Source organism: Bacillus sp. FSL R5-0523 (assembly GCF_037975295.1).
GTDB lineage: Bacteria > Bacillota > Bacilli > Bacillales > Bacillaceae > Bacillus > Bacillus subtilis.
The window spans coordinates 1631345-1862030 of record NZ_CP150251.1; the positions used below are offsets into that span (position 1 = coordinate 1631345).

The window sequence follows — 230686 nt, forward strand, 5'->3', positions numbered from 1 at the left end:
CGAATTTAATGAAGTCTACATTAAATGCGACCTTGATATTTGTGAACAAAGAGATCCGAAAGGGCTTTACAAAAAAGCAAGAAACGGCGAGATTCCGTTCTTTACAGGAATTGATTCTCCTTATGAAGAACCGGAAGCTCCAGAGCTCGTTCTTGATTCAGGACAGCATGACCGTGAAGCGTGTAAAAATCAGCTGATCGAGTTTGTTAAACAAAAATTGAGCTGAATATGATCTGCTGCGTTCTTCTCAGATGCCGGAATGCAAGCGAGAACATCATCACAGCGAATCTTCTGGAAGAACTCGAATAGATCGGGGGAAATACGATGGGGAAAGTATATATTGTAGGAGCGGGTCCCGGTGACCCTGATCTGCTGACAATTAAAGCGCTGAAAGCCATTGAAAAAGCTGATGTCATCTTATATGACAGATTAGTAAATAAAGAGATTTTACAATATGCCAAAGAGCAAGCAGACCTGATCTACTGCGGGAAGCTTCCGGATTTTCATACGATGAAGCAGGAAACCATCAATCGATTTCTTGTAAAGTATGCGCAAAAAGGGAAAACCGTTGTCAGGCTGAAAGGCGGAGACCCTTTTGTGTTCGGCAGGGGGGGAGAAGAAGCGGAATGTCTCTCTGAAAATGGAATTCCGTTTGAAATCATCCCCGGCATTACGTCTGGAATCGCGGCAGCCGCTTATGCCGGAATTCCTGTTACTCATCGGGAGGCGGGCTCTAATGTCGCTTTTGTAACGGGTCACTATAAAAAAGAAGAAGATTTTGAGGAAAAGTGGAAAGCGCTGGCTACAGGAATTGATACACTTGTCATCTATATGGGTATCAAAAACGTGCAGCAGATTGAAAGAAAACTCCTTGAAAACGGCCGGGACGGTTCTACGCCGGCAGCCTTTATTCATTGGGGAACAACGGACAAGCAAAAATCTGTTTTTTGTACAGTTGACACTCTTTCAGAAACGGTGATAAAAGAAAACATTACAAATCCGAGTTTAATTGTCATTGGAAATGTTGTAAATTATCACTATAAGCTGGAATGGTTTGAATCTGAACTGAAAAAACAAAGTTTAAGCGAGGCGTTGTAAAAATGAAACAAGCAATTTTATATGTCGGCCACGGCAGCCGGGTCAAAAAAGCGCAGCAAGAAGCCACAGCCTTTTTGGAAGGATGCAAGGCCCACATCTCTGTGCCAGTACAAGAAATCAGCTTTTTAGAGCTTCAGGAGCCGACAATTGAGACAGGATTTGAAGCATGTGTGAAGCAAGGCGCCACTCATATCGCAGTGGTGCCTCTGCTTCTTTTAACAGCTGCGCATGCAAAACATGATATTCCGGAAGAAATTGCCCGTGCTGCATCCCGATATCCGTCAGTCCGCATTTCATACGGAAAGCCGATCGGGATTGACGAAGAAGTAGTCAAGGCTGTATATCACCGAATGAAAGACATAGGTGTTCCATATGAAAATGCCAGAGTGGTACTCATCGGAAGGGGAAGTTCAGATCCAGATGTCAAAAGAGACGTAACCGGAATTGCTAATCTTCTTCAGGAAATGGTTCCAGTGAAGGAAGTCATTCCGTGCTTTTTGACAGCATGCGGCCCGAATTACAAAGAGGTTTTTTCAGAACTTGAAAAAGATGACGGCATAACAACCTTTATCGTTCCATATTTGCTCTTTACGGGTATGCTGATGAATGAAATCGAACGAGAGGTTCAGAAATTAAAAGCCCATAATCCGAACGTCTACCTCTCTTCCTATATCGGTTTTCATCCTCATGTGAAAAACGCATTTTTGAACCGTGTGAGAGAAACTGCGGCAAATTCTGAGGGACAATTTGATTTTGATGGAGGTTCATATGCTTCCGCTGCACATTAGCCTGGAAAAGAAGAAGGTTGTCATTGCGGGGGGCGGCAGCATCGCTCTCAGAAGGCTGAAAACGGTGATTTCTGAGGGAGCTGATATAACGCTCGTCAGTCCAGATGTTGAACCGGAAATCAAGCAAATGGCAGAAGAGCGACGTATCAAATGGGAAAAACGGACAATTGCAAAAGAAGATTATCTCAATGCTTTCTTAATTATTGCTGCGACGGATAATGCGGCAGTGAACAAAGAAATTGCCCAATCCGCTTCGCCTTTTCAGCTTGTCAATTGTGTCAGTGACGCTGAGCTTGGCAATGTATATATGCCGAAAATCGTAAAAAGAGGGCATGTCACTGTGTCTGTTTCTACAAGCGGAGCCAGTCCAAAGCACACGAAAGAGCTTGCTGAAAACGTGGATAAGCTGATTGACGGCGATTTTGTTGCTGAAGTGAACAGGCTTTATCAGGTGAGGAGAAAGAAATAAGCCAGAGCATTTGTATGCTCTGGCTTTTCTTTATGCGGCTCAGCTTTTTTTCAGCTTGATGACCGTATCAGCATCAGGCGTGACAAAGACGGTATGCTGGCTGTCATAGGTGACGAAGCCGGGCTTCGCGCCGTTTGGTTTTTTGACATGCCTGATTTTTGTATAATCTACAGGCACAGAACTTGAATCTTTAGCTTTTGAAAAATAAGCTGCAATTGTCGCGGCTTCCATGATTGTTTGCTCATCCGGTTCGCTGCTTCTGATCACAACGTGGGAGCCGGGAATGTCCTTCGTGTGAAGCCAGATATCGTCTCTGGCCGCCGCTCTGGTCGTTAAATATTCATTTTGACGATTGTTCTTACCCACTAAAATTGTCAGGCCTGAGGTGGATTCATATGTTTCTAACACCGGATTGTGCGGTTTTTGCTTTTTCTGGCCTTTTTGCTGCTTAGGGCGCAAATATTTGCCCTCAACAAGCTCTTCCCTGATTTCGCTGATATCCCGGGGAGAAGCGGACGAAAGCTGCTGAATCAGCTGATCAAAATATTCGATCTCTTCCTGTGCCAGCCTGATTTGCTCCTCGACAACTGCGACCGAATTTTTCGCTTTCTGATACTTCGTGAAATAGGCCTGTGCGTTTTCAGAAGGCGTTTTGTTTGGGTTTAAAGGAATCGTGATTGTCGGGCTTTCTTCATCATAATAATTGATGACCTCAGCCTGTTTATCACCTTTTTTCAGCATATATAAATTAGCGGTTAAAAGCTCTCCGTAAAGCTGAAACTCCTTCGCGTTTTCCGAATACTCCAGGGTTTTCTCTAATTTTTTGATTTTGTTGGCATTCTTCTTCCGTTCGTTCACAACAAAACGCTCAAGATCCTGAGCCTGTTGCTTGACCCGGTCTCGTTCAGCTTTTCCGAAGTAAAAACGGTCGAGCAGTTCGCTTAATGAATCAAAACGGCGCGCTTCGCCCTTTAGATGAGTCAGCTCCAGTAAATAAAAATATTCCTTTCCGTTTACAGCCGTAATGTTGGGAATGAAACGGTGCTCTTTCACTTCGGCAAACAGTGCCAGCAACGCTTTTGGCAGTGTGACTTTGTTGGCAAGGCCTGCTCTGTGAACCGCTTCTTTGGCGAAAAGCGGAGACACCCCTGAAAAGTGGTCGACAATTTGTTTATCAAGCCTTCCTTCTTGAAAGCTGAGGTGACGCAAAATATCATCTTCTGCCGCCTCAAGAGGCGATATTTTGTCCTGAGCAGGCGGAAGCTTATAATCTTGTCCGGGCAGTACTGTACGGTAGCTGTTCATTGACGGTGATAAATGCTTAAGTCCGTCGATAATCACATTTTCTGCTGCGTCAGTCAAAATGATATTGCTGTGGCGGCCCATAATTTCTACATAAAGCTTTCGTACGGTTTCATCGCCAATTTCGTTTCGGCTTTTGATATGAAAAATCATAATGCGGTCTAAGCCCGCTTGTTCAATTTTCTCAATGAATCCGCCTTCGATATGCTTTCTCAGCAACATGCAAAACATTGGCGGTTCGCTTGGATTTTCATAAGCTTGTGTCGTGATATGCACCCGTGAATAGCTCGGATGTGCCGATAATAATAGTTTTTGGTTTTTTCCCTTGGCACGGATGTGGAAAATCACATCGTGCTTATATGGCTGATGGACTTTTGTAATTCGTCCGCCCATTATTTTCTCGTTAAGTTCGTGTGTCATTCCGTATGTAAACATGCCATCAAACGACATATGCAATACACCCTCTCATATTTCCTGCATTCGATAATTATAGCATGAAATGGGACGAGTCAGAATAAGCATGCTTATAGAGTGATATCTCTATAAGAGAGCAGGGGAGTGGACGAGCGGAATGAAGTTTCATGAAATGGGACAAACAGATTTACTAGAGGCAACCAATACGTCCATGAAACAAGGATTAACAGAAAAAGAGGTAAAAAAACGCCTTGACAAGCATGGGCCAAACGAGCTGCAAGAAGGGAAAAAAACTTCAGCGCTTCTCTTGTTTTTCGCGCAGTTCAAAGATTTTATGGTGCTTGTGCTTCTGGCGGCAACGTTAATCTCAGGATTTCTTGGTGAATATGTAGATGCGGTTGCGATTATTGCGATTGTGTTTGTGAATGGCATACTCGGTTTCTTTCAAGAAAGGCGTGCTGAGCAATCTCTTCAGGCTTTAAAAGAGCTTTCAACACCGCATGTCATGGCACTCAGGGAAGGGAGCTGGACAAAGATTCCTTCTAAGGAACTTGTGCCGGGGGATATTGTGAAATTTACGAGCGGGGACAGAATTGGCGCAGACGTTCGAATTGTTGAAGCGAGAAGCCTTGAAATAGAAGAATCAGCGCTGACCGGGGAATCAATCCCGGTTGTGAAGCATGCTGATAAATTGAAAAAACCGGATGTTTCGCTCGGCGATATTACCAATATGGCATTTATGGGTACGATTGTGACCCGCGGCAGCGGTGTCGGGGTTGTCGTCGGGACAGGAATGAATACGGCTATGGGGAAAATTGCCGACATGCTTGAATCGGCAGGGACATTGTCAACCCCGCTGCAAAGAAGACTGGAGCAGCTCGGGAAGATTTTGATTGTTGTTGCATTGCTTCTGACCGTACTTGTCGTTGCTGTCGGTGTTATTCAGGGTCATGATCTGTACAGTATGTTTTTAGCAGGTGTCTCATTAGCGGTAGCCGCTATTCCGGAGGGACTGCCGGCGATTGTGACAGTGGCGCTTTCGCTTGGTGTACAGCGGATGATTAAACAAAAATCCATTGTTAGAAAGCTTCCTGCTGTTGAAACGCTTGGGTGTGCGTCTATCATTTGTTCAGATAAAACAGGGACAATGACCCAAAACAAAATGACGGTGACACATGTCTGGTCCGGAGGGAAAACATGGAGAGTGGCAGGGGCCGGCTATGAACCGAAAGGAAGCTTCACACTGAACGAAAAAGAGATCAGTGTCAATGAACATAAGCCGCTTCAGCAGATGCTTCTGTTCGGAGCGCTTTGTAACAACTCCAATATTGAGAAAAGAGACGGCGAATATGTGCTTGACGGAGATCCGACAGAGGGAGCGCTGCTCACCGCGGCAAGAAAAGGCGGTTTTTCAAAGGAGTTTGTTGAATCAAACTACCGGGTGGTCGAAGAATTTCCGTTTGATTCTGCACGGAAAATGATGACTGTCATCGTAGAGGATCAAGACAGAAAGCGCTATATCATTACAAAAGGTGCACCGGATGTACTGATGCAGCGATCTTCCCGTATTTATTATGACGGCTCAGCGGCTCTTTTTTCAAATGAAAGAAAAGCAGAAACAGAGGCGGTATTAAGACATTTGGCATCACAGGCGCTCAGAACGATAGCGGTCGCCTACAGGCCGATAAAAGCAGGCGAAACACCGTCAATGGAGCAGGCGGAAAAAGATCTGACCATGCTTGGCCTTTCAGGTATCATTGATCCCCCGCGGCCGGAAGTCAGGCAGGCGATAAAAGAATGCCGTGAAGCAGGAATTAAGACCGTTATGATTACAGGTGATCATGTAGAAACCGCTAAAGCGATAGCGAAAGACTTGCGCCTCCTTCCGAAAAGCGGCAAAATCATGGACGGCAAGATGCTGAATGAACTTTCTCAAGAAGAGCTTTCTCATGTGGTGGAGGATGTGTATGTATTTGCCCGCGTTTCCCCTGAACATAAACTAAAAATCGTAAAAGCCTATCAGGAGAACGGGCATATTGTGGCGATGACGGGAGACGGCGTCAATGATGCTCCTGCCATTAAACAAGCTGATATCGGCGTCTCTATGGGCATTACCGGGACAGATGTGGCCAAAGAAGCATCATCTCTTGTTCTCGTGGATGATAATTTTGCGACGATTAAATCGGCGATAAAAGAAGGCAGGAACATCTACGAAAATATCAGGAAGTTTATCAGATACCTGTTGGCGTCTAACGTCGGAGAAATCCTTGTCATGCTGTTTGCGATGCTGCTCGCCCTTCCTTTACCGCTCGTTCCGATTCAGATTTTGTGGGTCAACTTGGTGACGGACGGATTGCCGGCGATGGCGCTCGGCATGGATCAGCCTGAAGGAGATGTCATGAAGCGCAAGCCCCGTCATCCGAAAGAAGGGGTATTTGCCCGCAAGCTAGGATGGAAGGTCGTTTCCAGAGGATTTTTAATCGGAGTTGCCACTATTTTAGCGTTTATCATTGTATACCACCGCAATCCGGAAAACTTGGCTTATGCCCAGACGATCGCGTTTGCCACATTGGTGCTCGCTCAGCTTATTCACGTGTTTGACTGCCGCAGCGAAACTTCTGTTTTCTCTAGAAATCCGTTTCAAAACCTGTATTTAATCGGCGCGGTATTGTCATCCATTTTGCTGATGCTTGTAGTAATCTACTATCCGCCGCTTCAGCCGATTTTCCATACTGTAGCCATCACGCCGGGGGACTGGATGCTCGTCATCGGTATGTCCGCCATCCCTACTTTTTTGCTGGCGGGGTCACTTTTAACAAGAAAAAAATAAATTCATATGATATAATCTTAGGGGTAATAGCGTGTCTATTGCCCTTTTATTATGAGAACAGGGAAGAATTGGGTGTTTTAAAATGATACGAAGTATGACAGGCTTCGGCAGTGCAAGCAAAACACAAGACGATCTCTCTGTAAGCGTTGAACTTAAATCTGTGAACTACAGATTTAAAGAAGTGAACGCTCGTTTGCCAAGGCCTTTGCTATATTTTGAAGATAAGCTGAAACAGACCATTCTGCAGCATATTCAGCGCGGAAGAATTGAGCTTTTCGTATCCGTTGACAGCGATATGCTTGTTGAGAAAAGGCTTGAAATTGATTGGCCGCTGCTCGATGAGTTTGTCGCAGCCGCGAGAGATATGAAGAAGCGGTATCAATTGTCTGCAGATCCCGATGTAATGGATTTCTTTAAGCTTGATCATGTCGTCCAGGTTCATGAAGAACAGACGCAAAATGACAAGCTAGAGGCGTTGATCATCGATGCTGCAGAAGAAGCGGTAAAAGGTCTCTGTGAAATGCGTGAAAAAGAGGGTCTGCTCTTAGCGAAAGACTGCCTGATGCATATTGACCAGCTTGAAGAGCTGGTGAGAGAAACTGAATTGCTGGCTGCAGATGTCGTATCTCGTTACCGGGAACGGCTGTACGCCAGAATCAAAGAATGGACTGAAGACGTATTAGACGAGAGCCGGCTTGTAACAGAATGTGCTATTTTTGCAGACCGCTCTGATATCACTGAAGAGATTACAAGGCTGAAGAGCCACTTCGCCCAGTTTCGTGATATATTAGCTAGTGGCGGAGCTGTCGGGCGCAAACTCGACTTTCTTGTTCAGGAGCTCAATCGGGAAGCAAATACGATCGGCTCAAAAGCAAATGATCATCAGATCACAAAGCTTGTCGTTGAAATGAAAAGTTCTATTGAAAAAATAAAAGAACAAGTGCAAAATATAGAATAGTGACTGTGCGTATTGTTTACAGACGGTCTTACTAGGCTAAACTAGAGACGTCTATTTTACAGGGGGAACGTAGAAGATGACGATTAAACTGATTAATATCGGATTTGGCAATATCATCTCCGCCAATCGGATGATTTCGATTGTCAGCCCGGAGTCTGCGCCAATCAAACGGATGATTCAGGATGCAAGAGACCGCGGAATGCTAATTGACGCTACATACGGACGAAGAACCCGTGCAGTTGTCGTCATGGATAGTGATCACATTATCTTATCTGCCGTCCAGCCTGAGACAGTTGCACACAGACTTTCTGTTAAAGAAGAAATTATGGATGAAGGGCAGGGGTAATTGCCGCATGAAAGAAAGAGGGTTATTAATCGTTCTCTCAGGTCCCTCAGGAGTTGGTAAAGGAACGGTTCGACAAGCGATCTTTTCGCAGGAAGACACAAAATTTGAATATTCGATTTCAGTAACCACAAGAAGTCCAAGAGAGGGCGAAGTGAACGGAGTCGATTATTTTTTCAAAACAAGAGACGAATTCGAACAAATGATTGCGGACAACAAGCTGCTTGAATGGGCAGAGTATGTCGGCAATTATTACGGCACGCCAGTCGATTATGTTGAACAGACGCTTCAAGATGGAAAAGACGTCTTTTTAGAAATTGAAGTTCAAGGGGCTCTTCAAGTGAGAAATGCTTTCCCGGAAGGCCTGTTTATTTTCCTTGCGCCTCCAAGCCTTTCTGAACTGAAAAACAGAATCGTGACACGAGGCACAGAAACAGACGCTCTGATTGAAAATCGAATGAAAGCCGCAAAAGCTGAGATCGAAATGATGGATGCTTATGACTATGTCGTTGAAAACGATAATGTCGAAACGGCTTGCGATAAAATCAAAGCAATCGTTCTTGCTGAACATTTGAAGCGTGAACGCGTTGCACCAAGATATAAGAAAATGCTGGAGGTTGAATAATCAATGTTAGATCCGTCAATTGATTCTTTAATGAATAAATTAGATTCAAAATATACGCTGGTGACTGTTTCTGCGAGACGCGCACGTGAAATGCAAATCAAAAAAGACCAAATGATTGAACATACGATTTCACACAAATATGTAGGCAAAGCTTTAGAAGAAATTGATGCAGGCCTGCTTTCGTTTGAAAAGGAAGACCGCGAATAGTAGCACAAGTAGCAACCTATATCATGTAGGTTGTTATTTTTTTCCGTGCGGTTTTGTAAAGTGCAGAGGGGGAGAATTCATTGCTTAACAATCGAAATGTGTTACTTTGCGTGAGCGGAGGCATCGCTGTTTATAAAGCCTGTGCGTTAACGAGTAAGCTGGTTCAGGCAGGAGCAAATGTCAAAGTGATTATGACTGAATCCGCTTGCCGATTCGTTTCACCGCTGACATTTCAGGCATTGAGCCGCCACGAAGTCTATACAGATACATTTAAAGAACAAAATCCAAGCGTTATTTCTCATATTGATACCGCAGACTGGGCCGACTTGATTATCGTAGCGCCGGCTACGGCTAATGTGATTGGAAAACTGGCAAACGGCATCGCTGATGATATGCTGACGACAACATTGTTGGCAGCAACGGCTCCCGTTTGGATCGCGCCGGCGATGAACGTTCATATGTATGACCACCCGGCAGTCAAACGAAACATTTCTGTTCTTTATCAGGACGGTTATCGTTTTATTGAGCCAAGTGAGGGCTATTTAGCATGCGGTTACGTAGGAAAAGGCAGATTGGAAGAGCCGGAAAACATCGTAAAGCTGGCCGAAAAACATTTTGCTGAAGAAACATCCGCTCCTTTAGAAGGCAAGCATGTGGTCATTACAGCCGGCCCAACGCGGGAAGCGGTTGATCCTGTCCGGTTTTTTACCAATAAATCGACGGGCAAAATGGGCTACGCACTAGCGGAGGCTGCTGTTCAGCTCGGCGCACGGGTAACCTTAATTTCTGGGCCTGTTTCACTTGATCAGCCTAAAGGCCTTGCTGAGTTTATCCCTGTTCAATCGGCTGCGGATATGCGCGAAGCTGTGCTCTCTGTGTATGACGCAAGCGATATAGTCATTAAAACAGCTGCGGTAGCCGATTTTACGCCGAAAACAGTATTTGACCATAAAATGAAAAAACAAGACGGCGGCATGACCTTAGAACTGAAAAGAACAGTCGATATTTTGAAAGAATTGGGCGAGAAAAAGAAAGAGCAGATTTTGGTCGGATTTGCCGCCGAAACACAAGACATTGAACACTATGCACGTAAAAAGCTCGCCGCTAAAAACCTTGATTTGATTGTGGCAAATGATGTGAAAGCAAATGGGGCCGGTTTTGGTGCTGATACGAATATCGTGACAATCTTTTTCAAAGACGGGCATAAACGCGAACTCCCGATTATGTCTAAGCTCGATGTTTCTTTTGAAATCCTTCAGGAGATCGCAGCCCTCTCAAAACAAACCGGAGAGCGCTCATGAATTTTGCAGAAGTCATCGTTGATGTCAGCACCAAAAATATAGACAGGCCTTTTGATTATAAAATCCCAGACCATCTCAAGGGCATGATCAAAACGGGGATGCGGGTCATTGTTCCGTTTGGCCCCCGTAAGATTCAAGGGTTTGTGACAGCAGTCAAAGAAGCATCTGACCTATCGGGAAAATCTGTCAAGGAAGTAGAGGATTTATTAGATCTTACACCTGTTCTGACAGAGGAGCTTATGGATCTGTCATCATGGCTGTCAGACAAAACGCTGTCTTTTAAAATAACGGCGCTTCAAGCAATGCTGCCTGCCGCCTTAAAGGCGAAATATGAAAAAGAATTAAAAATTGCACACGGCGCCGATCTTCCGCCGCAAGTGGAACGGCTGTTTTCTGAAACAAAGACACTGCTGTATTCAGATATACCCGATCATGATACGCTGAAACTGATTCAAAGGCATGTTCAAAAAGGGGTCATTGACGTGACGTATAAAGTCGCGCAAAAAACCAATAAAAAAATGGTCAGGCATATTCAGGCAAATGCGAGTAAAGAAGAGCTTGCTAAGCAGGCTGAGGGATTGTCCCGACAAGCAGCAAAACAGCAGGCGATTCTTCACTTTCTCATCTCTGAGCCGGAAGGTGTGAAAATTCCTGCAGCGGAATTGTGCAAAAGAACGGACACGAGCTCTGCAACCATCAAAACCCTTATCCAAAAAGGGCTTTTGAAGGAAAGCTATGAAGAGGTTTACAGAGATCCCTATCAGGACAAAATGTTCAAAAAAACAGAGCCCCTGCCGCTGACAGACGAACAGAGGGCTGCCTTTGAGCCCATACGCGAGACATTGGACAGCAATGAGCATAAAGTGTTCCTCCTTCACGGCGTGACAGGAAGCGGAAAAACGGAAATTTATCTGCAATCAATTGAAAAAGTACTGGCGAAAGGAAAAGAAGCCATCGTCCTCGTACCGGAAATATCGCTGACGCCGCAAATGGTCAACCGCTTCAAGGGCCGCTTCGGCTCTCAGGTGGCAGTCATGCACAGCGGTTTATCCACAGGAGAAAAATATGACGAGTGGCGTAAAATCCACCGGAAGGAAGTACGGCTTGTCGTCGGTGCCAGATCCGCCATTTTTGCTCCGTTTGAAAATCTCGGAATGATAATCATCGATGAAGAGCACGAGTCTTCCTATAAACAGGAAGAAATGCCGCGCTATCATGCGAAAGAGGTGGCAATCAAGCGGGCTGAGCATCACAGCTGCCCGGTTGTATTAGGGAGTGCTACGCCGACATTAGAGTCGTATGCAAGAGCGCAAAAGGGCGTATACGAGCTTCTTTCACTGAAGCACCGTGTTAACCATCGGGTGATGCCTGAGGTTTCGCTTGTCGATATGAGAGAGGAGCTTAGAAACGGCAATCGCTCGATGTTTTCAGTTGAATTGATGGAAAAGCTTGAAGAAACGATTGCCAAGGGTGAGCAGGCGGTGCTGTTTTTAAATAAGAGGGGCTATTCTTCCTTTGTGATGTGCAGGGATTGCGGCTATGTCCCGCAATGCCCGCACTGCGACATTTCCATGACGTATCATCGTTACGGCCAAAGGCTGAAATGCCATTATTGCGGACATGAAGAGCCTGTTCCGCACACTTGTCCTGAATGCGCAAGCGAGCATATCCGCTTTTTCGGAACGGGAACACAGCGAGTGGAGGAAGAGCTGACAAAAGTGCTGCCAAGTGCGAGAGTGATTCGGATGGATGTTGACACGACATCACGAAAAGGCGCCCATGAAAAATTACTGTCAGCTTTCGGAGAAGGAAAAGCGGATATTCTTCTCGGAACGCAAATGATCGCGAAAGGGCTTGATTTTCCGAATGTCACGCTTGTCGGAGTGTTAAGTGCTGATACAACACTTCATATTCCTGATTTCAGAGCGGCTGAAAAAACATTTCAGCTGTTAACGCAAGTCAGCGGCCGGGCAGGCAGGCATGAAAAGCCCGGCCATGTCATCATTCAAACGTATACACCGTCTCATTACAGTATCCAGCTGACGAAAACACACGATTATGAAACGTTCTATCAGCATGAAATGGCGCACAGGAGAGAGCAATCCTATCCGCCATACTACTATTTGGCTCTTGTGACTGTGTCTCATGAGGAAGTGGCGAAAACAGCGGTTACATGTGAAAAGATCGCTCATTTTTTGAAAGCAAACTGCGGAGCTGACACGAAAATTCTCGGACCAAGCGCGTCGCCGATAGCCAGGATCAAAGATAGATATCGCTATCAATGCGTGATAAAATACAAACAGGAAACCCAGTTATCCGCTTTATTGAAGAAGATACTGGAACATTATAAACGCGAAATTGAACAAAAACATGTAATGATTTCAATTGATATGAATCCTTATATGATGATGTAAGATCTCACGTCTTGGAGGGTAACAAATTGGCAGTAAAAAAGGTCGTCACACATCCTGCGGAGGTTTTGGAAACACCTGCGGAAACCGTGACTGTTTTTGATAAAAAGCTAAAAAAACTGCTTGATGATATGTACGACACCATGCTTGAAATGGATGGTGTCGGACTGGCAGCGCCGCAAATCGGCATTTTAAAAAGAGCGGCCGTTGTAGACATCGGGGATGACAGAGGGAGAATTGATCTCGTTAATCCTGAAATTTTAGAAAAAAGCGGCGAGCAAACCGGAATTGAAGGATGCTTGAGCTTTCCTGGCGTCTATGGTGATGTCACACGTGCCGATTATGTCAAAGTGCGTGCGTTTAACCGTCAGGGAAAACCATTCATTCTGGAAGCGCGAGGCTTTTTAGCAAGAGCCGTGCAGCATGAAATGGACCACTTAGACGGTGTGCTGTTTACATCTAAAATAAGTAAATACTATACAGAAGATGAACTAGCGGATATGGAAGGATGATTTGATGACGAGAATCGTATTTATGGGAACGCCAGATTTTTCAGTTCCTGTTTTAAGAACCCTGATTGAGGACGGATATGAAGTAGTGGGGGTCGTCACACAGCCGGACCGTCCGAAGGGCAGAAAAAAAGTCATGACACCTCCTCCAGTAAAGGAAGAGGCATTGCGTCACGGCATCCCGGTTCTTCAGCCGGAAAAAGTCAGATTGACAGAAGAAATTGAGAAAGTGCTGGCATTAAAGCCTGACCTGATTGTAACGGCGGCATTCGGACAAATTTTGCCTAAAGAGCTTCTCGACAGTCCAAAATACGGCTGCATTAACGTTCACGCCTCCCTTTTGCCGGAACTGCGCGGCGGGGCACCGATCCATTATTCCATTCTGCAGGGAAAGAAAAAAACCGGGGTTACCATTATGTATATGGTAGAAAAATTGGATGCGGGCGATATGATCTCAAAAGTGGAAGTGGACATTGAAGAAACCGACAATGTCGGAACACTGCACGATAAATTAAGCGCGGCTGGCGCGAAGCTGTTGTCTGAAACGGTTCCAAACGTCATTACCGGCAGCATATCACCTGAAAAGCAGGATGAAGAGAAAGCGACGTACGCGCCTAATATCAAAAGAGAGCAAGAGCTTCTCGACTGGTCCAGAACGGGCGAAGAGCTTTACAACCAGATCCGCGGCTTAAATCCATGGCCTGTTGCTTATACGACGCTAAACGGACAAAACTTGAAAATATGGGCGTCGAAAAAAATACCGGCACCAACAACAGCTGAGCCCGGCACAGTCGTTGCGGTTGAAAAGGAAGGGATTATCGTTGCCACAGGTAACGATACGGCTCTGTTATTAACCGAACTCCAGCCGGCAGGCAAGAAACGAATGAAAGGCGAAGACTTTGTGCGAGGAGCTCATGTTGAAGCCGGTGATGTGTTAGGAGTAAACAATGAAAAAAACTAGTGTTCGTGACATCGCCCTTGAGGCGCTGATCAAATTAGAACAAAACCAGGCATACAGCAACCTGCTGCTGAAATCGGTCATTAAATCAAATGAACTGAGTGATCAGGACAGAGGGCTTTTGACTGAACTTGTCTATGGTACATTACAAAATAAGATCGCGCTTGATTATATGCTTAAACCGTTTATCAATAAGCCTCAAAAGGTAAAGCCGTGGGTGATTCAGCTTCTTCGCCTATCCTTATATCAAATGGAGTATTTAGAGAAGATTCCAGACAGGGCAGCCATCCATGAAGCGGTTGAGATTGCTAAAATCCGCGGACACAAAGGCATTGCTTCTTTTGTCAACGGCGTGCTTCGTTCTATCCAGCGCGAAGGTGTTCCATCCTTTGACGCCATCGAAGATCCTGTACGCAGGCTGGCGACAGAAACAAGCCATCCGGAATGGCTTGTGAAAGAGTGGGCGGATGCGTATGGGTTTGAAGCTGCGGAAAAGATTTGCCGTATCCACCTCATTCCGCCGAAGCAGACGCTGCGTGTCAATCAAATGAAAGCAGACAGAGCTGAGCTGCTTGACCAAATGGCTGCTGAGGGAATCGAAGTTGAAAAAGGCGACCTCGCTGAAGATGCTGTGAAGCTCTTAAAGGGAACAATTGCCGGAACTCATTTCTTCCAAAACGGCGAAGTTTCCATCCAGGATGAGAGCTCTATGCTCGTCGCCCGCGCCCTTGACCCTAAGCCCGATGAAACAGTGCTTGACGCGTGTGCGGCGCCTGGCGGAAAGTCGGCTCATATCGCAGAATTAATGAAGAACAAGGGGAGCGTTACGTCGCTTGATCTTCACAAACATAAAGTGAAGCTGATCAAAGAAGCGGCAAACCGTCTTGGCCTGACAATCATTCATGCGGAGACAATGGATGCGAGAAAAGCGGGGGAAACGTTTGAAAACGAACAGTTTGACCGAATATTGGTCGATGCCCCGTGCTCAGGTTTCGGTGTTATCAGAAGAAAGCCGGACATGAAATACACGAAAAAGCCTGACGACAGCGCCCGTCTAGCTGAAATCCAGCTGTCGATCTTGAGGGAAATCGCACCATTAGTAAAAAAAGGTGGCACTCTTGTCTACAGTACGTGTACAATGGACCGGACAGAAAATGATGAAGTAATACATGCGTTTATACAAGAACATCCTGATTTTGAACCCGATTTGTCTCTTGAAAAGCGGCTGCCTGAAAAGGTGAGACCCTTTGTTCGGGATGGAAGGCTTCAAATCCTTCCTCATTATTTCGGAACAGATGGTTTCTTTATTTGCAGCATGAGAAAGAAGGGATAAGCAATGGCAGAACTTAATAAAACAAAAGTAAGAAAAGAATTGCGGACAGAGCGTCCGTCGATTTATTCTTTTGAATTAGACGAAATTAAACAATGGCTGACAGACAACGGAGAGAAACCGTTCCGTGCGGCTCAGATCTTTGAATGGCTATATGAAAAACGCGTAACTTCTTTTGAAGAAATGACAAACCTCTCAAAGGATCTGCGTGAGAAATTAAACACTAACTTTGTGTTAACAACGCTGAAAACAGCTGTTAAACAAACCTCTCAAGACGGTACGATGAAATTTTTGTTTGAGCTTCATGACGGTTATACCATCGAAACCGTTTTAATGAGACACGAGTATGGCAATTCTGTATGTGTAACGACACAAGTCGGCTGCCGTATTGGCTGCACATTCTGCGCGTCAACGCTTGGAGGCTTAAAACGAAACCTTGAAGCGGGGGAAATTGTCGCTCAAGTAGTCAAAGTGCAAAAAGCTCTTGATGAAACGGATGAACGCGTCAGCTCTGTCGTGATCATGGGAATCGGTGAACCTTTTGATAACTTTAACGAAATGCTCGCTTTCTTGAAAATCATTAACCATGACAAGGGCCTGAATATCGGTGCTCGCCATATTACGGTCTCTACGAGTGGAATCATCCCGAAAATTTACGAATTTGCTGATCAGCAAATGCAGATTAACTTTGCAATTTCTCTGCACGCGCCGAACACAGAAATCAGAAGCCGTTTGATGCCGATTAACAGAGCATATAAACTGCCTGATCTAATGGAAGCCGTTAAATATTATATTAATAAAACAGGACGCCGCATCAGCTTTGAATACGGGCTGTTCGGAGGCGTAAACGACCAGGTGGAACACGCCGAAGAGCTTGCCGACTTGCTGGAAGGAGTCAAATGCCACGTGAACTTGATTCCGGTAAACTACGTGCCTGAACGGGACTATGTGCGCACACCGCGTGATCAGATTTTTGCTTTTGAAAAAACGCTGAAATCCCGCGGAGTAAATGTCACAATCCGAAGAGAGCAAGGACATGACATTGACGCAGCCTGCGGTCAGCTTCGCGCGAAGGAGCGTCAAGACGAGACGAGGTGATGAGGGTTGTTAACAGCCTTAAAAACAGATACAGGAAAAATCCGCCAGCATAATGAAGATGATGCGGGGATATTCAAGGGGAAAGATGAATTTATATTAGCGGTTGTCGCTGATGGCATGGGCGGCCATCTTGCTGGAGATGTTGCGAGCAAGATGGCTGTGAAAGCCATGGGGGAGAAATGGAATGAAGCAGAGACGATTCCAACTGCGCCCTCGGAATGTGAAAAATGGCTCATTGAACAGATTCTTTCGGTAAACAGCAAAATATACGATCACGCTCAAGCCCACGAAGAATGCCAAGGCATGGGGACGACGATTGTATGTGCACTTTTTACGGGGAAAACGGTTTCTGTTGCCCATATCGGAGACAGCAGATGCTATTTACTTCAGGACGATGATTTCGTTCAAGTGACAGAAGACCATTCGCTTGTAAATGAACTGGTTCGCACTGGAGAGATTTCCAGAGAAGACGCTGAACATCATCCGCGAAAAAATGTGTTGACGAAGGCGCTTGGAACAGACCAGTCAGTCAGCATTGACACCCGTTCTTTTGATATAGAACCCGGAGACAAACTGCTTCTATGTTCTGACGGACTGACGAATAAAGTGGAAGGCACTGAATTAAAAGACATCCTGCAAAGCGATTCAGCTCCTCAGGAAAAAGTAAACCTGCTTGTGGACAAAGCCAATCAGAATGGCGGAGAAGACAACATAACAGCAGTTTTGCTTGAGCTTGCTTTACAAGTTGAAGAGGGTGAAGATCAGTGCTAATCGGCAAGCGGATCAGCGGGCGTTACCAAATTCTCCGCGTTATAGGCGGCGGGGGAATGGCCAACGTGTATTTAGCTGAGGATATCATTCTAGACCGTGAAGTCGCAATTAAAATCCTGCGGTTTGACTATGCAAATGACAATGAATTTATCAGACGTTTCCGCAGAGAAGCCCAATCCGCATCAAGCCTCGATCACCCGAATATTGTCAGCATTTACGATTTGGGCGAGGAAGATGATATTTATTATATTGTCATGGAATACGTTGAAGGCATGACGCTTAAAGAATACATAACAGCAAATGGGCCGCTTCACCCTAAAGAAGCGCTGAACATCATGGAGCAAATAGTCTCAGCCATCGCTCATGCCCATCAAAACCAGATTGTTCACAGAGACATCAAGCCGCATAACATTTTGATTGATCATATGGGAAATATCAAAGTAACGGATTTTGGAATTGCGACGGCACTAAGTTCGACCACAATCACCCATACCAATTCAGTTCTGGGCTCGGTCCATTACTTATCACCTGAACAGGCCCGGGGCGGCTTAGCCACAAAAAAATCGGATATTTATGCGCTTGGAATCGTTCTATTTGAGCTTTTAACCGGCCGTATTCCGTTTGATGGAGAGTCAGCAGTCAGCATCGCCTTGAAGCATCTTCAAGCGGAAACTCCTTCGGCAAAAAGGTGGAATCCATCGGTCCCCCAAAGCGTTGAAAACATCATACTCAAGGCAACTGCCAAAGATCCTTTTCATCGCTACGAAACGGCTGAAGACATGGAAGCAGACATAAAAACAGCTTTTGATGCCGACAGACTCAATGAAAAGAGATTTACGATTCAAGAAGATGAAGAAATGACAAAAGCGATACCTATCATTAAAGATGAAGAACTTGCTAAAGCTGCTGGCGAAAAAGAAGCTGAAGTGACAACCGCACAAGAAAACAAAACAAAGAAGAACGGCAAAAGAAAAAAGTGGCCGTGGGTTTTGCTCACGATATGCCTCGTTTTTCTCACAGCTGGAATTCTTGCTGTCACTGTTTTTCCGTCGCTTTTCATGCCTAAGGATGTCAAAATACCTGATGTCTCCGGAATGGAATACGAAAAAGCCGCAGGGCTCTTGGAAAAAGAAGGTTTACAGGTTGATTCCGAGGTGTTGGAAATCTCAGATGAAAAAATTGAAGAGGGCCTGATGGTAAAAACGGATCCTAAATCGGATACCACAGTCAAAGAAGGCGCCACGGTCACCCTTTATAAGAGCACCGGAAAAGCAAAAACGGAGATCGGTGATGTGACAGGCCAAACGGTCGACCAGGCAAAAAAAGCGTTGAAGGACCAAGGGTTTAAACATGTAACGGTAAATGAAGTGAATGACGAGAAAAATGCGGGCACTGTCATTGACCAAAATCCTTCAGCAGGGACTGAGCTTGTCCCGAGTGAAGATCAAGTCAAACTTACAGTCAGTATCGGACCCGAAGACATTACGCTTAGAGACTTGAAAACCTACAGTAAAGAAGCAGCGTCTGGATATCTGGAAGACAACGGATTGAAGCTTGTAGAAAAAGAAGCATACTCAGATGATGTTCCAGAAGGACAGGTTGTCAAACAAAAACCAGCAGCAGGTACGGCAGTAAAGCCGGGAAACGAAGTTGAAGTGACATTCTCTCTCGGACCAGAGAAAAAACCTGCGAAAACAGTGAAAGAAAAGGTCAAGATCCCCTACGAACCAGAAAATGAAGGGGACGAGCTTCAAGTGCAAATCGCGGTGGACGATGCGGATCACAGCATCTCTGACACTTACGAAGAATTTAAGATAAAAGAGCCGACTGAACGAACGATCGAACTAAAGATTGAACCCGGCCAAAAAGGGTACTATCAAGTAATGGTAAACAATAAAGTTGTCAGCTACAAAACCATTGAGTATCCGAAAGATGAATAACAAGGAGGGAAAATATGCCTGAGGGCAAAATTATTAAGGCGCTAAGCGGCTTTTACTATGTACTGGATGAATCAGAGGATTCAGATAAAGTAATACAATGCAGAGGAAGAGGCATTTTCAGAAAAAACAAAATTACCCCTCTTGTCGGTGATTATGTTGTGTATCAAGCTGAAAATGACAAAGAAGGATATTTAATGGAAATTAAAGAAAGAACCAACGAGCTTATCAGGCCGCCAATTTGCAACGTTGATCAAGCGGTCCTTGTTTTCTCAGCGGTTCAGCCTTCTTTCAGCACGGCATTGCTCGACCGCTTCCTGGTTCTCGTTGAGGCCAATGATATTCAGCCGATTATATGCATTACTAAAATGGATCTGATTGAAGATCAAGATACAGAAGATACGATACAAGCCTATGCAGAAGACTATCGGAATATTGGTTATGACGTATACCTTACCTCCTCTAAGGACCAAGACAGTTTAACGGACATCATCCCGCATTTTCAGGATAAAACAACGGTATTTGCCGGTCAGTCCGGTGTTGGGAAATCCTCGCTTCTCAACGCGATCAGTCCGGAGCTCGGACTGAGAACCAACGAGATTTCCGAGCATTTGGGCCGAGGGAAACACACAACCCGCCACGTGGAGCTGATTCACACGTCCGGAGGTTTGGTTGCAGATACGCCGGGATTCAGCTCGCTTGAATTTACAGACATTGAGGAAGAAGAGCTGGGCTACACCTTCCCTGATATCAGAGAAAAAAGTTCTTCATGCAAATTTAGAGGCTGTTTACATCTGAAAGAGCCGAAATGTGCGGTGAAACAAGCTGTTGAAGACGGGGAATTAAAGCAGTATCGCTATGACCATTATGTTGAATTTATGACGGAGATAAAAGACAGAAAGCCGAGGTATTAGCATAATGATAAAGGTTGCACCATCTATTCTTTCCGCTGATTTTGCCGCTTTAGGCAATGAGATTAAAGATGTAGAAAAAGGCGGAGCCGATTGTATTCATATTGATGTTATGGACGGCCATTTTGTCCCGAATATCACAATCGGTCCGCTGATTGTAGAAGCAGTCCGGCCGGTAACGGATCTGCCGCTTGATGTCCATTTAATGATAGAAGAGCCGGATCGTTATATCCCGGCTTTTGCGAAAGCAGGCGCAGATATCCTGTCTGTGCATGCTGAGGCATGTCCGCACCTGCACCGTACCATCCAGCTCATTAAAGAGCAAGGAGTGAAGGCCGGAGTAGTTCTAAACCCGCATACCCCTGTACAAGTCATTGAGCATGTTTTCGACGATCTTGATCTTATTCTTTTAATGACGGTGAACCCGGGCTTCGGCGGGCAGAAATTTATTCATTCAGTCCTTCCTAAAATAAAAGAGGTTAAGCGAATGGCGGATGAAAAAGGAAAAAAAGATCTGTTAATTGAAGTAGACGGCGGCGTCAACAAAGAAACCGCTCCGCTCGTCATTGAAGCGGGCGCAAATTTACTCGTTGCCGGTTCAGCTGTTTATGGCCAGTCTGACCGCAAAAAAGCAATTTCTGAAATCAGAGGAAGTAAATAAGCAGCTTTAGAAAAGAGCTGGGCATACAATAGCCTAAGCTCTTTTTCCTATATGCAGAGAAAGGAATCAGAGATGAAAACAATTAATATCGTTGCGGGAGGCCCGAAAAATCTCATTCCCGATCTAACCGGCTATACGGAGGAACACACGCTTTGGATCGGTGTTGACAAAGGCACCGTCACTCTCTTAGATGCAGGGATCATACCTGTTGAAGCCTTCGGAGATTTTGACAGCATAACCGAGCAAGAACGCCGGCGAATAGAAAAAGCCGCTCCCGCCCTTCATGTGTATCAAGCAGAAAAAGATCAAACAGATTTAGACCTCGCCCTTGATTGGGCGCTGGAAAAGCAGCCGGATATTATTCAGATTTTCGGCATTACAGGCGGCAGAGCTGATCATTTTTTAGGAAACATTCAGCTTCTGTATAGAGGTGTAAAAACGAACATAAAAATTAGGCTGATAGACAAACAAAATCATATTCAAATGTTCCCTCCTGGTGAATATGATATTGAGAAGGATGAAAATAAGCGATATATCTCCTTCATACCGTTTTCCGAAGACATACATGAGCTGACCCTGACCGGTTTTAAATATCCTCTAAATAATTGTCATATTACGCTCGGTTCAACACTATGTATTAGTAACGAACTCATTCATTCACGAGGTACTTTTTCGTTTGCAAAAGGCATATTAATAATGATAAGAAGCACGGATTAAGCATGTGCTTTCATTCAATTGCTGAAAACAATGAACAAGGCGGTTACGGGACGTTATAGGAGGGGACAAAAATGAAATTTTACACCATTAAATTGCCGAAGTTTTTAGGAGGAATTGTCCGGGCGATGCTGGGCTCATTTAGAAAAGATTAATGCCCAGGGGTTCAAAGCCCTCTTTCACCACATAAAAACGCCTGCCACATATCGGGGCAGGCGTTCATTTTGTTATACACGCTCAACTTTACCGGATTTCAAAGCTCGAGCAGATACATATACTTTTTTAGGTTTTCCGTTCACAAGGATACGAACCTTTTGAAGATTCGCGCCCCAAGTGCGCTTAGAAGCGTTCATTGCGTGAGAACGGTTATTCCCAGCTGTTGTTTTTTTACCTGTGATAACGCATTTACGTGCCATTTGTTTCCCTCCTCACTTGCACAAAACATCTACTTTTTAACATTCATATAATCTTAGATGCTTTCGATATGGATACTTTAAATAATTTACCACAGCTAAAAAACGTTTGCAACTATTGTTTCATCATCTTTCAAGAAAATTCACTTGACATCTTGCGGAAACAGCAGCGCTATAGTATATGTAGAGGTACGGCCAGCGATTATTGCCTGGTCTTTTCATAATGGAAACCATATAGTAGAATAGCTGTAACTCTATGCATTCGAAGGAGGAACTAGTGTGTCCATTGAATTAAGAACGAAGTACGGGCAGATTGATATATCTAATGAAGTCATCGCGATGGTTGCAGGAGGCGCGGCGGTTGACTGTTACGGCATTGTCGGCATGGCCTCTAAAAACCAGATTAAAGACGGACTGACTGAAATCCTTCGGAAAGAGAATTTCAGCAGGGGTGTCCAAGTTCGCCAAGAAGGAGAACAGATACATATCGACATGTATATCATTGTCAGCTACGGCACGAAAATTTCTGAAGTGGCACATAATGTCCAAACAAAAGTAAAGTACACAGTAAATCAAACCATCGGACTGGCAGTGGACTCTGTCAATATTTATGTCCAAGGCGTACGAGTGACGAACCCGTAGTTAGGAGGAGTAGGATTGTCTATCAGAACATTAAACGGCAGAACCTTTGCCGAGATGATTCTTGCGGGAGCGCAGAATCTGTCTCAAAATGCCAGTGCAGTTGATGCACTGAACGTGTTTCCGGTGCCGGACGGTGATACGGGAACAAATATGAACCTGTCGATGACTTCCGGAGCAAGAGAAGTTGAACAAATGGATACGGATGATATCGGGAAGGTGGGCTCCGCGTTATCTAAAGGGCTGCTCATGGGAGCACGCGGAAATTCAGGAGTTATCCTATCCCAATTGTTCCGCGGATTTAGCAAAAGTATTGAAACGAAAAAAGAAATTAATGCACTTGAGTTTGCCGCTGCGCTGCAAGCAGGTGTAGACATGGCGTATAAAGCTGTCATGAAACCTGTAGAGGGCACCATTTTAACAGTTGCAAAAGACGCTGCAAAAAAAGCAATGATCTTAGCAGAAATAGAAACCGATATCACTGCGCTGATGACTGCAGTGACAGAAGAAGCAGAGGCGTCTTTAAACCGCACCCCTGAATTGCTACCTGTCCTAAAGGAAGTAGGAGTTGTCGATAGCGGGGGCAAAGGCCTGCTCTGTGTGTATGAAGGTTTCCTTGCTTCATTAAAAGGTGAAACTGTACCTCAGAAAGCAGTTCTTCCGTCACTTGACGACATGGTCAGCGCAGAGCATCACAAGAGCGCGCAAAGCATGATGAATACCGAAGATATTGAATATGGATTCTGTACCGAAGTGATGGTGAGGCTTGATCAGACAAAAAGAGAGTTCGACGAAGGCACGTTCAGGCAAGACCTCAGCCAGTTCGGAGATTCTCTGCTTGTGATTGCGGATGAATCGCTGGCGAAGGTTCATATTCATGCTGAAGAGCCGGGAAACGTGTTAAACTACGCCCAGCATTACGGTGAATTGATTAAAATAAAAATAGAAAATATGAGAGAACAGCATACCTCTATCATCAGTCAAGAAAACAAACCTGCAGACAACGAAACACCGCCGGCAAAACAGCCGTATGGCATTGTGACTGTGGCGATGGGAGAAGGAATTTCAGACCTATTCAAAAGCATTGGCGCTTCTGTTGTGATCGAAGGCGGCCAGACCATGAACCCAAGCACTGAGGATATTGTTGATGCCGTGAAGTCTGTAAATGCAGATACGGTATTTATCCTGCCTAACAACTCCAACATTATCATGGCTGCTAACCAAGCGGCCAGCGTAGTGGATGAACAGGTTTTTGTCATTCCTGCTAAAACGGTTCCGCAAGGGATGTCAGCCCTGCTGGCTTTTAACCCGGATCAAGAAGCTGAAGCGAACGAGGCCAATATGCTAAGCGCCATTCAGCAAGTAAAAAGCGGACAGGTGACGTTCTCAGTCAGAGATACTCATATTGACGGTAAAGATATTAAAAAAGGCGACTTTATGGGCATTCTGAATGGAACGATTATCGGCACTTCTGAAAATCAGCTGTCAGCCGCGAAAATGCTGCTGTCAGAAATGATCGGAGAAGATGATGAAATCGTGACCATTCTATATGGTGAGGATGCGTCTCAGGAAGAAGCTGAGCAGCTTGAAGCGTTTCTCAGTGAAAAGTACGAGGAGATTGAGGTTGAGATCCACAATGGGAAACAGCCTCTGTATTCGTATATAGTTTCTGCAGAATAGAAGGGCAATTTGCCCTTCTATTCTTATGTCTGCTTTTAAGTGCGGCAGCGCTGTAACGCGCCCGCTTGCCATTTTATATCTGATCAATTAGTCTAGAAGCAAAGCGCTAATAAGCTCTGGTTCATAAGGAGGAATAGCATGAAATACAGAAGCGTTTTTGATATTATCGGCCCGGTTATGATCGGTCCGTCCAGCTCTCATACAGCGGGAGCTGCTAGAATCGGGAGAGTGGCCAGAAGTTTATTTGGCAGAGAGCCTGAGCGCATCATTGTATCTTTTTACGGGTCGTTTGCGGAAACGTATAAGGGCCACGGCACAGATGTCGCGATTATCGGCGGATTGCTTGATTTTGATACATTCGACGAACGGATTAAAACCGCTATACAAATTGCAGAAGCTAAAGGAATTGATATAAAGTTTCGGGTAGAAGACGCAGTCCCGGTCCATCCGAACACAGCAAAAATCACCATTTCTGATGAAAAGGGTGAGCTGGAACTGACGGGTATTTCGATTGGCGGAGGAAAGATTGAAATCACAGAATTGAATGGTTTTGAGCTCCGGCTGTCAGGAAATCATCCAGCCATATTAGTTGTTCATAATGACAAATTTGGCACAATTGCCGGTGTTGCCAATGTTCTGGCGAAATTTTCAATCAACGTAGGACATATGGAAGTAGCCCGGAAAGATATCGGACAGCTTGCGCTGATGACAATAGAGGTCGATCAAAATATTGACGACCACATTCTCGACGAGCTGTCGAAGCTGCCGAATATTATTCAAGTGACAAAGATTGCTGACTAGCGAAAAGGGTCAGGAGGAGCCAGTTATGTTTCGTAATGTAAAAGAATTAATTGAGATTACTAAAGAAAAACAAATATTGATCTCTGATGTGATGATAGCTCAAGAGATGGAAGTAACAGAAAAAACAAAAGAGGACATTTTTCAGCAGATGGATCATAACCTGTCTGTTATGGAAGCGGCGGTTCAGAAAGGACTCGAGGGAGTTACGAGCCAAACGGGCTTAACAGGCGGAGATGCCGTTAAATTGCAGGCCTATATTCGATCAGGAAAAAGCCTGTCTGGCCCATTGATTTTAGATGCTGTATCGAAAGCCGTTGCAACAAATGAAGTAAATGCAGCCATGGGAACCATCTGTGCGACACCGACTGCAGGTTCTGCCGGTGTGGTGCCCGGTACGTTATTTGCTGTAAAAGAAAAGCTGAATCCAACAAGAGAACAAATGATCCGCTTTTTGTTTACAGCCGGGGCTTTCGGATTTGTCGTGGCCAATAACGCAAGCATTTCCGGCGCCGCCGGAGGATGTCAGGCAGAGGTTGGATCAGCTTCAGGCATGGCGGCTGCGGCCATTGTTGAAATGGCAGGAGGAACACCCGAACAAAGCGCGGAGGCCATGGCCATTACATTAAAAAATATGCTAGGCCTCGTGTGCGACCCTGTTGCAGGGCTTGTTGAGGTGCCTTGCGTGAAACGGAATGCGATGGGCGCGTCAAATGCGATGATTGCCGCTGATATGGCATTGGCGGGCATTACAAGCCGTATTCCATGTGATGAGGTTATCGATGCCATGTATAAAATAGGCCAAACGATGCCAACTGCACTTAGAGAAACAGGCCAGGGCGGTTTAGCGGCAACACCGACAGGAAGAGAATTAGAGAAAAAAATTTTCGGAGGAGCGCTAGGTTCACGTGAAACAACATCAGCAAACTAGTATAGCTAACATTAAGGGTATTGGGCCGGAAACAGAAAAAACATTACACGAACTCGGTATTTATGACATTTCTGATCTTCTGAATTATTTCCCTTATCGCTATGATGACTACGAGCTGAGGGATTTAGAAGAAGTGAAGCATGATGAAAGAGTCACAGTCGAAGGGAAGGTTCATTCAGAGCCTTCTCTTACCTATTACGGAAAAAAACGAAACAGGCTGACATTCAGGCTTCTGGTCGGCCACTATTTAATCACAGCCGTATGTTTTAACAGGCCTTACTTGAAGAAGAAGCTTTCGCTCGGTTCTGTTGTGACGGTTTCAGGTAAATGGGACAAGCACCGCCAAACCATCTCTGTTCAGGAGTTGAAAAACGGGCCGCATCAAGAAGACAAAAGCATTGAACCAGTGTATTCTGTGAAAGAAAATGTTACCGTCAAAATGATGAGGCGCTTTATTCAGCAGGCGCTGACCCAATATGCAGACTCACTTCCTGATCCTCTTCCGGAAAAGCTAAGAAAAAGCTATAAACTGCCTGACTATTATCAAGCGTTAAAAGCAATGCACCAGCCTGAAACAAGGGAAGCATTAAAGCTTGCCAGACGGCGGTTTGTTTATGAAGAATTTTTGTTGTTTCAGTTGAAAATGCAGGCGTTCCGAAAGGCGGAAAGAGAGCAGACACAAGGGATACGGCAGCGTTTTTCAAACGAAGAACTCATGAGATTTATCAAAAGCCTCCCGTTTCCCCTCACAAACGCCCAGTCACGCGTTCTTCGCGAAATAACAGCAGACATGTCTTCTCCATACAGAATGAACCGTCTTCTTCAAGGGGACGTTGGATCAGGAAAAACGGCAGTCGCCGCCATTGCACTGTATGCCGCGATCCTATCTGGATACCAAGGAGCGCTTATGGTGCCGACAGAAATTCTGGCCGAGCAGCATGCTGATTCGCTCGTTTCGCTATTTGAAAAATGGGACGTCAGCGTTGCTCTTTTGACAAGCTCTGTTAAAGGAAAGCGGCGAAAAGAACTGCTTGAGCGTCTTGCGGCGGGTGAGATTGATATTCTTGTAGGAACCCACGCTTTAATCCAAGACGAGGTGGAGTTTAAGGCGCTGAGTCTCGTTATTACAGATGAACAGCACAGATTTGGAGTTGAGCAGCGCAAAAAGCTTCGGAACAAAGGGCAGGATCCCGATGTTCTCTTTATGACAGCCACTCCAATCCCAAGAACATTAGCGATCACAGTGTTCGGTGAAATGGATGTATCTGTCATTGATGAGATGCCGGCTGGACGAAAGCGAATTGAAACCTATTGGGTAAAACATGACATGCTGGATCGTATTTTGGCATTTGTCGAAAAAGAATTAAAGCAAGGCAGGCAGGCTTATATCATCTGTCCGCTGATTGAAGAATCAGACAAGCTTGATGTGCAAAACGCCATTGACGTGTACAATATGCTTTCTGATATTTTTCGGGGAAAATGGAAGGTCGGCCTTATGCATGGAAAGCTGCATTCCGATGAAAAAGACCAGGTCATGAGAGAATTCAGCGCAAATCACTGTCAAATTCTCGTATCAACCACTGTTGTGGAGGTTGGCGTGAATGTTCCGAATGCAACGATTATGGTAATTTATGACGCCGACCGTTTCGGACTATCACAGCTTCACCAGCTGCGCGGCCGTGTTGGACGGGGTGAGCATCAATCTTTCTGTATTCTGATGGCTGATCCAAAATCAGAAACAGGGAAAGAACGGATGAGGATCATGTCGGAGACCAATGACGGTTTCGAGTTGTCTGAAAAGGATCTGGAACTGAGAGGTCCCGGTGATTTCTTCGGGAAAAAACAAAGCGGAATGCCGGAATTTAAAGTGGCGGACATGGTTCATGATTACAGAGCGCTTGAAACGGCAAGGCAGGATGCTGCGAATCTTGTGGCTTCTGACGCGTTCTGGAAGGAGCCGGAATACGCTGTGTTAAGAGATGAATTGCTGAAGAGCGGAGTAATGGACGGGGAAAAATTAAGCTGAGTATCAGAAGTTTTTGGTGTTCAGCCAGAAACAATCGTTGCATTCCAATCTATGAAATTATATACTACTATTAGTACCTAGTCTTAATTGTCCGGATGGTGTTTAGATATGAGAAGAAATAAGAGAGAACGCCAGGAATTACTTCAGCAGACGATTCAAGCAACCCCCTTTATTACAGATGAAGAATTAGCGGGTAAATTCGGGGTGAGCATCCAGACGATACGTTTGGACCGCTTAGAGCTTTCCATACCTGAACTGAGAGAAAGAATTAAGAACGTGGCAGAGAAAACACTTGAGGACGAAGTGAAGTCCCTGTCACTTGATGAAGTTATCGGAGAAATTATTGACCTTGAGCTGGATGATCAGGCGATATCCATTTTAGAAATAAAACAGGAGCACGTGTTCAGCCGGAATCAGATTGCGAGAGGACACCATTTATTTGCACAGGCGAATTCTTTGGCCGTTGCAGTCATTGATGACGAGCTGGCGCTGACTGCCAGTGCAGACATCCGCTTTACAAGACAGGTAAAGCAGGGTGAACGTGTCGTAGCAAAAGCGAAAGTGACGGCTGTCGAAAAAGAAAAAGGAAGAACGGTTGTCGAAGTGAACAGCTACGTTGGCGAAGAAATTGTTTTTTCTGGACGCTTTGACATGTATCGTTCAAAACATTCATAAAGGTGGAGCATGCATGAGAATAGCTGTAGATGCAATGGGAGGAGACCACGCTCCCAAAGCTGTTATTGACGGAGTTATAAAAGGTATAGAGGCATTTGATGATCTCCATATCACACTTGTCGGTGACAAAACAACGATAGAATCACATTTAACAACTACATCAGATCGCATCACGGTGCTGCACGCAGATGAAGTGATTGAGCCTACGGATGAACCTGTCCGTGCCGTGCGAAGAAAAAAGAACTCATCTATGGTTCTTATGGCGCAGGAGGTTGCGGAAAACAGAGCTGACGCCTGCATTTCAGCAGGAAATACCGGTGCATTAATGACAGCCGGTCTCTTTATTGTCGGAAGAATTAAAGGAATTGACCGTCCGGCGCTTGCCCCGACACTTCCGACTGTTTCGGGAGACGGATTTCTTCTCCTTGATGTCGGCGCCAATGTCGATGCCAAACCGGAGCACCTCGTTCAATATGCCATCATGGGTTCTGTTTATTCTCAGCAAGTGCGCGGTGTCACTTCACCGAGAGTCGGACTTTTAAATGTCGGAACAGAAGATAAAAAAGGAAACGAACTGACGAAGCAGACGTTTCAAATTTTAAAAGAAACAGCAAACATCAATTTTATCGGAAACGTGGAAGCGCGAGACCTTTTAGATGATGTGGCGGACGTTGTAGTAACAGACGGCTTTACCGGGAATGTTACACTCAAAACGTTGGAAGGCTCTGCGTTGTCTATTTTTAAAATGATGAGAGACGTAATGACGTCTACTTTGACATCCAAGCTTGCAGCAGCTGTGCTGAAACCAAAATTGAAAGAAATGAAAATGAAAATGGAGTATTCGAATTATGGCGGAGCAAGTCTTTTTGGCTTAAAAGCGCCTGTGATCAAGGCGCACGGCTCTTCAGATTCGAATGCTGTATTCCATGCGATTCGGCAAGCAAGAGAGATGGTCAGCCAAAATGTGGCTGCGCTCATTCAGGAAGAAGTGAAAGAAGAAAAAACAGATGAGTAGTCTGGAGGTTTTTACATCATGAGTAAGATTGCATTTTTATTCCCTGGTCAGGGATCACAATTTATCGGCATGGGAAAAGAGCTTTATGAGCAGGTGCCTGCTGCAAAGCGTCTGTTTGATGAAGCCGATGAAACGTTGGAAACAAAACTCAGCTCGCTTATTTTTGAGGGGGATGCTGAAGAATTAACACTTACATACAATGCGCAGCCTGCTTTGCTTACGACAAGCATCGCTGTTCTTGAGAAATTTAAAGAATCTGGCATTACACCTGATTTCACAGCAGGACACAGCCTTGGTGAATATTCTGCACTGGTTGCGGCTGGCGCTCTGTCTTTCAAAGATGCTGTTTATACCGTCAGAAAACGCGGAGAGTTTATGAATGAAGCGGTGCCGGCTGGCGAAGGAGCAATGGCTGCGATTCTCGGCATGGATGCTGAAGCATTAAAGCAAGTAACCGATAAAGTCACAGAGGAAGGCAACCTTGTACAGCTTGCGAATCTCAACTGTCCTGGCCAAATCGTCATTTCCGGAACAGCTAAAGGGGTCGAGCTTGCATCTGAACTGGCAAAAGAGAACGGAGCAAAACGCGCAATTCCGCTTGAAGTAAGCGGTCCGTTCCATTCCGAACTGATGAAACCGGCTGCTGAAAAGCTGAAAGAGGTATTGGACGCCTGTGACATAAAAGACGCTGACATTCCGGTCATCTCAAATGTTTCTGCTGACGTGATGACTGATAAAGCAGATATCAAAGAAAAACTTATTGAGCAGCTTTACTCTCCGGTTCGTTTTGAGGAAAGCATTAACAAGCTGATCGCAGAGGGTGTTACGACTTTTATTGAAATCGGTCCCGGAAAAGTGCTTTCAGGCCTTGTGAAAAAAGTAAATAGACGGTTAAAAACAATTGCTGTATCAGATCCGGAAACGATCGAGCTGGCAATTCAAACGCTTAAGGAGGAGAATGATAATGCTTAATGATAAAACGGCTATTGTCACTGGCGCATCCCGCGGAATCGGCCGCTCAATCGCCCTTGATCTGGCAAAAAGCGGAGCAAATGTTGTCGTGAACTACTCCGGCAATGAAGCGAAAGCAAATGAAGTGGTAGATGAAATCAAATCAATGGGCAGAAAAGCAATTGCTGTAAAAGCGGATGTATCAAATCCCGAAGATGTACAAAACATGATTAAAGAAACATTGTCTGTTTTTTCTACGATTGACATTCTGGTTAATAATGCGGGAATTACAAGAGACAATCTCATCATGAGAATGAAAGAAGACGAATGGGATGACGTTATTAACATTAACCTGAAGGGTGTTTTCAACTGCACAAAAGCTGTTACAAGACAAATGATGAAACAGCGTTCAGGCCGCATTATTAACGTATCGTCTATCGTCGGCGTCAGCGGAAATCCTGGACAGGCCAACTACGTGGCTGCAAAAGCCGGCGTCATCGGTTTAACCAAATCTTCTGCTAAAGAGCTCGCCAGCCGAAATATTACGGTAAACGCAATAGCGCCAGGATTTATCTCAACTGATATGACAGATAAACTTGCAAAAGACGTTCAAGACGAAATGCTGAAACAAATTCCGCTCGCGCGCTTTGGTGAACCTAGCGATGTCAGCAGTGTTGTCACGTTCCTAGCTTCAGAGGGAGCCCGTTATATGACAGGCCAAACGCTTCATATTGACGGCGGAATGGTGATGTAAGTTTTTTCTCGAAAATTTCATCATAGTTTCTCTAGTTTTTTAAAAACGAATCCACTATAATACTTGAGGGGAGGTGAATTGCTATGGCAGACACATTAGAGCGTGTAACGAAAATCATCGTAGATCGCCTTGGCGTTGATGAAGCAGACGTCAAACTTGAAGCTTCTTTCAAGGAAGACTTAGGTGCTGATTCCCTAGATGTAGTTGAGCTTGTTATGGAACTTGAAGACGAGTTTGATATGGAGATTTCTGACGAAGATGCTGAAAAGATTGCAACAGTCGGCGACGCTGTGAACTACATACAAAACCAGCAATAAGCTGATGCTAAAAGTCCCGCCGAAACGCGGGGCTTTAGCCCTTTATTCGTGCAGTTATTACAGCATGCCGCTTTTACGCGCGCTGTATCCGGTTTAGTCAGAGAAGCGCGGTGAACCTGATGTGCCTATGGAGGTTACTATGTCAAAACACTCACATTATAAAGATAAAAAAAAGTTCTATAAAAAAGTAGAACAATTTAAAGAGTTTCAAGAACGGATTTCGGTTCACTTTCAAAATGAAAAGCTTTTGTATCAAGCATTTACACATTCATCTTATGTGAATGAGCATCGGAAAAAGCCGTATGAAGATAATGAAAGGCTTGAATTTTTAGGTGACGCTGTTTTGGAACTGACGATCTCCAGATTCTTATTTGCCAAATACCCGGCTATGAGTGAAGGAGATTTGACGAAATTGAGAGCCGCAATTGTTTGCGAACCGTCTCTCGTTTCATTGGCTCACGAGCTGTCATTCGGCGATCTTGTCCTGTTGGGTAAAGGCGAGGAAATGACAGGCGGAAGAAAGCGTCCTGCTCTATTGGCGGATGTTTTTGAGGCATTTATCGGAGCCTTGTACCTTGACCAAGGATTAGAGCCGGTCGAAAGTTTCTTAAAAGTTTATGTGTTCCCTAAAATTAACGATGGTGCTTTTTCTCATGTGATGGATTTCAAAAGCCAGCTGCAGGAATACGTGCAGCGGGACGGCAAAGGCTCTCTGGAGTATAAAATCTCCAACGAAAAAGGACCTGCGCACAACCGTGAATTTGAAGCCATCGTATCTCTAAAAGGTGAACCACTCGGAGTCGGAAACGGCCGTTCAAAGAAAGAAGCCGAACAGCACGCTGCTCAGGAAGCTTTAGCTAAATTGCAAAAACACCATACGAAACAATAAAATCCCCCTTATGACTCAGGGGGATTTCAGTATGTATGCCGTCTTATTTCACCAATGTTTATGATAGAATTGAAATACTTATTACATAAGGAGGATCGCTATGTTCCTCAAACGTTTAGACGTTATAGGATTTAAATCATTTGCAGAACGGATTTCCGTAGACTTCGTTAAAGGCGTGACAGCAGTTGTCGGGCCGAACGGAAGCGGAAAAAGCAACATCACTGATGCCATTCGCTGGGTTCTCGGCGAACAATCGGCACGCTCTCTTCGCGGCGGAAAAATGGAGGACATTATTTTTGCCGGGAGTGATTCTAGAAAGCGATTAAATCTAGCTGAAGTTACGCTTACTCTTGATAATGATGATCATTTCTTGCCAATTGACTTCCACGAGGTGAGTGTCACAAGACGTGTGTACAGATCAGGTGAGAGTGAGTTTCTGATTAACAATCAGCCATGCCGCTTGAAAGATATTATTGATTTATTTATGGACTCTGGGCTTGGTAAAGAAGCATTTTCTATTATCAGCCAAGGGAAAGTGGAAGAGATCCTGAGCAGCAAAGCGGAGGATCGCCGCAGTATCTTTGAAGAAGCGGCCGGGGTGCTTAAATATAAAACGAGAAAGAAAAAAGCAGAAAATAAACTGTTTGAGACACAGGACAATCTAAATCGGGTAGAAGATATATTACATGAGCTTGAAGGACAGGTTGAACCTCTTAAAATTCAAGCTTCAATAGCGAAAGACTACCTTGAGAAAAAGAAAGAGCTGGAGCATGTTGAAATTGCGCTGACTGCCTATGATATCGAAGAGCTGCATGGTAAATGGTCGACTCTTAAAGAGAAAGTGCAGATGGCAAAAGAAGAAGAGCTTGCTGAATCGTCTGCTATTTCTGCGAAAGAAGCAAAGATTGAGGATACAAGGGACAAAATACAAGCGCTTGATGAGTCAGTAGATGAGCTCCAGCAAGTTTTACTGGTAACTAGTGAAGAGCTGGAAAAGCTTGAAGGCCGTAAAGAAGTCCTGAAAGAACGAAAGAAAAACGCTGTGCAAAACCAAGAACAGCTTGAAGAAGCCATCGTTCAGTTTCAGCAAAAAGAAACGGTTCTGAAAGATGAGCTTTCGAAGCAGGAAGCTGTCTTCGAAACGCTTCAGGCTGAGGTGAAGCAGTTAAGGGAGCAAGTAAAAGAAAAACAGCAGGCTCTCAGTCTTCACAATGAAAATGTCGAAGAGAAAATCGAGCAGCTGAAAAGTGATTATTTTGAGCTGTTAAACAGCCAGGCTTCGATACGCAACGAACTCCAGCTTCTTGATGACCAGATGTCCCAATCCGCTGTCACATTGCAGAGACTCGCGGACAACAATGAAAAGCACCTGCAGGAACGGCGTGATATTTCTGCGCGTAAAGCCGCATGTGAAACGGAATTTGCCCGAATTGAGCAGGAGATTCACAGTCAAGTCGGTGCATATCGTGATATGCAGACAAAATATGAGCAGAAAAAGCGCCAATACGAAAAAAATGAATCCGCTCTGTATCAGGCATACCAATACGTTCAGCAAGCGAGATCAAAAAAGGACATGCTTGAGACGATGCAGGGAGATTTTTCCGGCTTTTATCAAGGTGTTAAAGAGGTGCTGAAAGCGAAAGAGCGCCTTGGTGGAATTCGCGGAGCGGTTCTTGAGCTGATTTCTACAGAACAGAAGTATGAAACGGCCATTGAAATAGCGCTCGGCGCTTCTGCTCAGCATGTCGTGACCGACGATGAACAATCTGCCCGAAAAGCGATTCAATATTTAAAGCAGAATTCTTTCGGCCGGGCGACGTTTCTGCCTCTTTCTGTTATTAGAGACCGCCAGCTTCAAAGCCGTGACGCGGAAACAGCCGCCCGACATTCATCATTTCTCGGGGTTGCCAGTGAACTTGTCACATTTGATCCTGCGTATCGAAGCGTCATCCAAAATCTTCTTGGAACCGTTCTGATCACAGAGGACTTAAAGGGTGCAAACGAGCTTGCGAAGCTTCTCGGGCACCGGTACCGCATCGTAACCCTTGAGGGAGATGTTGTGAACCCCGGTGGTTCAATGACGGGCGGCGCGGTTAAAAAGAAAAATAACTCCCTCCTTGGAAGAAGCCGGGAGCTAGAAGATGTGACGAAACGGCTCGCTGAAATGGAAGAGAAAACAGCACTGCTTGAACAAGAGGTCAAAACCCTTAAGCAATCCATTCAGGATATGGAGAAAAAACTGGCTGACTTAAGAGAAACCGGGGAAGGCTTAAGGTTAAAGCAGCAGGATGTGAAAGGCCAGCTGTACGAACTTCAAGTTGCCGAGAAAAATATCAATACCCATTTAGAGCTCTATGACCAAGAAAAATCTGCTCTGTCTGAAAGCGATGAAGAGAAAAAAGCGCGCAAACGCAAGCTTGAAGAAGAGCTCTCTGCCGTATCTGAAAAGATGAAACAGCTTGAAGAGGACATAGACAGACTGACAAAACAAAAACAAACGCAATCCTCAACGAAAGAGTCTCTCTCCAACGAGCTGACTGAGCTGAAGATCGCTGCGGCCAAAAAAGAGCAGGCTTGCAAGGGGGAAGAGGACAACCTTGCCAGATTAAAGAAAGAGCTCACTGAAACAGAGCTTGCGTTAAAAGAAGCAAAAGAAGACTTAAGCTTCTTAACGTCAGAGATGTCATCTAGCACCAGCGGCGAAGAAAAGCTGGAAGAAGCAGCAAAACATAAATTGAATGACAAAACGAAAACGATCGAACTGATTGCATTAAGGCGCGATCAGCGCATCAAGCTTCAGCATGGACTTGATACGTATGAGCGTGAGCTGAAAGAAATGAAACGTCTGTATAAACAAAAAACAACGCTCTTAAAAGACGAAGAAGTCAAACTCGGACGGATGGAAGTCGAGCTTGATAATTTACTCCAATACTTACGGGAGGAATACAGCTTGTCCTTTGAGGGGGCAAAAGAGAAATATCAGCTTGAAACTGATCCAGAGGAAGCCAGAAAGCGCGTGAAGCTGATTAAACTCGCAATTGAAGAGCTGGGTACCGTGAACCTCGGAAGCATAGATGAGTTTGAGAGGGTCAACGAACGGTACAAGTTTCTGTCGGAACAAAAAGAAGATTTAACAGAAGCGAAAAATACCTTGTTCCAAGTGATTGAAGAAATGGATGAAGAAATGACGAAGCGCTTTAACGACACATTCGTCCAAATCCGTTCACACTTTGATCAAGTTTTCCGCTCCTTATTCGGAGGAGGGCGAGCTGAACTGAGGCTCACCGATCCTAACGATCTGCTTCATTCAGGAGTCGAGATTATCGCTCAGCCGCCGGGGAAAAAGCTGCAAAACTTAAACCTCCTGTCAGGCGGAGAGCGTGCGCTTACTGCTATAGCGCTCTTATTCTCAATTCTAAAGGTTCGTCCAGTGCCATTTTGCGTCCTTGACGAAGTAGAGGCTGCGCTCGACGAAGCGAATGTGTTCCGGTTTGCGCAGTATTTAAAAAAATACAGCAGTGATACCCAGTTTATTGTGATTACCCACAGAAAAGGAACGATGGAGGAAGCGGATGTGCTTTATGGCGTAACCATGCAGGAATCCGGTGTTTCCAAGGTAATCTCCGTTAAGCTGGAAGAAACAAAAGAATTCGTTCAGTAACGAGGAAAGAGGTTAAAAGATGAGCTTTTTTAAAAAATTAAAAGAGAAAATCACAAAACAGACAGATTCCGTATCTGAAAAGTTTAAGGATGGCCTTGAAAAAACAAGAAACTCCTTTCAAAACAAAGTGAATGATCTTGTATCCCGTTACCGTAAAGTGGATGAGGATTTCTTCGAAGAGCTTGAAGAGGTTCTTATCAGCGCGGATGTCGGTTTTACAACCGTTATGGAATTAATAGATGAGCTGAAAAAAGAAGTCAAACGCAGAAATATTCAAGATCCAAAGGAAGTCCAGTCAGTGATTTCTGAAAAACTGGTCGAGATTTATAACAGCGGAGATGAGCAAATTTCAGAACTGAACATCCAGGATGGGCGTTTAAACGTAATCCTTCTGGTAGGTGTAAACGGCGTCGGGAAAACAACAACGATCGGAAAGCTTGCCCATAAAATGAAACAAGAAGGAAAATCTGTCGTACTTGCCGCCGGAGACACTTTCAGAGCGGGAGCCATTGAACAGCTGGAAGTATGGGGAGAGCGTACAGGAGTGCCTGTCATTAAGCAGACGGCCGGAAGCGATCCGGCAGCTGTCATCTACGATGCTGTTCATGCTGCGAAAGCAAGAAATGCCGATGTATTAATTTGTGATACGGCAGGTCGTCTCCAAAACAAAGTAAATCTCATGAAAGAGCTTGAAAAAGTAAAACGTGTTATCGAAAGAGAAGTTCCTGAAGCTCCGCATGAGGTGCTGCTTGCCCTTGATGCCACGACCGGCCAAAATGCAATGGCTCAGGCAAAAGAGTTCTCTAAAGCAACAAATGTTACCGGCATTGCCTTAACGAAGCTTGACGGTACGGCAAAGGGCGGTATCGTCCTTGCGATTCGTAACGAGCTTCACATCCCGGTTAAACTAGTCGGTTTAGGAGAAAAAGTTGATGATCTTCAGGAATTTGATCCAGAATCCTATGTGTACGGACTCTTTTCAGATTTAGTGGAAAAAGCCGACGATTAAGAAAAAGGCCCCAACATCTTGGGGCCTTTTCTTTTTTATCTTCTTACTTGATAGGCGAAATGATAAAGGCTGTTATCAGTGGATACCAGTCTTGACTCACCAGAAAAAACTCTGAATGGGATGATGTCATAGTAATGAACGGAAACAGATGTGTAATACGTGTAATACCCAGCAGCTGGCCCCAAATACATTGGAACCTCAAATGTTCCGTTTGCATCAGTCGTTCCTGAAGCAGTTTGTGTTGTGTTTCCGACCTTCGTGTCCGCTTCAAATCTTACGGGCGCGTTTGGCACTGGCTGTCCGTTTTGGTCGAGTAATTTGCCGCTTACTGTAATATTGTACTTGACTCGCCAATATTGACCTTGTCCGTAATTGATTTTACCGTATACCCCTCCATCTGTGCTGATATTTGTGATTGAGGCCTTATAAGGTGCCTCAGCAGCGTCTGCTTGCTGTGCCGGGAAACCTATTGTAAACAGGGCTGCCAGACATAACATAAACAATAAACCGATTTTTTTCATAAAAATCCTCCTTTAAATAGGGTTCATATACAATATCGGAATAAATTGGATGATATTTAGCGTTTTTTGGAAAAAGTTAATCGCCGCTTTGACAAGATAAAAACTTGACAGTGTCAATAAAACCGTGTAAACTAAGTTATCGTAAAGGGATTTGACTTAACAAAGGGGAGAGCTCAAATGTCACTCGAAAAGACAACGAGAATGAATTATCTGTTTGATTTTTATCAGTCGTTGTTGACGTCAAAACAGAAGAGCTATATGTCGCTTTATTATTTGGACGATTTCTCCCTAGGCGAAATAGCCGAAGAATATGAGGTTTCAAGACAAGCTGTTTATGATAACATCAAACGAACAGAAGCGATGCTTGAACAATATGAAGAAAAGCTGCTCCTTTTGAAAAAGTTTCAGGAGCGTAAAGAGATGTTTAATAAGCTGAAGGAGCTTGCTTCCGGTTCAAAAGAAGAGGAAGAAATTACAGCTCTGATTGAAGCGCTTGAGAAATTAGATTAGGAGGCGGCAAACTATGGCATTTGAAGGATTAGCCGACCGACTGCAGCAGACGATTTCTAAAATCCGCGGAAAAGGGAAAGTCAGCGAACAAGATGTAAAAGATATGATGCGTGAGGTTCGTCTTGCGCTGCTTGAGGCTGACGTTAACTTTAAAGTAGTCAAAGATTTTGTCAAAAAAGTAAGTGAACGCGCTGTAGGCCAAGACGTCATGAAAAGTCTGACGCCCGGCCAGCAGGTCATTAAAGTTGTTAAAGAGGAACTGACTGAGCTGATGGGCGGCGAAGAGAGCAAAATCGCCGTCGCAAAAAGGCCGCCGACTGTTATTATGATGGTCGGTCTCCAAGGTGCCGGTAAAACGACAACAAGCGGTAAGCTTGCGAATCTGCTGCGCAAAAAGCATAATCGCAAACCGATGCTGGTTGCTGCCGATATTTACCGCCCAGCCGCAATTAAGCAGCTGGAAACACTCGGCAAACAGCTTGATATGCCTGTTTTCTCTCTTGGCGATCAGGTCAGTCCTGTAGAAATAGCTAAACAGGCTATTGAGAAAGCCAAGGAAGAACATTATGACTATGTCATTTTGGATACGGCAGGCCGCTTGCATATCGACCATGAACTGATGGATGAACTGACCAACGTCAAAGAAATCGCGAATCCGGAAGAAATTTTCCTGGTTGTCGATTCAATGACCGGTCAGGACGCTGTGAATGTCGCCAAAAGCTTTAATGAACAGCTCGGTTTAACCGGTGTTGTGTTAACTAAGCTGGATGGAGACACACGCGGCGGGGCTGCGCTTTCTATTCGCGCTGTCACAAACACGCCAATTAAGTTCGCAGGTTTGGGCGAAAAGCTTGATGCGTTAGAGCCGTTCCACCCTGAACGCATGGCATCAAGGATTCTCGGCATGGGCGACGTGCTGACATTGATTGAAAAAGCACAGGCCAGCGTTGATGAAGACAAAGCCAAAGAGCTGGAACAAAAAATGAGAACGATGAGCTTCACATTGGACGATTTTCTGGAGCAGCTCGGGCAAGTCAGAAACATGGGGCCGCTTGATGAGCTTCTGCAAATGATGCCGGGTGCAGGTAAAATGAAAGGCCTGAAAAACATCCAAGTTGATGAAAAACAGCTGAATCATGTGGAAGCAATCATTAAATCAATGACTGTTCTTGAAAAAGAACAGCCGGATATCATCAATGCCAGCCGGCGGAAGCGGATTGCAAAAGGAAGCGGGACATCCGTACAGGAAGTCAACCGTCTGCTTAAGCAGTTTGATGAAATGAAAAAAATGATGAAGCAGATGACAAACATGTCAAAAGGCAAGAAAAAAGGGTTTAAGCTACCTTTTATGTAATCGGTTATACATGATAAAACCGTTGTTAAGAAAAAACACTTTACAAACACTTTTATCATTGTTAATATACTATCTTGTTGAAATATTTTCGGAGGTGCTAGTAAAATGGCAGTAAAAATTCGTTTAAAACGTATGGGAGCAAAAAAATCTCCTTTCTATCGTATTGTTGTAGCAGATTCTCGTTCACCACGTGACGGCCGTTTCATCGAAACAGTCGGAACTTACAACCCGGTTGCAAAACCAGCGGAAGTAAAAATTGACGAAGAGCTTGCTCTTAAATGGCTTCAAACTGGAGCGAAACCATCTGATACAGTTCGCAACTTGTTCTCTAGCCAAGGAATCATGGAAAAATTCCACAACGCTAAACAAGGCAAGTAATGACTGATCAACACTTGGAAGATTTGATTGTCCACATTGTGACGCCGCTTGTTGATCATCCAGATGACATTCGCGTCATAAGAGAAGAAACCGATCAAAAGATTGCGCTGCGCTTATCTGTCCATAAGTCAGATACCGGTAAAGTTATCGGAAAGCAAGGCCGGACTGCAAAAGCGATTCGAACAGCTGTATTTGCAGCTGGCGCACAGTCTTCTAAGAAAGTTCAATTTGAAATATTTGACTAAAAGGGAGAGGGCCGGCACCTCCCCTTTTTTTACACGCAAAAAAAGGGTAAACTGATAGAAGCTTAGGCAAAATAGAAAAGCCTGGGCGAGTAAAAGTTTTAAAAGCGGGGAGCTTGGTGCGATGCAAATTATTCACCGTGTAGCCGTTATGCAAGTCTTAACTGAGCGCAGCAAAGAAAAGCTTTTAGCTTCTTTTGCCGAAAAGAAACAAATGCTTGAACGAGAATGCAGCCAGCTCTATTTTCAGCTTAGAAAACATGAGAAAGAACAGCAAAACCCTGATATGATTGAACAATTTAAAAAGGCAATAGAAAAGCGAAAAGATGATATAAAAATCATTGATTTTCAAATTGCTCAAGTACATACATTGCCGCTTGGCAGTGAGTTGAAAGAAAAGGAAGTCGATGCGCTGCTGACGATTGAAGCCGGGGATGACTGGCATGAGAAAACAGCAGCGAACACCATCGTCATAAAAGACGGAAAAGTAATTGAAATTCGCCAGAGGTGATCATATGACAAAGCGATGGTTTAATGTAGGCAAAATCGTAAATACCCACGGAATCAAAGGCGAAGTGCGGGTGATTTCAAAAACAGATTTTGCCGAAGAACGATACAAGCCGGGAAACACGCTGTATTTGTTTATGGACGGCCGTAACGAACCAGTGGAGGTAACGGTAAACACACATAGACTGCATAAGCAATTTCATCTCCTGCAGTTTAAAGAAAGACAAAACCTAAATGAAGTAGAAGAGCTGAAAAACGCAATCATTAAAGTTCCTGAAGAAGAATTAGGAGAGCTGAATGAGGGTGAATTTTATTTCCACGAAATTATTGGGTGTGAAGTATTTACTGAAGAAGGCGAACTCATCGGAAAGGTCAAAGAAATTTTGACGCCTGGAGCCAATGACGTTTGGGTCATCGGACGAAAAGGAAAAAAAGACGCACTCATTCCTTACATTGAATCAGTGGTCAAACATATCGATGTCAGGGAAAAGAAAATTGAGGTTGAACTCATGGAAGGGTTAATAGACGAATGAAAATCGACTTTTTGACGCTGTTTCCCGAAATGTTTGAAGGCGTGCTCGGCTCATCAATTCTTCAAAAAGCCCAGGAAAAAGATGCGGTGCAGTTTCAAGTCGTAAATTTCCGGGAGTACTCTGATAACAAGCACAATACTGTTGATGATTATCCTTATGGCGGCGGGGCAGGCATGGTTCTCAAGCCCCAGCCTGTTTTTGACGCGGTCGAGGACCTGACATCAAAGGCAGCCGCTGCTCCGCGTATTATCCTCGTATGCCCGCAAGGTGAGCGTTTTACCCAAAAAAAAGCCGAGCAATTAGCTAAGGAAGAGCATTTGCTGTTCATTTGCGGCCACTATGAAGGCTATGATGAACGCATTCGCGAGCACTTGGTAACGGATGAAATATCAATTGGCGACTTTGTTCTGACGGGCGGTGAGCTCCCTGCCATGATGATCGCAGACAGTGTGGTCAGACTGCTTCCGGGTGTACTGGGTAAAGAGGCTTCCCATATTGAGGATTCATTCAGCACCGGACTCTTAGAGCACCCGCATTATACAAGACCGGCAGATTACAAAGGTTTAAAAGTGCCTGAAACACTCTTGTCAGGAAACCATGCAAAAATTGAAGAATGGCGGAATAAAGAATCGATCAGAAGGACCTACCTAAGACGTCCGGATCTGTTGAAAGACTACCCGCTTACAGAGCAGCAAAGAAAGTGGATTTCTGAATGGGAAAAAGATTAGATTTTATTGCATAGGCTATGAAATTGTGATAAGATACTACTTGTGGCTTAAGCGGGCTTATCCGCTGCAAGCTTGAAAACGATGTTCCGCTGTGCCGGTTTTTGTGGTCAAGAGCATCTGTTGGAAGGAGTTGAAAACGATGCAAAAACTAATTGAAGATATCACAAAAGAACAGCTTCGTACTGATCTTCCTGCGTTCCGTCCTGGTGACACTTTACGTGTACACGTTAAAGTTGTTGAGGGTAACCGTGAGCGTATCCAGATCTTTGAAGGTGTTGTGATTAAGCGTCGTGGTGGTGGAATCAGCGAAACGTTCACAGTTCGTAAGATTTCTTACGGTGTTGGCGTTGAACGTACTTTCCCTGTACACACACCAAAAATCGCGAAAATCGAAGTTGTACGTTACGGTAAAGTACGCCGTGCTAAACTTTACTACCTGCGTGAACTTCGCGGAAAAGCGGCTCGTATTAAAGAGATCAGACGATAATGATAACGAACGAAAAGAGCTTGTTACCTGTAACAAGCTCTTTTTTTATACAGAATTTGAAAATGCCGGACAGGCATCGTAAAATACATAAAGGACAACAATGAATCATGCATACTGAAGATAAAGGCGGTGTTCGTGTCACATGACAATTCAATGGTTCCCGGGCCATATGGCAAAAGCAAGAAGGGAAGTAACCGAAAAATTAAAATTAATCGATATCGTATATGAATTGGTAGATGCCAGAATTCCAATGTCATCAAGAAACCCAATGATTGAAGATATTCTAAAAAACAAGCTGCGAATTATGCTGTTAAACAAGGCTGACAAAGCAGATGCGGCAGTTACACAGCGGTGGAAAGAGCACTTTGAGAAGCAGGGGATCCGCTCTCTGTCTATTAATTCTGTAAATGGACAAGGGTTAAATCAAATTGTGCCTGCATCAAAAGAGATCCTCCAAGAAAAATTTGACCGGATGCGTGCGAAAGGTGTGAAGCCGAGAGCGATTCGCGCTTTGATTATCGGCATTCCAAACGTCGGAAAATCAACGCTCATCAACCGGCTTGCAAAGAAAAACATAGCAAAAACGGGAGACAGACCTGGTATTACGACTTCTCAACAGTGGGTCAAAGTTGGGAAAGAATTAGAGCTATTAGATACACCGGGAATTTTGTGGCCTAAATTTGAGGATGAGCTTGTCGGTTTGAGACTGGCAGTCACCGGGGCTATTAAAGACTCGATTATCAATTTGCAGGACGTGGCCGTGTTTGGTCTTCGTTTTCTCGAAGAACATTACCCAGAACGGCTTAAAGAGCGTTATGGCCTTGATGAGATCCCAGAGGACATTGCCGAGCTGTTTGATGCAATAGGTGAAAAGCGGGGCTGTCTCATGAGCGGTGGGCTCATTAACTATGATAAGACGACTGAAGTCATCATTCGCGATATTCGCACTGAAAAGTTCGGCAGGCTGTCATTTGAACAGCCGACGATGTAAAGGCGCGCAGAAATGCGGGTCTTTATTTTTTCTTGGCTGAACCGATACATACAGTAAGGGAGAAGAGAAAGTGAATACATTGACCGTAAAGGACATTAAAGACCGTTTGCAGGAAGTGAAGGATGCACAAGACCCATTTATTGCCCAATGCGAAAACGACCCGAGAAAAAGCGTTCAAACGCTTGTAGAGCAATGGCTTAAAAAGCAAGCGAAAGAAAAAGCGCTGAAAGAACAATGGGTGAATATGACTTCCTATGAAAGGCTGGCAAGAAACAAGGGATTTCGCTTGATTGCAGGTGTTGACGAGGTCGGCCGGGGGCCATTGGCAGGACCAGTTGTCGCCAGCGCAGTCATCCTTCCAGAGGAATGTGAAATACTTGGGCTGACAGACTCCAAAAAGCTTTCAGAGAAAAAACGCGAGGAATATTACGAGCTTATTATGAAGGAAGCACTGGCGGTCGGGATAGGAATTGTAGAAGCTACTGTGATTGATGAGATCAATATATATGAAGCTTCAAAAATGGCAATGGTCAAAGCGATACAGGATTTGTCGGATACGCCTGATTATTTGCTTGTTGACGCAATGACACTTCCGCTCGACACGGCTCAGGCGTCAATTATAAAAGGCGATGCCAAAAGCGTGTCTATTGCGGCAGGTGCGTGTATCGCAAAAGTAACGAGGGACCGAATGATGAGCGCTTATGCCGAAACGTATCCCATGTACGGCTTTGAAAAAAATAAAGGCTATGGGACAAAAGAACATTTGGAAGCTCTCGCTGCATACGGCCCAACTGAATTGCACCGCAAAACTTTCGCTCCTGTTCAATCTTTCAGATAAATCACATGGACAAGGAGGAACCTTTTTAAAATGAACATACGAAATGATGTGCAAAAGGCGCTGCAGCACCTTTTTGGGCGTACAGCCGTCCCGCAGGAAACATCAAAAGTAAACGAAGCGCTAAACGGGGAGAAGCGTCTCCTCTTAGGAAAAGTGCTTCGTTTACTAGGAGATCAGCATGCCCTGATCCAAGTCGGCAATCAAACTGTTCAGGGAAAACTTGAAACCCAGCTTCGTCCTCAGGCATACTATTGGTTTTCCTACGAAAAAAAAACGGCAGAACAAACAGGCCGTCTTCAGGTCGTTCAAAGCTTTGACCAAAATCCTAAAACCATTCAGGATGCAGCTGGCAAGCTTTTAAATGCCATATCAGTGAAGACGTCAAACGCAGCTCTCATGATGACAGGAGCGATGCTGAAGAGCAAAACACCCGTAACAGAAAATGATATCAAAACAGCCGTCCGCTGGATGGACACGCTGCCTTCGCAAGACACAAAAAAAGCAGTTGAAACGGTTCTCTTCGCTTTAAAGCGTGATCTTCCCATTCACTCCGAGATTTTGAATGGTGTTCACGCTGTGAAATCGCCTGTTCCGTTGCATCAGCACGTATCCCAGCTGCTTCAGGCAGTCGACCAAAACCCTCAGCAGAGCCAAATGATGTCAAAGCTAAAGGAAGCAGTTACAGTGCTTTTAAATAGTGAAATCGATGTCCATGCAGAACGGCTGATTGATAAGCTTATTTCTTTAACCGACAATACGAAAGCACCTTCTCCGACGAATACAGCTGGAAGCAGGGAGCTCAGCACACCAGCTGGCTCCCCCGGAAAAGCCAGCCTGCCGATTGCAAATCACACAGCAGAACAGAGAAGCATACAAGAAGAGCCTGTTAAAACAGCAGCAGACATTCCAATTAAAGAAGCCCGCCAGCTGCTGGTGAAGCTGACGGAATCTGCTGAAAAAAACAGTCTCCAAATTGTGAAAGAAGCAGCAAATTGGATTAAAGCGGCTGCTTCATCGGGTGAGAGTAAGTCACTTGCAGCTTCAGCTGTTTTACAGGCGGCACAAGTCACAGACCAGGAAGCCGAAGTCTTTTTAAAGGCTGTTCAGCAGACAGCACCCCATTTGGCGGATAAGGCAGATGTTCTTTCTTTCTTATCCAAAGTGAAAACGGCAATCGGCGCAAGGGACGAGGTTGCGTTCATTAAAGCGTTTGAACAAGGAAGCGCAGTCACATCTGGCGAAATGCAATCCATCAAGCTGGCTCTTTCTGCCTTAAGAGCATCGCATGAGGTAGCCGAACCAGTCAAACAAGAAGCCGATCAGCTTTTTCATAAATTAAATGGCCAGCTTTTCATGCAGCAGGACCATCCATCATACAGCCAAATTGTAATGTCATTTCCGATGTTTTCGAAGTCAGGGGTTCAGGACATGACTGTTCTGTTTAAAGGAAAGAAAGAAGCGGATGGAAAGCTTGATCCTTCCCATTGCCGCCTTTTGTTTTTGCTGCAGCTTGATACACTAAAAGAAACCGTCGTTGATTGCTTGGTACAGCAAAAAGTCATGACCATTACAATAGAGACTGATTTCGAGCTGCAGGCTGCGATCGATCCGATGGTGCCCGTGCTTAAACAGGGGCTAAAGGAAATGGGGTACAGCCTTTCAGGGGTAAACGCTAAAAAAAGGGTTCACACCGAAGAAAAGGCTTCAATCGATCAATATATAACAAGTATCAGTGATCAGGAAGTGGATGTGAAAATATGAAAGAGCAGACACCGATCAGAAAAGCTGTTGCTCTCCATTATGACGAACAAAAAGACAAGGCGCCGAGAGTGATTGCCACAGGGAAGGGCCATGTAGCTGACAACATTATCAAAAAAGCGAAAAAAGCAGGGGTCCCGATTCAAGAAGATCGGACCCTTGTCGAATTAATGCGCCATTTGACGGTAGATGATCAAATTCCTGAAGCTCTTTATGAAACGGTAGCCGAGATTTTTTCATTCATTTACAAATTGGACGAAAGCGTAAAAAACAAAAAATAGGTAAAATATTCCCCATCCTTCTTTGAAATTTATGTTTTTAATAAAGTAAAAGTTTGAATGTTTAGAAGGATTAAAAGATTTTGCATCGAACTGTAGACAATTCTTCCAGTATTATTATAGAATGAAAGCGCAGTCTATTTTAGTTTTGTTACATAAGTTAGGAGGATGGGAAATGAATATCCATGAGTACCAGGGAAAAGAAGTCCTCAGAAAATATGGGGTATCTGTTCCTGAAGGTAAAGTGGCTTTTACAGCAGAAGAAGCAGTTGAGAGTGCAAAGAGCTTATCCAGCTCGGTTTATGTCGTAAAGGCTCAAATTCATGCTGGCGGTCGAGGCAAAGCTGGTGGGGTAAAAATAGCAAAATCATTAGACGAAGTAAAAGCGTATGCCGAAGAACTATTAGGGAAGACTCTAGTTACACATCAGACGGGTCCGGACGGCCAAGTAATAAAACGCTTACTTATTGAAGAAGGCTGCGATATTAAAAAAGAATATTACATCGGTCTAGTGCTTGACCGCGCCACTTCAAGAATCGTTTTAATGGCTTCTGAAGAAGGCGGAACGGAAATTGAAGAGGTTGCGGAGAAAACACCGGAAAAAATCAAAAAAGCTGTCATTGATCCGGCTGTTGGCCTTCAAGGCTATCAAGCCAGAGAAATTGCATTCGCTATAAATATTCCAAAAGAGCTCGTGGGAAAAGCTGCTAAATTTATGCTTGGACTATATAAAGCGTTTGTTGAGAAAGACTGCTCAATCGCCGAAATCAATCCGCTTGTTGTTACCGGCGACGGAAATGTGATGGCGCTTGATGCAAAATTGAATTTTGACAGCAATGCGTTGTACCGACAAAAGGACATTATGGAATACAGAGATTTGGATGAAGAAGATCCGAAAGAAATTGAAGCGTCCAAATATGACCTAAGCTACATTTCCCTTGATGGAAATATCGGCTGTATGGTAAACGGCGCGGGACTTGCAATGTCTACGATGGATATTATCAAGCATTATGGAGGAGAACCGGCCAACTTCCTTGATGTGGGCGGCGGTGCAACCGCGGAAAAAGTCACGGAAGCATTTAAAATCATTCTTTCTGATCAAAACGTTAAAGGGATTTTTGTCAACATTTTCGGCGGCATTATGAAATGTGATGTCATCGCAGAAGGGGTTGTTGAAGCGACTAGACAAGTTGGTTTGACATTGCCGCTTGTCGTCCGTCTTGAAGGCACAAACGTGGATCTAGGGAAGAAAATCCTTAGTGAATCAGGATTAAACATTACATCTGCGGAATCAATGGCTGACGGCGCGCAGAAAATCGTATCCTTAGTTTAAGAAAGAATGAAAGGCAGGGGACCAAATAATGAGTGTTTTCATTAATAAAGATACAAGAGTTATTGTGCAAGGGATTACAGGTTCTACCGCTTTATTTCATACGAAGCAGATGCTCGAATACGGCACAAATATCGTTGGCGGTGTAACACCTGGAAAAGGCGGAACAGAAGTGGAAGGTGTTCCTGTATTTAATACAGTGGCTGAAGCAGTTCAAACGACCGGCGCTAACGCGTCTGTTATATATGTGCCCGCACCGTTTGCAGCTGATGCGATTATGGAAGCGGTAGATGCGGAGCTTGATCTCGTGATTTGTATCACAGAACATATCCCGGTTTTGGATATGGTGAAGGTCAAACGCTTCATGGAAGGCAAGAAAACGAGACTGATAGGGCCGAACTGTCCTGGTGTCATTACGCCTGAAGAGTGTAAAATCGGCATTATGCCCGGATACATCCATAAAAAGGGTCATGTAGGCGTTGTATCACGTTCAGGAACATTAACATACGAAGCGGTGCACCAGCTCTCAGAAGCGGGTGTAGGGCAATCTACAGCTGTTGGAATCGGCGGCGACCCTGTAAATGGAACAAACTTTATTGACGTTTTAAAAGCGTTTAACGAAGATCCTGACACACACGCAGTCATCATGATTGGCGAAATCGGCGGTACGGCCGAAGAGGAAGCGGCAGAGTGGGTAAAAGCCAACATGACAAAACCGGTAGTCGGTTTTATCGGCGGTAAAACAGCACCTCCTGGGAAGCGCATGGGGCATGCAGGCGCCATTATTTCCGGCGGAAAAGGGACAGCTGATGAAAAAATCAAAACCCTTAATGCATGCGGAATCGAAGTTGCAGAGACACCTTCTGTCATGGGTGAAACCTTAATCAAGGTGCTGAAAGAGAAGAACTTGTTCGAAACTTGCAAAACGCATTAATAAAAAAGGGACAGCCGTCAAGGCTGTTCCTGCTTTTTCTAACAAAAGGAGGTCAATCTATTGGATCAGGCCGCTGCCTGCCTAACGATTTGCAGAATCAATCAATTATTATCCCCATCCCTTCTATTAAAATGGTGGAAAGCCGATCCATCTATGTCGCTGACATCACCTGTGCTACAAACGGTTACTCGTGATCAAATAAAAGCAGCTGCATTAAAAAACGAAATAGAACAATTTTATCCAAAGCTCCAGCATGTACTTGCTGCTTATCGTGAGCAAGGCATTAACACCATCCCTATTTCTTCAAAGCAATATCCTTTCTGGCTTAAAAGCATTTATGATCCCCCCGCCGTACTGTTTGCAAAAGGTGATATGACTCTTCTTTCGAAAGGGAGAAAAATTGGAATTGTAGGGACAAGAAATCCAACAGCTTATGGGAAACAAGTTGTCAATCATCTTACAAAAGAGATCTGTCGTAAAGGTTGGGTGATTGTCAGCGGACTGGCGTCTGGGATAGACGGAATGTCCCATGCTGCAAGTATTAAGGCGAAGGGGCGGACAATTGGCGTCATTGCAGGCGGATTTCAGCACATTTATCCCCGAGAAAACCTTCAGTTAGCAGATCACATGGCTAAACACCATATCCTGCTGTCAGAGCACCCACCTGAAACTAAACCCCAAAAATGGCATTTCCCTATGAGAAACCGTATTATCAGCGGACTAAGTGAAGGCGTTATTGTCGTTCAGGGCAAAGAAAAAAGCGGTTCGCTGATTACTGCCTATCAAGCATTGGAACAAGGGAGAGAGGTATTTGCCGTACCTGGTTCATTGTTTGACCCTTACGCCGGAGGTCCTATAAAACTGATCCAGCAGGGGGCTAAAGCCATATGGTCAGCAGAGGATATTTTCGAGGAACTTCCTGAGAGAAACGTTCAATATACGGAACCCTTTTGAATTATCGTTTGACAAACGGTATTGTAATATTTAATAATAGTGAGGATTTAAAGTTGCATATTGTTTTCTATTTAATTAATGACGTTCATGATAAAGAATGAAATGTTGAAAGCCAAATAAAGACAGCTGCAAAAATAAAATTGAAATATCTTGAAAAGAGAGAGAACACCTCTTGAGGGGGATGAAAATGTCTGATTATCTAGTCATCGTGGAATCGCCCGCTAAGGCGAAAACGATTGAACGTTACTTAGGTAAAAAATATAAAGTAAAAGCATCAATGGGACATGTCCGGGATCTTCCAAAAAGTCAAATGGGAGTTGACATAGAACAGAATTTTGAACCGAAATATATTACCATTCGAGGTAAAGGCCCGGTATTAAAAGAGCTGAAAACGGCTGCGAAAAAAGCCAAAAAAGTGTATCTCGCAGCCGACCCCGACAGAGAAGGGGAAGCGATTGCATGGCATTTGGCACACAGTCTTGATTTAGATCTCAACTCTGACTGCCGTGTGGTGTTTAACGAAATTACAAAAGACGCTATTAAGGAATCGTTTAAGCATCCCCGCATGATCAATATGGATTTAGTGGATGCACAGCAAGCGAGACGTATTTTAGACAGGCTTGTCGGATATAAAATCAGTCCAATCTTATGGAAAAAAGTCAAAAAAGGGCTTAGCGCAGGACGCGTGCAATCCGTTGCCCTCCGTTTGATTATTGACCGTGAAAAAGAGATTAACGACTTTAAGCCTGAGGAATATTGGACAATTGACGGTACGTTCTTAAAAGGTCAAGAAACCTTTGAAGCGAGCTTTTTCGGGAAAAACGGCAAAAAACTTCCTTTAAATAGTGAAGCTGATGTAAAAGAGATTCTTTCTCAGCTCAAAGGGAATCAATATACAGTTGAAAAAGTAACCAAAAAGGAACGCAAACGTAATCCCGCTTTGCCTTTTACCACTTCTACCCTGCAGCAGGAAGCTGCTCGCAAGCTCAATTTCAGAGCGAAGAAAACGATGATGATTGCACAGCAATTATATGAAGGAATTGATTTAGGAAGAGAAGGAACGGTTGGTCTGATCACGTATATGAGAACGGATTCAACCCGTATTTCAAATACGGCTGTTGATGAAGCAGCTGCATTTATTGATCAGACTTATGGAAAAGAGTTCCTAGGCGGAAAACGGAAGCCTGTGAAAAAGAATGAAAATGCCCAGGATGCCCACGAAGCAATTCGGCCGACATCAGTTCTTAGAAAACCAAGTGAATTAAAAGCAGTCCTCGGCAGAGACCAAATGAGACTGTATAAATTAATTTGGGAGCGTTTTGTTGCCAGCCAAATGGCACCGGCTGTTCTCGATACAATGAGTGTCGACCTGACAAACAACGGTTTGACATTTCGTGCAAATGGAAGTAAAGTCAAGTTTTCCGGGTTTATGAAGGTGTATGTTGAAGGAAAAGACGATCAAATGGAAGAAAAAGACCGGATGCTGCCTGACTTACAAGAAGGCGACACGGTATTATCAAAAGATATAGAACCTGAGCAGCATTTTACCCAGCCGCCTCCGCGATATACTGAGGCCCGGCTCGTTAAAACCCTTGAAGAACGCGGTATCGGCCGTCCATCCACATATGCTCCGACACTTGATACTATTCAGCGGCGCGGCTACGTGGCATTGGATAATAAACGTTTCGTTCCGACTGAATTAGGTCAGATCGTTCTTGACTTGATCATGGAGTTTTTCCCTGAGATCATTAACGTTGAGTTTACAGCTAAAATGGAGAGAGATCTTGATCATGTTGAAGAAGGAAATACCGAATGGGTCAAGATTATCGATAATTTCTACACCGATTTTGAAAAACGGGTCAAAAAAGCCGAATCGGAAATGAAGGAAGTTGAGATTGAACCAGAGTATGCTGGAGAGGATTGTGAATTGTGCAGTTCTCCAATGGTATATAAAATGGGACGGTACGGTAAATTCTTAGCTTGCTCCAACTTCCCTGACTGCCGGAACACGAAACCGATTGTGAAACAAATCGGTGTGAAGTGCCCGAGCTGCGGAGAAGGAAACATTGTTGAGCGAAAATCGAAAAAGAAACGGGTGTTTTACGGCTGTGACCGTTATCCGGACTGTGAATTCGTATCATGGGACAAACCAATTGAACGAAAATGCCCGAAATGCGGAAAAATGCTCGTCGAGAAAAAACTCAAAAAAGGCATACAAGTCCAATGTGTGGAATGCGATTATAAGGAAGAACCACAGAAGTAGCGGTGAGCAGGGTCTTGCTCACCTTCTTTGTGTGTTAAAAGAAGGCCTTGAATAATAAACTAGGAGATGTGAAAGATGAACCAACAAACAGTGAATGTAATCGGAGCCGGACTCGCAGGAAGTGAAGCGGCATGGCAGCTTGCCAAACGGGGGATTCAAGTCAAATTGTATGAAATGCGGCCAGTTAAACAAACGCCTGCGCACCATACAGATAAATTTGCAGAGCTTGTCTGCAGCAACTCTCTTCGCTCTAATACACTTGCTAACGCTGTCGGTGTATTAAAGGAAGAAATGCGTGCGCTTGATTCAGCCATTATCGCTGCGGCTGACGAATGTTCGGTGCCTGCCGGGGGCGCTCTTGCAGTAGACCGTCATGAATTTGCCGCAAGTGTGACAAATCGGGTGAAAAATCATCCAAACGTAACCGTTATTAATGAAGAAGTGACTGAAATTCCTGAAGGCCCTACTATCATCGCAACGGGTCCGTTAACATCTGAATCGCTGTCTGCCCAGCTGAAGGAGCTGACTGGAGAGGACTATTTATATTTTTATGACGCAGCGGCGCCAATTGTAGAAAAAGACAGCCTTGATATGGATAAAGTGTACCTGAAATCCCGTTATGATAAAGGTGAAGCAGCATATTTGAACTGCCCAATGACAGAAGAAGAGTTTGACCGTTTTCATGAAGCATTAACATCAGCAGAAACAGTGCCGTTAAAAGAATTTGAAAAAGAGATTTTCTTTGAAGGCTGCATGCCGATTGAAGTCATGGCAAAACGGGGTAAGAAAACAATGCTTTTCGGTCCGATGAAACCGGTTGGTCTAGAGCATCCTGTTACAGGAAAACGCCCTTATGCCGTCGTTCAGCTCAGACAGGATGATGCTGCGGGAACACTTTATAATATTGTAGGATTCCAGACTCATTTAAAATGGGGAGACCAAAAGGAAGTTCTCAAGTTGATTCCAGGACTTGAAAATGTAGAAATCGTCAGATATGGCGTGATGCACAGAAACACATTTATTAACTCTCCAAGCCTGTTAAAGCCGACTTATCAATTTAAAAACCGCAGTGATCTGTTCTTTGCAGGCCAAATGACGGGAGTAGAAGGATATGTGGAATCAGCTGCCTCAGGACTTGTAGCAGGCATTAATGCGGCGAAGCTTGTATTGGGAGAAGAGCTTGTTATTTTCCCTCAGGAAACAGCAATTGGCAGTATGGCACATTATATTACAACAACAAACCAGAAGAACTTCCAGCCGATGAATGCAAACTTTGGGCTTTTAAAAGAATTGCCAGTTAAAATTAAAAATAAAAAAGAACGAAATGAACAATACGCGAACCGTGCGATTGAAACAATTCAAACAATTTCGAAAACAATATAGGTATTGATTGCAACCTGAGCGCGATTTGTGATACCATTTAAAAGCCCTTCCTGGGGAGGTATTAGGCATGGAGAATGTTAAGAATTTCGTAAAGTTATTCGTTGAATATTTACAAATTGAAAAAAATTATTCACAATATACTATTGTGAATTATGTGGATTCAATTAAAGAATTCGAGACTTTCCTGCGCGTTCAAGGTATAAATGGATTTGAAGAAGCTGCATATCAAGATACTAGGATTTTTTTGACAGAAGCCTATGAAAAAGGTTTATCGAGAAGAACAATAAGCAAAAAGATATCTGCATTAAGAAGCTTTTATAAGTTTCTGATGCGGGAAAAGCTTATTGAAGAAAATCCGTTTCAGCTTGTTCATCTGCCAAAACAGGAGAAACGGATACCGAAGTTTCTATATCAAAAAGAGCTTGAGGAGCTGTTTGAAGTTTCAGATATAAGCCAGCCGGCCGGAATGAGGGATCAAGCGCTGTTAGAGCTGCTCTATGCCACCGGAATGAGGGTCAGTGAATGCTGTTCCATAACTATTAACGACGTTGATTTATTTATGGACACTGTGCTTGTTCACGGTAAAGGCAAGAAGCAGCGCTATATCCCCTTTGGGTCTTATGCCCGCGAAGCGTTGAAGATATACATGAATAGCGGAAGACAGTGCTTGCTGATGAAGGCAAAAGAACCTCATGATCTATTATTCGTAAATCAAAGAGGCGGACCGCTTACAGCCCGTGGCATCAGACATATTTTAAGCGGGCTTGTTCAAAAAGCGTCAAGCACTTTACATATCCATCCGCATATGCTTCGACATACGTTCGCCACGCATCTGTTAAATGAAGGAGCGGATTTGAGAAGCGTTCAAGAACTGCTCGGGCATTCCAATCTGTCTTCTACACAGATATACACGCATGTTTCGAAGGAAATGTTGAGAAACACATATATGTCTCACCATCCAAGAGCATTTAAGAAAAATTAAAGGAGGCCCTTTATGTCATCTTTTCATGCGACCACAATATTTGCCGTACAGCATAAAGGACGAAGCGCTATGTCCGGAGACGGCCAAGTAACATTTGGTCAGGCTGTTGTCATGAAACACACGGCACGGAAAGTGAGAAAACTGTTTAACGGCAAAGTTCTTGCTGGCTTTGCGGGATCTGTTGCAGACGCTTTCACTTTATTCGAAAAGTTTGAAGCTAAGCTTGAAGAATATAACGGCAACTTAAAACGTGCGGCTGTTGAGCTTGCGAAGGAATGGCGCAGCGATAAAGTGCTAAGAAAGCTCGAAGCCATGCTGATTGTTATGAATCAGGATACTTTGCTTCTCGTATCGGGAACAGGCGAGGTGATCGAACCAGATGACGGCATTCTCGCGATTGGATCAGGAGGCAATTACGCTTTGGCAGCGGGAAGAGCATTGAAAAAGCATGCCGGTGAAAGCATGTCTGCAAGTGAGATTGCCAGAGCCGCGTTAGAAACAGCAGGCGAAATTTGTGTTTACACGAACGATCAAATCATACTGGAAGAGCTTGAATAGAAAGGACTTGAGGCGCATGGAAAAAAAACCGTTAACTCCTAGACAGATTGTAGATCGGTTAGACCAATATATTGTCGGTCAGCAAAATGCGAAAAAAGCTGTCGCCGTGGCATTAAGAAACCGCTATAGAAGAAGTCTTCTGGATGAAAAGCTGAAGGACGAGGTCGTTCCGAAAAACATTTTAATGATGGGTCCTACCGGCGTCGGGAAAACTGAAATTGCCAGACGAATCGCTAAGCTTTCAGGTGCGCCATTTATCAAAATTGAAGCTACTAAATTTACCGAAGTCGGCTATGTAGGCAGAGATGTTGAATCAATGGTCAGAGATCTTGTGGAGACTTCTGTTCGTCTTATCAAAGAAGAGAAAATGAATGAAGTAAAGGAACAGGCAGAAGAAAATGCAAACAAACGCATTGTTCGTCTGTTAGTTCCTGGGAAGAAAAAACAATCTGGCGTTAAAAATCCGTTTGAAATGTTTTTTGGAGGCAGCCAGCCGAATGGTGAAGATGAGGCGGAGAGCCAGGAAGAAGCAAACATCGAAGAAAAAAGAAAACGAATGGCGCATCAGCTGGCTTTAGGAGAGCTCGAAGACTACTATGTAACAGTAGAAGTCGAAGAGCAGCAGCCTTCTATGTTTGACATGCTGCAGGGCTCGGGTATGGAGCAGATGGGTATGAACATGCAGGATGCGCTGAGCGGATTAATGCCAAAGAAAAAGAAACGGCGCAAAATGACAGTCAGAGAAGCCAGAAAAGTCCTGACGAATGAAGAAGCAAGCAAACTCATCGATATGGATGAAGTCAGCCAGGAAGCTGTTCAGAGAGCAGAAGAGAGCGGGATTATTTTTATCGATGAGATTGATAAAATCGCAAAGAACGGCGGTGCATCTTCTTCTGCCGATGTTTCAAGAGAAGGCGTTCAGCGGGATATCTTGCCGATTGTTGAGGGCTCAACCGTTGTCACAAAATATGGTTCTGTAAAAACAGACCATGTATTATTTATTGCAGCAGGAGCGTTTCATATGGCCAAACCGTCTGATTTGATTCCTGAGCTGCAGGGGCGTTTCCCGATTCGTGTAGAACTGAACAAACTCACGGTAGACGACTTCGTGAGAATTTTGGTTGAGCCGGATAATGCGCTGCTGAAACAATATCAGGCATTATTGCAGACAGAAGGTATATCTCTTGAATTTTCTGACGAAGCTATTCATAAGATTGCTGAAGTTGCTTATCATGTGAACCAGGACACAGATAATATCGGTGCGAGACGCCTTCATACAATACTTGAACGCCTATTAGAAGATTTGTCGTTTGAAGCTCCAGATGTAACGATGGAGAAAATAACGATTACACCTCAGTATGTCGAAGAAAAGCTCGGAACGATAGCCAAAAACAAAGATTTAAGTCAATTTATATTGTGAAAAATTTAATATGAGGAATGTTTAGGAGGATTATTTATCATGGCTTTATTACAAAAAACAAGAATTATTAACTCCATGCTGCAAGCTGCGGCAGGGAAACCGGTAAACTTCAAGGAAATGGCGGAGACGCTGCGGGATGTCATTGATTCCAATATTTTCGTTGTAAGCCGCAGAGGGAAACTCCTTGGGTATTCTATTAACCAGCAAATTGAAAATGATCGTATGAAAAAAATGCTAGAGGATCGTCAATTCCCTGAAGAATATACGAAAAACCTGTTTAATGTCCCTGAAACATCTTCTAACTTGGATATTAATAGTGAATATACTGCTTTCCCTGTTGAGAACAGAGACCTGTTCCAAGCTGGTTTAACAACAATTGTGCCGATCATCGGAGGCGGGGAAAGATTAGGAACACTTATTCTTTCACGTTTACAAGATCAATTCAATGACGATGACTTAATTCTAGCTGAATACGGCGCAACAGTTGTCGGAATGGAAATCCTAAGAGAAAAAGCAGAAGAAATTGAAGAGGAAGCAAGAAGCAAAGCTGTCGTACAAATGGCTATCAGCTCGCTTTCTTACAGTGAGCTTGAAGCAATTGAGCACATTTTTGAGGAACTTGACGGAAATGAAGGTCTTCTAGTTGCAAGTAAAATCGCTGACCGTGTGGGCATTACCCGTTCTGTTATTGTGAACGCACTCAGAAAGCTGGAGAGCGCCGGTGTTATCGAGTCTAGATCATTAGGAATGAAAGGTACTTATATCAAGGTGCTAAACAACAAATTCTTAATTGAATTAGAAAATCTAAAATCTCATTAATCACAAAAAGAACCCTTTTTGAGGGTTCTTTTTTTATTTCAAATAAAGGAAATCAATAAGCTTTATTTCCTGGGTTGAAAGTCTTTCTATGTAATAATTCGAATAAATTTTGCATTTTCCTTCAAAAAGTTTCAAAAATGCCGAAAAGATAGGAGAAAAAACAGAAATTCTGCTATTTTCAGGCTTATATCAAGGCGAGAAATGTAGTTCTAACAATCTAGGACTTTATACCTAGTTGTAAAATAGATAATTGTGAGGACATTTTTTTACACGAACTTCATAGACTTTATGCCTGTTATTTCTTACAATAAGCATATAGTTTTACAATTCTCGACAAAGATATTGAGGGTGAAAAAAACTGAAATGGAGGTAAGTGGATTTGAGCTTATTTTCTGGAACGATACAAAATCTTGAAAATGCCTTGAGTAGAGCGGATATTAAGCAAAAAGTCATAACTAATAATATCGCCAATATAGATACACCGAACTATAAGGCAAAAAAAGTCTCTTTCCAAAATTTATTAGATCAAGAATCCTCGCGTCTTGAAGCGATAAAAACAGACTATCGTCATGTTGATTTTTCTGATACTGATTCGAATTATTCAATTGTTGCGAGCGGAGATACATCGTATCAGCAAAACGGAAACAATGTTGATGTTGACAAAGAGATGACAGAATTGGCGCAAAATCAAATCAACTATCAAGCTTTGGTTGAAAGAATGAACGGTAAATTTAATTCGCTGAAGACCGTATTAACAGGAGGAAAATAATGACAGCTTTTCATAGCTTAAATGTTTCAGCATCGGCTTTAACAGCTCAGCGAGTCAGAATGGACGTTGTATCATCTAACTTAGCAAATATGGATACGACAAGAGCTAAGCAGGTGAATGGAGAGTGGGTGCCTTACAGAAGAAAAATGGTTTCCCTTCAGTCAAAAGGTGAATCGTTCTCTTCCATTCTCAATTCTCAAATGAGCGGAAGCGGTAGTGCTGGAAACGGTGTGAAGGTTTCAAAAATTACGGAGGATGATTCGGATTTTAATCTTGTCTATGATCCGACAGACCCTGATGCAAACGCTGAAGGATATGTACAAAAGCCTAATGTTGATCCATTAAAGGAAATGGTTGATCTTGTCAGCAGTACCAGATCATATGAGGCGAATGTCACGGCGATGAATGCTACAAAGGGAATGCTGATGAAGGCGTTAGAAATCGGAAAGTAGGTGAATGAATGTGATTAATGCAATTTCTCCTTTTCAGGTTCAAAATACTCAAAACACTCAAAATGCAACAAATCAAGTAAACAATAGCCAAAAAACAGATTCTTCAAATCAAACAAGCTTTTCGGAGCTTTTAAAAAACTCTATTAGTTCGTTAAATGAGTCCCAAGTAGCTTCTGACAACATGACTAATGCCTTGGCTGCAGGAAAAGATGTAAATCTTGATGAGGTCATGATCGCTGCTCAAAAAGCTAGCATCTCTCTAACTGCAGCAACAGAGTTCCGCAATAAAGCTGTGGAAGCTTATCAGGAGATTATGAGAATGCAAATGTAGGGGGTCTGACGATTTAGAGAAAGAGTGGAATGACCGGGGGTTAACATGAATCGTACTCTAATGCAAATGAAAAACAAAACGAGTGAGTTTTGGAAAAATAGATCTAAACTACAAAAGATTTTAATGGTTAGTGCTTTAGCGGCAATTATTATTATTGGAATTATTATTAGTGTTTTTGCTTCAAATTCTAAAATGGCGCCGCTGTACAAAGATTTGTCTGCCGAAGAAGCAGGACAAATCAAAAAAGAATTGGATGCAAAAAAAGTTCCAAACGAACTTTCGAATGGCGGTACAGTGATTAGTGTTCCGGAGGATCAGGTTGATTCTTTGAAAGTGCAGATGGCTGCAGAAGGACTTCCTAAAACGGGATCAATTGATTATTCATTTTTTGGACAGAATGCCGGCTTTGGTTTGACAGACAATGAGTTTGATATGGTGAAAGTGAAAGCTACACAGACAGAACTGTCAAACTTGATCAATGAAATGGACGGTATTAAAAATTCAAAAGTAATGATTAATCTCCCGAAAGACGCGGTGTTTGTCGGTGAGGAGCAATCTGCAGCATCTGCATCAATCGTTCTGCAGATTCAACCGGGTTATACACTTGATCAAAGCCAAATCAACGGATTATATCATCTGGTATCTAAAAGCGTGCCAAACCTAAAAGAAGATAACATCGTCATCATGGATCAAAATTCTACATACTACGACAAATCAGACAGCGATGCAGGGTCCTACGCGGATAGTTATTCTTCTCAGCAAGGAATTAAGTCTCAAGTTGAAAAAGACATTCAAAAACATGTACAGTCACTGCTGGGTACGATGATGGGCCAAGATAAAGTCGTTGTCTCCGTTACAGCAGACATTGATTTCACAAAAGAAAATCGGACAGAAGACATTGTCGAACCTGTGGATAAAGAAAACATGGAAGGTATTGCAGTCAGCGCTGAAAAGGTATCTGAAACATATCAGGGCGACGGTGCAGCCAACGGCGGAACTGCCGGAACCGGCGAGGAAGATGTACCAAATTATAAGGCTGACGGTGAAAATACCGAAAGCGGGAACTACGAAAAAAACAGCAACAAAATCAATTACGAGGTTAACCGAATTCATAAAGAAATCGCTGAAAGTCCTTATAAGGTCAGAGATTTAGGGATTCAAGTAATGGTAGAGCCGCCTGATGCCAAAAACACTGCGTCGCTATCAACTGAAAGACAGGATGATATACAAAAAATCCTTTCAACTGTAGTCAGAACATCTTTGGATAAAGATGAAACGCAAAATCAGAATTTATCTGATGCTGATATCAATAATAAGATTGTTGTTTCCGTTCAGCCATTCGACGGAAAAGTCAATTTGGATACAAATACGGAAGAATCCTCAGGTATCCCGCTGTGGGCATATATTGTAGGCGGTGTTTTAATCGCAGCGATCATTGTTCTGATTATTATGCTTATCAGAAAGAAACGGGCGCAAGAGGATGAATTTGAGGAATATGAGTATGAGGTTCCTCAAGAACCAATCAATTTGCCTGATATCAACGAAGAGGAAAATGAAACAGCGGAATCAGTCAGACGAAAACAGCTTGAAAAGATGGCGAAAGACAAGCCGGAAGATTTTGCAAAACTGCTGAGAAGCTGGCTGGCCGAGGATTAGGAGGAATTAGAAATGGCGAGACGTGATCAAGATAAGCTTACAGGAAAACAAAAAGCAGCCATTCTCATGATTTCCTTGGGGTTAGATGTGTCAGCTTCTGTCTATAAGCACTTAACCGATGAAGAAATTGAAAGGCTTACTCTGGAAATATCAGGTGTTCGAAGCGTCGATCATCAAAAAAAGGATGAAATCATAGAAGAATTTCATAATATAGCCATTGCGCAAGATTATATTTCTCAAGGCGGTTTAAGCTATGCAAGACAAGTTCTGGAAAAGGCGCTTGGAGAGGATAAGGCGGAGAACATTCTAAACAGGCTGACTTCTTCTTTGCAGGTTAAACCATTTGATTTTGCCAGAAAAGCGGAGCCTGAACAAATTTTGAATTTTATCCAGCAAGAGCATCCGCAGACGATGGCGTTAATCTTGTCTTATTTAGATCCTGTGCAGGCCGGGCAAATTTTATCCGAGCTGAATCCTGAAGTACAGGCTGAGGTTGCGAGAAGAATCGCGGTCATGGATAGAACGTCTCCAGAAATAATTAATGAGGTAGAACGGATTCTGGAACAAAAATTATCTTCTGCATTTACTCAGGATTATACACAAACAGGCGGAATTGAAGCTGTTGTGGAAGTGTTAAACGGGGTAGACAGAGGGACAGAGAAGACGATCTTGGATTCATTGGAAATTCAGGATCCCGATCTTGCTGAAGAGATTAAAAAGCGGATGTTTGTCTTCGAAGATATTGTCACACTTGATAACCGTGCCATTCAGAGAGTCATTCGCGATGTTGAGAACGACGATTTGCTCCTTTCATTAAAGGTTGCAAGCGAGGAAGTCAAAGAAATTGTATTCAACAATATGTCACAGCGTATGGTTGAAACCTTCAAAGAAGAAATGGAATTTATGGGCCCTGTACGCTTGAAAGATGTAGAAGAAGCTCAATCGAGAATTGTAAGCATCGTCAGAAAGCTTGAAGAAGCCGGTGAAATTGTGATAGCAAGAGGCGGAGGGGATGATATTATTGTCTAATATCATTAAACAAGAATCATCTATTTCTCCACAAAAGGAAAAAAGAAAACTTTCTATACAAGAGGTGCGTATTGATCATTCTCACCTTTTGCAGGCTGAAGAGAACCCGGAGGAGCTTATGGCTCGAGTGAAAGAGGAAGCTGACCGGATTTCTGAGCAGGCAAACAGTCATATAGAACATATTCGCCGTCAAATTGAACAGGAGAAAAACGATTGGGCGGCTGAAAAACAGAAGCTTATTGAAGAAGCAAAAACCGAGGGCTTTGAACAAGGAGTAGCCTTGGGCAAAGCTGAGGCAATGAAACAGTATGCCGAACTGATCGGCCAAGCGAACAGTATAACTGAAATGTCCAGAAAAGCTGTTGAGGACAAGCTTGAAGACGCAAATGAAGAAATCGTTGAGCTTGCCGTTGCCCTAGCAAAAAAAGTTTGGCAGCAAAAGTCTGATGATAAAGAGGCTTTCCTCCTGCTTGTACAACAGGTTATAAACGAAGTGAAGGAATATGACGATATATCAATTTATGTTGATCCATATTACTATGAGACAATCTTTCAGCAAAAAGATGAAATTCAGCAGCTTCTTTATAAAGAATGCCGGCTTGGCATATATGCTGATGAAAAAGCTCAAAAAGGAACCTGTTATATTGAAACTCCTTTTGGCAGGGTAGATGCGAGTGTTGACACACAATTGATGCAATTGAAAGATAAACTTCTGACAGCGCTGGAAGCGGGTGCAGCTGAATGAAGACACAGAGTCTGATAGATTGTATAGAAATGACAGACTCGTATAAACGGTACGGAAAAGTCAAGCGGGTAATCGGCCTGATGATTGAATCAAAAGGGCCTGCAAGCTCAATTGGCGACGTGTGCCTGATTTATGCAAAAGGACAATCTGGGAAAGTCATTAAAGCTGAGGTAGTCGGCTTCCAGGAAGAAAATATTTTGCTTATGCCTTATTTAGAGGCTGCGAGCATTGCACCTGGCAGCATTGTAGAAGCTACTGGGGAATCACTTCGGGTTAAAGTTGGAGCCGGACTGATCGGACAAGTCATCGATGCTTTTGGAGAACCGCTTGACGGAAAACTTCTGCCGAAAGGGCTTTCGCCTGTATCGACTGAGCAATCACCGCCCAACCCGATGAAACGGCCGCCCATCCGTGAAAAGATGGGTGTTGGAGTCAGATCAATTGACAGCTTGCTGACAGTCGGTAAAGGCCAGCGGATTGGAATTTTTGCAGGAAGCGGTGTCGGAAAAAGCACCTTAATGGGGATGATCGCCAAGCAGACAGAGGCTGACTTAAACGTCATTGCACTTGTCGGAGAACGCGGACGAGAGGTTCGGGAGTTTATTGAAAAAGATCTTGGGAAAGAGGGGCTGAAACGATCGATTGTAGTCGTTGCCACCTCAGACCAGCCAGCATTAATGAGATTGAAAGCGGCATATACAGCGACTGCAATTGCCGAGTATTTCCGAGATAAAGGCCAAAATGTCATGTTTATGATGGATTCTGTTACAAGGGTGGCAATGGCGCAGCGAGAGATTGGACTCGCTGCCGGAGAGCCTCCGACGACAAAAGGTTATACACCTTCAGTGTTCGCTATTTTACCTCGTTTGCTAGAACGAACAGGTGCAAACGAGCATGGAACCATTACGGCATTTTATACAGTGTTGGTAGACGGGGATGACATGAATGAGCCGATTGCCGATACTGTACGCGGAATTTTAGACGGACATATTGTGTTGGACAGGGCGCTTGCCAATAAAGGCCAGTTTCCTGCAGTTAACGTACTAAAAAGCATCAGCAGGGTGATGTCAAACATATCAACAAAACAGCACCTGGATGCGGCAAATAAATTCCGTGAACTTTTATCGACATATCAAAATTCGGAAGATCTCATTAATATCGGAGCTTACAAAAGAGGATCCTCAAGAGAAATTGATGAAGCGATACAATTTTATCCGCAGCTTATTCAATTTTTAAAGCAGGGAACAGACGAACCGGCTTTATTGGAAGAAAGCATTGCTGTATTAACTAGTTTGACAGGAAATGAGGAATAAACGTGGCTTATCAATTTAGATTCCAAAAGCTGCTGGAACTAAAAGAAAATGAAAAAGACCAATCCTTATCCGAGTATCAGCAATCAGTTTCTGAATTTGAAAACGTTGCTGAAAAATTATATGAGAATATGAGCAAAAAAGAATTGTTAGAACAAAATAAGGAAAAGAAATTAAAAAGCGGCATGAGTGTACAAGAAATGAGGCACTACCAACAATTTGTCTCAAATCTTGATAATACGATCTATCACTATCAAAAGCTTGTCATTATGAAAAGAAATCAAATGAATCAAAAACAAGAAATTTTGACAGAGAAAAACATTGAAGTAAAAAAGTTTGAAAAAATGCGTGAAAAACAGTTTAAAATGTTTGCTCTTGAAGATAAAGCTGCAGAAATGAAAGAAATGGACGATATTTCGATTAAGCAGTTTATGATTCAAGGCCATTAGGAGCGAATGTAATGTCCGGCAAAAAGAAAGAATCAGGTAAGTTCCGTTCGGTTTTGCTTATCATTATCCTCCCGCTGATGTTTCTTCTAATCGCAGGGGGGATTGTTCTTTGGGCTGCTGGTATCAATGTCTTAATACCGATACAGGATGCTGCGGCAAAAACGCCGGTTCTTAAAGAATTGGTCCCTGAAACCGAAAATAAAAAAGACACAGCATCAAGTAAGGATAGCAGTAATACGGCAGCTCTGGAAAAGACCATTAAGGATCAAAAAAGTGAAATCAGTATATTGAATAAAGATTTAGAAACAAGTAAATCGGAAATCGATAGACTCAATCAAAAGATCCGTTCACTTGAAAAGACGGCGGAGGATCAAAAAAAGTCATCTGAAGATCATACTGAAGGATCAGCAGACTCGAAAGCTTCATCTGAAAATGACAAAGTGATCAGTGTGTACAAAAGCATGGACAGCGGAAAGGCTGCTAAAATTATTGCCCAATTAAAGGAGAAAGAAGCACTGAAAATATTGAATGGCCTAAGCAAAAAGCAGCTTGCTGACATATTGGCGAAAATGACTCCTGAGCAAGCAGCAACCTATACAGAAAAAATTGCTGCCAGCCAAGAATAGGGGGAATTAAAGGTGAAGCTGCTTGAATTAGCGGGACCTTTGCTGCAAACCACAACGGGTTCTGCCGCTAAAAACATGAAAAGTAGCCAGGGAGTTTTTCAAAACTGGCTTATGTCTGAGGCTGGATTGAAGGAACTCTCAGAACAAGGAAAAGGAACTCCTAATTCCGAAGATCAGCTTTTAGCACAGGCGCTTAAAAAGATCGGTGAATGGCTAAATGCTAGTCCTGAAGACCAAGACAAACAAAATGCGGATCTTTTGCAAACATTAAGCAAACTGACAGGGAAGCAATTGGATGCGAATGCTCTGCGAATGTTGCAAAATCTTTTGCAAGCAGTTGAATCAAAAATGTCAGGTGGGACGGATCAATTGCTCACAGAAACGGAGAAAATCATTTCAGAAGCTAAAACGGCTCTGAGTGCCAATGATTCTGTTTCTGACATTAATGGAGCACTGAAGTCTGATACAGAGCAATCAAATCAGGAAAATGAAGTATCCGAGCCTGCTAAAGAGCTTATCTATATCCAAATGTTCATTAGCCAGCTCGTAGAAGGGAATAAGCTGACTGATCGCGGGAATGGCAATGAAGCTCATGCCATTTACCAAAATGGAGATCAATTCCTTTCTGCATTAGAAAAGAAGGGTGTATCTCAAAAACTCATTCAGGATCTTAAACAGCAAATATTCACTAAAGCTGAGTCAAGTTCAAAACTTTACTCGATGACAGCGTCAGAGCTGAAAAGTTTTCAAAGCTTAATGGATCAAATGTCTATGCTTCCTCAAAAAGGGACCAAAGAATGGAGTTTAGCTGAAAGCCAGCTGAAAGCCTTCTTGTTATCGAAATCATCCGAATCATCACAAGACTTTGGGAAGCGTGTTCTCACACCGCTCTCGCAGAGTTCATCCAGCAAAAATGCATCGGATGTTTCTGGAAGTATTCAGTCTGTAGATAGTAAATCAGGACTCCAAATGCTGTTTTCGGGGCATCGGAGCATAGGAGGAGTACAAACACTTGATCTGCAGCAGATGTCATCTGATATACCAAATGCCGAAACAAAAACGGTGGCTGATCAAGTGATTAATGCGTGGAAGCAGATGAAATATACGCCTTTCGGCAGATCGACGGGAAGTTTCACTATTCGGCTGAACCCTGAACATTTAGGATTTGTCACAATCAAGCTGACAAATGAAAATGGAATGTTTCAGAGTAAAATCATAGCATCTAGCCAATCAGCAAAAGAATTGCTTGAACAGCATCTTCCTCAGCTGAAGCAATCATTGCCGAATATGGCCGTCCAAATTGACCGTTTTACTCTTCCGGTCCAAAGCGGGGATCATCCGATATACGGCCAGCTTGCTGATGAACAGAAACAGCAGCAAGAGGGGCAGAGACAGCAAAGACAGAAAAAGCAATCAAATGATTTTGGCGATCTGCTCGATGAAGTGTCGATGGTTGAAATGGAGGAAGAAGAATGACTTCTATAAGTTCAGAATATAAACTGCCTGAAAAAACGAACACTGTGTCGACGAACAACAGCAGCTTGGGGAAAGACGAGTTTTTAAAAATATTAATGACTCAAGTTCAAAACCAAGATCCGCTTAACCCGATTGACGATAAAGAATTTATCAGCCAGATGGCGACTTTTTCAAGCTTGGAGCAAATGATGAATCTGAATACGACAATGACTCAATTCGTTGAAAACCAAGATCCGTTTACAACGTATGTTGATTGGATGGGAAAAGAAGTATCTTGGACTGATGGTAAAAGTGCAACAGATAAAACAGGCACAGTAAGCTCTGTTAAACATTTTAAAGGAAATTATTATCTCGTTCTTGATGATGGGACCGAGATCAGTCCTGCGAATGTCATGTCTGTGGGACAATCATCTAAATAAAAACATCTGGGGGAATATATTATGTTACGTTCACTTTATTCTGGAATCAGCGGTATGAAGAACTTTCAAACAAAGCTTGACGTAATCGGTAACAACATTGCCAACGTGAATACAGTAGGATTCAAAAAAAGCCGTGTGACCTTTAAAGATATGGTAAGCCAAACGATTGCCGGCGGTTCTGCGGCTGGTGCAACTATCGGCGGTACGAACTCTAAGCAGATCGGTTTAGGTTCATCTTCTGGCACAATTGATACAATTCATTCAACAAGCGCAACACAAAGCACAGGGCGAACACTTGATTTAGCGATTGACGGCGATGGTTACTTTAGAATTGATACAGGCGACGGAACAGCTTATACAAGAGCAGGAAACTTCTATTTAGATAATACCGGAACACTGGTTACCGGTGATGGCTATCATGTGTTAAATATGACTGGTGGAACAATTAAAATCCCTCTTGATGCACAAAGCTTCAGCATTGGTTCTGATGGAAAGGTCTCAATTGTTGATGCTGACGGGAAAACACAAGACGGGGGACAAATCGGGATTGTTACTTTTGCCAACAGTGACGGTCTGGATAAAATCGGAAGCAACTTATACCGTGAGTCTTTAAACTCTGGGACTGCCAGTGCAGCCAACCAGCCTGGTGATGGCGGTACAGGTTCCCTTAAATCAGGTTTTCTCGAAATGTCTAACGTTGATTTAACTGACGAATTTACTGAAATGATTGTTGCCCAGCGCGGATTCCAATCAAACTCGAAAATTATTACAACATCTGATGAAATCCTTCAAGAACTGGTTAACCTTAAACGTTAAGGAGGGAGGGGAGGCGAGTAATCGCTTCTCCGCTGTTTTATGATTAAAGTAACCCGTTTGAATGGGCAGCCCTTTACACTGAATGCGCTGTTTATTGAACAGATTGAATGCTTTCCGGATACTACAATTACTCTGTCAAATGGTAAGAAGTTTGTAGTAAAAGAAGATGAAGAAGCTGTTCTGGAAAAGATCGCATCTTTCTACCGAAAAATAAAAATATTTGCAATGGATCAAGGAATAGAGGAACCGGAATGAAGAAAAAGTTAATGATCATCTTACTAATTATTCTTATCGTAATTGGTGCTCTCGGGGCGGCGGCTTATTTTGTTTTAGGCGGAAAGTCCGAAAAAAGTGAAGCGAAAAAAAGTATTGATGAAATCGTTGCGTCTTCTGTTGATGTACAAGAGATCACAACAAATTTAAAGTCTGATAACATTATCCGTCTTGCTATTAAACTTGAAACTGATTCTGATAAATCAAAAGAAGAACTTGAGAAACGTGATTTCCAAGTGAAAGACGCTGTTATATCACTGCTGGCTGATACGAATGCTGATCAGATTGAGGGAGACAAGGGAAAAGAAACCTTTAAGAAGGAACTAAAAGATAAAATAAATAGCTACCTCCAAGAAGGAAAAGTAGAAAAAGTGTATATTACCTCCTTTAATCTGCAATAAAGCATAATTTGACAGAATACGGAGGTGAGGAAAATGTCAGGAGAAGTTCTCTCCCAAAATGAAATAGATGCACTGCTTTCTGCAATATCAACTGGTGAAATGGACGCTGAAGAGCTGAAAAAAGAAGAAAAAGAGAAGAAAGTCAAGGTTTATGATTTCAAACGTGCGCTGCGGTTTTCTAAGGATCAGATCCGCAGTTTAACGAGAATTCATGACAATTTTGCAAGACTTCTAACCACTCATTTTTCTGCTCAGCTCAGAACCTATATTCACATATCTGTCAGTTCTGTTGACCAGGTCCCGTATGAGGAATTTATCAGATCGATCCCGAACATGACGATTCTGAATCTATTTGATGTCCATCCGATGGAAGGCAGAATTATGATGGAGGTCAACCCCACGATAGCTTATACGATGATGGATCGGGTCATGGGCGGGATTGGAATCAGTCATAACAAGGTTGACAGTTTGACAGAAATTGAAACAAAAATCATTTCTAATTTATTTGAAAATGCACTGGGTAATTATAAAGAAGCTTGGCAGTCAATTGCTGATATTGAACCGGAAATGACTGAGTTTGAAGTGAATCCGCAATTTGTTCAGATGGTCTCTCCTAATGAAACAGTCGTGGTGATCTCGCTCAATACTCAAATTGGTGAAATCAGCGGTGTCATTAATCTCTGTATCCCGCATATCGTACTCGAGCCGCTCATACCGAAGCTTTCAGTCCACTATTGGATGCAATCAGACCGAAATGAGCCAAAGCCTGAGGAAACAAAGTCGCTTGAAAAACGTATCATGACAGCACAAATACCTGTCGTGGCCGAGCTCGGCACATCTGAACTGACGATAGAAGAGTTTTTAAGTTTAGAAGTCGGAGACTGCATAACTTTGGACAAATCAGTCACGGATCCTCTTACTGTATTGGTCGGAGATAAGCCGAAATTTTTAGGACAAGCCGGCCGGGTGAATCGAAAACAGGCAGTGCAAATTTTAGATCACGACATAAGAGGTGAACAAGATGGAGAATAATAGATTATCTCAAGACGAGATTGACGCGCTTCTTAACGGTACTGGCAGCACGCTTGAAGAGCCAGAGGTTCCGGAAGTAGATGACTTATCGGAAATGGAGCGTGATGCGATCGGTGAAATCGGTAATATTTCATTCGGCAGTTCTGCGACAGCACTGTCAACGCTTTTAAATCAAAAGGTCGATATTACGACTCCAAGCGTAACGGTCATCCCAAAAAGTAAAATCAGCGATGCGTTCCCTGAACCGTATGTGGCGATTGAAGTGAATTATACGGAGGGATTCAGCGGAAGCAACCTGTTAGTCGTGGAACAAAGTGACGCGGCGATTATTGCTGACTTAATGATCGGGGGAGACGGAAAAGGTGCGGACCCTTCACTGGGTGAAATCCATTTAAGTGCGGTTCAAGAAGCAATGAACCAAATGATGGGATCGGCTGCCACATCAATGTCTACTGTATTCAGTAAAAAAATTGATATTTCACCTCCTCGGGTTGAATTGCTGGATGTTACTGAAGAAAAGGGTACAGACCGTATTCCTGATGATGAAATGCTGGTGAAAGTTTCTTTCAACTTAAAGGTGGGAGAATTAATAGACTCCAGCATTATGCAGCTTTACCCATTGACATTTGCGAAAGATTTAATTTCAAGCCTTATGAACTCAGAAAGTGCAGAGGAAGAAGAAACGGTGCAGCCTGAAGTTACATACGAACAGCCGAAAGCGCCTGTGACGCCAGAGCCGCGTATTGAACCGAAGCAACAGCAGCAGCCGCCAAAAAGGCAGGGAACAGCAAAAAAAGCAGCGCCAGTTCAGGTTTCACCGGTGGAATTTTCCGCGTTTGATCCAAACGAAGCTGTACAAGCCCCTATTCATAATCTGGATATGCTTTTGGATATCCCGCTTTCGATTACTGTTGAGCTTGGCAGAACGAAGAGAAGCGTAAAAGAGATTTTAGAGCTTTCTGCCGGAAGTATTATCGAGCTTGATAAATTAGCCGGTGAGCCTGTAGATATTTTAGTTAATCAGCGTATCGTTGCCAAAGGCGAGGTCGTTGTCATTGAAGAAAACTTCGGAGTAAGAGTCACTGACATTTTAAGCCAGGCAGAGCGCATTAATAATTTAAAATAACGAAACACAAGGAGAGAGATAGATTATGGCACATAGAATTTTAATTGTAGATGACGCAGCATTTATGCGAATGATGATTAAAGATATTTTGGTTAAAAATGGTTTTGAAGTTGTGGCGGAAGCTGAAAATGGAGCACAAGCGGTAGAGAAATATAAAGAGCATTCACCTGACCTTGTTACTATGGATATCACGATGCCAGAAATGGATGGTATTACAGCATTAAAAGAGATTAAACAAATTGATGCGCAGGCAAGAATCATCATGTGTTCTGCTATGGGACAGCAATCAATGGTTATTGATGCCATTCAGGCCGGCGCTAAGGATTTCATTGTGAAACCTTTCCAGGCTGACCGTGTGCTTGAAGCAATCAACAAAACATTAAGTTAAAGGGTGTACGACTGTTGAAAAAGAGTCAATATTTTATCGTTTTTATTTGTTTTTTCGTTTTATTCAGTGCACATCCGATTGCTGCTGCCGCGGCAGACTCTGATAATTCAACTGTAAACGAATGGTTTCAAAAAAAAGATGAAAAAACTGCAGATCAATCAGAGCAAAAGAAAGAAAAAACAACAAAAACTGCTGATGAGACGGAGGGAGCGGCTGCTCCTTCTGTCTCAGCTTTTGATTTTGTAAAGATGATTTTCGCTTTACTGTTTGTTATCGCGCTGATTTACGGGCTGGTTAAGCTCATGAACAAAAGAAATCGGCTCCTAAAGCCTTTTCAATATGTTGAAAATATTGGCGGCACATCGGTCGGCCAGAACAGATCCATACAATTGATCAAGGTCGGGAAAAGTGTGCTCGTCGTCGGTGTAGGAGAGACGATCCAGCTGCTGAAAGAAATTGAGGATGAAAAAGAGATTGAAGTCATTCTTAGTCAGCATGAAGAGGCAATGTCAAGCAAAATAGAGTGGCAAAAGTTTGTGAAGCCGCTTAAGAGTTCTGAACATCAGCCGCAGCAAAAACTGCCTTCATTTTCAAAAGCATTAAAAGAGCAACTTGAAGAGTTAAAACAAAACCGTTCTGAAGGAAAGAAGAAAGGCCCACGTCATCATGAATGAGTTTATAAATATTTTCAGTTCAAGCGATCCGGAAAACGTAAGTTCAACTGTTAAATTACTATTATTGTTAACTGTATTTTCAGTGGCGCCTGGAATATTGATTCTTATGACTTGTTTTACTCGCATCGTCATTGTTCTGTCATTTGTCAGAACTTCACTTGCGACGCAATCTATGCCCCCAAACCAGGTTCTTATCGGGCTTGCGCTGTTTTTAACATTTTTTATTATGGCTCCTACTTTTTCAGAAATTAATAAAGAAGCGCTGACCCCATTAATGGACAACAAAATCAGCTTGGATGAAGCGTATACGAAAGCTGAGGAACCGATTAAAGAATTTATGAGTAAACACACAAGGCAGAAGGATCTGGCGCTGTTTATGAATTACGCGAAAATGGATAAACCTGAATCATTAAAGGATATTCCGTTAACAACAATGGTTCCGGCTTTTGCCATATCGGAGCTTAAAACAGCATTTCAAATAGGTTTTATGATTTTTATCCCTTTTTTAATTATAGATATGGTAGTGGCGAGCGTCTTGATGTCAATGGGAATGATGATGCTGCCTCCAGTTATGATTTCTCTGCCCTTTAAAATATTACTTTTTGTTTTGGTAGACGGCTGGTATTTAATTGTGAAATCTTTGCTTCAGAGCTTTTAGGGTAGGTGCTAAACGTGAGTTCAGAATTTGTAATTTCTATGGCGGAAAAAGCCGTATACGTAACGCTGATGATCAGCGGGCCATTATTGGCTATTGCTTTACTGGTCGGTTTAATTGTCAGCATATTTCAGGCGACAACTCAAATCCAGGAACAGACTTTGGCGTTTATTCCGAAAATCGTGGCGGTTCTCCTGGCTCTCATTTTTTTTGGTCCGTGGATGCTGTCGACGATTCTTTCATTTACAACAGAGCTGTTTTCTAATTTAAATCGTTTTGCAGGGTAATGTAGAGATGAATTCAATTATTGACTTATTTCCTGCTTTTTTATTGGTTTTTATTAGAATCTCTGCTTTTTTTGTAACGATTCCGCTATTTGGACATCGAAATGTGCCAGCTGTTCATCGCATAGGTTTTGCTTTTTTTCTTGCGGTCATTTGTTTCAGCACCATTGATAAACCGCCCTCTTTGGAGATAGATGAGCACTATATGCTTTTGGCGTTTAAAGAAGCTTTGGTCGGCCTATGTCTGGGTTTAATTGCTTATATGATGATTGCCGCAGTGCAGATTGCCGGCTCGTTTATTGATTTTCAAATGGGATTTTCAATAGCAAACGTTATTGATCCGCAAACCGGTGCACAAAGTCCGTTGATTGGTCAGTTTATCTATACGATGGCACTTTTGTTTATGCTGAGTGTCAATGCCCACCATTTGCTGCTGGATGGTATTTACTACAGCTTTCAGTATATTTCAGTTGATCAGGCATTTCCGAATTTCGGTGATGAAAAGTTTGCCTATTTTATTGCGAAAAGCTTTAATGCAATGTTTATTATCGCTTTTCAAATGTCAGCGCCGGTTGTGGCCAGCTTGTTTCTAGTTGATTTAGCATTAGGTATCGTGGCTCGAACTGTTCCACAGTTAAATGTATTTGTGGTCGGTCTGCCTTTAAAGATCGCTGTCAGTTTCATCATGCTCATTGTATGTATGTCCGTTATCTTCGTCGTTGTCCGGAATGTTTTCAGTTTAACGATTGAAACGATGCGGAATCTTTTAGCATTGGTCGGTGTTTCTTAATGAAGCTTAGAGTTGACCTGCAGTTTTTTGCGGGAGAGAAGACAGAAAAAGCCACTCCGAAAAAACGGAAGGATACGCGAAAAAAGGGGCAGGTAGCCAAAAGTTCGGATGTCAATACCGCCGTTTCTTTACTGGTAATATTCCTTTCGCTCATTGCAATTGGTCCGTATATGAGAGACAGGCTGCTGTCATTCATAGAAACATTTTATACCGAATCGCTCACAATGAAGCTCTCAGAATCAAATGTGCATACATTGTTTGTCAGCTTATTAAAGGATATGGGCATAATACTCGCACCGATTTTGCTTGTTGCTCTTGTTGCAGGAGTCGTAAGCAACTATATGCAGGTTGGGTTCTTATTTTCTGCTGAAGTGATACAGCCTAAGCTTGAAAAACTGGATCCGATCAAAGGCTTTAAACGAATATACAGTATGAGGGCGATTGTAGAGCTGATTAAATCAATTTTGAAAATCGTAGTCGTCGGTTTTGCGGCTTTTGCTGTGCTTTGGCTGCATTATGGAGAAATTCTCCGGCTTCCTCTCCTGACACCCGAAGAGGCACTATCTTTCGTTTCAAAACTCACTTTGTGGATAGGACTGAGCGGTGCAGGCGCTTTATTAATTCTTGCTGGTCTTGACTATTTATATCAGAGATTTGATTATGAGAAAAATATCAAAATGTCAAAACAAGATATAAAAGACGAGTACAAAAAATCTGAAGGTGACCCGATTATTAAGTCTAAAATTAAACAAAGACAGCGGGAAATGGCGATGAGGCGGATGATGCAGGAAGTTCCAAAAGCAGATGTCATTATCACAAACCCGACTCACTATGCGATTGCTTTGAAATATGATGAAGAAAAAATGGACGCTCCCTATATTGTTGCAAAAGGTGTCGACCACCTAGCGTTAAAAATCAGGAAAATTGCTAAAGAGCATGATGTCATGATGGTAGAAAACAGACCGCTTGCCCGTGCGTTATATGATCAGGTGGAAATTGACCAGGCAGTGCCGGAAGAATTTTTTAAAGTTTTAGCAGAAATTCTGGCTTACGTATATAAAACAAAACAAAAAGTATATTGAATTTTTCGATTTAAAAGGAGAGAAAAAACAGCATGTCAACAAGAGATTTATCCGTTTTAATAAGTGTTGTCCTCATTGTGGCGATGCTGGTGATTCCATTTCCTCCATGGCTGTTAAGTATTTTGATCATTATTAATATTTCTCTTGCGTTGATCGTGCTTCTCACCACAATGAATATGCAGGAAGCGCTTCAGTTTTCGATTTTTCCGTCACTGTTGCTGCTTTTGACCCTATTTCGTTTGGGCTTGAATGTCTCAACTACCCGTTCAATTCTTTCACACGGTGAAGGAGGGAAAGTCGTCGAGACTTTCGGAAATTTCGTTGTCGGCGGAAATGTATTAGTTGGACTCGTTGTATTTATCATCCTTATTATTATTCAGTTTATCGTCATTACAAAAGGTGCTGAACGTGTTTCCGAGGTTGCAGCAAGGTTTACGCTGGACGCAATGCCGGGGAAGCAGATGAGTATTGATGCTGATTTAAACGCAGGGATGATTACCGAACAGGAAGCGAAGCATCGCCGCGAAAAAGTGGCAAGAGAAGCAGACTTTTATGGAGCAATGGACGGTGCCAGTAAATTTGTAAAAGGTGACGCCATTGCCGGAATCATCATTGTGATGATCAATATTATTTTCGGAATCGTGATCGGAATGCTTCAGCAGGGCATGTCCATTCAAGAGGCTGCTTCACACTTTACGATGCTGACTGTAGGGGATGGAATTGTTTCGCAAATCCCGGCACTGTTAATTTCTACGGCTACGGGTATTGTGGTCACAAGAGCTGCCTCTGAAGGAAACTTAGGGCATGACATTACAGGCCAGCTGTTTGCGTATCCAAAGCTTTTATACGTCGCAGCAGCTACGATCATGCTTTTAGGTATTTTCACTCCGATCGGCATCCTTCTGACGGGGCCGCTTGCGGGATTGCTTGCTTTTGGCGCATATACACTATCTAAATCAGGTAAGGAAAAAGAAGAAGTGGATGAGATTCTTGAGGAAGAGGCTGAGGTGGACGAGCTTAAAAGCCCTGAAAGTGTTGTTCAGCTTCTGCATATAGATCCGATAGAATTTGAGTTTGGATATGGCCTGATACCGCTTGCTGATGCCAATCAAGGCGGTGATTTATTAGACCGAATTGTTATGATACGCCGTCAGTTGGCTTTGGAACTCGGGCTTGTCATTCCTGTCGTGCGAATCAGAGATAATATAGCGTTGCAGCCTAATGAATACCGATTGAAAATTAAAGGAAACGAAGTAGCAAAAGGCGAGCTGTTGCTTGATCATTATTTAGCGATGTCGCCTACTCCTGAGGACGATCTCATTGAAGGGATTGAAACAGTGGAGCCTTCATTCGGTCTGCCGGCTAAATGGATTAGCGAAGCGGTAAAGGATGAAGCCGACATGCTTGGTTATACAGTAGTTGATCCTGCATCAGTCGTTTCAACGCATATTACGGAGAAAATTAAGCAGCATGCCCACGAATTGATCGGAAGGCAGGAGACAAAACAGCTGATCGATCACTTGAAAGAATCGTATCCAGTCCTGGTTGAAGAGGTTACGCCGAATCCATTGTCTGTCGGTGATATTCAGAAAGTGCTTGCTAAGCTTTTAAAAGAAAAAGTTTCAATTCGAAACTTAGTAACGATTTTTGAAACACTTGCTGACTATGGGAAATTAACAACAGATTCTGATCTCTTGACAGAGTATACAAGACAAGCGCTTGCTAAACAAATTACAGCCCAGTTTGCCAAAGAAAATGAAGTGTTGAAGGTTGTTACTTGTTCCGGCCGTGTAGAAAAAGCAATAGCAGACGGTGTACAGCAGACGGAACACGGTAACTATTTATCACTTGAACCAGATATTTCAGAAAGTATAGTGCGCTCTGTCGCTAAAGAAGCTGAACAGCTCTCATTACGTCAGGAAACCGCGATTCTTCTTTGCTCGCCGCCTGTCAGAATGTATGTGAAGCAGCTTCTGGAACGGTACTTCCCTGATCTTCCGGTACTCTCTTATAACGAACTTGAGGCGAATGTTGAGGTACAAAGCATTGGAGTGGTGGATATTTAATGAAAATAAAAAAATTTACTGCTGCTTCAATGCAAGAAGCGGCACTTCTCATCAGAAAAGAGTTAGGTAATGAAGCGGTCATATTAAATTCGAAAAAAATTAAAAAGCGAAAATGGTTTGGCCTCGTCAACAAGCCTGCTGTTGAAGTAATCGCCGTATTGGATCAGGACTTTCTTGAGAAAAAAACGCCTCAGAAGGCAGCTGAACCGCAACAAATATTAAAAACTCCGGTCAGCAGTCCGAAAATAGAGGAGAGAACATATCCCCCTCAAATTCCGGCGCAACAGGTGCTAGGTGATTTTTCAGCATATCAATCTGTACTTCCTGAGCCGCTGCGAAAAGCAGAAAAGCTTTTGCTAGAAACAGGGATCAAAGAGTCTATGAAAACGAACACTCTGAAAAAATTGCTTCGCTTCTCTGTTGAAGCAGGCGGCTTGACTGAAGAAAATGTTGTCGGCAAACTTCAGGAAATACTATGCGATATGCTGCCCTCAGCAGACAAGTGGCAGGAGCCTATTCATTCAAAGTATATCGTTCTTTTTGGTTCAACAGGGGCTGGTAAAACAACTACACTGGCTAAACTCGCAGCCATATCTATGCTTGAAAAACATAAAAAAATCGCTTTTATTACAACAGATACGTATCGTATTGCAGCTGTTGAACAGTTGAAAACATACGCTGAACTGCTGCAGGCTCCTCTGGAAGTTTGCTATACAAAAGAAGAATTTCAGCAGGCGAAGGAGTTATTTTCTGAGTATGATCATGTGTTTGTTGATACAGCCGGAAGAAACTTCAAGGACCCGCAATACATTGATGAACTGAAAGAAACGATTCCTTTTGAGAGCAGCATTCAGTCATTTCTTGTTTTATCCGCGACTGCAAAATATGAAGATATGAAGCATATTGTCAAACGGTTTTCATCCGTCCCTGTCAATCAGTATATTTTTACGAAAATAGATGAAACGACTTCCTTAGGTTCTGTATTTAATATACTGGCAGAATCAAAAATAGGTGTCGGGTTTATGACAAACGGACAGAATGTGCCTGAGGATATACAGACTGTATCTCCACTTGGTTTTGTGAGGATGCTGTGCAGATGAACAGATATGACCAAGCAGCAACTTTACGGGCAAAAATGGAAAAACGTGAGCGCGTTCTGCCAATGGTTTATTCACAACAAGCGAAGACACTTGCTGTCATCAGCGGCAAGGGCGGTGTCGGAAAATCCAATATTACCTTAAATATGGCATTTGCGCTGCAGGATAAAGGTAAGAAAGTGCTGCTCATCGACCTTGATATCGGGATGGGGAACATTGATATATTAATGGGAAATTCATCGTCTGCCACAATAATTGATGTTTTAACCGACCGTAAGCCTTTGCTGCAGTCATTATCCGTTGGCCCAAAAGGTTTGCGGTATATATCAGGGGGAACCGGTCTGGATGTGATGTTTCAGCTCGATCAGAGGAAATGGACATTTTTTGCCAATGAACTTTCTCATGCATTAAGCCAGTTCGATTATGTGCTGTTTGATATGGGAGCGGGCTTATCAAAAGATCAACTGCCTTTTATTTTATCAGCAGAAGATATTTTGATTATAACAACTCCCGAGCCGACGGCCATTATGGACGCATACAGCGCTGTCAAGCACTTGGTTTTGACAGAAAATAAGCTTTCAATGAAGGTGGCTGTCAATCGGTGCCGTGACCAAAAGGAAGGGCTTGACGCTTTTGCCCGCCTCTCCCGTACAATTCATATGTTTTTGGATGTTCAGGTTCAGTTTGCCGGTTCCGTTTCTGACGATGTGATCGTGAGCAAAGCGGTTGTCGAACAGGTTCCTTTTTTCATAAAAAGCCCTCAGGCAAAAGCCAGCCGGTCAGTCCGTATTTTAGCGGACGCCTTGTTTGAAAGAGAAGAAACGAGACACAAAGAAGACAAACAGACATTTATTGAGAAATTATCTTCTTTTTTAATGAGGAGGGCTTAATTTGATTCGTGTGCTTGTAGTTGATGATTCAGCTTTTATGAGAAAAATGATAAGTGATTTTCTGACCGAGGAAAAGCAGATAGAAGTAATCGGAACTGCGAGAAACGGAGAAGAAGCGCTTAAGAAGATTGAATTATTAAAACCGGATGTTATTACTCTTGATGTTGAAATGCCGGTCATGAATGGGACAGATACGCTCCGCAAAATTATTGAGATTTATAACTTGCCGGTCATTATGGTGTCGAGCCAGACCGAGAAAGGTAAAGAATGCACAATTAATTGTTTGGAGATCGGTGCCTTTGATTTTATCACAAAGCCATCAGGCTCAATATCTCTGGATTTATACAAAATTAAAGAACAATTAGTTGAGCGTGTCGTCGCGGCAGGACTTTCCGGCAAGCGGAAACGTCCTGTTTCCCAGACAGTTCGGCCCGAACCTATTGTGCGTGCTGTCGTTAAGCCTGAATTAAGCAAACCGAAACCTGGTACGGGCAGACAAATTGTGTGTATCGGCACATCAACAGGCGGTCCACGGGCGTTACAAAAGGTGATACCGAAGCTCCCTAAGGATTTGAACGCACCAGTGGTTGTCGTACAGCACATGCCTGAAGGGTTTACTGCTTCTTTGGCTGATCGGCTGAATCATTTATCTGACATTCAGGTAAAAGAAGCAAAAGATGGTGAAGCAGCTCTTAACGGCTGTGTCTACATAGCACCGGGCGGAAAAAACATATCCGTTATTAAAAACAGCGAAGGACTCCAGATTGTGCTTGATAACCATGACACACCAAGCCGTCATAAACCATCTGCTGATTATTTATTCCGTTCTGTCGGGAAACTGACAGATTATGAAAAAGTAGCGGTTATCATGACCGGAATGGGCAGTGACGGCACTGCTGGGCTAAAGGACATGCTAATAGCCGGCAATGTGAAAGCCATTGCGGAGTCTGAAGAATCTTGTGTCGTATACGGGATGCCAAAAGCTGCTGTTAAAGCGGGTCTCATTCATGAGATTAAACATGTGGAAGATATCGCAGCATCCATCACAAGCTGTGTGAAAAAAGAGAGGGTGTGATTCAAATGGATATGAATCAGTATTTAGATGTCTTTATTGATGAGAGTAAAGAACATTTACAAACATGTAATGAAAAGCTTCTTCTTTTAGAGAAAGACCCGACTGATCTTCAGCTCGTACATGATATATTCAGGGCTGCCCATACATTAAAAGGAATGAGCGCAACGATGGGCTACACGGATTTAGCACATCTTACCCATCTGCTTGAAAACGTGCTGGATGCAATCCGAAACGGAGACATGGAAGTCACCTCAGACTGGCTGGATATTTTGTTTGAAGCTCTGGATCACCTGGAAGCAATGGTTCAGTCTATTATTGATGGCGGGGATGGTAAAAGAGATATCTCAGAAGTGAGTGCCAAGCTTGATGTGAATGGTGCGCACGCTGAATCCGCTGCCTCCGCGGAACCTGCAGAAGCACAGAGTTCAGCATCTGATTGGGAATATGATGAATTTGAACGCACAGTTATACAAGAAGCGGAGGAGCAAGGCTTCAAACGATATGAAATCAAGATTTCTCTGAACGAAAACTGTATGTTAAAAGCAGTTCGTGTCTATATGGTGTTTGAAAAACTAAATGAAGTCGGAGAAGTAGCCAAAACAATTCCAAGTGCTGAAGTGCTTGAAACAGAAGATTTTGGAACTGATTTTCAAGTTTGTTTCTTAACACATCAATCAGCGGAAGACATTGAACAATTAATCAATGGCGTGTCGGAAATTGAGCATGTTGAAGTCATTCAAGGGGCTCCTTTAACATCAGCTGAAAAGCCTGAAGAATCTAAGCAAGAAGATTCACCAGCAGCAGCTGTACCTGCGAAGCAGGAGAAACAAAAACAGCCTGCTAAAAACGATGAACAGGCGAAGCATTCAGCCGGCGGATCTAAAACAATTCGTGTCAACATTGACAGGCTTGATTCTTTAATGAACTTATTTGAAGAGCTTGTCATTGACCGCGGGCGTCTCGAGCAGATTGCGAAAGAGCTTGAGCACAATGAACTGACTGAAACGGTTGAACGAATGACGAGAATTTCCGGAGATTTGCAATCGATTATTCTGAATATGAGAATGGTCCCGGTTGAAACTGTTTTTAACAGATTCCCGAGAATGATTCGCCAGCTTCAGAAAGAGCTGAATAAAAAAATTGAACTCTCGATCATCGGTGCGGAAACTGAACTGGATCGTACAGTAATTGATGAAATCGGAGATCCACTCGTTCACTTGATCAGAAACAGTATTGACCATGGTATCGAGGCGCCGGAAACACGTTTGCAAAAGGGAAAACCGGAATCAGGAAAAGTTGTGCTTAAAGCTTATCACAGCGGCAACCATGTTTTTATCGAAGTAGAGGATGACGGCGCAGGCCTTAATCGCAAAAAAATTCTGGAAAAAGCGCTTGAGCGCGGGGTCATAACGGAAAAAGAAGCTGAAACCTTAGAAGACAACCAAATTTACGAATTGATTTTTGCTCCGGGGTTCTCAACTGCTGACCAAATTTCTGATATTTCCGGCCGGGGTGTAGGACTTGACGTTGTAAAAAACAAACTGGAGTCTCTTGGCGGCTCAGTCAGTGTGAAATCAGCCGAGGGTCAAGGCTCTCTATTCAGCATCCAGCTGCCGCTAACCTTGTCTATTATTTCAGTTCTGCTGATTAAGTTGGAAGAAGAGACATTTGCCATTCCGATTTCTTCAATCATTGAGACAGCAGTTATTGACAGAAAAGACATTTTGCAAACGCATGACCGTGAAGTGATTGACTTTAGAGGGCATATTGTCCCTGTCGTTTATTTAAAAGAAGAGTTTAAAATAGAAGATACAAGAAAAGATGCGGAACAGCTCCATATCATTGTCGTGAAAAAAGGCGACAAACCTACTGCATTTGTGGTGGACTCCTTTATTGGCCAGCAGGAAGTTGTGCTGAAATCACTCGGAGATTATTTAACAAACGTCTTTGCAATTTCCGGAGCTACTATTTTAGGAGACGGAGAAGTAGCGCTCATTATTGATTGTAATGCACTGATTATTTAACCATTCGAGGAGGTGTCTCACATGACTGCAGAAATTAAAACAGGCGAAAAAATGATAGTCTTTATGGTAAATGGCAAAGAATATGCCATTTCCGTCACTCAGGTGAAATCAATTGAAAAATGGCAAAAGCCAACGAGGGTACCTGGCGTCGAACCATATATTTGCGGGGTAATCAATTTACGCGGGGTGGTGACTCCGGTTATTGATTTAAGAAAACGCCTGAATTTGCCAGAGTATGAAATTACCGATGAAACACGAATTATCATTATTGCTTATCGTGATATTGAAGTCGGCTGGATTGTGGATGAAGCGAACGATGTGATTACCGTACACGAAAGTGAAATAGAATCTGCTCCAGAAGGCGTTCAGAAAGATACGGATGTGTCGATCGAACAGATTGTGAAACAAGAGAACAGACTCTTAAATATTATTGATGCGAACGCGGTTTTGGATAAAGAATCATCTCAGTCCGCTGTGCCCGATCAAGCTTAATCTTAAAGGGGTTATGACATGAGTATTTTTAATGGAATCAAAGAAGAGCAGATGGACATTTTGCGGGAAGTCGGCAATATAGGCGCCGGCCACTCCGCCTCTGCAATGGCCCAGCTGTTAAATAGAAAGATAGATATGGAAGTCCCATTTGCAAAGCTGCTGTCTTTTGATGATCTTGTTGATTTTTTCGGCGGCGCCGATGTCCCGGTTGCCAGCATCTTTTTAAGAATGGAAGGCGATTTAACGGGTTCAATGTTCTTTATAATGCCTTTTTTTCAGGCGGAGCAGTTTATCAGAGAGCTGATTGGAAACCCCGATTTTGACATAGAGGACTTAGGTGAAGACCACATGAGCTCATCCGCTTTGCATGAACTGGGCAATATTTTAGCGGGGTCATATTTAACAGCTTTGGCGGATTTGACGAAACTCCAGCTCTATCCAAGTGTTCCTGAAGTCTCTTTGGACATGTTCGGAGCAGTGATCAGCGAAGGGCTGATGGAGCTCAGTCAGGTTGGAGAACACGCCATTGTTGTCGACACGTCAATTTTTGACCAAAGTCATCAGCAGGAGCTGAAAGCGCATATGTTTATGCTGCCGGACTATGATTCATTTGAAAAGCTCTTTGTCGCCTTAGGTGCATCATTATGAGTACAACTGAGGCTGTTGTTATAAAGGTTGGGATTGCTGACGTGAAGATCGCCCGCTTCCCGGATACCATCCGGACCTCTGGTTTGGGCTCATGTGTGGGGCTGGTGCTTTATGATAAAGAAAAGCAAACGGCGGGTCTTGTTCATGTCATGCTTCCGGATTCGACGTTATCGAAAACTGCCGAGCTCAACCGGGCTAAGTACGCTGACACCGCCGTACAGACTACGATTGATATGCTGATAGAAGCGGGATGCCGGAAATTTGCATTAAAAGCAAAGCTGGCCGGCGGATCAGAGATGTTTAAATTTAAATCGACAAATGATTTGATGAAGATCGGACCGAGAAATGTATTAGCGATAAAAGAACAGCTGTCTTTATTTAATATTCCTATTATTAGTGAAGATACGGGCGGCTCAAGCGGCCGGACGATAGAATTTGAACCGAAGTCCTGCATGCTGCATATTCGAACTGTTAAACAAGGTGAAAAAACGATTTAATTAAGGTATTAGGGGGATAACAATGCAATCCTTGAATTATGAAGATCAGGTGCTTTGGACGCGCTGGAAAGAGTGGAAAGATCCTAAAGCCGGTGACGACTTAATGCGCCGTTACATGCCGCTTGTCACATATCATGTAGGCAGAATTTCTGTCGGACTGCCGAAATCAGTGCATAAAGACGATCTTATGAGCCTTGGTATGCTTGGTTTATATGATGCCCTTGAAAAATTTGACCCCAGCCGGGACTTAAAATTTGATACCTACGCCTCGTTTAGAATTCGCGGCGCAATCATAGACGGGCTTCGTAAAGAAGATTGGCTGCCCAGAACCTCGCGCGAAAAAACAAAAAAGGTTGAAGCAGCAATTGAAAAGCTTGAACAGCGGTATCTTCGCAATGTATCGCCCGCGGAAATTGCAGAGGAACTCGGAATGACGGTACAGGATGTCGTGTCAACAATGAATGAAGGTTTTTTTGCAAATCTGCTGTCAATTGATGAAAAGCTCCATGATCAAGATGACGGGGAAAACATTCAAGTCATGATCAGAGATGACAAAAATGTTCCGCCTGAAGAAAAGATTATGAAGGATGAACTGGTTGCACAGCTTGCGGAAAAAATTCACGAACTCTCTGAAAAAGAACAGCTGGTTGTCAGTTTGTTCTACAAAGAGGAGTTGACACTGACAGAAATCGGACAAGTATTAAATCTTTCTACGTCCCGCATATCTCAGATCCATTCAAAGGCATTATTTAAATTAAAGAATCTGCTGGAAAAAGTGATACAATAATGAATTTCATGGTTAGCGAGTGAAAAACATGTCAACACTATTATGGCTTTTAAGCTTTACGCTCCACGGCGTTCTTCTGTACGCTGTCATTATCCTGTATACGAGGCTCGCTGCAGTGAAAGAAACAGAAAAACAGCAAAAACAGATACTTGAAGAGACGGAAAACACCTTGGCGGCATTTCTGCTTGAATTAAAAGAAGAAAATGAGAAACTGATAGAAAATAAAGCTTCATCTGCAAGTCAATCAGATGAAGAATCCCAAAAGCCAGGCCTTCAGACCTCTGAAACATATCAAGAGCGGGATCCAGTCCAAGAGGCAGAGAATCTTCCTGAACATATTGAAGGTCTGATTACAGAGGTTGACCGTCGGGAAGAGATCGTAAACAGTGAGGTCCAATCATTTGAAGACCAGGTCATAGAATTATATGAACAGGGATATTCGGCAAGTCAAATTGCCCAGAAAATGAAGAGCGGAAAGACAGAAATCGAGCTATTTTTAAAATTTCGCTCCAAAGGTGTAAAGGATTCTTGATTGTCGGATAAAGCTGTGTTATATTATGTCTTGGTGTTAAATACACACGCTTAACGATTTATGCAGAGGGTGCTGCAGGCGGCAGTTCTGCACAAAAATGACCTAAGCGGAGGAAAAAAACCATTATATTAGGAGGAAATAACATGTCAGTCATTTCTATGAAGCAATTGCTTGAAGCTGGTGTTCACTTCGGTCACCAAACACGCCGTTGGAACCCAAAAATGAAGCGTTACATTTTCACGGAGCGTAACGGAATCTACATCATTGACCTTCAAAAAACAGTCAAAAAAGTAGAGGAAGCTTACAACTTCACTAAAAATCTTGCTGCTGAAGGCGGAAAAATCCTTTTCGTCGGAACAAAAAAACAAGCTCAAGATTCTGTTAAAGAAGAAGCTCAACGCTCTGGCATGTACTATGTCAACCAACGCTGGTTGGGCGGTACATTAACAAACTTTGAAACAATCCAAAAACGTATTAAACGTCTTAAAGACATTGAAAAAATGCAAGAAAACGGTACGTTTGATGTACTTCCTAAAAAAGAAGTCGTTCAATTGAAAAAAGAATTAGAGCGTCTTGAAAAATTCCTAGGCGGAATTAAAGATATGAAGGATCTTCCTGATGCATTATTCATCATCGATCCTCGCAAAGAGCGCATCGCTGTTGCGGAAGCTCGCAAATTAAACATCCCTATCATCGGTATCGTAGATACTAACTGTGATCCAGATGAAATCGATGTTGTTATCCCAGCGAACGATGACGCTATCCGCGCTGTTAAACTTCTAACTTCTAAAATGGCAGATGCAATCTTAGAAGCGAAGCAAGGCGAAGAAGAAGCGGAAGTTGCTGAAGAAACTGCACCAGAAACAGAAACAACAACTGCGTAACCTATTCAAAAGGTGATAAGAGGGACTGCCTTTTATCACCTTTTTTCAAGAAAAATGTGTAATATACATACTCTTGTTTAAACATATAAGGAGGAATACAAATGGCAATTACTGCACAGCAAGTAAAAGAACTGCGTGAAAAAACTGGCGCGGGCATGATGGATTGTAAAAAAGCGTTAACTGAAACTGACGGAGATATGGACAAAGCAATTGACCTTTTAAGAGAAAAAGGGATTGCAAAAGCAGCGAAAAAAGCTGACCGTATCGCAGCAGAAGGTTCTACTATTATTAAAACTGACGGCAACAAAGGCGTTATCCTAGAAGTAAACTCTGAAACTGATTTCGTTGCGAAAAACGAAGGCTTCAAAGAGCTTCTTAACACTTTAGCTGACCACCTTCTTGCAAACACGCCAGCAGATGTTGAAGAAGCAATGGGTCAAAAAATGGAAAATGGCTCAACTGTTGAAGAGTACATCACAAGCGCAGTTGCTAAAATCGGTGAGAAAATCACTCTTCGCCGCTTTACAGTTCTTACAAAAGACGACAGCTCTGCATTCGGTGCGTACCTTCACATGGGCGGCCGCATCGGTGTATTAACTGTTCTCAACGGTACAACTGATGAAGAAACTGCGAAAGATATCGCAATGCACGTTGCTGCAGTTAACCCTCGTTACATTTCTCGTGATCAAGTATCTGAAGAAGAAACAAATCATGAGCGTCAAATCTTAACTCAGCAAGCCCTCCAAGAAGGCAAACCTGAAAACATCGTAGCGAAAATGGTTGAAGGCCGTCTGAACAAATTCTTCGAAGAAATTTGTCTATTAGACCAAGCGTTCGTTAAAAACCCAGATGAAAAAGTGAAACAAGTTATTGCAGCGAAAAACGCTACTGTTCAAACTTTTGTCCGCTATGAAGTTGGAGAAGGCATCGAAAAACGTCAAGAAAACTTTGCTGAAGAAGTAATGAACCAAGTGAAAAAATAATGGTGAAAAGATTTCGCGGCTAAGTCGCGTCTTTTCAGGCAGTATAGGGGACACATTTTGTGTTCCCTATTTTTAAAACTATATTTACAAACCTTTTTTTCTCTTGCATAATAGAAAACGGCAATGTTTACACTTGGAGGTTATCATGGAAAAACCAAAATACAAACGTATCGTATTAAAGCTTAGCGGGGAAGCATTGGCAGGAGAACAGGGAAATGGAATTAACCCGACTGTCATTCAATCCATTGCAAAGCAAGTGAAGGAAATCGCTGAGCTTGAAGTCGAAGTGGCTGTTGTAGTAGGCGGCGGCAACTTATGGCGCGGAAAAACAGGAAGTGACCTGGGCATGGACCGCGCGACTGCTGACTATATGGGAATGCTGGCGACAGTAATGAATTCGCTTGCTCTTCAAGACAGCTTGGAAACACTCGGAATCCAGTCCAGAGTGCAAACATCCATTGAAATGAGACAAGTTGCTGAACCGTACATAAGAAGAAAAGCGATACGCCACTTAGAGAAAAAACGTGTCGTTATTTTCGCTGCGGGCACAGGAAACCCATATTTCTCAACTGATACGACAGCTGCACTGCGGGCTGCTGAAATTGAGGCAGACGTTATTTTAATGGCTAAAAATAACGTTGACGGTGTGTATAATGCTGATCCTAGAAAAGATGAATCAGCTGTTAAGTATGAATCACTTTCTTATCTTGACGTTCTTAAAGACGGCCTGGAAGTCATGGATTCAACAGCTTCCTCTTTATGCATGGACAATGACATTCCGCTTATCGTCTTTTCTATTATGGAAGAAGGAAATATCAAACGTGCCGTTATCGGTGAATCAATCGGAACGATCGTGAGGGGGAAATAACGTGTCAAAAGAAGTATTAACTCAAACAAAAGAAAAAATGGAAAAAGCAATTGCTGCTTATCAGCGCGAATTGGCTACTGTACGCGCAGGCCGTGCAAATCCATCATTATTAGATAAAGTAACGGTTGAATATTACGGAGCGCAGACACCTTTAAATCAGTTGTCTTCTATTAACGTGCCTGAAGCTCGTATGCTCGTTATCACACCATACGACAAAACAGCAATCGGCGATATCGAAAAAGCGATTTTAAAAGCTGATTTAGGTCTTACACCAACAAGTGACGGCAATATGATTCGAATTGCAATTCCGGCACTAACAGAAGAGAGACGGAAAGAATTAGTGAAAGTTGTAAAAAAATATGCTGAAGAAGCAAAAGTAGCTGTTCGTAACGTTCGCCGTGATGCTAACGATGATCTCAAAAAACTTGAGAAAAACGGAGACATTACTGAGGATGAACTGCGTGCTTCCACTGAAGACGTTCAAAAACTGACAGATGAATATGTGTCAAAAATTGACAGTGTCACAAAAGACAAAGAAAAAGAAATCATGGAAGTTTAATGAAAAACTATGTACAATAGATAATAGTGAAAAGACCCTCTCATGTTTACAGGGGGTTTTTTTGTTAATACTGTTGATTACATTGATTATCAGCAGGGAATGTAACCTTTTTGGGTGACGGAGGAATCTCATGCTCAACATACTCAAAAATTGGAAGAATCAGCAAACTGCGGCTTCCAACTTAGAACGTTATACAAAAGAAGACATACTTAAGGGAGAAATTCCCGAACACATCGCCATTATCATGGATGGAAATGGCCGTTGGGCTAAAAAACGCTCTCTTCCCAGAATTGCAGGCCACCATGAAGGGATGAAGGTGGTAAAAAGGACCACGAAGCTCGCAAACGAATTAGGTGTCAAAGTACTGACATTGTATGCATTTTCAACAGAAAACTGGAAAAGACCGAAAATGGAAGTCGATTTTTTAATGAAGCTTCCGGAAGAATTTTTGAATACGTATCTTCCAGAGCTTGTTGAGGAAAATGTACAGGTTCGGATCATTGGGGATGAAACGGCTTTGCCGGCGCACACATTACGTGCGATTGAAAAAGCTGTACAGGACACGGCGCAAAACGACGGAATGATCCTTAATTTTGCTCTTAACTATGGAGGCCGTACTGAAATTGTCAGTGCTGCAAAATCACTCGCGGAAAAAGTGAAGGAAGGCTCTTTGAATACTGAAGACATTGATGAATCGCTTTTTTCTACTTATTTGATGACTGAATCTTTGCAGGATCCTGAACTTTTAATTCGAACGAGCGGCGAGATAAGGCTGAGTAATTTTATGCTATGGCAGGTTGCCTACAGTGAATTTGTCTTTACTGACGTCTTGTGGCCTGACTTTAAAGAAGATCACTTCTTGCAGGCGTTAGGAGAGTTTCAGCAGAGAGGCCGGAGGTTTGGCGGAATTTAGAGGATGGTGGACATGAAACAAAGAATTTTGACAGGTGTTCTGGCAGCAATTGTATTTTTATTTTTGGTTATTGTCGGGAAATTGCCGTTCACCATATTAATTTATGCTATGGGCAGTGTGGCGCTTTTTGAACTTTTACGGATGAAAAAGCTGAAGCTGGTTTCACTGCCGGGTTTGATCGGTCTTTTATTATTGTGGATGTTCTTATTGCCAAGCCAGTATTCGTTTTTTGAAGCGGACGGAATTTCCAAAATGGAAATCGCTTTATTTGCGGTACTGCTATTGCTGACTTACACAGTGTTGGTCAAGAACACCTTTACTTTTGATGAAGTCGGGTTTATTACGCTTGCAGCAATTTACATCGGAATGTGTTTTCATTATTTTATCGAAATCAGAAATCTTGACCAATACGGATTAACATACATTTTTTACGCGTGTGTTGTCATTTGGTCCACCGATTCCGGTGCCTATTTTGTCGGTAAATCGCTTGGGAAGCGGAAACTGTGGCCGGAAATCAGTCCGAATAAAACAGTGGAAGGGTTTGCAGGCGGAATTGTCATCGCACTTGTATTGGCGACGATTTTTCAGCTTGTTGCACAACTTCCGATCCCGTATATCTATCTGCTGTTGATCACGCTGTTTTTGTCTGTTTTCGGACAACTTGGAGATTTAGTGGAATCCGCCTTGAAAAGACATTACGATGTAAAGGATTCTGGGAATATTCTTCCCGGGCATGGCGGTATATTAGACCGTTTTGACAGTTTCTTGTTTGTCATGCCTTTCTTGTACTTTCTGCTTGCCCTTTTTTCATAAAAAAGTCTAATATGAATATGAGACTGATCATGCAGCAATAAGAATAGGAGTAGTGGCAACTTTGAAAAATATTTGTCTTTTAGGAGCAACAGGATCAATCGGCGAACAGACTCTTGATGTACTGCGTGCACATCAAGATCAATTTCAGCTGGTATCTATGTCGTTTGGCAGAAATATTGATAAGGCCGTTCCAATGATTGAGGTCTTTCAGCCGAAGTTTGTCTCTGTCGGTGATCTGGATACATATCATAAATTAAAACAAATGTCTTTTTCTTTTGAATGCCAAATCGGGCTGGGAGAAGAAGGGCTGATAGAAGCAGCAGTGATGGAGGAGGTTGACATTGTTGTCAACGCTTTGCTTGGAAGCGTCGGCCTTATCCCGACGTTAAAGGCAATTGAACAGAAAAAAACAATTGCGCTTGCAAATAAGGAAACTCTTGTCACTGCAGGGCATATAGTAAAAGAACATGCTAAGAAATATGATGTTCCGCTGCTGCCTGTTGACAGTGAGCATTCAGCCATTTTTCAAGCTCTTCAAGGCGAACAGGCTAAAAACATTGAACGCCTCATCATTACGGCATCCGGCGGAAGTTTTCGGGACAAGACGCGGGAGGAGCTCGAATCAGTAACAGTTGAAGATGCATTAAAACATCCAAACTGGTCAATGGGTGCAAAAATTACAATTGATTCGGCTACAATGATGAATAAGGGATTAGAGGTGATCGAGGCACACTGGCTTTTCGATATACCTTATGAACAAATTGATGTGGTTTTACATAAGGAGAGCATCATCCATTCAATGGTTGAGTTCCATGATAAAAGTGTGATCGCACAGCTCGGAACTCCGGATATGAGAGTCCCCATTCAATATGCGCTCACTTATCCTGACCGATTGCCATTACCAGATGCGAAAAGGCTTGAATTATGGGAAATCGGTAGCCTTCATTTTGAGAAAGCTGATTTTGACAGGTTCCGATGCTTACAATTTGCTTTTGAATCAGGTAAAATAGGAGGAACAATGCCGACAGTGCTAAATGCGGCAAATGAAGTAGCTGTCGCTGCCTTTTTAGCTGGCAAGATACCGTTTTTGGCTATTGAAGACTGTATCGAAAAGGCACTAACCCGCCATCAATTACTGAAAAAACCGAGCCTGGCGGACATTCAAGAAGTGGACAAAGATACCCGGGGATACGTCAATTCAATACTCACATAAGGTGGTATGTTCGTGAATACAGTTATAGCGTTTATCATTATTTTCGGAACGCTCGTTTTCTTCCATGAACTGGGCCATTTATTGCTAGCCCAAAGAGCGGGAATTCTCTGCCGTGAATTTGCGATCGGCTTCGGTCCAAAGATTTTTTCTTTCAAAAAAAATGAAACAGTTTATACGATCAGGCTGCTTCCGGTCGGCGGATTTGTTCGTATGGCCGGCGAAGATCCGGAAATGATTGAGGTGAAACCCGGATACACGGTCGGGCTTCTGTTTAATAAAGAAGATCAAGTTGAGAAAGTCATCATCAATCAAAAGGAAAAATATCCGGATGCTTTAGTCATTGAAGTGGAAACAGCGGATCTAGAGCATGACATGAAGATCACTGGTTATGAACAGGGGAAAGAGGACGAACTTTCCAGCTTTACTGTCAGCGAAACATCCTTTTTTATTGTAGACGGAGAAGAAGTGCAGATTGCGCCGTATAATCGCCAATTTGGTTCCAAACCTGTATGGCAGCGGATTAAAGCAATTGCTGCAGGGCCGATTATGAACTTTATTTTAGCTTACGTCATTTTAGTGATGCTTGGGCTGATTCAAGGCGTACCGTCAAATGAACCTATGCTCGGGCAGCTGACAGACAATGGACGGGCGGCTGAAGCAGGGCTAAAAGAAGGGGATTATATCCAAAGCATTAACGGAGAGAAAATGAGGTCTTGGACTGACATTGTCTCCGCTGTAAAAGAAAACCCGGAGAAAGAAATGGACGTTGCAGTAAAAAGAGATAACAAAACGCTTCATATTTCGGTGACTCCGGAAGCTGTTAAAGATGAGAACAAAAAAACAATCGGACGTTTCGGTTCCTATGCGCCGACTGAAAAAGGCGTACTCTCAGCGGTTGCTTACGGCGCGACATCAACAGTTGATGTCACCAAAGCCATTTTAACCAATCTGAGCAAATTAGTAACAGGCCAATTTAAACTCGATATGCTGTCAGGTCCTGTCGGCATATATGACATGACAGACCAAGTGGCGAAAACAGGGATCGTGAACTTATTTCAGTTTGCGGCGTTTTTAAGCATTAACCTTGGGATTGTCAACCTGCTTCCGATTCCGGCACTTGACGGAGGAAGACTGTTGTTTCTATTTATTGAAGCGATTCGGGGCAAACCGATTAACAGGGAAAAAGAAGCATTTGTTGTGTTTATCGGAGTAGCTTTCTTAATGCTTCTTATGCTGGTTGTCACATGGAACGATATCCAGCGGCTGTTTTTGTAAACGAAAAGTAAATCAATCAGAGGTGCGAAGAAATGAGACAAAGCTTGACGCTTATTCCTACGCTCCGTGAAGTTCCAGCTGATGCCGAAGCAAAAAGTCATCAGCTTCTTCTGAGAGCAGGATTTATCAGACAGAATACGAGCGGGGTATACAGCTATATGCCTCTTGCGTATAAGGTGATTCAAAACATTCAGCAGATTGTTCGAGAGGAAATGGAGAAAATTGATGCCGTAGAAATGCTCATGCCCGCATTGCAGCAGGCAGAGACATGGCAGGAATCAGGCAGATGGTATACGTATGGTCCCGAACTGATGAGACTAAAAGACCGTCATGGCCGTGAATTTGCTTTAGGGGCAACGCATGAAGAGGTTATCACTTCGCTTGTTCGCGATGAGGTTAAATCTTATAAGCGTCTCCCTCTGACTCTTTATCAAATTCAGTCTAAGTTCAGAGATGAAAAACGTCCTCGCTTCGGTTTGTTAAGAGGCCGCGAATTTATTATGAAGGATGCGTACTCTTTCCATGCATCTGCAGAGAGCCTGGATGAAACGTATCAAAAAATGTACGAGGCCTATTCTAATATTTTTGCCCGCTGCGGCATTAATGTAAGACCTGTTATCGCTGATTCAGGCGCAATGGGAGGAAAGGATACGCACGAATTTATGGCACTTTCTGCGATCGGAGAGGATACGATTGCGTATTCTGATGAATCACAGTACGCGGCTAATATCGAGATGGCTGAAGTTCTTCACCAGGAAGTTCCTTCAGATGAAGAGCCTAAAGCTCTAGAGAAGGTTCATACGCCTAACGTGAAAACAATCGAAGAACTGACTGCGTTCTTACAGGTTTCGGCTGAAGCGTGCATTAAGTCAGTATTGTTTAAAGCTGATGACCGTTTTGTCTTAGTGCTTGTAAGAGGGGATCATGAAGTTAACGATATTAAAGTGAAAAACTTGCTTCATGCAGAAGTTGTAGAGCTTGCTACACATGAAGAGGTCATTCAGCAGCTCGGAACAGAGCCAGGCTTTGTAGGCCCTGTCGGTATTCATCAGGATGTGGAAGTATATGCCGATCAAGCTGTGAAAGCAATTGTTAATGCTGTTGCCGGGGCAAATGAAGGAGATCATCATTATAAAAATGTCAATGTGAATCGTGACGTGCAAATTAAAGAATTTGCTGATCTTCGTTTTATTAAAGAAGGTGATCCTTCACCAGACGGCAAGGGAACGATCCGTTTTGCTGAGGGAATCGAAGTCGGACAAGTCTTTAAGCTCGGAACACGCTATTCAGAAGCGATGAATGCGACATATTTAGATGAAAACGGACGCTCGCAGCCAATGCTGATGGGCTGTTACGGAATCGGTGTGTCAAGAACGCTTTCTGCTATTGCTGAACAGCATCACGACGAAAAAGGATTAATATGGCCAAAAAGCGTTGCCCCGTACGATCTTCATATTCTTGCATTGAACATGAAAAACGATGGGCAAAGAGAGCTTGCTGAAAAGCTGTATGCCGATTTAAAAGCGGAAGGCTATGAAGTGCTCTATGACGACCGTGCTGAGCGTGCCGGTGTAAAATTCGCTGATTCAGATCTAATCGGCCTTCCAATCCGCATCACTGTCGGAAAACGAGCTGACGAAGGAATCGTCGAAGTGAAAATTCGTCAAACTGGTGAGTCAACTGAGATTTCAGTAGACGAATTATCTGCGTTTATCAGCAAGCAGTAATCACCATAACGATTTATCAAAAAACATGTTAAAATAGAAATAATAGAAGGTACCTCATTGCCTGAGGTACCTTCACTTATGATGTTTTTAGGGAGGGATACTGTCTTAATGGAACAGTTATCAGTAAACAGAAGGCAGTTTCAAATTCTTCTGCAGCAGATTAATATGACAGATGATACCTTCATGACCTACTTTGAACATGGCGAGATTAAAAAGCTGACAATTCACAAAGCTTCTAAGTCTTGGCATTTTCATTTTCAATTTAAATCTTTGCTGCCTTTTCAAATATATGACACATTAACAACGAGGCTGACGCAATCGTTTGCCCACATAGCAAAAGTGACATCTTCAATTGAAGTGCAGGATGCCGAGGTCAGTGAAAGTATCGTTCAAGACTACTGGTCACGCTGCATTGAAGAACTGCAGGGCATTTCGCCGCCGATTGTCAGTCTTTTAAACCAGCAAAAACCGAAGCTGAAGGGCAATAAACTGATTGTCAAAACCAAAACGGATACAGAAGCGGCTGCGCTAAAAAACAAATACAGTTCCATGATTCAAGCAGGCTACCGTCAATTTGGCTTTCCGGATCTTCAGCTTGATGCTGAAATATTTGTATCCGAGCAGGAAGTTCAAAAGTTTCGGGAGCAAAAGCTTGCAGAAGACCAAGAGCGGGCTATGCAGGCCTTGATTGAAATGGAGAAGAAAGATAAAGAAAGTGATGAAGACCAAGCACCATCTGGTCCTCTTGTTATCGGTTATCAAATTAAAGATAACGAGGAAATCCGGACACTTGACAGCATCATGGACGAAGAACGGAGAATTACGGTCCAAGGTTATGTGTTTGATGTGGAGACGCGCGAGCTAAAGAGCGGGCGCACGCTGTGTATCTTCAAAATTACAGACTATACAAATAGTATTTTGATCAAAATGTTTGCACGTGAAAAAGAAGATGCGGCACTGATGAAGTCTCTGAAAAAAGGAATGTGGGTAAAAGCACGCGGAAGCATTCAAAATGATACATTTGTCAGAGACCTTGTCATGATCGCAAATGACGTAAACGAAATAAAAGCAAAAACCCGTGAAGATTCAGCACCTGAAGGAGAAAAAAGAGTGGAATTGCATCTTCATTCCCCAATGAGCCAAATGGATGCTGTTACGGGTATCGGAAAGCTTGTCGAACAGGCGAAAAAATGGGGGCATGAGGCCATCGCTTTGACTGATCATGCTGTCGTTCAATCCTTCCCTGATGCGTATTCTGCGGCCAAAAAGCATGGAATTAAAATGATTTACGGGATGGAAGCGAATCTCGTGGATGATGGCGTGCCAATTGCTTATAATGCCGCACATCGTCTGCTCGAAGAAGAAACATATGTTGTTTTTGACGTTGAGACGACAGGATTGTCTGCTGTATACGATACCATTATTGAGCTGGCTGCAGTAAAAGTAAAAGGCGGAGAAATTATTGATAAATTTGAGGCGTTTGCGAACCCGCATCGTCCGCTTTCCGCCACAATCATAGAGCTGACAGGGATCACTGATGATATGCTACAAGACGCTCCGGATGTCGTAGATGTAATAAGAGATTTCAGAGAATGGATTGGCGATGATATCCTTGTCGCTCATAATGCAAGCTTTGATATGGGATTCTTAAATGTAGCCTATAAAAAGCTTCTTGAAGTCGATAAAGCTAAAAACCCAGTCATTGACACGCTAGAACTAGGACGTTTTCTCTATCCGGAATTTAAGAACCACCGGTTGAACACACTTTGTAAAAAGTTTGATATCGAACTCACACAGCATCACCGTGCGATCTATGATACTGAGGCAACCGCTTATTTGCTTCTGAAAATGCTGAAAGACGCAGCTGAAAAAGGCATTCAGTACCATGATGAGTTGAATGAAAATATGGGTCAGTCCAATGCTTATCAAAGATCAAGACCGTATCATGCAACATTACTTGCCGTGAACAGCACGGGACTTAAAAATTTATTTAAGCTTGTGTCACTTTCTCATATTCATTATTTTTACAGAGTGCCGCGTATTCCGAGATCTCAGCTTGAGAAATACAGGGAAGGGCTGCTGATCGGTTCTGCCTGTGACAGGGGAGAGGTTTTTGAGGGAATGATGCAAAAATCGCCTGAAGAGGTGGAAGATATCGCGTCATTCTATGATTACCTTGAGGTTCAGCCGCCTGAAGTGTATCGTCACTTGCTGGAGCTTGAACTGGTCCGGGATGAAAAAGCGCTGAAAGAAATTATTGCGAATATCACGAAGCTGGGGGAAAAGCTTAATAAACCGGTTGTTGCTACGGGAAATGTTCATTACTTGAATGATGAGGATAAAATCTACAGAAAGATTTTAATATCCTCACAAGGCGGGGCAAATCCGCTGAATAGGCATGAACTGCCGAAAGTGCATTTCAGAACGACAGACGAAATGCTTGAAGCTTTTTCTTTCTTAGGTGAAGAAAAAGCGAAGGAGATCGTAGTCACCAATACCCAAAAGGTTGCTTCTTTAGTTGATGACATCAAGCCGATTAAAGATGATTTATATACGCCGAAAATCGAAGGCGCCGATGAAGAGATCAGAGAAATGAGCTATCAGCGTGCAAGAAGCATTTACGGGGAAGAGCTGCCTGAAATTGTCGAAGCGCGGATTGAAAAAGAGTTAAAGAGTATTATTGGCCACGGATTTGCTGTTATTTACTTGATCTCTCACAAACTTGTAAAACGTTCACTAGATGACGGGTATCTCGTTGGTTCCCGTGGTTCCGTAGGATCTTCATTAGTTGCGACACTTACTGAGATTACTGAGGTAAACCCGCTGCCGCCGCACTATGTTTGTCCTGAGTGCCAGCATTCTGAGTTCTTTAATGACGGTTCTGTCGGTTCCGGTTTTGACCTGCCTGACAAGACATGCCCTCATTGCGGAGCGCCTTTGAAAAAAGACGGTCATGATATACCATTTGAAACGTTCTTAGGATTTAAAGGGGACAAAGTACCTGATATCGATTTGAACTTCTCAGGGGAATATCAGCCGCAAGCACACAATTACACAAAAGTATTGTTCGGGGAAGACAATGTATATCGTGCGGGAACAATAGGCACGGTGGCAGAAAAAACAGCCTACGGTTATGTAAAAGGCTATGCCGGAGACAACAATCTTCATATGCGCGGTGCCGAAATAGATCGGCTCGTACAGGGATGCACAGGTGTAAAACGTACAACTGGACAACACCCTGGCGGTATTATCGTAGTTCCGGATTATATGGATATTTATGATTTTTCACCGATCCAGTTCCCGGCAGATGCCACAGGTTCAGAGTGGAAAACGACTCATTTTGATTTCCACTCCATCCATGACAACCTGTTAAAACTTGATATTCTCGGACACGATGACCCGACTGTTATTCGGATGCTTCAAGACTTAAGCGGAATAGATCCGAAAACAATTCCGACGGATGATCCTGAAGTGATGAAGATCTTCCAGGGAACCGAATCACTCGGTGTGACTGAAGAACAGATTGGCTGTAAAACGGGCACTCTTGGAATTCCTGAATTCGGAACCCGATTTGTCCGGCAGATGCTTGAAGATACAAAGCCGACCACTTTTTCTGAGCTCGTTCAGATTTCAGGCTTGTCTCACGGAACTGATGTATGGCTTGGCAATGCACAGGAGCTCATCCACAATAATATTTGTGAGCTGAGTGAGGTTATCGGCTGCCGTGATGACATTATGGTTTATTTAATCTATCAAGGCCTTGAGCCGTCCCTTGCCTTTAAAATCATGGAATTCGTGCGTAAAGGAAAAGGATTAACGCCTGAATGGGAAGAAGAAATGAAAAATAACAATGTCCCAGACTGGTATATTGATTCCTGTAAAAAGATTAAATACATGTTCCCGAAAGCCCACGCCGCGGCATATGTCTTAATGGCAGTCCGCATTGCTTACTTTAAAGTGCATCATGCTCTTTTGTATTATGCGGCTTATTTTACCGTTCGTGCAGATGACTTTGATATCGATACAATGATCAAGGGCTCTACAGCAATCAGAGCGGTAATGGAGGATATAAACGCTAAAGGACTCGATGCTTCACCGAAGGAAAAGAACCTTCTGACTGTTTTAGAATTAGCGCTTGAGATGTGTGAGAGAGGCTATTCATTCCAAAAAGTAGATTTATATCGCTCTAGCGCTACAGAGTTTATTATTGACGGCAACAGTCTTATTCCGCCGTTTAACTCTATTCCAGGGTTAGGGACGAACGCTGCTTTGAACATTGTAAAAGCTCGCGAAGAAGGCGAATTCCTCTCAAAAGAAGATTTGCAAAAGAGAGGGAAAGTATCAAAAACGATTTTAGAGTACTTAGATCGCCACGGCTGTCTGGAATCACTGCCTGATCAAAACCAATTGTCACTGTTCTAATATGGAAAGCAGAATTTCTCAGAAATTCTGCTTCTATGCATACATAAGCGCAAAAAGTGCCATCGTAATATTAGAGTTTCTGTCACTTGCTTAGGTAAGAAGGTAAGCGTATATCCATTTGCAATAAAAATATGGTTATGGTATAGTTTTATTGGAAATGCTAACGATTACCGAGGCAAAGAGTGGGGAAACCCGCTCTTTTGTATTGAACAGGAGAATTTTGTCTCGACATGTTCATCGTTTACTTTTTAGCCCCTGCTCTTTTGAAGCAGGGTTTTTATGCAGAGTGACGAGACGAATATGAGATCGACAGCACAAGGAGGAAGAACATGAGCAAAAAAGTGACTGACACCGTTCAAGAAATGGCTCAGCCAATCGTAGACAGCCTTCAGCTGGAACTCGTTGACATTGAATTTGTCAAAGAGGGCCAAAGCTGGTTCCTTCGCGTGTTTATTGATTCCGATGACGGTGTGGATATTGAGGAATGTGCCAAAGTAAGCGAAGCTTTAAGCGAAAAGCTTGATGAGGCAGACCCAATCAGCCAAAATTACTTTCTTGAAGTCTCATCTCCAGGAGCTGAGCGTCCGCTAAAGAAAAAAGCCGATTTCGAAAAATCACTAGGAAAAAACGTATACATTAAGACGTATGAGCCTATTGACGGCGTAAAAGTGTTTGAAGGTGAACTGGCTGAATTTGATGGACAAACAGTGACAGTTGAGATCACGATCAAAACAAGAAAGAAACGGATCAATATTCCGTATGAAAAGATAGCTAATGCAAGATTAGCTGTTACATTCTAATGAATACAAATGTTTTAAGGGGGGAGACCGTTAAATGAGCAGTGAATTATTAGATGCTCTCACGATTCTTGAAAAAGAAAAAGGCATCAGTAAAGAAATTATCATCGAAGCAATCGAAGCTGCGTTAATTTCTGCTTATAAGCGGAATTTTAATCAAGCGCAAAATGTACGGGTGGATCTAAACCGTGAAACTGGCTCCATCCGTGTATTTGCAAGAAAAGATGTCGTTGACGAAGTATACGACCAGAGATTAGAGATCTCAATTGAAGAGGCACAGGGTATCCATCCGGAATATATGGTCGGCGATGTCGTCGAAATCGAAGTTACACCTAAGGATTTCGGGCGCATAGCTGCTCAAACAGCGAAGCAGGTCGTCACACAGCGTGTGCGCGAAGCTGAGCGCGGCGTGATCTATTCTGAATTTATCGACCGTGAAGAAGACATCATGACAGGGATCGTCCAGCGTCTGGACAATAAATTTATCTACGTGTCTTTAGGCAAAATAGAAGCCTTGCTGCCGGTTAATGAGCAAATGCCGAATGAAAGCTACAAGCCCCATGACCGCATTAAGGTATATATCACAAAAGTAGAAAAAACAACGAAGGGCCCGCAGATTTATGTGTCAAGAACACATCCAGGCCTGTTAAAGCGTTTGTTTGAAATTGAAGTGCCTGAAATTTATGATGGAACTGTCGAGCTAAAATCTGTTGCCAGAGAAGCCGGCGACCGTTCAAAAATTTCTGTTCGCACAGATGATCCTGACGTTGATCCTGTCGGTTCATGCGTAGGGCCTAAAGGCCAGCGTGTGCAAGCAATCGTCAATGAATTAAAAGGTGAAAAAATTGACATTGTCAACTGGTCCAGTGATCCTGTAGAATTTGTCGCGAATGCGCTCAGCCCTTCCAAAGTGCTTGATGTCATTGTTAATGAAGAAGAAAAAGCGACAACTGTTATTGTTCCTGATTACCAGCTGTCTCTGGCAATTGGCAAAAGAGGACAAAACGCACGCTTAGCTGCTAAACTGACAGGCTGGAAGATTGATATTAAGAGCGAAACGGACGCAAGAGAACTTGGAATCTATCCGAGAGAACTTGAAGAAGATGATGAGCCGCTCTTTACGGAGCCTGAAACTGCTGAATCGGATGAATAAGAGGTGACTTTAGGTGAATAAACACAAAAAGATCCCATTACGCAAATGTGTAGTGACTGGTGAAATGAAGCCTAAAAAGGAACTGATCCGAGTTGTACGGTCAAAAGAAGGCGAAATCTCAGTGGACCCGACCGGAAAAAAGAATGGGCGGGGTGCTTATTTAACGCTGGATAAAGAGTGCATCTTAGCAGCAAAAAAGAAAAACACTTTGCAAAATCAATTTCAATCACAAATCGATGACCAGATTTTCGATGAATTGCTGGAACTGGCGGAAAAGGTGAAAAAATAAAATGTCTGGAATGGAATGGTTTCCCTTGCTGGGTCTGGCCAATCGAGCTCGTAAGGTCGTGTCAGGCGAAGCCTTGGTAATAAAAGAAATCAGGAATGCGCGTGCAAAGCTTGTCCTGCTTACAGAGGATGCATCATCTAACACAGCAAAAAAAGTAACTGACAAGTGCAATTATTATAAAGTCCCTTATAAAAAAGTCGAGAGTCGCGCGGTTCTTGGACGCTCTATCGGTAAAGAAGCCCGTGTCGTTGTCGCCGTCACTGACCAAGGTTTTGCGAATAAGCTGATCAGCTTGCTCGATTAATATTTTTGGGGGTGAACGAATGGCTAAAATGAGAGTATACGAATATGCAAAAGCGTTAAATGTTTCAAGTAAGGAAATTTTGACCGCACTGAAGAACATGGATTTAGAAGTGAATAATCACATGGCCATGCTTGAAGAAAAGGCCATTAAAAAGCTAGATGCCAAATATAAAAAAGGCGGCGCAGCTGCTAAATCTCAAAAGCCAGCAGAAACGAACAAAAACAAACAGCCACAAGGGGTTAATCAGCAATCAGCTGGAAATCAACCAAATAAAATTCGAGACGGAAAGAAGAATGACGTGCAGAATAATCAATTTAACAAAAACAAGAAGAATAACAACAACAAAAAAAATAAACGCAACAACAACAATAATAAAAACCAACATCAGCAAAAGCCTGTAAAGCCGAAAAAAGAGCTTCCTGAGAAAATTACATTCTCTGGCACTTTAACAGTTGGCGCACTTGCTGAAGAGCTTGGCAAAGAGCCTTCAGAAATCATTAAAAAGCTGATGCTTCTTGGCGTAATGGCAACTATTAACCAAGAGCTTGATAAAGACACAATCGAACTCATTGCATCAGAATATGGTGTTGAAACAGAAGAGGTCATTGTGCTTGAAGAAACAGAGCTGGAAAAATACGAAGAGCCTGATAATGAAGAGGATCTTGAAATTCGTCCTCCTGTCGTGACAATCATGGGCCACGTTGACCATGGGAAAACAACGCTTCTTGACAGCATCCGTAAAACAAAGGTTGTTGAAGGAGAAGCAGGCGGAATCACTCAGCATATCGGCGCTTATCAAATTGAAGAGAACGGCAAGAAAATCACGTTTTTGGATACACCGGGCCACGCCGCATTTACAACAATGCGTGCACGCGGTGCAGAAGTAACTGATATTACGATTCTTGTCGTAGCTGCCGATGACGGTGTCATGCCGCAAACAGTTGAAGCGATTAACCATGCAAAAGCAGCAGAGGTTCCAATCATCGTTGCTGTGAATAAAATAGATAAAGAATCCGCAAACCCTGACCGTGTGATGCAAGAACTGACGGAATACGGACTTGTCCCTGAAGCTTGGGGCGGAGAAACCATTTTTGTGCCGCTTTCCGCTTTAACTGGAAAAGGCATTGATGAGCTCGTTGAAATGATTTTGCTTGTCAGTGAGGTAGAGGAACTGAAAGCGAATCCGAACCGTCAGGCAAAAGGAACGGTTATTGAAGCTGAACTCGATAAAGGCAGAGGGTCAGTTGCGACATTGCTCGTACAGACTGGAACACTGCATGTCGGTGATCCGATCGTAGTCGGCAATACATTTGGCCGTGTCCGTGCAATGGTTAACGACATTGGCCGCCGTGTGAAAACTGCCGGCCCGTCAACTCCGGTTGAAATTACCGGTTTGAATGATGTCCCTCAAGCGGGAGACCAATTCCTTGTCTTTAAGGATGAAAAAACAGCTCGTTCTGTCGGTGAAGCCCGTGCTTCGAAACAGCTTGAAGAGCAGCGCAGCGATAAAGCGAAGCTCAGTCTTGATGATTTATTCGAGCAAATTAAGCAAGGTGATGTAAAAGACATCAACCTCATCGTAAAAGCTGACGTTCAAGGATCTGCTGAAGCTTTAACGGCTGCACTTCAAAAAATTGAAGTAGAAGGCGTTAAAGTGAAAATCATCCATACAGGCGTTGGTGCGATTACTGAATCAGACATTATCTTGGCATCTGCTTCCAATGCAATTGTTATCGGGTTTAATGTGAGACCGGACGGAAATGCTAAGAGTACGGCTGAAGCTGAAAATGTAGATATTCGACTTCACCGTATCATTTACAAAGTAATCGACGAGATTGAAGCTGCCATGAAAGGTATGCTTGATCCTGAATATGAAGAAAAAGTAATTGGTCAAGTAGAAGTACGCCAAACATTCAAAGTATCTAAAATCGGTACAATTGCCGGCGGATATGTTACTGAAGGAACCATTACGCGCGACAGCGGCCTCCGTTTAATTCGTGACGGCGTCGTCATCTTTGAAGGCGAAGTAGATGTTCTGAAACGCTTTAAAGACGATGTGAAAGAAGTTTCACAAGGCTATGAATGTGGTATTACAATTAAGAAATACAATGACATTCGTGAAGGTGACATCCTTGAAGCGTTTGTCATGCAAGAAATTGAAAGAACGTGATCGGATTTGCGGAGTGTGAATGCATCATTTATGATGCAGGATCGCTAAAAGAAAAGCGTGCCGTTCTGAAGCGGGTTTTAACCAGGGTTCAAAACAAGTTCAATGTTTCGATTTCGGAGATTGGCTATCAGGACACCTGGCAAAGAACCAGCTTCGGAATCGCCGCTGTTTCTTCCTCTCGCGTTCAAACAGAAAAAGAACTGCAACGCGTCCTAGCGTTTATCGATTCTTTTCCTGAAATTGAACGGACGATCACTAGGACAGAGTGGTTTTAACTTAGAGGTGATTGAATTGAGTATGAGAGCAAACCGTGTCGGCGAGCAAATGAAAAAAGAACTCGGTGATATTATCAGCCGCAAGCTGAAAGACCCGAGAATTGGTTTTCTGACAGTAACGGATGTACGTGTATCAGGTGATTTGCAAATTGCAAAGGTGTATATCTCGGTTCTCGGTGACGAGAAAAAACGGGAAGAAGCGCTGAAAGGGCTGGCAAAAGCGAAAGGATTTATCCGATCCGAAATCGGCAGCCGCATCAGACTTCGAAAAACGCCTGAAATTGAATTTGAGTTCGATGAATCAATCGATTACGGGAATCGGATCGAAACACTGATTCACGAATTACATTCAGAGAAACCATCTGAATAAAAAATGAGAGGATAGGCGTATATCGTCTGTCCTCTTTCTTCGTTTAAAAGAAAAAAGCTCAAAAGAAGGAGTGAAAAGCAAATGGTTAACGGAGTTCTCCTTTTACATAAACCTGTTGGCATGACATCGCACGACTGTGTCATGAAGATCCGAAAGCTGTTAAAAACAAAAAAAGTAGGACATACAGGAACGCTCGATCCGGAAGTGTCAGGCGTGCTTCCGATTTGTGTAGGAAGAGCGACAAAAATAGTCGAATACTTAACTGAAAAATCTAAAACGTATGATGCAGAAATAACGCTTGGCTTTTCAACCACAACAGAGGATCAAACCGGAGAAACGGTGGAAACAAAGCCTGTCAATCACGACATTGATAAAGCGGATGTAGAAAATGTTTTAAACAGTTTAAAGGGGAAACAAGAACAAATTCCGCCCATGTATTCCGCTGTAAAAGTAAACGGCAAAAAATTATACGAATACGCAAGAGCAGGGATTGAAGTAGAACGTCCGAAACGTATGATAACCATTGAAGACATTGCCCTGACGACAGAGATTAAACATCATGGAGAAACCGCAAGCTTCCGGTTTACAGTGACTTGCTCCAAAGGGACCTATGTAAGGACGCTGGCGGTCATGATCGGAGAAAAGCTCGGATATCCGGCTCATATGTCTCATTTAATCCGTACGGCATCCGGAGATTTTTCTCTCGACGAATGCTTTACTTTTGATGAGCTCGAAGCACAGGCCCAATCCGGAACCGTGGAAGAGCATACAGTTCCTATTGAACGTGCGCTCAATCATTTGCCGAAATGGATCATAAGTGATACATTAGCTAAGAAAGTAGAAAATGGGGCTTTGCTTGAGACGCCCGAGCAGTTTTCTGAAATGACAAGTGAAGACCGTATCGCCGTCTTTACTGAATCCGGAACCTGTTTGGCGATCTATTTCCCTCATCCTGCAAAAAAAGGGCTGTTAAAGCCGGCAAAAGTATTGATGCAAAAAAGCGAACAATAGAAAAAAGGTGACCGTTCTGTGAAGACGATACATATTACACATCCTCATCATTTAATAAAAGAGGAGCAGGCAAAATCAGTGATGGCGTTAGGATATTTTGACGGCGTTCATCTCGGGCATCAAAAGGTAATCTGCACAGCGAAGCAAATAGCCGAAGAAAAAGGTCTGACATTGGCTGTGATGACCTTTCATCCCCATCCTTCTCACGTGTTGGGCAGAGATAAGGAACCTAAGGATCTGATTACGCCTCTTGAAGACAAAATAAATCAAATTGAACAATTAGGTACAGAAGTTCTGTATGTCGTTAAATTTAATGAAGTGTTTGCTTCTCTTTCTCCTAAGCAGTTTATAGACCAGTATATTATCGGCCTTAATGTGCAGCACGCAGTGGCAGGCTTTGACTTTACGTACGGCAAATACGGCAAGGGAACAATGAAGACCATGCCGGATGATTTAGACGGAAAAGCTGGGTGCACAATGGTAGAAAAATTAACGGAGCAGGATAAAAAAATCAGTTCTTCGTATATCCGTACCGCGCTTCAAAACGGAGATGTTGAATTGGCGAATGTCTTGCTTGGACAACCTTATTTTATTAAAGGAATTGTCATTCATGGTGATAAAAGAGGGCGGACCATCGGGTTTCCGACAGCGAATGTCGGTTTAAATAACAGCTATATCGTCCCGCCCACTGGTGTATATGCCGTAAAAGCGGAAGTGAACGGCGAAGTTTACAATGGCGTTTGCAATATTGGCTATAAGCCAACGTTTTATGAAAAGCGCCCTGAGCAGCCTTCCATCGAGGTCAATCTGTTTGATTTCGATCAAGAGGTATATGGAGCCGCTATAAAAATCGAATGGTACAAACGGATTCGGAGCGAGCGGAAATTCAATGGCATCAAAGAATTAACAGAGCAAATTGAGAAAGATAAGCAGGAAGCCATCCGTTATTTCAGCAATTTACGGAAATAACTTGCAACGAACGCACGCAAATTTTATTCTAAAATATTTGCATATAGGCACGATTTTTAGTATGATAGTTTTCGTAGTCTTAAAACCATTGCTTGGCAATCCGAAGTCACCGACGGTTGCTAGGTAACTGGGGCTAAATATGATTTGGAGGTGAAACAGGATGGCAATTACTCAAGAGCGTAAAAACCAACTCATCAATGAGTTCAAAACACACGAATCTGATACTGGATCTCCAGAAGTTCAGATCGCTATCCTAACTGACTCAATTAACAACTTGAACGAGCATTTACGTACTCACAAGAAAGACCACCACTCACGTCGCGGTCTTCTTAAAATGGTAGGTAAGCGTCGTAATCTTCTTACGTATCTGCGTAATAAAGACGTAACTCGTTACCGTGAGTTAATTAACAAACTAGGCTTACGTCGATAATCGTAAAAAGCGGGAGGATTCCCGCTTTTTTATCGTATTAAAGCGAAATTTCTTATAACAAATCATTGAAATCCTTTTACATACTACTTTGACATTGATATGTTCAATTCATTTCGTTCATAATAGGAGTAATTGATTATTTCACACAACGAAGAGAGGAGTTCGTAATTGTATGGGACAAGAAAAACATGTCTTTACCATAGATTGGGCCGGAAGAACGCTTACTGTTGAAACCGGCCAGCTTGCCAAACAGGCAAATGGTGCTGTGATGATCCGCTACGGTGATACAGCAGTACTTAGTACAGCAACCGCTTCAAAAGAACCTAAACCGCTTGATTTCTTCCCTCTTACTGTAAACTATGAAGAAAGATTATATGCGGTAGGGAAAATTCCGGGCGGATTTATTAAAAGAGAAGGACGTCCAAGTGAAAAAGCGGTTCTTGCCAGCCGTTTAATTGACCGTCCGATCCGTCCTTTGTTTGCCGATGGATTCCGTAATGAAGTTCAAGTCATCAGCATTGTCATGAGTGTTGACCAAAACTGCTCTTCAGAAATGGCTGCCATGTTCGGTTCATCTCTTGCACTTTCTGTATCGGATATTCCGTTTGAAGGACCGATTGCAGGGGTTACTGTCGGACGCATTGATGATCAATTTATCATTAACCCGACAGTCGATCAGCTTGAAAAAAGCGACATCAATCTTGTCGTTGCCGGCACGAAAGATGCGATTAACATGGTAGAAGCGGGAGCGGACGAAGTTCCTGAGGAAATCATGCTTGAGGCCATTATGTTCGGCCATGAAGAGATTAAACGCCTGATTGCATTCCAAGAAGAAATTGTTGCAGCGGTCGGCAAAGAGAAATCTGAAATTAAGCTCTTTGAAATTGATGAAGAGCTTAATGAAAAAGTAAAAGCTTTGGCAGAAGAGGATCTGCTGAAAGCCATCCAAGTTCATGAAAAGCATGCCCGTGAAGATGCTATTAACGAAGTGAAGAACGCAGTTGTGGCAAAATTCGAGGATGAAGAACATGATGAAGACACAATCAAGCAAGTGAAGCAGATTTTATCCAAGCTGGTGAAAAATGAAGTTCGCCGCCTGATTACTGAAGAGAAAGTAAGACCGGACGGCCGCGGTGTCGATCAAATCCGCCCGCTCTCTTCAGAGGTTGGCCTCTTGCCAAGAACGCACGGTTCAGGTCTATTTACAAGGGGACAAACTCAGGCCCTCAGCGTATGTACGCTAGGTGCTCTGGGAGATGTGCAAATCCTTGACGGCTTAGGTGTCGAAGAGTCGAAACGGTTTATGCATCATTACAACTTCCCGCAATTCAGCGTTGGGGAAACAGGACCGATGCGCGGACCGGGACGTCGTGAAATCGGACACGGAGCACTGGGTGAGCGTGCGCTTGAGCCAGTTATTCCGTCTGAAAAAGACTTCCCTTATACTGTCCGTCTTGTTTCAGAAGTGCTTGAATCAAACGGTTCTACATCTCAAGCAAGCATTTGCGCAAGCACACTTGCAATGATGGATGCTGGTGTACCGATTAAAGCGCCAGTTGCTGGTATTGCGATGGGTCTTGTCAAATCAGGCGAACATTACACTGTCTTGACTGACATCCAAGGCATGGAAGACGCGCTCGGAGATATGGACTTTAAAGTAGCAGGAACCGAAAAAGGCGTAACGGCCCTGCAAATGGACATTAAAATTGAAGGCCTTTCCAGAGAGATTCTTGAAGAAGCGCTTCAGCAGGCGAAAAAGGGCAGAATGGAAATCCTCAACAGCATGCTTGCAACATTAAGCGAATCAAGAAAAGAGCTTTCTCGATATGCGCCTAAGATCTTAACAATGACCATTAATCCTGATAAAATCCGCGATGTCATCGGACCAAGCGGAAAACAAATCAATAAGATCATCGAAGAAACCGGTGTTAAAATTGATATTGAGCAGGACGGCACAATCTTTATTTCCTCTACAGATGAAAGCGGCAACCAAAAAGCGAAAAAAATCATCGAAGACCTTGTTAGAGAGGTTGAAGTCGGCCAACTTTACCTAGGTAAAGTGAAACGGATTGAAAAATTCGGTGCTTTCGTTGAAATTTTCAGCGGAAAAGACGGTTTGGTGCACATTTCAGAGCTTGCGCTTGAACGCGTAGGGAAAGTTGAAGATGTTGTAAAAATCGGAGACGAGATTCTTGTCAAAGTCACTGAAATTGATAAACAAGGACGAGTGAATTTATCCCGCAAAGCGGTGCTCCGTGAAGAGAAAGAAAAAGAAGAACAACAATCTTAAATGAAAACATAAAAGGAGCCTGGGAGACCCGGCTTCTTTATTTTGAAGCTTTTCAAAAGCAGGCGGGTTCTACCTTGTCCTTCTCCTTCATAATGTGAGGTGAGGGGGGGACAGAACATGTACAAAAAATTTGTACCGTTTGCCGTTTTTTTATTTCTTTTTTTTGTCTCATTTGAGATGATGGAAAATCCGCATGCACTTGATTATATAGGGGCAATGAAAAAAGATACGGTGACTGTCACGGCGTCAAAAGACCCGTTATATGAAGAATTGCTTCAAAAAGCGCCGGAGTACGAAGTTAAGCCCCAGAATGCAAGAATTGATAAAGTGTGGAAAAGCATTCCAGGCTACAATGGATTAAAGGTCAATATTGAACAATCATATAAAAAAATGAAAAAGCATGGTGAGTTTCGGGAAAAAGATTTGGTGTACAGTCAAGTAAAACCAAGTGTTCATCTTGAGTCACTTCAGCCTGAGCCTATTTATAAAGGAAATCCTGACAAACCGATGGTGGCTTTTTTAATCAATGTGGCATGGGGAAATGAGTATTTGGAAAAAATGCTCCCTATTCTGCAAAAGCACCAGGTTAAAGCTACGTTCTTTTTAGAAGGCAATTGGGTGAGAAACAATGAAAAGCTCGCTAAGAAGATTGCAAAAGACGGACATGAAATCGGAAATCATTCATACAATCATCCGGATATGAGCAAACTGACTACAGGAAGAATTTCCGAGCAGCTCGACAAGACTAATGAACAAATAGAACAAACGATCGGCGTTAAGCCAAAGTGGTTCGCTCCGCCAAGCGGAAGTTTCAGAAAAGCGGTTATCGACATTGCAGCAGAGAAACAGATGGGAACAGTCATGTGGACAGTTGATACAATCGATTGGCAAAAGCCGGCTCCGTCTGTACTTCAGACGAGAGTGTTAAGCAAGATACATAATGGTGCCATGATTTTAATGCATCCGACTGACCCTACGGCGGAAAGTCTTGAAGCGCTGATTACACAGATAAAAGACAAAGGATATGCGCTTGGAACAGTCACTGAACTAATGGATGAAACAAGACTATTGAAGTAACAGATGAAGGCAGCTTGTCTTTGAATAGGAGGAACAAATTTGATTAAACGATATACGTGTCAAAATGGTGTAAGAATTGTGCTGGAAAATAACCCGACAGTCCGTTCTGTTGCGATCGGCGTATGGATCGGCACAGGTTCGAGACATGAAACGCCGGAGATAAACGGAATTTCTCACTTTTTAGAGCACATGTTCTTTAAAGGGACGAGCACAAAATCTGCACGCGAGATAGCAGAATCTTTTGATCGTATTGGCGGCCAGGTCAATGCGTTTACTTCAAAGGAATATACCTGCTACTATGCAAAGGTGCTTGACGAGCATGCGAATTACGCGCTGGACGTATTAGCAGATATGTTCTTTAATTCAACGTTTGATGAAAACGAGCTGAAAAAAGAGAAAAATGTAGTATATGAAGAAATTAAAATGTATGAAGATGCGCCGGACGACATTGTACATGATTTATTGAGCAAAGCCACTTACGGCAATCATTCTTTAGGCTACCCAATTCTAGGCACGGAAGAAACGCTTGCTTCCTTTAACGGTGACTCTCTCAGACAATACATGCATGATTATTATACGCCGGACCGAGTGGTGATTTCGGTAGCGGGCAATATATCTGACAGTTTTATCAAAGATGTAGAAAAATGGTTCGGGTCATACGAGGCGAAAGGCAAAGCGACAGGCCTTGAGAAGCCTGAGTTCCACACGGAAAAACTGACGAGAAAAAAAGAAACAGAGCAGGCTCATTTGTGCCTTGGATTTAAAGGCTTAGAGGTTGGCCATGAACGTATTTATGATTTAATCGTCCTCAACAATGTGCTCGGAGGCAGCATGAGCAGCCGGCTGTTCCAAGATGTGCGTGAAGATAAAGGACTTGCTTATTCTGTTTACAGCTATCACAGCTCATATGAGGACAGCGGAATGCTCACTATTTACGGCGGAACGGGTGCAAATCAGCTTCAGCAGCTGTCGGAAACAATTCAAGAAACCCTTGCCACATTAAAACGTGACGGCATTACCTCAAAAGAACTGGAAAACAGCAAAGAGCAAATGAAGGGAAGCTTAATGCTGAGCTTAGAAAGCACAAACAGCAAAATGAGCCGAAACGGAAAAAATGAACTGCTGCTCGGCAAACATAAAACATTAGATGAAATCATCAATGAATTAAACGCCGTGAACTTAGAGCGTGTTAACGGCCTTGCCAGACAATTGTTTACCGAAGACTATGCATTAGCACTTATCAGCCCTTCCGGCAATATGCCGTCTTAAAAAGGAAAGCCTGCTCCATAATGGAGCAGGCATTTTTTAATCCCTTTCATCATACATAGTACAAGGGGGTGACAGACATGCGGCTCAGTGAATTATCAGGAAAGGAAATTGTAGACATCAAAAGAGCTGAACGGCTCGGAGTGCTCGGCCAGACCGATTTGGAAATCAATGAACAGGATGGACAGATTACAGCACTCCTCATTCCCACAGTTAAGTGGTTTGGTTTGAGAAAGCAAGGTCATGACATTCGTGTCCCATGGCACCATATTCAAAAGATCGGTTCAGATATGATTATATTAGATGTACCTGAGGAAATGCCTCCTCGACAAGAGTAAATAGCCCAAATAGCCCAATTGCCTGTGAAGCGGGCTCTAAAGAAAACATCTGAAACATCGGCTGCCGGAGCCGGTGTTTTTTTATATGGAAAAAGCGCATCTTTTATATTCACCGGTATTTCCTTTTGATCATAAGATGAAGGGGAGCTTAACAACTAGAGATCCAGTATATACAAAGAAGGTGAACGTTTAGAATGTTAACCGGATTGAAAATTGCAGTTATCGGCGGTGACGCAAGACAGCTCGAAATTATAAGAAAGCTCACTGAACAGCAGGCTGATATCTATCTTGTCGGTTTTGACCAATTGGATCACGGTTTTACCGGGGCAGTAAAATGCAATATTGATGAAATTCCTTTTCAGCAAATAGACAGCATCATTCTTCCAGTATCCGCGACAACAGGAGAAGGTGTCGTATCAACTGTATTTTCTAATGAAGAAGTTGTGTTAAAACAGGACCATCTCGACAGAACGCCTGCACATTGTGTCATTTTCTCAGGCATTTCTAACGCCTATTTAGAAAACATTGCAGCTCAGGCAAAAAGAAAACTTGTTAAACTGTTTGAGCGGGATGACATTGCGATATACAACTCTATTCCGACAGTAGAAGGAACGATCATGCTGGCTATTCAGCACACGGATTATACGATACACGGATCACAGGTGGCCGTTCTCGGTCTGGGGCGCACCGGGATGACGATTGCCCGTACATTTGCCGCGCTCGGGGCGAATGTAAAAGTGGGGGCAAGAAGTTCAGCGCATCTGGCACGTATCACTGAAATGGGGCTCGTTCCTTTTCATACCGATGAGCTGAAAGAGCATGTAAAAGATATAGATATTTGCATTAATACCATACCGAGTATGATTTTAAATCAAACGGTACTTTCTAGCATGACACCAAAAACCTTAATATTGGATCTGGCCTCACGTCCCGGGGGAACGGATTTTAAATATGCCGAGAAACAAGGGATTAAAGCACTTCTTGCTCCAGGGCTTCCAGGGATTGTCGCTCCTAAAACAGCTGGGCAAATCCTTGCAAACGTCTTGAGCAAGCTTTTGGCTGAAATACAAGCTGAGGAGGGGAAATAAGGATGTCGTCATTAAAAGGAAAAAGAATCGGGTTTGGGCTGACCGGGTCGCATTGCACATATGAAGCGGTTTTCCCGCAAATTGAGGCGTTGGTCAACGAAGGAGCTGAAGTCCGTCCGGTTGTCACATTTAATGTAAAATCTACAAATACCCGATTTGGAGAGGGCGCAGAATGGGTTAAAAAAATTGAAGACCTGACTGGATATGAGGCCATTGATTCGATTGTAAAGGCAGAACCTCTTGGGCCGAAGCTGCCCCTTGACTGCATGGTCATTGCGCCTTTAACAGGCAATTCAATGAGCAAGCTGGCAAATGCCATGACGGACAGCCCGGTGCTGATGGCGGCAAAAGCGACAATCCGAAACAATCGGCCTGTCGTTCTGGGTATCTCGACAAATGATGCTCTTGGTTTAAACGGAACAAATTTAATGAGGCTCATGTCAACAAAAAATATCTTTTTTATTCCATTCGGGCAAGACGATCCCTTTAAAAAACCGAATTCAATGGTAGCCAAAATGGATCTGCTACCGCAAACGATTGAAAAGGCACTCATGCACCAGCAGCTTCAGCCGATTCTAGTTGAGAATTATCAGGGAAATGACTAAATTTACAGAAAATCTTTCCCAAACTAAAAAATTCGGTCATCACCCGCATATTCTATGGTAAAATAAAACGTAAAATCATAGTCAAATCAATTCAATGAAGCTGATTGGCGGAAGGAGTTTTACAGATGGGAAGAGGTTTACACGTAGCTGTTGTCGGAGCGACAGGGGCTGTGGGACAACAAATGCTTAAAACACTTGAAGACAGAAACTTTGAAATGGACACACTTACATTGCTATCTTCAAAACGCTCTGCGGGGACAAAAGTCACGTTTAAAGGCCAAGAGCTGACTGTTCAGGAAGCTTCTCCTGAGAGCTTTGAAGGGGTAAATATTGCTTTGTTCAGCGCCGGCGGAAGCGTATCACAAGCATTGGCACCAGAAGCTGTAAAACGCGGCGCTATTGTTATAGATAATACGAGCGCGTTCCGCATGGATGAAAATACACCGCTTGTTGTGCCAGAAGTGAATGAGGCAGACTTGCATGAACACAATGGCATTATTGCCAATCCAAACTGCTCTACAATCCAAATGGTTGCGGCACTTGAACCGATCCGCAAAGCATATGGCTTAAACAAAGTCATCGTATCAACTTACCAGGCAGTATCAGGAGCGGGTAATGAAGCTGTAAAAGAGCTTTACAGCCAAACACAGGCGATTTTAAATAAAGAAGAAATAGAGCCTGAGATCATGCCTGTAAAAGGTGACAAAAAACACTATCAAATCGCCTTCAACGCGATTCCGCAAATCGATAAATTCCAAGATAACGGCTATACGTTTGAGGAAATGAAAATGATAAATGAAACGAAAAAAATCATGCACATGCCTGACCTTCAAGTAGCGGCTACATGTGTGAGACTGCCAATCCAAACTGGGCACTCAGAGTCCGTCTACATCGAAATAGACCGTGATGACGCTACAGTTGAAGATATTAAAAATCTATTGCAAGAAGCTCCGGGCGTGACACTTCAGGATGATCCAAGCCAGCAGCTTTATCCGATGCCTGCTGATGCTGTCGGCAAAAACGATGTGTTTGTAGGCCGCATCCGCAAAGACTTGGACAGAGCAAACGGTTTTCATTTATGGGTTGTTTCTGATAACCTATTAAAAGGCGCGGCATGGAACTCTGTTCAAATTGCAGAAAGCCTGAAAAAACTAAACCTCGTATAAAAGAGAGAATTTTTTAAAGACGAATAGAAGAGAGTAAGGCGCTATCAGCCTGCTCTCTTCTGTTACGTCCGAATAATTTGGAGTGAAAACAGTGAAGATAATTGTTCAAAAGTTCGGCGGAACATCAGTAAAAGATGATAAAGGCCGCAAACTGGCTTTAGGGCATATTAAAGAAGCAATCAGTGAAGGATATAAGGTTGTCGTTGTCGTTTCAGCGATGGGCCGAAAAGGGGACCCGTATGCAACAGATTCTTTGCTCGGGCTGCTTTACGGCGATCAGTCAGCGATTTCTCCTAGGGAACAGGATTTGCTTTTATCTTGCGGAGAGACTATTTCCTCTGTCGTCTTTACAAGCATGCTGCTTGATAACGGTGTGAAAGCAGCTGCGCTGACAGGGGCTCAGGCGGGCTTTTTAACGAATGATCAGCATACCAATGCGAAAATCATTGAAATGAAACCGGAGCGTTTATTCAGTGTGCTCGCCAATCATGATGCGGTAGTCGTCGCAGGCTTCCAGGGCGCAACTGAAAAGGGTGATACAACTACAATCGGCAGAGGGGGCAGCGATACGTCTGCAGCCGCACTCGGAGCAGCTGTTGATGCGGAATACATCGATATTTTCACCGATGTAGAAGGCGTGATGACTGCTGACCCAAGAGTGGTGGAAAATGCAAAACCGCTTCCTGTTGTGACGTATACGGAAATCTGCAACCTGGCGTATCAGGGGGCCAAGGTCATTCATCCGCGTGCGGTGGAAATCGCAATGCAGGCCAAGGTTCCGATCCGCGTCCGTTCGACTTATTCGAATGATAAAGGTACATTGGTGACATCACATCACTCTTCCAAGGTCGGCAGTGATGTTTTTGAAAGGCTGATTACGGGAATCGCCCATGTCAAAGATGTCACGCAGTTCAAAGTGCCTGCGAAAATCGGCCAGTATAACGTTCAGACTGAAGTGTTCAAGGCTATGGCAAACGCTGGAATCAGTGTCGATTTCTTTAACATTACACCTAGTGAAATCGTCTATACGGTAGCCGGAAATAAAACAGAAACAGCTCAGCGTATTTTAATGGATATGGGCTATGATCCAATGGTGACGAGAAACTGCGCGAAGGTATCGGCGGTCGGCGCGGGCATTATGGGTGTTCCCGGTGTTACGTCCAAAATTGTATCGGCTCTTTCAGAAAAAGAAATTCCGATCCTTCAGTCGGCTGACAGCCATACGACGATATGGGTGCTCGTCCATGAAGCGGATATGGTTCCTGCTGTAAACGCTTTGCATGAAGTGTTTGAACTTTCGAAGTAAATGTGATTGAATCATGATGAGGTGAATAAAATGAATTTCGGAAATGTGTCTACAGCGATGATTACACCCTTTGACAATAAAGGGAACGTAGACTTTCAAAAACTGTCTACACTGATTGATTACTTGTTGAAAAACGGAACGGATTCTTTAGTAGTAGCGGGAACAACTGGAGAATCTCCGACCCTTTCAACTGAAGAAAAAATTGCGCTTTTTGAATATACGGTAAAAGAAGTAAACGGACGGGTGCCCGTTATCGCTGGTACTGGAAGCAACAACACGAAAGATTCCATTAAGCTGACAAAAAAAGCTGAGGAAGCGGGCGTGGACGCTGTTATGCTTGTTACCCCGTATTACAATAAACCTTCTCAAGAAGGAATGTACCAGCATTTTAAAGCAATTGCGGCAGAGACATCTCTTCCGGTTATGCTCTATAATGTTCCTGGCCGTACGGTTGCTTCTCTTGCTCCTGAAACGACGATCCGTTTGGCGGCGGACATTCCGAATGTGGTTGCGATTAAAGAAGCGAGCGGAGACCTCGAAGCGATTACAAAAATAATTGCTGAAACACCGGAAGATTTCTATGTCTATTCAGGGGATGACGCTCTGACGCTTCCTATTCTTTCAGTTGGAGGAAGAGGAGTTGTATCAGTGGCGAGCCATATTGCAGGCTCTGATATGCAGCAAATGATTAAAAATTATACGAATGGGCAAACAGCTAATGCGGCACTGATCCATCAGAAACTGCTGCCGATTATGAAGGAACTGTTTAAAGCGCCTAATCCTGCTCCAGTCAAAACAGCGCTTCAGCTGAGAGGTCTTGATGTCGGTTCTGTGCGTCTGCCTCTAGTCCCGTTAACTGAGGATGAACGTCTGAGCTTAAGCAGCACGATCAGCGAACTGTAAGAAAATTTCATACAGTGAAACAAACGCGGTCATTCTCACATTCAGCTGAGTTTGACCGTTTCTTTTACATATTGGTTTTCCCTAAACCTTCTGCTTTATCTTGTTTTCTAAATTTACTTTCAGTTATAATAGGAACAAGTGATGATGGACGGGTATGAGACTAGGAGGATATAGATTTTGAAAAAGAAAAATACAGAAAACGTTAGAATTATCGCCCTTGGCGGTGTCGGAGAGATTGGGAAGAACCTTTATGTCATTGAAATTGACTCAGACATATTTGTCGTTGATGCCGGCCTTATGCATCCAGAAAACGAAATGCTCGGTATTGATGTAGTGATTCCTGACATATCATATTTGATTGAACGGGCTGACCGCGTCAAGGCAATCTTTTTAACGCACGGGCACGATGAAAATATCGGCGGCGTTTTTTACTTATTAAACAAGCTGTCCGTTCCAGTGTACGGAACAAAACTGACGCTTGCACTGTTAAGAGAGAAATTAAAACAATACGGACATAACCGAAAAACTGATTTAAGAGAAATTCACTCAAAATCTGTCATTACATTTGAATCAACAAAAGTATCGTTCTTTAGAACGATTCACAGCATTCCTGATTCTGTAGGTGTGAGCTTTAAAACATCACTTGGATCTATTGTATGCACGGGAGACTTCAAATTTGACCAAACACCTGCACTTAATCAGACATGCGACATTGGCGAGATCGCCAAGATCGGCAATAGCGGCGTGCTCGCTCTGCTTTCTGACAGTGCAAATGCGGAACGGCCGGGTTACACCCCTTCGGAAGCGGCTGTCAGCGGAGAAATTTCTGATGCGCTGTATAATTCACAGAACCGGGTAATTATTGCTGTTTTCGCATCCAATATTAACCGGATTCAGCAAGTCATTCATGCAGCGGCTCAAAATGGCAGAAAGATTGCCGTAGCCGGAAAAAATCTTCAATCTGTCCTGCAGCTGGCGAGAAAGTTAGGATACATTGAAGCAGATGATGAATTGTTTATTTCTGTACAGGATGTCAAAAAATATCCGAAGCGCGAAGTGGCCATTATTACAGCCGGAAGCCAAGGTGAACCATTAGCTGCTTTGACAAGAATGGCAAACAAAGCTCACAAACAGCTGAACATTGAAGAAGGGGATACGGTGGTCATTGCGTCAACTCCGATTCCCGGGCAGGAACTCATTTACTCTAAAACAGTAGATCTTCTTGCGAGAGCCGGTGCACAAGTCATCTTTGCCCAAAAGCGTGTTCATGTATCAGGCCACGGCTCACAAGAAGAGTTAAAGCTGATGATCAACCTGCTTAAACCAAAATATTTGATTCCTGTAAACGGCGAATACAGAATGCAAAAAGCTCATTCAAAAATTGCTGAAGAAACCGGCATGAAGCGCAGTGACATCTTCTTAATTGAAAAAGGAGACGTCGTTGAATTCCGCGGCCAAAACGTAAAAATCGGGGATAAAGTTCCTTACGGCAATATTTTAATTGATGGGCTAGGTGTCGGTGATATCGGCAATATCGTATTGAGAGACCGCCGCTTGCTTTCACAGGACGGAATCTTAATCGTTGTCATTACACTTGATAAACAAAAGAAACATCTTGTATCAGGACCAGAAATTATCACTCGCGGCTTTGTTTATGTAAGAGAGTCTGAAGGTCTAATCGTACAGGCTACTGAGCTCGTCCGGTCCATCGTGACAGAAGCGACTGAAACATCAAATGTCGAATGGTCAACGCTGAAGCAGGCAATGCGGGATGCTTTGAACCAATTCCTTTATGAAAAAACGAAACGTAAACCGATGATCATCCCAATTATTATGGAAGTATAATGACTGACTAAAGACCGGAGCTGCTCCGGTCTTTATTTTTTGTCCTTCAAGCCGGGATTGAATGAAGTATCTTTGTTCATAATACAAAGAGAAACTCGGAAAGGATGAAAGCGAGATGGATCATCGTATGGAAAACACAGAAGAAGAGCGTCCTGAAAAAAATGATGCGAAGGACAGCATTATGAATAAAATACAGCAGCTTGGTGAAACGACGCTTCCGCAGCTGCCCCAAGATACAAATATTCATTGTCTGACCATTATCGGACAAATTGAAGGCCATGTTCAGCTTCCTCCGCAAAACAAAACAACAAAATATGAACATGTCATCCCGCAGATTGTGGCAATTGAACAAAATCCCAAAATTGAAGGCTTGCTGATCATATTAAATACTGTCGGAGGAGATGTTGAAGCTGGTCTTGCAATAGCGGAAATGCTTGCATCTTTATCGAAACCGACCGTTTCTATCGTGCTTGGCGGGGGGCATTCCATCGGCGTTCCGATTGCTGTATCCTGTGATTACAGCTATATCGCCGAAACAGCAACGATGACGATTCATCCAGTTAGGCTCACCGGGCTGGTCATCGGGGTGCCGCAAACGTTTGAATACCTGGATAAGATGCAAGAAAGAGTTGTTAAATTTGTGACAAGCCATTCCAATATAACCGAAGAGAAATTTAAAGAGCTAATGTTTTCAAAAGGAAACTTAACACGCGACATCGGAACAAATGTAGTCGGTAAGGATGCAGTTAAATACGGATTGATCGATCACGCAGGCGGCGTCGGACAGGCAATCAATAAACTGAATGAGCTCATCGACGAAGCAAGGAAAGAAGAAGGACGGATGATTCAATGATTCTTTATACCGTGATGCCGCAGGAAATTGTGTTTGCAGAACAGAACCAAGAGACAAGCGCACATGAGCAAATTGAATATAAAGGTGTACCGCTTCTAGTCGAAATGAAAGGGAATGAAGCGGAAGTCATTCAAATCATGAGCACCAATCCAATGCATTTTCTGCATCCGGACATTTCACCCGGACAAAAGCTGAAATTAAACGTATAAGAATCCAACCCTTTTTTAAGGGCAAAATATGCTATAATAGGGGAATCCTACAGAAAAAACGCAGCCTGTAAACGGCTGCTTTCTTCATTATGTATGAACTTACATTTTTTAACGCAGTAAGGTGATGAATGTGGCAAAGAAAAAACGAAAATCAAGAAAAAAACAGGCGAAACAGCTCAATATAAAATACGAGCTTAACGGATTGCTGTGTATAGCCATTTCAATTATCGCAATCTTGCAGCTGGGGGTAGTCGGGCAAACGTTTATCTATTTGTTCCGCTTTTTTGCTGGAGAGTGGTTTATTTTATGCTTGTTAGGTTTATTGGTGTTAGGAGTCTCACTGTTTTGGAAGAAAAAAACCCCAAGCCTTTTAACGAGACGAAAGGCTGGGTTGTACTGTATCATCGCAAGCATATTGCTGCTTTCTCACGTGCAGCTATTTAAAAATTTGACGCACAAAGGGTCTATTGAGTCTGCAAGCGTGGTGCGCAATACGTGGGAATTGTTTTTAATGGACATGAATGGCAGCTCTGCTTCACCTGATTTAGGCGGAGGGATGATCGGTGCGCTGCTGTTTGCGGCTTCACACTTTTTGTTTGCGTCGACTGGTTCTCAGATCATGGCGATTGTCATGATTTTGATCGGAATGATTTTAGTAACAGGACGCTCGCTGCAAGAAACGCTGAAAAAGTGGATGAGCCCGATTGGACGTTTTATAAAAGAACAATGGTTAGCATTTATTGATGATATGAAATCCTTCAAATCAAATATGCAGTCATCGAAAAAAACGAAAGCGCCGAGCAAAAAACAAAAACCGGCCCGCAAAAAACAGCAAATGGAACCGGAGCCTCCTGATGAAGAGGGGGATTATGAAACAGTATCGCCTCTTATTCATTCAGAGCCGATTATCTCAAGCTTTTCTGATCGTAATGAAGAGGAAGAGTCTCCAGTTATAGAAAAGCGCCCCGAACCTGTGTCGAAGCCGCTTCAGGACATCCAACCGGAGACAGGTGATCAGGAAACTGTTTCTGCTCCTCCTATGACCTTTACAGAGCTCGAAAATAAGGATTACGAGATGCCGTCACTGGATTTGCTGGCAGATCCGAAGCATACCGGCCAGCAGGCTGATAAAAAGAATATTTATGAAAATGCCAGAAAGCTTGAACGCACATTCCAAAGCTTTGGCGTAAAGGCGAAAGTCACACAGGTTCATCTCGGACCGGCCGTAACAAAATATGAAGTATATCCTGATGTCGGAGTGAAGGTTAGCAAAATTGTCAATTTAAGCGATGATTTAGCGCTTGCGCTTGCTGCGAAGGATATCAGGATCGAAGCGCCTATACCAGGCAAATCAGCAATCGGAATTGAAGTTCCAAACGCAGAAGTGGCAATGGTTTCGCTGAAGGAAGTGCTGGAGTCTAAATTGAATGACAGACCGGATGCGAAGCTGTTAATTGGACTCGGCCGCAATATTTCAGGTGAAGCTGTATTGGCTGAGTTAAACAAGATGCCCCACCTTTTGGTCGCAGGCGCAACCGGTAGCGGGAAAAGTGTCTGTGTCAACGGCATTATTACAAGTATTTTAATGCGCGCGAAACCACATGAAGTGAAAATGATGATGATCGATCCTAAAATGGTAGAGCTAAATGTCTACAACGGGATTCCGCATTTGCTTGCTCCGGTTGTAACCGATCCGAAAAAAGCGTCGCAGGCTTTGAAAAAGGTTGTCAATGAAATGGAGCGGCGGTACGAATTATTTTCTCATACGGGTACAAGAAATATTGAAGGATACAATGATTATATAAAACGCGCCAACAATGAAGAAGGAGCGAAACAGCCAGAGCTGCCCTATATTGTTGTCATTGTGGACGAGCTTGCCGATCTCATGATGGTCGCTTCATCTGATGTGGAAGATTCGATTACGAGATTGTCCCAAATGGCGCGGGCTGCCGGCATCCATCTTATTATTGCGACACAGCGGCCATCGGTGGATGTTATCACAGGGGTGATCAAAGCGAACATTCCGTCACGAATCGCGTTCAGCGTATCTTCACAGACGGATTCAAGGACCATTCTTGACATGGGTGGCGCTGAGAAGCTTCTTGGCCGCGGCGATATGCTGTTTTTACCTGTAGGGGCTAATAAACCTGTCCGTGTGCAGGGAGCATTTTTGTCGGATGACGAAGTGGAGAAGGTCGTCGACCATGTGATTACGCAGCAGAAAGCGCAATATCAAGAAGAAATGATTCCTGAGGAGACAACGGAAACTCATTCCGAGGTTACTGATGAACTTTATGATGAAGCTGTTGAATTAATCGTCGGCATGCAGACGGCATCTGTTTCAATGCTGCAAAGAAGATTCAGAATCGGCTATACGAGAGCGGCGCGCCTGATTGACGCAATGGAAGAACGCGGTGTTGTCGGACCGTATGAAGGCAGCAAACCTAGGGAAGTATTATTATCAAAAGAGAAATATGATGAGCTCTCTTCTTAATGAAGGGAGTTCCGCTTTCTGTAGTTGTCAATAATAACATTATGTAAACTGATCACCTTTCTATTTATTTTTTCGACAAAACATGATATAGTTGTCCCAATTGTTCAATAATTTTTATCGAAAGTGGTTTACGGAGGGGAAACATGTCTACAAAAGCTGATAATCGGCACTTGTATTTGAAAGTAATTGAACGAATTAAAGAGGATATAAAAAATGGGATCTACACTGAGAAGGAAAAGCTGCCTTCTGAATTTGAGCTTTCCAAAAAGCTTGGTGTCAGCAGAGCGACGCTAAGAGAAGCCTTGCGGATACTGGAAGAAGAGCATGTGATTATCAGAAGGCATGGTGTAGGCACTTTTGTCCATTCTAAGCCGTTATTTCTTTCGGGCATTGAACAGCTGAACAGTGTAACCAAGATGATAGAACAGGCGAATATGACCCCTGGCACGATTTTTCTATCATCACAAGTGCTTATGCCGTCTGAAGATGATACGAAGAGATTTCACTTGGCAGAAGGGCAAGAACTTTTTTACCTTGAACGAGTCAGGACAGCTGACGGACAGCCGATTGTGTATTGTATAGACAAAATTCCGATGAATATTTTGCCGAATTCTTTTTCTCATCAGCAAGAATCTATGTTTGACCTGCTTGAGAAAAATTCAGGCTCCGTAATCAGCTATGCAGTAACTGATATAGAACCGATCGGCTATCACGATACCATTTCTCCAGTACTTGAATGCGATCCGGAAACAGCTCTTTTGCTGTTAAAACAAACCCATTACGATCAGCACGATAAACCGGTGCTTTATTCTTTAAATTATTTTAGAGCAGATAAATTCAGATTTCATGTTTTGCGTAAACGATTCTAAAAACGGACGCCTGTATGTGTCTGTTTTTTTATTTGCACTGATTCATGTTTCTTTGTACATACTTTCATTCCGGTTAACGCAATATATAAGGGATGACAAGAAAGTGAATGGGTGAAAATGTTGAGAGAGAAAAATGGAATGAAAAATATTATTGCATTGTCTTCCGTCCCGCTTGTGATGACACTCGGGAACTCCATGCTGATTCCTGTTCTTCCGATGATGGAGAAAAAGCTGTCTGTGACTTCATTTCAAGTGTCTTTAATCATTACTGTATACTCAGTAGTAGCAATTATTTGCATTCCGATTGCCGGATATTTGTCGGATCGTTTCGGGAGAAAAAAAATATTGCTTCCATGCCTCCTCATTGCAGGATTGGGGGGAGCCGTAGCTGCTTTTGCCTCGACCTATATGAAAAATCCTTATGCTATGATCTTGGCGGGGCGGGTTCTTCAAGGCATTGGTTCTGCAGGTGCCGCTCCGATCGTCATGCCGTTTATCGGCGACCTGTTTAAAGGAGACGATGAAAAGGTCAGCGCCGGTCTTGGCGATATTGAAACCGCCAACACGTCAGGGAAGGTACTGAGTCCCATACTTGGAGCCTTACTGGCTTCTTGGTATTGGTTTGTACCGTTTTGGTTTATTCCGTTTTTCTGTTTGATCAGCTTTTTGCTCGTATTGTTTTTGGTGGCCAAGCCTGAAGAAGATGAAGATGCGCCTGCTGTTTCTGAGTTTATTAAGAGTGTGAAGAAAATTTTTAAACAGGATGGTCGCTGGCTTTATACGGTCTTCATTATCGGATGTGTCATTATGTTTTTGTTATTTGGCGTATTATTTTATTTATCAGATACGCTGGAGAACAAGTATGCCATTGACGGAGTAGCTAAAGGCGGATTACTGGCAATCCCACTTTTATTTTTGTCAACCAGTTCTTTTATAGCTGGCAAAAAGATCGGTAAAGATAAAGGCCGAATGAAATTTTGCGTTGTTACAGGAATGATTCTGTTAACCCTTTCGTTTATTGCCTTGTGGTGGAACCACAGTTTTTATTTTTTATTTGTCTTTTTAAGCTTTGGCGGGATTGGGATTGGAATGGCTCTTCCTGCTTTAGATGCATTGATAACCGAAGGGATTGAAAGTGAACAATGCGGAACCATTTCCTCCTTCTATAATAGCATGCGCTTTATAGGAGTAGCTCTCGGTCCACCTGTTTTTGCTGCATTAATGTCTAATGCAAACTGGATTATTTTCATACTCTCGGCGTTTTGCAGCATTGTTTCTTTATTTTTAGTGCTCTTTACTGTAGATGCTAAAAAAAGTGAAGAAGAAGAAAAAAACTTAGGGACGGTCTAGCCAGCCGTCTTTTTTTGCGCTTTCTTGCACAGTTTACAACTGTACCTATACAGCATGCGGAGGTTATTGTTTCCTTATAAATCCTACAGTTGCTATAATTACATGAAAGAGTGTTTCTGCGAATGCTGAAAATTGGTCATAATACATACTAATGAAGAAATGAACGAAGGAGGTTCCATATGTCATATGTTAATGAACTCAAATCAAAGCACGGCGGTTTAACCGCACACATTGTAGAAACAGAAAAATTCAAAACCGTCTCGCTTATTTTTAAGATGCTTGCGCCGCTGACAAAGGATCAAGTCACCAAAAGAGCGCTGCTCCCGCATGTGCTTCTTCGCGGAACGAAAAGCCATCCGAAAACCGCAGAATTGCGTTCATACCTGGATGAGCTGTACGGCACGTCAGTATCGGCTGATCTTACGAAAAAAGGAGAGCGGCACGTCATTACGTTCAGGCTTGAAATTCCGAATGAAAAATATTTAAAAGACCAAACGCCGCTACTTGAGAAAGGGCTCCAGCTTCTCGCAGAAATCGTCTTTTCACCTGCTTTGGAGGGAGATGCTTTTCAGTCCCAATATGTGGCTCAAGAAAAACGGACGCTTAAGCAAAGAATCCAAGCCGTCTATGATGATAAAATGCGCTATTCGAATTTAAGGCTGATACAGGAAATGTGCAAAAATGAGCCTTACGCGCTTCATGTCAATGGTGAAATCGACGATGTCGATGCCATTACGGCAGAGCAATTATACGAAACATACCAAAACGCTATCCAAAAAGACCAGCTTGATTTATATGTAGTTGGCGATGTGGACAGTAACCAGGTACATTTGGCAATTGATAAGTATTTCAAAACAGAAGAGCGAACTCTTGGCACGATTGAAAACAATCACGCTGATGAAAAAGTTCAGCCAAAAGAAGTAATTGATGAAGAGGATGTCAAGCAAGGAAAACTGAATATCGGCTACCGCACCAGCATCACTTATACAGATCAGGATTATCCTGCTTTACAAGTATTTAACGGATTGTTCGGCGGATTCTCTCATTCTAAACTTTTCATTAATGTTCGGGAAAAAGCCAGTCTTGCTTACTACGCGGCTTCGCGTATAGAAAGTTTTAAAGGCTTGTTAATGGTGATGTCAGGCATTGAAGTGAAAAATTATGAACAGGCGGTTTCGATTATTGCTGAGCAATTCCAGGCAATGAAAAATGGCGATTTCAGTGAGCAGGATATAGCACAGACAAAGGCTGTCATTCGAAATCAAGTGCTGGAAACGATTGATACAGCATACGGTTTATCTGAGTTTTTATATCAGCAGGCCGCTGCTCAAGTCGAGATTCCTATCGAAGACTTTCTTGCCAATATTGAGAATGTCACAAAAGAGGATATCATTAAAGCCGGCGAAAAGATTCAGCTTGATACGACTTATTTCTTAAAAGGGACGGAGGGTGCATCTTGATCAAACCAATCGAATATGAACAGCTTCAGGAGACGCTGTATCATGAAAAAATGTCCAACGGCCTTGATGTTTACGTTTTGCCGAAAAAAGGCTTCAACAAGACATATGCGGTCTTTACAACAAAGTACGGCTCGATAGATAACCGGTTTGTCCCTTTAGGTAAAAACGAGATGGTTCACGTGCCGGACGGGATTGCTCACTTTCTTGAGCACAAGCTGTTTGAGAAAGCGGACGGAGACGTTTTTCAAGATTTCAGCAAACAGGGGGCTTCTGCCAATGCGTTTACGTCATTTACAAGAACGGCTTACCTTTTCTCAAGCACATCAAATGTTGAACGCAATTTAGAGACGCTGATCGATTTCGTACAGGACCCATATTTTACTGAAAAAACGGTTGAAAAGGAAAAAGGGATTATCGGGCAGGAGATTAATATGTACGACGATAACCCTGATTGGAGGCTTTACTTCGGGGTCATTGAAAACATGTACAAAGAGCATCCTGTCAGAATTGACATAGCGGGAACAGTGGAAAGCATTTCACACATTACAAAAGACCTTCTTTATGAATGCTATGAAACGTTTTATCACCCGAGTAACATGCTCCTTTTCATTGTCGGACCTGTAGATCCTGAAGCGATTATTTCTCAGGTAAGAGAAAACCAGGGGAAAAAGCCGTATACTGATCAGCCGGAGATCAAACGGGAAGAAGTGAAAGAGCAAGAAGCGGTTTTCCGCAAAGAAAAAGAGATCAAAATGAACGTGCAGGGACCGAAATGCCTTGTCGGGCTGAAATCAAAAAATCCGTTTAAATTAGGCAAAGAGCTCTTAAAGCATGAACTTTCAATGAACTTATTGCTTGAAGCTCTTTTTGGCAAAAGCTCTGCCCAGTATGAATCACTTTATGAAAAAGGATATATTGACGAAACGTTCAGCTTTGATTTTACTGCTGAATATGGGTTCGGTTTTGCGGCGATCGGCGGAGATACGCCTGAGCCTGATCAATTGGCTGAAGACATTTCAAGCATGCTTTTGCGCGCCGGTGAACTGATTACTGCTGAAAAGATTGAACTTGCCAGAAAGAAAAAGATCGGTACATTCTTAAAAGCGCTGAATTCTCCTGAATACATCGCCAATCAATTTACCCGTTATGCGTTCTTGGATATGAGCCTGTTTGACGTTGTAACGGTACTCGAGCAGATTACCCTCGAGGATGTCCAGAACGTAATACAAGAGGAAATTGCTGCAGACAGACTGACTGTCTGCAAGGTTGTTCCTAAATCATAAACAAAACATCCCTCCAGTGTGAGGGGTGTTTTTCTGCGGAAAGAAGGAAAGAGGGATGAACAAAACAGCACTAATCACCGGAGCAAGCGGCGGCATTGGCAAAAGCATCAGCGAAACCCTTGCAGCTAGAGGATACAATCTGCTGCTGCATTACAATACAAATCAAAATGCGGCAGCGGAGCTTGCTGAAAAACTAAGTCAGATGTTTGGCGTAAATGCGGAGATATTACAAGCTGATCTGTCCGCGCAAGATGGAGCAGATAAGCTGACAAGTTCAATTGTTCAGCCGATTGATGCGATTGTTTTAAACAGCGGACGAAGCCATTTTGGGCTGATTACGGATGTAGATAACGCAACGGTCCAGGAAATGGTTCAGCTTCATGTGGCGAGTCCGTATATGCTGACGAGAAACCTTCTGCCAGGCATGATTCGGAATAAATCGGGAGCGATTGTGGCTGTCAGCTCGATTTGGGGAGAGACTGGAGCATCCTGTGAAGTGCTGTACAGCATGGCAAAAGGAGCTCAGCATTCGTTTGTAAAAGGATTGGCTAAGGAGCTGGCGCCAAGCGGAATCAGGGTAAACGCAGTAGCGCCAGGTGCAGTTGATACAAATATGATGAATCAATTCACCGCGGCTGAAAAAGAAGAGATCGCTGATGAGATTCCGATCGGCCGGCTGGCCCGGCCGCAAGAAATTGCTGATGCAACAGCTTTTCTCCTGTCTGAAAAAGCGTCATATATCACCGGCCAAATTCTGTCGGTGAATGGCGGCTGGCACTGCTGACACGAAAATATTCGGTGTATAGTTTCTTTTGTGAAGGACACAATAATCTTGTAACTTCACATGAAATGGAGGAAACAAGCATGTCAGTATTAGAAAACTGGGATAGCTGGAAAAACTTCCTTGGCGACCGTCTGAACTATGCGCAAGATAAAGGTATGAGCCAGGATACGATTACAGATCTTGCGACAGAAATCGGCAGCTACTTGGCTAATGAAGTGGAATCTAAGAACGAGCAGGAAAAAGTGCTGGCAGATCTTTGGAGTGTAGCATCAAAAGATGAACAGCACGCCATTGCCAATATGATGGTTAAGCTTGTTGAAAATAACAGCACTCACTAGGAAGAGAGGGGATTTTTCCTCTCTTTTTTATGTTTTCCTCATCACAGCAACATTCTTCTTTCTAATTAGAGAAAAATGCTTTATGATAAAGGAAGGTAAAATTTTGCCACAATGAAGGGGGTATATCATTTGGCAAAGCTCGAATGGTATTTTGAATATGAAATTCAAGTGAACCGCCCCGGACTGCTCGGGGATATTTCATCTCTTCTTGGGATGCTTTCTATCAACATCGTAACGATAAACGGCGTCGATCTTTCCAGAAGGGGAATGCTCCTCAGGTGCCGCCATATAGATCAAATTAAACGATTAGAATCAATCTTAAAAACGATGGAAACAATTAAAGTAACGAAGCTTAGAGAACCGAGGCTTCGCGACCGACTTGCCGTACGCCACGGCCGTTATATTCAACGGGATGCCGATGACAAGAAAACGTTCCGCTTTGAACGGGACGAGCTTGGCTTATTAGTCGATTTTATGGCCGAATTGTTCAAAAAAGAAGGCCATAAATTAATCGGAATCAGAGGTATGCCGCGTGTCGGGAAAACGGAATCGATTGTAGCCTCTAGTGTGTGTGCAAGCAAAAGGTGGCTGTTTGTGTCATCAACCTTGCTAAAGCAGACGATAAGAAGCCAGCTGATTGCCGATGAATACAGCACTGAAAATGTCTTTATCGTTGACGGAATTGTGTCAACACGAAGAGGATCGGAACGCCATCTCCAGCTGGTCCGAGAAATCATGCGGCTGCCTGCAACAAAAGTGGTGGAGCATCCGGACATATTCGTTCAAAATACAGAGTATACACTAGATGACTTTGATTATATTATTGAACTGAGAAATGACCCTGATGAGGTTATTACATATGAACATGCCGAGGAACCCCAAATGTTTGATCAATCCGGGTTTTCAAGCTTTGATTTTTAAAATTGGAAGGTGTTTGTTGTGACTGAACTAGGAATCCGGCTCAAAGAAGCCAGAGAGGAAAAAGCAATGTCATTGGATGATCTCCAAGCGGCAACAAAAATTCAAAAAAGGTATTTAACCGCCTTGGAGGAAGGAAACTATGACATTATTCCGGGGAAGTTTTATGTTCGGGCATTCATCAAGCAATATGCAGAAGCCGTTGGGCTTGATGCGGATCAGCTGTTTGAGGAGCATAAAAAAGATATCCCTAATACGTATCATGACGATGTGTCTGAAAAGATCTCCGGCATGAATCTTCAAAAGGAAATGCCAAAGCCAGCATCTAAGGCGCTCGAGCTGCTGCCAACGATACTTGTTATTCTCGGCGTGATTGTCGTGATTGCCATTGTGTACGCGATCATTCAGTTTGCCAATCACAAAAACAGTGATGATCACAATGCGGCATCAGAAAAAGCAATTACGCAAAGTGAGAGCAAGTACGAAATCCCTAAAGACTCAACGCTGAAAGAGAATCAAAATAACAGCTCTGAAAAAGAGACAGACACTAAAAAAGAAACGAAAGAAAACGAAGATAAGAAAAAAGAAAATGACAGTGAGAAGCTGGAGATTAAAGCTGCTGGCACTGAAGGATCGTTAACGACTTATGAAGTGTCCGGCGCTGATAAAATCGAGCTGGAACTGAAGGCATCAGACAGCTCCTGGATTCGAGTGCGCGATGAAAACAGCAGCTCTTTAAAAGAAGGAACGCTGAAAAAAGACGAAACCTATAAAAAAGACATAACTGATCAGAAACAAGTTGATATCCGCACTGGATATGCACCTAATCTGAAAATAAAAATCAACGGTAAGGTTCTTTCATATGAACTTGATCCGAAAAAAGTGATGGCACAAACCATAAAGATTGTAAATAAAAAGGAAGAAAAGTCATCTTAATTATCAGATGACTTTTCTTCACGTCCGAGATGAAATTGGAGGGGCTTTATGTTTAACTTACCAAATAAAATCACACTAGCTAGAATCGCATTAATCCCAATCTTCATGATTATCATGCTGGCGCCGTTTGACTGGGGCAGGCTCGAAGTTGGAGACGAATCGATCCCGGTCGCACATTTGGCGGGGGCCATTCTATTTATTATTGCATCTACAACAGACTGGGTGGACGGGTATTATGCCCGAAAATTGAATCTCGTAACAAACTTCGGGAAATTTCTTGATCCGCTTGCGGACAAACTGCTGGTATCCGCAGCGTTAATTATCCTTGTTCAATTTGATCTCGCTCCAGCTTGGATGGTCATTGTGATTATCAGCAGGGAGTTTGCCGTGACAGGTTTAAGGCTTGTCTTAGCCGGAACAGGAGAAGTCGTAGCTGCTAACATGCTTGGTAAAATCAAAACCTGGGCACAGATTATTGCGGTATCCGCATTGCTTCTTCATAATCTTCCATTTGAACTTGTGTCATTCCCGTTTGCAGACTTGGCGCTGTGGGTAGCCGTCTTCTTTACTGTCGTCTCAGGATGGGAATATTTCTCTAAAAACTGGGAAGCGTTAAAAACATCTAACTAAGAAAGAAGGACTTCGTCATGGAATTTCCAAAAAAAGCAGAAATAATTGCAGTCGGTTCAGAGCTGCTGCTTGGCCAAATCGCCAATACAAATGCTCAATTTATCAGCAAACAGCTCGCTGAAATCGGGGTCAACGTATTTTATCATACAGCGGTCGGAGATAACCCGGAGCGGCTGAAGCAGGTCATCCGCATTGCTGAAGAACGCTCTGACTTCATTATTTTTTCAGGAGGGCTTGGACCCACAAAAGATGATCTGACGAAAGAAACGATTGCAAATACGCTGGGACGTCCGCTTGTGTTAAATGATGAGGCATTCCAATCCATTGAGGACTATTTCAAACGAACAAAACGCACGATGTCACCTAATAACCGAAAACAGGCGCTTGTGATCGAAGGCTCTGACGTGCTGGCGAATCACTTTGGAATGGCCCCGGGAATGCTCACAGAGCATGAATCGCGCTATTATATGCTTCTTCCTGGACCGCCGAGCGAATTGCGTCCAATGTTTGAAAACGAGGCAAAGCCTCTTCTGCTGAAAAAGATGGGTTCAAATGAAAAAATTGTGTCAATCGTTCTTCGCTTTTTCGGTATCGGTGAATCTCAGCTTGAAGCCGATTTGGAAGATATTATTGATGCACAAACCAATCCGACAATTGCGCCTTTGGCGGCTGATGGAGAGGTGACGCTGCGTCTGACAGCCAAACACGCCGATGAAAAGGAAACAGAGCGTCTGTTAAAAGAAACAGAGGCCGTTATCTTAGAGCGTGTCGGTGAATTTTTCTATGGTTACGATGATACTTCTCTTGTAAAAGAGCTATCTATAGCGTGTAAGGAAAAAGGCATTACAATTTCTGCGGCAGAAAGCTTTACCGGAGGGCTGTTTTCTGAATGGCTGACGGATCATAGCGGTGCCTCAAAATTATTTGCCGGGGGCGTTGTTTGCTATACAAACGACGTGAAGCAGAATGTGCTTGGTGTCAAGAAGGAAACATTAGATCGTTTTGGGGCGGTCAGCAAGGAGTGTGCATCCGAACTGGCTAAGGGTGTTCAAAAACTCACTGGCAGCGATATCGGCATTAGCTTTACTGGTGTAGCAGGACCTGACGCTCAAGAAGGGCATGAGCCTGGGCATGTGTTTATCGGCATTTCCGCAAATGGTAAAGAAGAGGTTCACGAGTTTCACTTTGCTGGCTCCAGAACGGGGATCAGAAAACGCGGCGCTAAATACGGCTGCCACTTAATCTTAAAGCTTTTAGAGCAAAAATAATATTTTCAGCACATTATCCTCCTAAGAAAACATGATTTCTCTGATACATTATGATATTTTGATAGGAATCACGCCAAGAAAAAATCCGAATATGCGTTCGCTTTTTTCTTGGCAAATCCCTTCAAACAGGGTATAGTATATGTAGTGGTAACATAAAGGAGGAAAAAATAGAATGAGTGATCGTCAGGCAGCCTTAGATATGGCTCTTAAACAAATAGAAAAACAGTTCGGCAAAGGTTCCATTATGAAACTGGGAGAAAAGACAGATACAAGAATTTCTACTGTCCCAAGCGGCTCCCTAGCTCTTGATACAGCACTGGGAATTGGCGGATATCCTCGCGGACGGATTATTGAAGTATACGGTCCTGAAAGCTCAGGTAAAACAACTGTGGCGCTTCATGCGATTGCTGAAGTTCAGCAGCAGGGCGGACAAGCCGCGTTTATCGATGCGGAGCATGCGTTAGATCCGGTATACGCGCAAAAGCTCGGTGTTAACATTGAAGAGCTTTTACTGTCTCAGCCTGACACAGGCGAGCAGGCGCTTGAAATTGCGGAAGCATTGGTTCGAAGCGGGGCAGTTGACATTGTCGTTGTCGACTCTGTAGCCGCTCTCGTTCCGAAAGCGGAAATTGAAGGCGACATGGGAGATTCTCATGTCGGTTTACAAGCACGCTTAATGTCTCAAGCGCTTCGTAAGCTTTCAGGGGCCATTAACAAATCGAAGACAATCGCGATTTTCATTAACCAAATTCGTGAAAAAGTCGGCGTTATGTTCGGGAACCCGGAAACAACTCCTGGCGGCCGTGCGTTGAAATTCTACTCTTCCGTGCGTCTTGAAGTGCGCCGTGCTGAACAGCTGAAACAAGGCAACGACGTAATGGGGAACAAAACGAAAATCAAAGTCGTGAAAAACAAGGTGGCTCCGCCGTTCCGTACAGCCGAGGTTGACATTATGTACGGAGAAGGCATTTCAAAAGAAGGCGAAATCATTGATCTAGGAACTGAACTTGATATCGTGCAAAAAAGCGGTTCATGGTACTCTTATGAAGAAGAGCGTCTTGGTCAAGGCCGTGAAAATGCAAAACAATTCCTGAAAGAAAATAAAGATATCATGCTGATGATCCAGGAGCAAATTCGCGAACATTACGGCTTGGATAATAACGGAGTAGTGCAGCAGCAAGCTGAAGAGACACAAGAAGAACTCGAATTTGAAGAATAAAAATAAAATAAGTTTCAAATGATACAAAAGGCTGAGTGAAAAACTCAGCTTTTTTGTATTTTGCAAAAAAATGATAAAAATATTGCTTTTTTTGACAACTTTTTTAGGGCTTTATTCGTCTAACAAAACGTGTGCAAAATGGAATTTATTTTGGGAGGAAAAAATGAATGACAAGCCCAACCCGCAGAAGAACTGCGAAACGCAGACGGAGAAAACTAAATAAAAGAGGAAAACTGTTGCTTGGTCTTTTAGCAGTGATGGTTTGCATTACGATTTGGAATGCTCTTCATCGAAATAGTGAAGAAAACAAGCCATCTCAAGAAACTCCAGCGGTTTCAAATACCGATCAGAAAAAAGAGGTCAAAAAGAAAACTGCCAAAAAATCAGAGGAACAAATCAAAACAGTGGATCGAAATCAAAAAATCAGCAATTATTTAGAAGAGATCGGTTTCAGCGGAACAGCCATGATTGTCAGAAATGGAGAAATCGTAACAAATAAAGGTTTTGGCTATGCTGACCGTAAACACTACATTCAAAATAATCCATTGACATCTTTTTATGTCGGTTCATCACAAAAAGCGCTGATTGCAACTGCTATTTTGCAGCTAGAGGAAAAGGGGAAACTTCAGACAAGTGATCCGGTAAGTACGTATTTACCTCATTTTCCTAACGGACAAACGATTACTTTGAAGAATCTGCTTACACATACATCGGGGATAAACGGACATATTGAAGGAAACGGCGCCATTACGCCGGACGATTTAATAAAAGACATAGAACTGCAGGGAATCAAACGTCAGCCGGGCGTATGGGACTACAAGGATTCCAACTATTCTGTTCTCGCTTATATTATTGCTGAAGTAAGCGGTGAGCCCTATGAACAGTACATAAAGAATCATATTTTTAAACCTGCGGGAATGACGCATGCAGGCTTTTACAAAACATATGAAAAAGAACCTTATCCTGCTGTCGGGTATAAGATGGAGGGCAGCAAAAAAGTTACACCGTATATACCTGATCTATCCCAGCTGTATGGAGCGGGTGATATTTATATGAGCGCTATAGATATGTACAAATTTGACCAAGCGCTGATAGACGGAAAACTGTATTCGCAAAAAAGCTATGAAAAGATGTTTACGCCAGGGAGCAGCTCCACATACGGCATGGGATTTTATGTTGCTCCCGGAAGCTATTCAAACCATGGTGTTATGCCGGGCTTCAATATCTTGAACAGCTTTAGCAAATCTGGGCAAACCATTGTTATTTTGTTCTCAAACATTCAAAATAATGCTAAATTGGGCCAAGTGAACAATAAAATATACCAGCTTCTGAATCAAGAATGATTGGCGTTCTTCTTTTGGATGAATTGCATTCGGAACGTGAAAAGACGACTGGCCTGCAAACGTTAAGATGGCAAGCTTGACAAGTATTTCCGACACATTTACAATGAAGTTGTAACATTTGTTTTTTTAACATGATTGTTAAACCATTTAAACTTGACAAGGGCGATGAACACACTCATTCCCTGTGAAGGTTCTGTATGTTGAGAAAACTAGACAATGTACATGCCGACACTTTTTAAGCAACAACCAAGTTCATAGCAAGAGGAGGTGAAAGTATGACCCCAATTATGATGGTTCTCATCTCCATTTTGCTGATTCTACTCGGTTTAGTTGTTGGCTACTTTGTTCGTAAAACCATTGCCGAAGCGAAAATTGCGGGCGCACGCGGTGCAGCCGAGCAAATTCTTGAAGATGCGAAGCGTGATGCTGAAGCACTGAAAAAAGAAGCTCTGCTTGAAGCAAAGGATGAAATCCACAAACTTCGAATAGATGCTGAACAGGAAGTTCGTGAAAGACGAAATGAGCTTCAAAAACAAGAAAACCGTTTACTCCAAAAGGAGGAAAACCTTGATCGCAAACATGAGGGAATTGATAAACGGGAAGCGATGTTGGAGAAGAAAGATCATTCTCTGAATGAACGACAACAACATATTGAAGAGATGGAAAGCAAAGTGGATGAGATGATTCGTATGCAGCAGTCAGAGTTGGAACGAATTTCGAGTCTGACTCGTGATGAAGCAAAACAAATCATTCTTGAGCGGGTTGAAAACGAGCTTTCACATGACATCGCCATCATGACAAAAGAAACTGAAAACCGTGCGAAAGAAGAGGCGGATAAGAAAGCGAAAAACATTCTTTCACTCGCCTTACAGCGCTGCGCAGCGGACCACGTTGCCGAAACAACGGTATCAGTTGTCAATCTTCCAAATGATGAGATGAAAGGACGTATCATCGGACGGGAAGGGCGTAACATTCGTACGCTTGAAACGCTGACAGGAATTGACCTGATTATTGATGATACGCCTGAAGCTGTCATTCTTTCCGGATTTGATCCGATCAGACGTGAGACAGCCAGAATTGCTCTTGATAAACTCGTTCAGGATGGCCGTATTCATCCGGCACGGATTGAAGAAATGGTTGAAAAATCTCGCCGCGAGGTCGATGACTATATTCGTGAGATGGGTGAGCAAACGACATTTGAGGTTGGCGTTCACGGCCTCCACCCAGATCTCATCAAGATCCTCGGCCGCTTAAAGTTCCGTACAAGCTACGGTCAAAATGTGCTTAAGCATTCCATGGAAGTCGCATTCTTGGCCGGTCTAATGGCATCGGAGCTTGGTGAAGACGCAAAGCTTGCTAAACGTGCGGGTCTTCTTCACGACATCGGGAAAGCAATTGACCATGAAGTAGAAGGAAGCCACGTTGAAATCGGGGTAGAGCTTGCGACCAAATATAAAGAGCACCCAGTCGTGATTAACAGTATTGCATCACACCACGGGGATGAGGAGCCGACTTCCATTATCGCTGTGCTGGTAGCTGCAGCAGATGCGCTTTCCGCTGCAAGACCTGGCGCAAGAAGTGAGACGCTCGAGAATTATATTCGAAGACTTGAAAAACTCGAAGAAATTTCTGAGTCCTACGAAGGTGTTGAAAAATCATTTGCCATTCAGGCTGGACGCGAAGTGCGTATTATGGTGAAGCCGGATTCAATTAATGATCTTGAGGCTCATCGACTGGCGCGAGATATCCGCAAGCGAATTGAGGACGAGCTCGATTATCCAGGTCATATTAAGGTGACAGTAATCAGAGAGACTCGAGCCGTAGAGTATGCAAAATAAAGTGATGCGCTAAGCATCACTTTATTTTTTTGACGGCAAGGGATTTTCAAGAAGAAAGGATTTACAAAATGAGAATTTTATTTATCGGAGATGTTGTCGGTTCACCGGGCCGTGACATGGTCAAAGAATATGTACCAAAGCTAAAAACAAAATATAAGCCTCACTTTACCATTATTAATGGTGAAAACGCCGCACATGGAAAAGGCCTGACGGAAAAAATTTATCACAGCTTAATCCAGTCCGGCGCAGATGCAATCACAATGGGGAACCACACATGGGACAAAAAAGAAATATTTGATTTTATAGATGACGTTCCGAACTTGGTTCGCCCGGCAAACTTTCCTGAAGGAACACCGGGGAAAGGGATCACATATGTGAAAGCAAACGGCAAAGAACTAGCAGTCATTAATTTGCAGGGACGTACGTTTTTGCCGCCGCTTGATGACCCGTTTTTAAAAGCGGACGAATTGATCGCAGAAGCTGCGAAAAGAACACCGTACATTTTTATCGACTTTCATGCCGAAGCGACAAGTGAAAAGCTCGCACTTGGCTGGTACACGGATGGGAGGGCGTCGGCTGTAGTAGGAACTCATACACACGTGCAAACAGCGGATAACCGCATTTTGCCGAAGGGAACGGCATATATTACTGATGTGGGAATGACTGGCCCGTATGACGGTATACTGGGGATGGACAGAGAGACGATTATTAAGCGATTCAAAACGAACCTTCCAGTCCGGTTTACTGTCGCTGAAGGAAAAACAACGCTCAGCGGAGTTGTCATTGACATTGACGATCAAACGAAAAAAGCCGTGAAAATTGAGCGTATTTTAATCAACGATGATCACATGTTCTTTGAATAGTTGAACATATGGTTATTTTATAAAAATATTAAAAAGAAAAGCAGGAATATAGCAACTCCTTAGTGAATATAGTAAAAATGGAAGGTAGCCCGCTATTTTTGAAAAGCATTGTGGGGATGGCTTTTTGGATAGCAACATCTAATAATGATTGTTCTAATGAACACTCACTTATCCATTGTAAAACTAAGGGGGAGCAGAAATGGAAATCTTAAAAGTTTCAGCAAAATCGAGTCCAAATTCAGTGGCAGGTGCGCTTGCAGGCGTGTTGAGAGAGCGAGGAGCCGCCGAGATTCAAGCGATCGGAGCGGGTGCATTAAACCAGGCTGTAAAAGCTGTGGCGATTGCCAGGGGATTTGTGGCGCCTAGCGGCGTTGATTTGATTTGTATTCCGGCTTTTACAGATATTCAAATCGATGGGGAAGAAAGAACAGCGATTAAATTAATCGTGGAGCCTCGCTAAAAACAAATAAAGCATTCTCAACCTGTTTGCGTAATGCAAACAGGTTGTTTTTCATTTATTGTGATATTTTCTCCCGATAGTATTTTTAGCACATAAATGAGCGAATATACAAAATCAAAAATGAGCTAAAACGTTTCAAAAAAAATTCCGCCCATTTTTCAAGACAGATACTTTTGTCCTTATGGAGAAGACAGTGCTGTTTACGCTTATTCCATATCATGGTACAATCCGAATATAACAAGAATTTTTCAAGGAGGATTGTACATGCAGAGTGGAAAGATGAAAGCTCTAATGAAAAAGGACGGGGCGTTCGGTGCTGTGCTGACTGAAGTTCCCATTCCTGAGATTGATAAACATGAAGTCCTCATAAAAGTGAAAGCCGCTTCCATATGCGGCACGGATGTCCACATTTATAATTGGGATCAATGGGCACGTCAGAGAATCAAAACTCCCTATGTTTTCGGCCATGAGTTCAGCGGCATCGTAGAGGACGTGGGAGAGAATGTCAGTAGTGTAAAAGTGGGAGAGTATGTGTCTGCGGAAACACACATTGTCTGTGGTGAATGTGTCCCTTGCCTAACAGGAAAATCTCATGTGTGTACCAATACTGCTATAATCGGAGTGGACACGGCAGGCTGTTTTGCGGAGTATGTAAAAGTTCCAGCTGATAACATTTGGAGAAATCCCGCTGATATGGACCCGTCTATTGCTTCCATTCAAGAGCCTTTAGGAAATGCAGTTCATACCGTACTCGAGAGCCAGCCTGCAGGAGGAACGACTGCAGTGATTGGATGCGGACCGATTGGTCTTATGGCTGTTGCGGTTGCAAAAGCAGCAGGAGCTTCTCAGGTGATAGCGATTGATAAGAATGAATACAGGCTGAGGCTTGCAAAACAAATGGGAGCGACTTGTACTGTTTCTATTGAAAAAGAAGACCCGCTCAAAAATGTAAGCGCTTTAACGAGTGGGGAAGGAGCAGATCTTGTTTGTGAGATGTCGGGCCATCCCTCAGCGATTGCCCAAGGTCTTGCGATGGCTGCGAATGGCGGGAGATTTCATATTCTCAGCTTGCCGGAACATCCGGTGACAATTGATTTGACGAATAAAGTGGTATTTAAAGGGCTTACCATCCAAGGAATCACAGGAAGAAAAATGTTTTCAACATGGCGCCAGGTGTCTCAGTTGATCAGTTCAAACGTGATCGATCTTGAACCTGTTATTACCCATCAGTTTCCGTTAGAGGAGTTTGAAAAAGGTTTCGAACTGATGAGAAGCGGGCAGTGCGGAAAAGTAATTTTAATTCCATAAAGGGGGATAAACATGACGAAGGAATTTGAGTTTTTAAAAGCAGAGCTTGATAGTATGAAAGAAAACCATACATGGCAAGACATAAAACAGCTTGAATCTATGCAGGGCCCATCTGTCACAGTGAATCACCAAAAAGTCATTCAGCTATCTTCTAATAATTACCTCGGATTCACTTCACATCCTAGACTCATCAACGCCGCACAGGAGGCCGTTCAGCAGTATGGAGCCGGCACCGGATCAGTGAGAACGATTGCCGGTACATTTACAATGCATCAAGAGCTTGAGAAAAAGCTGGCAGCCTTTAAAAAAACGGAGGCGGCACTTGTATTCCAATCAGGCTTCACAACAAACCAAGGCGTACTTTCAAGTATTCTATCAAAAGAGGACATTGTCATCTCAGATGAATTGAACCATGCCTCTATTATTGACGGAATTCGGCTGACAAAGGCGGATAAAAAGGTGTATCAGCACGTCAATATGACTGATTTAGAGCGGGTGCTGAGAAAGTCAATGAATTATCGGATGCGTCTGATTGTGACAGACGGCGTATTTTCCATGGATGGCAACATAGCTCCACTGCCTGATATTGTAGAGCTCGCTGAGAAATATGACGCATTTGTGATGGTGGATGACGCCCATGCATCCGGAGTACTTGGCGAAAACGGCAGGGGAACGGTGAATCACTTCGGTCTTGACGGCAGAGTTCATATTCAGGTCGGAACATTAAGCAAGGCAATCGGAGTGCTCGGCGGCTACGCTGCAGGTTCAAAGGTGCTGATCGATTATTTGCGCCATAAAGGCCGTCCATTTTTATTCAGCACATCTCATCCGCCGGCTGTCACTGCAGCTTGTATGGAAGCAATTGATGTCTTGCTTGAAGAGCCGGAGCATATGGAGCGCTTGTGGGAGAATACTGCCTATTTTAAAGCAATGCTTGTGAAAATGGGCCTGACTCTCACGAAGAGTGAAACGCCGATTCTTCCTATTTTAATAGGTGATGAAGGTGTGGCAAAGCAATTTTCAGATCAGCTCCTTTCCCACGGTGTTTTTGCCCAAAGTATCGTTTTCCCGACTGTAGCAAAGGGAAAAGCCAGAATTCGCACGATTATAACAGCAGAGCACACCAAAGATGAACTGGATCAGGCGCTTGATGTCATCGAAAAGACGGCAAAGGAGCTCCAGCTATTGTAACAAGAGGAAGAGTTTACTCTTCCTCTTTTGATTCCTTATTGATTATTATTCTCAATGAGTGTACAATGATAGGTTGCCAGTTGTGCAGAGCTTCAATAACCTTTATACTGAAGGGTGGAAGTTTGGTTTGAAAGGAGAAAATATGACATGAATGAAAAACAAAAATTAGAGAGCGGACAAGTTAATCCATCGGACAAAAAATCCGAGAAGGATTACAGCAAGTACTTTGAAGCTGTTTACATTCCGCCTTCTTTAAAAGACGCGAAAAAACGAGGCAAGGAAGCCGTTACTTATCATAATGACTTTAAAATTTCTGAACAATTTAAAGGATTGGGAGACGGAAGAAAGTTCTATATCCGTACGTACGGCTGCCAAATGAATGAACACGATACAGAGGTTATGGCAGGGATCTTTATGGCGCTCGGTTACGAAGCGACAAACTCTGTTGACGATGCCAATGTCATTTTGTTAAATACATGTGCAATCCGTGAAAATGCTGAAAACAAGGTGTTTGGTGAGCTCGGGCACTTAAAAGCACTGAAAAAAAACAATCCCGATCTGATTTTAGGCGTGTGCGGCTGTATGTCCCAAGAGGAATCAGTCGTGAACCGTATTTTGAAAAAACATCCGTTTGTCGATATGATTTTCGGAACGCATAACATTCATCGCCTGCCGGAGCTTTTGTCAGAAGCATACCTTTCAAAAGAAATGGTTGTAGAAGTTTGGTCTAAGGAAGGGGACGTTATTGAAAACCTTCCGAAAGTCCGAAATGGAAAAATTAAGGGCTGGGTCAATATCATGTACGGCTGTGACAAATTCTGTACGTATTGCATTGTGCCTTACACACGCGGAAAAGAAAGAAGCCGCCGCCCTGAGGATATCATTCAGGAAGTGAGAAGGCTTGCAAGTGAAGGCTATAAGGAAATTACACTGTTAGGCCAAAATGTAAACGCGTATGGAAAAGACTTTGAAGATATGACGTACGGACTTGGTGATTTGATGGATGAACTGAGAAAAATCGATATCCCGAGAATCCGTTTTACAACGAGTCATCCGCGCGACTTTGACGACCGCCTCATTGAAGTGCTGGCAAAAGGCGGAAATCTGCTTGATCACATTCATCTTCCGGTTCAATCAGGAAGCTCAGAAGTTCTGAAGCTGATGGCCCGCAAATATGACAGAGAGCGTTACATGGAGCTGGTGCGAAAAATTAAAGAAGCAATGCCAAACGCTTCATTGACAACGGACATTATCGTCGGATTTCCAAATGAAACGGACGAACAGTTTGAAGAAACGCTTTCTCTATACCGTGAAGTGGAGTTTGACAGCGCCTATACGTTCATTTACTCTCCGCGTGAGGGCACTCCGGCTGCTAAGATGAAAGATAATGTACCGATGCGTGTGAAAAAAGAACGCCTGCAGCGTCTGAACGCGCTGGTGAATGAAATTTCTGCTAAAAAAATGAAGGAATACGAAGGCAAGGTTGTCGAAGTATTAGTTGAAGGTGAAAGCAAAAATAACCCTGATATTCTTGCCGGCTATACGGAAAAAAGCAAGCTCGTCAATTTCAAAGGGCCGAAGGAAGCCATCGGCAAAATCGTCCGCGTGAAAATCCAGCAAGCGAAAACATGGTCGCTTGACGGAGAAATGGTAGGAGAAGCAATCGAGGTGAAATAAGATGACGCTCTACTCAAAAAAAGACATTGTGCAGCAGGCACGAAACCTTGCAAAAATGATTTCTGAAACAGAAGAGGTTGATTTTTTCAAACGGGCTGAAGCGCAAATCAATGAGAATGACAAAGTGTCCACAATCGTTAATCAGATTAAAGCCCTGCAAAAGCAGGCTGTCAATCTGAAGCATTATGAAAAGCATGAAGCGCTCAAACAAGTAGAAGCAAAAATTGACGCGCTGCAAGAAGAGCTTGAAGAGATTCCTGTTATCCAGGAATTCAGAGACTCGCAGATGGAAGTAAATGACCTACTGCAGCTCGTTGCACACACCATTTCCAACCAAGTCACAAATGAAATCATCACATCAACCGGAGGCGACCTGCTGAAAGGGGAAACCGGTTCAAAGGTGAAGCATTCAAATAACAGCTGTTCTCTCTAAACACGGTGCCTTAACAGGCCCGTGTTTTTTTATCATTTGTGCGGTTATAAATGAACTAAATAATCTATGTACCAAATGTTCAATTAGTTTTTCTGTGCTCAGCCGCGTATAAACTTTATCGCACTTATAAGTAAAGTTTCTAGGCACCCCTGCATACAATGGAACAGAAACTTTGTATTTTTATATTTTATTTATAAAAATGCACACTAGACAAATGCCCAGCATAAGATAACACGAAGAAGAACAAGGAGGCATGCCGGAATGTCTGAATACAGGGAAATTATTACGAAGGCAGTAGTAGCGAAAGGCCGAAAATTCACCCAATGCACCAACACCATCTCGCCTGAGAAAAAACCGAGCAGCATTTTGGGTGGTTGGATTATTAACCACAAGTATGACGCTGAAAAAATTGGAAAAACGGTAGAAATTGAAGGGTATTATGATATAAACGTATGGTACTCTTATGCGGACAACACAAAGACAGAGGTTGTCACAGAACGGGTAAAATATGTAGATGTCATTAAACTCAGATACAGAGACAATAATTACTTAGATGATGAGCATGAAGTGATTGCCAAAGTGCTTCAGCAGCCAAACTGCCTTGAAGTGACCATTTCGCCGAATGGAAATAAAATCGTTGTGCAGGCAGAAAGAGAATTTTTGGCGGAAGTGGTAGGGGAAACAAAGGTAGTTGTTGAGGTAAATCCTGACTGGGAAGAGGATGACGAGGAAGATTGGGAAGATGAGCTTGATGAAGAGCTTGAAGACATCAACCCGGAGTTTTTAGTGGGAGATCCTGAAGAATAAAAAAGGGACTAGGGGAGACAGTACCCCCAAGTCTCTTTTTTATATTGATATATCATTCTTTTATCACTTTTTGTTTATGTTATAATGAAGGTTGGAAAATAGAAACGTTGATACATAGTGAGGGATTAAACAATGGCCGGTTATACGCCTATGATACAGCAATATTTAAAAATAAAGGCAGAGCACCAGGATGCCTTTTTATTTTTTCGCCTGGGTGATTTTTATGAAATGTTTTTTGAGGACGCCAAAAAAGCGTCACAAGAGCTGGAAATTACGTTAACGAGCAGAGACGGCGGTGCGGCTGAAAAAATACCGATGTGCGGTGTGCCGTATCATTCTGCTTCCGCGTATATCGAACAGCTTATTAAAAAAGGATACAAAGTGGCGATCTGTGAACAGACGGAAGATCCGAAAGCCGCAAAGGGCGTTGTGAAAAGAGAAGTGGTTCAGCTGATTACGCCCGGAACTGTAATGGACGGCAAAGGCATCCATGAATCGGAAAATAACTTTATCGCATCTGTTTCAGCCTGCTCGAACGGATACGGACTTGCGCTGTCTGATTTAACAACGGGAGAAAATTTGGCTGTTTTGATTGAACGGCTTGAAGACGTCATATCAGAAATTTATTCAGTCGGCGCACGGGAAATCGTGGTTTCAGGAAGCTTGGATGCCGATACAGTGGCACAGCTGAGAGAGCGGTGCGGTGCAACGATTTCAATTGAAGACGGAGAAACAGACGAACACGTAACGATCATTGAGCACTTAAATAATGAAGATATAACAAAAACATTTATGCGCTTATATACGTATCTGAAAAGAACCCAAAAGCGCAGCCTTGATCATCTTCAGCCCTTGCAGGTGTATGAGCTTGAGGAAGCGATGAAAATTGACTTGTACTCAAAGCGTAATCTGGAGCTGACCGAAACAATCCGTTCAAAAAATAAAAAAGGCTCCCTTTTGTGGCTGCTGGATGAAACAAAAACGGCAATGGGAGGCCGGCTGCTTAAACAGTGGATTGACCGGCCGCTTATCAGAGTCAATCAAATCGAAGAGCGCCAAGAAATGGTGGAAACATTGATGTCCCATTTCTTTGAACGGGAAGATCTGCGTGAACGTTTAAAAGAAGTATATGACTTAGAACGCCTTGCCGGCCGCGTTGCATTCGGAAATGTCAATGCCCGGGATTTGATTCAGCTGAAGGAATCGTTAAAGCAAGTTCCTGGCATCAAACAGCTGGTTGCTTCACTGGCTCATGACAAGGCCAAGGAACGTGCAGAGCGCATTGACCCTTGCGGGGATGTACTTGAACTGCTGGAAGAAGCGCTGTACGAAAACCCTCCTTTATCGGTAAAAGAAGGGAACCTGATTAAAGATGGTTATAATCAAAAGCTTGATGAATATCGTGATGCAAGCAGAAACGGAAAAGACTGGATTGCCCGCCTGGAACAGCAGGAGCGGGAATACACAGGCATTCGCTCTTTAAAGGTCGGCTTTAATAAAGTTTTCGGTTATTACATTGAAGTGACAAAAGCAAATTTGCATTTGCTTGAGGAAGGGCGTTATGAGCGGAAGCAGACGTTAACCAATGCAGAGCGCTACATTACACCTGAATTAAAAGAAAAAGAAGCGCTCATTTTAGAGGCGGAAAATAACATCTGTGAGCTGGAGTACGAGCTGTTTACCGAGTTGCGCGAGAAAGTGAAGCAGTATATTCCGCGGCTGCAGCAGCTTGCAAAACAGATGAGCGAGCTGGACGCACTGCAATGCTTTGCGACAATCAGTGAAAATCGCCACTACACGAAACCGGAGTTCTCTAAAGATGAAGTCGAAGTGATTGAAGGCAGACACCCGGTTGTTGAAAAAGTCATGGACAGCCAGGAATATGTCCCGAACAACTGCATGATGGGCGATAACAGACAAATGCTTCTCATTACAGGCCCAAACATGTCAGGGAAAAGCACGTATATGAGACAAATCGCGCTCATTTCCATTATGGCGCAAATCGGCTGCTTTGTACCCGCGAAAAAAGCGGTGCTCCCGATTTTTGATCAAATTTTTACACGAATCGGCGCTGCAGATGATTTGATTTCCGGACAAAGTACATTTATGGTAGAAATGCTTGAAGCGAAAAATGCGATTGTCAACGCGACGAAAAACAGCCTCATTCTGTTTGATGAAATCGGGCGGGGAACGTCCACTTATGACGGCATGGCGCTGGCACAGGCGATTATTGAATATGTTCACGATCATATCGGCGCCAAGACGCTGTTCAGCACACACTATCACGAGCTGACCGTTCTTGAGGACAAGCTGCCCCAGCTGAAAAACGTTCATGTTCGCGCTGAAGAATATAACGGAACGGTTGTCTTTCTTCATCAAATTAAAGAAGGTGCCGCTGATAAAAGCTATGGTATCCATGTAGCTCAGCTTGCCGAACTGCCGGAAGATCTGATTGCGCGCGCTCAAGATATTTTAAAAGAGCTTGAGCATTCAGGAAACAAACCGGAAGTGCCGGTGCAGAAACCTCAGGTGAAAGAAGAGCCGGCACAGCTGTCCTTTTTTGACGAAGCGGAAAAGCCGGCTGAAACAACAAAGCTTTCAAAAAAAGAAAAGCAAGTGATCAATGCTTTCAAATCACTTAATATACTGGATATGACACCGCTTGAAGCGATGAATGAAATGTACAAGCTGCAAAAGAAATTACATTAAAACGGGGTGATGAATGTGGCAAAAGTCATCCAGCTGTCAGATGAGCTTTCAAATAAAATAGCGGCGGGCGAGGTTGTGGAACGGCCCGCCTCAGTCGTCAAAGAATTGGTGGAAAATGCGATCGACGCTGACAGCACAGTCATTGAAATCGATATTGAGGATGCAGGCCTTGCATCCATTCGGGTCTTGGATAACGGCGAAGGAATGGAGAATGAAGATTGCAAGCGAGCTTTCCGGCGCCACGCAACGAGTAAAATAAAAGATGAAAATGATTTATTCAGGGTGAGAACGCTCGGTTTCAGGGGAGAAGCCCTGCCGAGTATCGCGTCAGTCTCTCATCTGGAGATTACAACAAGCACTGGTGAAGGAGCTGGGACGAAGCTCGTCCTCCAAGGAGGAAACATCATTTCCGAATCGCGTTCCTCAAGCAGGAAGGGAACTGAAATTGTCGTTTCCAACCTGTTTTTTAACACACCGGCCCGTTTGAAATATATGAAAACCGTTCATACAGAGCTTGGAAACATTACAGACGTGGTTAACCGTATTGCTCTGGCGCATCCAGAGGTATCGATCCGCCTGCGCCATCATGGGAAAAACCTGCTTCAAACGAACGGAAACGGAGATGTGCGCCATGTACTGGCAGCGATTTACGGCACGGCTGTCGCCAAAAAAATGCTTCCGCTGCATGTGAGCTCCTTGGATTTTGAAGTAAAGGGATATATCGCTCTCCCAGAGATTACACGGGCGTCGAGAAACTATATGTCGTCTGTGGTCAATGGCCGTTACATTAAAAATTTCCCGCTCGTCAAAGCGGTTCATGAAGGCTATCATACGCTTCTGCCGATCGGACGCCATCCGATTACTTTTATAGAAATTACGATGGACCCGATTTTAGTCGATGTCAATGTGCATCCATCGAAGCTTGAGGTCCGGCTCAGCAAGGAAACAGAGCTTCATGACTTAATTCGTGACGGAATTAAAGATGTATTTAAACAGCAGCAGCTGATTCCGAGTGCCCAGCTTCCGAAAAAATCGGCACCTGTTATCAAAAATGAGCAGCAGTTCATAACCTTTGATGAAAAGCCTCCGGAAAGAAAAGTACCGGAAAAAGCGCATGCGCCATCTTATTCACCAATGAAGCTCAGCTCAGTCGTGAAAGAGCCGGTTGATACGGAGGAAGAATTGCCTCCTCACCAATTTGATGCTCCTCCTATCGTTGATCAGGAACAAACCCTTGAGGTGTCCGATGTTTCAGAAGAACTGCCTGAAACATTTGAGCAGGAATGCCATGAGGAACAGCAGCAGCCAGCGTCTGAGCGGGTTCCGATTATGTACCCGATCGGCCAGATGCACGGGACTTATATATTGGCACAAAACGAAAACGGCCTGTATATTATCGACCAGCACGCCGCCCAAGAACGTATTAAATATGAGTACTTTCGTGAAAAGGTGGGGGAGGTTGAGCCTGAGGTGCAGGATATGATTGTACCGCTGACGTTCCACTACTCCACAAACGAGGCTTTGATTATTGAACAGCACAAACAAGAGCTCGAAAGCGTCGGTGTCTTTTTAGAGTCATTCGGCTCTAACAGTTACATCGTCCGCTGCCACCCGGCCTGGTTTCCAAAGGGAGAAGAAGCAGAGCTTATAGAAGAAATCATTCAGCAGGTGCTCGACTCCAAAAATATAGATATTAAAAAACTCCGCGAGGAAGCGGCGATTATGATGAGCTGCAAAGGCTCCATCAAAGCAAATCGCCACCTCAGAAACGATGAAATCAAAGCGCTTCTGGACGACCTCCGAAGCACATCAGACCCATTTACATGCCCGCACGGCCGCCCGATCATCATTCACCACTCGACATATGAGATGGAAAAGATGTTCAAACGCGTGATGTAGCGGGGGTGGTAGGCATTGATCCATTCTCTGAATGGATCAATGCTTTTTTTGTACTCCTTCGAGTGTCAGATTATAAGAAACGGTTGTAAACGTGTGAGCAGTGTTAAAGAATTATACTTCATGGTCCCTCCGTATAACGAAATTTCCATTTACAGGCAATTAGAATTAATGTATATTTTGGGTGAGGGGGTGGAAACACATGGCATGTGGTCCGAAGATCATTATCTTTTTGGATGAACTTGATGATCCGAATGTAAGAATCATTTTAGAATGCAGAATTTAAATTACAACATTGTGTTTTGCTCCCTGTTCGTGTGAACAGGGAGTTTTTTCGTTTATATAACTGGTGATGTCCAAATATAAGGTGTTATGAATTCTCCATATCTGCCATCGGCATTTTAAGCTGCTTCTCTATTAGGCTGGTCATCAAAAGCAAGTTCAGTGAAAGCCATCACTGCTGATATCACAACAAGCAAGATATCTGGAATATAAATAGACTGCATAAAGTAATCTGCAAAACAGATCGTTATAAGATTGCTGATAAAATACAGTATAAAAGCAAAAAGTGCAGTCTTTTTCAATGAAAGTGATTTTGCCAAAATGATAGAGATAATCTTTGTGAGTGGGTCTATGATTAAACCTACAGCAAAGCAGGCTAAAATAAATAAAGCTAATGTTTGATTGGAAGCGTATGTGATGCCCAGTATGGAGAATAAGCCTTTCATCCCGAAGAAAAAGCCGCCGAAGATGACTGCAAGCGCAATGGCCGCGATAAAAGTGATAGATACAATTCCGATTAATTTTGATCTGAGGTTAAAATCTTTAGAGTGCTCGTTCTGTTCTTTATGGTTCAAGTATGACACTCCCTTCACCTGCTTACTCATACAAACAGCACCCTTGAATCAGCCCAAAATATCTATAAGTCTGTTTTCTGACGAAAATAGTATAGCATATTTTAACAAAACCAAAAAAGGCCCTTTCCACTGGGGAAGGGCCTTTTTCATCATGTTAACTCCTGAGATTCGCCGAAGCTTTCTCTTTTTTTGGCCAAATAAAATAGCTGGCTGTAATGAGAAAGTCAATGCCTATAATGACAGTCCACAGTTTAAGAATGCCGCTCAATGCCTCGGTTCGGGCAGAGTCATTGATAAAATAGATCATCCCTGCCAATAGTCCCGCACCAATTAAGTAGGCCAGCACATGTCTTAGCCAGCCTTTCGCACCGTGCTTGGCATGGTCCATTCCAAAACGTTTCAGCGGTTTTGCGCCTTTTTTCGTCACATAATATTGAAATTTTTCATCTGCCCATTGAATCATTTGTTTTCCATAAGCGATCGATATACCGATGTAAACAGCTGCAATCCCATGGGCTGCGGTCGCTGAGGCTCCGCGATAAAGGTCCACACCAGTTGCCGCTAACAAGATCAAATCGATAACTGGAGTTAAGGCAAGGAATAGCAGTCCTAATGTATGTCGTTTGAATACGTAGCGTACAGCAAGCCCCAAAACAATGACAACCCAAAACGCAATTTCACAGAAAACAATCATCCATGCGATACCGTTCAATCCATTCCCCTCTTTTCAATACAGTTGTATTATTTAAATAATATGTTACCATCTTTATTTTTGTAACACAACTGTATTATAAAAATTGCTCTCTCATTTTTTTCTTGTTACAATAAAGCTATGCCAAAACAAATTGACCATGAGAAAAGAAGAAAACAAATTGCAGAAGCAACGTGGCGCGTCATTTTAGAACGAGGGATGGAGGGAGCATCAGCCAGGAACATTGCAAAGGAAGCAGGATTGTCATTAGGTGCGCTGCGCCATTGTTTCTCTACACAGGATGAATTGCTTGCTTTTGCAATGAAACTTGTCCAAGAAAAGGTGACGGCCCGAATTAAGGACATTGCAGTGAGGGATTTGCTCCCTAAGAAAAAAGTGTTGCAAATTTTGCTTGAAATGGTCCCAACGAATGAAGAAACGATTAGAGAGATGGAGGTTTGGTTTGCTTTTACTGCTTACGCCAGACATAAAAAGGATATGTTTGATGCGAATCATGACGGGATTTTCAGCGGCATGCGGAATCTGATTGCCTATTTAGATGAATCCGATTTACTGAAGCAGAATGCTGATAAAGACATTGAAGCTGAGAGACTTTACGCGCTTGTTGACGGCTTGGCTTTACATGCCATGCTTGACCCCGTGCGCGTGAATAAAGACCGAATCAAGCGGGTCATTATGCAGCATGTAGAGTCAATTTGCGTGGAAGATACACGTGAGACACAAAAACGACATCCTTAAGGCACTAGTGCGAAAAGCGATTCTTGTTGGGCATGCGTCCAAAAGAGTCGCTTTTTTATTTTCAAAGAACAAGGATCTCTGAAAAAAATGGAAAACAAGCATGCTGTTTGGTAAAGTGGAATGAAAGACGGACTGAGGGGTGAACACTGGTCCATCGTTTAAGAACTTTACATGATAGGGATGGTATAAATGAGTCTTACTTACAAGGTGCATCCAATTAAAACAAGGTATCAGGGCTGGACGAATTATTGCTATATCATTGAAGATATTGTAAGCAGATCTGCAATTGTTGTTGATCCCTCATGGGAATTGAGTAAGATAACCACTACACTTTCTGGACTCGAAGCGGAATTAAAGGCAGTCGCATTGACACACTCTCATTATGATCATGTAAATCTGGTAGACCCGCTGACGAAGATGTTTAACGCTCAAGTTTATATGTCAAAAAAAGAAATTGATTATTATCAATTCCGATGCAGAAATTTAATTAGCCTAGATGATCATCAGACAATCAGCATAGGAAACACAAGAGCACAATGCCTTCTCACACCGGGGCATACTGCCGGTGGAATGTGTTATTTGTTTTCTGAGAGTATTTTTACCGGAGATACGGTGTTTACAGAAGGGTGCGGCATATGTGAGGATGATGGCAGCTCTGCGGAAGAGATGTTTGATAGTATTCAAAGAATAAAGTCGGAGGTTTCACCCCATGTACGGGTGTATCCTGGTCACTCATTTGGCAAATCGCCCGGCCATTCGATAAAGGATCTTTATCAGCATAATATTTACTTTCAAATTGATAAGAAAGAATATTTTGTGAAATTTCGCACTCGTAAAAACCAAAAAGGTATTTTTGATTTTAAATAATCCTTCTGAATCTATTATCCTATTTTTCTTCGAATATCTAAATGATTTTTATTTTCGAAAATGATTACATAGATGGGTGTTATTTATTTTGAAAACTCATTTGAAAGAAAATGAAGCGCATTATCATGATATGGCGCCCTATACGTAATCCGGGTCTTTTTTCTTATGTTCTGTTATATCTCCTGATCCTTTATTCCTCAATGGAAAAAAGCAGAAAAATAATCGAGCAAACTGTAGGAAAAATTAACTTGACGGATAATATTTACAGAGGTTACCATCAACATGAACATGCTACTATTTATCCGGTCATCACTATTATAAAGTCATACAGAAGTGAAACACATCTACTAATCGGAAGGGTGGCTTTGAGAGAATGATCACATATGTTTTTCCAGGTCAGGGTTCACAGAAACAGGGAATGGGCAGCGGCCTATTCGATGAATTTAAAGAACTGACGGATCAGGCAGATGAGATCTTAGGATATTCAATCAAACGTCTTTGCCTGGAAAATCCTTATTCCAATTTAAACAAAACGCAATTTACTCAGCCGGCGTTATATGTGGTAAACGCACTAAGCTATATGAAAAAAATCAAGGATGAAGAAGTTAAACCTGACTTTGTCGCCGGGCACAGCTTGGGTGAATACAATGCGTTATTTGCAGCTGAAGCCTTTGATTTTAAGACAGGTTTACAGCTTGTCAGAAAAAGAGGCGAACTGATGAGTCTGATAAGCAACGGCGGTATGGCAGCTGTTATGGGACTAAATGAAGAGCAGGTTGCAAAGGCTCTGAAAGAATATCATTTACATGATGTTGATATCGCTAATGTGAATGCCCCATATCAAATTGTAATTTCAGGAAAAAAAGATGAGATTGAAAAAGCCGCATCTCTTTTTGAAGCGATGACTGAAGTTACAATGGTACTCCCCTTAAACGTAAGCGGCGCGTTTCATTCCAGATACATGAATAAGGCAAAAGAAGAATTCGAGGAGTTCCTTCATGCCTTTTATTTTTCGCCTCCGTCTATCCCGGTTCTTTCTAATGTGTATGCCAAACCGTATACATACGAATTCATGAAACAGACGCTGGCTGATCAAATTAATCACTCAGTGAAATGGACTGACAGCATAAGATACTTAATGAAAAAAGGCCATATGGAGTTTGAGGAGGTAGGGCCTGGAAATGTTTTAACTGGGTTAATTCATCGCATAAAGAAAGATGCGGAAGCAATGCCCCGCTAAAGCATTTGCCCCTATGGCCGTGTACCTCATCAATCAGGTCTAAACACAGATTTCCTTTCATTTAAGGTATAAAGTTTTAAAGATTCAATCGTTCGATTGACACTGTTTCTAATTGAATAACTTTATATACTGTTACATAAAGAGGCTGATAAATTAAGTTAGACATTTGAACTATGTCAGCCGGTCTGTCAAACCATCGCTCCCACATCTAGATGGTCCATTTTTTAACCTCACCCACCAATCATAGAGTCGATGTTCTTTGCTGATCCTGTTATCATGTTACATCAATTTTGAGATATCAACATACATCTACGATCACATCATAAATGAACCGCATCCAGAGCACCAATAGCAATCCTTCCAAGTTGAATCTCCTTTACTTTTTCACATATGTCTTTTCCATTTATTAATTTCATTTCAATCGCTGCTATGTGCTTTACAACATACATGGAAATAAGAAATCCAATAGCCGTCATAAATATAAAAAAAGAAGGTTATACACATGAATGAACCGCTTGTTTTTATGTTTTCCGGGCAAGGTTCCCAATACTATCACATGGGGAAAGAACTATTTAAGGAAAATACCGTGTTTCGCCAATCTATGCTTGAAATGGATGACATTGCAGCACGGCGAATTGGCACATCCATTGTTGAAGAAATCTACCATCCAGGTAAACGTATGTCAGATCCGTTTGACAGTATTCTTTTTTCCCACCCCGCCATTTTTATGATTGAGTATTCCTTATATAAGGTTTTGGAAGATAGGGGAATCTCTCCTGATTACGTATTGGGATCAAGTCTGGGAGAATTCGCAGCAGCGGCAGTTTCTGGTGTGTCAGACGCAGAGGATATACTGGATTGCGTACTTGAACAGGCTATTATCATCCAAAATTCCTGCGATAAAGGAAAAATGCTGGCCATTCTTGACAAACCGCAATTGCTGAATGATCATCATCAACTGTTTGGAAATAGTGAACTCATTTCTATCAATTATGATTCGCACTTCGTCATTTCTGGTGAAGAAGATCATATAAGGAGGATTATGGAGGATTTAAAGGAGAAGCAGATTCTTTTCCAGCTGCTTCCTGTGTCCTATGCCTTTCATTCTTCGCTTATTGATCCGGCAGAGAGTGCCTATGCAGAATTTTTAAGATCAAAATCTTTTAAAAAACCGTCAATACCGATTGTATCGAGCTTAACGGGAAGCTGCCTTCACGTAATGGACGAGAATTTCTTTTGGAATGCGGTCAGAAAGCCAATGATGTTTCGTGAAGCGATTCGATATTTGGAAAGCCAGCATGCATGCAAGTTTATCGATTTAGGGCCATCCGGCACCTTAGCTGCTTTTGTGAAACAGCTGATTCCGGGTGATTCAGCTGACCGTTGCTGCTCAATCATAACACCATTTCATCAGGAGCTGAAAAATCTGAATACGGTTGAGTATTTCCGTACACCAGAAAGGAAGTTTACAAGATGATTACATATGTCTTTCCAGGGCAAGGCTCCCAGCAAAAGGGGATGGGACAAGGCCTATTTGAACAATATCAGCATTTGACTGATCAAGCAGATCAAATATTGGGCTATTCAATAGAGAAGCTATGTACCGAAAAATCCTATTTGGATGTAAATCATACTGAATACACGCAGCCGGCTTTGTACGTTGTTAATGCACTCAGTTACTTGAAGAGAGTGGAGGAGACCGGCAGAAAACCTGATTTTGCGGCAGGACACAGCTTAGGAGAATACAATGCGCTGATGGCAGCCGGTGCCTTTGATTTTGAAACCGGATTAAGGCTCGTCAAAAAAAGAGGAGAATTGATGGGACGAATTACAGGGGGCGGAATGGCTGCTGTGATCGGCCTGAGTAAGGAACAAGTTACAGCCGTTTTAGAAGAGCACCGTCTTCAGGACATTGATGTGGCAAATGAAAATACGCCCCGGCAAATTGTGATTTCTGGGCCGAAAAAAGAGATTGAAAAAGCTCGGGCTATTTTTGAAAACACCAAGGATGTAAAGCTGTTTCATCCATTAAATGTGAGCGGAGCTTTTCATTCCAGATATATGAATGAAGCCAAACAGGTATTTAAGCAATATATTGACTCATTCCAGTTTGCACCTTTGGCGATCCCGGTTATCTCCAATGTCTATGCAGAGCCATACCATCAAGACAGATTAAAAGATACATTATCTGAACAAATGGACAACACAGTGAAATGGACGGACAGCATTCGTTTCCTGATGGGAAGAGGAGAAATGGAGTTTGAAGAGATTGGGCCTGGAACTGTTTTAACCGGTCTCATTCATCGGATTAAAAATGAAGCTGAACCATTGACATATATACCGAAAAAGAACCCCGCGATCAGTGCGAATCTAAAGGAGCAACGCAATGTTCAAGCTGGGATTACGGCAGAATCTTTAGGAAGTGCTGAATTTAAACAAGATTATCATCTTACATATGCTTATCTTGCAGGAGGAATGTACCGCGGGATTGCTTCGAAAGAAATGGTAGTAAAGCTGTCAAGAGCGGGAATGATGGGGTTCTTTGGCACAGGAGGTCTGAGCCTGAAAGAGGTTGAAGATGCGATCCATGCTATACAAGGTGAATTAGGGAAAGGACAAGCCTATGGCATCAATCTGGTCCACAATATGAAACATACTGAATCAGAAGAAAAAATGATCGATCTTTTATTGAGGAATCAAGTGAGCATTGTGGAGGCTTCAGCATTTTTAAGTGTCACTCCTGCATTAGTAAGGTACCGAGCAAAAGGAGTGAAACGAAATCAAAATGGTGACGTTATATGCTCAAATCGTCTCATAGCAAAAATATCACGGCCGGAAGTTGCAGAATCATTTCTGAGTCCTGCGCCTGAGAATATGCTGCAAAAGCTTTTAGGAGAAAATAAAATCACTATGAACGAAGCTGAGTTGTTGCGGTGCATTCCGATGGCTGACGATATTTGTGTAGAAGCTGATTCAGGCGGTCATACAGATGGCGGTGTAGCATACAGCCTGATGCCAGCGATGACATCTTTAAGAGACGAAATGATGAAAAAATATCAATTTCGGAAAAAAATAAGAGTTGGTGCAGCTGGAGGAATTGGAACACCTGAGGCAGCGATGGCGGCTTTTATGCTAGGAGCTGATTTTATTCTAACAGGCTCAATCAATCAATGTACGGTTGAGGCGGCAACAAGTGATAAAGTAAAGGATTTGCTTCAGCAGATGAATGTACAAGATACAGCCTATGCGCCTGCAGGTGATATGTTTGAATCGGGCAGTAAAGTGCAGGTGCTAAAGAAAGGCGTGTTCTTTCCCGCACGGGCAAACAAGTTATATGAACTATATCAGCGGTATGGGTCTATACGTGAGCTGGATGCAAAGATGCTGGCCCAGCTTGAGGAGAAATACTTTAAACGCAGTATAGAAGACATATATAAAGATATTGCATTGCATTATCCCGCTGCAGACATTGAGAAGGCTGAACAAAATCCGAAGCATAAAATGGCTTTGATTTTCCGATGGTACTTCAGATACAGCTCAAAATTGGCAATCAGCGGAAGCGAACATTCGAAGGTTGATTATCAAATTCACTGCGGTCCCGCGCTGGGAGCCTTTAATCAATGGGTTAAAGGGTCGCAATTAGAAAATTGGCGAAACCGCCATGTGGATGAAATCGGGAAAAAATTAATGACAGAAACGGCGGTATTGCTTCATGAACGGATGCAATCGATGTATCAGCCGCCGCATGAAACAGACAACATAAAAATGAAAGTTTGAATATTGTGAAAATACACCTATAAAAATCATTAAAATAATTCCTCGAAGGAGAGAGCGTATTATGGATAAACAGAGAATCTTTGAAGTACTAATCACCAATATTTGCGAGGTGCTTCCTGAATTAGACGGACACAGATTTGAGCCTGAAGATCAGTTAGTTGAGCTAGGAGCTGACTCTGTAGACAGAGCTGAAATTATCACGATGGTGCTAGAGGATTTATCGTTAAAAATCCCCCGCATTGAGCTATCCGGGGTGAAAAACATCGGTGAATTAGCTGAGGTGCTTTATGACAAAGTGCAATCTGCCTGAGGCGGTGGTGACCGGTGTAGGCGTTACGGCCTCTATCGGTCAAGGGAAAGAGGACTTTGCTTCCTCGCTCTTGTCCGGCAGACATGCCTTTGATGTCATGAAGCGTTCAGGCAGACAAAAAGACAGCCGGTTTATCGGAGCCGAAATTGCGTCATTGTCTTATCCTGACCGACTCTCTAAAAAAATGTTGCGAAAAGCATCATTTTCCAGCCGCGCTGCATTGGTAACTCTCACAGAGGCTTGGGAGGAGGCTGAATTGGACGATGCAGATTCCTCACGTATCGGACTGGTTGTTGGCGGGTCAAATTTTCAGCAGAGAGAAAACTTTGAAGTTTATGAAAGGTATCAAGACCGCTCCGGTTTTATTTCGCCGGGGTATGGCCTGTCTTTCATGGATAGCGATCTTTGCGGGATATGTACAGATCAGTTTGGCATCACGGGATTAGCATATACGGTGGGAGGTGCCTCGGCCAGCGGCCAGTTAGCAGTCATTCATGCGATTCAGCAAGTCCTGTCAGGCGAAGTTGATACTTGCATAGCACTTGGTGCTTTAATGGATCTTTCTTATATGGAATGCGAGGCGCTAAGGGCTTTAGGCGCTATGGGGACGGACAAATATGCTGATGAACCTGAAAAAGCGTGCCGTCCCTTCGATCAAAACAGAGACGGGTTTATCTATGGAGAATCGTGCGGTGCATTGGTAATAGAACGAAAGGAGACGGCATTACGAAGAGGTATCAAACCTTATGCAGCATTGTCTGGCTGGTCAATCAAACTGGACGGAAACCGGAATCCTGATCCTTCATTAGAAGGAGAGATTCATGTCATCCAGAAGGCACTGGAGCGTGCCAGGCTTTTACCAGAAGATATTGATTATATTAATCCTCATGGAACAGGCTCTTTTATTGGAGATGAAATAGAATTAAAGGCGCTCCGTGCATGCCGGCTTTCCCATGCTTATATCAATGCAACAAAATCGATAACCGGACACGGGCTTAGTGCGGCGGGCATCGTAGAGATTATTTCTGTTTTGCTGCAAATGAAAAAATCTGCCCTGCATCCGAGCAGGAATTTGGATCATCCAATCGATGATTCCTTTCATTGGGTAAATGAGAAATCGATTTCATACCGCATCAAAAATGCGCTGAGCTTAAGCATGGGGTTTGGCGGAATGAACACCGCGGTTTGTATACAAAACATTGAGAAATGTGGAGGCGAATCATAAATGGTTTCAGCCGGAATAGAAGCGATGAATGTCTTTGGCGGAACGGCATACCTTGATGTCATGGAGCTGGCCAAATACAGACACTTAGATACTGCGAGATTTGAAAACTTATTAATGAAAGAAAAAGCGGTAGCACTGCCTTATGAAGACCCCGTGACCTTCGGAGTCAATGCAGCTAAGCCGATTATTGATTCTTTATCTGAAGCAGAGAAGGACCGGATTGAATTGCTGATCACTTGCTCTGAATCCGGGATCGACTTTGGGAAATCGTTAAGTACATATATCCATGAATATTTAGGTCTCAACCGCAACTGCCGTTTGTTTGAGGTTAAACAGGCGTGTTATTCAGGGACAGCAGGATTTCAGATGGCGGTGAATTTTATATTATCCCAGACTTCTCCGGGTGCCAAAGCACTGGTTATCGCCAGTGATATTTCACGTTTTTTAATCGCTGAGGGCGGAGACGCTTTAAGCGAAGATTGGTCTTATGCGGAACCGAGCGCCGGAGCGGGAGCGGTGGCCGTTTTAGTTGGCGAAAATCCCGAGGTGTTTCAAATAGATCCCGGAGCAAATGGTTATTACGGCTATGAAGTGATGGACACGTGCCGCCCCATTCCCGACAGTGAAGCGGGAGATTCTGATCTGTCTTTAATGTCATATTTGGATTGCTGCGAACAGACCTTTCTGGAATATCAAAAGCGTGTACCGGGTGCCAATTATCAGGACACGTTTCAATATCTTGCTTACCATACGCCCTTTGGCGGGATGGTGAAAGGTGCGCACCGGACAATGATGCGTAAGGTGGCGAAGGTGAAAACATCCGGGATTGAGCCGGATTTTTTAACTCGGGTAAAACCAGGGTTAAACTACTGTCAACGGGTTGGAAATATTATGGGGGCAGCCTTGTTTCTGGCATTGGCCAGCACGATAGACCAAGGGAGGTTTGATTCCCCTAAACGAATTGGCTGTTTTTCCTACGGATCCGGCTGCTGTTCTGAATTTTACAGCGGAATTACAACTCCGCAAGGCCAGGAGCGTCAGCGAACATTTGGTATTGAGAAGCATTTGGACCGCCGGTATCAGCTCTCCATGGAAGAGTATGAGCTATTGTTTAAGGGGAGCGGGATGGTGCGGTTTGGGACGCGCAATGTAAAGCTGGACTTTGAGATGGTACCGGGCATCATGCAGTCCACTCAAGAGAAGCCGCGCTTGTTTTTAGAAGAAATTTCTGAGTTTCATCGGAAGTACAGGTGGATCTCGTGACCTATCAAACGATAAAGGTCCGCTTTCAAGCGTCGGTTTGCTATATTACCTTTCACCGTCCTGAAGCGAATAATACGATTAATGACACGCTGATAGAAGAATGCTTGCAAGTGTTAAACCAATGTGAAACATCAACGGTGACGGTTGTCGTTTTAGAGGGGCTTCCCGAGGTGTTTTGTTTCGGAGCTGATTTTCAAGAAATCTATCAGGAATTGAAAAGGGGCAGAAAACAGGCAAGCTCCCAAGAGCCTCTCTATGGTTTGTGGCTGAAATTGCAGACCGGCCCTTATGTCACGATTTCGCATGTCAGGGGAAAAGTGAATGCCGGCGGTCTTGGATTTGTATCTGCCACAGATATTGCCATTGCTGATCAGACGGCGTCATTCAGTCTCTCTGAGCTGCTATTCGGCCTGTACCCTGCTTGTGTTTTACCGTTTCTGATCCACCGTATCGGCCGGCAGAAAGCGCATTATATGACGCTTATGACGAAGCCGATTTCCGTTCAGGAAGCCAGTGAATGGGGGTTAATAGATGCTTATGATGCTGAAAGTGACGTGCTGCTGAGAAAGCATTTATTGCGTTTGCGGAGGCTGAATAAAAAAGGAATCGCACATTATAAACAGTTTATGAGCTCGCTTGATCATCAAGTCAGTCGTGCGAAAGCCACCGCTTTAACTGCAAATCAAAACATGTTTTCTGATCCTCAAAACCAAATGGGAATCATCAGGTATGTTGAAACAGGACAATTCCCATGGGAGGATCAGTAACCGTTTAAAAATGACAATCAGAACCGTTAGGAGGACATCATGACGCATTCTGTTGTAGAGCTTATCGAAATTGAACCTGCCATTATTCAGGTAAAGATGCAAGATCGCACTCATAAAAACGCGTTTTCACAAGAACTTACAGACGGTTTAATTCAAGCGTTTGAATACATACGGCAGAACCCCAAATACAAAGCGGTCATTTTGACAGGATATGATAATTATTTTGCTTCAGGAGGAACGCAAGAAGGACTGCTACGAATTCAACAGGGATTGACCAAGTTCACAGATGACAATCTTTATTCTCTGGCGCTGGATTGTGAGATTCCAGTTATTGCGGCAATGCAGGGCCATGGAATTGGAGGCGGCTTTGTCATGGGGCTCTTTGCTGACATTGTCATTCTGAGCAGAGAAAGCGTGTATACGGCTAATTTTATGAAATACGGATTTACGCCTGGAATGGGCGCTACCTTTATCGTTCCTAAAAAACTGGGTTTCAGCCTGGCCCAGGAAATATTATTGAATGCGGGCAGCTACCGCGGAGCTGATCTTGAAAAAAGAGGGGTTCCCTTTAAGGTGCTGCCCCGTGCAGAAGTGTTAGATTATGCAGTGGAGCTGGCGCAAGAACTGGCGGAAAAGCCGAGAAACTCACTGGTTACACTGAAAGATCATTTAGTTGCCCCGCTTCGCGATCAGCTGCCGCGCGTCATTGAACAGGAATTGATGATGCATGAGAAAACATTTCATCATGAAGAAGTCAAAAGTAGAATCAAAGGTTTATATGGGAATTAACTGAAATATATAAAAATTTCGCAGGTGAAATGGAGGCAGCGTGATGAGAAATAATGATAATATCCGCATATTGGCTAATCCTTCTGTCAGTCATGGTGAGCCTTTACATATATCTGAAAAGCAGCCGGCAACAATACCTGAAGTTTTATACAGAACGGCGGCGGAGCTTGGGGATACAAAGGGAATCATTTATTTGCAGCCGGATGGAACTGAAGTTTACCAATCATACAGACAATTATGGGATGATGGACTGCGCATTGCGAAGGGGCTTCGCCAATCAGGCCTGAAAGCAAAACAAAACGTGATTTTGCAGCTTGGTGACAATTCACAGCTTCTCCCTGCGTTCTGGGGGTGCGTGTTAACAGGGATTGTTCCGGCTCCGTTAGCCGTTCCGCCAACGTATGCTGAATCGAGCAGCGGCACCCAAAAGCTGAAAGACGCATGGACGCTTCTTGACAAGCCGGCGGTGATTACGGATCGGGGGATGCACCAGGAAATGCTCGATTGGGCAAAAGAACAAGGGCTTGAAGGGTTCAGGGCAATTGCTGTAGAGGATCTGCTCAGCGCTGAAGCGGACACAGATTGGCATCAATCCAGTCCCGAAGACTTAGCGCTTTTATTGCTGACTTCAGGCAGTACGGGAACGCCCAAAGCAGTTATGCTTAATCATCGTAATATTATGAGCATGGTGAAAGGGATTATTCAAATGCAAGGCTTCACCAGAGAGGATATTACGTTTAACTGGATGCCGTTTGACCATGTCGGAGGAATCGGAATGCTGCATTTGCGGGATGTTTATCTTGGCTGTCAGGAAATTAACGTCTCAAGTGAAACAATCTTAATGGAGCCGTTAAAATGGCTGGATTGGATTGATCATTACCGAGCTTCTGTTACGTGGGCGCCGAATTTTGCGTTTGGTCTGGTTACTGATTTTGCAGAAGAAATAAAAGATAGGAAATGGAATCTGTCTTCAATGCGATACATGCTCAATGGCGGTGAAGCAATGGTAGCCAAGGTAGGGCGCAGAATACTTGCGCTTTTAGAACCACATGGACTGCCTGCTGACGCCATCCGACCTGCATGGGGAATGTCCGAAACTTCATCGGGTGTTATTTTTTCTCATGAATTTACCCGGGCTGGAACAAGTGATGATGATCATTTTGTTGAAATAGGCTCTCCTATCCCCGGCTTCTCTATGAGAATTGTGAATGACCATAATGAATTGGTTGAAGAGGGCGAGATCGGCCGTTTTCAAGTCTCGGGTCTTTCTGTTACTAGCGGTTATTACCAGCGGCCTGATTTGAATGAGAGTGTGTTTACAGAAGACGGCTGGTTTGAAACCGGAGATCTTGGCTTTTTGCGAAACGGGCGCTTAACCATAACAGGCCGTACGAAAGATGCAATTATCATTAACGGCATTAATTATTACAGTCATGCAATTGAGTCTGCAGTTGAAGAATTATCTGAAATTGAAACTTCTTATACTGCTGCTTGCGCTGTCCGTCTGGGCCAGAATTCAACAGATCAGCTGGCTATCTTCTTTGTTACTTCCGCAAAATTAAATGATGAGCAGATGTCTCAGCTTCTTAGAAACATACAATCCCATGTCTCACAGGTGATCGGAGTCACCCCGGAATATTTGCTGCCTGTACAAAAAGAAGAGATTCCAAAAACGGCTATCGGAAAGATCCAGCGCACCCAGCTAAAAACTTCATTTGAAAATGGAGAGTTCGACCACTTGCTACATAAACCCAATCGGATGAACGATGCAGTCCAGGATGAGGAGATACAGCAAGCAGACCAGGTGAAAAGAGTAAGGGAAGAAATACAGAAGCATCTGCTCACCTGTTTGACTGAGGAGCTGCACGTTTCCCGCGATTGGGTGGAGCCAAATGCAAATATCCAAAGTCTTGGTGTGAATTCTATCAAGATGATGAAGCTCATTCGATCGATCGAGAAAAACTACCATATCAAACTAACAGCCAGAGAGATACATCAATATCCTACAATTGAACGCTTAGCCAGCTATCTATCAGAACATGAAGACCTCAGCAGCTTGTCTGCTGACCAAAATAAGGGTACTGACACATATAAAACCGAACCGGAAAGGAGTCAGGCAACTTTTCAGCCTCTTTCTGAGGTTCAAAAAGGATTATGGACATTGCAAAAAATGTCACCCGAAAAAAGTGCATATCACGTACCTCTCTGTTTTAAATTTTCGTCAGGGCTTCACCATGAAACATTACAGCAGGCTTTCGGCCTTGTATTGAATCAGCACCCAATCTTAAAGCACGTCATCCAAGAGAAAGACGGAGTGCCATTTCTTAAAAATGAGCCAGCACTTTCAATTGAAATCAAGACAGAAAATATCTCAAGTATGAAAGAGTCTGATATTCCTGCTTTTCTTAGAAAGAAAGTAAAGGAACCGTATGTAAAGGAAAACAGCCCGTTAGTGCGTGTCATGAGCTTTTCCAGATCTGAACAAGAGCATTTTTTATTAGTTGTCATTCACCATTTGATTTTTGACGGAGTTTCGTCTGTCACATTTATACGCAGTCTGTTTGATACCTATCAGCTTCTTTTAAAAGGACAGCAGCCGGAAAAAGCTGTTTCTCCTGTCATTTATCATGATTTTGCGGCATGGGAGAAAAACATGCTTGCCGGCAAAGACGGTGTGAAGCACCGTACATATTGGCAGAAACAGCTATCGGGAACTTTGCCGAATCTTCAGCTGCCTAATGTCAGCGCAAGTTCAGTCGATTCTGAGTTTAGAGAGAATACATACACCAGGCGGCTGTCCAGCAGCTTCATGAATCAGGTCAGAACGTTTGCGAAAGAGCATTCTGTAAATGTCACGACGGTATTCTTAAGCTGCTATATGATGCTGCTTGGCCGTTACACCGGCCAAAAGGAACAGATCGTCGGCATGCCGGCCATGGTGAGGCCGGAAGAAAGATTTGATGATGCCATTGGACATTTTCTCAATATGCTCCCGATTCGGAGTGAGCTGAACCCGGCAGACACTTTTTCTAGCTTTATATCAAAATTGCAATTAACGATATTGGATGGGCTTGATCATGCAGCATATCCTTTTCCAAAAATGGTGAGGGATCTGAATATTCCTCGCAGTCAAGCAGGTTCACCGGTATTTCAAACCGCTTTTTTCTATCAGAATTTTCTTCAATCCGGAAGCTATCAAAGCTTGCTGAGCCACTATGCTGACTTCTTTTCTGTCGATTTCGTTGAGTATATTCACCAAGAGGGCGAATACGAATTAGTATTTGAACTGTGGGAAACAGAAGAAAAAATGGAGCTGAACATCAAGTACAATACTGAGCTGTTTGATGCGGCTTCTATATCCGCCATGTTCGACCATTTTGTTTATGTAACAGAGCAGGCGATGTTGAATCCTTCTCAGCCTTTAAAAGAGTATTCTTTATTACCTGAGGCAGAGAAGCAGATGATTCTCAAAACATGGAACGCCACAGGAAAAACGTATCCATATATCACTTTTCATGAGTTGTTTGAGCAGCAGGCGAAAAAGACGCCTGATAGAGCGGCTGTCAGCTATGAAGGTCAAACATTGACGTATCGGGAGCTTGATGAAAGAAGCACACAGCTGGCCATTTATTTGCAGGCGCATGGAGTGGGTCCTGACCGTCTGGCGGGGATCTATGTGGATCGATCGCTGGACATGCTAGTGGGCTTATTAGCGATCCTCAAGGCTGGGGGAGCGTATGTGCCGCTAGACCCGTCCTATCCGGCTGAACGCTTAGAATACATGCTTGAGGACAGTGAAGTTTTCATTACACTGACGACATCGGAATTAGTAAATACGTTGAGTTGGAACGGTGTCACAACAGCTCTTTTAGATCAAGATTGGGATGAAATTGCTCAAACAGCCTCTGATCGAAAAGTGCTTACACGCACTGTCACGCCAGAGAACTTGGCATATGTCATTTATACATCCGGCAGCACAGGAAAGCCAAAAGGTGTCATGATACCGCATAAAGCTTTGACAAACTTTCTCGTTTCGATGGGGGAAACACCAGGTCTTACGGCAGAGGATAAAATGCTTGCTGTCACAACCTACTGTTTTGATATCGCAGCTCTGGAATTATTTTTGCCTTTAATAAAGGGCGCACACTGCTATATTTGTCAAACGGAGCATACAAAAGACGTTGAAAAACTGAAACGGGACATCCGCACGATCAAACCGACAGTGATGCAGGCAACCCCTGCTACGTGGAAGATGCTCTTTTATTCAGGCTGGGAAAATGAAGAGAGCGTGAAAATTTTATGCGGAGGCGAAGCATTGCCTGAGACATTAAAACAATATTTCCTGCATACGGGCAGCGAAGCCTGGAATATGTTCGGGCCAACCGAAACAACTATCTGGTCAGCGGTTCAGCGCATTAACGATGAATGCTCTCATGCCACGATAGGAAGGCCAATCGCCAATACACAAATCTATATTACGGATTCTCAGCTCGCGCCAGTGCCGGCAGGTGTCCCGGGTGAGCTGTGCATTGCAGGAGACGGTGTGGCGAAGGGCTACTACAAAAAGGAAGAATTAACGGATTCGAGATTCATTGACAACCCTTTTGAGCCTGGGTCTAAGCTTTATAGAACGGGAGACATGGCCCGCTGGCTTCCGGGAGGGCGAATTGAATATATAGGCCGCATCGATAATCAAGTAAAAATCCGCGGATTCCGTATTGAACTTGGTGATATTGAAAGCAGGCTTAGTGAGCATCCTGGCATTCTGGAATGCGTTGTGGTCGCAGATATGGATAACCTAGCTGCCTATTATACAGCTAAACATGCAAATGCTTCTCTCACAGCGAGAGAGCTGCGTCATTTTGTGAAAAACGCTTTGCCTGCCTATATGGTGCCTTCTTATTTTATTCAGCTTGATCATATGCCGTTAACTCCGAACGGAAAGATAGATAGAAACAGCCTTAAGAATATCGATTTATCAGGGGAGCAGCTAAAGCAAAGGCAGACCTCTCCTAAGAACATTCAGGATACTGTTTTTACCATTTGGCAGGAAGTGCTGAAAACGAGTGACATTGAATGGGATGACGGATTTTTCGATGTGGGCGGGGATTCTCTTCTCGCGGTCACTGTGGCTGATCGCATCAAACATGAACTATCCTGTGAGTTTTCTGTCACAGACCTGTTTGAGTATTCAACCATTAAAAATATCAGCCAGTACATCACTGAACAGCGAATGGGCGATGCAAGTGACCATATGCCGACAGAACCGGCAGCTCATATAGAAGATCAGTCTACCGAGATGAGTGATCTCCCGGACTATTATGACGATAGTGTGGCGATTATTGGCATATCGTGTGAATTTCCAGGGGCAAAAAATCATGATGAATTTTGGGAGAACCTCAGAGACGGCAAGGAAAGCATTGCGTTTTTCAATAAAGAAGAGCTTCAGCGCTTTGGCATTTCAAAGGAGATAGCGGAGAATGCCGACTATGTCCCGGCTAAAGCTTCAATTGAGGGGAAAGACAGATTTGATCCAAGCTTCTTTCAAATCTCTCCTAAAGACGCTGAATTTATGGACCCTCAGCTTCGGATGCTGCTGACTCATTCATGGAAAGCAATAGAAGATGCCGGTTATGCTGCGAGACAGATTCCGCAAACCAGTGTTTTTATGTCGGCAAGCAATAATTCTTATCGCGCGCTGCTGCCTTCAGATACAACAGAGAGCCTGGAGACGCCGGACGGCTATGTTTCGTGGGTGCTTGCACAGAGCGGGACGATTCCGACAATGATTTCTCATAAGCTCGGGCTGAGAGGGCCAAGCTATTTCGTTCATGCCAACTGCTCATCATCTCTGATTGGATTGCATTCTGCCTATAAAAGCCTGCTGTCGGGTGAATCTGATTATGCTTTAGTTGGCGGTGCAACGCTGCATACCGAGTCAAATATCGGATATGTGCATCAGCCGGGGCTGAACTTTTCGAGTGATGGACATATTAAAGCTTTTGACGCTTCAGCTGACGGAATGATAGGCGGTGAGGGCGTTGCTGTTGTATTGCTGAAAAAAGCAGCTGATGCAGTAAAGGACGGGGATCATATCTATGCCTTGCTGAGAGGCATTGGTGTAAATAACGACGGCGCTGACAAAGTCGGCTTTTATGCTCCAAGCGTTAAAGGCCAGGCTGACGTGGTCCAACAGGTCATGAATCAAACGAAGATACAGCCTGAATCCATCTGCTATGTAGAAGCACACGGGACCGGAACGAAGCTGGGGGACCCGATCGAGCTGGCGGCTTTAACAAACGTTTACAGGCAATATACAAATAAAACGCAATTTTGCGGCATTGGGTCGGTGAAAACCAATATCGGACATTTAGATACAGCCGCCGGTCTTGCGGGCTGCATTAAGGTCGTGATGAGTCTTTATCATCAAGAGCTTGCACCGAGTATCAATTATAAGGAGCCGAATCCAAATACAGACTTAGCCAGCTCTCCTTTTTACGTCGTCGATCAAAAGAAAACGTTAAGCCGTGAGATCAAAACGCACAGGGCTGCACTTAGCTCGTTCGGGCTTGGCGGGACAAATACCCATGCCATTTTTGAACAATTCAAAAGGGATTCAGATAAGGGAAAGATAGACGGAACCTGCATCGTCCCGATCTCGGCGAAAAATAAAGAGAGGCTGCAAGAGTATGCAGAAGACATTCTGGCCTATTTAGAAAGAAGAGGGCTTGAGAACAGCCAGCTGCCTGATTTTGCGTATACCCTTCAGGTGGGGCGCGAAGCGATGGAGCATCGCATTGTCTTTATTGCCGATCATGTAAATGAGTTAAAACAGAGGCTTACAGATTTTACCAATGGAAATACAGCGATTGAAGGCTGTTTTCAAGGAAGTAAGCACAATGCCAGAGAGGTTTCATGGCTGACGGAGGATGAGGACAGCGCTGAACTCATACGTAAGTGGATGGCCAAAGGAAAAGTAAACAAGCTTGCAGAAATGTGGAGCAAGGGAGCGCATATAGATTGGATGCAGCTTTACAAGGGTGAGCGCCCAAACAGAATGAGTCTGCCGACTTATCCATTTGCAAAGGAACGATACTGGCCGTCGCGGGATGACCGCAAACCGGTGGCGCAGCTATCCGGAAATCAGACAGGGATCGGCACTATTCATCCATTGCTTCATCAGAATACATCTGATTTTTCTGAACAGAAATTCAGTTCGGTTTTCACTGGTGACGAATTTTTCCTGAGAGACCATGTGGTAAGAGGAAAGCCTGTGCTTCCTGGTGTTGCGTACCTTGAAATGGCGTACGCGGCTATAAACCAGGCGGCAGGAAGTGAAATTGGCCAAGATGTCAGAATCAGATTGAATCATACAGTCTGGGTTCAGCCTGTTGTGGTTGACAGACATTCAGCTCAAGTGGATATCAGTCTCTTTCCTGAAGAAGATGGAAAAATCACCTTTGACATTTATAGTACACAGGAAGACGGGGACGACCCTGTTATTCATAGTCAAGGCAGTGCGGAGCTGGCATCTGCCGCCGAAACGCCAGTCACAGATCTCGCTGAAATGTCACGCCGCTGCGGCAAAGGAAAGATGTCGCCTGATCAATTTTACGAAGAAGGCAGAAGCAGAGGAATGTTCCATGGTCCGGCCTTTCAAGGAATTAAGAATGTGAATATAGGAAACAGAGAGGTTTTGGCGCAGCTGCAGCTTCCGGAAATCGTTTCTGGAACGAATGAACAGTTTGTGCTGCACCCATGTATCATGGACTCCGCCTTGCAGACAGCAACGATATGCATCATGCAGGAATTAGCGGATCAAAAGCTGATTTTGCCATTTGCGCTTGAAGAGCTTGAGGTGATCAAAGGCTGTTCGTCTTCTATGTGGGCTTATGCTCGCTTAAGTGACAGCGACCGCTCCGGAGGGGGTGTCCAGAAAGCGGATATCGATGTCATTGACGAGATTGGAAACGTATGTGTCAGGATCAAAGGATTCTCAACAAGAGTATTAGAAGGAGAGGTTCATCCTTCAAAGCCTTCATCACGGCACGAACGCTTAATGCTTGAACCGGTGTGGGAAAAACCGAATGAAGAACGAGAGGACGAAGATCCTTCGTACACGGAGCATATCATTGTTCTCTTCGAAACTGAACGAAGTGTCACAGACAGCATTGCCTCCCACATGAAAGATGTCCGTGTGATTACTCTGAATGAAGCTGAAGGACATATTGCTGAACGTTATCAATGTTACACGCAGAACATTTTTGAACTCCTGCAAGGCAAGCTCCGTGAGCTTTCTGCAGGCCGTATCATCATTCAAGCGATTGTTCCGCTGGAAAAAGAGAAGCAATTGTTTGCCGGCGTTTCTGGTCTGTTTAAAACAGCAGAAATAGAGTTCAGCAAACTGACTGCTCAGGTCATCGAAATTGAGAAACCTGAAGAGATGATAGACCTTCACCTCAAGCTGAAAGACGACAGCCGGAGACCATTTGACAAACAGATTCGATATGAGGCAGGACACCGTTTTGTGAAAGGCTGGAGGGAAATGGTGCTTCCTTCAGCTGATACGCTTCACATGCCGTGGAGAGACGAAGGCGTTTATCTAATCACAGGCGGAGCAGGAAGCTTAGGCCTTCTGTTTGCAAAGGAAATTGCCAAGCGAACTGGCCGGTCTACTATTGTGCTGACGGGACGATCTGTTTTAAGTGAGGATAAGGAAAACGAGCTGGAGGCTCTTCGAAGCATCGGAGCGGAGGTTGTCTATCGAGAGGCTGATGTAAGTGATCAGCATGCGGTTCGTCATCTTTTTGAGGAAATCAAAGAAAGATATGGCACTCTCAATGGAATTATTCACGGTGCAGGCAGCATTAAAGATCACTTCATCATTCATAAAACGAATGAAGAGTTTCAAGAAGTATTGCAGCCAAAAGTGAGCGGGTTGTTACATGTAGACGAATGCAGCAAGGATTTCCCATTGGACTTTTTCATTTTCTTCTCATCTGTTTCGGGATGTTTAGGAAACGCTGGACAAGCCGATTATGCGGCAGCCAATTCGTTTATGGATGCATTTGCTGAATACCGCCGTTCTCTTGCGGCATCAAAAAAGAGATTCGGCTCCACCATTTCCTTCAATTGGCCGTTATGGGAAGAAGGCGGTATGCAAGTCGGCGCTGAAGATGAAAAGAGAATGCTGAAAACGACGGGAATGGTCCCGATGCCGACAGATAGTGGCTTGAAAGCATTTTATCAAGGGATAGTATCTGATAAGCCGCAAGTTTTTGTGATGGAAGGACAGCTTCAGAAAATGAAGCAAAAACTGCTTTCCGCAGGATCGAAAGCCAAGCGGAACGATCAGAGAAAGGCGGATCAGGATCAAGGACAAACTAGAAAATTGGAAGCAGCCTTAATCCAGATGGTTGGCGCACTTTTGAAAGTAAACACTGACGATATCGATGTCAACACAGAGCTGAGTGAGTACGGATTCGACTCAGTTACATTCACTGTCTTTACAAACAAGATCAACGAAAAATTTCAGTTGGAGCTAACACCGACCATTTTCTTTGAATATGGCAGCGTCCAAAGCCTGGCTGAATATGTAGTTGCTGCGTATCAGGGCGAATGGAATCAAGATGCTACTGCTAAAGGCATAGATGAAAGAACAAACTCATTGCACAGTTTAAACAGCCTGGAGGCATCATTAAGCAACATGGTCAGTGCAATTTTAAAAGTAAATAGTGACGATATTGATGTCAATACAGAGCTGAGTGAATACGGATTTGATTCCGTTACATTTACGGCCTTTACAAACAAGATCAACGAAGAATTTCAGTTGGAGCTAACGCCGACCATTTTCTTTGAATATGGAAACATCCAAAGCCTGGCTGAGTATTTGACTGCTGAACATGAGGACACCCTGGTTCAGGAGCTCGAAAAATCAGAGGGGCAGGAAGAGTTACAGACAAAATCATCTGAAGCGCCGAAAATCACATCACGTAGAAAGCGCCGCTTTACACAGCCTATTATTGCAAAAGCAGAAAGAAACAAAAAGCAGGCTGCCGATTTTGAGCCGGTTGCAATTGTCGGCATCAGCGGCCGATTCCCTGGCGCTATGGATATAGACGAATTTTGGAAAAACCTAGAAGAAGGAAAAGACAGCATCACAGAAGTTCCAAAAGATCGATGGGATTGGCGGGAGCATTATGGAAACCCAGACACTGACGTCAATAAAACCGACATCAAATGGGGCGGGTTTATTGATGGTGTCGCAGAGTTTGATCCGTTGTTTTTTGGTATTTCGCCGCGAGAAGCTGATTATGTAGACCCTCAGCAGCGCTTGTTAATGACATACGTGTGGAAGGCACTGGAAGATGCGGGTTGCTCGCCGCAAAGCCTTTCGGGTACAGGGACTGGTATCTTTATCGGTACGGGAAACACCGGTTATAAAGATCTATTCCATAGAGCGAATCTTCCAATTGAAGGCCATGCTGCTACAGGTCATATGATTCCTTCGGTAGGCCCGAATAGAATGAGTTATTTTTTAAATATTCATGGTCCGAGCGAGCCAGTAGAGACGGCTTGTTCCAGTTCTCTTGTAGCCATTCACCGTGCTGTGACTGCGATGCAAAACGGTGATTGTGAGATGGCGATCGCTGGAGGCGTGAATACGATCTTAACCGAGGAGGCGCATATTAGCTACAGCAAGGCGGGGATGCTCAGCAAAGACGGCAGGTGTAAATCCTTCTCTGCCGATGCGAATGGCTATGTCAGAGGCGAAGGGGTCGGAATGGTCATGTTGAAAAAGCTGGAAGATGCCGAGCGCGACGGAAATCATATTTACGGCGTTATTCGGGGGACAGCGGAAAATCACGGCGGAAGAGCCAATACCCTGACATCGCCTAATCCGAAAGCACAAGCTGATTTGTTGGTGCGTGCATATCGCCAAGCAGGCATAGATCCAAGCACTGTCACATATATCGAAGCACACGGAACAGGGACGGAATTGGGCGATCCGATTGAAATAAATGGGCTGAAAGCCGCGTTTAAGGAACTATCAAATATGAGAGGCGAGAGCCAGCCGGATGTTTCGGATCACCGTTGCGGCATCGGCTCAGTTAAAAGCAATATCGGTCATTTAGAGCTAGCAGCAGGTATTTCCGGTTTGATCAAGGTGCTTTTGCAAATGAAGCATAAAACGTTAGTGAAAAGCCTGCATTGCGAGACGCTTAACCCTTATCTTCAGCTGACTGACAGTCCGTTTTATATCGTTCAGGAAAAACAGGAATGGAAGTCTGTCACAGATCGTGACGGAAACGAGCTTCCGCGCCGTGCGGGAATCAGTTCGTTTGGGATTGGCGGAGTAAACGCGCATATTGTGGTTGAAGAATATATGCCAAAAGCCAATTCAGAACACACGGCTACAGAACAGCCAAACGTAATGGTGCTGTCGGCTAAAAATAAAAGCAGGCTGATGGATCGTGCTTCGCAATTGCTTGAGGCGATTCGCAATAAAAAATATACAGATCAGGATTTGCACCGCATCGCTTACACCCTGCAAGTCGGGCGCGAAGAAATGGATGAGCGTCTGGCGTGTGTTGCGGGGACGATGCAGGAACTTGAAAAGAACCTGCAGGCGTTTGTTGACGGTAAGGAAGAAACAGACGAATTTTTCCGGGGACAGTCTCATCGAAATAAAGAGACCCAGACTATTTTTACAGCAGATGAAGATATGGCGTTGGCACTTGATGCTTGGATCAGAAAAAGAAAATACGCCAAACTTGCTGATTTATGGGTCAAAGGGGTCTCAATCCAGTGGAACACATTATACGGAGAGACCAAACCGCGCCTGATCAGCCTCCCTTCATATCCGTTTGCGAAGGATCACTATTGGGTGCCGGCAAAGGAACATTCAGAAAGAGACAAAAAAGAACTGGTTAATGCGATTGAAGATCGCGCCGCATGCTTTTTGACGAAACAATGGAGTTTGAGTCCAATTGGCTCAGCAGTGCCGGGGACAAGAACTGTTGCCATTTTGAGCAATCAAGAGACAGCAGATTTAGCAGCAGAAGTGTCTTCGTATTTTCCGAATCATCTCTTAATAGATGTGAGCCGGATAGAAAATGATCAGTCAGACATTGATTGGAAAGAGTTTGACGGCCTAGTGGATGTCATCGGATGCGGTAAGGATGATGAGGCCCGGCTTGATTGGATTGAATGGGTGCAAAGACTGGTTGAATTCGGGCATAAAGAGGGACTCAGGCTGCTTTGTGTGACGAAGGGGCTCGAATCGTTTCAAAACACATCTGTCCGGATGGCTGGCGCGTCACGGGCTGGGTTGTATCGAATGCTCCAATGCGAGTACAGCCATCTTATATCAAGGCATATGGATGCTGAGGAGGTTACTGATCATCGCCGTCTCGCGAAGTTGATCGCTGATGAGTTTTATTCCGATTCTCATGATGCCGAGGTTTGCTACAGAGATGGTTTACGGTATCAAGCTTTTCTAAAAGCTCATCCGGAAACAGGTAAGGCCACGGAACAGAGCGCGGTCTTCCCGAAAGATCATGTGCTTCTCATTACAGGCGGCACACGAGGCATCGGACTATTATGCGCCCGTCATTTTGCAGAGTGCTATGGAGTGAAAAAACTGGTGCTGACCGGACGAGAACAGCTTCCTCCGCGAGAGGAATGGACTCGTTTTGACACCTCGAACACATCAGTTGCCCAGAAAATCCAGGCAGTGCGGGAGCTGGAAGCGAAGGGTGTACAGGTGGAGATGCTGTCGCTGACGTTATCTGATGATGCTCAGGTTGAGCAAACGCTGCAACATATCAAGCGAACATTAGGACCGATTGGCGGTGTCATTCATTGTGCAGGTCTGACGGATATGGATACGCTGGCATTTATCCGAAAAACTTCAGATGATATTCAGCGGGTGATGGAACCTAAGGTGTCAGGTCTTACAACGTTATATCGCCATGTGTGTAACGAGCCTTTACAGTTTTTTGTCTTATTTTCTTCTGTTTCAGCCATTATTCCGGAGCTTTCGGCGGGACAAGCTGACTATGCGATGGCCAATAGCTATATGGATTATTTTGCAGAAGCACATCAGAAACATGCGCCGATCATCAGTGTTCAGTGGCCGAACTGGAAAGAAACCGGTATGGGTGAAGTGACAAATCAAGCGTATCGGGAAAGCGGCTTTTTGAGCATTACGAATTCAGAAGGCTTACGTTTTCTAGATCAAATTGTATCGAAAATGTTCGGACCGGTTGTTCTCCCTGCGATGGCGAATCAAACAAACTGGGAGCCGGAACTGCTGATGAAGAGGAGGAAACCGCATGAGGGCGGTTTGCAGGAAGCTGCTTTACAGAGCCCGCCAGCCAGAGACATTGAAGAGGCCGATGAAGTTTCCAAATGTGATGGGTTATTATCTGAAACACAGTCCTGGCTTGTTGATCTGTTTACCGAAGAGCTGAGAATAGATCGTGAAGACTTCGAGATTGACGGGTTGTTTCAGGATTATGGCGTGGATTCGATCATTTTGGCACAGGTGCTCCAGCGTATAAACCGCAAATTAGAGGCAGCGCTCGATCCATCGATTCTATATGAATACCCGACAATTCAAAGATTCACAGATTGGCTGATCGGTTCTTATTCCGAAAGGCTGTCCGCTTTATTCGGAGGCAGGATATCGGATGCATCAGCACCTTTGGAGAACAAAATAGAGGCGGAGGTATCTGTTCCTGCGGAGGATCGAGCTCTTACACCTCAGATTCAGGCGCCAGCGATTTTGTCACCGGACTCTCATGCAGAAGGTATTGCCGTTGTCGGACTCTCTTGCCGATTCCCTGGAGCAGATACATTGGAATCATATTGGTCGTTACTATCCGAGGGGCGTTCGTCAATCGGCCCGATTCCGGCAGAGCGTTGGGGCTGTAAGACGCCATATTATGCCGGCGTGATTGATGGCGTCAGCTATTTTGATCCTGATTTCTTTTTGCTTCACGAAGAAGACGTAAGGGCGATGGATCCGCAAGCACTGCTCGTGTTGGAAGAGTGTCTGAAACTCTTGTATCACGCCGGTTATACACCTGAGGAAATAAAGGGCAAGCCCGTCGGTGTTTATATCGGAGGCAGAAGCCAGCACAAACCTGATGAAGCCAGCCTTGATCATGCCAAGAATCCGATCGTGACAGTCGGCCAAAATTATTTAGCGGCTAATCTTTCACAATTTTTTGATGTCCGCGGCCCGAGTGTTGTAGTTGATACCGCATGCTCGTCAGCTTTGGTCGGAATGAATATGGCCATTCAGGCGCTGCGTGGCGGAGATATTCAATCCGCCATAGTCGGCGGTGTCAGTTTGCTGAGCTCAGATGCCTCTCACAGGCTGTTTGACCGGCGCGGCATTTTAAGCAAGCATTCATCCTTCCATGTGTTTGATGAGCGTGCTGACGGAGTTGTGTTAGGTGAAGGCGTCGGAATGGTTATGCTAAAAACCGTAAAACAGGCACTGGAAGACGGAGATACCATATATGCTGTCGTGAAAGCGGCCTCGGTCAATAATGACGGAAGAACGGCGGGGCCTGCAACACCTAATCTTGAGGCGCAAAAGGAAGTCATGAAAGATGCGCTTTTCAAAAGCGGAAAAAAACCAGAGGACATCAGCTACCTTGAGGCAAACGGGTCAGGTTCAATCGTAACCGATCTCCTTGAGCTAAAAGCGATCCAATCAGTGTACCGTTCTGGGCACTCATCGCCTCTTTCTCTTGGCTCAATCAAGCCGAACATCGGGCATCCGCTATGTGCTGAAGGGATCGCCAGCTTCATTAAGGTTGTGCTGATGCTGAAAGAGCGCCGCTTTGTCCCATTTTTATCAGGTGAAAAAGAGATGGCGCATTTCGATCAACAGAAAGCGAACATCACGTTCAGCCGAGCCCTGGAAAAATGGACAGATTCGCAGCCTACTGCGGCTATTAACTGCTTTGCCGATGGGGGGACGAATGCCCATGTCATCGTAGAGGCGTGGGAAAAAGATGAAAAACACGCCATCAAGCGCAGTCCAATATCGCCTCCTCAATTAAAGAAACGAATGCTTTCGCCAGGCGAGCCAAAGCTGGAAGCGGAGACTTCAAAAATGACTGCGGCAAACATATGGGATACTTATGAGGTGGAGGTCTAACGTGAAAAAGATAACGAAACAACTCACATTATCGTTAAAAAATCCGTTTATTTATCACCATGTGGTTTACGGACAAAATGTCCTGCCGGGATTGGCTTATATCGATATAATCTACCAGATATTCAGAGAACACGGTTTCTCCTGCTCAGAGCTTCAGCTGCGGAATTTATCCATCTATCAGCCATTGACGGCGGAACAGGATGCAGTAATTGTTTTGAATATCCAATGCGCGGAGAAAAAAGAAGGACAGTGGCAAATCACAGCCAAGGGAATTGAAAAACGTGATGGGAAAGAAGCTTCAGAAGAAAAGCTCTATATGAAGGCTGACATGCACGCAGACTCCCCAGCCATATTTGAAGAAACACTGGATCTCAGTCAAATCAAAGCATCTGCACAGAACGTTGTTCAGCTTGATGATGTATATGAACAATGCAGACGTCAGGAATTGGTGCACAGCGAATATATGAAAGCAAGTGGCTGCATCTATGAAGAGGAAGACGGCGTCCTTCTTGAGCTTTCTCTCGGTTCGGAAGCCATGCTTCACGCAGAAGGCTTTATGTTTCACCCGACTCTCATAGACGGGAGCGGGGTGGGTGCCAATCATTTGCTCACATCTTTGCTTAAAGGAGAACAGAGGCTGTATTTGCCTCTGTTCTATGAATCCTTTTCAGCTTCTGCACTTTTGCAAACGGATTGCATGACAAGAATTAAGCGCTCCTCCGTCCGGCGGGAAAAAGAGCTGATTTATGTAACACTTGAATTTTTTAATGCGTCGGGAGAAAAAGTGGCTGAGTTGAAAAACTTTACAAGCAAATTGGTGCGAGAAGCGGAGCTGATTAGCGGAAAACATCAAGATGCACAGGAGACACAGATGACAAGAGCGGACAATGCTGAGCGTGATAAACCTGCTGACATGGTATCTTCTCCCGTTAATTCCTTTAGTGGGGCTGAACAGTTCGTAAGCCAATTAATCGCAGAGAAAATCAATAAGCCGGTAGAACAAGTTGAAAAACATGTCGGTTATTACCAAATGGGACTGAATTCATCGGGCTTGCTTGAGGTGGTAGAAACGATCAGTGATAAGATCGGTGAGAGCCTTTCGCCGACTCTTCTGTTTGAGCATACCACCATAGCGGAGCTGTCAGCGTTTCTTGCCGAGGAATATGCTGAGCATTTTTGTGCCGCTGGTTCTCTTGGCCAGAATGAAAGAGCACGGGTTTCCGACAGCATAAACGACCATAAGACTGTTGAAGCTTCTCGTCCTGCACCTATTGAGGCAGCAGGCGACATTGCGATTATCGGCTTGGCGGGCAGGTATCCGAAGGCAGCCAATATTCATGAATTTTGGAACAATCTGAAAGAGGGGAAGGACTGCGTTAGCGAGATTCCTGAGTCGCGCTGGGATTGGCAGCGACTTGAAGGAATCACATCTCCTTCGGGTAAGGACATTTCCAAATGGGGAGGATTTATTGATGATCCCGACTGCTTCGATCCTCAATTTTTCAGAATCACGCCAAGAGAAGCGGAGACAATGGACCCACAAGAGCGGCTGTTTTTAGAAACATGCTGGGAAACGATTGAAGATGCGGGCTATACGCCAAAGACGTTGGCCAAGCCTAAAGGACGAAATAAAAGGCAACATGTAGGAGTTTTTGCCGGTGTCATGCACAAGGATTATACATTAGTCGGAGCTGAAGAAGCATCAGCAGAAAATGTGTTTCCTCTTTCGCTCAACTATGCGCAAATCGCCAACCGTGTTTCTTACTTTTGTAATTTCCACGGTCCGAGTATGGCTGTCGATACGGTATGTTCATCCTCTTTGACCGCAGTGCACTTGGCGTTGGAAAGCATACGTCACGGTGAGTGTGATGTTGCGTTAGCAGGCGGCGTGAACCTGTCTTTGCACCCGAATAAATATATGACATATGGGGTCTGGGATATGTTTTCCACTGACGGACACTGCCGTACGTTTGGAAAGGATGGAGACGGTTATGTGCCTGCCGAGGGTATAGGCGCGGTTTTATTAAAGCCTTTGCGCCAGGCAGAGGAAGACGGAGATCGCATTTATGCAGTTATTAAAGGAAGTGCTGTGAATCATGTGGGCACTGTAAGCGGCATTTCAGTGCCGAGCCCTGTTTCTCAAGCTGATCTGATTGAGACATGCTTGGAGAAAACGGGAATCGATCCGCGGACGATCAGTTATGTGGAAGCCCATGGTACCGGCACGTCCTTAGGAGACCCGATCGAAATACAGGGATTAGTGAAAGCGTTCCGCCAATATACGCAGGATCGGCAGTTCTGTTCAATCGGTTCTGTAAAGTCAAACATTGGGCACGCCGAATCCGCCGCGGGGATCAGCGGTTTAAGCAAGGTTGCCCTTCAGCTTCACCATCAAAAACTTGTGCCTTCTTTGCATTCGGAAGAACTGAATCCGTACGTTGATTTTGAAAAGTCTCCATTTTATGTACAGCATAAAACAGAAACGTGGAAGCAGCCTGTTATCAAGGAGAATGGGGAAGAGGTCCCTTATCCGCGGCGGGCTGGTATCAGTTCCTTCGGAGCAACTGGTTCAAACGCACATATTATCCTTGAGGAATATATTCCTCAAACAGCGGAGCAGGACGTTTCTTTGTCCTCAGATTCTGACATATCCGCAGTTATTCCGCTTTCTGCCCGTAATCAAGAACGTCTCCGTGTATATGTAAAACGTCTCTTGGATTTTCTTCATGATGGGATTCAGATTAGAGATTTGGCGTATACATTGCAGGTAGGCCGTGAACCAATGGAAGAACGGGTTTCTTTCTTAGCATCCGGAATTCAAGAATTAAGCGACCAATTGAAGGCTTTTATAGAAGGACAAAAAACCATTCAGCATTGCTGGAAAGGCCGCGTGTCAAGAGGAAGCGAAGCATCGCGTCCCGCCGTATCGGTACATAAATTGCTGGAGCAAAGAAAACTTGATCAAATTGCGGAGCAGTGGGCGAACGGATCTGGTGTTGACTGGAAGCTGCTTTACGAGGGAAACAAACCAAAGCGGATCAGCCTGCCGACTTACCCATTTGAGAGGGTGCGTTATTGGGTGCCGAAAGCGGAGAAAAAGACTGATCGTTCAAAACAGGAGCGGCACATCCTGCATCCTCTTCTGCATCAAAATGTGTCCGACATATCGGGGGTCCGCTTCCGTTCAGCGTTTACAGGACGTGAATTTTTCTTGAAGGATCATGTCATAAAGGGCGAACACGTTTTACCTGGCGCAGCTTTATTGGAGATGGTTCGGGCAGCTGTGGAAAGGGCAGCTGCGGATCAGTTCCCGACAGGATTCCGGCTCCGGAATATCGTCTGGGTCCGGCCGTTCGCCGTCACGGAACAGCAGAAAGATATCGATGTACGTCTATATCCTGAGGAGAATGGTGAGATTACATTTGAAATCTGCCGGGACCCTGAAAGCGCAGAGGAGTCGCCGATTGTATATGGGCAAGGGAGTGCAGTGCTTTGTGAGGCTGGTGAAAATCCGGTTATCAACATTGAAGAATTGAAGGCAAGCTATAATGGCCGGACGCTGTCACCTTTTGATTGCTACGAGGCTTATACAGAAATGGGTATTCATTATGGTGACAGCCACAGAGCGATCGACAGCCTATATGCCGGCGAAAACGGAGTTCTAGTGAAATTGACGATGCCTCCTGTAATCTCTGATACAGAAGACCATTATATTCTGCATCCGAGCATGATAGATTCGGCATTTCAAGCATCTATCGGTTTGAGGCTGGGAGGAGCTACGAGTTTAGAAGACAGAAAGGCAATGCTGCCTTTTGCCATACAGGATGTCCAAATCTTCAAAGGCTGCGAGGCATCTATGTGGGCGCGGATCACATATAGCGAGGGCAGTACAGCCGGGGATCGTATGCAGAAGCTTGATATCGATTTATGCAATGAAGAGGGGCAGGTTTGCGTGCGATTGACGGGCTATTCTGCAAGAGTGTTAGAAACAGGTCAAGAAGATCCTTCTGAAGCGACTGACACGCTATTGTTCGAACATATTTGGGAAGAACGTGCTGCAGAGAGGCAAGAGCTCATAGAGTACGACACGCATAAAGTCGTTGTCTGTGATGTTGGAGAACAAATGGAAAGCCTCCAAAATCATCTTGACTGTACAGTTCTGCAGCATGATACAGAGACAATTGATGAACGGTTTGAAGGTTATGCCATACAGTTATTTGAAGAAATCAAACAGCTAATGCACTCAAAAACAGGGGGACATACATTCATTCAAGTGGCGGTGCCTGCCTTGGATGAGCCTCAGCTATTAAGCGGCTTAACTGGATTGCTCAAAACGGCTGAACTGGAAAATCCAAAACTGACAGGACAGTTGATCGAAATAGAGACCGGGATGTCAGCTGGTGACCTATTCGAAATATTGGAGGAAAACAGACGCTATCCGCGTGACACGCATATCCGCCACTGGCAAGGGAAGCGATTTGTAAGCAAGTGGAAAGAAGTGTCTGGTGAGCACCTAAGAGCTGACATGCCATGGAAGGATAAAGGCGTGTATCTGATCACAGGCGGTGCAGGCGGTCTTGGATTCATCTTTGCAACTGAAATCGCAAACCAAACGAATGACGCGGTTGTGATCCTGACAGGACGCTCTCCGCTTGATGAAAGGAAGAAGAAGAAGCTTAAAGCCTTACAGAAACTTGGCATCCAAGCGATTTACAGACAAGCTGATCTGGCTGACAAACAAACGGTTGATGCCTTATTAAAAGAAACCCAAAACGTTTATGGAGACTTAGATGGCATCATTCACAGCGCCGGTTTAATAAAAGATAATTTCATTATGAAGAAAAAGAAAGAAGAGGTTCAAGCCGTTCTTGCTCCGAAGGTAGCAGGACTGATTCACCTTGACGAAGCAACGAAAGATATTCCGCTCGATTTCTTTATCCTTTTTTCCTCAGGTGCCGGAGCAGTAGGAAGCGCGGGACAGGCTGATTACGCAATGGCCAATGCATTTATGAATGCATTCAGCGAATATCGAAATGGCCAAGCAGAGCTGCACAAGCGTTACGGAAAAACTCTTTCAGTGTGCTGGCCGCTGTGGAAAGACGGGGGCATGCAAATTGATGCGGAAACTGCAAGGATGCTGAAAAGAGAAACAGGCATGGTGGCCATGGAAACAGATCGTGGGATTCAGGCGCTATATCATGGCTGGACGTCAGGAAAGCCGCAAGTGTTAGTTGCTTCCGGTGTTACTGATCGGATTCGTGCATTTTTACATGAAACGGGACATGGCAAAGGCCAATCTCACAATATCAAAAAAAGCAGTCTCAATCAGGAGGCAGAAAAAGCAGACATGATCGGGGAAATTGATGAAGAGATACTAAGAGAAAAAGCGGAGAACTATTTTAAACAGGTGCTTTCTTCGGTGATTAAGCTGCCAGCCGGCCAGATTGATGCTGAAGCTCCTCTCGAGGATTACGGGATCGATTCTATCATGATCATGCATGTAACGGGTCAATTAGAAAAAGGATTCGGTTCTTTGTCCAAGACGTTGTTCTTTGAATATCAGGATATTCGCTCATTAACACGGTATTTTATTGATTCCCGCAGAGAAAAACTGCTGGACATCTTGGGATTTGAAACGGGAAAACCTTCTGTTGGAAGAAAATCAGAACCTGAAAAACAAGAAATCCCAGTTACCCCAAGAAAGTCTGGGTTTCTTCCTTTGCAAGATAAAGAGCAGAAGCAGTTAAGAGAGAAGGAAACGGAAGAAATCGCGATCATCGGTATCTCAGGTCGCTATCCGCAGGCAGACAACATTAATGAATTGTGGAAGAACCTGAGAGACGGTCGAGACTGTATTACTGAAATTCCTGCAGACCGCTGGGATCACAGTCTTTATTATGATGAAGATAAAGACAAGCCTGGAAAAACCTACAGCAAGTGGGGAGGCTTCTTGAAGGATGTAGACAAGTTTGATCCGCAGTTTTTCCATATATCGCCGCGTGAGGCAAAATTAATGGACCCGCAAGAGCGTTTATTTTTGCAGTGCGTGTATGAAACGATGGAAGACGCAGGCTATACAAGAGAGCACCTCGGCCGTAAGCGTGATGCTGAGCTTGGCGGAAGCGTCGGTGTTTACGTCGGTGTCATGTACGAAGAATATCAGCTGTACGGGGCACAAGAGCAGGTGCGGGGAAGGTCTCTGGCTTTAACGGGAAATCCATCATCCATCGCGAACCGGGTATCTTATTATTTTGATTTTCACGGACCGAGTATTGCATTAGACACCATGTGTTCTTCTTCTTTAACGGCTGTCCACTTGGCCTGCCAAAGCCTGCAGCGCGGAGAGTGTGAGGCGGCATTCGCGGGCGGCGTGAATGTGTCAATCCATCCCAATAAATATTTGATGCTCGGGCAGAACAAATTTATGTCCAGCAAAGGCCGGTGTGAAAGCTTCGGACAGGGCGGAGACGGCTATGTGCCAGGGGAAGGCGTTGGAGCAGTGCTTCTGAAGCCATTGTCTAAAGCAGTTGAAGATGGTGATCACATTTATGGAATCATTAAGGGGACTGCCATTAACCACGGGGGAAAAACAAACGGGTACTCAGTGCCCAATCCGAATGCCCAAGCAGATGTCATCAAAAAGGCGTTTGTGGAAGCGAAGGTTGATCCGCGGACAGTCAGTTACATCGAAGCCCACGGCACGGGAACCTCTCTCGGTGATCCTATTGAAATCACAGGGCTGTCCAAAGTGTTTACGCAAGAAACCGATGACAAACAATTTTGTGCAATAGGGTCAGCCAAATCAAATATCGGGCACTGTGAGAGTGCGGCAGGTATCGCAGGAGTAACGAAGGTATTGCTCCAAATGAAATACAGGCAGCTTGCGCCTTCCCTGCATTCAAACGTGCTGAACCCGAATATTGATTTCCTTAACTCGCCGTTTAAAGTACAGCAAGAGCTAGAAGAGTGGAAGAGGCCGATCATCAGTGTCAATGGCAAAGACATCGAATTACCGAGAATCGCAGGAGTCTCTTCATTTGGTGCCGGGGGTGTGAACGCCCATATTTTAATAGAAGAGTATGCTCCGGAACCTGTGGAGGAACGTTTACCAGCGAGGAAACAGCCGGCTGTCATTGTGCTCTCAGCAAAAAATGAGGAAAGACTTCAGAAACGCGCGGAGCGATTGCTGCATGCCATTCGTGAACAAACATATGTTGAAGCAGATTTACACCGAATTGCCTATACGCTGCAAGTCGGCCGGGAAGCGATGAACGAACGGCTGGCGTTCGTTGCGGAAACGATGCAGGAGCTTGAAGAAAAGCTGTATGAATGTATCTCCGGAACAGAAAATCGTGAATATGTCTATCGCGGACAAGTAAAGAGCAACAAAGAAGCCATTGCTGCTTTTGCTGCTGATGAGGATATGTCAAAAACAATTGAGGCATGGCTGCAAAAAGGAAAATATGCGAAGGTTTTAGACCTGTGGGTAAGAGGTTTGCGAATCGACTGGAGCACGCTATATCAGGATCAAAAACCGCGGCGCATCAGTTTACCTGCCTATCCTTTCTCAAGAGATCGCTATTGGATAGACGTAAATGCAAAGGCTGAGAAAAAAAGAACGGAGGAGCCATTCGCTCCAGTACAGCCCGTCATTCCAAAGCCGTCTGTAGACAGAGAAGCCAGCGGCAAGCCTGCCAATATTACGTTACAGCCTTTAATGACCAATCAGGATCGTTTGGAGCGGACAGCATCTCTGGTTCCATCAGATACAGAAACAGAGACGATCACGGCGGAGACCTTGTGCGATGAACTGACAGCGGGCTTAGCGGAAGTGCTGTACATGGACCAAAACGAGATTGATCCAGACGAAGCATTCATAGATATCGGTATGGACTCGATTACCGGGCTCGAATGGATAAAAACAATAAATAAACAGTATGGCACATCACTAAATGTCACAAAGGTATATGATTATCCGACAACACGTGATTTCGCTGTTTACTTAGCACACGAGTTAAGCACACAAGCTGGGGAGAAAAAACAAACGGAGACGTACACGCCGATCAGACAAAAAACAGCGGTACCTGCTGCTAAACCGGCTAATATATCTCTGCAGCCGTTAGAACATCATCAGCCAGTGCAAGAGGAAGCTGAAGAAACGATTCAATATGCAGCGGAAGAAATATCTGCATCAAGACAATATACTGTAGCAATTGAAACGCTGCATGAAAACTTGAGGGAAAGCATAGCAGACGTGTTATACATGGAGCCATACGAGGTGGATATTGACGAAGCGTTTATAGATATCGGAATGGACTCGATTACCGGACTCGAATGGATAAAAGCGGTGAACAAGCAATACGGAACGTCATTTACGGTAACCAGAGTATATGATTATCCAACGATACGTGATTTTGCCGAAATGCTAAAGTCCGAGCTTGGAACTCATCTTGATAGAAAGATAGAGCATACTGACTCTTTCGAAGCAGCCCAGCAAAAGCCAGCAGCACCATCTAATCCAAAGCCGGCAGAACGGCCGCTACAGCCTGTTCAACATCCAATAAAGAAAGAACATGAGAAGAAAACGGTTCCTGTTCTTCAAGACCGCCCGGAGGATGCGATAGCGATTGTCGGGATGTCGGGAAGATACCCGGGCGCTCGTAATGTAAGAGAGTACTGGGATAACCTGGTTCATGGGAGAAATGCCATTCGGGACATTCCAACATCACGGTGGGATGTAGACAAATACTATGATCCTGTCCTCAACAAAAAAGGGAAAGTCTACTGCAAATCAATGGGGATGCTTGATGATATTGAACATTTTGATCCGTTGTTTTTTAATATTCCGCCGTCAGAAGCTGAACTGATGGACCCGCAGCATCGAATCTTTTTGCAGGAAGGCTATAAAGCCTTTGAGGACGCTGGGTACAACGCCCGAACTTTAAATGAGAAAAAATGCGGTGTATATCTCGGCATTATGAGCAGTGAATACGGTGTCATGCTGAATCGGCAGGCAAGCGCAAATGCCACGGGGAACAGCTTTGCGATCGCTGCGGCGCGTATTCCGTATTTTCTTAATTTAAAAGGGCCTGCGATTCCTATTGACACCGCATGTTCATCTTCATTGGTCGGCACACATTTAGCGCGCCAGGCACTTATAAACAAAGAAATTGATATGGCGCTGGTCGGCGGTGTCAGCTTATACCTGACGCCGGAATCTTACATCAGTATGTGTGAGGCCGGCATGCTTTCACCTGATGGACAATGTAAAGCATTTGACAATAGCGCGAATGGTTTTGTGCCCGGCGAGGGTGCGGGTGCGCTGGTTCTGAAAAGGCTGAAAGATGCAGAAGCGGACCGTGACCATATTTATGGCATTATCATTGGCTCGGGTATTAATCAGGACGGGAAAACAAACGGAATCACGGCACCGAGTGCGAAAAGCCAAATGGATCTGGAAAGAGACATATATGAAACATACGGCATACATCCTGAGAGTATCAGTTATGTCGAGATGCACGGCACAGGAACAAAACAAGGCGATCCAATTGAATTAGAAGCTCTGTCCACCGTATTTCAAGAAAAAACAGACAAAAAGCAGTTTTGCGCAATCGGTTCCGTCAAAAGCAATATTGGCCATACATCCGCGGCGGCAGGAGTAGCCGGGGTTCAAAAAGTGTTATTGTGTATGAATCATAAAACACTTGTGCCGACATTGAACTTCACGACACCGAATGAGCATTTTGAATTTGAGCATTCTCCTTTATACGTAAATACGGAGCTTAAGCCTTGGGAAACGGGTGATGGAAAACCGCGGAGAGCATGTGTGAGCTCTTTCGGATATAGCGGAACGAATGCCCATATTGTGATAGAGGAATATCAGCCTGACAAGAGGAACGATCGATTAACAAAGCAGCACCGCTCAGCATTATTTGTACTTTCAGCGAAAAAAGAGAAGCAATTGAAGGCCTATGCGGAAGCAATGAAAGATTTCGTAACTTCCAATGAAGATATCGATCTGGAGGATATGGCATACACGCTTCAGACGGGCCGGGAAGCAATGGATTATCGCATGGCGTTTTTGGCGGATTCGAGAGAAATGCTGATCAAAGCTTTAGATGATTATTTGGCTGAAATGCCGAACAGCAGCATATTTGCTGCTCACGTAAAAACGAAGAAGAGCGAAATCAAGCTGTTTGAAACGGATCATGATGCCAAAGCATTGCTGCAAACATGGATAGAGAAAAAAAGGCTGGAGAAAGTAGCAGAGCTATGGGTGAAAGGGCTGCAGATAGATTGGAACAAGCTTTATCGGGAATACAGGCCTCGCCGAATCAGCCTGCCTGCTTATCCGTTCGCGGAAGAGTATTACTGGCTGCCAACTCAAGAAGGTGAACCCGAAACCATTGCTACAGCTCTGCCTCAATCCGAACTGATGCCAAAGCGCTGCTTTCTGCGTAAACAATGGCAGCCTTGTCTGATTGAACCGGCAGAAATGACGAATCAAACCGTCGCCATTTTGGCAAATAAGGAGACAATGGCATTAGCGGAAGAGCTTTCGACGTATTTCTCGACATACCGTATATTTGACAGCCAAGAGCTGGATCGGGTATCTGCTGCTGACTATGAACACGTTGCTGGAGCAATCGATCTGATCGGGTGCGGAACGAGCCATGAGCATTCTATGGGCTGGATAAACTGGCTCCAAAAGCTGATCGAGCAAGGACGTACAAGCAAGCATCATTTGACGATCTTAGGTGTAACAAAGGGGCTGGAGGCCTACGCAAATGACGCTGTTCATTTGTCTGGTGCTTCACGGGCCGGTTTATACCGCATGCTTCAAAGCGAGTACAGCCACCTTACTTCAAGACATGCAGATATGGAATGCGAAACCTCTTTTGAGGAGCTGGCCAGACTGATTGCAGTTGAATATTATGCCAAGAGCACAGAATTAGAAGTCTGTTATCGAAACGGACAGCGATATCGAGCATATTTGGCAGAGCAGCCAGCAGAAGCCGCTCTTAGTCATAAGCAAGTATCGTTTTCAACAGACAAAGTCCTGCTTATTACAGGCGGGACAAGAGGTCTCGGCTTGCTGTGTGCGCGGCATTTTGTGAAAACATACGGCGTTAAGCGGCTGGTCCTTATCGGCCGTGAAGAGCTTCCGCCGCGTGACCAGTGGAATTCGGTAAAAATGGCCTCGTTTGCCGAGAAAATAAAAGCCGTTCAAGAGCTAGAAGACATGGGTGCGCAAGTTCAGGTGCTGTCTCTGGATCTCACAGACAGGGTTGCTGTCGAACAGAGCCTGAAGACAATACACGAAACAATGGGGGCGATTGGCGGAGTCATCCATTGTGCCGGGATGGTGAACAAACAAAACCCGGCTTTTATCAGAAAATCACTAGAAGAGATCGGACAGGTGCTTGAACCGAAAGTTGAAGGTCTGCAAACGTTGTTTGACCTGCTTCAGGATGAACCATTGGCGTTTTTCACCTTGTTTTCATCAGTATCAGCGGCCATTCCTGCACTAGCAGCAGGACAAGCTGATTACGCGATGGCAAATGCTTTTATGGATTATTTTGCGGAGGCTCATCAAGATAAATGTCCCATTGTAAGCATTCAGTGGCCTAACTGGAAGGAGACCGGTTTAGGCGAGGTGCGAAGCAAAGCTTTAGAACAAACTGGATTGATCAGTTTGACAAACGACGAGGGATTACAGCTGCTTGACCAGATTCTATCAGACAGACAGTATGCTGTCGTGCTGCCGGCAGTACCAGATACAAACGTTTGGAAGCCGGATAAGCTAATGCAGCCGTCACTGCCTGTCGAAGCTCTCTCGCATCCTGAGACGAAAGAGCAAACCGGCACTCGCAACCTGTTCCCTGAAACAGTCGACTGGCTCGTAACTCTTTTTTCAGATGAACTGAAAATAGCTGCAGAAGACTTTGAAACGGATGAACCTTTCCAAGAATACGGAATCGACTCGATTATATTGGCCCAGCTGGTACAGCAGATGAACCAACAATTAAATGGAGATATTGATCCGTCAATTTTGTTTGAATACCCGACAATAGAATCCTTTGCACACTGGCTCATTTCGAAATATGACATATCAGCTGTTTTACAGCCATCTGTTCCTGAGAAACAGACACCTTTCAAGCCGCAATCAGCAATGAAACAGAAGCTGGTGCCAGAACAGCGGCCGCAACAGATAAGCCATGAAAAAACGGCACTTCTTGCTGAGGACATCGCTATCATCGGTCTTAGTTGCAGGTTCCCAGGAGCAGAAACCCTAGAGGAATACTGGGAACTAATACGTGATGGACGGTCTGCGATTGCGCCTGTTCCGCCTGAACGATTCGGGAACTCGAGCTCAAATTACGCGGGCCTCATTGATGAAATGAACCGATTTGATCATGATTTCTTCATGATGTCCGAAAACGATGTCAGAGCGATGGACCCTCAAGCTTTGGCTGTATTGGAGGAAAGCTTGAAGCTGTGGTATCACGCCGGTTATACAGAGAAAGAAGTGAAAGGCATGAGGGCTGGTGTTTATATAGGAGGCCGCAGCCAGCACAAGCCTGATCCGGTCAGTCTTTCAAAAGCAAGAAATCCGATAGTCGCTGGCGGACAAAACTATTTAGCAGCTAACATCTCACAATTTTTTGACTTGAAGGGACCGAGTATTGTCCTGGATACCGCTTGTTCCTCTGCGCTGGTGGGGCTGAATATGGCCATTCAGGCTCTGCGAAGCGGAGATATTGAGGCAGCGGTTGTAGGCGGCGTCAGTTTGCTTGATGCTGATGCGCATCGAATGTTTCATGAGCGCGGACTTTTATGTGACAAACCGTCATTCCATATTTTTGATAAGCGGGCAGACGGTGTCATTTTAGGAGAAGGCGTGGGCATGGTTCTCGTCAAAACCGTCAGCCAAGCGGTTGAAGACGGAGATTCCATATATGCAGTCATTAAGGCTGCTGCGATTAATAATGACGGAAGAACGGCAGGCCCATCATCTCCGAATCTCGAGGCACAAAAGGACGTCATGCTGTCAGCGCTTGAAAAAAGCAGCAAAAAGACTGAAGAGATCAGCTATCTCGAAGCGAACGGATCGGGGTCGGCAGTAACAGATTTACTTGAATTAAAGGCAATCCAGTCCATTTACCGTTCTGAATCAAAGGCTCCGTTAGGGCTGGGATCGGTGAAACCTAACATCGGCCATCCATTATGTGCAGAGGGGATTGCGAGCCTGATTAAAGTAGCTTTAATGCTGAAGCATAGACAATTGGTTCCGTTCCTGTCAGGTAATGAAAATATGCCGTATTTTGATATAGAAAAAACAGATTTGTATTTCAGCAGATCGCAAGCCGAGTGGAAGGAGACAACTCCGGCTGCGGCAATTAATTGTTTTGCAGATGGCGGAACGAACGCCCATCTCATTATAGAAGCCTGGAATGAATTGGTTGCTCGTCCAATTAGAAGAAAACCTCTGCCTTTGCCGGAATTAAATAGGCAGCCCGTTTTAATCAAACCATCAGCTCAAAACGTGCAGGAAAAAGTGCATTCAGACACAGGGGCTTCTAAAGATATGTTTTGGAAAACTTTCAAATAAGAGAGGAGTGGGAAAATGATAACTGAACAACTGCACATTTCATTAAATAATCCAATCATGTCCAACCACAAGGTATATGGACAAGCGTTATTACCCGGCCTTGCTTATATAGATTTAATCTACCAAGTATTCCAGGAACATGGTTATGCATACCAAGAGCTTGAATTAAAAAACCTGACCATTTTTTACCCTTTGATCGCAGATGAGTCATATGACATTGCCCTGACCATTCACGTGTCTGAAAGAAAGGAAGGGACATGGTCCATCATCATCGACGGACAAAAACAGCATGGAGAATCACTATCTGACATGAGACAATATGTGACTGCTGACATGCATCGTAAAGAGCAAACTTCTTTTGCCGAATCAATAGACCTTAATCAGTGGAAAAATACAGCTGACAGAATTCTGAATTTAGATGAAATCTATGAACAATGCCGTTCTCAGGAGTTAGTCCATACCGGCATGATGAAGGCAAAAGGGCGGATTTATGAAACCAAAGAGGGTGTTTTAATTGATTTAGCAGTCGGACAGGAAGCGTTGCGTCATTCTGAAGCTTTTCTGTTTCATCCGACGCTTATTGACGGCAGCGGCATAGGGTCAAGCTGCCTGATCTCAGATCAAACGATGTACCTGCCATTGTATTATGAATCGTTTTCTGCTTCAGAACGATTGCAAAAAGGATGTACAGCACGGATCCTCTCCTCATCTGTGCGCCAAAAGAAAGAACTCACTTATATGACGATTGAATATTTTAATTCAGCAGGACAAAAAGTGGCCGAACTGAAACAATTTGCAGGCAAGTCTGTACGGAATATGTCAGCCTTTCATTCTGCAAAAGAAATTCAAGAAGAAAGAGCTGCTGTCTCTCAGAACATCAGTCGGGACTATCCCGCATTTGAAATGTATTTGAGTCAGCTGCTTGCTAAGCAGCTTGAAAGGCCGGCAGAACAAATGGATATCCACGCGGGGTACTATGAGCTTGGTCTGGATTCTCCGTCATTGCTTACCGTGGTTCAGGAAATTGGAGATAAGGTTGGAGCAGATTTTGCTCCGACACTGCTGTTTGAATTTACAACAATTGCAGAACTAGCTGCTCATCTTGCTGATCACTATTCAATTGGAGAGGCGGACGATGCTGTCCGCCAATCTCCTTCACCAATTGATGGTATTACCTCTTCACCAGAGATCGGGGAGGACATTGCCATTATCGGAATGGCGGGACGCTATCCTAAGGCAAAAAACATACAGGAATTTTGGGAACAGCTTAAAGCGGGTACCGACTGCATCACAGAGATTCCAAACTCACGCTGGGAATGGAAAGAAAACAATGGACTGGATTCACCTGCAGGCAAGCCATTGTCAAAATGGGGCGGCTTTATCGAGGAGGCTGATTGCTTTGATCCTCAATTTTTCAGAATCTCTCCGCGTGAAGCGGAAATGATGGACCCTCAGGAACGGTTATTTTTAGAGACATGCTGGGAAGCTATTGAAGATGCGGGTTATACACCAGAGACAATTGCTGCACCGCAGGGAGAAAATAAAAGACAGCATGTCGGTGTGTTTGCCGGCGTTATGCATAAGGACTATTCCCTTATAGGAGCTGAAGCTCTATCAGAACACAATCCATTTCCTTTATCGCTGAATTATGCGCAAATCGCCAACAGGGTCTCTTACTATTGTAATTTCCACGGCCCAAGCATGGCGGTGGACACGGTCTGCTCTTCCTCATTAACTGCGGTTCATCTGGCAATAGAGAGCATCCGGAATGGAGAATGCGAGGCCGCGCTTGCCGGAGGCGTCAATTTGTCACTGCATCCGGCTAAATATATCAGCTATGGCAGTGTAGGGATGCACTCAAGTGACGGCTATTGCCATACTTTCGGCAAAGGCGGGGATGGCTACGTATCTGGAGAAGGTGTCGGCACAGTATTGCTAAAACCGCTGCGAAAAGCTGAACAGGACGGTGACCGAATCTATGCTGTCATCAAAGGCAGTGCGATAAATCATGTAGGAAAAGTAAGCGGAATTACAGTACCGAGCCCGGTAGCTCAAGCTGATGTAATCGAAGCATGTCTAGAAAAAACAGGAATTGATCCGCGCACCATCAGCTATGTTGAAGCCCATGGCACTGGCACCTCATTGGGAGATCCGATTGAAATACAGGGGTTAGTAAAAGCTTTCAGCCGCAATACGCAGGACAAGCAATTCTGTTCAATCGGTTCTGTTAAATCGAATATTGGCCATGCTGAAGCTGCAGCCGGCATTAGCGGCTTAACGAAGACTGTCCTGCAGTTGCACCATAAAACCTTGGTGCCGTCATTACATTCAGATGAGCTGAATCCTTATTTGAAGCTTGATCAAACCCCATTTTTTGTCCAGCATGAAACAAAGGAATGGGAGCAGCCATCTTTTACAGAAAACGGGGTGGACGTCACATATCCCCGCCGTGCCGGTTTAAGTTCGTTTGGCGCTTCAGGATCAAATGCGCATCTTATTTTGGAAGAATATATTCCGGCAGAGAGCCATTCAGAGACGATTTTAACGAAAAATGAAGAAATAGTGATACCTTTGTCTGCGAGAAACAAAGATCGTCTGCAGGCTTACGCTCTTAAACTTCTTGATTTTCTTAGCGAGGACGTCAATCTTTTAGCGTTAGCTTATACCATGCAGGCAGGGCGGGTTGAAATGGAGGAGCGTGCGGCCTTCATCGTAAAAGACATAAAAGATTTAACGGCTAAACTTCGGGCGTTTGCCAATGGAGAAGAAGAGATCAAGGGCTGCTGGACCGGACAAGCCAAGGAGAATCAGGAGGCGGCTGGGCCGACATCGGTAAATGCGCTGAATAACCATTTGATAAAAGACAGCGAAATAATGGAAATGGCGAAAGCATGGGTTCAAGGAAAGCGGGTCACCTGGGACGACCTATACGGCGATCGCAAGCCGCTTAAGATCAGTGTTCCGACCTATCCGTTTGCAAGGGAGCGCTACTGGATCCCGGTTCCTGAAATGAAAACCAGCACTGTGAATCATATCTTACATCCGCTGGTGCACCGCAATACATCAGACTTTACTGAGCAGCGCTTTAGCTCTGTATTTACAGGCACGGAATTTTTCCTTTCAGATCATGTTGTACAGGGACAGAAGATTTTGCCGGGCGTTGCCTATTTAGAAATGGCAAGGGAAGCAGCGGAAAAAGCTGCAGGCGATCTGGACGGCGAACAAAGAGTGGTGTCGCTTAAAGACATTGTGTGGGTGCGTCCTATCACGATAGAAAGTGAACCAAAAGAAATACATATTGGCCTTTTTCCTGAGGATAACGGGGACATTTCCTTTGACATTTATAGCAGCTCTGAACATAAAGAAGAAGCCCTGACGATACACTGCCAAGGCCGCGCTGTCATTTCAGATGAAGCGGACACTTCCATTTTAAACCTTTCATCAATACAGACAGAATGCAGTTTGGACACAGTGACGTCAGAACAATGCTATGCAGCGTTTCGAAAGATTGGGCTTGACTATGGAGAGGGCTATCAAGGGATTGAAAAAGTCTATGTCGGCAAAGATCAATTGCTTGCAAAAATCTCGTTACCCGCTTTTCTAAAAAACGACAAGCAGCATTTTGCGCTCCACCCGAGTTTGATGGATTCCGCGTTCCATGCCACAGTCGGTTTTATCGTTAGCTCAGTCAATGCCGCTGAACAAGCTCAGACGCTGTCTCTTCCATTTGCGTTGCAGGAGGTTGATATTTTCAGCCCATGTCCAGAGAATATATGCTCTTATATTCGATACAGTTCAGACAGTAAAGCGGAGGACAAAGTCAGAAAGTATGATATTGATTTATGTGATGAGAACGGACACGTTTGTGTGCGAATGAAGGGTGCCTCGATGCGGGCACTTGATGGAGAGCAGCATTCAATGCCGAAACTATTAACTGATTCTCAGCTGACCGGGCATACGATGATGATCCCTGTCTGGGAACCAGTCTCTTCAGATACGGAGGATAATGCTTCGTTTGCTGGTACACGAGTTGTTTTATGCGGTGCTGCTGAAGCTGATCGGGCATTAATAAAGCATCATTATCCGCAAGTATCCTTTATCGATATCCGGCCTGCAGATGACATTGAGGGAATAGCGGACAAACTGCAAGCGTACGGAAGCATTGACCATGTTTTGTGGATTGCCCCGTCACACCGGGGAAGTATAGGTAGTGATGGACAAGAAGAAGCTGTTCTTCACTTATTTAAGCTTGTGAAAGCATGCCTGCAATTAGGCTATGGCGAGAAACAACTTGAATGGTCTCTTGTGACCGTCCAAGCGCAGCCGGTTACGCAACATGAGGCAGTACAACCCGCTCATGCAAGCATTCATGGGCTTGCCGGCACAATGGCAAAGGAATATCCACACTGGAAAATCCGTCTTCTCGATCTTGAAAAAGGCTGCACATGGCCGGTAAATCACATGTTTGCGCTCCCAGCTGACCGCCTTGGCCATGCTTGGGCCTATCGTAATCAGCAATGGCATCAGCAGCAATTGATCCCATATCGGCACTCACTGTCAGGCGACACGCTATATCGGAAAGGCGGAGTCTATGTGGTCATCGGAGGAGCCGGGTATATCGGAGAGGCGTGGAGTGAGTACATGATCCGCCGCTACCAGGCGCAAATCGTTTGGATTGGGCGAAGTCAACTTAATGCTGCCATCCAGTCAAAAATAGACCGACTTTCGGCGCTTGGCCCTGAGCCTTTCTACATTGCAGCCGATGCAGCCGATAAGCATTCATTGCAGCAGGCTTATGAACAAGTGAAAAAACGTCATCCTTATATTCACGGGATTGTTCACTCTGCGATGGTTTTATTTGAGCAAAGCCTGGAAAAAATGAAGCCGGAAGAATTCACCGCTGGACTGGCGGCGAAGATCGATGTCAGTATTCAGATGGCCCAAGTGTTCCGCCAGGAGAATGTAGATTTTGTTTTATTCTTCTCTTCGCTTGTAGCCCATATCAAAAATGTGAAGCAAAGCCATTATGCCTCTGGCTGTACATTTGCAGATGCTTTTGCTCACCGGCTTTCTCAGAGCTGGGCATGCCCTGTAAAAGTCATGAACTGGGGATATTGGGGGAATAGTGAAGCGGCTGAGGATGAACATTATGTACAGCTCATGAATCAAATCGGCTTAGATTTAATTGAGCCTGCGGAGGCTATGAAGGCGCTGGAAGCGCTGCTTTCTGGGCCAGTCAGCCAAACAGCTTTCATTCATACGACAAAGCCTGTAGCAGTCGAAGGCGTGAATCAGAATGAATTCATCACTCTTTATCCAGAGCAACCTTCAGCAGATGCAGAGAGCCTGATGGAGCGTCTGCCGACTACGGGACGATTTCAAAGAGTGACACATGAAGAGCTTGATGATCTTCTTTACAGGCTGTTGTTAGGACAGCTGCAAACAGCCGGGCTGTTTGATGGTTATACATTATCGGTTGAACGTCTTCAACAATATAAGACTCGTGAATTTTATGGAAAATGGATTCGGCAAAGCAGCGAATTTCTCTTGCAGCATGGATATCTTAAGAAAGTTGGAGATTCATTGGTGAGGAAGGACCAAGCAGAGGATATCGAGCTGCTTTGGCTAGAATGGAACGCGAAAAAAGAAAAGTGGCTTAAAGACAGCGAGACAAAGGCGATGGTTGTATTAGCAGAGGCCATGCTGCAAGCATTACCGGATATTTTGACAGGGAAAGTCCCTGCAACAGATATCATGTTCCCGCATTCCTCGATGGAACTGGTGGAAGGCATTTATAAGCATAACCAAGTGGCAGACTATTTTAATAAAGTGCTTGCCGATACATTATTAGCTTATCTGGATGAACGTCTGAAGCACGACCCTGAGGCATCGATTCGCATTATGGAAATAGGCGCAGGCACAGGCGGCACGAGTGCCGGAATCTTTGAAAAACTGAAACCATATCAAAAGCACATCAATGAATATTGCTATACAGATCTGTCTAAAGCATTTTTGCTGCATGCAGAAAAGGAATATGGGGCGGAAAATCCGTACCTGACATATCAGCTTTTTGATGTGGAAAAACCGATTGATCAGCAGGAATTTGAAGCGGGAGGCTATGATGTCGTCATTGCCGCTAATGTCCTTCACGCAACAAAAAATATCCGTCAAACACTGCGGCATACAAAAGCGGTAATGAAAAACAACGGAATGCTGCTGTTGAATGAAATGGCGGGAAACAGCCTGTTCCCTCACATCACCTTTGGTCTTTTGGAAGGCTGGTGGCTGTATGAAGATCCTGCAGTGCGGATTCCCGGCTGTCCAGGCTTACATCCTGACAGCTGGAAAGCGGCACTTGAAAGCGAAGGCTTTGAATCTGTCTTTTTCCCGGCCGAGGCGGCACATGATCTGAGTCACCAAATCGTCGCAGCCTCAAGCAACGGGCTGGTTCGACGTATGATGAAAAATGTGATCTTGCCGGAGAAGGTTGTTTCACAAGCGTCTAATCAGGAGCCAGCCTACATTCATACCATAGATTCAGAGGAAGCTGGACAATCGAAACATGCTCTCCTAAGAGAAAAAAGCACAGAATATATGAAAAAACTAATCGGGGAAACGTTGAAAATTCCTGCAGGAAAGATTGAGTCATCTGAACCGCTTGAAAAGTACGGTATTGATTCTATCGTTGTTGTCCAGCTGACGAATACATTGCGTAAAGAATTTGACCATGTAAGCAGCACTTTATTTTTCGAGTACCAGACCATTGACGCATTAGTGGAGCATTTCATCAAAACAAAAACAGAAGCTCTGATGAAATTAACAGGTCTTGACCGTCAAGTTCAACAACATACACCGGTCGAAAGCAGAACCCAATCTTCACAGAAACCTGATCAGGCCGCTAAAAGAACACGGCGCTTTCGCAAGCTTGGCTTCAGCGGGGAGAAAGAAACACCGACAAACACTCTTGCAAGCCGTGACGTTGCCGTTATCGGCATTTCTGGACGCTATCCTCAGGCGGAAACAGCAGAAGACTTTTGGAACAACCTAAAAGAAGGAAGAAATTGTATTGAGGAAATTCCGAAAGATCGCTGGGATTGGAAAGCCTATTACGATAAAGAAAAAGGAAAAGAAGGATCAATTTATACGAAATGGGGCGGATTTATCAAGGATATGGACAAGTTTGACCCATTATTCTTTCAGATTTCTCCGCTTGAGGCAGAAAGAATGGACCCTCAGGAGCGATTATTTCTGCAAACCGCTTATGCAAGTATTGAAGACGCGGGATACACGCCTGACTCGCTCTGTTCAAGCAGAAAAATCGGCGTCTTTGCCGGAGTCATGAACAAAAATTATCCGACCGGCTACGGCTATTGGTCTATCGCCAACAGAATATCCTATTTACTGAATTTCCAAGGTCCGAGTCTTGCAGTCGATACAGCCTGCTCATCCTCCCTGACAGCGATTCATTTAGCGCTGGAAAGCATTTATAGCGGATCGAGTGATTGTGCCATTGCCGGCGGTGTCAATTTAGTTGTCGACCCGGTTCACTATCAGAATTTATCTGTCATGAATATGCTCTCTGCTAGTGATACATGTAAATCATTCGGCGATGATGCAGATGGATTTGTCGACGGTGAAGGCGTAGGCGCCATTGTGTTAAAGCCGCTGCAGCAAGCAATAGCGGACGGTGACCATATTTACGGTGTGATAAAGGCAAGTGCCATTAATAGCGGAGGAAAAACAAATGGATACACGGTTCCAAATCCTCATGCACAGGCACAGGTAATTAAAGAAGCAATGGAGCGCGCCGACATTCCTGCCCGAACCATCAGTTATTTAGAGGCGCATGGAACAGGCACTGCATTAGGAGATCCGATTGAGATAGCGGGGTTAACAAAAGCATTCGAGAAAGATACGCAGGAGAAACAGTTTTGTGCGATCGGCTCCAGCAAATCAAATATCGGTCATTGTGAAAGTGCAGCCGGAATTGCAGGGCTGACAAAAATACTTTTTCAGTTTAAATATGGCCAAATTGCACCATCATTGCATGCTCAGCGGTTGAATCCGAACATCGAGTTCAGCCATACGCCATTTGTCGTTCAGCAGCAACTTGGTGAATGGAAACGCCCGGTGATTGGCGGGCAAGAGGTGCCTAGGCGCGCTGGCTTGAGCAGTTTTGGCGCCGGAGGGTCCAATGCCCATATCATCCTGGAAGAATATATTCCAAGAACGGGGGCGCAAACGCCGAAAGACCATCCTCCAGCGCTGATTGTGCTGTCGGCCAAAAACATGGAACGCTTGCAAGAAAAAGCGAAACAGCTGCTTACAGCCATCAAACAAAAAAGGTACCGCGAAACAGACCTGATCAGGATTGCCTATACCTTGCAAACAGGCCGTGAAGCAATGGAGGAACGGCTGGCCTTTATAGCGGAATCACTAGAGGATCTTGAGAGAAAGCTGAACGATTTTATCGAAAACAAAGCAGACAGCCTGTATCTGGATCGCATCGATGATAACAAAAAAGCGTTAGCAGTCTTATCAGCGGATGAGGATACGGAAAAAATCATAGAAGCATGGATGAGAAAAGGGAAATACACGAAACTGCTGGATCTTTGGGTGAAAGGCTTGTCTTTCGACTGGGGCATGCTGTACGGCACCCAAACGCCTGTCCGGATCAGTCTTCCGGCCTATCCATTTGCAAAAGAACGTTACTGGGCACCAGGCGCGGCAAAGGCTCCGGCGTCTATAGAACAGGATCATGATCAGCAAACAGAAGAACCTTTCAAGGTTATGACTTTTCAAGAAGTGTGGAAAGAAGAGTCGGCTACTCTCACATCGAAACGTATCAAAACGCTCATCTGTTTTCTGACTGAAAGAGAAAAGCAAAACGCATTTGCTTCAGCCCTGAAAAACGTTGATCAAGACACTAAGGTCATTTTTATATCACAGGGCGAAGTGTACAGCAAACAGTCTGAATATAGCTACCAGATTGTGCGGCAAGAACCCGTTACTTTTGAAAAGGCCTTCCAGAGCATTAAAGAAGAACTTGGAGAGCCAGATGCAATCCTCTATATGTGGCCTATGGAAGACAAGCGCTGTATAAAGGACCATTCCTGTATTGTTTACCTATTACAAGGTATGTCCGCAGCAAAGCTTCATCCTTCACGGCTGCTGCTGGCAGGATGTTTTGAAGATAGTCTTGACCGAAGCTATCTGGAATCATGGATTGGCTTCGAACGTTCACTCGGGCTTGTCCTTCCGCACACAAAAGTCACTGGAATCTTTCAGCCGGCGGAACAAGGATCGATGGATGATTGGACACGTAATATATGGGCAGAATTACAGGCTTCAGCTGAACAAACGGTTTTGTATCAGAATGCGAAACGATATGTAAATCACATTGAACAGACAACGATACAACCGGGCGACAGCAAATTGAAGTCTGGCGGTACTTACCTGATTACAGGCGGTGTAGGAGGGCTTGGTTATTTATTTGCCAAGCATTTGGCCAAAAACTATGCCGCAAACCTGATTTTGACAGGGCGGTCGCCTTTTAATGATGAGAAGCAAAAGCAAATAAAAGAATTAAAGGATCTAGGCGGCGAAGCGATGTATGCAGAAGCAGATGTGTCTGATCCTATCGCAATGGGAGACTGCGTAAAAAGAGGGAAAGACCGATTCGGTGCCATCAACGGTGTCATTCATGCAGCCGGGATCGAGAGCGACTCTGCTATTTTTGACAAAAAGATCGAAAGCTTCCAGCGCATCATTGAACCGAAAATCAACGGCACGATAGCGCTTGATGAATGGCTTAAAAATGAAGACCTTGATTTTATGTGTTATTTTTCTTCTTCTTCTGCGGTTTTAGGGGATTTTGGATGTTGTGATTATGCGATTGGCAATAGGTTTCAGATGGCTTACGCACAATACAGAAATGAGCTGCATAACGGTAAAACGTTTGTCATCAACTGGCCTGTATGGAAGGATGGCGGAATGAAGATCGGTGATGAGGAAACAACGGATATGTACCTGAAATCAAGCGGCCAACGCTTCCTAGAAGCCGAGGAAGGCATCCGTATGTTTGAGCACATCCTAGCTCAGCAGGATGCTCAGCATCTCGTGATAGCCGGTCAGCCCAGCCGTGTCAGCAGATTTTTAGAAATGACTGAACCAGCTATTCCAGAACCGGCCACTGAAGCCCCTCTAGCACAAGAAAACAAGGATGAGGTAAAAACGTTAAGCATTGAAAAGCGTTTAGAACACGACTTGAAAGAGCATATTCACACATTGCTTAAGATTTCAAAGGACAAGCTGAATGTGAACAAAAATTGGGCCGACTTCGGATTTGATTCAATCTATTTGGCTAAATTTTCGAATGTGTTATCAAAGCATTTCAACATCGAAGTGACACCGGCTTTATTTTTCGGCTATTCGACTTTACAAGAATTGATCGGCTTTTTCTTAACCGATCATAAAGAGCTGATTGAAGCATTTTACCGGGATGATGCATCAGAGGCGCAAAAGCCCCCTGAAGCTTATGCAGCAATTCCTGTAGCTCCAGAACCGGAAACCAGTAAAAAAAGCATTCGGCAGGTTCACGATGAGCCTATTGCCATTATCGGCATGAGCGGCAGGTTCCCTCAAGCTGATTCGGTCCATGAGCTGTGGGATAATCTGAAAAAAGGTAAATCGTGTATCTCTGACATCCCGGGCGAACGCCGGGACTGGGGGAGAGCTAACAGAGATCCAGAAAAAGCAGTGCCAAGGTGGGGTGCATTTTTGAAGGACATAGACCGGTTTGATCCGCTGTTTTTTCAAATATCGCCTAAAGAAGCCGAAAGCATGGACCCGCGCCAGCGCATTTTTCTAGAGGAAGCATGGCACACGTTTGAAGACGCCGGCTATATGGGAGATCGGATAAAAGGAAAATCCTGCGGTGTTTATGTAGGTGTGGAAGAAGGGGAATATGCGCATCTAACCGGAGATACGGATTACATTAACGGAACACAAAACGCCACATTGTCTGCGAGAATAGCATACGCATTGGATTTAAAAGGGCCTAATATGGCTTTGACAGCAGCATGTTCATCTGGACTGGTGGCGATTCACCAGGCATGTTCAGCTCTGCGTCAGGGGGATTGTGAAATGGCTTTAGCCGGCGGCGTCAGCTTGAATATTTCTCACATGTCTTTTGAGGCGCTGACAAGGGCCGAAATGCTGTCTCCGAACGGACAATGCAAAGTGTTTGACCAGGATGCCAATGGCCTTGTGCCAGGTGAAGCGGTGGCTGCTGTTCTCTTGAAACCATTATCAAAGGCAATTGAAGATAAAGATCATATTTATGGCTGCATCAAAGCCAGCGGCGTGAATTACGATGGCAAAACCAACGGCATTACTGCGCCAAATCCTTTTAGCCAGGCAGAATTGATCGAAAACAATTATGAAAAAAATGAAATCAATCCGCTCGATATTCAATATGTGATGGCGCACAGTACCGGCTCGAATCTTGGTGATCCGCTTGAGGTCCAAGCGTTAACGAGCGTGTTCAGCAAATATACGAAGCAGAAGCAATTCTGTATGATCAGCTCAATTAAACCTTTAATCGGACACACATTTGCAGCGTCAGGAACGGTTGCTTTAATCAGTATGCTGATGGCTATGAAAAACCAGATCATTCCGGCCACTCATCACTGTGAATCGGAAAACCCGTATATTCCGTTTAAAGAAAGCCCATTTGTGCTTTGCAAAGAAAACCGTTCGTGGATCAGGAAAAATCAGAAGCCGAGGATGGGAACGATCAGCACGACTGGAATCAGCGGCACCAATGCACATGCAGTCATTGAAGAATACATTCCGGAAGATCAGCCGCCCACACAGCGGCATCAAGGGTCACCGCAGGTCATCGTGCTTTCAGCCCAAAATGACGATCGGCTTCAGGATGCTGCCTGCCGCATGATTGCGTATCTGGAGCAGAATCATAACCTTTCTTTACCTGATGTGGCATATACGCTTCAGGTTGGAAGAAAAGCCATGGAAGCAAGGCTCGCGATCGTTGCAAACAATCAGGAGCAATTGGTGCGAAAATTGAAGGAATATGTGGAAGCAATGAAGAATGGTGGGATATCGGGCCAACAGAGATCCCTTTATACAGGATATACAGAAGGGATATTAGAAGAACAAGATACAGCAGCTCTGCAAGCTCTCGCAAAAGAAAGAAATTTGGAAAACATCGCGGAATGCTGGGTGAAAGGATATCAGATTCCTTGGGAACTCCTTCATGATGGCGATCACGTTCGGATGGTTTCTTTACCTGGTTATCCATTTGCAAGGGAGCGGTATTGGGTTTCGTCAGGCACTCAGCAATCAGAGGCCGTTAAACAGCATTCACAAGATATGAAAACAGAGATTGACGAGCCGAATGGCAAAACCCATATTCAAAAGATCATTGTTCAATTTTTAGCACGAGAATTGGGCATATCTGAGGATCGAATCAATTTCAAAAGAAACTTCCTGGATTATGGGATGGATTCAATTCTTGGCCGAAAATTGATGCGGCATATCGAAAAAACCACGCAGCTGAAGATGGCCGGCCGGGAAATCCTTGAATGTCAGACAGTCCAAGCTCTATCTGACCATTTGGCCTTAAAAGCGGAAAAACAAAATCATAGCGCAGCAGCACATCACATAAAGGGCACGTATACAGACGAGCAAATCATCGGATTGATGCAAGAGGTGGCGCTAGGGAAATTGGATTTTAAGAGTGTGCAAAACATCATAGAAGGGAGTAAATCGTATGAATCATAAAGAAATTCTCGATGCCTTCAGATCAGGAGAATTAACCATTTCTGAGGTGGAAGAACATCTTAAAGGCATGAAGCGGCAGTTGAAAAGCCCGCTTTCAGAAGGGCAAAAAGGGCTGTGGATGCTTCAAAAAATGTCTCCTGGGATGAGTGCATATAACATTCCTTTATGCTTTCGCTTCAGCAAACCAATACATGCAGAGACGTTCAAGAAAGCCCTTCTGTTTGTACAGAGACAATATCCGGTCTTAGCCAGTGTGATTCAAGAAGAAAATGGCATTCCATTTCAATCGGTTCAGTTATCAAAGGATCTTTATTTTGTGGAAGAGGATATATCAGCAATGAAATCAGCAGATATTATGCCTTTTCTAAAAGAAAAAGCAAAAGAACCTTTCCAGTTGGAAGCTGGTCCGTTATGGCGCACACACCTTTTTCATCGGTTAGAAGAATGCATTGTTCTTATAACAATTCACCATATCATATTTGATGGTGTGTCGATGCTGACATTGATATCGGCGCTATTCGAAGCGTATCAACAATTGCTGAATGGGATTGAGCCCTTGCAGCAGCCATTAACAGCTGATTATTACGATTTTGTCGATTGGGAAAAACGGATGCTGACTGGCAGAGAAGGGGAAGAGCATCTCGCTTACTGGAAAGAACAGTTGTCTGGGAGTCTGCCAGTTCTTGATTTGCCTGCTGACCGTCCGCGGTCTTCAGCACGAAAATTCAAGGGGCAAGCTTATAAAAGCTTGCTCCCTCATCACCTGAGAAATCAAATTAAATCATTTGCCCACGCCAATCATGTGAATGAATCGGTTGTGTTTCTCTCCATTTACAAAGTGTTGCTGCATCATTATACAAAACAAAAGGATATCATTGTTGGCGTTCCGACAATGGGTCGGCAAGAAGACAGATTTGAAACCCTAATCGGTTATTTTATCAATATGATGGCTGTTCGGAGCAAGAATATCGGATCTCAGCGATTAACAGCATTTATTCGGGAACTGCAGCTGATAGTGGCTGACGGCCTGGATCATGCGGCGTTTCCGTTCCCTGCATTGGTAAGAGAGCTGAATGTAGACCGCTCGGCCGCGGATTCTCCGGTTTTTCAAACAGCTTTTCTGTACCAAAACTTTTTTCAAGCAACAGGCTTGCAAAAAGTGCTCGAACCGTATCAAACGCTTGGCATCGAATATATTGAAGACATTCGGCAAGAGGGTGAATTTGAGCTGGCGCTCGAAATATATGAGCAAGAAAATGAAACAGTGCTTCATCTTCTGTACAACCCTGATTTGTATGAACTGTCCTCCATTGAAAGCATGATGGAGAACTATATGAAGCTCGCGCAACACATGATGGATGACCCGTCTTTGCCGCTTGAAGCCTACTCTTTGCAATTAAATCAAGAACAAACTAATTTGGTGGAACAATGGAATGCGACAGGGACAAACATCGCAAATGACAAGTGTATACATGAGGTGTTTGAGGAAAAAGCGAAACAAACCCCCGATGCGGTTGCTGTGATGTTTGAAGACAGATCACTTACATATAAAGAAGTAGATGAAAAAAGCACATCTGTGGCAGTCTACCTTCAACATCAGGGTGTTGGACCTGAACAGCCCGTTGGCATTTGTGCAGAGCGTTCGTTTGATATGATCATCGGAATTTTAGGAATACTGAAAGCTGGCGGAGCGTATGTGCCGTTAGATCCAAGTTTTCCGCAAGAACGATTAGAGTACATGCTCAAAGACAGTCAGGCATCCATTGTCCTCACCCAACCTAACGTTCATGATAGGATCATCGGATTAACTGGCAGCCATGTAAAAGCGATCAATATCGAGTTAGCTTGCCGAAACGGTTATACAGACCAGCAAAGCAGCGGTTTAAAGCGGGAAGTAAAACCGGAACACCTCGCTTATATTATTTATACATCGGGAAGCACCGGAGAGCCTAAAGGGGTTATGGTAGAGCATCGGAGCATTATGAATACCCTGAATTTTCTTGAATCTCACTATCCTGTAACGGCTGAGGATGCATATTTATTGAAGACGAACTATGTGTTTGATGTATCGATCTCAGAATTATTCGGATGGTTTATTGGAGACGGCCGTCTTGTGATTCTTCCGCCTAATGGGGAGAAATCACCGCAGCTTTGCATGGATTATATTGAAACATATAAAGTGACTCACATTAATTTTGTGCCGGCCATGCTGCATGTTTTTTTAGAAATGGCGAAAGACAACAAGCGATTCACAGAGGATGGTCCGCTGAAGTATATGATGGTTGCAGGTGAAGCCTTCCCTAAAGAATTAGTGAAAAAGGCGGTATCGCTCTTTACAAACTGCCGTGTTGAAAATATATACGGACCGACGGAAGCCTCCATTTACGCTGCGTATTTCGGATGCGGAAAAGGAGATATCGCAAGTCACCATACACCGATTGGAAAGCCTGTTTCCAACACGAAAATTTATATTGTGGACCAGCATTTGAAGCCTGTCCCGATCGGAAAGCCTGGTGAGCTTTGCATCGCTGGAGCCGGCTTAGCAAGAGGCTACTTTAAAAAGCCGGGGCTTACGGCTGAAAAATTTATTGATAATCCCTTTGAACCAGGGACGAAGCTATATAAATCGGGTGATTCAGCAAGGTGGCTTCCTGACGGCAACATAGAATACTTGGGACGGATTGACAGCCAAGTCAAAATACGCGGTTTTCGCGTCGAGCTGGGCGCAATAGAAACAAAGCTGAGTGAATTTCCGGGCATTTTAGATCAGGCGGTAGTGGTGAAGCAGCTGGAGGGCCATCAACAGCTCGCTGCTTATTATACAGAGGAAAGCGGACATGCCTCTGCCAATCCAAAAGATTTGCGCCTTCATCTAAAATCGAGTCTACCGGAATATATGATACCTTCACACTTTATCCGCTTAGATGAGCTTCCATTATCGCCCAGCGGAAAAGTGAACCGTAAAGAATTAGAAAAACGCGAGATCGTGTTCAACAGAAGGAAACCAAATCACTTGCAATTAACGGAAATAGAGGATCAGGTGCTGCGCATTTGGGAGGAAACGCTCAAGGTCAGCGGATTTGGGCCGGAAGACGGATTTTTCGATGCGGGCGGCGATTCGCTTCTGGCTGTAGCTGTGGCTGAACGAATCAAAAAAGAATTCGATTGTGAGTTTCATGTTACTGAGCTGTTTGAGTATTCCACGATCCGTGCAATCAGTGAATACATTTTGGAGATGGAAAACTCAGATCTAGCCGGGACACAAAATGAAGATCATTATGATATCAAAAAAGATAGAAAACACCTAGAACAGAAGATTCCTCCTTATTTTGACGACAGTGTTGCGATTGTGGGGATATCTTGCCAGTTCCCGGGTGCGAAAAATCATCATGACTTCTGGAACCACATCAAAGAAGGCAAAGAAAGCATACGATTCTTTTCTGAAGAAGAGCTTCGCGCAAATGGAGTTCCCGAAGAATTGATACAGCATCCTGACTATGTGCCGGTGCAATCTGTGATCGAAGGAAAAGACTTATTCGATCCCGGTTTCTTTCAAATCTCGCCAAAAGATGCTGAGTATATGGACCCTCAGCTCCGCCTCTTATTGCTGCACTCCTGGAAAGCGATTGAAGATGCAGGATATGTGGCTAAGGAGATTCCGGCAACAAGTGTATATATGTCTGCAAGCAGCAATTCATATAGAACGTTATTGCCGAAGGAGGTAACAGAAGGACATGAATCACCGGATGGCTATGTCTCATGGGTTTTAGCCCAAAGCGGAACCATTCCCACAATGATCTCACATAAGCTCGGATTAAAAGGGCCAAGCTATTTTGTTCATTCTAACTGTTCTTCATCACTAGTCGGTTTATATCAGGCATACAAAAGCCTGACATCGGGCGAATCACAATATGCGCTTGTCGGAGGCGCAACATTGCACGCACAATCAGCGATCGGCTACGTGCACCAAAACGGGTTGAATTTTTCAAGCGACGGGCATGTGAAGGCGTTCGATGCTTCGGCGGACGGAATGGCCGGAGGTGAAGGCGTAGCAGTCATCCTGCTGAAAAAAGCTGTGGATGCCGTAAAAGACGGAGACCATATTTATGCCATTATGCGCGGAATAGGCATCAATAATGATGGGGCAGAGAAGGCAGGCTTCTATGCGCCTAGTGTAAAAGGCCAAACAGAAGTGATACAGCATGTATTGGATACAACCAAGATCCATCCTGAAACGGTCAGTTATATTGAAGCACACGGTACGGGAACGAAATTAGGCGATCCTATTGAAATGTCTGCGCTAAATAAAGTGTACAAGCAATACACCGACAAAACACAATTTTGCGGAATTGGTTCAGTGAAAACGAATATCGGCCATTTGGATACAGCTGCGGGGTTAGTCGGATGCATTAAAGTTGCGATGAGTTTATACCATAATGAACTTGCACCGACCATCAATTGTACGGAGCCGAATCCGGATATAAAGTTTGAAAGCTCTCCTTTTTATGTTGTCCGTGAACGAAAATCGTTAGAGAAACACGCAGGTGTCCATCGGGCGGCTCTGAGCTCATTCGGCCTTGGCGGAACTAACGCCCATGCAATATTTGAGCAATATGAAAACATTTCTGATGCAGGTACCGAAAACGAAGGCAATCAGCCTTACATCATTCCTATATCAGCTAAAAATAGTGAACGGCTCCAAGTATACGCGAAGGAAATGCTGTCCTATATCAGTCAAGACGAGCAAAGGCATTTCTCTTTAAGAGATATTGCATATACCTTCCAAGTCGGCCGTGAAGCAATGGATAACAGGATCGTTTTTATAGTGAACGATCTGGAAGAGTGGAAACATCAGCTGGAAGCTTTTGTGACTGGAAAGCCGCTCGCAGAAGGCTGTATTCAAGGAGAAAAAACGAGAATGACATCCGCTGAACAGCTGTTTGGAAATGCTGAAGCAGATGATATGGCTTCATCGCGGATATCAAAAGAAGAATTGAGAAAGCTTGCCGAGATGTGGGCAAATGGCTTTCACGTTGAATGGCGCAGGCTCTATCCAAATATAAAGCCACGCCGCATCAGCTTGCCGACATACCCTTTTGCCGAAGAACGATACTGGCCTGAAAGCAGCACCGGCGCTATCACAACAATTGAACCATCTCGTTTGCATCCTTTGGTGCACCATAATACATCGGTTCTGTCAGAGCAGCGTTTCAGCTCCATTTTCACAGGACAAGAGTATTTTATTGCCGAGCATATCATTAAAGGCATGGCGATTTTGCCGGCGGCGGTCACGCTTGAAATGGCAAGAGCCGCTATAGAACAAGGAATTGGCGGATTGGAGGATCATGAAACTGGAATCAGGCTGAAAAATGTCGTGTGGGTTCGCCCGGTTGTAGCAGGAAGTGAGCCGGTTCAAGTAAATATCGGACTTTACGATGAAGATGGCGGACACATTGCTTATCGGATGTATGGTGATCCGGAATCCGCTGATGCAGAACCAGTTGTATATAACCAAGGTATAGCGGAATTGATTCAGTTAAAGCGAGAAAAAGCACTGGATCTTTCTAAGATCAAGAAACAATGTGATCAAAGCAGAATGGATGCTGCCTCGTTTTATAAAGGGATGATCGGCGCCGATTACGGTCCAGGTTACAAGAGTGTAGAGGCCGTATATAAAGGCGACGGCCAGCTGCTTGCCAAATTATCACTGCCGGAATCTGTTTCACATACGTTGGGCGATTATGTTCTTCATCCAAGTGTAATGGACGGGGCGTTACAGGCGGCTGAATATTTGCAAAATGTCGTCAGAGCGGAACTTTCAGACACTGAAGACTTTAAGGCAGCACTGCCATTTGCCCTGGAGGAACTTGAGGTCTTTCGTCAGTGCGTTTCTGACATGTGGGTTTATGTTCAATTCAACTCGAAAAACAAACCGGGAGATTTGATACAGAAAGTCGATATTGATCTATGCGATGAGCATGGCACGATCTGCGTGCGGATGAAAGGATTTTCGACGAGAGTGATGGAGGCAGATATACAAACCGAACCATCAAAAATGAACGCTGAAACTTTATTGCTTCAGCCCGTTTGGCAAGAACAAAAGGCAGCTGAAGGCGCGGCAGCAAAAAAATATGCAGAGCATCTCGTGTTCCTCTGTGAATATGATCATGAGACGAAAGAACAGATTGAAGCAGCCATCGAGGATGTCCATGTATACAGCCTGGAAGCAAGGCCTTCTTCAGTAGATGGGCGTTTCCATTCTTATACAGAACAAGTGTTTAAAAAGGTACAAGAGATCATTCGTACGAAACCGAAAGACGGCATTCTCGTTCAGATCGTAACCTCTGCAGAGGGAGAACAGCAATTGTTTTCAGGGTTGACAGGACTGCTGAAAACAGCTTGTCAGGAAAATGCCAAACTAACCGGCCAAATGATTGAAGTCAGCGGTGAAGAAAGTGGAGAAAGCATCGCTGGCAAACTGTTAGAAAATCATATGAGCGGCGATTCATATGTCAAATATCAAAACGGGACACGGTATATTGCTGATTGGCGTGAAATCAAACAGGCAAAAGGAGACGCCAGCAAACCGTGGAAAGACAATGGCGTTTATCTCATTACAGGAGGTGCCGGCGGACTAGGTCATATTTTTGCAAAGGAAATTGCGGAACAAACGAAAAATGCGACAGTCATTCTGGCAGGCCGCTCACCTCTTAGCGAAAGCAAAAGCAAAAAGCTGGAAGAGCTTCATAGCAAGGGGGCTGACATCACCTACAGGCAAACAGATGTTACCAATAAAATTGAAGTCTATCAGCTCATTGACGACATTCAAAAAAGATATGGCCGTCTGAACGGTATTCTTCATAGTGCCGGAATCATCAAGGACAGCTACATGGTTAATAAACAGGCAAAAGATCTGCACGATGTACTGGCGCCTAAAGTAAAAGGGCTTGTTTATCTAGACGAAGCGAGCAAGGATTTGCCTTTAGACTTCTTTATTCTCTTTTCATCTCTTTCAGGAAGTTTAGGGAGCATTGGCCAGTCTGACTATGCGGCAGCCAATGTATTTATGGATATGTATGCAGGCTATCGAAATAGGCTTGCCGACCTCAGCCAGCGGCATGGGAAGACGCTTTCTGTAAACTGGCCTTTATGGAGAGATGGAGGCATGCAGGTCGATCAAGAAACTGAGAAAAGGCTTGTGCAACTGGCCGGTATTGTTCCTATGAGAGCGGAAAAAGGAATTCAGGCATTATATCAAGCACTTCATTCAGAGGCAAACCAAGTAATGGTGTTCGAAGGCGATGTGCAGAAAATAAAACAAAACATGCTGGCAAAAAACGCCTCCGCACCTATGGAAAAGAAGGAAGCAGAACACATGACTGAACAAATAAATAGCATTGATACAGACAGTTTGCTGGATAAAGTAAAGGCGATGTTAAAGCGAGAGATCGCCAAGCTGTTAAAGGTCAAGCTTGAAACGATTGATGATCATGCCGAGATGACGGTGTATGGTTTTGATTCTATCTCCATGACTGAATTCACCAACCATATCAATCGCGCCTATCAGTTAGAGCTGACGCCAACCGTATTTTTTGACCACCCGACGATTCATGCGTTTGGCAAGCATTTGTCAGAAGAATATCAATCGGTATTTGCGAAGACATTTGCTGTGCGCGCAGCATCGGCTCAGCTTCAGCCTGCTGCGAAACAGGAACAAGCCGTGCGTGCCAAAGCTAAAAGACGCAGAAAGCAGCAAGTCATGCTGCCAAACGCCATACAGAGTGATGCTGGGCCTGAGCCAATTGCCATTGTGGGCATAAGCGGGATTTTCCCTATGGCGAAAGACGTTGAGGCGTACTGGAACATCTTAAAAGAGGGCAAAGACTGCATGACGGAAATCCCGAAAGATCGCTGGGATTGGCGTGAATATGAAGGTGATCCGGCGAAGGAAGTCAATAAAACGAACGTGAAATGGGGCGGTTTTATTGATGGTATTGCAGATTTTGATCCATTATTCTTTGGCATTTCCCCGCGTGAAGCTGAACAAATGGAACCTCAGCAGCGCTTACTGTTGACTTACGCCTGGAAAGCGATCGAAGATGCAGGATATTCGGCGAAAAGGTTGTCAGGCACAAAAACCGGCGTCTTCATCGGAACGGGAAATACAGGATACAGCTCTCTTCTATCTAAAGCGAATTCGGCAATAGAAGGATCAGCGGCAGCCAATACGAGTCCATCGGTCGGTCCGAACCGGGTCAGTTATTTCCTTAATCTGCACGGGCCGAGCGAACCGATTGATACAGCGTGCTCAAGTTCACTAGTGGCGATCCACCATGCCATCTCTTCCATTGAGGAAGGCACTTGTGACATGGCATTAGCCGGCGGTGTAAATACGATTATCCTTCCTGAGGTGTATATCAGCTTTGATAAGGCGGGAGCACTGAGCAAAGAAGGAAAATGCAAGACGTTTTCAAATGAAGCCGATGGTTTTGCACATGGGGAAGGTGCCGGCATACTGTTCCTGAAAAAATTAAAAGCGGCTGAAGAAGCGGGAGACCACATTTACGGAGTCATAAAAGGCAGTGCAATCAATCACGGCGGCCGTGCAGCCTCTTTAACGACTCCCAATCCGAAGGCGCAGGCAGATGTTATTCAGTCGGCATATCAAAAAGCGGGAATCGATCCGAAAACCGTGACCTACATTGAAGCCCACGGAACCGGGACGGAGCTTGGGGACCCGGTTGAAATTAACGGTTTGAAATCAGCTTTTAAAGCATTGGGTGTAAATGAAGGAGACACATCAGCCAATCCTTACTGCGGATTAGGGTCTGTAAAGACAAACATCGGCCACTTATCGCTGGCAGCCGGTGCAGCAGGAGTTATTAAAATATTATTGCAGTTTAAGCATAAAACCTTAGTGAAAAGTCTGCATTGCGAAAACGTGAATCCATACATTCAGCTGAAAAACAGTCCGTTCTATATCGTACGGGAAACGGAAGAATGGAAAGCGCTGAAAAATGAACGGGGAGAAGAGCTTCCTCGACGGGCAGGTGTCAGTTCATTTGGAATCGGCGGGGTAAACGCCCACGTGATTATCGAGGAATATATTCCGGAAGCATCCGATGAGAATATACCATCCATCACGCCGGAACATCCGGGTATCTTCGTTCTATCGGCTAAAAATGAAGCGCGGCTAAAAGAACATGCACAGCAGCTGGCAGATGCGCTTGATAAGCAAACATATAGTGACGTAAATCTCGCCCGAATCGCTTATACACTGCAAGCCGGACGGGATGCGATGGAAGAACGTCTCGGGATTATTTCCGGTTCCATTAAGGATGTACAGCAAAAGTTAAAAGACTTTGCAGCAGGCAAAAGCGGTGTGGAGGATGTATTTAAAGGCAGGATTGATAAAGGCACACTCCAAATGCTGACAGAGGACGAAGAGATTCAAGAAGCCGTCGAGAAATGGATGGAACGGGGAAAGTATGCAAAATTGCTTGAATTATGGGTAAAGGGGCTTGATGTAGACTGGACGAAATTGTATGGCGAGAATCTGCCAAAGCGCATCAGCTTGCCGACGTATCCTTTCGCAAAAGACCGTTATTGGATCTCTGATCATATTGAAAAAAGCGGCAGCATTGATGCAAATCAAGCAGCCTCCCGCCTTGGCGGAGCCGTGCTGCATCCATTAATGCATCAAAACACATCGAATCTCTCGGAACAAAGGTTTAGCTCTATTTATACGGGAGAAGAGTTTTTCCTTGCTGATCATGTTGTGAAAGGCCAACGGATTTTGCCGGGAGTGGCTCATCTTGAATTGGCGCGGGCAGCTGTTGAGCAGGCCGCAGAGGTACAAGGTGTACCGCGCATCATGAAGCTAAAGAATGCGGTGTGGGTGCGGCCTATTGTTGTAGAGGATCAGCCGCAGCAAGTACACATTAGGCTTTTACCGGGAGAAAATGGTGAGATATCTTATGAAATCTATGGTCATTCAGACGTTACTGGCGAACAGTCAATCGTCTACAGTCAAGGCAGCGCGGTATTGAATCCTGCTGAAAATCTGCCGGCGGTTGATTTGCAATCTCTGCGGGAGCAGTGTCAGGAAAGTCATTTCAGCGTAAACGAAGTATACGACACCTATCGAATGATTGGATTTGAATATGGTCCTGCTTATCGCGGAGTGAAAAAAATCTATACAGCTGAACAATTTGTTTTGGCAAAATTGTCATTGCATCCGTCAGCTGCAGATACGCTCAGCCAATACAACATGCACCCTGGGCTGATGGATTCTGCTTTGCAAGCGTCAAGCATTTTGACAGGCGCCGGGGATAACCAGCTGACACTGCCTTTTGCGGTCCAGGAGCTTGAAGTCTTCGGAGCATGTTCGTCAGAAATGTGGGTCTACGCAAGATACAGCCAAGGCAGCAAGGCAACTGATAAGGTGCAAAAGCGCGATATTGATGTTTTAGATGAGAGCGGCAATGTTTGCATACGGATGAAAGGATTATCTTTCAGAGCAGCGGAAGGCGGCTCTGGATCGGCGGAATCTGATCAAACGCTGGAAACCCTGATGTTTGAAGAAAAATGGGTGCCTAAGGATTTTAAAAAAGAAAGTCCTGAGCCTCATTACGAACGGCACATTGTCATGCTTTGCGACATGAATGGCCTCTCAAAAGATCGCATTGAATCAAGAATGACAGGAGCGGAATGCATCGTTTTGGAGTCATTCCGCGAAGGACTTGCAGAGAGGTTCCAAGATTATGCCGAACAAGCGCTTGAGACGGTCCAGGGTCTTCTCAAAAGCAGACCTCAGGGCAATGTTCTGATCCAGCTGCTTACCTCTGCACAAAGAAAGCAGTACTCATTCTCAGGGCTATCGGCGCTCCTTAAAACCGCCGGTATGGAGAATAAAAAACTAATCGGCCAGACGATTGAAATCGATTCACATGAAAATATTGAAAGTGTAATAGAAAAACTGAAAGAGAATAAAAGGCACACAGAAGATCAGCACATCAAATATGAAAAAGGCAAACGGTACATCAATGATCTGGATGAAATGCAAATAGATGATCGGGAAATAAGCATGCCGTGGAGAGATAAAGGTGTTTACCTCATCACGGGCGGCGCAGGAGGACTTGGGTTTATTTTTGCAAAAGAGATTGCTCGCCAAGCCGAACAGCCTGTGCTCATTCTGACAGGCAGATCCGCGTTGAATGCGGATCAGCAGGCGGAGCTTAACGAACTTCAGCAATTAGGGGCTCGCGCAGAATACAGGCAGGTTGACGTGACACAAACGGAAGCAGCCTCCGAGCTTATCACAAGCATTACGTCTGATTACGAAGACTTGAATGGTGTCATTCACAGCGCTGGGCTGATTAAAGATAACTATCTTATGAGCAAAACCAATCAAGAGCTGACACAAGTTTTAGCTCCTAAGGTGAAAGGGCTTGTGAATGTGGATGAGGCAACCGAGCATCTTGCGTTAGATTTCTTTATCCTCTTTTCTTCAATATCAAGTGTTGCCGGCAGCGCGGGACAGGCGGATTACGCAATGGCTAACGCATTTATGGACAGGTATGCTGCTTATCGAAATGCGCTTGTAACCGCTATGTACAGGCACGGGCAAACGTTGTCGATCAATTGGCCGCTCTGGAAAGAAGGCGGCATGCGCGCGAATAAAGAAATTGAAAACATGACGTTGAAAAACACAGGTGTGACTCCAATGCGGACCGAGACCGGCATTCAAGCGCTGTATAAAGGTTTGGCATTTGGCAAAGACCAAGTCATCGTCATGGAAGGAATCAAAGACATGATGAGAGAAAAGCTGACTCAAAAGACGTCTTCTGATGATGTACCAATAAAAACAGTACAAGTACCGGTGACATCTGAAGCGAGAATGGATCAAGGGAATATGTTTGACCACATTCAAGAAGTTTTAAAGCAAACAATCTCTCAATTGCTCAAAATCAAACCTGAAGAGATTGACCCGGACATGGAGTTTAATCAATATGGATTTGATTCGATTACGTTAACTGAATTCGCAAATACACTGAATGAGAAGTACAAGCTGGATCTTACGCCTACGATCTTCTTTGAGCACGCAACTGTTTATGCATTTGCAGGGTATCTGTCAGAAGAATATCCAAATGCTTTTACAGCTCAAACGCCTGCCAAAGCTGGGGTGCTGATGCAGCCTGTCGAACAGAATATAAAAAATATGACGTTTTCGACTGAAAACCGCTTTGTAAAACCTTCGGTAACACCAATGCAAAAGGAAGCTGATCACAAGCCTGAGCCTATTGCGATTGTGGGGATGAGCGGCGTTTTCCCAAAGGCAAAAGACGTTGAGGAATATTGGAAGAACCTGTCATCGGGCACAGATTGTATTACAGAGGTTCCAAAAGACCGCTGGGATTGGCAGGAGTATTACGGAGACCCTTTGAAAGAAGCGAATAAAACAAACGTCAAATGGGGCGGTTTTATTGATGAAGTAGCTGACTTTGATCCATTGTTCTTCGGCATATCTCCGCTGGAGGCTGAGCAGATGGAGCCTCAGCAGCGCCTGTTAATGACCTATGCGTGGAAGGCGGTAGAAGAAGCGGGACACTCAGCGAGAAGCCTGGCAGGAACCAAAACGGGCATCTTCATCGGGACAGGAAACACAGGGTACAATTCACTTCTGTCAAATGTAGACATCGAAGGCTCAGCGGCTGCGAATATGAGTCCTTCTGCAGGACCGAATAGAGTCAGTTATTTCCTGAACATTCATGGGCCGAGTGAACCGATCGACACTGCGTGCTCAAGCTCTTTGGTCGCCATTCATCATGCGGTTTGCGCCATTGAAAATGGAAACTGTGAAATGGCGATTGCGGGAGGGGTCAACACGGTCGTAACTCCGCAAGGCCATATCGCCTATGATAAGGCCGGGGCGCTGAGCAAAGAAGGAAGATGCAAAACATTTTCTGACAAAGCCGATGGATTCGCAGTCAGTGAAGGTGCCGGCATTCTCTTTCTGAAAAAGCTGACAGCGGCTGAACGAGACGGTGATCATATTTACGGTGTCATTAAAGGAAGTGCGGTAAACCATGGTGGCCGCGCAAATTCTCTAACGACTCCTAATCCGAAAGCTCAGGCGGATGTCGTAAAAACAGCATATGAAAAAGCGGGAATTGATCCAAGAACCGTAACTTATATTGAAGCGCATGGGACTGGAACCGAGCTGGGCGATCCAGTAGAAATCAACGGCTTAAAAGCGGCATTTAAAGAGCTGTATGAAAAAACGGGGGACCCGGCTGTTCATGGCAGCCATTGCGGACTTGGATCATCGAAAACAAACATCGGTCACTTATCGCTGGCGGCCGGTGTGGCGGGTGTCATTAAAGTGTTATTGCAGCTCAAGCATAAAACGCTTGTCAAAAGTCTGTACAGTGAAACTGTTAATCCGTATATCAGACTGGATGACAGCCCGTTTTATATTGTGCAGGAATCGAGAGAGTGGCAGGCGCTTCGGGATGAAGCCGGCCGAGAGCTGCCGCGCCGCGCAGGCATCAGTTCGTTCGGGATAGGCGGCGTCAATGCCCACGTGGTCATTGAGGAATACATTCCGAAAGAAACAACCCATCCTGCAACAGCACCAGCTGTGACAGCACAGCACCCGGGCATCTTTATTTTGTCGGCAAAGGATGAAGATCGTCTGAAAGACCAAGCCCGGCAATTAGCAGACTTTATCAGCAAGCGATCTATCACTGCTCGTGACCTCACTGATATTGCTTATACACTCCAAGAGGGGCGTGATGCAATGGAGGAGAGATTAGGGATCATCGCTGTCTCGACTGGGGACTTGCTGGAAAAACTGAACCTCTTTATAGAAGGGGGCACCAATGCGAAGTACATGTACAGAGGCAGAGCAGAAAAAGGTATCGCACAAACATTGAGATCAGATGACGAAGTACAGAAAACGCTCAACAATAGCTGGGAGCCTCACATATATGAAAGACTGCTTGATTTATGGGTAAAAGGCATGGAAATAGGCTGGAGTAAACTGTATGACGGCAAACAGCCGAAACGCATCAGCCTCCCTACCTATCCATTTGCGAAAGAACGCTACTGGATAACGGATACGAAAGAGGAGGCAGCCGCCCATCAAACAGCTTTAAAAACAGTCGAATCAGCAGCTTTGCATCCATTGATACATGTCAACACATCTGATTTGTCAGAGCAGCGTTTCAGCTCGGCCTTTACAGGTGCTGAGTTCTTTTTCGCCGATCATAAGGTGAAGGGAAAACCGGTTATGCCGGGCGTGGCATATCTTGAGATGGTTCATGCTGCCGTTACAAGAGCAGTGAGAAGAACCGAAGATCAACAATCTGTTATTCACATCAAAAATGTTGTGTGGGTGCAGCCGATTGTGGCGGACGGCCAGCCTGTTCAAGTGGATATCAGTCTAAATCCCCAGCAGGACGGTGAGATTGCTTTTAACATCTATACAGAGGCTGCACACAATGATCGAAAGATACATTGTCAAGGCAGTGCTTCAATCCGCGGGGCAGGAGACATTCCAGTCCAGGATATCAGCGTGCTTCAAGACCAATGCAGTTTAAGCACACTCTCACACGACCAATGTTATGAATTGTTTCAGGCGATCGGCATTGACTATGGACCTGGTTTTCAAGGGATAGATCGGCTTTACATCGGCCGCAATCAAGCCTTGGCAGAGCTTTCTCTGCCTGCTGGTGTAACTCAGACACTGAATGAATTCGTTCTTCATCCAAGTATGGCCGATTCTGCTTTACAAGCGTCGATCGGGCTAAAGCTGAATTCCGGTGACGAGCAGCTTTCTCTGCCTTTTGCGCTGCAAGAGCTAGAAATATTCAGCCCGTGTACAAATAAAATGTGGGTGTCTGTGACATCTCGTCCTAATGAGGACAAAATACAGAGACTGGATATTGATTTGTGTGATGAACAAGGCCGAGTGTGTGTAAGAATCAAGGGGATTACCTCAAGGCTGCTGGAAGAAGGCATACAACCGCCAGACGGGCCGACATCACTAGGAAACTCCAAAGCAACTCTTAACGGACCGCTTCTTATGGCGCCTATATGGGATCGAGTGCAGCTGAAGAAGAGGATCATTTCGCCTGCTGATGAGCGTGTTGTCATCCTCGGAGGGGATGACAACAGCAGAAAAGCTGTTCAAAGGGAGTTCCCGTTTGCCAAGGAGCTGTACATTGAGCCGAACGCATCAATTCATAGAATTGTAGGCCAGCTTGAAGCACTCGGATCGTTTGACCACATCGTGTGGATGTCTCCTTCTCGTGTGACAGAGTGCGAAGTCGGCGATGAAATGATTGAAGCCCAAGATCAAGGCGTCATTCAAATGTATAGGCTCATTAAGGCAATGCTTTCTTTAGGCTATGGACAGAAGGAGATAAGCTGGACGGTCGTGACAGTGAACACACAATATGTTGATCAGCATGATATTGTCGACCCGGTCGATGCCGGGGTGCACGGCCTGATCGGTTCAATGTCAAAAGAATATCCAAATTGGCAGACAAAGCTGATCGATGTTAAAAAATACGAAGACCTGCCGTTATCTCAACTCCTTTTCTTGCCTGCCGATCAAGAAGGGAATACGTGGGCCTATCGAAACAAGATTTGGCATAAGCTTCGTCTAATTCCAGTACACAACAATCAACCGGTGCACACGAAGTATAAGCACGGAGGTGTTTATGTTGTCATAGGCGGAGCTGGCGGTATTGGTGAGGCGTGGAGTGAATATATGATCAGAACATATCAGGCGCAGATCGTTTGGATTGGCAGAAGGAAAAAGGATGCAGCCATTCAAAGCAAGCTGGACAGACTTGCACGTCTAGGGCCAGCCCCGTATTACATTCAAGCTGATGCGGCTAACCGAGAGGAATTAGAACGAGCGTATGAAACAATGAAACAAACGCATCGAGAAATCAACGGCATCATCCATTCTGCGATTGTCTTACAAGACCGAAGCCTGATGAATATGAGTGAGGAATGTTTCAGAAACGTTCTTGCTGCAAAGGTTGATGTAAGCGTGCGAATGGCCCAAGTTTTCCGGCATGAACCACTGGATTTTGTTTTGTTTTTCTCTTCCGTACAATCGTTTGCAAGAGCTTCCGGACAAAGCAATTACGCTGCGGGCTGCAGTTTTAAGGATGCTTTTGCACAGCGGCTGTCTCACGTATGGCCTTGTACAGTGGCCGTGATGAATTGGAGTTATTGGGGAAGCATTGGTGTTGTTTCATCACCGGATTACCAGAAGAGAATGGCTCAGGCAGGCATAGGCTCAATTGAAGCCCCTGAAGCAATGGAAGCTTTGGAATTGCTGCTCGGGGGACCGCTGAAGCAGCTAGTAATGATGAAAATGGCAAACGAAACGAATGATGAAGCGGAACAGACAGAAGAAACGATTGAAGTGTACCCGGAAACTCACGGCTCCGCCATTCAAAAGCTGCGAAGCTATCACCCGGGTGACAGCACAAAAATTCAACAACTGTTATAGGAGGGGAAGCGCCAATGCTGAACACAGAAGACATTCTCTGTAAAATGCTTTTCGCACAATTACAGTCCATAGGGTTTTTCACAGAAAGTAAATCCCAGCCGGTATTGGAGAATTTCTATGGCAGATGGTTTGAAGAAAGCCAATCGATTTTAGAACGGCATCAATTTCTCAAGCTAACGGAGAACGGATATGTTCCAACACGCTCAATAGGCACCATGAGCGAGCTGTGGAAAGAATGGAATGAACAAAAATCTGACCTGCTTCAAGATCATAATATGAAAGCCATGGTGACATTGGTGGAGACAGCACTTAAAGCCTTGCCGGAGATTCTGACCGGCAAGGCGTCAGCCACCGATATCCTGTTTCCGAATTCATCTATGGATTTAGTAGAAGGGATCTATAAAAACAATCAAGTCGCAGACTATTTTAATGATGTTCTTGCAGATACGTTAACAGCCTATCTGCAAGAACGTCTGAAGCAAGAGCCTGAGGCGAAGATTCGAATATTAGAAATCGGAGCCGGGACCGGTGGGACAAGCGCGGCTGTTTTTCAAAAATTGAAAGCATGGCAGACACATATAAAAGAATATTGTTATACAGATCTGTCTAAAGCTTTTTTAATGCATGCAGAAAATAAGTATGGTCCTGACAATCCATATTTGACATATAAACGATTTAATGTCGAGGAGCCGGCGTCTGAACAGCATATTGATGCGGGAGGCTACGACGCGGTCATCGCGGCAAATGTGCTTCATGCCACAAAAAATATCCGGCAGACATTGCGAAATGCAAAAGCAGTTTTGAAAAAAAACGGGCTGCTCCTTTTAAATGAAATAAGTGATCATAATATATATTCGCATTTGACGTTCGGCCTTTTAGAGGGCTGGTGGCTGTATGAGGATCCTGATCTCCGCATACCGGGCTGTCCGGGCCTGTATCCGGATACTTGGAAAACGGTGCTTGAGAGTGAAGGATTTCGCTATGTTTCCTTTATGGCTGAACAATCGCATCAGCTCGGCCAGCAGATCATTGCCGCTGAAAGTAACGGAGTCGTCCGTCAAAAGAAGAGAACGGAGGCAGAAGAAGATCCAAGCCATATACAAATGAATGCTGAAATCGATCATTCACAGGGAAGCGATTCTCTCATCGAACAAACGGCACAATTTGTGAAGCATACGCTGGCAAAATCAATCAAACTATCACCAGAACGTATTCACGAAGATACGACATTTGAGAAGTATGGAATTGATTCGATTTTGCAGGTGAATTTCATTCGTGAATTAGAAAAAGTGACGGGAGAGCTTCCAAAAACCATTTTATTTGAACATAACAACACAAAAGAACTCGTCGAATATTTAGTAAAGGGGCATGAAAATAAGCTCCGGACAGCATTGTTAAAGGAAAAAACGAAGCCTGCAAAAAATGAAGCTCCACTTCAAACAGAGCGTACAGATCCTAATAAGCCATTTACTTTTCATACACGCCGCTTTGTTACAGAGCAGGAAGTCACGGAAACTCAGCTAGCAAATACCGAACCACCAAAAAAAGAAAAGACAAGTAATTTGCAAGGAATACATTTTAATGATTCTAGTACAGAAGATATCGCAATAATCGGGGTAAGCGGGCGCTATCCGATGTCTAACAGTTTAGAAGAGCTTTGGGGGCATTTAATCGCCGGAGACAATTGTATTACAGAGGCACCGGAATCCAGATGGCGCACATCTTTATTGAAAACATTATCAAAAGATCCAAAAAAGCCGGCAAATAAGAAACGCTATGGCGGATTTTTACAAGATATAGAGGCATTTGACCATCAGCTTTTTGAGGTGGAGCAAAACCGGGTGATGGAAATGACACCGGAACTCCGTTTATGTTTAGAAACCGTCTGGGAAACGTTTGAGGACGGCGGCTATACGCGAACCCGGCTGGATAAATTGCGGGATGATGACGGAGTAGGTGTTTTTATAGGGAATATGTATAACCAGTATTTTTGGAATATCCCATCTTTAGAGCAGGCAGTCCTCAGCTCAAATGGGGGAGACTGGCACATTGCAAATCGCGTTTCCCACTTTTTTAACCTGACCGGACCGAGTATCGCTGTCAGCTCAGCATGCTCTAGTTCATTAAACGCCATACATCTTGCGTGTGAAAGCCTGAAATTGAAAAACTGCTCAATGGCGATTGCTGGAGGCGTCAATTTAACACTCGATCTCTCTAAATATGATTCTTTGGAGCGTGCCAATCTGCTGGGAAGCGGCAATCAAAGCAAAAGTTTTGGCACAGGAAACGGGCTTATTCCCGGGGAAGGCATCGGAGCTGTCCTGTTAAAACCGCTTTCGAAGGCGATGGAAGATCAGGATCATATTTACGCTGTGATCAAAAGCAGTTTTGCCAACCATAGCGGCGGAAGACAGATGTATACAGCTCCGGATCCGAAGCAGCAAGCAAAGTTAATTGTCAAGTCGATTCAGCGGTCGGGCATTGATCCAGAGACTATCGGCTATATTGAATCGGCGGCAAATGGTTCGGCGCTGGGCGATCCTATTGAAGTAATTGCCTTAACAAACGCGTTTCAACAATATACAAACAAGAAACAGTTTTGTGCGATAGGTTCTGTCAAATCCAATCTGGGGCATTTAGAGGCGGCTTCCGGTATTTCTCAGCTGACAAAAGTGCTGCTGCAGATGAAGAAAGGGACGCTGGTGCCGACAATTAACGCGATGCCTGTCAATCCAAATATTAAGCTGGAGCACACGGCTTTCTATCTTCAGGAACAAACAGAGCCATGGCATCGCTTGAATGATCCTGAAACTGGAAAACAATTGCCTCGCAGAAGCATGATCAATTCCTTCGGAGCGGGGGGAGCCTATGCCAATCTTATTATAGAAGAATATATGGAGACGGCCCCTGAGAAAGAACATATCGCTCCCCGCCAGCAGGAATTTACTGCCGTTTTTTCAGCCAAAACAAAATGGAGCCTGCTTAGCTATCTAGAAAATATGCAATTGTTTTTAGAGAAGGAAGCTTCTCTGGATATTGAACCCGTTGTACAGGCTTTACACAGGAGAAACCATAATTTAGAGCATAGGGCTGCATTTACAGTGACATCGACTCAAGAGCTGATCGAAAAACTAAAGATATTCCGAACATCAAGAGAAAGCTCACTCCAGCAAGGCATCTATACATCATTCGATTTACAGCCATGTCCGGAATCAGCATCTAGGGATAGAGAAATAAACGCAGCAGAGAAATGGGCCCAAGGGGCATCGATTGCTTTTAAAGAAGCTGATATAGGGAACCGATCAGGCTGGGTTCATCTGCCTCACTATGCATTTGACCATAATACATCATTTCATTTCGATGTATCGTCTATCAATGAGAAATCGTCAGATGTTGAAGACAATATCAATCAGCCGGTCATTCAAGATCAATTCACTTATGATGAGCCTTACGTTCAAGGACACGTCTTCAACAATGAACGGGTGCTTGTCGGTGCCACATATGGCAGTCTGGCCATTGAAGCATTTTTTAACCTGTTCCCTGAGGAAAACAGCGGCAGTATCAGCAAATTAAGTTATATCAGTCCAATTGTCATCAAACAAGGCGAGACCATTGAACTTCAGGCAAAGCCGCTGCAAAAAGATCAAGTCATAGAACTGCAAATCATGTATCGCGAGCCGTCCTCTGGTTTGTGGAAGCCTGCCGCAATCGGACAATGCGGAATCGGTTCTTTTGAGCCAAAAAAAGTTAATATCGAGAACGTTAAGCATTCATTAACTAAGCTTCATCACATCGAGCAGATGTATAAAACCGGAAACGGTCTTGAATGGGGAGAGTTGTTTAAGACAATTACTCATCTCTACAGAGATCACAAGTCTATACTGGCAAAAATTCGCCTGCCCCAAAGCGGGCTGGCAAACGGGCACCATTACACTGTAAGCCCATTGATGACAAACAGCGCGTACTTGGCTATCCTCAGTTTCTTAGAGCAGTTTGACATGACAGGCGGCTTCCTGCCGTTTGGAATCAATGATATCCAGTTTACAAAGCAAACGATAAAAGGGGATTGCTGGCTTTTGATTACATTGGTTAAGAATACAGGTGACATGCTGCTGTTTGATGTAGATGTGATCAATGAGTCGTCAGAAACAGTGCTGCACTACTCGGGCTACTCGCTTAAACAGCTTCGTATTTCAAATCAAAGAGGAAATCAAAATAAGGCCATCAAAGCCAGTAATCTGAAAGATCGTATCAGAAGCTATGTAACAGATAAACTGGCAGTAAACATGGCCGATCCGTCAAAATTGTCAATTGCAAAAGCGCATATCATGGATTTTGGAATCGATTCTTCTCAATTGGTTGCACTGACAAGGGAGATGGAAGCAGAGACAAAGATCGAATTAAATCCGACTCTGTTTTTTGAATATCCGACTATTCAAGAGCTGATCGACTTTTTTGCGGACAAACATGAAGCATCATTTGCTCAGCTGTTTGGTGAAGCTAATCAGCAGGAAGAACGGCCAGCTCAAATCGAAAACCAAATGAAACAGATTCAGGCATACGAGATGAACACGGATAAAACAATTGAACACGCGGCAGACGGCATAGCCATTATCGGCATGTCGGGACAGTTTCCGAAAGCAAACAGCGTAACGGAATTTTGGGATAACCTTATCCAAGGAAAGAACTGTGTCTCTGAAGTGCCGAAAGAACGCTGGGACTGGCGCAAATATGCCGCAGCCGATAAGGAAGGGCAATCAAGCCTTCAATGGGGCGGTTTTATAGAAGGAATAGGTGAGTTTGATCCCCTGTTTTTTGGCATATCGCCTAAAGAAGCGGCGAATATGGACCCACAGGAGTTTCTGCTCTTGATACATGCATGGAAGGCGATGGAAGATGCAGGCTTAACAGGGCAGGTTGTATCCAGCCGCCCGACAGGAGTATTTGTCGCAGCCGGCAATACGGATACAGCTGTGGTTCCTTCCCTAATTCCAAACCGTATATCCTATGCACTTGATGTAAAAGGGCCAAGTGAATATTATGAAGCTGCCTGTTCCTCAGCTCTAGTGGCTTTGCACAGAGCTATACAATCCATTCGAAATGGCGAATGTGAGCAAGCCATTGTCGGGGCTGTGAATTTGTTGCTTTCACCAAAAGGCTTTATTGGCTTTGACTCAATGGGCTATTTGAGTGAGAAAGGACAGGCCAAATCCTTTCAAGCAGATGCAAATGGCTTTGTCAGAAGTGAAGGAGCAGGAGTTCTCATCATTAAACCATTGCAAAAAGCCACTGAAGATTCTGACCATATTTATTCGGTTATTAAAGGTTCAGGTGTATCGCATGGCGGCAGGGGAATGTCACTTCACGCGCCAAATCCGGCCGGCATGAAGGATGCAATGCTGAAGGCTTATCAAGGAGCGCAAATTGATCCCAAAACGGTGACCTATATAGAAGCACATGGGATCGCCTCTCCATTGGCAGACGCGATAGAAATAGAGGCGTTAAAGTCAGGCTGCAGTCAGCTCGAATGGGAACTTCCACAGGAAGTACGGGAGGAAGCGCCATGTTATATCAGCAGCTTAAAGCCGAGCATCGGTCACGGTGAACTCGTCTCAGGCATGGCTGCTCTTATGAAGGTCAGCATGGCGATGAAGCATCAAACAATACCAGGCATATCCGGATTTTCGTCTTTGAATGACCAGGTGTCAATAAAGGGCACCCGTTTCCGAGTGACTGCCGAGATTCAGCAATGGAGGGATTTAAGTGACGATGCAGGCAAAAAAATTCCGCGCAGAGCGAGTATCAACAGCTATAGCTTTGGAGGCGTAAATGCGCACGTCATTTTAGAAGAATATATTCCTTTACCAAAACCACCGGTTAGTATGAGTGAGAATGGTGCCCACATTGTGGTTCTTTCTGCAAAGAATCAAGACAGGCTAAAAGCAATTGTTCAACAGCAGCTTGACTATGTGAATAAACAACAAGAACTGTCATTACAAGATTATGCTTATACACTCCAAACCGGCCGAGAGGAAATGGAAGACCGCCTGGCGCTCGTCGTCCGCAGTAAAGAAGAACTGGTAATCGGCTTGCAAGAACACTTAGCTGAAGAAAAAGGCGATAACCCGAAAAGTTCTATACCTGTCTTTAGCGGAAATGCAGAAAATGGCTCGTCAGATCTCGAAGCCTTGCTGGATGGTCCATTAAGAGAAATGGTGATCGAGACTTTGTTGTCTGAAAACAACCTTGAAAAGATCGCGTTTTGCTGGACAAAAGGGGTGCAAATCCCATGGGAGAAGCTTTATCAAGGAAAAGATGCCCGCAGAATACCGTTGCCAACCTATCCATTTGAAAAGAGAAGCTGCTGGAACGGCTTTCAAGCAGTAGAGAATACGCCTTCTGTTTCACAGGATGAGCGTATCAAGAACAGCAGCGATCATCACATATTAGCAAATGTACTAGGGATGGCTCCGGATGAATTGCAGCCTCATAAGCCATTGAAGCAGTATGGATTTGATTCAATTTCTTGCATACAGTTATTACAGCAATTGCAATCAAAGGTGGACCCTCTCATTGCCTTGACGGAGCTTCAAGCATGCCATACTGTTCAGGACATGATGGACTTGATCGCAAAGAAACAGGAGGATACATCCTTACAAAATGATCAAGCTCGCACGTTTCCGGAATTGATACCGTTAAATGACGGCAAGCGGGGGCGCCCTGTCTTTTGGTTCCATGGCGGAGTAGGAGGAGTTGAAATTTATCAGCAATTTGCACAAAAGAGCCAGCGCCCTTTTTACGGCATTCAAGCCAGAGGATTCATGACTGATTCTGCTCCTTTGCACGGAATTGAACAAATGGCTTCCTATTATATAGAGATCATTCGATCCATACAGCCTGAAGGTCCTTATGATGTAGGCGGATATTCCTTAGGCGGGATGATTGCATATGAAGTCACTCGCCAGCTGCAAAGCCAAGGCCTTGCTGTCAAAAGCATGATGATGATTGACTCCCCATATCGTTCTGAGACAAAAGAGAATGAGGCATCTATGAAAACGCCAATGCTGCAAACAATTAATACGATGCTGGCATCGATTGCGAAACGGGAAAAGCTTACGGATGTTCTCATCAGCCGTGAAGAGGTGGACATAAGCTTAGAGGATGAGGAATTCCTGTCTGAGTTGATTGACTTGGCAAAAGAACGAGGGCTAAACAAACCAGATAAGCAAATCCGTGCGCAGGCTCAGCAAATGATGAAAACACAGCGCGCCTATGATTTGGAGTCGTACACTGTTAAGCCTCTCCCTGATCCTGAGACGGTAAAATGTTATTATTTCCGCAACAAAAGCAGGTCTTTCTTTGGTGATTTAGACACTTATTTCACTTTATCAAATGAAAAAGAACCGTTTGATCAAGCTGCCTATTGGGAGGAATGGGAGCGGCAAATTCCCCATTTCCACCTGGTGGATGTCGATTCAAGCAACCACTTCATGATATTAACCGAACCGAAAGCGTCAACAGCCATGTTAGAATTTTGCGAAAAGCTCTATTCAAACAGGGGAGTAGTGAATGCGAATTTCCTTAAGGCTTTCCGGAAGAAACATGAAGCGAGGGAAGAAAAAGAAACAGATGAATTGGTGAAGCGCTGAGAAAACACAAACGCCCCCTCTTTTAAAAGGGGGCGTTTTGAATGTTATTTTGAAAGTGAAACAGGGAGACTTTCTAATCCTCTTAAAAAGACATTTTTTCTCCATTGAATGTCATCAGGTGCAACCGCAAGTTCAATATCAGGAAATCTCTTCAGAAGTGCATTAAATGCAATGTGGCCTTCCAGCCTGGCAAGAGGCGCTCCTAAGCAGAAATGAATGCCAAAACCGAAAGAAATATGTCTGTTAGGCGACCGATTTATATTTAATATTTCGGGGTTCTCAAAAAAATTCGGGTCGCGATTGGCAGATCCAATGCCTATAAAAATCATGTCTCCTCTTTTGATCGAATGCCCCTTATATGTAAAGTCTTCGATGGCCCACCGATTTGCCATCATAACGACAGGTGAGGTGTATCGCAGCAATTCTTCAACCGCTGTAGCGATCATTTCAGGATGCTGCTTGAGCTTCTCACATTCCTTCTTGTGCTGCAGCAATGCGAGTGTGCCTGAGCCGAGTAAGTTAACAGTCGTCTCAAGGCCGGCTACAACGAGCAAGAACAGCATCGAATAGAGCTCTTTTTCGCTTAACTTGCTGCCGTTTTCCTCAGCATGCACAAGTTTGCTGATTAAATCGTCTTTTGGCTTTATTCTTCTGTCATGGATCAGCTTGGCGATATAATCTTTAAATTCACGAAGGGCCTGATTTGTCAGCTCTCTATTACCTTCAGAGGTATCAACCATCGCATTGGTCCAGATTTGAAACTGTGACCGATCTTCTTTTGGGATTCCCATCAATTCAGATATAACAATAAAAGGCAAAGGGGAAGCGAAGGATTTCATGATATCCGCTTTATTTTCTTTTTCCATTTCATCTAAAAGCTGTTCAGCAATTTGTTCAATGCTGCCGCGCAGATTTTCAATGGTTCGGGGAGTAAATGCTTGATGAACAAGTGATTTCAGGCGGGTATGGTCAGGTGTGTCTTTTGCCAGCATATGATCGGATACAAAATCGATATCTTCACTAACGTTGAGCATTTTGATTTGTTCTTGGTTCATCACATTTTTTACGTCTCTTGTAATTCGATTGTCTTTTAAAAAGGCCATACAATCATCGTATCGGGTAATTAACCAGGCCGGATATGTGGCTCCGAACCGTTTTAATTCAAATCGGTGAATGGGCTCTTCCTCTCTAAATCGTCCTAAAACTGAAAAAGGATTGTGATGAAACTCTTTACCATGCGGATGAAACATCAATTTTTCCATTTGCATTCTCCTCGCCTAATAGGGTAAATAGATGAATCAAATTGCTGAATTAGTTTACAAAAAACAGAATTGTTTGAAATGTAATCCTGTCTCTAAAACTATATATCTATTTTAGGAGTCATTCAATAGGGTGAAGAACGAAAAAGTGAAAAAACGGCTCGATATAAAGCAGCGCCTTTGCACGAAAGCTCAAAGGCGCTACGCTGTATTATTTTGATGAAAGTGGCTGTCAGCTGTGCTGGATATCAATTGTATATACTGCACGATCTGTTACGACCTTCAATCCTTCGTTTTCTTGGTGAATATGAATGTCACCTAATAAAGGAATCTCATAGGCATTTTGCGGAAGCGGTACGTTTCCGTCCTCAGTGAATGTTGTTCCTTCGCCTTCTAAAACAAGCTCTTCTTTCGCAACATAATCATCAGGATGATTCGTACTGCGTATAGCCACTTTTTGAAGGTGGAGAACAATCTGATCCAAGTCTGATATCTCTTCATCATGGGTCAATTCACCTTTTCTAATATCAAGCGTCTGGCCGACTTTTGATTCCAGCCATTGAGAAAGCTGTGTATTCGTGTGTGCCATCAATATTCCTCCTTTTGATCTACACGATACTATTCCCAATTGCTGCATCTTTTACACGGAAAAGAGCCGCCTCACTCTTTATGTATGAAACAATTCGCTGTTGAGAGCCTTGATATAGCGTACGGCAGAACGCTGGACCGCTTCGCCGGCATTTTCTTTGACAACTTTAGAAAAAGCATTGTAAAGCCGGTTGAATTGAAGCGGTTTTACTTTGGCTGCTATTTCTTCAACTTTGGAGGCGGGAAGGGGAATGAGATTTGGATAGCTGTACATAAAGCTGACCCAGTTTCGGTCCGCCGCAACCGTAATGATATCTCCGGTCAATAGACAGCCTTTCCCTTCATTGCCCTTGCTCCAATGCAGAACAGCACCGCCTTTAAAGTGTCCGCCCAGTCGGTAAAGGTCCAGTCCCGGCTTCACGTTGAGCGTTTCCCCTGACCAGAAGTGAATGTGATTGCTTGGCCTTGTCACCCATTCTTTATCATCCTCATGGATATAGATCGGGGCCTGAAACGCTTCAGCCCACTCAACCTGAGTAGAGTAATAATGCGGATGAGACAAGGCGATGGCTTGAATACCGCCTAATCCGTTGATTTGGTCAATTGTCTTTTGGTCAAGATATGTCATACAATCCCACAGCACATTGAAGCCATTATGCTGGATAAGATGGGCTGTTTGTCCGATCGCAAACTCTGGTTCAGTTTTGATGCTGTAAAGATGCTCTTCTTCCTTTTGGAGGATGTTTTGAAGGTTTCCTTTCTCACGCATGTCTTCAAGGGTTGTCCAAGTTTGTCCATCGGGATGAATATACTGTCTTTCATCCTCGCAAATCAGACACGAGTTGGGCGGATCTACAGTCTGTGCATGTTGCACACCGCATGTATTGCAGATATAATATGGCACTTTCTTCACTTCCTTCATCTATTTTCCATTATTTTACCTTATTATTATGAATATTCAAATGAAAAAACCGGCAGTTCTGCTGAGAGAGAATTGCCGGCTTTTTGGTGCTTTTTATTGGCCGGGAACGGAATTTTCTGCGTTGACAGCGCCCGCTCCGTAGATATTCGGATCTTCATCTTTCCATTTGTCCGTGCCGTTTTTCAAAAGCTCTTTTACTTCATCAGGGGTAAGATCCGGGTTTAGCTGAAGAATTAAAGCTGCAATTCCTGCGCAAATCGGTGTTGCCATCGAGGTTCCTGACATTGTAAAGTACTGAGACCCTACACGGCTTGACTTTTGGAGCTTATCAATATAAGAATTCGGAGAGCGAAGGGAAATAATATTAACACCCGGCGCTAAAATATCGGGCTTTTCTTTCCCGTATACTGTCGGGCCGCGGCTTGAGAAGGAAGCGACAGTATCATCATCGCTGCTTGCAGTATTGTTATCGTCAAGCGCACCTACTGTAATCACCTTTTCGCTCACGCCCGGGCTTGCAATGGTCTGCGAATCAGGGCCTGAGTTTCCGGCAGCGACACAGACGACAATCCCTGCGTTCCACGCTTCTTCAACCGCTCTGACTAACGGATCTTCCTGTTCATGATCATATCTAAGGGCCTCGCCCCCGAGCGACATGCTAATAATATCAATCGGTTCATCGGGGTTGTCCTCATTGTATTGAATACACCACTCAACACCCTCTATAATATCTGCTAACGTTCCTGAACCCTGCTTGTTTAATACCTTTACGCCGATGAGATTGGCTTCCGGTGCAGGTCCGCGGTATTGACCGGAAGAGGATGCGCCGCTGCTTGCGACATCACCTGCACAGTGTGTGCCATGACCATTATCATCGTACGGCTCTGTTTTTTGATTGACCATGTCCGCGAATCCGATAATTCTGCCTTCTAGATCAGGATGCGGGTAGATTCCTGTATCGACAACAGCGACAGTAACACCTTTTCCTGTCAGGGTTTGCCCGTTTCTGACGACTTCCTTCGCATGGCTTGCTTCGGTTGCCGTGTCTAAAAGCGCTTTGACTTCGCGGTTTAAATACACTTTACGGATATTGCTGCATTCAGAGAGAAGGGAATGTAATGCTGAAGGAGTAACCTCCGCGCTGCAGCAGTTGATTTTGTTGAAGCGGCTTTTTAGCTTGCTGCGTTTTTCTTTTTCCAGCACCTCTCCAGCCATTTGAAAGCCGGTCTCGTGACAGCCTTCCTCAAATTCGATAATGACTGACATTTTTTTTCTGTTTTGCAATTTGGTTTCGAAAAATTTATGCAAGAAGCAAGGAGTCCATTTGAAGGGCTTGTAAAGCTGCAATACGGTTTCCCGTAACGGCCAATCTAGCTTGTGAGCATTTGCTCTCACCATTTGTACCATAGAGTACCCAAACATGTATTTTCCTCCTATTATAAGGTTCTCTGTATACTCTATGAACAGATGATAGGTTTGGTAAGTTTGTTTGTCCTCTATAAGAGACAGACAAGAGTTTGTTTTTCTGAATCTTTCGCATTAGATACGATAGATTCAGAAGTTGAGGAAATCATTGGGGATTGAAAAAGAACGTTTGTTCGTATTGTAATGTGATCATATCAAACTGGGAAGGGGAGAGCAACCGTATGAATTTCTACTTGCACCGTTCTTTGGAAAGCCAAATGCCAATCAGCATTATATATATGAAGAAAGACGGAACGATTAGTAAAAGAACGATTATTGTGAGACAGAAAAGCAAAACGAAAATCAAAGCATTTTGTTTTTCGAAACAACAAATCAGAACATTTTTATTGGACTCTATCCTCTCCTGTGATTTTGTGAGAACAAATAAGCAAAATCTCTATTCTGCAGGCCGGTAACAGCTGTCCGTCTCAGCAACCGGGCAGCCTGTTACTAAAACCCTCCTTAAACCTATATACATTTATTTGCCAAGTGAGGTTGTTCCTACCTTTTTTGTCTTTCCTCTCAACCTTTTTTCACTCTTATTTGAAATGAACCGCTAATAACCGTGACAATCAATTGATTTTTTGAAACCGGGAACTTTTTCACTGATGATATTGTGTATACAATGGTAAGATAAAACCTATTGGCTAAACCTCATATAATGAACCGCGCCATTCTTATGAAAGGAGTTAAACATGAGAAGATTTTTACTAAATGTCATATTAGTCTTAGCCATTGTCTTGTTCTTGAGATATGTTCATTACTCATTGGAACCTGAACCATCAAATCAGCCAGATACATATTCAAATTTCAGCAGCTTGGCAGAGAATGAGAGCCCAGCCGATTACGATATTTCATATAATGAGAAAAAAGGAAGCAAAGTCTTAATTATGTCTCCGCATGGCGGAAGAATTGAAGGCGGAGTAAGTGAGCTTGTGCGTTATTTCAATAATGAATACTCTACATACCTGTTTGAAGGGTTGAAGTCCCACGATAACCAAACGCTTCACATTACAAGCACCAACTTTGATGAGCCATTGGCAAAAAAGAAAATCAAGGAGCATCAATATGTGGTGGCATTTCACGGATATAAAGGAGAGAACAAGAATACGCTTGTAGGGGGAACAGACCGAAAGCGGGCGAAAATGATTGTGAGAGCCCTTGAGCGGAGAGGGTTTTCCGCTGAGTTAGCGTCGTCTAAAAGCGGTCTTGCTGGATTGAATGCCGAAAACATTAATAACCAAGGGGAAACGGGGCTAAGTATCCAGCTGGAAATCAGCCGTGAGCAGAGAGAAGCATTTTTTGATGATTTTTATTATAAAAATAGAAAATACACAAAGAACAGTGAATTTTATGCTTATGTCAGTGCGATCAAAGGTGTCCTGGAAAAAGAGTATTCGTAACAAGCAGATCAGAAGACAAAATAAGAGAAGATCAGTAGACTGAAATAGGATAAAAAAGGAGGCAAAACAATGGCAGATCATCATTTTTATTTAAAAGCGAATTGGCCGGGTAACCGCAATGATGTCGGTACGATCGAAAGCGGTAACCTGATCACATCGATTTCCATTCCTAAAGAAATGGATGGCCCGGGAGAAGGGACCAACCCAGATGAAATGCTTCTCGGGGCGGCA

At 44.0% G+C, this 230686-nt stretch carries 170 protein-coding genes (2 of these 170 cut by a window edge); 161 read left to right on the forward strand and 9 right to left on the reverse strand.

What is annotated here, in order from left to right; all coding sequences use genetic code 11:
- The 4 genes from cysC to sirC form a co-directional block, all read left to right on the forward strand.
- Positions 1 to 226, forward strand: partial view of an adenylyl-sulfate kinase gene (cysC, locus tag NYE53_RS08465; protein WP_015252120.1) — the end only. It extends 368 nt beyond the left edge of the window; the window shows 226 of its 594 coding nt (coding positions 369-594); the start codon falls outside the window, past its left edge; the stop codon is at positions 224 to 226.
- A 98-nt stretch (positions 227 to 324) separates the two neighbouring features.
- Positions 325 to 1098 (forward strand): uroporphyrinogen-III C-methyltransferase, encoded by a 774-nt coding sequence (gene cobA, locus NYE53_RS08470; protein ID WP_339248163.1) that lies wholly within the window; start codon positions 325 to 327, stop codon positions 1096 to 1098.
- 2 nt (positions 1099 to 1100) lie between these two features.
- Positions 1101 to 1886 (forward strand): sirohydrochlorin chelatase, encoded by a 786-nt coding sequence (sirB, locus tag NYE53_RS08475; RefSeq protein ID WP_339248165.1) that lies wholly within the window; start codon positions 1101 to 1103, stop codon positions 1884 to 1886.
- Positions 1867 to 2355, forward strand: a complete 489-nt coding sequence (gene sirC, locus NYE53_RS08480) for a precorrin-2 dehydrogenase (protein ID WP_339248167.1) — start codon at positions 1867 to 1869, stop codon at positions 2353 to 2355. Before sirB ends, sirC begins: the two co-directional genes overlap by 20 nt.
- 39 nt (positions 2356 to 2394) lie before the next feature.
- On the opposite strand, the gene rqcH is transcribed toward sirC, so the two are convergent.
- Positions 2395 to 4107: a tRNA modification protein RqcH gene (rqcH, locus tag NYE53_RS08485; RefSeq protein WP_339248171.1), complete on the reverse strand. Its 1713-nt coding sequence runs from the start codon at positions 4105 to 4107 to the stop codon at positions 2395 to 2397.
- Positions 4108 to 4228: 121 nt separating this feature from the next.
- Between rqcH and NYE53_RS08490 the strand changes: the two genes are divergently transcribed.
- The 17 genes from NYE53_RS08490 (at position 4229) to spoVM (ending at position 21790) form a co-directional block, all read left to right on the forward strand.
- Complete coding sequence (locus NYE53_RS08490; protein ID WP_015252116.1) at positions 4229 to 6901, forward strand: calcium-translocating P-type ATPase, SERCA-type; 2673 nt, start codon at positions 4229 to 4231, stop codon at positions 6899 to 6901.
- An 82-nt stretch (positions 6902 to 6983) separates the two neighbouring features.
- The gene (locus NYE53_RS08495) at positions 6984 to 7859 is read left to right on the forward strand and encodes a YicC/YloC family endoribonuclease (protein WP_339248173.1); all 876 of its coding nucleotides are present in this window, start codon (positions 6984 to 6986) and stop codon (positions 7857 to 7859) included.
- A 76-nt stretch (positions 7860 to 7935) separates the two neighbouring features.
- Entirely contained in the window at positions 7936 to 8205 is a 270-nt protein-coding gene (gene remA / locus NYE53_RS08500; RefSeq protein WP_003154355.1) for an extracellular matrix/biofilm regulator RemA, read from the forward strand.
- A 7-nt stretch (positions 8206 to 8212) separates the two neighbouring features.
- Positions 8213 to 8827 (forward strand): guanylate kinase, encoded by a 615-nt coding sequence (gene gmk / locus NYE53_RS08505; protein ID WP_003232083.1) that lies wholly within the window; start codon positions 8213 to 8215, stop codon positions 8825 to 8827.
- 3 nt (positions 8828 to 8830) lie between these two features.
- Positions 8831 to 9034 carry a DNA-directed RNA polymerase subunit omega gene (rpoZ, locus tag NYE53_RS08510; protein WP_003221520.1) on the forward strand — a complete coding sequence of 68 codons (204 nt, stop codon included), beginning with the start codon at positions 8831 to 8833 and terminating at the stop codon, positions 9032 to 9034.
- Between the two features lie 80 nt (positions 9035 to 9114).
- Entirely contained in the window at positions 9115 to 10335 is a 1221-nt protein-coding gene (gene coaBC / locus NYE53_RS08515) for a bifunctional phosphopantothenoylcysteine decarboxylase/phosphopantothenate--cysteine ligase CoaBC (RefSeq protein ID WP_339248175.1), read from the forward strand.
- A complete protein-coding gene (gene priA, locus NYE53_RS08520) occupies positions 10332 to 12749 on the forward strand; it encodes a primosomal protein N' (protein WP_339248178.1) in 2418 nt (805 codons plus the stop codon). Before coaBC ends, priA begins: the two co-directional genes overlap by 4 nt.
- Before the next feature lie 26 nt (positions 12750 to 12775).
- On the forward strand, positions 12776 to 13258 hold the full coding sequence (gene def, locus NYE53_RS08525) for a peptide deformylase (protein ID WP_015383630.1): 483 nt from the start codon (positions 12776 to 12778) through the stop codon (positions 13256 to 13258).
- A 4-nt stretch (positions 13259 to 13262) separates the two neighbouring features.
- Complete coding sequence (fmt, locus tag NYE53_RS08530; RefSeq protein ID WP_339248181.1) at positions 13263 to 14216, forward strand: methionyl-tRNA formyltransferase; 954 nt, start codon at positions 13263 to 13265, stop codon at positions 14214 to 14216.
- On the forward strand, positions 14203 to 15546 hold the full coding sequence (gene rsmB / locus NYE53_RS08535) for a 16S rRNA (cytosine(967)-C(5))-methyltransferase RsmB (protein WP_251187098.1): 1344 nt from the start codon (positions 14203 to 14205) through the stop codon (positions 15544 to 15546). Before fmt ends, rsmB begins: the two co-directional genes overlap by 14 nt.
- A gap of 3 nt (positions 15547 to 15549) precedes the next feature.
- Positions 15550 to 16641 (forward strand): 23S rRNA (adenine(2503)-C(2))-methyltransferase RlmN, encoded by a 1092-nt coding sequence (gene rlmN, locus NYE53_RS08540; protein WP_251187099.1) that lies wholly within the window; start codon positions 15550 to 15552, stop codon positions 16639 to 16641.
- Positions 16642 to 16647: 6 nt separating this feature from the next.
- Positions 16648 to 17412, forward strand: coding sequence for a protein-serine/threonine phosphatase PrpC (gene prpC / locus NYE53_RS08545; protein ID WP_014479762.1), 765 nt, complete (start codon positions 16648 to 16650; stop codon positions 17410 to 17412).
- Positions 17406 to 19352 (forward strand): serine/threonine protein kinase PrkC, encoded by a 1947-nt coding sequence (prkC, locus tag NYE53_RS08550; RefSeq protein ID WP_339248185.1) that lies wholly within the window; start codon positions 17406 to 17408, stop codon positions 19350 to 19352. The genes prpC and prkC overlap by 7 nt, the downstream gene beginning before the upstream one ends.
- Before the next feature lie 14 nt (positions 19353 to 19366).
- Positions 19367 to 20263 (forward strand): ribosome small subunit-dependent GTPase A, encoded by an 897-nt coding sequence (rsgA, locus tag NYE53_RS08555; RefSeq protein ID WP_015715871.1) that lies wholly within the window; start codon positions 19367 to 19369, stop codon positions 20261 to 20263.
- Positions 20264 to 20267: 4 nt separating this feature from the next.
- Positions 20268 to 20921 carry a ribulose-phosphate 3-epimerase gene (gene rpe, locus NYE53_RS08560; RefSeq protein ID WP_161621568.1) on the forward strand — a complete coding sequence of 218 codons (654 nt, stop codon included), beginning with the start codon at positions 20268 to 20270 and terminating at the stop codon, positions 20919 to 20921.
- Positions 20922 to 20993: 72 nt separating this feature from the next.
- Positions 20994 to 21638, forward strand: coding sequence for a thiamine diphosphokinase (locus NYE53_RS08565; protein WP_123373566.1), 645 nt, complete (start codon positions 20994 to 20996; stop codon positions 21636 to 21638).
- Positions 21639 to 21709: 71 nt separating this feature from the next.
- A complete protein-coding gene (spoVM, locus tag NYE53_RS08570) occupies positions 21710 to 21790 on the forward strand; it encodes a stage V sporulation protein SpoVM (protein WP_003221545.1) in 81 nt (26 codons plus the stop codon).
- A 72-nt stretch (positions 21791 to 21862) separates the two neighbouring features.
- Here spoVM and rpmB read toward each other — a convergent pair whose 3' ends face one another.
- The gene (gene rpmB, locus NYE53_RS08575) at positions 21863 to 22051 is read right to left on the reverse strand and encodes a 50S ribosomal protein L28 (RefSeq protein WP_003221548.1); all 189 of its coding nucleotides are present in this window, start codon (positions 22049 to 22051) and stop codon (positions 21863 to 21865) included.
- A 276-nt stretch (positions 22052 to 22327) separates the two neighbouring features.
- On the opposite strand from rpmB, the gene NYE53_RS08580 reads away from it, so the two are divergent.
- The 13 genes from NYE53_RS08580 (at position 22328) to ftsY (ending at position 37393) form a co-directional block, all read left to right on the forward strand.
- On the forward strand, positions 22328 to 22690 hold the full coding sequence (locus NYE53_RS08580) for an Asp23/Gls24 family envelope stress response protein (RefSeq protein ID WP_003232054.1): 363 nt from the start codon (positions 22328 to 22330) through the stop codon (positions 22688 to 22690).
- 15 nt (positions 22691 to 22705) lie between these two features.
- Complete coding sequence (locus tag NYE53_RS08585) at positions 22706 to 24367, forward strand: DAK2 domain-containing protein (RefSeq protein WP_339248189.1); 1662 nt, start codon at positions 22706 to 22708, stop codon at positions 24365 to 24367.
- A 138-nt stretch (positions 24368 to 24505) separates the two neighbouring features.
- On the forward strand, positions 24506 to 25168 hold the full coding sequence (gene sdaAB, locus NYE53_RS08590; RefSeq protein ID WP_327827865.1) for an L-serine ammonia-lyase, iron-sulfur-dependent subunit beta: 663 nt from the start codon (positions 24506 to 24508) through the stop codon (positions 25166 to 25168).
- A gap of 25 nt (positions 25169 to 25193) precedes the next feature.
- Positions 25194 to 26096: an L-serine ammonia-lyase, iron-sulfur-dependent, subunit alpha gene (gene sdaAA / locus NYE53_RS08595; RefSeq protein WP_003232049.1), complete on the forward strand. Its 903-nt coding sequence runs from the start codon at positions 25194 to 25196 to the stop codon at positions 26094 to 26096.
- Positions 26074 to 28122, forward strand: coding sequence for an ATP-dependent DNA helicase RecG (gene recG, locus NYE53_RS08600; protein ID WP_326211000.1), 2049 nt, complete (start codon positions 26074 to 26076; stop codon positions 28120 to 28122). The genes sdaAA and recG overlap by 23 nt, the downstream gene beginning before the upstream one ends.
- Positions 28123 to 28230: 108 nt before the next feature.
- The gene (gene fapR, locus NYE53_RS08605) at positions 28231 to 28797 is read left to right on the forward strand and encodes a transcription factor FapR (protein WP_003232044.1); all 567 of its coding nucleotides are present in this window, start codon (positions 28231 to 28233) and stop codon (positions 28795 to 28797) included.
- Positions 28798 to 28810: 13 nt separating this feature from the next.
- Positions 28811 to 29812 carry a phosphate acyltransferase PlsX gene (gene plsX / locus NYE53_RS08610; protein ID WP_003232041.1) on the forward strand — a complete coding sequence of 334 codons (1002 nt, stop codon included), beginning with the start codon at positions 28811 to 28813 and terminating at the stop codon, positions 29810 to 29812.
- A gap of 18 nt (positions 29813 to 29830) precedes the next feature.
- Entirely contained in the window at positions 29831 to 30784 is a 954-nt protein-coding gene (gene fabD, locus NYE53_RS08615; protein WP_339248193.1) for an ACP S-malonyltransferase, read from the forward strand.
- Positions 30777 to 31517, forward strand: coding sequence for a 3-oxoacyl-[acyl-carrier-protein] reductase (fabG, locus tag NYE53_RS08620; protein WP_003232035.1), 741 nt, complete (start codon positions 30777 to 30779; stop codon positions 31515 to 31517). Before fabD (NYE53_RS08615) ends, fabG begins: the two co-directional genes overlap by 8 nt.
- An 83-nt stretch (positions 31518 to 31600) precedes the next feature.
- Positions 31601 to 31834 (forward strand): acyl carrier protein, encoded by a 234-nt coding sequence (acpP, locus tag NYE53_RS08625; protein ID WP_003154310.1) that lies wholly within the window; start codon positions 31601 to 31603, stop codon positions 31832 to 31834.
- A 139-nt stretch (positions 31835 to 31973) separates the two neighbouring features.
- Positions 31974 to 32723, forward strand: coding sequence for a ribonuclease III (gene rncS, locus NYE53_RS08630; protein WP_003232030.1), 750 nt, complete (start codon positions 31974 to 31976; stop codon positions 32721 to 32723).
- Between the two features lie 100 nt (positions 32724 to 32823).
- Complete coding sequence (smc, locus tag NYE53_RS08635) at positions 32824 to 36384, forward strand: chromosome segregation protein SMC (RefSeq protein WP_339248196.1); 3561 nt, start codon at positions 32824 to 32826, stop codon at positions 36382 to 36384.
- Between the two features lie 19 nt (positions 36385 to 36403).
- Complete coding sequence (gene ftsY / locus NYE53_RS08640) at positions 36404 to 37393, forward strand: signal recognition particle-docking protein FtsY (RefSeq protein WP_003232026.1); 990 nt, start codon at positions 36404 to 36406, stop codon at positions 37391 to 37393.
- A 35-nt stretch (positions 37394 to 37428) separates the two neighbouring features.
- Here ftsY and NYE53_RS08645 read toward each other — a convergent pair whose 3' ends face one another.
- Positions 37429 to 37914 (reverse strand): Ig-like domain-containing protein, encoded by a 486-nt coding sequence (locus NYE53_RS08645; protein ID WP_003245834.1) that lies wholly within the window; start codon positions 37912 to 37914, stop codon positions 37429 to 37431.
- Positions 37915 to 38091: 177 nt separating this feature from the next.
- Between NYE53_RS08645 and NYE53_RS08650 the strand changes: the two genes are divergently transcribed.
- From NYE53_RS08650 to mutL, 108 genes are all read left to right on the forward strand, one after another.
- The gene (locus NYE53_RS08650; protein WP_003238590.1) at positions 38092 to 38424 is read left to right on the forward strand and encodes a putative DNA-binding protein; all 333 of its coding nucleotides are present in this window, start codon (positions 38092 to 38094) and stop codon (positions 38422 to 38424) included.
- Positions 38425 to 38437: 13 nt separating this feature from the next.
- A complete protein-coding gene (gene ffh / locus NYE53_RS08655) occupies positions 38438 to 39778 on the forward strand; it encodes a signal recognition particle protein (protein WP_014113771.1) in 1341 nt (446 codons plus the stop codon).
- A gap of 105 nt (positions 39779 to 39883) precedes the next feature.
- The gene (rpsP, locus tag NYE53_RS08660; protein WP_003220815.1) at positions 39884 to 40156 is read left to right on the forward strand and encodes a 30S ribosomal protein S16; all 273 of its coding nucleotides are present in this window, start codon (positions 39884 to 39886) and stop codon (positions 40154 to 40156) included.
- Entirely contained in the window at positions 40156 to 40401 is a 246-nt protein-coding gene (locus NYE53_RS08665) for a KH domain-containing protein (protein ID WP_014476792.1), read from the forward strand. The genes rpsP and NYE53_RS08665 overlap by 1 nt, the downstream gene beginning before the upstream one ends.
- A gap of 121 nt (positions 40402 to 40522) precedes the next feature.
- Entirely contained in the window at positions 40523 to 40909 is a 387-nt protein-coding gene (locus NYE53_RS08670; RefSeq protein ID WP_014476793.1) for a YlqD family protein, read from the forward strand.
- Positions 40910 to 40913: 4 nt separating this feature from the next.
- Positions 40914 to 41438, forward strand: coding sequence for a ribosome maturation factor RimM (rimM, locus tag NYE53_RS08675; RefSeq protein WP_339248198.1), 525 nt, complete (start codon positions 40914 to 40916; stop codon positions 41436 to 41438).
- Positions 41435 to 42166 carry a tRNA (guanosine(37)-N1)-methyltransferase TrmD gene (trmD, locus tag NYE53_RS08680; protein WP_339248201.1) on the forward strand — a complete coding sequence of 244 codons (732 nt, stop codon included), beginning with the start codon at positions 41435 to 41437 and terminating at the stop codon, positions 42164 to 42166. The genes rimM and trmD overlap by 4 nt, the downstream gene beginning before the upstream one ends.
- Positions 42167 to 42305: 139 nt before the next feature.
- The gene (gene rplS / locus NYE53_RS08685) at positions 42306 to 42653 is read left to right on the forward strand and encodes a 50S ribosomal protein L19 (protein WP_003220825.1); all 348 of its coding nucleotides are present in this window, start codon (positions 42306 to 42308) and stop codon (positions 42651 to 42653) included.
- A 142-nt stretch (positions 42654 to 42795) separates the two neighbouring features.
- Complete coding sequence (gene ylqF / locus NYE53_RS08690) at positions 42796 to 43644, forward strand: ribosome biogenesis GTPase YlqF (RefSeq protein ID WP_339248204.1); 849 nt, start codon at positions 42796 to 42798, stop codon at positions 43642 to 43644.
- Positions 43645 to 43714: 70 nt separating this feature from the next.
- Positions 43715 to 44482 carry a ribonuclease HII gene (gene rnhB / locus NYE53_RS08695; protein WP_003245658.1) on the forward strand — a complete coding sequence of 256 codons (768 nt, stop codon included), beginning with the start codon at positions 43715 to 43717 and terminating at the stop codon, positions 44480 to 44482.
- A 30-nt stretch (positions 44483 to 44512) separates the two neighbouring features.
- Complete coding sequence (locus tag NYE53_RS08700) at positions 44513 to 46243, forward strand: hypothetical protein (protein WP_339248207.1); 1731 nt, start codon at positions 44513 to 44515, stop codon at positions 46241 to 46243.
- Positions 46240 to 46521 carry a FlhB-like flagellar biosynthesis protein gene (locus NYE53_RS08705; RefSeq protein WP_339248209.1) on the forward strand — a complete coding sequence of 94 codons (282 nt, stop codon included), beginning with the start codon at positions 46240 to 46242 and terminating at the stop codon, positions 46519 to 46521. Before NYE53_RS08700 ends, NYE53_RS08705 begins: the two co-directional genes overlap by 4 nt.
- Positions 46522 to 46693: 172 nt before the next feature.
- Positions 46694 to 47851, forward strand: coding sequence for an ADP-forming succinate--CoA ligase subunit beta (sucC, locus tag NYE53_RS08710; protein ID WP_003244732.1), 1158 nt, complete (start codon positions 46694 to 46696; stop codon positions 47849 to 47851).
- 28 nt (positions 47852 to 47879) lie between these two features.
- Complete coding sequence (gene sucD / locus NYE53_RS08715) at positions 47880 to 48782, forward strand: succinate--CoA ligase subunit alpha (protein WP_024572248.1); 903 nt, start codon at positions 47880 to 47882, stop codon at positions 48780 to 48782.
- A 60-nt stretch (positions 48783 to 48842) separates the two neighbouring features.
- Positions 48843 to 49736 carry a DNA-processing protein DprA gene (gene dprA, locus NYE53_RS08720; RefSeq protein WP_339248213.1) on the forward strand — a complete coding sequence of 298 codons (894 nt, stop codon included), beginning with the start codon at positions 48843 to 48845 and terminating at the stop codon, positions 49734 to 49736.
- A gap of 187 nt (positions 49737 to 49923) precedes the next feature.
- Complete coding sequence (gene topA, locus NYE53_RS08725) at positions 49924 to 51999, forward strand: type I DNA topoisomerase (RefSeq protein ID WP_339248216.1); 2076 nt, start codon at positions 49924 to 49926, stop codon at positions 51997 to 51999.
- A gap of 75 nt (positions 52000 to 52074) precedes the next feature.
- Positions 52075 to 53382, forward strand: coding sequence for an FADH(2)-oxidizing methylenetetrahydrofolate--tRNA-(uracil(54)-C(5))-methyltransferase TrmFO (trmFO, locus tag NYE53_RS08730; protein ID WP_003244725.1), 1308 nt, complete (start codon positions 52075 to 52077; stop codon positions 53380 to 53382).
- Between the two features lie 67 nt (positions 53383 to 53449).
- Positions 53450 to 54364: a tyrosine recombinase XerC gene (gene xerC / locus NYE53_RS08735; RefSeq protein WP_339248219.1), complete on the forward strand. Its 915-nt coding sequence runs from the start codon at positions 53450 to 53452 to the stop codon at positions 54362 to 54364.
- A gap of 12 nt (positions 54365 to 54376) precedes the next feature.
- Positions 54377 to 54922 (forward strand): ATP-dependent protease subunit ClpQ, encoded by a 546-nt coding sequence (gene clpQ / locus NYE53_RS08740; protein ID WP_003238555.1) that lies wholly within the window; start codon positions 54377 to 54379, stop codon positions 54920 to 54922.
- Between the two features lie 7 nt (positions 54923 to 54929).
- Positions 54930 to 56342: an HslU--HslV peptidase ATPase subunit gene (gene hslU, locus NYE53_RS08745; protein WP_255220399.1), complete on the forward strand. Its 1413-nt coding sequence runs from the start codon at positions 54930 to 54932 to the stop codon at positions 56340 to 56342.
- A 39-nt stretch (positions 56343 to 56381) separates the two neighbouring features.
- Positions 56382 to 57161, forward strand: a complete 780-nt coding sequence (codY, locus tag NYE53_RS08750; RefSeq protein WP_003220850.1) for a GTP-sensing pleiotropic transcriptional regulator CodY — start codon at positions 56382 to 56384, stop codon at positions 57159 to 57161.
- A gap of 379 nt (positions 57162 to 57540) precedes the next feature.
- Positions 57541 to 57930, forward strand: coding sequence for a flagellar basal body rod protein FlgB (gene flgB / locus NYE53_RS08755; protein ID WP_003245656.1), 390 nt, complete (start codon positions 57541 to 57543; stop codon positions 57928 to 57930).
- Positions 57930 to 58382: a flagellar basal body rod protein FlgC gene (gene flgC / locus NYE53_RS08760; protein WP_021479294.1), complete on the forward strand. Its 453-nt coding sequence runs from the start codon at positions 57930 to 57932 to the stop codon at positions 58380 to 58382. Before flgB ends, flgC begins: the two co-directional genes overlap by 1 nt.
- 10 nt (positions 58383 to 58392) lie before the next feature.
- Positions 58393 to 58713, forward strand: a complete 321-nt coding sequence (gene fliE / locus NYE53_RS08765; protein WP_003238544.1) for a flagellar hook-basal body complex protein FliE — start codon at positions 58393 to 58395, stop codon at positions 58711 to 58713.
- Between the two features lie 45 nt (positions 58714 to 58758).
- Complete coding sequence (gene fliF, locus NYE53_RS08770; protein WP_213419594.1) at positions 58759 to 60369, forward strand: flagellar basal-body MS-ring/collar protein FliF; 1611 nt, start codon at positions 58759 to 58761, stop codon at positions 60367 to 60369.
- A gap of 12 nt (positions 60370 to 60381) precedes the next feature.
- Positions 60382 to 61398 carry a flagellar motor switch protein FliG gene (gene fliG / locus NYE53_RS08775; protein ID WP_003231981.1) on the forward strand — a complete coding sequence of 339 codons (1017 nt, stop codon included), beginning with the start codon at positions 60382 to 60384 and terminating at the stop codon, positions 61396 to 61398.
- Positions 61391 to 62143 (forward strand): flagellar assembly protein FliH, encoded by a 753-nt coding sequence (fliH, locus tag NYE53_RS08780; protein WP_251187111.1) that lies wholly within the window; start codon positions 61391 to 61393, stop codon positions 62141 to 62143. The genes fliG and fliH overlap by 8 nt, the downstream gene beginning before the upstream one ends.
- On the forward strand, positions 62140 to 63456 hold the full coding sequence (gene fliI / locus NYE53_RS08785) for a flagellar protein export ATPase FliI (RefSeq protein WP_251217908.1): 1317 nt from the start codon (positions 62140 to 62142) through the stop codon (positions 63454 to 63456). Before fliH ends, fliI begins: the two co-directional genes overlap by 4 nt.
- Before the next feature lie 2 nt (positions 63457 to 63458).
- Complete coding sequence (gene fliJ, locus NYE53_RS08790) at positions 63459 to 63902, forward strand: flagellar export protein FliJ (protein WP_003231977.1); 444 nt, start codon at positions 63459 to 63461, stop codon at positions 63900 to 63902.
- Between the two features lie 11 nt (positions 63903 to 63913).
- Positions 63914 to 64528 carry a MotE family protein gene (locus NYE53_RS08795; RefSeq protein ID WP_339248226.1) on the forward strand — a complete coding sequence of 205 codons (615 nt, stop codon included), beginning with the start codon at positions 63914 to 63916 and terminating at the stop codon, positions 64526 to 64528.
- A 12-nt stretch (positions 64529 to 64540) separates the two neighbouring features.
- A complete protein-coding gene (locus tag NYE53_RS08800) occupies positions 64541 to 66004 on the forward strand; it encodes a flagellar hook-length control protein FliK (RefSeq protein ID WP_339248229.1) in 1464 nt (487 codons plus the stop codon).
- Positions 66001 to 66423, forward strand: coding sequence for a flagellar hook assembly protein FlgD (flgD, locus tag NYE53_RS08805; protein WP_003231970.1), 423 nt, complete (start codon positions 66001 to 66003; stop codon positions 66421 to 66423). Before NYE53_RS08800 ends, flgD begins: the two co-directional genes overlap by 4 nt.
- Positions 66424 to 66444: 21 nt before the next feature.
- Positions 66445 to 67239 (forward strand): flagellar basal body rod protein FlgG, encoded by a 795-nt coding sequence (flgG, locus tag NYE53_RS08810; protein WP_015383664.1) that lies wholly within the window; start codon positions 66445 to 66447, stop codon positions 67237 to 67239.
- Positions 67240 to 67278: 39 nt separating this feature from the next.
- A complete protein-coding gene (gene swrD, locus NYE53_RS08815) occupies positions 67279 to 67494 on the forward strand; it encodes a swarming motility protein SwrD (protein ID WP_251187115.1) in 216 nt (71 codons plus the stop codon).
- On the forward strand, positions 67491 to 67913 hold the full coding sequence (gene fliL / locus NYE53_RS08820) for a flagellar basal body-associated protein FliL (RefSeq protein WP_251187116.1): 423 nt from the start codon (positions 67491 to 67493) through the stop codon (positions 67911 to 67913). Before swrD ends, fliL begins: the two co-directional genes overlap by 4 nt.
- Positions 67914 to 67946: 33 nt before the next feature.
- Positions 67947 to 68945, forward strand: coding sequence for a flagellar motor switch protein FliM (fliM, locus tag NYE53_RS08825; protein WP_003220879.1), 999 nt, complete (start codon positions 67947 to 67949; stop codon positions 68943 to 68945).
- Positions 68935 to 70071 (forward strand): flagellar motor switch phosphatase FliY, encoded by a 1137-nt coding sequence (gene fliY, locus NYE53_RS08830; protein ID WP_339248234.1) that lies wholly within the window; start codon positions 68935 to 68937, stop codon positions 70069 to 70071. The genes fliM and fliY overlap by 11 nt, the downstream gene beginning before the upstream one ends.
- Positions 70072 to 70096: 25 nt before the next feature.
- Positions 70097 to 70459, forward strand: coding sequence for a chemotaxis protein CheY (gene cheY / locus NYE53_RS08835; protein WP_014476812.1), 363 nt, complete (start codon positions 70097 to 70099; stop codon positions 70457 to 70459).
- Between the two features lie 14 nt (positions 70460 to 70473).
- Positions 70474 to 71133, forward strand: coding sequence for a flagella biosynthesis regulatory protein FliZ (gene fliZ / locus NYE53_RS08840; RefSeq protein WP_339248237.1), 660 nt, complete (start codon positions 70474 to 70476; stop codon positions 71131 to 71133).
- Positions 71126 to 71791: a flagellar type III secretion system pore protein FliP gene (fliP, locus tag NYE53_RS08845; protein ID WP_003245692.1), complete on the forward strand. Its 666-nt coding sequence runs from the start codon at positions 71126 to 71128 to the stop codon at positions 71789 to 71791. Before fliZ ends, fliP begins: the two co-directional genes overlap by 8 nt.
- Positions 71792 to 71805: 14 nt before the next feature.
- Positions 71806 to 72075 carry a flagellar biosynthesis protein FliQ gene (gene fliQ, locus NYE53_RS08850; protein ID WP_003220888.1) on the forward strand — a complete coding sequence of 90 codons (270 nt, stop codon included), beginning with the start codon at positions 71806 to 71808 and terminating at the stop codon, positions 72073 to 72075.
- 7 nt (positions 72076 to 72082) lie between these two features.
- Complete coding sequence (fliR, locus tag NYE53_RS08855; RefSeq protein ID WP_003245510.1) at positions 72083 to 72862, forward strand: flagellar biosynthetic protein FliR; 780 nt, start codon at positions 72083 to 72085, stop codon at positions 72860 to 72862.
- A complete protein-coding gene (flhB, locus tag NYE53_RS08860) occupies positions 72862 to 73944 on the forward strand; it encodes a flagellar biosynthesis protein FlhB (RefSeq protein WP_339248240.1) in 1083 nt (360 codons plus the stop codon). The genes fliR and flhB overlap by 1 nt, the downstream gene beginning before the upstream one ends.
- 32 nt (positions 73945 to 73976) lie before the next feature.
- The gene (gene flhA / locus NYE53_RS08865; protein ID WP_003231947.1) at positions 73977 to 76010 is read left to right on the forward strand and encodes a flagellar biosynthesis protein FlhA; all 2034 of its coding nucleotides are present in this window, start codon (positions 73977 to 73979) and stop codon (positions 76008 to 76010) included.
- The gene (flhF, locus tag NYE53_RS08870) at positions 76010 to 77110 is read left to right on the forward strand and encodes a flagellar biosynthesis protein FlhF (RefSeq protein WP_339248242.1); all 1101 of its coding nucleotides are present in this window, start codon (positions 76010 to 76012) and stop codon (positions 77108 to 77110) included. The genes flhA and flhF overlap by 1 nt, the downstream gene beginning before the upstream one ends.
- On the forward strand, positions 77101 to 77997 hold the full coding sequence (flhG, locus tag NYE53_RS08875) for a flagellum location/number ATPase FlhG (protein WP_251187119.1): 897 nt from the start codon (positions 77101 to 77103) through the stop codon (positions 77995 to 77997). Before flhF ends, flhG begins: the two co-directional genes overlap by 10 nt.
- Before the next feature lies 1 nt (position 77998).
- Positions 77999 to 79072 (forward strand): protein-glutamate O-methylesterase CheB, encoded by a 1074-nt coding sequence (gene cheB / locus NYE53_RS08880; protein ID WP_339248247.1) that lies wholly within the window; start codon positions 77999 to 78001, stop codon positions 79070 to 79072.
- Positions 79073 to 79077: 5 nt separating this feature from the next.
- A complete protein-coding gene (gene cheA / locus NYE53_RS08885; RefSeq protein ID WP_014476817.1) occupies positions 79078 to 81096 on the forward strand; it encodes a chemotaxis protein CheA in 2019 nt (672 codons plus the stop codon).
- 21 nt (positions 81097 to 81117) lie between these two features.
- Positions 81118 to 81588, forward strand: coding sequence for a chemotaxis protein CheW (cheW, locus tag NYE53_RS08890; protein WP_003231938.1), 471 nt, complete (start codon positions 81118 to 81120; stop codon positions 81586 to 81588).
- Between the two features lie 18 nt (positions 81589 to 81606).
- A complete protein-coding gene (gene cheC / locus NYE53_RS08895) occupies positions 81607 to 82236 on the forward strand; it encodes a CheY-P phosphatase CheC (protein WP_339248249.1) in 630 nt (209 codons plus the stop codon).
- Positions 82233 to 82733 (forward strand): chemoreceptor glutamine deamidase CheD, encoded by a 501-nt coding sequence (cheD, locus tag NYE53_RS08900; RefSeq protein WP_003244852.1) that lies wholly within the window; start codon positions 82233 to 82235, stop codon positions 82731 to 82733. Before cheC ends, cheD begins: the two co-directional genes overlap by 4 nt.
- Before the next feature lie 22 nt (positions 82734 to 82755).
- Complete coding sequence (gene sigD, locus NYE53_RS08905; protein WP_032725704.1) at positions 82756 to 83520, forward strand: RNA polymerase sigma-28 factor SigD; 765 nt, start codon at positions 82756 to 82758, stop codon at positions 83518 to 83520.
- 28 nt (positions 83521 to 83548) lie between these two features.
- Positions 83549 to 84052, forward strand: coding sequence for a swarming motility protein SwrB (swrB, locus tag NYE53_RS08910; protein ID WP_038828246.1), 504 nt, complete (start codon positions 83549 to 83551; stop codon positions 84050 to 84052).
- Between the two features lie 143 nt (positions 84053 to 84195).
- Positions 84196 to 84936: a 30S ribosomal protein S2 gene (gene rpsB / locus NYE53_RS08915; RefSeq protein WP_003220918.1), complete on the forward strand. Its 741-nt coding sequence runs from the start codon at positions 84196 to 84198 to the stop codon at positions 84934 to 84936.
- A gap of 101 nt (positions 84937 to 85037) precedes the next feature.
- Entirely contained in the window at positions 85038 to 85919 is an 882-nt protein-coding gene (gene tsf / locus NYE53_RS08920; protein ID WP_163117327.1) for a translation elongation factor Ts, read from the forward strand.
- Positions 85920 to 86064: 145 nt separating this feature from the next.
- On the forward strand, positions 86065 to 86787 hold the full coding sequence (gene pyrH, locus NYE53_RS08925; RefSeq protein WP_003220923.1) for a UMP kinase: 723 nt from the start codon (positions 86065 to 86067) through the stop codon (positions 86785 to 86787).
- A gap of 1 nt (position 86788) precedes the next feature.
- On the forward strand, positions 86789 to 87346 hold the full coding sequence (frr, locus tag NYE53_RS08930) for a ribosome recycling factor (protein WP_003231927.1): 558 nt from the start codon (positions 86789 to 86791) through the stop codon (positions 87344 to 87346).
- A 130-nt stretch (positions 87347 to 87476) separates the two neighbouring features.
- Entirely contained in the window at positions 87477 to 88259 is a 783-nt protein-coding gene (locus NYE53_RS08935; RefSeq protein ID WP_339248254.1) for an isoprenyl transferase, read from the forward strand.
- Between the two features lie 3 nt (positions 88260 to 88262).
- Entirely contained in the window at positions 88263 to 89072 is an 810-nt protein-coding gene (gene cdsA / locus NYE53_RS08940) for a phosphatidate cytidylyltransferase (RefSeq protein ID WP_003231924.1), read from the forward strand.
- Between the two features lie 61 nt (positions 89073 to 89133).
- Entirely contained in the window at positions 89134 to 90285 is a 1152-nt protein-coding gene (gene dxr / locus NYE53_RS08945; protein WP_003245155.1) for a 1-deoxy-D-xylulose-5-phosphate reductoisomerase, read from the forward strand.
- A gap of 6 nt (positions 90286 to 90291) precedes the next feature.
- On the forward strand, positions 90292 to 91560 hold the full coding sequence (gene rseP, locus NYE53_RS08950; RefSeq protein ID WP_010886508.1) for an RIP metalloprotease RseP: 1269 nt from the start codon (positions 90292 to 90294) through the stop codon (positions 91558 to 91560).
- Positions 91561 to 91592: 32 nt separating this feature from the next.
- Positions 91593 to 93287 carry a proline--tRNA ligase gene (gene proS / locus NYE53_RS08955; RefSeq protein ID WP_339248257.1) on the forward strand — a complete coding sequence of 565 codons (1695 nt, stop codon included), beginning with the start codon at positions 91593 to 91595 and terminating at the stop codon, positions 93285 to 93287.
- Positions 93288 to 93395: 108 nt separating this feature from the next.
- Positions 93396 to 97709, forward strand: a complete 4314-nt coding sequence (locus NYE53_RS08960; RefSeq protein WP_339248260.1) for a PolC-type DNA polymerase III — start codon at positions 93396 to 93398, stop codon at positions 97707 to 97709.
- A 329-nt stretch (positions 97710 to 98038) separates the two neighbouring features.
- Complete coding sequence (gene rimP, locus NYE53_RS08965; RefSeq protein WP_003231915.1) at positions 98039 to 98509, forward strand: ribosome maturation factor RimP; 471 nt, start codon at positions 98039 to 98041, stop codon at positions 98507 to 98509.
- Between the two features lie 34 nt (positions 98510 to 98543).
- A complete protein-coding gene (gene nusA / locus NYE53_RS08970; protein WP_003231912.1) occupies positions 98544 to 99659 on the forward strand; it encodes a transcription termination factor NusA in 1116 nt (371 codons plus the stop codon).
- A gap of 13 nt (positions 99660 to 99672) precedes the next feature.
- Positions 99673 to 99948, forward strand: a complete 276-nt coding sequence (gene rulR, locus NYE53_RS08975) for a glucose-induced regulator RulR (protein ID WP_009967250.1) — start codon at positions 99673 to 99675, stop codon at positions 99946 to 99948.
- A 1-nt stretch (position 99949) separates the two neighbouring features.
- The gene (locus NYE53_RS08980; protein WP_339248263.1) at positions 99950 to 100252 is read left to right on the forward strand and encodes a YlxQ family RNA-binding protein; all 303 of its coding nucleotides are present in this window, start codon (positions 99950 to 99952) and stop codon (positions 100250 to 100252) included.
- A 19-nt stretch (positions 100253 to 100271) separates the two neighbouring features.
- Entirely contained in the window at positions 100272 to 102422 is a 2151-nt protein-coding gene (infB, locus tag NYE53_RS08985; RefSeq protein WP_014479801.1) for a translation initiation factor IF-2, read from the forward strand.
- On the forward strand, positions 102419 to 102697 hold the full coding sequence (locus tag NYE53_RS08990) for a DUF503 domain-containing protein (protein ID WP_003231905.1): 279 nt from the start codon (positions 102419 to 102421) through the stop codon (positions 102695 to 102697). The genes infB and NYE53_RS08990 overlap by 4 nt, the downstream gene beginning before the upstream one ends.
- Positions 102698 to 102713: 16 nt before the next feature.
- Entirely contained in the window at positions 102714 to 103067 is a 354-nt protein-coding gene (gene rbfA, locus NYE53_RS08995) for a 30S ribosome-binding factor RbfA (RefSeq protein WP_009967251.1), read from the forward strand.
- Between the two features lie 81 nt (positions 103068 to 103148).
- On the forward strand, positions 103149 to 104078 hold the full coding sequence (truB, locus tag NYE53_RS09000; RefSeq protein ID WP_038828250.1) for a tRNA pseudouridine(55) synthase TruB: 930 nt from the start codon (positions 103149 to 103151) through the stop codon (positions 104076 to 104078).
- A gap of 18 nt (positions 104079 to 104096) precedes the next feature.
- Positions 104097 to 105047, forward strand: coding sequence for a bifunctional riboflavin kinase/FAD synthetase (ribF, locus tag NYE53_RS09005; RefSeq protein ID WP_014479803.1), 951 nt, complete (start codon positions 104097 to 104099; stop codon positions 105045 to 105047).
- A gap of 160 nt (positions 105048 to 105207) precedes the next feature.
- Entirely contained in the window at positions 105208 to 105477 is a 270-nt protein-coding gene (rpsO, locus tag NYE53_RS09010) for a 30S ribosomal protein S15 (RefSeq protein WP_003220957.1), read from the forward strand.
- A 172-nt stretch (positions 105478 to 105649) separates the two neighbouring features.
- A complete protein-coding gene (pnp, locus tag NYE53_RS09015; RefSeq protein ID WP_003231897.1) occupies positions 105650 to 107767 on the forward strand; it encodes a polyribonucleotide nucleotidyltransferase in 2118 nt (705 codons plus the stop codon).
- 117 nt (positions 107768 to 107884) lie between these two features.
- Positions 107885 to 108844 carry a polysaccharide deacetylase family protein gene (locus NYE53_RS09020; protein ID WP_133953820.1) on the forward strand — a complete coding sequence of 320 codons (960 nt, stop codon included), beginning with the start codon at positions 107885 to 107887 and terminating at the stop codon, positions 108842 to 108844.
- Positions 108845 to 108883: 39 nt separating this feature from the next.
- Complete coding sequence (locus NYE53_RS09025) at positions 108884 to 110113, forward strand: pitrilysin family protein (RefSeq protein ID WP_339248266.1); 1230 nt, start codon at positions 108884 to 108886, stop codon at positions 110111 to 110113.
- 77 nt (positions 110114 to 110190) lie between these two features.
- Positions 110191 to 110448, forward strand: a complete 258-nt coding sequence (locus NYE53_RS09030; protein WP_003231890.1) for a YlmC/YmxH family sporulation protein — start codon at positions 110191 to 110193, stop codon at positions 110446 to 110448.
- A gap of 194 nt (positions 110449 to 110642) precedes the next feature.
- Positions 110643 to 111536, forward strand: a complete 894-nt coding sequence (gene dpaA / locus NYE53_RS09035) for a dipicolinic acid synthetase subunit A (RefSeq protein ID WP_003231888.1) — start codon at positions 110643 to 110645, stop codon at positions 111534 to 111536.
- A gap of 2 nt (positions 111537 to 111538) precedes the next feature.
- Entirely contained in the window at positions 111539 to 112141 is a 603-nt protein-coding gene (gene dpaB, locus NYE53_RS09040; protein WP_003231884.1) for a dipicolinate synthase subunit B, read from the forward strand.
- Between the two features lie 125 nt (positions 112142 to 112266).
- The gene (asd, locus tag NYE53_RS09045) at positions 112267 to 113307 is read left to right on the forward strand and encodes an aspartate-semialdehyde dehydrogenase (RefSeq protein ID WP_049140028.1); all 1041 of its coding nucleotides are present in this window, start codon (positions 112267 to 112269) and stop codon (positions 113305 to 113307) included.
- A 91-nt stretch (positions 113308 to 113398) separates the two neighbouring features.
- Entirely contained in the window at positions 113399 to 114613 is a 1215-nt protein-coding gene (gene dapG, locus NYE53_RS09050; protein ID WP_015483233.1) for an aspartate kinase, read from the forward strand.
- Between the two features lie 30 nt (positions 114614 to 114643).
- On the forward strand, positions 114644 to 115516 hold the full coding sequence (gene dapA / locus NYE53_RS09055; protein ID WP_014476832.1) for a 4-hydroxy-tetrahydrodipicolinate synthase: 873 nt from the start codon (positions 114644 to 114646) through the stop codon (positions 115514 to 115516).
- Between the two features lie 177 nt (positions 115517 to 115693).
- The gene (gene rnjB / locus NYE53_RS09060; RefSeq protein ID WP_003231875.1) at positions 115694 to 117361 is read left to right on the forward strand and encodes a ribonuclease J2; all 1668 of its coding nucleotides are present in this window, start codon (positions 115694 to 115696) and stop codon (positions 117359 to 117361) included.
- A 115-nt stretch (positions 117362 to 117476) separates the two neighbouring features.
- Entirely contained in the window at positions 117477 to 118214 is a 738-nt protein-coding gene (tepA, locus tag NYE53_RS09065) for a translocation-enhancing protein TepA (protein ID WP_003245712.1), read from the forward strand.
- Positions 118211 to 118423: a TepA modulator TepJ gene (tepJ, locus tag NYE53_RS09070; protein ID WP_003231871.1), complete on the forward strand. Its 213-nt coding sequence runs from the start codon at positions 118211 to 118213 to the stop codon at positions 118421 to 118423. Before tepA ends, tepJ begins: the two co-directional genes overlap by 4 nt.
- Positions 118424 to 118553: 130 nt before the next feature.
- Entirely contained in the window at positions 118554 to 120917 is a 2364-nt protein-coding gene (gene spoIIIE, locus NYE53_RS09075; protein WP_046160414.1) for a DNA translocase SpoIIIE, read from the forward strand.
- Between the two features lie 143 nt (positions 120918 to 121060).
- A complete protein-coding gene (locus tag NYE53_RS09080) occupies positions 121061 to 121786 on the forward strand; it encodes a GntR family transcriptional regulator (protein WP_003245732.1) in 726 nt (241 codons plus the stop codon).
- A gap of 138 nt (positions 121787 to 121924) precedes the next feature.
- Positions 121925 to 123136: a bacillibactin exporter BcbE gene (gene bcbE, locus NYE53_RS09085; protein ID WP_031600514.1), complete on the forward strand. Its 1212-nt coding sequence runs from the start codon at positions 121925 to 121927 to the stop codon at positions 123134 to 123136.
- 179 nt (positions 123137 to 123315) lie between these two features.
- Entirely contained in the window at positions 123316 to 124596 is a 1281-nt protein-coding gene (locus tag NYE53_RS09090) for a pitrilysin family protein (RefSeq protein ID WP_339248270.1), read from the forward strand.
- The gene (locus NYE53_RS09095) at positions 124593 to 125879 is read left to right on the forward strand and encodes a pitrilysin family protein (protein ID WP_003244823.1); all 1287 of its coding nucleotides are present in this window, start codon (positions 124593 to 124595) and stop codon (positions 125877 to 125879) included. The genes NYE53_RS09090 and NYE53_RS09095 overlap by 4 nt, the downstream gene beginning before the upstream one ends.
- 55 nt (positions 125880 to 125934) lie before the next feature.
- On the forward strand, positions 125935 to 126663 hold the full coding sequence (gene efpI / locus NYE53_RS09100; protein ID WP_208556837.1) for an SDR family oxidoreductase: 729 nt from the start codon (positions 125935 to 125937) through the stop codon (positions 126661 to 126663).
- Positions 126664 to 126743: 80 nt separating this feature from the next.
- A complete protein-coding gene (locus tag NYE53_RS09105) occupies positions 126744 to 127001 on the forward strand; it encodes a DUF3243 domain-containing protein (RefSeq protein WP_003245199.1) in 258 nt (85 codons plus the stop codon).
- 129 nt (positions 127002 to 127130) lie between these two features.
- Positions 127131 to 127922 carry a YmfK family protein gene (locus NYE53_RS09110; RefSeq protein ID WP_003220998.1) on the forward strand — a complete coding sequence of 264 codons (792 nt, stop codon included), beginning with the start codon at positions 127131 to 127133 and terminating at the stop codon, positions 127920 to 127922.
- Between the two features lie 66 nt (positions 127923 to 127988).
- Positions 127989 to 128855 carry a cell shape determination protein RodZ gene (gene rodZ / locus NYE53_RS09115; protein WP_010886511.1) on the forward strand — a complete coding sequence of 289 codons (867 nt, stop codon included), beginning with the start codon at positions 127989 to 127991 and terminating at the stop codon, positions 128853 to 128855.
- 48 nt (positions 128856 to 128903) lie between these two features.
- On the forward strand, positions 128904 to 129485 hold the full coding sequence (gene pgsA, locus NYE53_RS09120; protein WP_003244753.1) for a CDP-diacylglycerol--glycerol-3-phosphate 3-phosphatidyltransferase: 582 nt from the start codon (positions 128904 to 128906) through the stop codon (positions 129483 to 129485).
- A 17-nt stretch (positions 129486 to 129502) separates the two neighbouring features.
- The gene (locus tag NYE53_RS09125; protein WP_339248273.1) at positions 129503 to 130753 is read left to right on the forward strand and encodes a competence/damage-inducible protein A; all 1251 of its coding nucleotides are present in this window, start codon (positions 129503 to 129505) and stop codon (positions 130751 to 130753) included.
- A 172-nt stretch (positions 130754 to 130925) separates the two neighbouring features.
- Positions 130926 to 131972: a recombinase RecA gene (gene recA / locus NYE53_RS09130; RefSeq protein ID WP_003245789.1), complete on the forward strand. Its 1047-nt coding sequence runs from the start codon at positions 130926 to 130928 to the stop codon at positions 131970 to 131972.
- A 167-nt stretch (positions 131973 to 132139) separates the two neighbouring features.
- A complete protein-coding gene (locus NYE53_RS09135; RefSeq protein WP_339248276.1) occupies positions 132140 to 133315 on the forward strand; it encodes a serine hydrolase domain-containing protein in 1176 nt (391 codons plus the stop codon).
- 275 nt (positions 133316 to 133590) lie between these two features.
- Positions 133591 to 135153, forward strand: coding sequence for a ribonuclease Y (gene rny / locus NYE53_RS09140; RefSeq protein ID WP_003221010.1), 1563 nt, complete (start codon positions 133591 to 133593; stop codon positions 135151 to 135153).
- Between the two features lie 68 nt (positions 135154 to 135221).
- On the forward strand, positions 135222 to 136016 hold the full coding sequence (gene ymdB / locus NYE53_RS09145; protein WP_003245138.1) for a 2',3'-cyclic-nucleotide 2'-phosphodiesterase: 795 nt from the start codon (positions 135222 to 135224) through the stop codon (positions 136014 to 136016).
- Between the two features lie 199 nt (positions 136017 to 136215).
- The gene (gene spoVS, locus NYE53_RS09150; RefSeq protein WP_003154135.1) at positions 136216 to 136476 is read left to right on the forward strand and encodes a stage V sporulation protein SpoVS; all 261 of its coding nucleotides are present in this window, start codon (positions 136216 to 136218) and stop codon (positions 136474 to 136476) included.
- A gap of 264 nt (positions 136477 to 136740) precedes the next feature.
- A complete protein-coding gene (gene tdh, locus NYE53_RS09155; RefSeq protein WP_339248279.1) occupies positions 136741 to 137784 on the forward strand; it encodes an L-threonine 3-dehydrogenase in 1044 nt (347 codons plus the stop codon).
- A 12-nt stretch (positions 137785 to 137796) separates the two neighbouring features.
- Positions 137797 to 138975 (forward strand): glycine C-acetyltransferase, encoded by a 1179-nt coding sequence (locus NYE53_RS09160; protein ID WP_339248282.1) that lies wholly within the window; start codon positions 137797 to 137799, stop codon positions 138973 to 138975.
- Between the two features lie 147 nt (positions 138976 to 139122).
- Positions 139123 to 140652 carry a tRNA (N6-isopentenyl adenosine(37)-C2)-methylthiotransferase MiaB gene (gene miaB / locus NYE53_RS09165; RefSeq protein WP_014664026.1) on the forward strand — a complete coding sequence of 510 codons (1530 nt, stop codon included), beginning with the start codon at positions 139123 to 139125 and terminating at the stop codon, positions 140650 to 140652.
- 1 nt (position 140653) lies between these two features.
- Positions 140654 to 141085 (forward strand): regulatory iron-sulfur-containing complex subunit RicA, encoded by a 432-nt coding sequence (gene ricA / locus NYE53_RS09170; RefSeq protein WP_003231834.1) that lies wholly within the window; start codon positions 140654 to 140656, stop codon positions 141083 to 141085.
- A 261-nt stretch (positions 141086 to 141346) separates the two neighbouring features.
- On the forward strand, positions 141347 to 141892 hold the full coding sequence (gene cotE, locus NYE53_RS09175; protein WP_003231833.1) for an outer spore coat protein CotE: 546 nt from the start codon (positions 141347 to 141349) through the stop codon (positions 141890 to 141892).
- Positions 141893 to 142024: 132 nt separating this feature from the next.
- Entirely contained in the window at positions 142025 to 144601 is a 2577-nt protein-coding gene (gene mutS / locus NYE53_RS09180) for a DNA mismatch repair protein MutS (protein ID WP_339248285.1), read from the forward strand.
- 15 nt (positions 144602 to 144616) lie between these two features.
- A complete protein-coding gene (mutL, locus tag NYE53_RS09185) occupies positions 144617 to 146500 on the forward strand; it encodes a DNA mismatch repair endonuclease MutL (RefSeq protein WP_187954213.1) in 1884 nt (627 codons plus the stop codon).
- Between the two features lie 398 nt (positions 146501 to 146898).
- Here the strand turns inward: mutL and NYE53_RS09190 are convergent, their stop codons facing one another.
- A complete protein-coding gene (locus tag NYE53_RS09190; RefSeq protein WP_080481313.1) occupies positions 146899 to 147354 on the reverse strand; it encodes a regulatory YrvL family protein in 456 nt (151 codons plus the stop codon).
- 154 nt (positions 147355 to 147508) lie between these two features.
- Positions 147509 to 148066, reverse strand: coding sequence for a hypothetical protein (locus tag NYE53_RS09195; protein WP_038428985.1), 558 nt, complete (start codon positions 148064 to 148066; stop codon positions 147509 to 147511).
- Between the two features lie 120 nt (positions 148067 to 148186).
- Between NYE53_RS09195 and NYE53_RS09200 the strand changes: the two genes are divergently transcribed.
- The 16 genes from NYE53_RS09200 (at position 148187) to NYE53_RS09275 (ending at position 224819) form a co-directional block, all read left to right on the forward strand.
- Complete coding sequence (locus tag NYE53_RS09200) at positions 148187 to 148804, forward strand: TetR/AcrR family transcriptional regulator (RefSeq protein WP_339248289.1); 618 nt, start codon at positions 148187 to 148189, stop codon at positions 148802 to 148804.
- A gap of 189 nt (positions 148805 to 148993) precedes the next feature.
- Entirely contained in the window at positions 148994 to 149671 is a 678-nt protein-coding gene (locus NYE53_RS09205) for an MBL fold metallo-hydrolase (RefSeq protein ID WP_187954210.1), read from the forward strand.
- Positions 149672 to 149781: 110 nt separating this feature from the next.
- On the forward strand, positions 149782 to 150048 hold the full coding sequence (locus tag NYE53_RS09210) for a hypothetical protein (protein WP_339248292.1): 267 nt from the start codon (positions 149782 to 149784) through the stop codon (positions 150046 to 150048).
- Positions 150045 to 150911: an ACP S-malonyltransferase gene (gene fabD / locus NYE53_RS09215; RefSeq protein ID WP_339248295.1), complete on the forward strand. Its 867-nt coding sequence runs from the start codon at positions 150045 to 150047 to the stop codon at positions 150909 to 150911. The genes NYE53_RS09210 and fabD (NYE53_RS09215) overlap by 4 nt, the downstream gene beginning before the upstream one ends.
- A gap of 502 nt (positions 150912 to 151413) precedes the next feature.
- A complete protein-coding gene (locus NYE53_RS09220) occupies positions 151414 to 152388 on the forward strand; it encodes an acyltransferase domain-containing protein (protein WP_339248298.1) in 975 nt (324 codons plus the stop codon).
- On the forward strand, positions 152385 to 154688 hold the full coding sequence (fabD, locus tag NYE53_RS09225) for an ACP S-malonyltransferase (RefSeq protein WP_339248301.1): 2304 nt from the start codon (positions 152385 to 152387) through the stop codon (positions 154686 to 154688). The genes NYE53_RS09220 and fabD (NYE53_RS09225) overlap by 4 nt, the downstream gene beginning before the upstream one ends.
- 61 nt (positions 154689 to 154749) lie before the next feature.
- Positions 154750 to 154998 carry an acyl carrier protein gene (locus NYE53_RS09230; RefSeq protein WP_003231809.1) on the forward strand — a complete coding sequence of 83 codons (249 nt, stop codon included), beginning with the start codon at positions 154750 to 154752 and terminating at the stop codon, positions 154996 to 154998.
- Complete coding sequence (gene pksF, locus NYE53_RS09235) at positions 154976 to 156223, forward strand: polyketide biosynthesis malonyl-ACP decarboxylase PksF (RefSeq protein ID WP_339248304.1); 1248 nt, start codon at positions 154976 to 154978, stop codon at positions 156221 to 156223. The genes NYE53_RS09230 and pksF overlap by 23 nt, the downstream gene beginning before the upstream one ends.
- Positions 156224 to 157486 (forward strand): polyketide biosynthesis 3-hydroxy-3-methylglutaryl-ACP synthase PksG, encoded by a 1263-nt coding sequence (gene pksG / locus NYE53_RS09240; protein ID WP_339248307.1) that lies wholly within the window; start codon positions 156224 to 156226, stop codon positions 157484 to 157486.
- The gene (locus NYE53_RS09245) at positions 157474 to 158253 is read left to right on the forward strand and encodes an enoyl-CoA hydratase/isomerase (protein ID WP_339248310.1); all 780 of its coding nucleotides are present in this window, start codon (positions 157474 to 157476) and stop codon (positions 158251 to 158253) included. Before pksG ends, NYE53_RS09245 begins: the two co-directional genes overlap by 13 nt.
- Positions 158254 to 158292: 39 nt before the next feature.
- The gene (locus NYE53_RS09250) at positions 158293 to 159042 is read left to right on the forward strand and encodes a polyketide synthase (protein WP_268549398.1); all 750 of its coding nucleotides are present in this window, start codon (positions 158293 to 158295) and stop codon (positions 159040 to 159042) included.
- 43 nt (positions 159043 to 159085) lie between these two features.
- Complete coding sequence (gene pksJ, locus NYE53_RS09255; RefSeq protein WP_339248313.1) at positions 159086 to 174220, forward strand: polyketide synthase PksJ; 15135 nt, start codon at positions 159086 to 159088, stop codon at positions 174218 to 174220.
- On the forward strand, positions 174204 to 187832 hold the full coding sequence (gene pksL, locus NYE53_RS09260; RefSeq protein ID WP_339248315.1) for a polyketide synthase PksL: 13629 nt from the start codon (positions 174204 to 174206) through the stop codon (positions 187830 to 187832). The genes pksJ and pksL overlap by 17 nt, the downstream gene beginning before the upstream one ends.
- A gap of 15 nt (positions 187833 to 187847) precedes the next feature.
- Positions 187848 to 200636: a polyketide synthase PksM gene (gene pksM, locus NYE53_RS09265; RefSeq protein ID WP_339248317.1), complete on the forward strand. Its 12789-nt coding sequence runs from the start codon at positions 187848 to 187850 to the stop codon at positions 200634 to 200636.
- Positions 200637 to 200703: 67 nt separating this feature from the next.
- Positions 200704 to 217170, forward strand: a complete 16467-nt coding sequence (locus tag NYE53_RS09270) for an amino acid adenylation domain-containing protein (RefSeq protein WP_339248513.1) — start codon at positions 200704 to 200706, stop codon at positions 217168 to 217170.
- 14 nt (positions 217171 to 217184) lie between these two features.
- Entirely contained in the window at positions 217185 to 224819 is a 7635-nt protein-coding gene (locus NYE53_RS09275; protein WP_339248319.1) for a beta-ketoacyl synthase N-terminal-like domain-containing protein, read from the forward strand.
- 44 nt (positions 224820 to 224863) lie between these two features.
- Here the strand turns inward: NYE53_RS09275 and NYE53_RS09280 are convergent, their stop codons facing one another.
- The 4 genes from NYE53_RS09280 to aprX all read right to left on the reverse strand — a co-directional run bounded on the left by NYE53_RS09280 (position 224864) and on the right by aprX (position 229010).
- Positions 224864 to 226081: a cytochrome P450 gene (locus NYE53_RS09280; protein ID WP_327827926.1), complete on the reverse strand. Its 1218-nt coding sequence runs from the start codon at positions 226079 to 226081 to the stop codon at positions 224864 to 224866.
- 229 nt (positions 226082 to 226310) lie between these two features.
- Positions 226311 to 226667, reverse strand: coding sequence for a hypothetical protein (locus NYE53_RS09285; protein ID WP_003231786.1), 357 nt, complete (start codon positions 226665 to 226667; stop codon positions 226311 to 226313).
- 78 nt (positions 226668 to 226745) lie between these two features.
- Positions 226746 to 227570, reverse strand: coding sequence for an MBL fold metallo-hydrolase (locus tag NYE53_RS09290; protein WP_123373623.1), 825 nt, complete (start codon positions 227568 to 227570; stop codon positions 226746 to 226748).
- A gap of 111 nt (positions 227571 to 227681) precedes the next feature.
- The gene (gene aprX / locus NYE53_RS09295) at positions 227682 to 229010 is read right to left on the reverse strand and encodes a serine protease AprX (RefSeq protein WP_339248323.1); all 1329 of its coding nucleotides are present in this window, start codon (positions 229008 to 229010) and stop codon (positions 227682 to 227684) included.
- 224 nt (positions 229011 to 229234) lie between these two features.
- On the opposite strand from aprX, the gene NYE53_RS09300 reads away from it, so the two are divergent.
- The 3 genes from NYE53_RS09300 to NYE53_RS09310 all read left to right on the forward strand — a co-directional run.
- Positions 229235 to 229468: a hypothetical protein gene (locus NYE53_RS09300; RefSeq protein WP_014476869.1), complete on the forward strand. Its 234-nt coding sequence runs from the start codon at positions 229235 to 229237 to the stop codon at positions 229466 to 229468.
- Positions 229469 to 229747: 279 nt separating this feature from the next.
- Positions 229748 to 230455 carry a poly-gamma-glutamate hydrolase family protein gene (locus tag NYE53_RS09305; RefSeq protein ID WP_003245758.1) on the forward strand — a complete coding sequence of 236 codons (708 nt, stop codon included), beginning with the start codon at positions 229748 to 229750 and terminating at the stop codon, positions 230453 to 230455.
- A 69-nt stretch (positions 230456 to 230524) separates the two neighbouring features.
- Positions 230525 to 230686: the start of an OsmC family protein gene (locus tag NYE53_RS09310; RefSeq protein ID WP_003231775.1), read on the forward strand. It continues 291 nt past the right edge of the window; only the first 162 of its 453 coding nucleotides appear in the window; the start codon lies at positions 230525 to 230527; its stop codon lies off the right edge, out of view.

What these genes read in the sequence shown, in the direction of transcription:
- topA (WP_339248216.1), top strand. Translation starts at nt 49,924, where the DNA reads ATGTCTGATTATCTAGTCATCGTGGAATCGCCCGCTAAGGCGAAAACG.
- tsf (WP_163117327.1), top strand. Translation starts at nt 85,038, where the DNA reads ATGGCAATTACTGCACAGCAAGTAAAAGAACTGCGTGAAAAAACTGGC.
- truB (WP_038828250.1), top strand. Translation starts at nt 103,149, where the DNA reads ATGGTTAACGGAGTTCTCCTTTTACATAAACCTGTTGGCATGACATCG.
- NYE53_RS09285 (WP_003231786.1), bottom strand. Translation starts at nt 226,667, where the DNA reads ATGGCACACACGAATACACAGCTTTCTCAATGGCTGGAATCAAAAGTC.
- gmk (WP_003232083.1), top strand. Translation starts at nt 8,213, where the DNA reads ATGAAAGAAAGAGGGTTATTAATCGTTCTCTCAGGTCCCTCAGGAGTT.
- fliG (WP_003231981.1), top strand. Translation starts at nt 60,382, where the DNA reads ATGGCGAGACGTGATCAAGATAAGCTTACAGGAAAACAAAAAGCAGCC.
- NYE53_RS09080 (WP_003245732.1), top strand. Translation starts at nt 121,061, where the DNA reads ATGTCTACAAAAGCTGATAATCGGCACTTGTATTTGAAAGTAATTGAA.
- pksF (WP_339248304.1), top strand. Translation starts at nt 154,976, where the DNA reads ATGACAAAGTGCAATCTGCCTGAGGCGGTGGTGACCGGTGTAGGCGTT.
- ftsY (WP_003232026.1), top strand. Translation starts at nt 36,404, where the DNA reads ATGAGCTTTTTTAAAAAATTAAAAGAGAAAATCACAAAACAGACAGAT.
- fmt (WP_339248181.1), top strand. Translation starts at nt 13,263, where the DNA reads ATGACGAGAATCGTATTTATGGGAACGCCAGATTTTTCAGTTCCTGTT.
- miaB (WP_014664026.1), top strand. Translation starts at nt 139,123, where the DNA reads ATGAATGAAAAACAAAAATTAGAGAGCGGACAAGTTAATCCATCGGAC.
- NYE53_RS09210 (WP_339248292.1), top strand. Translation starts at nt 149,782, where the DNA reads ATGAAGCGCATTATCATGATATGGCGCCCTATACGTAATCCGGGTCTT.
- NYE53_RS09300 (WP_014476869.1), top strand. Translation starts at nt 229,235, where the DNA reads ATGAATTTCTACTTGCACCGTTCTTTGGAAAGCCAAATGCCAATCAGC.
- NYE53_RS09020 (WP_133953820.1), top strand. Translation starts at nt 107,885, where the DNA reads ATGTACAAAAAATTTGTACCGTTTGCCGTTTTTTTATTTCTTTTTTTT.
- pyrH (WP_003220923.1), top strand. Translation starts at nt 86,065, where the DNA reads ATGGAAAAACCAAAATACAAACGTATCGTATTAAAGCTTAGCGGGGAA.
- sirC (WP_339248167.1), top strand. Translation starts at nt 1,867, where the DNA reads ATGCTTCCGCTGCACATTAGCCTGGAAAAGAAGAAGGTTGTCATTGCG.
- tepA (WP_003245712.1), top strand. Translation starts at nt 117,477, where the DNA reads ATGGATCATCGTATGGAAAACACAGAAGAAGAGCGTCCTGAAAAAAAT.
- rpmB (WP_003221548.1), bottom strand. Translation starts at nt 22,051, where the DNA reads ATGGCACGTAAATGCGTTATCACAGGTAAAAAAACAACAGCTGGGAAT.
- rpsO (WP_003220957.1), top strand. Translation starts at nt 105,208, where the DNA reads ATGGCAATTACTCAAGAGCGTAAAAACCAACTCATCAATGAGTTCAAA.
- proS (WP_339248257.1), top strand. Translation starts at nt 91,593, where the DNA reads ATGAGACAAAGCTTGACGCTTATTCCTACGCTCCGTGAAGTTCCAGCT.
- rpsP (WP_003220815.1), top strand. Translation starts at nt 39,884, where the DNA reads ATGGCAGTAAAAATTCGTTTAAAACGTATGGGAGCAAAAAAATCTCCT.
- rplS (WP_003220825.1), top strand. Translation starts at nt 42,306, where the DNA reads ATGCAAAAACTAATTGAAGATATCACAAAAGAACAGCTTCGTACTGAT.
- sirB (WP_339248165.1), top strand. Translation starts at nt 1,101, where the DNA reads ATGAAACAAGCAATTTTATATGTCGGCCACGGCAGCCGGGTCAAAAAA.
- rsmB (WP_251187098.1), top strand. Translation starts at nt 14,203, where the DNA reads ATGAAAAAAACTAGTGTTCGTGACATCGCCCTTGAGGCGCTGATCAAA.
- NYE53_RS09220 (WP_339248298.1), top strand. Translation starts at nt 151,414, where the DNA reads ATGAATGAACCGCTTGTTTTTATGTTTTCCGGGCAAGGTTCCCAATAC.
- NYE53_RS09135 (WP_339248276.1), top strand. Translation starts at nt 132,140, where the DNA reads ATGACAAGCCCAACCCGCAGAAGAACTGCGAAACGCAGACGGAGAAAA.
- pgsA (WP_003244753.1), top strand. Translation starts at nt 128,904, where the DNA reads ATGTTTAACTTACCAAATAAAATCACACTAGCTAGAATCGCATTAATC.
- flhA (WP_003231947.1), top strand. Translation starts at nt 73,977, where the DNA reads ATGTCAACAAGAGATTTATCCGTTTTAATAAGTGTTGTCCTCATTGTG.
- cheA (WP_014476817.1), top strand. Translation starts at nt 79,078, where the DNA reads ATGGATATGAATCAGTATTTAGATGTCTTTATTGATGAGAGTAAAGAA.
- rny (WP_003221010.1), top strand. Translation starts at nt 133,591, where the DNA reads ATGACCCCAATTATGATGGTTCTCATCTCCATTTTGCTGATTCTACTC.
- NYE53_RS09305 (WP_003245758.1), top strand. Translation starts at nt 229,748, where the DNA reads ATGAGAAGATTTTTACTAAATGTCATATTAGTCTTAGCCATTGTCTTG.
- bcbE (WP_031600514.1), top strand. Translation starts at nt 121,925, where the DNA reads ATGAAAAATATTATTGCATTGTCTTCCGTCCCGCTTGTGATGACACTC.
- NYE53_RS08795 (WP_339248226.1), top strand. Translation starts at nt 63,914, where the DNA reads ATGTCCGGCAAAAAGAAAGAATCAGGTAAGTTCCGTTCGGTTTTGCTT.
- cobA (WP_339248163.1), top strand. Translation starts at nt 325, where the DNA reads ATGGGGAAAGTATATATTGTAGGAGCGGGTCCCGGTGACCCTGATCTG.
- pksJ (WP_339248313.1), top strand. Translation starts at nt 159,086, where the DNA reads ATGAGAAATAATGATAATATCCGCATATTGGCTAATCCTTCTGTCAGT.
- NYE53_RS08960 (WP_339248260.1), top strand. Translation starts at nt 93,396, where the DNA reads ATGGAACAGTTATCAGTAAACAGAAGGCAGTTTCAAATTCTTCTGCAG.
- efpI (WP_208556837.1), top strand. Translation starts at nt 125,935, where the DNA reads ATGAACAAAACAGCACTAATCACCGGAGCAAGCGGCGGCATTGGCAAA.
- sucC (WP_003244732.1), top strand. Translation starts at nt 46,694, where the DNA reads ATGAATATCCATGAGTACCAGGGAAAAGAAGTCCTCAGAAAATATGGG.
- fliL (WP_251187116.1), top strand. Translation starts at nt 67,491, where the DNA reads ATGAAGAAAAAGTTAATGATCATCTTACTAATTATTCTTATCGTAATT.
- asd (WP_049140028.1), top strand. Translation starts at nt 112,267, where the DNA reads ATGGGAAGAGGTTTACACGTAGCTGTTGTCGGAGCGACAGGGGCTGTG.
- tepJ (WP_003231871.1), top strand. Translation starts at nt 118,211, where the DNA reads ATGATTCTTTATACCGTGATGCCGCAGGAAATTGTGTTTGCAGAACAG.
- NYE53_RS08705 (WP_339248209.1), top strand. Translation starts at nt 46,240, where the DNA reads ATGAAAGAGCAGACACCGATCAGAAAAGCTGTTGCTCTCCATTATGAC.
- fabD (WP_339248301.1), top strand. Translation starts at nt 152,385, where the DNA reads ATGATTACATATGTCTTTCCAGGGCAAGGCTCCCAGCAAAAGGGGATG.
- NYE53_RS09105 (WP_003245199.1), top strand. Translation starts at nt 126,744, where the DNA reads ATGTCAGTATTAGAAAACTGGGATAGCTGGAAAAACTTCCTTGGCGAC.
- rpsB (WP_003220918.1), top strand. Translation starts at nt 84,196, where the DNA reads ATGTCAGTCATTTCTATGAAGCAATTGCTTGAAGCTGGTGTTCACTTC.
- NYE53_RS09230 (WP_003231809.1), top strand. Translation starts at nt 154,750, where the DNA reads ATGGATAAACAGAGAATCTTTGAAGTACTAATCACCAATATTTGCGAG.
- ricA (WP_003231834.1), top strand. Translation starts at nt 140,654, where the DNA reads ATGACGCTCTACTCAAAAAAAGACATTGTGCAGCAGGCACGAAACCTT.
- rpoZ (WP_003221520.1), top strand. Translation starts at nt 8,831, where the DNA reads ATGTTAGATCCGTCAATTGATTCTTTAATGAATAAATTAGATTCAAAA.
- codY (WP_003220850.1), top strand. Translation starts at nt 56,382, where the DNA reads ATGGCTTTATTACAAAAAACAAGAATTATTAACTCCATGCTGCAAGCT.
- fabG (WP_003232035.1), top strand. Translation starts at nt 30,777, where the DNA reads ATGCTTAATGATAAAACGGCTATTGTCACTGGCGCATCCCGCGGAATC.
- fliM (WP_003220879.1), top strand. Translation starts at nt 67,947, where the DNA reads ATGTCAGGAGAAGTTCTCTCCCAAAATGAAATAGATGCACTGCTTTCT.
- cheY (WP_014476812.1), top strand. Translation starts at nt 70,097, where the DNA reads ATGGCACATAGAATTTTAATTGTAGATGACGCAGCATTTATGCGAATG.
- pksG (WP_339248307.1), top strand. Translation starts at nt 156,224, where the DNA reads ATGGTTTCAGCCGGAATAGAAGCGATGAATGTCTTTGGCGGAACGGCA.
- rqcH (WP_339248171.1), bottom strand. Translation starts at nt 4,107, where the DNA reads ATGTCGTTTGATGGCATGTTTACATACGGAATGACACACGAACTTAAC.
- NYE53_RS09090 (WP_339248270.1), top strand. Translation starts at nt 123,316, where the DNA reads ATGTCATATGTTAATGAACTCAAATCAAAGCACGGCGGTTTAACCGCA.
- clpQ (WP_003238555.1), top strand. Translation starts at nt 54,377, where the DNA reads ATGTCATCTTTTCATGCGACCACAATATTTGCCGTACAGCATAAAGGA.
- rncS (WP_003232030.1), top strand. Translation starts at nt 31,974, where the DNA reads ATGTCAAAACACTCACATTATAAAGATAAAAAAAAGTTCTATAAAAAA.
- nusA (WP_003231912.1), top strand. Translation starts at nt 98,544, where the DNA reads ATGAGCAGTGAATTATTAGATGCTCTCACGATTCTTGAAAAAGAAAAA.
- flgC (WP_021479294.1), top strand. Translation starts at nt 57,930, where the DNA reads ATGACAGCTTTTCATAGCTTAAATGTTTCAGCATCGGCTTTAACAGCT.
- NYE53_RS08665 (WP_014476792.1), top strand. Translation starts at nt 40,156, where the DNA reads ATGACTGATCAACACTTGGAAGATTTGATTGTCCACATTGTGACGCCG.
- sigD (WP_032725704.1), top strand. Translation starts at nt 82,756, where the DNA reads ATGCAATCCTTGAATTATGAAGATCAGGTGCTTTGGACGCGCTGGAAA.
- cotE (WP_003231833.1), top strand. Translation starts at nt 141,347, where the DNA reads ATGTCTGAATACAGGGAAATTATTACGAAGGCAGTAGTAGCGAAAGGC.
- NYE53_RS08935 (WP_339248254.1), top strand. Translation starts at nt 87,477, where the DNA reads ATGCTCAACATACTCAAAAATTGGAAGAATCAGCAAACTGCGGCTTCC.
- recA (WP_003245789.1), top strand. Translation starts at nt 130,926, where the DNA reads ATGAGTGATCGTCAGGCAGCCTTAGATATGGCTCTTAAACAAATAGAA.
- cheW (WP_003231938.1), top strand. Translation starts at nt 81,118, where the DNA reads ATGACTGCAGAAATTAAAACAGGCGAAAAAATGATAGTCTTTATGGTA.
- sdaAA (WP_003232049.1), top strand. Translation starts at nt 25,194, where the DNA reads ATGTTTCGTAATGTAAAAGAATTAATTGAGATTACTAAAGAAAAACAA.
- pnp (WP_003231897.1), top strand. Translation starts at nt 105,650, where the DNA reads ATGGGACAAGAAAAACATGTCTTTACCATAGATTGGGCCGGAAGAACG.
- swrB (WP_038828246.1), top strand. Translation starts at nt 83,549, where the DNA reads ATGTCAACACTATTATGGCTTTTAAGCTTTACGCTCCACGGCGTTCTT.
- priA (WP_339248178.1), top strand. Translation starts at nt 10,332, where the DNA reads ATGAATTTTGCAGAAGTCATCGTTGATGTCAGCACCAAAAATATAGAC.
- dpaB (WP_003231884.1), top strand. Translation starts at nt 111,539, where the DNA reads ATGTCGTCATTAAAAGGAAAAAGAATCGGGTTTGGGCTGACCGGGTCG.
- mutS (WP_339248285.1), top strand. Translation starts at nt 142,025, where the DNA reads ATGGCCGGTTATACGCCTATGATACAGCAATATTTAAAAATAAAGGCA.
- cheD (WP_003244852.1), top strand. Translation starts at nt 82,233, where the DNA reads ATGAGTACAACTGAGGCTGTTGTTATAAAGGTTGGGATTGCTGACGTG.
- pksM (WP_339248317.1), top strand. Translation starts at nt 187,848, where the DNA reads ATGATAACTGAACAACTGCACATTTCATTAAATAATCCAATCATGTCC.
- ymdB (WP_003245138.1), top strand. Translation starts at nt 135,222, where the DNA reads ATGAGAATTTTATTTATCGGAGATGTTGTCGGTTCACCGGGCCGTGAC.
- fabD (WP_339248295.1), top strand. Translation starts at nt 150,045, where the DNA reads ATGATCACATATGTTTTTCCAGGTCAGGGTTCACAGAAACAGGGAATG.
- spoVM (WP_003221545.1), top strand. Translation starts at nt 21,710, where the DNA reads ATGAAATTTTACACCATTAAATTGCCGAAGTTTTTAGGAGGAATTGTC.
- swrD (WP_251187115.1), top strand. Translation starts at nt 67,279, where the DNA reads ATGATTAAAGTAACCCGTTTGAATGGGCAGCCCTTTACACTGAATGCG.
- NYE53_RS08645 (WP_003245834.1), bottom strand. Translation starts at nt 37,914, where the DNA reads ATGAAAAAAATCGGTTTATTGTTTATGTTATGTCTGGCAGCCCTGTTT.
- spoVS (WP_003154135.1), top strand. Translation starts at nt 136,216, where the DNA reads ATGGAAATCTTAAAAGTTTCAGCAAAATCGAGTCCAAATTCAGTGGCA.
- flhF (WP_339248242.1), top strand. Translation starts at nt 76,010, where the DNA reads ATGAAAATAAAAAAATTTACTGCTGCTTCAATGCAAGAAGCGGCACTT.
- rimM (WP_339248198.1), top strand. Translation starts at nt 40,914, where the DNA reads ATGACAAAGCGATGGTTTAATGTAGGCAAAATCGTAAATACCCACGGA.
- fliR (WP_003245510.1), top strand. Translation starts at nt 72,083, where the DNA reads ATGAATTCAATTATTGACTTATTTCCTGCTTTTTTATTGGTTTTTATT.
- fapR (WP_003232044.1), top strand. Translation starts at nt 28,231, where the DNA reads ATGAGAAGAAATAAGAGAGAACGCCAGGAATTACTTCAGCAGACGATT.
- xerC (WP_339248219.1), top strand. Translation starts at nt 53,450, where the DNA reads ATGGAGAATGTTAAGAATTTCGTAAAGTTATTCGTTGAATATTTACAA.
- sucD (WP_024572248.1), top strand. Translation starts at nt 47,880, where the DNA reads ATGAGTGTTTTCATTAATAAAGATACAAGAGTTATTGTGCAAGGGATT.
- NYE53_RS08490 (WP_015252116.1), top strand. Translation starts at nt 4,229, where the DNA reads ATGAAGTTTCATGAAATGGGACAAACAGATTTACTAGAGGCAACCAAT.
- fliI (WP_251217908.1), top strand. Translation starts at nt 62,140, where the DNA reads ATGAAGACACAGAGTCTGATAGATTGTATAGAAATGACAGACTCGTAT.
- cheC (WP_339248249.1), top strand. Translation starts at nt 81,607, where the DNA reads ATGAGTATTTTTAATGGAATCAAAGAAGAGCAGATGGACATTTTGCGG.
- fliY (WP_339248234.1), top strand. Translation starts at nt 68,935, where the DNA reads ATGGAGAATAATAGATTATCTCAAGACGAGATTGACGCGCTTCTTAAC.
- remA (WP_003154355.1), top strand. Translation starts at nt 7,936, where the DNA reads ATGACGATTAAACTGATTAATATCGGATTTGGCAATATCATCTCCGCC.
- rodZ (WP_010886511.1), top strand. Translation starts at nt 127,989, where the DNA reads ATGTCATTGGATGATCTCCAAGCGGCAACAAAAATTCAAAAAAGGTAT.
- cdsA (WP_003231924.1), top strand. Translation starts at nt 88,263, where the DNA reads ATGGTGGACATGAAACAAAGAATTTTGACAGGTGTTCTGGCAGCAATT.
- flgG (WP_015383664.1), top strand. Translation starts at nt 66,445, where the DNA reads ATGTTACGTTCACTTTATTCTGGAATCAGCGGTATGAAGAACTTTCAA.
- rimP (WP_003231915.1), top strand. Translation starts at nt 98,039, where the DNA reads ATGAGCAAAAAAGTGACTGACACCGTTCAAGAAATGGCTCAGCCAATC.
- ylqF (WP_339248204.1), top strand. Translation starts at nt 42,796, where the DNA reads ATGACAATTCAATGGTTCCCGGGCCATATGGCAAAAGCAAGAAGGGAA.
- smc (WP_339248196.1), top strand. Translation starts at nt 32,824, where the DNA reads ATGTTCCTCAAACGTTTAGACGTTATAGGATTTAAATCATTTGCAGAA.
- dapA (WP_014476832.1), top strand. Translation starts at nt 114,644, where the DNA reads ATGAATTTCGGAAATGTGTCTACAGCGATGATTACACCCTTTGACAAT.
- rpe (WP_161621568.1), top strand. Translation starts at nt 20,268, where the DNA reads ATGATAAAGGTTGCACCATCTATTCTTTCCGCTGATTTTGCCGCTTTA.
- NYE53_RS09160 (WP_339248282.1), top strand. Translation starts at nt 137,797, where the DNA reads ATGACGAAGGAATTTGAGTTTTTAAAAGCAGAGCTTGATAGTATGAAA.
- tdh (WP_339248279.1), top strand. Translation starts at nt 136,741, where the DNA reads ATGCAGAGTGGAAAGATGAAAGCTCTAATGAAAAAGGACGGGGCGTTC.
- NYE53_RS09030 (WP_003231890.1), top strand. Translation starts at nt 110,191, where the DNA reads ATGCGGCTCAGTGAATTATCAGGAAAGGAAATTGTAGACATCAAAAGA.
- infB (WP_014479801.1), top strand. Translation starts at nt 100,272, where the DNA reads ATGGCTAAAATGAGAGTATACGAATATGCAAAAGCGTTAAATGTTTCA.
- trmD (WP_339248201.1), top strand. Translation starts at nt 41,435, where the DNA reads ATGAAAATCGACTTTTTGACGCTGTTTCCCGAAATGTTTGAAGGCGTG.
- NYE53_RS09125 (WP_339248273.1), top strand. Translation starts at nt 129,503, where the DNA reads ATGGAATTTCCAAAAAAAGCAGAAATAATTGCAGTCGGTTCAGAGCTG.
- sdaAB (WP_327827865.1), top strand. Translation starts at nt 24,506, where the DNA reads ATGAAATACAGAAGCGTTTTTGATATTATCGGCCCGGTTATGATCGGT.
- NYE53_RS09205 (WP_187954210.1), top strand. Translation starts at nt 148,994, where the DNA reads ATGAGTCTTACTTACAAGGTGCATCCAATTAAAACAAGGTATCAGGGC.
- trmFO (WP_003244725.1), top strand. Translation starts at nt 52,075, where the DNA reads ATGAACCAACAAACAGTGAATGTAATCGGAGCCGGACTCGCAGGAAGT.
- dpaA (WP_003231888.1), top strand. Translation starts at nt 110,643, where the DNA reads ATGTTAACCGGATTGAAAATTGCAGTTATCGGCGGTGACGCAAGACAG.
- NYE53_RS08700 (WP_339248207.1), top strand. Translation starts at nt 44,513, where the DNA reads ATGAACATACGAAATGATGTGCAAAAGGCGCTGCAGCACCTTTTTGGG.
- NYE53_RS08670 (WP_014476793.1), top strand. Translation starts at nt 40,523, where the DNA reads ATGCAAATTATTCACCGTGTAGCCGTTATGCAAGTCTTAACTGAGCGC.
- fabD (WP_339248193.1), top strand. Translation starts at nt 29,831, where the DNA reads ATGAGTAAGATTGCATTTTTATTCCCTGGTCAGGGATCACAATTTATC.
- rseP (WP_010886508.1), top strand. Translation starts at nt 90,292, where the DNA reads ATGTTCGTGAATACAGTTATAGCGTTTATCATTATTTTCGGAACGCTC.
- fliF (WP_213419594.1), top strand. Translation starts at nt 58,759, where the DNA reads ATGAATCGTACTCTAATGCAAATGAAAAACAAAACGAGTGAGTTTTGG.
- NYE53_RS09275 (WP_339248319.1), top strand. Translation starts at nt 217,185, where the DNA reads ATGCTGAACACAGAAGACATTCTCTGTAAAATGCTTTTCGCACAATTA.
- NYE53_RS08980 (WP_339248263.1), top strand. Translation starts at nt 99,950, where the DNA reads ATGTCTGGAATGGAATGGTTTCCCTTGCTGGGTCTGGCCAATCGAGCT.
- fliP (WP_003245692.1), top strand. Translation starts at nt 71,126, where the DNA reads ATGAATGAGTTTATAAATATTTTCAGTTCAAGCGATCCGGAAAACGTA.
- NYE53_RS09200 (WP_339248289.1), top strand. Translation starts at nt 148,187, where the DNA reads ATGCCAAAACAAATTGACCATGAGAAAAGAAGAAAACAAATTGCAGAA.
- NYE53_RS09250 (WP_268549398.1), top strand. Translation starts at nt 158,293, where the DNA reads ATGACGCATTCTGTTGTAGAGCTTATCGAAATTGAACCTGCCATTATT.
- plsX (WP_003232041.1), top strand. Translation starts at nt 28,811, where the DNA reads ATGAGAATAGCTGTAGATGCAATGGGAGGAGACCACGCTCCCAAAGCT.
- NYE53_RS09280 (WP_327827926.1), bottom strand. Translation starts at nt 226,081, where the DNA reads ATGGAAAAATTGATGTTTCATCCGCATGGTAAAGAGTTTCATCACAAT.
- flgD (WP_003231970.1), top strand. Translation starts at nt 66,001, where the DNA reads ATGACTTCTATAAGTTCAGAATATAAACTGCCTGAAAAAACGAACACT.
- ffh (WP_014113771.1), top strand. Translation starts at nt 38,438, where the DNA reads ATGGCATTTGAAGGATTAGCCGACCGACTGCAGCAGACGATTTCTAAA.
- NYE53_RS08650 (WP_003238590.1), top strand. Translation starts at nt 38,092, where the DNA reads ATGTCACTCGAAAAGACAACGAGAATGAATTATCTGTTTGATTTTTAT.
- rlmN (WP_251187099.1), top strand. Translation starts at nt 15,550, where the DNA reads ATGGCAGAACTTAATAAAACAAAAGTAAGAAAAGAATTGCGGACAGAG.
- acpP (WP_003154310.1), top strand. Translation starts at nt 31,601, where the DNA reads ATGGCAGACACATTAGAGCGTGTAACGAAAATCATCGTAGATCGCCTT.
- pksL (WP_339248315.1), top strand. Translation starts at nt 174,204, where the DNA reads ATGAGGTGGAGGTCTAACGTGAAAAAGATAACGAAACAACTCACATTA.
- aprX (WP_339248323.1), bottom strand. Translation starts at nt 229,010, where the DNA reads ATGTTTGGGTACTCTATGGTACAAATGGTGAGAGCAAATGCTCACAAG.
- rsgA (WP_015715871.1), top strand. Translation starts at nt 19,367, where the DNA reads ATGCCTGAGGGCAAAATTATTAAGGCGCTAAGCGGCTTTTACTATGTA.
- NYE53_RS08565 (WP_123373566.1), top strand. Translation starts at nt 20,994, where the DNA reads ATGAAAACAATTAATATCGTTGCGGGAGGCCCGAAAAATCTCATTCCC.
- NYE53_RS08495 (WP_339248173.1), top strand. Translation starts at nt 6,984, where the DNA reads ATGATACGAAGTATGACAGGCTTCGGCAGTGCAAGCAAAACACAAGAC.
- flhB (WP_339248240.1), top strand. Translation starts at nt 72,862, where the DNA reads ATGAAGCTTAGAGTTGACCTGCAGTTTTTTGCGGGAGAGAAGACAGAA.
- NYE53_RS09270 (WP_339248513.1), top strand. Translation starts at nt 200,704, where the DNA reads ATGAAGCGGCAGTTGAAAAGCCCGCTTTCAGAAGGGCAAAAAGGGCTG.